General features: G+C 45.3%; 133 protein-coding genes, 3 tRNA genes and 2 pseudogenes. 51 read left to right on the forward strand and 87 right to left on the reverse strand.

Annotated elements, in window-relative coordinates:
- Window positions 1–630, forward strand: a 630-nt coding sequence (locus tag DWZ67_RS20440; protein WP_243635162.1) for an IS4 family transposase, incomplete at its 5' end; no start/stop codon positions are given.
- A 243-nt stretch (window positions 631–873) separates the two neighbouring features.
- Here the strand turns inward: DWZ67_RS20440 and DWZ67_RS12170 are convergent.
- From DWZ67_RS12170 to DWZ67_RS12190, 5 genes are read right to left on the reverse strand one after another with little or no spacing between them, the layout of a single operon-like run.
- A complete protein-coding gene (locus DWZ67_RS12170; protein ID WP_009038227.1) occupies window positions 874–1,194 on the reverse strand; it encodes a hypothetical protein in 321 nt (106 codons plus the stop codon).
- A gap of 12 nt (window positions 1,195–1,206) precedes the next feature.
- Window positions 1,207–2,472, reverse strand: coding sequence for a nucleotide sugar dehydrogenase (locus DWZ67_RS12175; protein WP_120028686.1), 1,266 nt, complete (start codon window positions 2,470–2,472; stop codon window positions 1,207–1,209).
- 33 nt (window positions 2,473–2,505) lie between these two features.
- Complete coding sequence (locus tag DWZ67_RS12180; RefSeq protein WP_009038225.1) at window positions 2,506–3,477, reverse strand: SDR family oxidoreductase; 972 nt, start codon at window positions 3,475–3,477, stop codon at window positions 2,506–2,508.
- 19 nt (window positions 3,478–3,496) lie between these two features.
- Window positions 3,497–3,982: a UpxZ family transcription anti-terminator antagonist gene (locus DWZ67_RS12185; protein ID WP_117652577.1), complete on the reverse strand. Its 486-nt coding sequence runs from the start codon at window positions 3,980–3,982 to the stop codon at window positions 3,497–3,499.
- 45 nt (window positions 3,983–4,027) lie between these two features.
- Entirely contained in the window at window positions 4,028–4,561 is a 534-nt protein-coding gene (locus DWZ67_RS12190) for a UpxY family transcription antiterminator (protein WP_117652578.1), read from the reverse strand.
- 1,394 nt (window positions 4,562–5,955) lie between these two features.
- On the opposite strand from DWZ67_RS12190, the gene DWZ67_RS12200 reads away from it, so the two are divergent.
- The 3 genes from DWZ67_RS12200 to DWZ67_RS12210 all read left to right on the forward strand — a co-directional run bounded on the left by DWZ67_RS12200 (window position 5,956) and on the right by DWZ67_RS12210 (window position 8,161).
- On the forward strand, window positions 5,956–6,420 hold the full coding sequence (locus DWZ67_RS12200) for a DUF4494 domain-containing protein (RefSeq protein WP_005831367.1): 465 nt from the start codon (window positions 5,956–5,958) through the stop codon (window positions 6,418–6,420).
- 79 nt (window positions 6,421–6,499) lie between these two features.
- Window positions 6,500–7,165, forward strand: a complete 666-nt coding sequence (locus DWZ67_RS12205) for a YggS family pyridoxal phosphate-dependent enzyme (RefSeq protein ID WP_087333023.1) — start codon at window positions 6,500–6,502, stop codon at window positions 7,163–7,165.
- Between the two features lie 18 nt (window positions 7,166–7,183).
- Complete coding sequence (locus tag DWZ67_RS12210) at window positions 7,184–8,161, forward strand: dihydroorotate dehydrogenase-like protein (protein ID WP_009038219.1); 978 nt, start codon at window positions 7,184–7,186, stop codon at window positions 8,159–8,161.
- 94 nt (window positions 8,162–8,255) lie between these two features.
- Here the strand turns inward: DWZ67_RS12210 and DWZ67_RS12215 are convergent, their stop codons facing one another.
- Together DWZ67_RS12215 and DWZ67_RS12220 are read right to left on the reverse strand one after the other, a co-directional pair.
- A complete protein-coding gene (locus DWZ67_RS12215) occupies window positions 8,256–10,160 on the reverse strand; it encodes a polysaccharide biosynthesis protein (protein WP_120027306.1) in 1,905 nt (634 codons plus the stop codon).
- Between the two features lie 184 nt (window positions 10,161–10,344).
- The gene (locus DWZ67_RS12220) at window positions 10,345–11,670 is read right to left on the reverse strand and encodes a PhoH family protein (RefSeq protein ID WP_005832353.1); all 1,326 of its coding nucleotides are present in this window, start codon (window positions 11,668–11,670) and stop codon (window positions 10,345–10,347) included.
- 168 nt (window positions 11,671–11,838) lie between these two features.
- Here DWZ67_RS12220 and DWZ67_RS12225 point away from each other — a divergent pair, with 168 nt between their 5' ends.
- Window positions 11,839–13,092 (forward strand): bifunctional folylpolyglutamate synthase/dihydrofolate synthase, encoded by a 1,254-nt coding sequence (locus tag DWZ67_RS12225; RefSeq protein ID WP_009038218.1) that lies wholly within the window; start codon window positions 11,839–11,841, stop codon window positions 13,090–13,092.
- Here the strand turns inward: DWZ67_RS12225 and DWZ67_RS12230 are convergent.
- The 7 genes from DWZ67_RS12230 to dnaN all read right to left on the reverse strand — a co-directional run bounded on the left by DWZ67_RS12230 (window position 13,060) and on the right by dnaN (window position 21,096).
- Complete coding sequence (locus tag DWZ67_RS12230) at window positions 13,060–13,434, reverse strand: RidA family protein (protein WP_009038217.1); 375 nt, start codon at window positions 13,432–13,434, stop codon at window positions 13,060–13,062. The two genes, DWZ67_RS12225 and DWZ67_RS12230, sit on opposite strands and share 33 nt — an antisense overlap.
- Window positions 13,435–13,659: 225 nt before the next feature.
- Window positions 13,660–15,363 (reverse strand): serine protease, encoded by a 1,704-nt coding sequence (locus DWZ67_RS12235; protein ID WP_057256435.1) that lies wholly within the window; start codon window positions 15,361–15,363, stop codon window positions 13,660–13,662.
- A gap of 3 nt (window positions 15,364–15,366) precedes the next feature.
- Window positions 15,367–16,107 carry a 23S rRNA (guanosine(2251)-2'-O)-methyltransferase RlmB gene (gene rlmB, locus DWZ67_RS12240; protein ID WP_005831382.1) on the reverse strand — a complete coding sequence of 247 codons (741 nt, stop codon included), beginning with the start codon at window positions 16,105–16,107 and terminating at the stop codon, window positions 15,367–15,369.
- Between the two features lie 28 nt (window positions 16,108–16,135).
- On the reverse strand, window positions 16,136–17,806 hold the full coding sequence (gene recN / locus DWZ67_RS12245; protein ID WP_087333018.1) for a DNA repair protein RecN: 1,671 nt from the start codon (window positions 17,804–17,806) through the stop codon (window positions 16,136–16,138).
- A gap of 26 nt (window positions 17,807–17,832) precedes the next feature.
- Window positions 17,833–19,062, reverse strand: coding sequence for a bifunctional phosphopantothenoylcysteine decarboxylase/phosphopantothenate--cysteine ligase CoaBC (gene coaBC / locus DWZ67_RS12250; protein ID WP_005832361.1), 1,230 nt, complete (start codon window positions 19,060–19,062; stop codon window positions 17,833–17,835).
- Entirely contained in the window at window positions 19,063–19,833 is a 771-nt protein-coding gene (locus tag DWZ67_RS12255; RefSeq protein WP_005831385.1) for a 3'-5' exonuclease, read from the reverse strand. It lies immediately after the preceding gene.
- 138 nt (window positions 19,834–19,971) lie between these two features.
- Window positions 19,972–21,096, reverse strand: a complete 1,125-nt coding sequence (gene dnaN / locus DWZ67_RS12260) for a DNA polymerase III subunit beta (protein ID WP_005831387.1) — start codon at window positions 21,094–21,096, stop codon at window positions 19,972–19,974.
- A gap of 187 nt (window positions 21,097–21,283) precedes the next feature.
- On the opposite strand from dnaN, the gene DWZ67_RS12265 reads away from it, so the two are divergent.
- Window positions 21,284–21,652 (forward strand): DUF3127 domain-containing protein, encoded by a 369-nt coding sequence (locus DWZ67_RS12265; protein ID WP_005831391.1) that lies wholly within the window; start codon window positions 21,284–21,286, stop codon window positions 21,650–21,652.
- Window positions 21,653–21,819: 167 nt separating this feature from the next.
- On the opposite strand, the gene DWZ67_RS12270 is transcribed toward DWZ67_RS12265, so the two are convergent.
- From DWZ67_RS12270 to DWZ67_RS12290, 5 genes are all read right to left on the reverse strand, one after another.
- A complete protein-coding gene (locus DWZ67_RS12270; protein WP_005831393.1) occupies window positions 21,820–23,454 on the reverse strand; it encodes a DUF3352 domain-containing protein in 1,635 nt (544 codons plus the stop codon).
- 72 nt (window positions 23,455–23,526) lie between these two features.
- Window positions 23,527–24,294, reverse strand: coding sequence for an MBL fold metallo-hydrolase (locus DWZ67_RS12275; RefSeq protein ID WP_117958890.1), 768 nt, complete (start codon window positions 24,292–24,294; stop codon window positions 23,527–23,529).
- Window positions 24,295–24,364: 70 nt separating this feature from the next.
- Window positions 24,365–25,351 carry a UDP-N-acetylmuramate dehydrogenase gene (murB, locus tag DWZ67_RS12280; RefSeq protein WP_120138897.1) on the reverse strand — a complete coding sequence of 329 codons (987 nt, stop codon included), beginning with the start codon at window positions 25,349–25,351 and terminating at the stop codon, window positions 24,365–24,367.
- Window positions 25,352–25,368: 17 nt separating this feature from the next.
- Entirely contained in the window at window positions 25,369–26,217 is an 849-nt protein-coding gene (locus DWZ67_RS12285; protein ID WP_005831399.1) for a DUF4348 domain-containing protein, read from the reverse strand.
- A gap of 20 nt (window positions 26,218–26,237) precedes the next feature.
- Complete coding sequence (locus tag DWZ67_RS12290; protein WP_120138899.1) at window positions 26,238–27,194, reverse strand: NAD-dependent epimerase/dehydratase family protein; 957 nt, start codon at window positions 27,192–27,194, stop codon at window positions 26,238–26,240.
- Window positions 27,195–27,348: 154 nt separating this feature from the next.
- Here DWZ67_RS12290 and kbl point away from each other — a divergent pair, with 154 nt between their 5' ends.
- On the forward strand, window positions 27,349–28,536 hold the full coding sequence (gene kbl / locus DWZ67_RS12295; protein ID WP_117600412.1) for a glycine C-acetyltransferase: 1,188 nt from the start codon (window positions 27,349–27,351) through the stop codon (window positions 28,534–28,536).
- A gap of 141 nt (window positions 28,537–28,677) precedes the next feature.
- Here the strand turns inward: kbl and DWZ67_RS12300 are convergent, their stop codons facing one another.
- The 9 genes from DWZ67_RS12300 to purU all read right to left on the reverse strand — a co-directional run bounded on the left by DWZ67_RS12300 (window position 28,678) and on the right by purU (window position 36,603).
- On the reverse strand, window positions 28,678–29,160 hold the full coding sequence (locus DWZ67_RS12300; protein ID WP_005831414.1) for a ferritin: 483 nt from the start codon (window positions 29,158–29,160) through the stop codon (window positions 28,678–28,680).
- A gap of 142 nt (window positions 29,161–29,302) precedes the next feature.
- Window positions 29,303–30,463 (reverse strand): diaminopimelate decarboxylase, encoded by a 1,161-nt coding sequence (lysA, locus tag DWZ67_RS12305; protein ID WP_005831416.1) that lies wholly within the window; start codon window positions 30,461–30,463, stop codon window positions 29,303–29,305.
- 153 nt (window positions 30,464–30,616) lie between these two features.
- Window positions 30,617–31,936, reverse strand: a complete 1,320-nt coding sequence (locus tag DWZ67_RS12310) for an aspartate kinase (RefSeq protein WP_005831418.1) — start codon at window positions 31,934–31,936, stop codon at window positions 30,617–30,619.
- A gap of 123 nt (window positions 31,937–32,059) precedes the next feature.
- Window positions 32,060–32,767, reverse strand: a complete 708-nt coding sequence (locus DWZ67_RS12315) for a cell division ATP-binding protein FtsE (RefSeq protein WP_005831420.1) — start codon at window positions 32,765–32,767, stop codon at window positions 32,060–32,062.
- Window positions 32,768–32,790: 23 nt separating this feature from the next.
- On the reverse strand, window positions 32,791–33,396 hold the full coding sequence (gene hisIE / locus DWZ67_RS12320; RefSeq protein WP_009038209.1) for a bifunctional phosphoribosyl-AMP cyclohydrolase/phosphoribosyl-ATP diphosphatase HisIE: 606 nt from the start codon (window positions 33,394–33,396) through the stop codon (window positions 32,791–32,793).
- 121 nt (window positions 33,397–33,517) lie between these two features.
- Complete coding sequence (gene hisF / locus DWZ67_RS12325; protein ID WP_005831425.1) at window positions 33,518–34,273, reverse strand: imidazole glycerol phosphate synthase subunit HisF; 756 nt, start codon at window positions 34,271–34,273, stop codon at window positions 33,518–33,520.
- A 56-nt stretch (window positions 34,274–34,329) separates the two neighbouring features.
- Window positions 34,330–35,052: a 1-(5-phosphoribosyl)-5-[(5-phosphoribosylamino)methylideneamino]imidazole-4-carboxamide isomerase gene (gene hisA / locus DWZ67_RS12330; RefSeq protein ID WP_005831427.1), complete on the reverse strand. Its 723-nt coding sequence runs from the start codon at window positions 35,050–35,052 to the stop codon at window positions 34,330–34,332.
- A 20-nt stretch (window positions 35,053–35,072) separates the two neighbouring features.
- Complete coding sequence (gene hisH / locus DWZ67_RS12335; RefSeq protein WP_008664882.1) at window positions 35,073–35,663, reverse strand: imidazole glycerol phosphate synthase subunit HisH; 591 nt, start codon at window positions 35,661–35,663, stop codon at window positions 35,073–35,075.
- A gap of 82 nt (window positions 35,664–35,745) precedes the next feature.
- Window positions 35,746–36,603 carry a formyltetrahydrofolate deformylase gene (gene purU / locus DWZ67_RS12340; RefSeq protein ID WP_120138901.1) on the reverse strand — a complete coding sequence of 286 codons (858 nt, stop codon included), beginning with the start codon at window positions 36,601–36,603 and terminating at the stop codon, window positions 35,746–35,748.
- 359 nt (window positions 36,604–36,962) lie between these two features.
- Here purU and DWZ67_RS12345 point away from each other — a divergent pair.
- Window positions 36,963–37,036: transfer RNA gene (locus DWZ67_RS12345), tRNA-Asp, on the forward strand.
- 667 nt (window positions 37,037–37,703) lie between these two features.
- Here DWZ67_RS12345 and DWZ67_RS12355 read toward each other — a convergent pair.
- From DWZ67_RS12355 to DWZ67_RS12400, 10 genes are all read right to left on the reverse strand, one after another.
- Window positions 37,704–38,126, reverse strand: a complete 423-nt coding sequence (locus DWZ67_RS12355; protein ID WP_005832381.1) for a GNAT family N-acetyltransferase — start codon at window positions 38,124–38,126, stop codon at window positions 37,704–37,706.
- Between the two features lie 64 nt (window positions 38,127–38,190).
- Complete coding sequence (locus DWZ67_RS12360) at window positions 38,191–38,769, reverse strand: Crp/Fnr family transcriptional regulator (protein ID WP_005832383.1); 579 nt, start codon at window positions 38,767–38,769, stop codon at window positions 38,191–38,193.
- Between the two features lie 44 nt (window positions 38,770–38,813).
- The gene (locus tag DWZ67_RS12365) at window positions 38,814–39,596 is read right to left on the reverse strand and encodes a Cof-type HAD-IIB family hydrolase (RefSeq protein ID WP_120138903.1); all 783 of its coding nucleotides are present in this window, start codon (window positions 39,594–39,596) and stop codon (window positions 38,814–38,816) included.
- Between the two features lie 44 nt (window positions 39,597–39,640).
- Window positions 39,641–40,540 (reverse strand): helix-turn-helix domain-containing protein, encoded by a 900-nt coding sequence (locus tag DWZ67_RS12370; RefSeq protein WP_016274303.1) that lies wholly within the window; start codon window positions 40,538–40,540, stop codon window positions 39,641–39,643.
- A 156-nt stretch (window positions 40,541–40,696) separates the two neighbouring features.
- Window positions 40,697–42,007, reverse strand: coding sequence for a DUF58 domain-containing protein (locus DWZ67_RS12375; protein ID WP_005832388.1), 1,311 nt, complete (start codon window positions 42,005–42,007; stop codon window positions 40,697–40,699).
- Complete coding sequence (locus DWZ67_RS12380; RefSeq protein ID WP_120138905.1) at window positions 42,004–42,978, reverse strand: AAA family ATPase; 975 nt, start codon at window positions 42,976–42,978, stop codon at window positions 42,004–42,006. Before DWZ67_RS12380 ends, DWZ67_RS12375 begins: the two co-directional genes overlap by 4 nt.
- An 11-nt stretch (window positions 42,979–42,989) precedes the next feature.
- Window positions 42,990–44,213, reverse strand: a complete 1,224-nt coding sequence (locus DWZ67_RS12385; protein ID WP_120138907.1) for a DUF4350 domain-containing protein — start codon at window positions 44,211–44,213, stop codon at window positions 42,990–42,992.
- Window positions 44,210–44,824, reverse strand: coding sequence for a DUF4129 domain-containing protein (locus DWZ67_RS12390; protein WP_009038199.1), 615 nt, complete (start codon window positions 44,822–44,824; stop codon window positions 44,210–44,212). The genes DWZ67_RS12385 and DWZ67_RS12390 overlap by 4 nt, the downstream gene beginning before the upstream one ends.
- Before the next feature lie 9 nt (window positions 44,825–44,833).
- Window positions 44,834–45,778, reverse strand: coding sequence for a hypothetical protein (locus DWZ67_RS12395; RefSeq protein ID WP_005832395.1), 945 nt, complete (start codon window positions 45,776–45,778; stop codon window positions 44,834–44,836).
- A complete protein-coding gene (locus tag DWZ67_RS12400) occupies window positions 45,759–46,721 on the reverse strand; it encodes a stage II sporulation protein M (RefSeq protein WP_044468228.1) in 963 nt (320 codons plus the stop codon). The genes DWZ67_RS12395 and DWZ67_RS12400 overlap by 20 nt, the downstream gene beginning before the upstream one ends.
- A 100-nt stretch (window positions 46,722–46,821) precedes the next feature.
- Between DWZ67_RS12400 and DWZ67_RS12405 the strand changes: the two genes are divergently transcribed.
- Both DWZ67_RS12405 and DWZ67_RS12410 read left to right on the forward strand, forming a co-directional pair.
- Window positions 46,822–47,547, forward strand: coding sequence for an RDD family protein (locus DWZ67_RS12405; RefSeq protein WP_044468227.1), 726 nt, complete (start codon window positions 46,822–46,824; stop codon window positions 47,545–47,547).
- Window positions 47,548–47,672: 125 nt separating this feature from the next.
- Window positions 47,673–48,248: a DUF4251 domain-containing protein gene (locus tag DWZ67_RS12410; protein WP_008664890.1), complete on the forward strand. Its 576-nt coding sequence runs from the start codon at window positions 47,673–47,675 to the stop codon at window positions 48,246–48,248.
- 179 nt (window positions 48,249–48,427) lie between these two features.
- On the opposite strand, the gene DWZ67_RS12415 is transcribed toward DWZ67_RS12410, so the two are convergent.
- The gene (locus DWZ67_RS12415) at window positions 48,428–49,261 is read right to left on the reverse strand and encodes a DNA-formamidopyrimidine glycosylase family protein (RefSeq protein WP_005832407.1); all 834 of its coding nucleotides are present in this window, start codon (window positions 49,259–49,261) and stop codon (window positions 48,428–48,430) included.
- Between the two features lie 75 nt (window positions 49,262–49,336).
- The gene (locus tag DWZ67_RS12420) at window positions 49,337–50,425 is read right to left on the reverse strand and encodes an MBL fold metallo-hydrolase (RefSeq protein WP_305000171.1); all 1,089 of its coding nucleotides are present in this window, start codon (window positions 50,423–50,425) and stop codon (window positions 49,337–49,339) included.
- 114 nt (window positions 50,426–50,539) lie between these two features.
- Between DWZ67_RS12420 and DWZ67_RS12425 the strand changes: the two genes are divergently transcribed.
- A complete protein-coding gene (locus DWZ67_RS12425; RefSeq protein WP_005832412.1) occupies window positions 50,540–51,415 on the forward strand; it encodes a PfkB family carbohydrate kinase in 876 nt (291 codons plus the stop codon).
- Between the two features lie 35 nt (window positions 51,416–51,450).
- Here the strand turns inward: DWZ67_RS12425 and hcp are convergent, their stop codons facing one another.
- On the reverse strand, window positions 51,451–53,100 hold the full coding sequence (hcp, locus tag DWZ67_RS12430; protein WP_120138909.1) for a hydroxylamine reductase: 1,650 nt from the start codon (window positions 53,098–53,100) through the stop codon (window positions 51,451–51,453).
- A 182-nt stretch (window positions 53,101–53,282) separates the two neighbouring features.
- Here hcp and DWZ67_RS12435 point away from each other — a divergent pair, with 182 nt between their 5' ends.
- On the forward strand, window positions 53,283–53,921 hold the full coding sequence (locus tag DWZ67_RS12435) for a Crp/Fnr family transcriptional regulator (protein WP_005832417.1): 639 nt from the start codon (window positions 53,283–53,285) through the stop codon (window positions 53,919–53,921).
- Window positions 53,922–53,973: 52 nt separating this feature from the next.
- On the forward strand, window positions 53,974–54,663 hold the full coding sequence (locus DWZ67_RS12440; RefSeq protein WP_005832420.1) for a Crp/Fnr family transcriptional regulator: 690 nt from the start codon (window positions 53,974–53,976) through the stop codon (window positions 54,661–54,663).
- Window position 54,664: 1 nt separating this feature from the next.
- Here the strand turns inward: DWZ67_RS12440 and DWZ67_RS12445 are convergent, their stop codons facing one another.
- The 8 genes from DWZ67_RS12445 to DWZ67_RS12480 all read right to left on the reverse strand — a co-directional run bounded on the left by DWZ67_RS12445 (window position 54,665) and on the right by DWZ67_RS12480 (window position 65,375).
- A complete protein-coding gene (locus DWZ67_RS12445) occupies window positions 54,665–55,945 on the reverse strand; it encodes an alginate export family protein (RefSeq protein WP_120138911.1) in 1,281 nt (426 codons plus the stop codon).
- A gap of 7 nt (window positions 55,946–55,952) precedes the next feature.
- A complete protein-coding gene (locus DWZ67_RS12450; RefSeq protein WP_009038192.1) occupies window positions 55,953–56,744 on the reverse strand; it encodes a cytochrome c biogenesis protein in 792 nt (263 codons plus the stop codon).
- Window positions 56,741–57,985 (reverse strand): cytochrome c biogenesis protein ResB, encoded by a 1,245-nt coding sequence (locus DWZ67_RS12455; protein ID WP_005832426.1) that lies wholly within the window; start codon window positions 57,983–57,985, stop codon window positions 56,741–56,743. Before DWZ67_RS12455 ends, DWZ67_RS12450 begins: the two co-directional genes overlap by 4 nt.
- Before the next feature lie 129 nt (window positions 57,986–58,114).
- Entirely contained in the window at window positions 58,115–59,596 is a 1,482-nt protein-coding gene (gene nrfA, locus DWZ67_RS12460) for an ammonia-forming cytochrome c nitrite reductase (protein WP_009038191.1), read from the reverse strand.
- 21 nt (window positions 59,597–59,617) lie between these two features.
- Entirely contained in the window at window positions 59,618–60,208 is a 591-nt protein-coding gene (gene nrfH / locus DWZ67_RS12465) for a cytochrome c nitrite reductase small subunit (protein WP_005832432.1), read from the reverse strand.
- 196 nt (window positions 60,209–60,404) lie between these two features.
- Entirely contained in the window at window positions 60,405–61,586 is a 1,182-nt protein-coding gene (locus DWZ67_RS12470) for a PepSY-associated TM helix domain-containing protein (RefSeq protein WP_005832435.1), read from the reverse strand.
- Between the two features lie 35 nt (window positions 61,587–61,621).
- Window positions 61,622–63,025, reverse strand: a complete 1,404-nt coding sequence (locus tag DWZ67_RS12475; RefSeq protein WP_005831492.1) for a DUF4374 domain-containing protein — start codon at window positions 63,023–63,025, stop codon at window positions 61,622–61,624.
- A gap of 43 nt (window positions 63,026–63,068) precedes the next feature.
- A complete protein-coding gene (locus DWZ67_RS12480; RefSeq protein ID WP_009038190.1) occupies window positions 63,069–65,375 on the reverse strand; it encodes a TonB-dependent receptor in 2,307 nt (768 codons plus the stop codon).
- A gap of 364 nt (window positions 65,376–65,739) precedes the next feature.
- Here DWZ67_RS12480 and eno point away from each other — a divergent pair, with 364 nt between their 5' ends.
- Entirely contained in the window at window positions 65,740–67,020 is a 1,281-nt protein-coding gene (gene eno / locus DWZ67_RS12485; RefSeq protein ID WP_005831501.1) for a phosphopyruvate hydratase, read from the forward strand.
- 355 nt (window positions 67,021–67,375) lie between these two features.
- On the opposite strand, the gene queF is transcribed toward eno, so the two are convergent.
- The 3 genes from queF to DWZ67_RS12500 form a co-directional block, all read right to left on the reverse strand.
- Window positions 67,376–67,831, reverse strand: a complete 456-nt coding sequence (queF, locus tag DWZ67_RS12490; RefSeq protein ID WP_008664917.1) for a preQ(1) synthase — start codon at window positions 67,829–67,831, stop codon at window positions 67,376–67,378.
- A 31-nt stretch (window positions 67,832–67,862) separates the two neighbouring features.
- Complete coding sequence (queC, locus tag DWZ67_RS12495) at window positions 67,863–68,519, reverse strand: 7-cyano-7-deazaguanine synthase QueC (protein WP_035458131.1); 657 nt, start codon at window positions 68,517–68,519, stop codon at window positions 67,863–67,865.
- 113 nt (window positions 68,520–68,632) lie between these two features.
- Window positions 68,633–69,313, reverse strand: coding sequence for a queuosine precursor transporter (locus tag DWZ67_RS12500; RefSeq protein ID WP_005831504.1), 681 nt, complete (start codon window positions 69,311–69,313; stop codon window positions 68,633–68,635).
- Window positions 69,314–69,935: 622 nt separating this feature from the next.
- On the opposite strand from DWZ67_RS12500, the gene DWZ67_RS12505 reads away from it, so the two are divergent.
- The 5 genes from DWZ67_RS12505 (at window position 69,936) to DWZ67_RS12525 (ending at window position 78,535) form a co-directional block, all read left to right on the forward strand.
- On the forward strand, window positions 69,936–73,169 hold the full coding sequence (locus DWZ67_RS12505) for a SusC/RagA family TonB-linked outer membrane protein (protein WP_120138913.1): 3,234 nt from the start codon (window positions 69,936–69,938) through the stop codon (window positions 73,167–73,169).
- 15 nt (window positions 73,170–73,184) lie between these two features.
- Window positions 73,185–74,975 (forward strand): RagB/SusD family nutrient uptake outer membrane protein, encoded by a 1,791-nt coding sequence (locus DWZ67_RS12510; RefSeq protein WP_022402014.1) that lies wholly within the window; start codon window positions 73,185–73,187, stop codon window positions 74,973–74,975.
- A gap of 27 nt (window positions 74,976–75,002) precedes the next feature.
- Entirely contained in the window at window positions 75,003–75,938 is a 936-nt protein-coding gene (locus tag DWZ67_RS12515) for a hypothetical protein (protein WP_057097813.1), read from the forward strand.
- 12 nt (window positions 75,939–75,950) lie between these two features.
- The gene (locus tag DWZ67_RS12520; RefSeq protein ID WP_120138915.1) at window positions 75,951–77,078 is read left to right on the forward strand and encodes a glycosyl hydrolase family 18 protein; all 1,128 of its coding nucleotides are present in this window, start codon (window positions 75,951–75,953) and stop codon (window positions 77,076–77,078) included.
- 176 nt (window positions 77,079–77,254) lie between these two features.
- The gene (locus DWZ67_RS12525) at window positions 77,255–78,535 is read left to right on the forward strand and encodes a hypothetical protein (RefSeq protein WP_120138917.1); all 1,281 of its coding nucleotides are present in this window, start codon (window positions 77,255–77,257) and stop codon (window positions 78,533–78,535) included.
- A gap of 80 nt (window positions 78,536–78,615) precedes the next feature.
- Here the strand turns inward: DWZ67_RS12525 and DWZ67_RS12530 are convergent, their stop codons facing one another.
- Window positions 78,616–79,941 (reverse strand): OmpP1/FadL family transporter, encoded by a 1,326-nt coding sequence (locus tag DWZ67_RS12530; protein WP_005831520.1) that lies wholly within the window; start codon window positions 79,939–79,941, stop codon window positions 78,616–78,618.
- A gap of 235 nt (window positions 79,942–80,176) precedes the next feature.
- On the opposite strand from DWZ67_RS12530, the gene DWZ67_RS12535 reads away from it, so the two are divergent.
- From DWZ67_RS12535 to DWZ67_RS12565, 7 genes are all read left to right on the forward strand, one after another.
- A complete protein-coding gene (locus DWZ67_RS12535) occupies window positions 80,177–81,178 on the forward strand; it encodes a 2-hydroxyacid dehydrogenase (RefSeq protein ID WP_005832453.1) in 1,002 nt (333 codons plus the stop codon).
- Between the two features lie 99 nt (window positions 81,179–81,277).
- Complete coding sequence (locus tag DWZ67_RS12540; protein WP_005832454.1) at window positions 81,278–81,982, forward strand: pirin family protein; 705 nt, start codon at window positions 81,278–81,280, stop codon at window positions 81,980–81,982.
- A gap of 82 nt (window positions 81,983–82,064) precedes the next feature.
- On the forward strand, window positions 82,065–82,799 hold the full coding sequence (locus DWZ67_RS12545) for an MBL fold metallo-hydrolase (protein WP_008664926.1): 735 nt from the start codon (window positions 82,065–82,067) through the stop codon (window positions 82,797–82,799).
- 39 nt (window positions 82,800–82,838) lie between these two features.
- A complete protein-coding gene (locus DWZ67_RS12550) occupies window positions 82,839–83,984 on the forward strand; it encodes a DUF4468 domain-containing protein (RefSeq protein WP_120138918.1) in 1,146 nt (381 codons plus the stop codon).
- A gap of 49 nt (window positions 83,985–84,033) precedes the next feature.
- Window positions 84,034–84,411, forward strand: a complete 378-nt coding sequence (locus DWZ67_RS12555; RefSeq protein ID WP_005832456.1) for a VOC family protein — start codon at window positions 84,034–84,036, stop codon at window positions 84,409–84,411.
- Between the two features lie 29 nt (window positions 84,412–84,440).
- Complete coding sequence (locus DWZ67_RS12560) at window positions 84,441–84,626, forward strand: hypothetical protein (protein ID WP_008664928.1); 186 nt, start codon at window positions 84,441–84,443, stop codon at window positions 84,624–84,626.
- A complete protein-coding gene (locus DWZ67_RS12565) occupies window positions 84,623–85,360 on the forward strand; it encodes a class I SAM-dependent methyltransferase (protein ID WP_120138920.1) in 738 nt (245 codons plus the stop codon). Before DWZ67_RS12560 ends, DWZ67_RS12565 begins: the two co-directional genes overlap by 4 nt.
- A gap of 74 nt (window positions 85,361–85,434) precedes the next feature.
- Here the strand turns inward: DWZ67_RS12565 and DWZ67_RS12570 are convergent, their stop codons facing one another.
- The 4 genes from DWZ67_RS12570 to feoB form a co-directional block, all read right to left on the reverse strand.
- Window positions 85,435–85,971 carry a TlpA family protein disulfide reductase gene (locus tag DWZ67_RS12570; protein WP_016274283.1) on the reverse strand — a complete coding sequence of 179 codons (537 nt, stop codon included), beginning with the start codon at window positions 85,969–85,971 and terminating at the stop codon, window positions 85,435–85,437.
- 129 nt (window positions 85,972–86,100) lie between these two features.
- Window positions 86,101–86,172: transfer RNA gene (locus DWZ67_RS12575), tRNA-Cys, on the reverse strand.
- A gap of 68 nt (window positions 86,173–86,240) precedes the next feature.
- A complete protein-coding gene (locus tag DWZ67_RS20445) occupies window positions 86,241–86,456 on the reverse strand; it encodes a hypothetical protein (RefSeq protein WP_370293441.1) in 216 nt (71 codons plus the stop codon).
- Window positions 86,456–88,927 carry a ferrous iron transport protein B gene (gene feoB / locus DWZ67_RS12585; protein WP_120138968.1) on the reverse strand — a complete coding sequence of 824 codons (2,472 nt, stop codon included), beginning with the start codon at window positions 88,925–88,927 and terminating at the stop codon, window positions 86,456–86,458. The genes DWZ67_RS20445 and feoB overlap by 1 nt, the downstream gene beginning before the upstream one ends.
- Window positions 88,928–89,274: 347 nt before the next feature.
- On the opposite strand from feoB, the gene tilS reads away from it, so the two are divergent.
- Complete coding sequence (tilS, locus tag DWZ67_RS12590) at window positions 89,275–90,543, forward strand: tRNA lysidine(34) synthetase TilS (RefSeq protein WP_120138970.1); 1,269 nt, start codon at window positions 89,275–89,277, stop codon at window positions 90,541–90,543.
- Window positions 90,544–90,546: 3 nt separating this feature from the next.
- On the opposite strand, the gene DWZ67_RS12595 is transcribed toward tilS, so the two are convergent.
- Complete coding sequence (locus tag DWZ67_RS12595; protein ID WP_057253123.1) at window positions 90,547–91,380, reverse strand: 4Fe-4S binding protein; 834 nt, start codon at window positions 91,378–91,380, stop codon at window positions 90,547–90,549.
- A 292-nt stretch (window positions 91,381–91,672) separates the two neighbouring features.
- Between DWZ67_RS12595 and rho the strand changes: the two genes are divergently transcribed.
- From rho to DWZ67_RS12685, 15 genes are all read left to right on the forward strand, one after another.
- Window positions 91,673–93,730 carry a transcription termination factor Rho gene (gene rho / locus DWZ67_RS12600; RefSeq protein WP_035448870.1) on the forward strand — a complete coding sequence of 686 codons (2,058 nt, stop codon included), beginning with the start codon at window positions 91,673–91,675 and terminating at the stop codon, window positions 93,728–93,730.
- A 133-nt stretch (window positions 93,731–93,863) separates the two neighbouring features.
- Complete coding sequence (locus tag DWZ67_RS12605) at window positions 93,864–95,330, forward strand: sulfatase (RefSeq protein WP_005831557.1); 1,467 nt, start codon at window positions 93,864–93,866, stop codon at window positions 95,328–95,330.
- A 193-nt stretch (window positions 95,331–95,523) separates the two neighbouring features.
- A complete protein-coding gene (ffh, locus tag DWZ67_RS12610) occupies window positions 95,524–96,846 on the forward strand; it encodes a signal recognition particle protein (RefSeq protein WP_005831559.1) in 1,323 nt (440 codons plus the stop codon).
- 11 nt (window positions 96,847–96,857) lie between these two features.
- Complete coding sequence (gene folD / locus DWZ67_RS12615) at window positions 96,858–97,739, forward strand: bifunctional methylenetetrahydrofolate dehydrogenase/methenyltetrahydrofolate cyclohydrolase FolD (protein WP_117866760.1); 882 nt, start codon at window positions 96,858–96,860, stop codon at window positions 97,737–97,739.
- A 7-nt stretch (window positions 97,740–97,746) separates the two neighbouring features.
- On the forward strand, window positions 97,747–98,892 hold the full coding sequence (locus DWZ67_RS12620; protein ID WP_120138922.1) for a CapA family protein: 1,146 nt from the start codon (window positions 97,747–97,749) through the stop codon (window positions 98,890–98,892).
- A 90-nt stretch (window positions 98,893–98,982) separates the two neighbouring features.
- Window positions 98,983–99,056: transfer RNA gene (locus DWZ67_RS12625), tRNA-His, on the forward strand.
- 142 nt (window positions 99,057–99,198) lie between these two features.
- Window positions 99,199–100,479, forward strand: a complete 1,281-nt coding sequence (locus DWZ67_RS12630; protein ID WP_118696500.1) for a phage integrase SAM-like domain-containing protein — start codon at window positions 99,199–99,201, stop codon at window positions 100,477–100,479.
- A 92-nt stretch (window positions 100,480–100,571) separates the two neighbouring features.
- Complete coding sequence (locus DWZ67_RS12635; RefSeq protein ID WP_119958780.1) at window positions 100,572–102,740, forward strand: DEAD/DEAH box helicase family protein; 2,169 nt, start codon at window positions 100,572–100,574, stop codon at window positions 102,738–102,740.
- Between the two features lie 219 nt (window positions 102,741–102,959).
- A complete protein-coding gene (locus tag DWZ67_RS12640) occupies window positions 102,960–103,619 on the forward strand; it encodes a hypothetical protein (protein ID WP_133302942.1) in 660 nt (219 codons plus the stop codon).
- Between the two features lie 298 nt (window positions 103,620–103,917).
- Window positions 103,918–104,187 carry a hypothetical protein gene (locus DWZ67_RS12645; RefSeq protein WP_117962683.1) on the forward strand — a complete coding sequence of 90 codons (270 nt, stop codon included), beginning with the start codon at window positions 103,918–103,920 and terminating at the stop codon, window positions 104,185–104,187.
- A gap of 94 nt (window positions 104,188–104,281) precedes the next feature.
- Window positions 104,282–105,172 (forward strand): AAA family ATPase, encoded by an 891-nt coding sequence (locus DWZ67_RS12650; RefSeq protein WP_118696593.1) that lies wholly within the window; start codon window positions 104,282–104,284, stop codon window positions 105,170–105,172.
- The gene (locus DWZ67_RS12655) at window positions 105,135–106,184 is read left to right on the forward strand and encodes a DUF3871 family protein (protein WP_118696592.1); all 1,050 of its coding nucleotides are present in this window, start codon (window positions 105,135–105,137) and stop codon (window positions 106,182–106,184) included. The genes DWZ67_RS12650 and DWZ67_RS12655 overlap by 38 nt, the downstream gene beginning before the upstream one ends.
- Before the next feature lie 909 nt (window positions 106,185–107,093).
- The gene (locus tag DWZ67_RS19985) at window positions 107,094–107,738 is read left to right on the forward strand and encodes a hypothetical protein (protein WP_133302943.1); all 645 of its coding nucleotides are present in this window, start codon (window positions 107,094–107,096) and stop codon (window positions 107,736–107,738) included.
- Window positions 107,739–108,143, forward strand: a complete 405-nt coding sequence (locus tag DWZ67_RS12670; RefSeq protein WP_118696589.1) for an aspartyl protease family protein — start codon at window positions 107,739–107,741, stop codon at window positions 108,141–108,143.
- 1,438 nt (window positions 108,144–109,581) lie between these two features.
- A complete protein-coding gene (locus tag DWZ67_RS12685) occupies window positions 109,582–111,276 on the forward strand; it encodes a B12-binding domain-containing radical SAM protein (protein WP_120138924.1) in 1,695 nt (564 codons plus the stop codon).
- A 61-nt stretch (window positions 111,277–111,337) separates the two neighbouring features.
- Here DWZ67_RS12685 and DWZ67_RS12690 read toward each other — a convergent pair whose 3' ends face one another.
- From DWZ67_RS12690 to DWZ67_RS12825, 29 genes are all read right to left on the reverse strand, one after another.
- Complete coding sequence (locus DWZ67_RS12690; RefSeq protein WP_005832480.1) at window positions 111,338–112,840, reverse strand: glutamine synthetase family protein; 1,503 nt, start codon at window positions 112,838–112,840, stop codon at window positions 111,338–111,340.
- A 141-nt stretch (window positions 112,841–112,981) separates the two neighbouring features.
- Entirely contained in the window at window positions 112,982–113,983 is a 1,002-nt protein-coding gene (locus tag DWZ67_RS12695) for a beta-ketoacyl-ACP synthase III (protein WP_016274272.1), read from the reverse strand.
- A gap of 185 nt (window positions 113,984–114,168) precedes the next feature.
- A complete protein-coding gene (locus DWZ67_RS12700) occupies window positions 114,169–114,522 on the reverse strand; it encodes a hypothetical protein (RefSeq protein ID WP_016274271.1) in 354 nt (117 codons plus the stop codon).
- Window positions 114,523–115,068: 546 nt separating this feature from the next.
- Entirely contained in the window at window positions 115,069–115,326 is a 258-nt protein-coding gene (locus DWZ67_RS12710; RefSeq protein ID WP_016274270.1) for a hypothetical protein, read from the reverse strand.
- Between the two features lie 624 nt (window positions 115,327–115,950).
- The gene (locus tag DWZ67_RS12715) at window positions 115,951–116,241 is read right to left on the reverse strand and encodes a helix-turn-helix domain-containing protein (RefSeq protein WP_120138925.1); all 291 of its coding nucleotides are present in this window, start codon (window positions 116,239–116,241) and stop codon (window positions 115,951–115,953) included.
- Window positions 116,242–116,244: 3 nt separating this feature from the next.
- On the reverse strand, window positions 116,245–116,400 hold the full coding sequence (locus DWZ67_RS12720) for a helix-turn-helix domain-containing protein (RefSeq protein WP_117985631.1): 156 nt from the start codon (window positions 116,398–116,400) through the stop codon (window positions 116,245–116,247).
- A 487-nt stretch (window positions 116,401–116,887) separates the two neighbouring features.
- Window positions 116,888–117,655: a DUF6047 family protein gene (locus DWZ67_RS12725; RefSeq protein ID WP_207888810.1), complete on the reverse strand. Its 768-nt coding sequence runs from the start codon at window positions 117,653–117,655 to the stop codon at window positions 116,888–116,890.
- A 6-nt stretch (window positions 117,656–117,661) separates the two neighbouring features.
- Window positions 117,662–117,982 carry a hypothetical protein gene (locus DWZ67_RS12730; protein ID WP_120138929.1) on the reverse strand — a complete coding sequence of 107 codons (321 nt, stop codon included), beginning with the start codon at window positions 117,980–117,982 and terminating at the stop codon, window positions 117,662–117,664.
- Between the two features lie 11 nt (window positions 117,983–117,993).
- Window positions 117,994–118,710, reverse strand: a complete 717-nt coding sequence (locus tag DWZ67_RS12735) for a DUF6047 family protein (protein WP_120138931.1) — start codon at window positions 118,708–118,710, stop codon at window positions 117,994–117,996.
- Window positions 118,711–118,887, reverse strand: a complete 177-nt coding sequence (locus DWZ67_RS20135; RefSeq protein ID WP_165852473.1) for a hypothetical protein — start codon at window positions 118,885–118,887, stop codon at window positions 118,711–118,713.
- Window positions 118,888–118,892: 5 nt separating this feature from the next.
- Window positions 118,893–119,840 carry a DUF6047 family protein gene (locus DWZ67_RS12740; RefSeq protein ID WP_120138933.1) on the reverse strand — a complete coding sequence of 316 codons (948 nt, stop codon included), beginning with the start codon at window positions 119,838–119,840 and terminating at the stop codon, window positions 118,893–118,895.
- 110 nt (window positions 119,841–119,950) lie between these two features.
- The gene (locus tag DWZ67_RS12745; protein WP_120138935.1) at window positions 119,951–120,586 is read right to left on the reverse strand and encodes an RteC domain-containing protein; all 636 of its coding nucleotides are present in this window, start codon (window positions 120,584–120,586) and stop codon (window positions 119,951–119,953) included.
- 185 nt (window positions 120,587–120,771) lie between these two features.
- The gene (locus DWZ67_RS12750) at window positions 120,772–122,070 is read right to left on the reverse strand and encodes a sigma-54-dependent transcriptional regulator (protein ID WP_120138937.1); all 1,299 of its coding nucleotides are present in this window, start codon (window positions 122,068–122,070) and stop codon (window positions 120,772–120,774) included.
- An 826-nt stretch (window positions 122,071–122,896) separates the two neighbouring features.
- Window positions 122,897–124,897: a glycoside hydrolase family 97 protein gene (locus DWZ67_RS12755; RefSeq protein WP_120138972.1), complete on the reverse strand. Its 2,001-nt coding sequence runs from the start codon at window positions 124,895–124,897 to the stop codon at window positions 122,897–122,899.
- A 10-nt stretch (window positions 124,898–124,907) separates the two neighbouring features.
- Complete coding sequence (locus tag DWZ67_RS12760) at window positions 124,908–126,905, reverse strand: hypothetical protein (RefSeq protein WP_120138939.1); 1,998 nt, start codon at window positions 126,903–126,905, stop codon at window positions 124,908–124,910.
- A gap of 13 nt (window positions 126,906–126,918) precedes the next feature.
- Window positions 126,919–128,943, reverse strand: a complete 2,025-nt coding sequence (locus tag DWZ67_RS12765) for a glycosyl hydrolase family 28-related protein (RefSeq protein WP_165852474.1) — start codon at window positions 128,941–128,943, stop codon at window positions 126,919–126,921.
- 77 nt (window positions 128,944–129,020) lie between these two features.
- Complete coding sequence (locus tag DWZ67_RS12770) at window positions 129,021–131,018, reverse strand: glycoside hydrolase family 97 protein (RefSeq protein WP_120138943.1); 1,998 nt, start codon at window positions 131,016–131,018, stop codon at window positions 129,021–129,023.
- A gap of 26 nt (window positions 131,019–131,044) precedes the next feature.
- Entirely contained in the window at window positions 131,045–133,078 is a 2,034-nt protein-coding gene (locus tag DWZ67_RS12775) for an MGH1-like glycoside hydrolase domain-containing protein (RefSeq protein WP_120138945.1), read from the reverse strand.
- A 6-nt stretch (window positions 133,079–133,084) separates the two neighbouring features.
- The gene (locus tag DWZ67_RS12780; protein WP_165852475.1) at window positions 133,085–135,277 is read right to left on the reverse strand and encodes an alpha-galactosidase; all 2,193 of its coding nucleotides are present in this window, start codon (window positions 135,275–135,277) and stop codon (window positions 133,085–133,087) included.
- 29 nt (window positions 135,278–135,306) lie between these two features.
- Window positions 135,307–136,653 (reverse strand): DUF6055 domain-containing protein, encoded by a 1,347-nt coding sequence (locus DWZ67_RS12785; RefSeq protein ID WP_243635163.1) that lies wholly within the window; start codon window positions 136,651–136,653, stop codon window positions 135,307–135,309.
- An 11-nt stretch (window positions 136,654–136,664) separates the two neighbouring features.
- Window positions 136,665–139,871, reverse strand: coding sequence for a M60 family metallopeptidase (locus DWZ67_RS12790; RefSeq protein ID WP_120138978.1), 3,207 nt, complete (start codon window positions 139,869–139,871; stop codon window positions 136,665–136,667).
- Between the two features lie 256 nt (window positions 139,872–140,127).
- Window positions 140,128–141,633 (reverse strand): sulfatase, encoded by a 1,506-nt coding sequence (locus DWZ67_RS12795; RefSeq protein ID WP_120138947.1) that lies wholly within the window; start codon window positions 141,631–141,633, stop codon window positions 140,128–140,130.
- 51 nt (window positions 141,634–141,684) lie between these two features.
- Window positions 141,685–142,488 carry a RagB/SusD family nutrient uptake outer membrane protein gene (locus DWZ67_RS20450; RefSeq protein WP_243635164.1) on the reverse strand — a complete coding sequence of 268 codons (804 nt, stop codon included), beginning with the start codon at window positions 142,486–142,488 and terminating at the stop codon, window positions 141,685–141,687.
- A 57-nt stretch (window positions 142,489–142,545) separates the two neighbouring features.
- The gene (locus DWZ67_RS20455; protein WP_243635165.1) at window positions 142,546–143,304 is read right to left on the reverse strand and encodes a RagB/SusD family nutrient uptake outer membrane protein; all 759 of its coding nucleotides are present in this window, start codon (window positions 143,302–143,304) and stop codon (window positions 142,546–142,548) included.
- 10 nt (window positions 143,305–143,314) lie between these two features.
- Window positions 143,315–143,749: an RNA polymerase sigma factor gene (locus DWZ67_RS12805; RefSeq protein ID WP_120138949.1), complete on the reverse strand. Its 435-nt coding sequence runs from the start codon at window positions 143,747–143,749 to the stop codon at window positions 143,315–143,317.
- A 101-nt stretch (window positions 143,750–143,850) separates the two neighbouring features.
- Window positions 143,851–145,407, reverse strand: a complete 1,557-nt coding sequence (locus DWZ67_RS12810) for a sulfatase family protein (RefSeq protein ID WP_120138951.1) — start codon at window positions 145,405–145,407, stop codon at window positions 143,851–143,853.
- A gap of 24 nt (window positions 145,408–145,431) precedes the next feature.
- Window positions 145,432–149,469 (reverse strand): glycoside hydrolase family 2 TIM barrel-domain containing protein, encoded by a 4,038-nt coding sequence (locus DWZ67_RS12815; protein ID WP_120138980.1) that lies wholly within the window; start codon window positions 149,467–149,469, stop codon window positions 145,432–145,434.
- A gap of 19 nt (window positions 149,470–149,488) precedes the next feature.
- Window positions 149,489–150,877, reverse strand: a complete 1,389-nt coding sequence (locus DWZ67_RS12820; RefSeq protein WP_243635166.1) for an arylsulfatase — start codon at window positions 150,875–150,877, stop codon at window positions 149,489–149,491.
- Window positions 150,878–150,880: 3 nt separating this feature from the next.
- The gene (locus DWZ67_RS12825; protein ID WP_120138953.1) at window positions 150,881–152,194 is read right to left on the reverse strand and encodes an acetylxylan esterase; all 1,314 of its coding nucleotides are present in this window, start codon (window positions 152,192–152,194) and stop codon (window positions 150,881–150,883) included.
- 323 nt (window positions 152,195–152,517) lie between these two features.
- On the opposite strand from DWZ67_RS12825, the gene DWZ67_RS12830 reads away from it, so the two are divergent.
- The 9 genes and pseudogenes from DWZ67_RS12830 to DWZ67_RS12870 all read left to right on the forward strand — a co-directional run.
- Window positions 152,518–153,117 carry an HU family DNA-binding protein gene (locus DWZ67_RS12830; RefSeq protein ID WP_120138955.1) on the forward strand — a complete coding sequence of 200 codons (600 nt, stop codon included), beginning with the start codon at window positions 152,518–152,520 and terminating at the stop codon, window positions 153,115–153,117.
- Between the two features lie 27 nt (window positions 153,118–153,144).
- On the forward strand, window positions 153,145–157,401 hold the full coding sequence (locus DWZ67_RS12835) for a response regulator (RefSeq protein ID WP_120138957.1): 4,257 nt from the start codon (window positions 153,145–153,147) through the stop codon (window positions 157,399–157,401).
- A gap of 259 nt (window positions 157,402–157,660) precedes the next feature.
- The gene (locus tag DWZ67_RS12840) at window positions 157,661–160,900 is read left to right on the forward strand and encodes a SusC/RagA family TonB-linked outer membrane protein (RefSeq protein WP_120138958.1); all 3,240 of its coding nucleotides are present in this window, start codon (window positions 157,661–157,663) and stop codon (window positions 160,898–160,900) included.
- 23 nt (window positions 160,901–160,923) lie between these two features.
- The gene (locus DWZ67_RS12845) at window positions 160,924–162,780 is read left to right on the forward strand and encodes a RagB/SusD family nutrient uptake outer membrane protein (protein ID WP_120138960.1); all 1,857 of its coding nucleotides are present in this window, start codon (window positions 160,924–160,926) and stop codon (window positions 162,778–162,780) included.
- Between the two features lie 318 nt (window positions 162,781–163,098).
- On the forward strand, window positions 163,099–166,200 hold the full coding sequence (locus tag DWZ67_RS12850) for a glycoside hydrolase family 2 TIM barrel-domain containing protein (protein ID WP_120138962.1): 3,102 nt from the start codon (window positions 163,099–163,101) through the stop codon (window positions 166,198–166,200).
- A 70-nt stretch (window positions 166,201–166,270) separates the two neighbouring features.
- Window positions 166,271–168,799: a hypothetical protein gene (locus tag DWZ67_RS12855; protein WP_120138964.1), complete on the forward strand. Its 2,529-nt coding sequence runs from the start codon at window positions 166,271–166,273 to the stop codon at window positions 168,797–168,799.
- A gap of 1,147 nt (window positions 168,800–169,946) precedes the next feature.
- Window positions 169,947–170,410 (forward strand): annotated as a pseudogene (locus DWZ67_RS20460) (transposase).
- 626 nt (window positions 170,411–171,036) lie between these two features.
- Complete coding sequence (locus DWZ67_RS12865) at window positions 171,037–171,291, forward strand: hypothetical protein (protein WP_120138966.1); 255 nt, start codon at window positions 171,037–171,039, stop codon at window positions 171,289–171,291.
- 32 nt (window positions 171,292–171,323) lie between these two features.
- A pseudogene (locus DWZ67_RS12870) lies at window positions 171,324–171,629 on the forward strand (fusion protein); the annotation flags it as partial.
- Window positions 171,630–171,681 lie beyond the last annotated feature (52 nt).

Consider the following 171,681-nt stretch of genomic DNA (forward strand, 5'->3'; position numbering starts at 1 on the left):
ATTGAAATTCCTTATGAACCAAGCTCTTATTACATCTTTGACCGCGGTTATAACAACTTCAAAATACTGTATAAAATTCATCAAATTGAAGCCTACTTTGTTGTCAGAGCAAAAAAGAATCTCGGGTACAAATCCATCCAATGGAAACGTAGGCTGCCTAAGAATGTGCTTTCAGACGCGAGTGTACTTCTGACAGGATTCTATCCTAAACAATATTACCCAGAGCCACTTAGGCTGGTTAAATATTGGGATGAAGAACAAGAACGAGAATTTATATTCATAACCAATGCGATGCATATATCTGCGCTTCAAGTTGCTGAACTTTATAAAAATCGCTGGCAGGTAGAGCTGTTTTTCAAATGGCTCAAGCAGCACCTTAAAATCAAAAGATTTTGGGGAACTACAGAGAATGCTGTTCGAATACAGATATATGCTGCTATATGCGCTTACTGTTTGGTGGCAATCATTCAACACGATATGCAACTGAACAGAAGTACATATGAAGTGTTACAAATACTGAGCATCTCATTGACTGATAAGACTCATCTGAGAGACCTCTTTGATAAAACTAAATTTCAAAATGACAAAGAACGATTCGGACCAAATGGGCCAAGTTTGTTTAATTTTTAATTCGTCCCAATTTTAATGGGACACTAATGACTGAATATATATATATCAAATATCAAACTTTGATATATTAATTTCACTTGTCAGAAACCAAACACAGTTAAGCAAAAAGAAACTTTATATTAGATTTCATAACAAAGCATTCATCCGCAAATTCTAAAAGATTCTTTTTTTTCCTCAAAAAAAGTTTGAAGTTCCAATGCTATATAACTTTCCAACTTTCATAAAACAGGCTACAATCAATACTCAAAAAAGAACCAGAGGAACATTAACAGCCTCCAACAAATACTTCTGGGCGACCTTATCATCGAAAGTAAAGCCAGTGTTCACATCAGGAAAGACTTTCTTTCCAGCTATTTGCAATGTACACAAAAGCTGTTTAGCAAACAACGTATCTTTATAAATAGCATGATGATGATGCCACATAAAAATGTCACAATCAGTCAACTGGTCAATAATATCATATTTATAGGCATCAACCACCTTATATGGAATATGATTATCCCGACAATATTCAATCCAAGCATCCGAAAAAGAGCCTATTCTATGATGTATTGCAATTTTCATAAACAGTTGTCTTTATAACCTTCCATCAACAGCCGTCTTATCAAACACACCTTTCACATCAAACAAAATAAATGGTTCTTTTAGAAGATGATCCAACTGCAGATGGAGAAATTCTTTATGTGCCACAGCCAAAATTACAGCATCAAACTTCTCTTTCGGCAATTCATTTACAGCCTCAATGCTATACTCATTCTTCACCACTTTAGGATTAGCCCATGGATCATATACTGTGATATTCACATTATATTCTTTCAGTGAATTATAGATATCAATCACTTTCGTATTGCGAACATCCGGACAATTCTCTTTGAATGTAAAGCCAAGTATCAATATGTTAGAATTTAATACCTGGATACCTTTCTTCAGCATCAACTTCACTACTTGATTGGCTACATATTCTCCCATGCCGTCATTCATACGACGACCGGCAAGAATAATTTCCGGATTATATCCAAAGGTTTGTGCACACTGAGCCAAATAATAAGGATCAACACCTATACAATGACCACCTACCAAACCCGGCTTAAACGGCAAGAAATTCCATTTTGTACTTGCAGCTTCAAGCACATCCTGCGTGTCAATACCCATACGGGTAAATATTTTAGAAAGTTCATTAACGAAGGCAATATTAATATCGCGTTGAGAATTCTCAATAACCTTTGCAGCTTCTGCCACTTTCATCGTAGGAGCCAAATGAGTACCTGCCGTAATAACCGAGGCATATATCTCATTCACTTTCTTACCTATCTCAGGAGTAGAGCCGGAAGTTACTTTCTTAATCTTCTCCACTGTATGCAATTTGTCTCCCGGATTAATGCGTTCAGGTGAATAACCTGCAAAAAAATCAATATTAAATCTCAAACCGGACACTTTCTCTACCACCGGAATACATTCATCTTCAGTTACGCCTGGATATACCGTTGATTCGTAAACTACGATGTCCCCTTTTGAAATCACCTTACCCACGGTAGTACTTGCCCCATAAAGAGGAGTCAAGTCAGGATTGTGGTTCTTGTCTACAGGAGTAGGAACGGCCACCACATAAAAATTACAATCACGAATATCTTCAATATCAGCTGTACAAATAAATCCGTTGGCTATGGCTGACTGCAATAATTCATCCGATACTTCCAGCGTAGCATCATGCCCTTTCATTAACGCATCTACCCGTGCCTGATTCATATCAAACCCTACTGTTTTGTATTTTGTAGAGAACAAACGGGCCAAAGGAAGCCCTACATAACCGAGTCCGATTACGGCAATTTTTACTTCATTCATACCTATGAATAATTTTGTTTAGTTAATAGAAGATTAAATATTATTCCAATACCACAGCACAGCCCCTTTCAACCCTTCGCGCATATTGAATTTAGGATTATATCCCAATAATTTTTTAGCCTTATCAATGCAAGCCAATGAATGAGGAATATCTCCTAAACGGTTAGGGCCATGCAGTATTTCAATATTTGCAATTTCTGAATCGAACTCACTCAAAAATTCTTTCAAATAATCTACTAATTGATTCAGAGTTGTACGCTCACCATAAGCAGTATTATAAACTTGGTTGACTGCTTCAGGATTAGTAGTAGTCATGGCAAGCATATTCATTTGGATGACATTATCTATGTAAGTGAAATCACGGCTGTACTCACCATCCCCATTAATAATCGGACTCTCATGAGCCATCAATTTCTTTACAAATAGAGGAATAACAGCAGCATAAGCCCCAAACGGGTCTTGACGACGGCCGAAAACATTGAAATAGCGCAAGCCTATGCACTCCATACCGTATGTGCGAGCAAACACATCCGCATACAGTTCATCCACATATTTAGTAATGGCATAAGGTGACAAAGGCTTACCGATTACATCTTCCACTTTAGGTAGAGATTTGCTATCACCATAAGTAGATGAACTGGCCGCATACATAAAGCGTTTCACTCCGGCATCACGGGCAGCAACCAGCATATTCAGGAAACCACCGATATTGACTTCATTCGTCGTTAACGGATCCTTAATAGAACGTGGAACTGATCCAAGAGCAGCCTCATGTAATACATAATCCACTCCTTCCACTGCCTTTTGACAATCGGATATATTACGTATATCTCCAACTATCAGTCTAAAAGTTTGCGGATACTGATTTAATAAAGGAAGAAGATTTTCTATTTTTCCGGTAGCAAAATTGTCCAGACAGACAACGTGATAATCGTGAGCAAGCAAATGCTCACAAAGGTTGGAACCGATAAAGCCGGCTCCACCTGTTACTAAAACTGTTTGCATATATCTATATTATTCAAAATCAATCTTCAACTTCCTCAAACGGATAAGGATTCTCCTCAATATTCCTCAACTCCTTCACCAACTCCACTTGCTCTGCCGTCATGACTTCCTTACCCCAACCATCTATAATAGCATGAGCTTCCTGAAGCAAAGATTCCTCATAAACCTCGCCATACGTATAAGCCAACAAGCGGACTTTGAGCAAAGAAGCCGGAAGCCGACCCAAAACCTCACAAGCACGATTCAAGGCAGTCTGTTTCTTTTGCTCCTTATCCCCATCATCATAGATGGTAGCATTATACCCCATCAAAAGAGCCAGACATATATTCGCCTCCTCTGCAACATCGGAACTTTGAGCAGAAAAAAGAGAATCGGACTTAACAAGCACTTCCTTATTCAACCGGCAAAAAGTGTCGGAATAGACCGGATTACCGTCCATACCAAGATACATCAGCTCATGAGCTGCATGCTGAAGCTCAAGAGCACGGGAAGTTAAATCATTCATTATTATGATATATGATTAAAATATAAGATTATACTTATTTAGAAGTCACCCGATTATTTTCAGATAGGATTTGGGGACTTTGACACTTGCAGTCAAAAGGTCTTTAATGCGGATAACAACATATGTTTTATTGGCTTCGACGGCAACCTCACCTTCAATACCACTGAGTTCGCCTTTGATAACTTTTACTTTATGCCCAACAGTAAGAATTTCGCTATCAAGACTGACACCGTCAGGATTCAAATCCATTACGAACATAAAGTCCTCCATTTGCTTATCCGGTACCACTAGCATGGAATGTGTAGCAAGGTCTTTCATATAAAAAAGGGGGACATTATAGATGTTGGATATATCGCAGGCTGTCTGCTTGGTGGAATGAACAAATACCAAATTGCGGATTACCGGAACTTCGCTACGCTTACGCCGATACTTCAATTGAGAAATGACAAAGCGCGTGGGGAGATAATAGTCAAGCTCCAAATGCTCTTCCGATTTAAGTCGGTCCAAAGATTTCCGGACTGTGAATTCCTGCTTGTCACGGGTGCGAGCCGCAAACCAATATTTCTGTTGTTCAGTCACTTAGAAATTTTCTTTCGAATGAATTAGCTCAGTTCCGGGTGCGCTTCGCGGTTTGAACGAGACATTTTCCCACCCAAACCGTATTGTACACTTTTGCAATGATAATAAGCTATTAAAGAAGATATTAGACTCATAAAAGTGTCCAATAAACGTTCGTTTAATAAACGTCTATTTTTAAGAAAATAAGTAGAGGCATAAAAGTTAAAAAGGAACAGAACTTTAATATGTTAAATGTTAGACGTACACTGCTGCAATTCAATATATTAATATGAAACAGAAATCACTTTGGGAATATTTTTATTAAACATTTTGTTAGTTCAAAAAATACAGCTTATCTTTGCGTTCATTAAACGAACGTTTAAAAAACACCTCATCATTTCCAATATATCATTCTACATTCCAACATCTTACCCTCATAAATGCATTATTGAAGTTTCGTAAATATACCTACTGATAAATGGGAATTTATCGCACAGAACGCAAGTGAAATAAAAGCCCACTTCCATAACCTATGGAGAGAGTGAAAGCCCATGGATTTCTATCTAAAACAAAAGCATTACTTTACTTTTCGCCCTTTGTTTGTCCACTGTTGCATAGGGAATTAATAACGCCTAACGGCCATGAACAGCTCTGCTAATGGCCATGAAGCAATCGTTTAACGACCATAAGCAGGGTTGTTCATGGCCGTTAGGCGTCACTAACTCCAAGGCTTTTACAGATGAAGTACGTAGCCCGCGCCTATTGCGCACAAGGTGCAAACGTATTGTACAGCAACTTAAAAGACATCAGACTCCACTATTCATAGTCGGGCAAACTCGAAAATGCAGGAAAACTACACTGACCGATTTATGTAACCCACGCGCGGTATTATGTTAAAGGATAATAAGTTACGACAAAACTCAGGCGTTTTTGGCAGGTGGAAGCAAATTTTGCTTCCACCTTTTCAAGTTGCTTCCACCGCAGGGTAAATGCCGATGGATAGGGAGATACAGGAGATGGGTGGAAGTGTGGAAGCAAAGCAGATGCAAATTTATGTTTCAGCAACACGCCTTAAGTTTTAAAAAAGATGTAGTACAAAGGCATAAAATATAATAAGTGTTACAAATACACACTTTATGCCCCGATACTCTTGCAAATGTCGAAAAAGTCCGTACCTTTGCAATGTGTTTTTCATAGTATTAGATTTAAGGTTAACAAAGGTTGGAGTACAGCGGTACTCCTTTTTTTATGCCCATACGTACCGTCCCGGTTCTCCAATAAAATTTTCACATAAAATGCAAGGCAACTTTTTATATCCATTTAGTTTTTGGCTATCTTTGCACTGCTTTTGGCGGGCATAGGCACGCATAAAGCAGCTTAACTAACAATAAATCAATAATTAAAAACAGAAAATTATGGCAATGCATACATGGTTTGAATGTAAGATCCGTTACGAGAAAACAATGGAAAATGGAATGAACAAGAAGGTGACCGAACCGTACCTGGTAGATGCCCTCAGTTTTACGGAAGCGGAAGCACGCATCATCGAAGAGATGACGCCGTTCATTTCGGGAGAGTTCACCGTATCGGACATCAAACGTGCCAACTATAGCGAATTGTTCCCCAGCGAAGAGGAAGCTGCCGACCGCTGGTTTAAATGTAAGCTGGTCTTCATCACACTGGACGAGAAAAGCGGTGCGGAAAAGAAAACCTCTACCCAGGTATTGGTGCAGGCTGCCGACCTGCGTGATGCAGTGAAGAAACTGGATGAGGGCATGAAAGGCACAATGGCTGACTACCAGATAGCATCTGTAGCGGAAACAGCAATCATGGATGTATATCCGTACAGTGCAGAGCCTGACGACAAACCGGAAGTTTAATTTAAGTTATGAGTTATAAGTTATGAGTTATTATTGCGACCCATAACTTATAACTCATAACTCATAACTCAAAAAAAAGATGATTGCAGAGAATTTAAAACAAGTACTGAGCGAACTGCCTGAAAAGGTACGGCTGGTGGCTGTTTCCAAATTTCACCCCAACGAGGCGATAGAAGAAGCGTATCGTGCCGGCCAGCGTGTGTTCGGAGAAAGTAAGGTGCAGGAAATGACCGCCAAATACGAAAGTCTGCCCAAAGACATAGAATGGCATTTCATCGGGCATCTGCAAACAAACAAAATAAAATATATCGTTCCTTACGTAGCGCTGATTCATGGCATAGACTCCTACAAGCTGTTGGCCGAGGTGGACAAGCAGGCTGCCAAAGCCGGAAAAACCGTCAACTGCCTGCTACAGCTGCACATTGCCCGGGAAGAGACCAAGTTTGGATTCAGCTTTGACGAATGCCGGGAAATGCTGGCAGCCGGTGAATGGAGAGAGCTCAAGCATATCCGGATATGCGGATTGATGGGCATGGCCACAAATACGGACAATGACGAACAAATCAAAACAGAGTTTTGTTCTTTAAGTAGCTTCTTCAATGAAGTGAAAGCCAAGTGGTTTGCCGATGCAGAGTCATTCCGGGAACTGTCCATGGGAATGTCTCACGATTACCACGAAGCCATTGCAGCCGGGAGCACCTTGATACGTGTAGGAAGCAAGATTTTTGGAGAAAGAAACTATTAACCATAAAAAATCATTATCATGGCAACATTAGAAACTACTTTTGCAGGGCTGAAACTCAGAAACCCCATTATCGTCAGCAGCTCCGGACTGACAGACAGTGCCGCCAAGAACCAGAAACTATCTGAGGCCGGTGCAGGTGCCATTGTGCTAAAATCACTCTTTGAAGAGCAAATCATGATGGAGGCTGACTGGATGGGAGACCCGAATATGTATCCCGAAGGCAGTGACTATCTTGTAGGATATATCCGTGAACATAAGTTAGGCGAATATCTGAACTTGATTAAGGAAAGCAAAAAGGTTTGCAACATCCCCATCATAGCCAGCATCAACTGCTATCAGAATGCCGACTGGGTGGAATTTGCCGCCAAAATAGAAGAAGCCGGCGCAGACGCACTGGAAATCAATATCCTTGCACTGCAGACGGATGTACAGTATACATATGGAACCTTCGAGCAACGCCACATCGACATTCTGAGCCACATCAAGAAGACGGTCAAGATACCCGTCATCATGAAGCTGGGCGACAACCTGACCAATCCGATAGCTCTGATAGACCAACTGTACGCCAACGGCGCCGCCGCAGTAGTGCTGTTCAACCGCTTCTACCAGCCGGACATCAACATTGAGAAAATGATACAAGTATCCGGCAACGTATTCAGCAACGAAGCCGATTTGTCTAAAGCCCTGCGCTGGATAGGCATCGCTTCGGCAGCCGTAAACAAGCTGGACTATGCCGCTTCCGGTGGTATCCACTCGCCCGAAGGCGTTGTCAAGGCAATATTAGCAGGTGCTTCGGCCGTAGAGATATGCAGTGTGCTTTATCAGAATTCAGCTACCATCATTGAAGAATACATCCGCTTCCTCAACTTGTGGATGGACCGCAAAGGTATGGAAACCATCAGCCAGTTCAAAGGTATTCTGAACGTAAACGACCCGAAGGGAGTCAATACCTTCGAACGTACACAGTTCTTGAAATACTTCTCTTCACATGAATGAGACAAAAGACTGACAAGAAGACAATAAAATTGAAAGGGTGATAACACTACAATGACGTTATCACCCTTTCATTTTATACTATACCGCTATCTTTTTATTTCTTCTTATCCAGCGCCTCAAAGCAGGAATTCTTGCTCACGAACTCCGGAACAATATCCTTCATGGCAGCAACAATTTTCATCTGGTCATAGGTGTAACTTACATCAATCAGTTTCTGAATACGCTCCTTCACCTCGTCATAGTCATACTCACGCACCGTAGCAATCATAATCTTCTCATGATAGGTGGGCTTTGTAAGCTCCTTCACATTCAAGAGTTCTTCGTAGAGCTTCTCGCCATGACGGAGACCGGTAAATTCAATCTTCACATCCGTACGTCCGGAAAGGCTGATCATACGCTTGGCAAGGTCCACAATCTTCACCGGCTTACCCATGTCGAAGATGTAGATTTCACCGCCGTTGCCCATACTGCCGGCCTCAAGAACAAGGCGGCAAGCTTCGGGAATGGTCATGAAGTAACGGATTATCTCAGGATGGGTCACTGTCACCGGGCCGCCACGCTGAATCTGGTCGCGGAAACGGGGAATGACAGAACCGTTGGAACCCAGCACATTGCCGAAACGCGTAGTGATGAACTGAGTGGCATGGCCTCCCTCCTTCTGCAACTTCTTCGCAAGAGACTGCACATAAATCTCGCAAATACGCTTGGAACAGCCCATCACGTTTGTAGGGTTAACAGCCTTGTCCGTAGAAATCATCACAAACTTCTCGGCACCGTATTTCACGGCAAGATCGGCAACGGTGCGCGTGCCGAATACGTTCACCTGGATGGACTCGGAAACGTTGTCCTCCATCATCGGCACATGCTTGTAGGCGGCCGCATGGAAAATATACTGGGGCTTGAACTCCCTGAAGATATCCTCCATGCGCGTGGCATTGGAGATGTCGGCTATGATGGTCTCGGCATCGATGTCGCGCCAACGGTCCTGAAGTTCCAGACGGATGTCGTGCAGAGGGGTCTCGGCCTGGTCCACTAAAATAAGTTTATAGGGATTGAACGAAGCCACCTGGCGCATGATTTCACTGCCGATGGAGCCGGCGGCGCCCGTAATCATCACACGCTTGCCCTCCAGATGAGAGGCAACCTTATGGATATCTATCTCGATAGGATTGCGCTGAAGCAGGTCCTCAATCTGAATTTCCTTCAACTGTGTGCGGCTCAGCGCCTGGCCGTTCCACTCGCTCAAGGGAGGCGCGGTCATCAGTTTGATGTTGTGCACCAGCAGGCGGTCAGCCATGTCGGACTTCTTCAGTTCCTCCATCTTGGCAGGAGAAATGATGATGGTCTGCACATCGCGGTCGTTCAGCACATCAATCAGCGTATCATCGTTGGGGAACACCCTGACACCCATCATCACCTTGTTGATAAGCTCAGGTTCGTCCGCAATGAATCCGCGCAGACGGTAGTGGTTGCGCAGATTGACACGCAATGCCTTGGCAATGTTGACCCCGGCTTCCTTGGCACCGTAAATGAACACATTGGCACTATGGGTGCCGTCGAAGTTCAGCGCCTCGAAGAAAGTCTTGACAATCACACGGGAGCATGCCATCATGGCAAAGCTGATGATATAGGACATGAACAGCACGCTGACCGGAGCCAGGTTAAACTCCAAATAGCTTTCCGTCAGGACGCTCGTTATCATCAGCAGTGCATACGACACCGTCAATGACACAAAAATGCGCATGATATCCACAAAGGAGGAAAAGCGCAGTACATTGGAATACGTACGGAAAACACGGAAGAAAATCAGGTTGACAGCAACCGTCCATAAAATGGTCTTGTCAATGGTAGATGATTCCAGAAAAATGCTTCTGAAATCATATCGGAGAGCATAGGCCAACAGACTGGATATGACGATGATAAATACATCAATTAACAGAATAGTCCATATCGGAAGCACTTTCGCGGAAAGATACCGATGAAAAAAATTTCGCTTCATTTCGCTTGACAGTTTTGTTTTAGGCGAGGCAAAGATACACTATTTTAGTCAAAACAGACAATAAATCGATAAAAAAATGTTATAACAATTATTTATCGTCTATAAAGAAACTATCCCGCCTCCCCCGTTTTAACAGTCAGAAAGCGGGATAGAAATAGTTTTGCCCCAGAAAATGCGGTATCCGCTACATCAGATTACTTGCCAACTCGCTCAACTGGCTGCGCTCCCCTTTCACCAGATTGACATGGGCAAACAAATTCTGGTCTCTCATGCGGTCTATCATATAGACAAGCCCGTTGGACTGACTGTCCAGATAGGGTTGGTCTATCTGCTGAATATCACCGGTAAACACCATTTTTGTACCTTCGCCGGCACGGGTGATGATGGTCTTAATCTCATGTGGGGTCAGGTTCTGGGCTTCATCGATAATACAGTAGGTTTCGCTCAAGCTGCGCCCACGGATAAAAGCTAATGCCTCGATGACCAATTGTTCACTTTTTTGCATATCCTCCAAGCGTTTCACTTCAGAGGAATTGGCAGCGAACTGATGCTTGATTACATTCAAATTATCGAACAAAGGCTGCATGTAAGGAGCCACTTTCTCATTGGCATCACCAGGAAGGAATCCAAGGTCTTTATTGGATAAGGCCACGATGGGACGTGCCAGAAGAATCTGCTTGTAGTCGGTAAGTTTTCCCAATGCGGCGGCCAGTGCCAGCAGGGTCTTACCGGTTCCCGCCTTACCGGTCAGGGCAACCAGCTTGATATTCGGGTCGTTCAGCACCTCAAAAGCAAAGCTCTGCTCGGCATTACGCGGTTCAATGCCATAGTTCTTTGTCTTGTTGACCCGGCAAATCGAATGGGTAAAGGGATTATAACGCGCAAGCACACTGCTGCGGTCACTCTTCAGCACAAAGCATTCGTTGGGACGAATGATGTCCTTAAAATCGAACTCGTTGATGTCCAGTCCTTCTTTGGAAGAATAAATGCGGTCTATCAGCGCAGGGTCAATACCCTCGAACACTTCATTCGACTTTTCGAATATATCCACATTGATTACCTTATCATTGATGTAGTCTTCGCACAGCAGACCGATGGAACGCGCCTTCATGCGCAGATTCACGTCTTTCGTGACAAGGATGGTTTTCATTTTAGGCTTTTTGGTGGAAAGCCAGTCCACTACCGACAGAATCTGATGGTCGGGGATGCGTTCGGGAAAGGAATCACGTACTCGGGGAGAGTCCACCATGCCTGCCACCACAAACAGACGGCCTAAGCCCTCTCCCAATGGCGCCCCTTTGGTGAACAGATTATCATCGGTAATCAAATCAAGCTCACGGACGAACTCACGCGCATTGAAATTAATCTGCTCATTACCTTTCTTGAATTTGTCCAGTTCTTCAAGGACTACGATGGGAAGATAAATGTCATTCTCTTGAAAATTCTTCAAACAGTTATAATCGTGAAGAATCACATTCGTATCAATCACAAAATTTTTCTTAGCTCCCATACACGTTAGATTTAAATTGTTAATACCTTTGCATAAGCTTAAGATAAGCTACACTGCAAGCAATTTCAAGCAAGCTTGATTGCGTTCGGTCTGCATTATCTTTGTCGCTTTTAAAGATAACAAATTAATAGGGAGAAAGGATTGCTTCTCCGTTAAATATTATAAAAGATGGATTATCAGGACACTTTAACTTACTTATATAACAGTGTGCCCATGTTTCAGCAAGTGGGCGGCTCAGCATACAAGGAAGGGTTGGAAAACACTCTGACCCTGGACGCACACTTCGAACATCCCCACCGCAGTTTCCGCAGCATTCATGTGGCTGGTACCAATGGAAAGGGTTCCTGCTCGCATACGCTTGCCGCCATACTGCAAGAGGCAGAATACAGGGTCGGGCTCTATACCTCGCCCCATCTGGTGGATTTCCGGGAGCGCATCCGGATTAACGGACAGCCTATACCCGAGGAATACGTCATCCGTTTTGTAGAGGAGGAACGTGGCTTCTTCGAACCCCTCCATCCCTCTTTCTTTGAGCTGACCACCGCCATGGCCTTCCGCTACTTTGCCGATGAAAAGGTGGATGTAGCCGTAATCGAGGTGGGACTAGGCGGACGCCTGGACTGTACCAATATCATCCGTCCGGATGTATGCATCATCACCAACATCAGTTTTGACCATACCCAATTCCTGGGGGACACCTTGGCAAAAATCGCAGGAGAGAAGGCAGGAATCATTAAAAGCGGCATCCCCGTTGTAATCGGTGAGACCACTCCCGAAACGAAACCGGTATTTCTGGAAAAAGCACAGACAACAGGTGCTCCCATCTACTTTGCCGAGGAGAATGACCGTGAAGACTATCCCGGAATAGAATACGAACTGAAAGGACTCTACCAGCAGAAAAATGCCCGGACCATCCTCACCGCCCTCCCGCTACTGAAAGAAGCCGGCTACCGGCTGGACGGACAAGCAGTGCGCAGTGGCTTTGCCCGTGTGGTGGAACTGACGGGCTTGATGGGACGCTGGCAAAAACTGCAGGACTTGCCCACCCTGATTTGTGACACCGGCCACAATGTGGGAGGCATCACCTACATTACAGAACAACTGAAACAGCAGGCTTACCGCCAGCTACACATCATCATAGGCATGGTGAATGACAAGGATATACGGGGGGTACTGGCCCTGCTGCCCCGGGAAGCGACCTACTACTTCACCAAAGCCAGCGTGAAGCGAGCATTGCCCGAAAGCGAACTACAGGAGCTTGCCGAAGCAGCAGGTCTGGAAGGACATTGCTATCCTGATGTACCTGCCGCCGTGCGGGCCGCACAAGAAAAAAGCCTCCCGGAAGATTTCATCTTCGTGGGAGGCAGCAGTTTCATTGTGGCCGACTTGTTAGCGAACCGCGATGCACTCAATCTCTACTAAGGCATCTTTGGGCAACGCCTTCACTGCCACAGCCGAACGTGCCGGGAAAGCACCGTCAAAATAAGTGGCATATACCTTGTTCATATCAGCGAACAAGGACATGTCTGCCAGGAAAACGGTTGTCTTCACAATATTTGCCATGCTCAGACCTGCCTCTTCCAGGATATGCTTTATATTCTCCAAGGACTGGCGGGCTTGCGCTTCAGCACCTTCAGCTATCACTCCGGTAGCTGCATCAATAGGCAACTGACCTGATACAAATACCATTCCGCCGGCTTCGATAGCCTGGCTATAAGGGCCTATGGCGCCCGGTGCCTTCTGGCTGCAAATCACTTTCTTCATGATTGTCAAAGTTTGTTTTTATTAATAATCGGGTCTATTTTCTTTTTTCTCATAAAAAAATCCGAAGTATATGCAGTATTCCGGAAATCCACGCATTTTATAAATAAAACAACGTAATTTCACTCATAACCTGTTATACCTAGACTTAACTCATTTAACACGGGGGAGTTCCCCAAAACAGAGGCTCTGCTTGCGAAAGCAGAGCCTTTATTCTATCCCATCCCTTTACTTGCAATGCTTCTCAATCAAAGCATCCACATTGGGGTCACCCAATTCCTTTGCCTTGGCAAAGCTGGCACAAGCTTCCTTGTCCTTCTTCATCTGCAGCTGGGCGATACCCATCAGACGGTAGGCCTCGGCATACTTAGGGTCTTTCTCCAGAGCAGCCTTCAGCACATTCAACGCCTCTTCGTAACGTCCCACGCGAAGATTCACCACTGCCAGTTCGGCACGGTAAGTCAAATCCTCCGGATTCAGTTCGATGGCTTTCGCCATATCGTCCAGCGCACGCTGGTACTGCTTGGCCTTCAAAGCAGCCTGCTCACGGTAATAGTAGAACATGTCGTTCACTTTACCGTTCACGGCATTGTAATAGGCGTCATAATCCAGCATGGCATTACGCGCCTGGTCTGCATTCATACGGGCTTGGGCACGCTCCAGCAAGTAAGGGGCGGCTTCCTCCGTATAGGGCTGGGTAAAGCGGGCCACACAACTGTCCATCAGAGCCAGTACCTCCTCGGCAGGCGCCTGCATCAATTCCTTGGTCTTGGCGGCACTGAAGAAGGTGGCCGGAGAGGCCAGAATGGTCTTATTCACTTTATCATAGCTGGTAAATGCCGACGGATAGTCCTGCTTGGCAAACTGGATGTCACCCTCCAACTGGACATAAACCGGAAGCTCGTCAATGGCTATCGCTTTCCGTACCTCGTCCAGAGCCTTGTCGAGCGACCAGTCCTTATAAACTTTCTCGGGCTTGCCCAATGCATAATTATAGATTATCTTGGCCCGGTTGTAATACACATCATCTTTCTTTGCGGCAACCTCCAAAGCCTTATCCATATCTGCGGCGACCTTATCCATGGAAGCATCTTCACGGGACATGAACAGATGCTGGGAAGCACGGCGCAGATAACCGTCGGCACTGGCAGGATATTGTGCAATGAAATCGTTCAGAGTCTCCATATACTTCTCCGGAGACAGTTGGGAAGAAGCCATGTAGAGGAACACCAAAGCCTGCTCTTCGGTATCGGGCAATGCCTTCTTGATACCGATGCCCTTTAATGACATATCTCCATAAGACAATGCGGAGATATTCTGCGACATGGCGAAATTGGCATCAATGGCATAGCAGATGGTAGCCGTGTCTTGTCCGGAGGACTTCTGCGCAAGGCCGAAGACCTGCCCGTCCACAGTCATCAGCGGACAACTCACCATCTTGTCCTTCAAACGCATATCAAGTGTATAATAGGAATAGTTACCGGAAATCTTATCAGCTTCCTTTACTTTCCCGGCAGTGAAGGAACGGTCCTTCTGGGTGGAATAAGGCAGCAGATATACATCCGCACCGACGGCCGGAGCCACAGCAGCCAAAGTGAGTGCCGTGACTTTCTTTCCGGGGATGCCGACACGGAACTTGACAACATCGTACATGTCATCAGCTCCCATAATGGCCTCCACCGGCATCTGTGCCCCGTCCGAGCTCATCACAACGGCGCGCCGGGCACCTTTGAACAAGGTGTAGTCAGAAAGCGCAACGCCATCTTCAGTGACAAAAAAGCCGTTTCCAGTATTCAGTATCTTATCGTCCTGGTCGTAGGTCACCACCGAAAAAACGGCACGTTTGGCTTTGTCTACCCACTTCGGGGCTTGTGCCACACTCCACTGAGCCAATAAACAGAGAGTGAGCATCAACAGCAATTTCTTTTTCATATCTTAGTTGGTTCTTTGTTTTACCGCTTCATAAATCAAAATGCCGGCTGCAACGGAAACATTGAGGGACTCGATGGTTCCCAACATGGGAATCTTCACCCACTCGTCACACAACGCCAGGTTGTCATAGGACACCCCCTTGTCTTCGGCACCCATAATGATGCACATCGGACCGGTATAGTCGGCTTTGGTATAGTCGTAATCGCCTTTCTCCGTGGCTGCCACGATATGGAAACCACTATTCTTGAGGAATTGCAGGGTCTCTTTCAGGCTGTGTTCGCGGCAAACGGGCAAAGTGTGCAAGGCTCCTGCCGAAGTTTTCATGGCATCTGCGTTGACTGATACACTGTTCCGTGCAGGGATAATCACGGCATCTACCGCCGCACACTCGCAAGTACGGGCAATGGCGCCGAAATTGCGGACATCCGTGATGCCGTCGAGCATCACAAACAGAGGATTCTTGCCCTGCTCGAAAAGGAAAGGTACCAAGTCCTCCGTCTTCTGGTAAGTGACTGAAGAGATGAAGGCAATCACTCCCTGGTGATTCTTCCGTGTCACGCGGTTGATGCGTTCCACCGGAACGCGCTGTACCGGTATCAAAGTCCCTTTCAAGACAGCGAACAGCTCTTTTGACAAATCACTCTGAATGTCCTTCTTTACCAATATCTTGTCTATCTCTTTTCCTGCCTGAATGGCTTCTATCACGGCACGGACGCCGAAAATCATTTCACTGTTATCAACCATATATGGGTATTTACTATTTGACGATTTACTATTTACTATTTGATACTTCCAGCAATGCTCTGGCATTGTTCAGTGCGGCTTCGGTCAGCTTAGCGCCACTCAGCATATGGGCTATTTCTTCCACACGTTCATCGTCGGTCAGACGACGGATGTGACTGTTTGTTTCCGTCTCGTTGTCCTGCTTGTACACCTTATAATGGGCGCGTCCGCGGGCAGCAATCTGGGGCAGATGGGTGATACTGATTACCTGGCGGTCCTGCTCGCCCATCTCCTGCATGATATCCGCCATGCGGTCGGCTATCTCGCCGGAGACTCCGGTATCTATTTCGTCGAATACAATGGTAGGAAGCTTGACGGCACCGGCTATCATTGCTTTGATGGAGAGCATGACGCGGGCTATTTCACCACCCGAAGCTACGGAGGAGACGCTTTGCAATGCCCCGTTCTTATTCGCGGAAAACAAGAAGTTCACAGTATCCGCCCCGTGTATGCCCGGCTCTTTGCGGGCACCTATCTCTACCTGGAAACGGACATTGGGCATGCCCAACGGAACCAGCCGCGCAGCCATCTGCTTCTCCACTTCACGGGCAGCGGCAGTACGCGCCTTGGTGAGGACGGCAGCCTGCTTTTTCACCTTATTATATAAAGCGTCGCAACGCGCTTTCAGTTCCTCGATGTGCTCGTCGGACGAAGTGATGGCTGAGAGTTTGGCGGCGTATTCATCCGTCAACGCCAGAAGTTCACCGACAGTGGAAACGCGGTGCTTCTGTTGGAGCGTATAAATCAAGTTCAGACGTTCGTTCACTTCATCCAGACGTTCGGGGTTGAACTCTATTTCATCCTCCTTACCCGACACTTCCTGCGAAATATCCTTCAACTCGATATAAGTGCTTTCCATGCGTTCGGCAAGTTCCCCGGCAACCGGATAAACCCTCTGCAGGCCGAGCATCGTATTCAGGCATTCCTTCAGCCCGGACAACAAGCCTCCTTCGTCCGAGTAGAGCGTCTGCCCTACCCGATAGAGTCCGGCCTTTATCTCTTCCGCATGGCTCAGCGTATCTGCCTCTTGCTCCAGCTCCTCCTGCTCACCGGCAGACAAGTGTGCCTCTTCCAACTGTTCCAGTTGGAAACGGATATAGTCTTCGTCCGACTTATCCTGATTGGCACGGGCAACAAGGGCCTCCAAATCCTGCTGTGCCTGCTTCCATGCTCCGAAGATATGCTGGTAAGCAGACAAGGCCTCTTCGTTATGCGACAAGATGTCCAGTACATTCAACTGAAATCCTTCCTTGTTCAGCAATAGGTTCTGATGCTGGGAATGCACGTCAATCAGCTGTTCTCCCAGCTCCTTCATCTGAGCCAATGAAGCAGGCGTGTCATTGATGAATGCCCGGCTCTTGCCCGAAGCGGACACCTCGCGGCGCAGGAGGCATTCTTCCTCGTACTCCAACTCATTCTCCTCAAAGAAAGGCTGCATACCGTAAGCGGAAATATCAAAACGGGCCTCAATAATGCACTTCGAAGCTCCTACACGAATGGCTTTCACATCGGCACGCTGTCCCAGCAGCAGACCGATGGCACCCAGAATAATGGATTTTCCAGCACCGGTCTCACCCGTTATCACCGAGAAACCGCTGCTGAAGCTGATATCGAGCTTTTCAATAAGCGCATAATTCTGTATGTAAAGCGAACGCAACATAAGGATATTGACGATTTGACGATTTACTATTTACTATTTAAATCTTTCACCAGACGGTCTACGATGTCGGCAGCCACTTCGGCTTTGGACTTCAAGGGGTAGTCCGTCTTTCCCTGGTGGTCTATGATACTGATTTTATTGGTATCGCAACGAAAACCGGCTCCCTTGTCGTTCAGGGAGTTCAGCACGATGAAGTCCAGATTCTTGCGGTTGAGCTTGTCTTCCGCATTCATCTGCTCGTTATGAGTCTCAAGGGCAAAGCCTACGAGGAGGCGCCGTTGGTGCTCTGTATCGTTCTTCAGATTGCCTAAGAAAGCGGCTATGTCGCGAGTAGGTTTCAAGTTCAAACTCATCTCCCCGGTCTTTTCACGCTTGATTTTCTCATCCGCCACTTGTTCGGGGGTGTAGTCTGCCACGGCAGCCGTCAAGATGGCGGCATCGGCATGGACAAAGGCGGCGGATGCAGCCTCGAACATCTCCTGCGCCGACTCTACCGCATGGTACTGGTGCATCGGGAAGTAAGTGCCTTGCTGCACCGGACCGGCAATCAGTATCACCTTGGCCCCTCTGGCGGTACATTCATCTGCCAGGGCAAGTCCCATCTTGCCGGAAGAATAGTTGCCGATGAAGCGCACCGGGTCTATCTTCTCATAAGTAGGTCCTGCGGTTATCATCACTGTCTTGCCCACCAGGTCGCCATCTTTGGCAGCAAAGTACATTTCCAGGTGGCGGATGATATTCTCCGGCTCCTCCATACGGCCTTTCCCCACCAGATGGCTGGCGAGTTCTCCCGTAGCAGGTTCTATGATGTGGTTTCCATAAGAGCGGAGTGTATCCAGATTCTTTTGGGTGGAAGGATGGGCATACATGTCCAGGTCCATGGCAGGCGCCACAAACACCGGAGCTTTGGCGGAAAGATAGGTGGTAATCAGCATATTGTCTGCCACGCCATTCGCCATCTTGCCGATGGTGGAAGCCGTAGCCGGGGCTATCAGCATGGCATCTGCCCACAGACCGAGGTCCACATGGCTGTTCCAGGTGCCATCGCGTTGGGCAAAGAACTCACTGATAACCGGTTTGCTGGTCAGGGCAGAGAGCGTGATAGGGGTAATAAATTCTTTTCCGGCAGGCGTAATGACCACCTGCACCTCTGCACCACGCTTAATCAGTCCGCGAATAATATAGCATGCTTTATAGGCGGCAATGCTGCCCGTAATGCCCAATACTATTTTCTTCCCTTTCAGTATATTTGCCATTTATTTCTGAGTCATTTCACGCAGACGTATCTTGGTCAGCGTGGCTTTGGTATTCAGGGTAAAATCACTGTTCAGAATCCAGCTGTAATAGCCGGGATCGCGCTTCAGGACATCGGATACCGACATGCCCTTGTACTTGCCGAAGTTGAATACTTCCACACCTTTGTCATCGTAGACCATACGACCGGCAAAGTCCACATTCTTGTTGAAGCTGGAATAGTCGGCAAGGAAAGCCACGTCATTCTGCAACTCCGGATAGCGGTCCAACTGCGACATCAGCACTTCGTAGGTGGCACGTGTATCAGCCTCTGCCGTATGGGCGTCTTCCAAATTCTTGCCGCAATAGAATTTATAGGCAGCAGACAGCGTGCGTTGCTCCATCTTGTGGAAAATGACCTGCACGTCCACAAACTTGCGGCGGCTCATGTCAATGTCCACACCGGCACGAAGGAACTCTTCCGCCAGGACGGGGATATCAAAACGGTTGGAGTTGAAGCCCGCCAAGTCGCATCCTTCAATGTCATTGGCAATGTTGCGCGCCACTTCCTTGAATGTGGGGCAGTCGGCTATATCGGCATCGTAGATGCCATGAACGGCAGATGCTTCGGCAGGAATGGGCATTTCGGGGTTGATACGCATGGTTTTGGACTCCTCATTCCCGTTGGGATATACCTTGAGGTAACAGATTTCGACAATTCGGTCTGAGTTGATATTGGTACCCGTAGTCTCCAAATCAAAAAAGACTATCGGATTTTTCAGATTCAATTTCATTGTTTTTTCGTTTTATAAGCTCTGGCTATGAGCTATAAATTATAAGTTTAACTTACAAGCCACGAGCTACAAGTACCGTGCGGCATAATTGCGCAGCCACTTGTAGCTCGTAGCTCATAATCCGATTGCTAATATTCATCAGTCATTCAGCATCATCGGCATCAGCAGCATCAGCAAGTCTTCGTTCTCTTCCTGCTCTACCGGAATAATGACACCTGCACGTGAAGGATCTGCCAGTTCGATAACGATTTCATCGGCAGAAATGTTATTCAGAATGTCAATCAAGAAAGTGGACTTGAAACCGATGCTCATCGGATTGCCCGCATATTGGCAAACCAGTGTTTCTTCGGCCGATGTAGAGAAGTCGATGTCCTGTGCGGAGATGACAATCAGATTCTCCTGCATACGGAGCTTGATAAGGCTGCTTGCCTGCGAGGAGAAGATGGACACGCGGCGCAAAGCACCGAGCAGTTGCAGGCGGTCTACCGTCACTTTATAAGGGTTGTTCTGCGGAATCACAGAGTTGTAGTTGGGATAGCGTCCTTCGATAAGACGGCACACCATGCGGTAGCTTTCCAGTGTGAACACAGCGTTGCGTTCGTCGAACTCGATAGTCACCATGCCTTGTTCTTTCGGCAGCAGATTCTTCATCAGCGAAGCCGGCTTCTTGGGCAGGATAAAGGCGGCACGTTCGTTACCTTTGGCGGCCAGTGTCTTGCAGCGCACCAGCTTATGACCGTCTGATGCCACCATCGTGATGTCCTCCGTTGTGATATCGAAATAGATACCGTTCATCACGGGACGAAGCTCGTCATCAGCCGTAGCAAACACGGCACGGTTGATACCACCCAGCAACACTTGTGCATCCATTTCCACACGTACGGCATTGTCACCCAACATGGCAGACTGCGGGAACTCGTCCGCATTCTGCCCCATCAGGCTGTATTTACCGTTCTGATACTGTACCGTGATTTCAAGGGAATCCGTATTGATTTCAAAAGTCAACGGTTGTTCGGGAATTTCCTTCAAAGCGTCCAAAAGGGTTTTGGCTGTGACGGCAAAACGGCCGTCCATATCACTTTCATTCACTTCGACCGTAGTGACCATCGTCGTTTCACTGTCGGAAACAGTTGCAGACAAGGTTCCGTCTTGCAGTTCAAAGAGGAAACAATCCAAAATAGGCAACGCATTCTTCGAATTAATCACACGGCTGATAGCCTGCAAATGACTGGAGAGCGCAGTACTCGAAACGATAAATTTCATATCTTCTGTATATTTAAGTTTTTTATTTTGCTAACGTCTTAGAAACCGTTTTTATCTTTTTCAAACTGACGGACAAAGTTAAAAAAAGAATTCCCTACGACAAAGAAATAGCAAGAAAAAACAGCCGAATATTCGTCTCATATTCCTAAAAAATTGTAACTTCGCCGCATCATTTAAAAAGAAAACAATGGAATTTACAGGAAAAATCATCGCTATACTCCAGCCCAGAGGCGGAGTTTCCAAGTCAGGTAACGAATGGAAATCACAAGAATATGTGATTGAAGACCATGGCCAATATCCGCGCAAAATGTGTTTTGACGTATTTGGAGCGGACAAAATCGAACAGTTCAATATTCAGATGGGCGAAGAGCTGACAGTATCTTTTGATGTAGACGCACGCCAATGGCAAGACCGTTGGTTCAACAGTATTCGCGCATGGAAGGTAGAACGCGTAAGCACTGCCGCACCCGCTCCGGGCGCTCCCGTTCCACCGCCGGCTCCCACTGCCGCACCGGAATTCCTCGCAGGGGATGCAAAGGATGACCTGCCGTTCTAAGAATATGTTATAATTCACCACAGATTGCACAGATTAACACAGTTCATTCTAGAATTTTGATAATCAAGAATTTTTAGCTGTTTTAATCTGTGCAATCTGTGGTGAGTGTGTATTTTGACTTTCCTCGTGCTTATTTTCCCTCAGCACTCTACAGAATGACCGATTAATCACCCTTTATAAAGCAATACGATATTCGGATAAACCACCCCTTCTGTACAAGTGAATTGTACTGCAAGCATGAAATGACGGAAGAAGTTGGATTGACGGAAGAAGAAGTTCGGTATCAGACGCACATACGTTTCAGGCTGGCTCAGCATCATCTCCATATCCACCATCATCACAAAATTATATATGGGTGAAAGACTGCCTATACCCTCTTCGTACACCGGTGTTCCGTCTAACACATCTCCACTCTCCACCGCCTCAATATAGGCCGAAAGGCTCAGTGCATCGGGAGCCAGCAACAGACTACCCCGATAGAAACAGGCAAAGGTATAAAGGGCAGACTCCGTGATGCCCGTCAGCTGGGTAAGCAGCGTGTTACGGGGCAACACATATTTAGGGAACTTCCTTGCTTTGGGATACAACGAATTATTTGAAACCACCTTCGGCATAAGCGGAGCATCCTCTTCCTTGGGGGTACTGTAAAGCAGAGACTGCAAGCGGCGTTCCGCTGCCAGTTCATCCTTGAGAGGGATACACATCACGGCGCAAGGCAGCTTGTCCAACGTGTCTTTAGACTGGAACAAGCAAGACATCACGCTCTCGCCCGCATGCTCATTCAAGTAAGCAATCCACTCCTCGTCGCGCTGCTTGATATAGTCTGAATAGGTGGCCTTGGCATACTCCTGACTGGCAGTAAAGCCAAACCAGGAATTTCTGTCAGACATTGCCCAGCGATCGTAAAAGAAAGTGGAAGACGGAAGCAGAGCCCCGGAAAATCCGTCCTCTACCGGCTGCTGCACCCGCAAGGCATTGATAAACGTCTGTGTGGAATCCGACCCATGGCTGATGCCGGAGCAATAAATGGCATCTTCATTGAACTTCATGTCAAACTCCGCCCAACTGCCCAGCTGCGTCTGCGAACGGATACCGTCCGTAGGCTTCCCCATATCCACTCCTTTCATACGCACATAGACCGTGGCAGCCACGTTACTCTGCTTGCCCGCGTACATAGTGCGGAAAGAAGGGAGGTTCATCAGGGACTTTTTGCTGCGCCGCGCATCAATCACATGTTCTATCAAACGCTTCTGGAAACTTACAACCAGAAAATCGGGAGTGAAGTAGGCAGCCAGGAAACGACCGTCTGCCATGGGATAGATACGTATCTCCTCTCCCTTGTAATCGAAATACTTGGAAGGAAACGAACTGGAGCAGTACTTCTCCACAAAAGACTCCACCAACTCATAATCACCCGAACCCAAACTGCAATACAATACTTGGTTCATCGGTGTATCCGGCTCGTGAAAGCTAATCAGCATCTTGTTCATCTGTTTACTCAGTCCATGCGGAGTATCCTCCACCAAAGTATACAAATATTTCTTCAAGTAAACAAAAAGCTCCGATACGTATAGAAAATGATTGTCTTTGCTGCAATTCAGTTCATTGATATCTTCCACGAGGTCTGCCATACGGTCGGTTTCGAGTATGGCTGTGGCATCTTGCGGCACCAAAGTATAAAGATTGAAATCCTGCCGGTTCTCCACCGAATTCAACCGCAGGAAAGAATACACACCAAAACCGGTACATAGCAGCACTATGGACACAACGACAGCTATCTGTATGAGGAGTCGGAGTTTCATGGCATTTATTCATCAACTTTTGGCAAAAATAGCATTTTCTACTAATAAAACAAAACAAATGTTTCAAAAAGTTTAGAAATCTATTTCAAGTCCATCGTAGGCAAAGTGTACATGGGGTGGCAGCTGCTTTTCGATATCGGCATGAAGCCCTGCATGATGGCTCATATGGATGAAATAGGTCTCTTTGGCACCAATACGTCCGGCAGCCTCCAACGCCTCCGAAATACTCTGGTGCGTAGGATGCGGCTTTGGCCGTAAAGCATTCATTACCAAAACGTCCAAGCCCTTCAATTGTTCATAAGATTCCTCAGGCATCATGTGCATATCCGTGATATATCCCAGCCGGCCGCCAATGCGGTAGCCCAGGATGGGAAGCCTACCGTGCATCACCCGTAAAGGCAGCACCTCCGTCCGGTTGATGTGGAACGCCTGCCCCGCCTCCACTTCCTGCAGATAGATACGCGGAACTCCCGGATATACTTTATCGACAAAGCAGTAAGGCATCCTTGCCCGCAGATGGGCAGCAGTGTAGGCATCGGAATAGATAGGGATATCGGCAAAACGGCCGAACGGGCGCAAATCATCCAGACCGCCCACATGGTCATAGTGTTCGTGTGTCACCAGTACGCCGTCTATCTTCTCAAAAGAAGAGGCGCGCAGCATCTGTTCCCTGAAGTCAGGGCCACAATCTATCAATATCACCGCATCATCCGTATGCAGCAGGGATGACGCACGCAAGCGGTTGTCCCGCGGGTCAGTGGAAGTGCAGACCGGACAAGTACAGCCTATCTCAGGCACTCCGGTCGAAGTTCCGCTTCCTAGTATTCTGAGTTTTCCCATTGACTAAATCAAATAAATTTCTAAAATCAGGTTATATACAACGATGTTTGGGTGCGTCAAAACTCTCTTACTATTTTATCAAACAAACTTCCGGGTGAATGTCAATGCCGAATTTCTCGCGGACAGAAGCCCGCACGGCATCCGAAAGAGCAACAATATCCGCTCCCGTGGCACCACCCGAGTTCACCAGTACCAACGCCTGCCGGCCGTGCACCGCAGCAGGCCCCAGCGCCTTCCCTTTCCAGCCACACCGGTCTATCATCCAGGCAGCCGGTATCTTTACCCGACCGGCATCCACATCATAGTGGGGCATGTCCGGATATTCCCGTTGCAAAGACTCGAACTGCCGACACGGCACGATGGGGTTCATAAAAAAACTACCCGCATTGCCCAGCACCTTCGGGTCGGGCAACTTGCTTTGACGGATGTCTATAATCACGCGGCGCAAAATTTCCAGATTCAGCACCGGATATTTCTCCAGCTCCTGCCGGATAGTACCGTAATCCAATGTATAATGTTCCCGTTTACCCAGGCAGAAGTTCACGTAAGTCACAAACACGGTCTTCATCTCCGGTTGCTTAAACAAGCTCTTTCTGTAGGAGTAGCCGCATTCGTCCACCCCGTAGATACGCTTCTCCCTTGCCATGTTTATGGTTTCCACGGATGTTATCAGGTCCTTTACTTCCACACCATAGGCACCGATATTCTGTACTGCGCTCGCCCCCACCTCACCCGGTATCAGCGAAAGGTTCTCGGCACCATACCAATGCCGCTCCACACAGTAGGCCACAAAATCGTCCCATACCACACCGGCGCCCACACGCACCGACACGTGCTCCTCATCCTCTGACGTCACCTCCAGGCCACCGATACGTGAATGCAGCACCGTGCCTTCATAATCCTTAATAAAGAGCAGGTTGCTCCCTCCACCGATATGCAGCCAGGGCGCAACGACCTGTCCTGCTGCAATCAGCTCCCGCAGTTCATCCTCCGAACCGTATTCCAGAAATCTTGCAGCAGTAACGTCAATTCCAAATGTATTGGGTATCTTCCTCAAACCTTTCCTCCTTTATTTTAAATGCTCGTGTCTTCATATTTGTACAGCTCCCATCCCTTACTGCGTTTGCGGAAATAGAAGATATTGGAGTATCCGTTGCCTATGCCATTTACCTTCAGTATTTTGGTATCCGACAAGTCCTCATTCTTCTGTCCGTAATTGATATTAGACAATCTGTCGGTAGGCATTACCGGACGAAAGGCATACCACTGGTCCACATCCAAAGTAGTTTCCAGAATAGAAAACTCGTCATCAGGGTCTATGGTGATGAATTGTAGCGGATGCCTGATATGCTTGCTCTGATAGACACTGTCCGTCACAAAACGGGTATAGAATTCCACGAAGTCCTCATTTTCACCTTTCTCCATCTCGCGCAGGTTAATGGCCTCGAGCATCCACATTCCCCGCTTCCGCTCAAAATAATAACGCTTCACCATACGCGTTTTCAAGAAAATCCACTCCACTTGCACCGATGTCAGCGTAGTATCGCCCACCATGTCCATATCCTCTTCCTTATCAAAAAGCAAGGTGTAATAGTTCTGCTTGGTAAACAGATAATCATGCTTCCAAAACTCTTCCTCTATCTTTGACGGCGTGTCACGATTGTAATAGGGCAAAGGAAATACCGTCCTCTGCCTTTGCAGGGCATCATCCGAAGCATAATTGAAGATAAAATCATCAAACAGCTCGTCTGCCTCCATCGGCTTCGGTTCTTCCTTCACTTCTGCTTCCAGCAGCGTATCGGCCTTGTGACCGGCCGAATCCACCATTTCCGTAATGGTAGCAAAGGGATCCATTTTCGCCTTTTTGTTTCCGCACGAAATCAAAAAGGTGAACAACAAAAATCCCAATAAAAGTTTTTTCATTCTTTACGGACCGCTTACGGTCACTTGTTTAATTTAGCTCTTAATTTCTCAAGCATGTCTACGGTCATGGACTCCAGGTCGTACTGCGGCATCCAGTCCCATTCCTCGCGTGCACAAGAGTCATCCAGAGAGTCGGGCCAGCTGTCGGCAATGGCCTGCTTCAGCGGATCAATCTCGTATACCATCTCAAAATCAGGCATATGCTTCTTAATTTCCTGATAAATCTGTTCCGGGTCAAAACTCATGGAGGCGATGTTGAAAGCGTTGCGGTGCTTCAGCCTTGCCGGTGCCGCTTCCATCAGCGAGATGGCCGCGTTCAGTGCGTCGGGCATATACATCATATCCATATACGTGCCGGCCTTCACCGGACATACGAATTTTTCTCCCTTCACGGCAGAGTAGAAAATATCTACCGCATAGTCCGTAGTGCCGCCACCCGGAGGGGTCACGTTCGAAATGATTCCCGGAAAACGTACCGAGCGTGTATCCACACCATATTTTGTATAGTAATAGTCACTCAACAATTCAGTCGTCACTTTAGTCACGCCATACATGGTACGCGGACGCTGGATAGTGTCCTGTGGTGTCTTCACGTGAGGCGTAGCTTCGCCGAACGAACCGATGGAACTCGGGGTAAACACGGCACAATTGTACTCGCGCGCCACTTCAAGTACATTCCACAACCCGTCGATACCGATTTTCCAAGCCATGGCCGGACGGCTTTCGGCAACTACCGAGAGCAAGGCAGCCAGGTTGTAGATTGTATCAATCTTGAACTGACGCGCCACCACCTCGATGGACTGACGGTCTGTCACATCGGCAATAGCCGAAGGACCGGATGCTTTCAATTCTCCCTTGGGCATAGCACTCGGAATGTATCCTGCCACAACATGGTCATCGCCATAACGTTTGCGCAACTCCAGTGTGAGTTCCGATCCAATCTGTCCGGTAGCTCCAATTACCAAAATATTCTTCATACGAGTTATTTATAAGGTTTCGTTATTATATATGGTGCAAATATACACACTTTTTTTTCATATTTCTGCCATATTGTTATTGTTTATTCCAAGAAAAATGATGTTCTTTGTGGGAAATGTAACGACAACGTATTACCTAAAAAATAAAAATGCTATGTACGGTAAAATGAAAGACCATCTCAGCAAGACTATTGCTGAAATAAAAGAAGCCGGACTCTACAAGGAAGAGCGACTGATTGAGAGTGCACAACAAGCTGCCATCACCGTAAAAGGCAAAGAGGTACTGAACTTCTGTGCCAACAACTACCTGGGACTGTCCAACCACCCGCGGCTGATTGCCGCCGCCCAGCAGATTATGGAACACCGCGGATACGGCATGTCGTCCGTACGTTTCATCTGCGGAACGCAGGACATCCACAAGGAGCTTGAAGCAGCCATCTCCGACTACTTCAAGACTGAAGACACCATTCTCTATGCCGCTTGCTTCGACGCCAATGGCGGGGTATTTGAACCCCTCTTCACCGAAGAAGACGCTATCATCTCGGACTCCCTGAACCATGCTTCCATCATTGACGGCGTACGCCTCTGCAAAGCCAAACGCTATCGCTACGCCAATGCCGACATGGCCGACCTGGAAAAATGCCTGCAGGAAGCCCAAGCACAGCGTTTCCGTATCATTGTTACGGACGGGGTATTCTCCATGGACGGCAACGTTGCCCCGATGGACCGAATTTGCGACCTTGCCGAGAAATACGACGCGCTAGTCATGGTGGACGAATCACACTCTGCCGGTGTGGTAGGCCCCACGGGACACGGCGTAAGCGAACAATATGGCACCTACGGACGCGTAGACATCTACACTGGAACTTTGGGCAAAGCCTTTGGCGGCGCTTTGGGAGGATTCACTACCGGACGTAAGGAAATCATTGACCTGCTGCGCCAACGCAGCCGTCCGTACCTCTTTTCCAATTCATTGGCGCCAGGTATCATCGGCGCCAGTCTCGAGGTATTCAAGATGCTTAAAGAGAGTAATACCCTGCATGACAAACTGCTGGAAAACGTGAATTACTTCCGCGACAAAATGACTGCCGCTGGCTTCGACATCAAGCCGACACAGAGCGCCATCTGCGCCGTCATGCTGTATGATGCCAAACTTTCCCAGATTTATGCCGCCCGCATGCAAGAAGAAGGTATCTACGTCACCGGCTTCTACTACCCCGTAGTGCCCAAAGACCAGGCACGCATCCGCGTACAAATCTCTGCCGGACACGAAAAGGAGCATCTGGACAAATGTATCGCTGCATTTATTAAGGTGGGGAAAGAGCTGGGAGTGCTGAAATGAGTGATGAGTTATAAGTTATTTGCTTGTGCTTTCCCTTGCGGATATAAGCCCTTCATCAACAAATAACTCACAACTTATAACTCATAACTAAAAAAAATCCCGCGACTAAAATTAGCCGCGGGATTTTTTTTAGTTTCTCTCTTATCTACGTTCTCCCAGTTTTGAGTCAACGAAGAAGATTCCGGCATCACCGGCTTTCTTTATCATATCTACAATGCCGTCGGCAGTAGCTTCTTCTTCTACCTGCTCGCGCACGAATCCCCAAAGAAAGTCTTGTGTAGCCTTATCTTTTTCGGCAGAGGCAACATCTACCAATTCATCAATCATTTTGGAAACACGGCGTTCGTGCTGGGCTACCTGCTCGAACACTTCCAATGGAGTACCGAAGTCATTGGGAACAACATCAATCTTGTCCAGTTTGGCCTTACCGCCACGCTTGATGATATAAGAAGCCATTTCGCAAGCATGAGCTTTTTCTTCAGAAGCCTGCTTCTTCAACCAGGAAGCCATGCCGTTATAACCTTCTTTCTCCATATAGAAAGACATTGCCAGATAAAGGTTGGAAGACCACATCTCAGCCGTAATCTGCTCATTAATTGCATTCTGTAATTTTTCTGTAATCATAATCGTATTTATTAAAATTGAAATCATTACAAAAGTAACAAGAAACCTTAAAAGTTGTTCACGCAATAACATTTTTTATATAAAAACAGAAGCCTTGGTATAATAAATGCTTCGCCATTCATGCAACGCATCTCCAGCCTCTCTATACCAGCTCGTCCGACGTATATCCTTGAGGCAGCTCACGGCAGTTATAGCCCGAAGCCATAATTTCGCCATAAGCCCCTGCCGAACGGAGGGCGATAAGGTCGCCACGCTTCACCCCATTCAAATCAATAGCCTTACCGAATACATCAGAAGACTCGCAGATGGGCCCTACGACATCATAAGCCTGAACCGGCGCATCCGAAGTGATATTCTCTATCTTATGGAACGCTTGGTAGAGTGCCGGACGAATCAAATCCGTCATGCCGGCATCCAGAATGGCAAACTGCTTGTTGGTGCCCTGCTTCACATAAAGCACCTGCGAAATCAATGAACCGCATTGTCCCACTACCGCACGTCCCAGCTCGAAGTGGAGCGTCTGGTGGGGACGGAGTTTCAGATGGCTGTTGTAAGTCTCGAAGTAGCTTTTGAAGTCGGGTATCGGCTGACGGTTGGGGTGACCGTAGTCAATGCCGAGTCCGCCCCCCACATTGACGTGCTCGATGCGGATATGGCGAGCTTCCAGCTTATCCTGCAATTCGTTGACGCGGTTACACAAAGCCACGAAATCGCCCATATCCAATATTTGGGAACCGATGTGGAAATGCAGTCCGATGAATCTCAGGTTCTTCATATTCTGCGCAATGTCTATCACATGGTCCATATCCTGCATGCTGATACCAAACTTGTTTTCGGCCAGCCCAGTGGTAATATTGGCATGGGTATGGGCACCTACATTGGGATTGATACGGAAAGCCACATTGGCCACCTTACCTTTAGCGGCAGCCAGCTCGTTGATAATCTCCAGCTCGGGGACAGACTCCACATTAAAGCAGAAAATGTCATAATCCAGCCCCAGATTGATTTCCCAATCAGCCTTGCCCACCCCTGCAAAAACAATCTTGCCAGTGGGAAAACCTGCCTTGATGGCTGCACGGATTTCACCGCCACTTACACAGTCGGCACCCAAGCCGTTCTCGCGGATAATGGCAAGCACCTTGGGATTGGCATTGGCCTTCACAGCATAATGCACCGAATAGTTGCCATATCGGGCAGCTTCCGTACGGATGCACGAAAGTGTGTCGCGCAAGACCTTTGTGTCGTAGTAATAGAAGGGAGTACGCAATTCGCGGAATTTATGGATAGGGAATGTTCCTTTCATATAATAATCGTAATCTTTGTTTAGTTTAAAAAAAGGAAGATGAAAGAGGTGTCTACAAATAATTTTTCAGACGCAGATGACGCAGATTACACAAATAGGAAGCAAAAAGAATCTGCGTCATCTGTGTAATCTGCGTCTAAAAAATATCAAGAGTTATTCCTCATTGAACAGCGCATCGCTGAGTGACTGCAACGCTGCCTTCTTGTCGCACTCGCGGATGAGGAAAGAGATATTATAGTTGCTACCACCGAAAGAAATCATACGTACCGGTATGTCGCGCATGGCATCCAATGCCTTGGCTTCGAAACCGACGTTTTCCCATTCGAGGTCGCCCACCACGCAGATGATGCACATGTCCTTGTCCACCGTCACTGTGCCATACTTCTTCAAGTCATCCAGAATTTCATTGAGATGCTTCACATTATCGATAGATACGGACACACCCACTTCTGAAGTACAAATCATATCGATGGAAGTCTGGTAGCTCTCGAATATCTCGAAAACCTTACGCAAGAATCCGTGAGCAAGCAACATGCGGCTGGATTTTATCTTGATGGCCGTAATGTTGTCCTTGGCAGCCACCGCCTTAATCTTACCCTTCTCCGTATCGTTGGAAATCAGCGTACCCGGAGCAGTGGGGTCCATCGTATTGAGCAGACGGACGGGGATATTGGCATACTTGGCAGGCTGGATGCAGGTAGGGTGCAGAATCTTGGCACCGAAGTATGCCAGCTCGGCGGCCTCTTCGAAATGCAGATGACGCACCGGCGCAGTCTTGTCCACAATACGGGGGTCGTTGTTGTGCATGCCGTCGATATCCGTCCAAATCTGGATTTCGGAAGCGTTGATGGCAGCACCAATCAGCGAAGCCGTATAGTCGCTTCCGCCACGCTGCAGATTGTCTATCTCGCCGTAGGCGTTGCGACAGATGTACCCCTGAGTGATATAAATCTCAGCATCCGGATGCAGTTCCAGCTGAACCTGGAGCTTGTCCTTGATATAGACCGGATCGGGCTCGGCATTCTTGTCCGTACGCATGTATTCTAAAGCCGGAAGCAACACAGACTTCACGCCGCATTCCTGCAGATAGTAGTTCATCATGGCGGTGGAAATCAACTCGCCCTGAGCCAACACCACTTTCTCCTCAAACAGAGTGAAGAGGTCTTTGGTATAAGAACGGATATAGTCAAAATGTGATTTGATGAGTTCCAGGCCTTTCTGTTTATACTCCGGAGTAGCAAAGAGTTCATCAATGTGCTGGCGATATTTACTTTCCAGCTTGTTGATAATCTCGTTGGCACCTTCCGGATTCTTCTTGTACAGATAGTCCGAAATCTCAACCAATGTGTTTGTGGTACCCGACATGGCAGAGAGAACCACAATCTTACGTTCACCATCGGTAATCAATTTGGCCACTTCCTTCATTCGCTGAGCCGAACCTACTGAAGTACCTCCAAACTTTAAAACTTTCATTTTCGTTCCTGTATTAATTAGTTTATAGTTACAAGCTACGAGCTACAAGTAGGCAGCTGCGGAGCTTTATCGTTAATTTCTGTTCTTTATAAGAATCAGTAGTTAGAGATAACTACTTAACTACTAATCATTGGTTATTGCAGGGGCGTATTCTGCTGTAACATCAGTCATCAGATGGTCTGCGCACCGGTACACCTTGCCGGGAAACTCTCGCAGCAGCTGCAGGTTGTGCGTGGTCATCACCACCAGTGCGCCGGCTTCACTGATGCCGTGCAGAAGTTCTGCAATGGCATGTCCGGTTTCCGAATCCAGGTTTCCGGTAGGCTCATCCGCAAGGATTATCTCCGGAGAGTTGAGCACTGCACGCGCAATCACAATGCGCTGTTGCTCACCACCCGACAGTTCATTAGGCAGCTTATATCCTTTGTTGCTCATCCCCACCAGGTTCAACACCTCTTCTATTTTGTCCTTAATCTCCCCTTTGCTCTTCCAACCGGTAGCACGGAGAACAAATTCAAGGTTATCGTACACCGTACGGTCTGTCAGCAACTGGAAGTCCTGGAATACGATTCCCAGCTTACGGCGCAACTGCGGGATGTGCTTACGCTTAATATGGAGCATGTCATACCCCAATACTTCAGCCTCGCCCGATGCAATATCCAGTTCGCCATAGAAAGTCTTGAGCAGGCTCGTCTTGCCGGAGCCCACTTTACCTACCAGGTACACGAACTCCCCTTTGTGAAGTTCCAAATTCACATCGTTCAGTACGCACAACTCCTGCTGGTGTATCTCTACGTCCGTATATCTTATCAGCGCCTCGCCCACCCCCATTTTAATTATTAATTTTTAATTACTTAATGTTTCTTCCACGTCGCACTGTGACGTTCCTCCAATTCACGCGCAAGGTCTTCAATGCGGTATCCTTTGGATGTGAGCAGCACGATGAGGTGATACAACAAATCAGCTCCTTCATAAATCAGGCGTTCGTCCGTACCGTTGCAAGCCTCAATGACGGTTTCCACAGCCTCTTCGCCTACCTTCTGTGCCATTTTGTTGATACCGGACTGGAAAAGACTGGTCGTATAGGAACCTTCGGGCATTTCATCATAACGCTTACAGATGAAATCCTGAAGAAGCTTTAGAAACATAACCGGCTGTTCGTTCTTCTCACCCCAGCAAGTATCTGTACCGGTATGGCAAACCGGGCCTACGGGATGTACCTGCACCAGTAACGTATCCCGGTCACAGTCTTCCTTCATGGAAACCACATTCAGGAAGTTGCCACTCTCCTCGCCTTTCGTCCAAAGACGGTTCTTGGTACGGCTGAAGAAAGTCACCTTTCCAGTTTCCACCGTCTTGTCATAAGCCTCCTTGTTCATGAAGCCAAGCATCAGCACCTTAGCGGTATCTGCATCTTGTATAATCGCCGGAACGAGTCCGTTCATCTTGTCAAAATCCATTCTATTTACGATTTAGCTATTTACTATTTACGATTGATATTACTTTAAGTGACTGGAGACTTATGATTTGCTTGAGTAATCCCAATCGTAAATCGTAAATCGTCCAATCGTAAACTCACCTTCATCTTCTCATCGCAATTCCTTGGGCACAAAGATACGATTTTAATTCGGGAATTTTGATTTCTCCGAAATGAAAAACACTGGCTGCCAGGGCAGCATCTGCTTTTCCCTGCAAAAAGACGTCACGAAAATGTTCTTTGGCACCTGCCCCTCCCGATGCAATGATGGGGATGGACAATCCGTCGGCAAGGCTGGAAAGCGCTTCATTGGCATAACCGGTCTTGACACCGTCGTGATTCATGCTGGTGAACAATATCTCGCCCGCACCACGTTCCTGGGCTTCTTTTGTCCACGCAAACAGTTCCTTATCCGTTTCCACACGACCACCGTTCAAGTAGCACCGCCATCCCTTCTCTGTCTGTTTGGCATCAACTGCCAGTACACAAACCTGAGAACCGAAGTTCTTCGCAATCTCGTCTATCAATCCGGGACGGCGAATAGCTGAGGAATTGATGGAGATTTTATCGGCACCTGCATTCAGTAGCCTATCCACGTCACCCAGTTCATGAATGCCTCCACCTACAGTAAAAGGAATGCTGATATTCGCAGCTATGCGTTTCACCAATTCAGTGAAAGTCTTACGGCCTTCAAAACTGGCTGTGATGTCGAGAAAAACCAGTTCGTCGGCACCCTGCTCACTATAAGCACGCGCCAGTTCTACCGGGTCGCCGGCCTGACGGAGGTTCACGAAATTGGTACCTTTCACTGTCTGCCCATCTTTAATGTCGAGGCAAGAAATGATTCTTTTTGCTAACACGGCGGTTTGAGTTATAAGTTATGAGTTATAAGTGATTAATTTTCAATTTTCACCTTTCAACTAACAAAGTTTTCCAGTTCTTTGAAGGTGATGCGGCCTTCGTACAGAGCCTTACCGAAAATAACGGCAGGTATGCCGACAACTTCCAAATGGCGTATATCATCGGCACAGCTTACGCCTCCACTGGCTATCAGATAGAGTTCAGGATGGTGCTCCAGTATCTCCTTATACAACGCTATCGATGGTCCTTGCAGCATTCCGTCACAACTGATATCAGTACAGATAACCTTACGGACCCCCTTCTCTACATAGTCTTTCAAGAACGGAAACAGTTCGCAGCCACTCTCATCCTTCCAACCATTGACGGCTATTTTATGCTCTTTCACATCAGCGCCAAGAATAATTTTCTCGGAACCATACATTTGAAGCCATTTGCAGAACAATTCGGGATTCTTCACAGCAATGCTGCCACCGGTCACCATCTGCGCACCGTTCTCAAAAGCTATCACCAAATCTTCATCACTCTTCACCCCACCTCCAAAATCAATAATAAGAGACGTACGCACAGCTATCTGTTCCAACGTACGGTAGTTTACCACATGATGGGAAGCCGCACCGTCCAAATCGACCACATGAAGTCTGCGGATACCATGAGCCTCCAGCTCCAGGGCCACTTCCACGGGATTTTCGTTGTACACCTTCTTGCTGTCATAATCGCCTTGGGAAAGGCGTACACATTTTCCGTCAATAATGTCAATAGCGGGAATCAGTTCTATCATTTTATTTACAATTTGACGATTTACAGTTCCAGGAAATTCCGCAAAATACGCTCTCCCACACTTCCACTCTTTTCCGGATGGAACTGTGTGGCGTAGTAATTGCCTTTATGCAAAGCGGCACTGAACGGATGAATGTAATCCGTCACGGCTGCCGTACAATCATTGACTGGCACATAGAAACTATGTACGAAATAAACAAACTCTTCTTTAGTAAAGCCTTTAAAAAGTCCGCTATTCGTCCGGGCAATGGTATTCCATCCCATATGAGGTACTTTATCCTCGTGCCTCTGCGAAATGAAACGTTTCACATCAGTATCAAAAATACCCAGGCAATCCACATCCCCCTCTTCAGAGTGGCGGCACATCAACTGCATGCCCAGGCAAATGCCCAATACCGGCTGGCGTAACTCCTTTATCAGCCTATCCATACCACCGGCACGCAAAAAGTCCATAGTGGTTTCCGCCTCTCCCACACCGGGAAAGATAACCTTATCAGCAGCACGTAGCACAGCCTCATCTGCCGTAATCACTGCCTCTACTCCCAGACGCTTCAAAGCATAATCCACCGAACGGATATTGCCTGCATTATATTTGACAACTGCAACTTTCATTTTTTTAATTGAGAATTGACCATTGAAAGGTAATAATTGAAAGGTAATGACAAGTTCCCCACCATCAATTATCAACTATCAACTAATTAAATATTACCGTTTTGTTCTTATATGCCAACACCTTGCGTTCAATATGCTTCTGAACAGCACGAGAAAGCACAATCTTTTCCAAGTCCTTACCCTTGTTCACCAAATCCTGCACAGTGTCCTTGTGTGTAATACGCACCACATCCTGCTCTATGATGGGACCGGCATCCAACTCTGTGGTAACATAGTGGCTGGTAGCTCCAATAATCTTCACTCCACGTTCAAACGCAGCATGATAGGGCTTCGCTCCCACAAATGCCGGAAGGAAAGAGTGATGAATGTTGATTATCCTATTGGGATAAGCGTTTATCATTTGCTCGGAAATGACCTGCATGTAGCGCGCCAGCACTATGAAAGTTATCTTATGCTTTGCCAGTAACTCCATTTCCTTCTTCTCTTGTTTCTCCTTTGTCTCTTTGGTAATGGGGAAAAGATGGAAAGGAATACCGAAACGCTCGGCCACGTGCTGCAAATCGGGATGATTGCTTATAATAAGAGGTATCTCCACATTCCACTCACCAGCGGTGTAACGCGCCAACAAGTCGAACAAGCAATGGGACATCTTTGAAACAAAGATAGCCATACGCGGTTTTGTATCGGAGAAATAGAGACGGAAATTCATCTCATATTTCTGTGCATACAAAGTGGCAAAATAATCCTCAATCTTTTCCTGAGGCACCAGAAAATCTTTCAATTCCCATTCAATACGCATAAAAAAGATATTCTCTACATGGTCTACATACTGATCCAGATAGATAATATTACCTTTATTCACCGTTATAAAGTCTGTTACTTCTGCCAATATGCCTGGTTTGTCAGGGCAGTGTAGCAACAGTTTGGCTGTTTTCATCATCCTAAAATGTTTTTTATCATTTTTCAAATTACAACATTCTCTTTTTGAGTTCGCAAAAATAACGATTTATTGCAAAACAACGAACTTTTCGAGCAAGAAGTTTAAAACAAGCTCCGAAATGTTTCGTTTTCTCCAGGAAAGGTTTTCATATCAAGAATAAAACAGTGCATAAACGTATTTCTAAACAGTTGTTAAATTTACTTTTCTCTTATTTTTCCAATCTTCTCAATATGAGGATATAAAGCAAATACAGCACAAAACGCTTGGAAAAAAGTTCGCCATAGCTATTGCAGATATCAAAGAAATGCCTACCTTTGCAACCGCAATCAAGAGAGATAGCAACGAAAGAATGAAATAATGGTGCGTTAGTTCAGTTGGTTAGAATACATGCCTGTCACGCATGGGGTCACGGGTTCGAGTCCCGTACGCACCGCGAAAGCAAATAGCAAATTAAAGCAAAGCTCTGAAATTCAAGGATTTCAGAGCTTTTTCTTTTTCTCGCTCCGGCAAAAATGGGGACCCGAAATATCCGGTGCATAAGCAATTTTCGAGTTTCAGCTTTCTCAGACTCACATCACAAGAATAAGAAACTGAGCAGCAATGAATGGGCAGACCGTCCTCCGGATAGGGACAAAACTGGAAGAAGGTATAGGCAGAATCCACGTATGTCCCATGCTTTTTATTATGAAGGTTCATGTAAACCCTCGTCCCACGCACGTGGGCTCAACGGTTCACGCAGGCAAACCGGCGAGCACACATGCGTGGGACGAAGTTTTGTAATAAGGTTTCGGGAATTATGCGCCAAGCTTCTCTGCATTACACACAGGACATGAAGGGAAAAAGTGCCCATATACGGGGAGCAAAAGCCATACTTCCGGCACTATAGACAACGGAGTTCGCCCCTTAATCACCATATTTGCACAAAGAAAACGGAAAATAAGCCCGAAATAGACATTAACAAATGTTATTTATTATAAACGAAAAACAGAAAAAAAACACGTGGTTAAATTCTTGCTGTCAGATAGTTAAAGCCGAATATGAGAAGAAAAAGTAGTGCTGGCAAAAATGATGATTTTTAAAATCGGGGTCTGACTTACGAACTACAACTGCATGTGTAAAATAGGATATTCTTTACCTTCTCCGTCCAAATCAGACCTTTTGTATACGTTAAAGCCTATATATTTATAAAAACCGACAGCTTGAATATTCTGCTCGTTCACATCGACTTTCGTTACCTGCAAATGATTTATGGCATAAGTAACCAGTTTTTTCCCAATTCCTGTGCCTCGATAATTATTGTCAATAAACAACATTTCAAGATTTCCTTCTGCAATTCCCATAAATCCGATTAAGATTCCCTCCTGTTCAAATCCGAATAGAGTGACATACTGAAAATATACCGGAAGCTGTTCCTTATAGTATAGACAATCTTCCTCTTTAAGAAAATCATGTGTACTCAATACTGCACTTTCCCAAATTTCTATCAAACGTGGATAATCCGTAACTTTAATTTTTCTAATCATAATTGTAATTGCTATTTAAAGCCGCAAAGTTCGGAACTTATACATTCAATGCACTGAACCCAGGTTAAAAAATACGTTTACGGATTCTGCTTAGTGCTTGCGGCGTGATACCCAAATAAGAAGCTATATCTTTGAGTGGGATATAGTTTAATGTAATGCCATATTCTTCAATCATCTGTAGATAATACTGTTCAGGAGAATATTTAATCAAGTCGATATTTCTTTTCAAGAGCTTATTCAGTAGTATGGCATTCAAATCTTCAAATACGGTTTTCACCTTAGGAATAGCAGTATACAGTTCATCTACTCGCTTCTTGTCTATTCGGTAAATAACGCTATCTACAATTGTCTGCACATTAAATGCAGATTTTGTTTGTAAGGTAAAAGATATGTTCGACATTGAAAACGTACCTTCTTTACAAAACCAAAAAATCTGCTCTTCCCCTTTATGATTCAAAAGCCAACAACGTAACATCCCATCATAAACGAAATAACTATATCTTTCTATTTCTCCTTCCTTAATCAAAAATGTATCTTTACCAATCAATATCCGCTCAAAATATCGGTCAAATAACTTAGATTCCTCCAAATTAAAAGTATTGATGCTAAAATTAAATTCTTTAAGCAGTTTTTCTAAAAGCATAATATTCACTGACTATAGTTTTCATAAGTTTTGACAGCCGATTTTTATTCCAGAATACCGAAACGAACCAGAGCGTTCCGGATACCATGCTCATCCACCGTCTCCGTTATATAATCGGCAACGCTTTTCACAGCCTCGGAAGCTCCTCCCATAGCTATTCCCATCCCGGCTGCACGAATCATGGAAATATCATTCCCGCCATCACCAAAAGCGATGGTTCCTGAAACATCAAATCCATAATAGGAAGCAAACTCATTGATACCCATAGCCTTGTTTACTCCCGTCACATTGACATCCGCAAAGAAAGGGTTCCATCTGGAAACAGAAAGTCCGGGAAGTTGTGCCATAACTTCTTTTTCCATTTCTTCATCACAATATATGCATAACTGACAACATTCGCCTCCCATAAATTCCTTTTCAATGTCTGCCACCGGCGGTGTAGGGTGATTGACCAGCCTAGCCAATTCGATGACGGTCGGATTGAGTTCGTTGACAAAAATACCTTTATTCGTTTCGATAGCCAGAGCAAACCCATAATGTTGAGCCAATACTAGTACCCTCTGAAAATCCTTTTCGGGAATCTGTTTACGAGATATAGGAGTGCCATCTCTCAGTACACAATCGGCCCCATTCAAAGCTATCACTGCATCGTATGGAATCTCTTCAAGTTCGTGAAGATCGGTAAACGCCCTCCCAGTTGCTATTATGATTTTTATACCGGATTCATGAACTTGCTGCAACGCTTCGATAGCCGACTGCGGAACGCGGTGAGTGTCGAAACTCACCAATGTTCCGTCTACATCTAAAAATATAGCTTTGGTCTCCATTATAAAATATTTTGGTCTAATAAATTCATTCTATCTGCATCATCTCAATTTTGTGAATATCTATATTCATTCGGTGCAACTCCCGTTGCTTTCTTAAACACCAGACTGAAATATTGCACACTCGGATAGCCCAGCCGACGCGCTACGGCAGCAGGTGTATTACCACCTTCCGATAACATTTTCTTGGCCGTGTACAAGCATTTGAACTGGAAGTATTCAGCCAATGTCTTACCCGTCTCAAACCTCAGCAAATCATCAAAGTAAGCCGTCGAAAGATTCAGTTTTTCGGCACAGCATCCGGAAGTGGGCAGCTTCCCCTCCTGCAACTTTCCGGAAGTGATATACTCGTCCAATATCCCTTCCATTTTCCCCAGAATCATCTTGTTCTTATTCTCACGGGTGATGAATTGCCGCTCATAGTAACGTGAGCAATAATCCAGCAGCAATTCGATGTGACGGGACAAGATGGTATTGCTATGCATATCAATGGAATGATGAAGTTCATCATCAATATTCTCAAGGCAACACGTCACTTTGGCCGTTTCGCGCTGTGACAGATGCAACGCCTCCTCCTTGCGGTAGAAAAAGAAAGTATAGTTGTCGATATGATTCTTTAACGTAGTACAAAGCAATAAATCGGGATGAAATGCCAGCAGCCAACCTTTGTCCGGAAGCGTATTGTTCTTGTTCATCCGGAATATCTCGCCGGGAGTAAGAAATACCATCGTAGCATTGGAATAATCATAATATTTCCGTCCGCAGCAGTCACAATCCCCTTCACAGTCCTCAATCAGTAGGATGGCATAGAATTCAAACTTCACAGCATCCTGATACACACTAGGATTTTCCAGATTAATAATGCTTACCTGAGGATGCAACGTTTTACATCCCAGGCACCGGTTACATTCACATACGGTCTTTATGTCCAATGTATTGTCTTTCATCACCTATAAAGTCATTCTCATTATTGTAACTTCAGATATATAAAATCTTAAGGATATGTTTTCCACACCTTCACAATATACCAATTACAAAATTAGAGGAAAATCCAGACATCTTCACTACCCTTATTACGGATTATATAACCTTAGTTACTGTTTTTATATCTGGCTACGTGACTTCATCTCCAGATACTTGTTTATCACGTCCACAGAAAGATTTTCCGGTGTAGTCAGTACAGAACTGATGCCGTGCTGCTTCAAGGTGGAGACTATCAGCCGTTTCTCGAATACAAATTTCTCGGCAATGACATGGCGGTAATACCCTTCCGTATCCCTCGCAGGAGTGGCGACGTACTCTTTCAGAGCGGCATCTTCGAAGAAGATGACCAGCAACCGGTGCTGGCGGTTCAACTGCTGCAAATAAGCCAACTGGCGATTCAAGCTGCCGATGCCGGAAAAATTGGTATACAGCACCAAAAGACTGCGTTTGTTGACGCGCTTGTTCAAATGTACGCACAATGAGGAAAAGTCGGTCTCCCCAAAAGTAGTCTGCTGGCTGTAAAGGTTCTCCAATAACGCCTGCATTTGTCCGGGCTGTCGGGAGGCGGGGATAAATGTATCAAAGTGCTCATTAAACGTTACCAGTCCGGCTTTATCCTCCTTCCGCATGACAACGTACGAAAGAACCAGGGAGGCATTAATAGCATAGTCCAGCAAGGTCATCCCGCGAAATGCCTGCTGCATAATCCGCCCCTTGTCTATCACGTTATAGATTTGCTGGGAACGCTCGTCTTGATAGACATTTACCATAAGTTCGTGCCTCCGGGCGCTTGCTTTCCAGTTTATCGTGCGGTAATCGTCGCCTTTCACATACTCCTTTATCTGTTCGAACTCCGTATGATGCCCCACCCTGCGGATACGTTTGATGCCCAATTCCGTCAAGTTGTCGCTGATAGCAAGCAACTCATACCGATGGAGCATCAGATAGGACGGATATACCTTGACATCCAGCGGAGCATCGCAAGTATATCTGCGGGAAAGCAATCCCATTCTGCCTGCCACAAACACCCGAATCCGTCCGAAAGAGTAAATCCCCCGCCGCGTAGGACGCAGATGATACGTAATCGTCCTGCCCTCATTCGCCTGGAGCCTCATCCGGAAATCAATATTCCGCAACTGGAATGCAAAAGGAATCTCATCCACCACTTCCACAGCCACCGGATGCGGATAACTGCTCTCCACACGTATGTTCACGGTGTTTTCATCTCCGTTGGAGAAGCGGGTAGCACACTGGCGGAATGCCCGGATGCCGCGAATGCGATAGAGCATCACCCCATCCACCAGCGCCGACACCGCCAAAACAAAAAGCGCCCACTGCCCGATTGCAAAGAATGGAGCAAAGACGTACCCGATACCCGTCAGCAGGACTATCAGAACAAGAGCAATATAGAATCGGCGGCCCAGTCTCACTTCGGCACTTCCACCTTATCAATCAGACGTTGCGTCACCTTTACCGGCGAATAGCCTTCCATCTCGGCTTCCGCTGTCAATATCAAGCGATGCTGAAGCACATACGGAGCAACGAACTTAATATCCTCCGGTGTCACAAAGTCACGTCCCTGCAACAGTGCATATGCCTTGGAGGCCTGCATCATTGCCACGGACGCACGCGGAGAAGCTCCTAAATATACAGCCTTGCTGGTACGCGTCTGCTGTACAATCAACGCGATGTACTGAAGCAGCGTGCGGTCTACAAACACGTGTTCTATCAGCCTGCGCAACGAAAGCAGTTCTTCTTTTGTGAGCACGGGCGCCAGGCTCTCCAACTTCACCAACGAAGCATTGGCGTGGTGGCGCTCCAGGATGTCCACCTCCTCCTCCAATGAGGGATATCCCATGGTTATTTTCATCAGGAAGCGGTCCAGTTGCGCTTCAGGTAACTTATAAGTCCCCTCCTGCTCCACCGGATTCTGGGTTGCCAGAATCGTATAGAGTTCTCCCATCTGATGCGTGGTACCGTCAATGCTGACCTGCCGTTCTTCCATAACCTCGAACAAGGCTGCCTGCGTCTTGGCGGGAGCGCGGTTTATCTCGTCCACCAGCACGAGGTCGGCAAACACCGGTCCTTGATGAAAGCCAAAGTCATTGGTTTTCATGTTGAAGACCGTAGTACCCAACACATCACTCGGCATCAAGTCCGGAGTAAACTGAATGCGGCTGAAGTCCGCCTTAATCAAGCGTGCCACTAGACGGGCAAGCAGTGTCTTTGCCACCCCCGGCACTCCCTCCAGCAACACATGACCGTTTGCCAGGACAACCGTCAGCACCAGGTCCACCGTCTGCTCCTGCCCCACTATGACCGTAGCAATCCGGTCCTTCAACGCTTGTATCTTCTCGGAAAAGAGAGTCAAGTCCACCCGTTTTTCTGTGTTCTCTTCCATAAATATCTTCTTTATATATGATTGATTATTTCATTCATTTTATCGACAAGCCGTTTCATCTCCTTCTCAGAGATGCTGCGCCCTCCGTACACCACCGGCCTCACCTCGCGGATGAACACGGCTATTTCCCCCGCTTCCATACCCGTCTTCCGGGCAATCCTGCCGAAAGAGCGCTCATCCTCTGCCACTTCCTCCACATCCACTTGTATTTCCCTCCTCAGTTCCTCCGCAAAATAGAGATATTTCTTGCGGACTAAGTCAGCATGGTCCTTCTTCTGATAATAAAGAGTACCTATCAACTCTGCAAACTCCAAAGACTTATTTTCCGGTTCGCGGATAACCGGAATGGCGCGCTGCTTCCTGCGGGCTGTAAATATCATAAAGAGCAGGATGGAAACCATACTCAAGTACAATGCCCAGCGAAGCGGCGGCTGCGAAAGGAAATAGCGAAAAGAAGACATCTGTACCTGGGCTGTTTCTTTCATATAGCCTTCGGTACGGACAATGGGAAATCCACCCATCTGGGACAATATACGAAAAAGATAAGCCGCATTCTTCCCATCCAGCACACCATAGTTCGTAAAAAGCAGGGGAGTGGAAGCCAGTATAACTTCCCCCTTTCCCCAAGAAACCGACATGGCAACCGGATGAGCAGCTTCTCCGGTAACAGTTTTTTCCGCCAACACTTTACTAGAAATGGAATCTGCAAAGAAATAAGACTGACAAAGTTGGGGATAGAAACAGAAAGTCTGCTGCGGATAAACCGCCGAATCCCCCACCCAGCACAAACTGTCTTTCGAAAGCAATGCAGTGGCATATTTTTTCAAAGCCGACGGACTGAAATAGGAATAGCTGCACTCAAATCCCAGCGTATCTTTCAAAATACGGCTGAAAGAGCTCCCCACCAGCATAATCCGGTCTCCCCGTCCCGCCATCTTCAACATCGCCTCCACATCTACATCCGTCAAATGCAGGTTATCGGTAACAACCAGTATTCCGCGGCGGAGCGTCGTATCTTCCTGCTCCAGTTCATAAAAAGTCTTTCTCGACAACGAATATCCCTTCGGCAACGATGAAGACAGCAGGCTATCGAACACGGCACAGCCGAACGGTTGCTTGTCATAATGGCTGAACGTAGGGTTCCAGACAAACTTCTTTGGCAGACGGCACTCTATCGCAAACATCAACACCAGAAAAACAATGATACCGGCTATAAACCAATGGTTCCCCTTCATGCCGCCCCTCCTTTCTCCACTTCTTTCTGCAAATCCCGCATCGCATGGAACAAAGTTTCGGTCGCTTCAAAATTTCCGTAACGTACTCGTAGAAAATGGTTGGTCATTTGGCGGAAAGCTGGCAGACGGACTTCATAGATATATTGTGTTGGCGTTTTATATAACTGCCAGTCTATACGTTTTCCATCGCTGAGCTGTTTCAGCGTCTGCAGATAGAGCAAACGCACCGCCTCCCGATAATCCGTCCGGGCAAGCGCATCGGCAATTCTTTCCGCAAAATCCACTCCATAGATGGTGTCCTCCCCCACTGTATAGGGCAGGGTACTCTTGCGCGAACGCATGAACAGTTCCGGACGCTTCTTGTACACAAACCAAATGACCAACACCAGGATAAGAACGGCAATGCATATCAATACGACCTCCGAATATTCTGCCACCAACGTATTCCCGAATATCTTGTCCAGCAGCTTGCCGAACCATCTGCTGAACCACTCAAGTACATTAATTTCGGGAGCTATCAACTCACGACTGTAAGCAAACGCCGGGTCAGACTGCCAAGCGGCAACCTGTGCAGTATCACAAACCAGTGTATCAGCCGGAGCCATATTCATAGTCCGTTATCAGAGTTTATCAAAATTGTCAATATCACTCTCCACCATCACATAATCTATCTTTTCCGAAGCATGACCGTATTGATAAGCCAGTCCCAGCAATGAGAAAATCATGGACATATAAACGCCGAATGCCTGGACCACCGCCAGCAGATAAAGCACAAAGCTATAGGCTGCCGATACAGTGGCACCGCCACCTGCATCAGTCATTGCAAAGATATATTTCACAATAGTCCCGATATACCATGGAATCATCGTCACTCCCTGCAAGATGGCGGCGATGAATCCCATAACAATGGAAATCAGTACGATACCTCCCCAGGTAGCGAAACCCAGTCGGTAGGCCTTCTTCAAGGCATCTATGATATAGATATCTTCGAACAGATAGACTGGAGCCCAAATAGCAAGTGGCACAGACACCACCACAACGAGCAGAACGAACAAGAACGCAATCGCCATGAACGGAATGACGGTGGCTATAAAACCAACAATAAGCCCTACAAACAGCACCAAAAGCACACCGATAATCATTATCAGAAATACCCTTCTGACATTACGGAACAACAAGGGCTTCAGCATCCCTAACGTCACTCCCTCCAAGCGTTCTTCCCGTTCATTGTAAGTACGGACCAATGCGTAGACCAAAGAGGTCAGCATGACAGTTCCTAGCAGATAGAGAACGGCATACAGACTGTAATAAGTCACCAGTGCCATGATGGACGCTCCGACAACAGAAGAGTCGAACGAGCCTCCGGTCATATCACCCAGAGCCATTGTACCGCTCATCAGCCCGTTCAAGCTCAGTCCCTGAAGCAGACAAAGCGGCAACATCAGATATGTGGTGAATTTCATCAACGGCTTCCAATTCTCTTTGATAAAATCAAAGGTAGCAGTTAGTTTCTCTCCAAAAGAACGTTGTACATACAGTGCGATTTTAGGTTTCTGTGCTTCCATGCTTCTTTCTGTTAGGTAAATAAATATAATAAAAAAAGATAAACGACAAAGAGAGTAGAATAAAGCCGAACCTCAAAGCATCCGGAAGTTCGGTATGGCGGGTAACGAATCCTTCTATAAATCCTGCCATGATGAATACGGGTACCGTACCCACCACTATTTTCAGTCCTTTTTTGGCTCCCCGTTTGAAAGATTCCAGCCTTGAATAGGTTCCGGGAAAGAGCCATCCGTTGCCCAGGGCAAGACCGGCGGCACCGGCTACAATAATCGCCCAGATTTCGAGTGTCCCGTGCAGCCAAATGGCAAGGAAGGACTCCCAAAGCAAGTCGTGCTGATAAAAGAAGGTTTGGAAAGCCCCTATCATGATACCATTGTTAAGGAGCATGTATCCGGTGCCAAAACTGGTCAGCAACCCCATGGCAAAGCAGTTGAAGGAGACCATGATATTGTTCAGCGTGATACTCAGAAACATGGGGAACTCGGAGGAACCATTATATACAGCCATGGGTTCACCATTAGCGATATTGTTCAAAGTCATATCCACATAAGAGTTTCCTAAAATCAAACGCACAAAATCGGGGTCTCCGGCAGCAGATACCACTCCTATCAATGCGCTGACCACAAATATAATGAAGGAAGCCACTAACTCACGGCGTGCATCGTACATGGCCGAAGGCACTTCACGGGTCCAGTAGGTGATAATTCTTGACCATTTCTCGCGCTTGTTTCTATAAATGTGGTTGTGCAATGCCGAGGCAAGATTGTTCAGATAGATAGTGATGCGGGAAGCGGGGAAATGCGTTTGGGCAAAAGCCAGGTCTGCCGTAAGCTCCGTATATGCGTCGGCAAGCTCATCGGGAGACAGACTGTCCGCCTGCTCCACTATTTTTTCTGCTTGTTTCCATTTTTCGATGTTCCGCCGGATAAACGTCACTTCTTTCATACCCCATGAATATTTCAGAGAAGTTTTGTCTGAAATCGGTAACAAAAATAAGAGAATAATGATATATTTGCAATGAAATACTAAAAATGTTTTATCAGGAATGGCAGAATCTACAATTATCACCGGGCAGTTTGTCCGCATCAGTCAAACGCCTGCCAGTATCGGTGAACGGCTCATTGCACTGGTCATAGACTATATTCTGCTCGGATTCTATGTATTTTCTACTTTGGCCTTGTTTTCACGGATTCATCTGCCCTCTGATTTCACGATGCTTTTCTTCCTCACTATCGTCTACCTGCCGGTCTTGTTTTACGCATTTCTCTGCGAAATGTTCAACCAGGGACAAAGTCTCGGCAAGCGGCTGATGAACATCCGTGTCGTAAAAGCAGACGGTTCCACGCCCGGCATAGGCTCGTACCTGCTCCGATGGCTTCTCTTTCCTATCGACGGACCGGTGACCGGTGGCCTGGGACTTCTGGTCGTCCTTTTGACCAAAAACAGCCAGCGAATGGGAGACCTTGCCGCCGGCACCATGGTAATCAAGGAAAAGAATTACCGCAAGATACACGTCAGCCTCGATGAGTTCGACTACCTGACCAAAGACTACCGGCCTACCTATCCACAAGCTTCCGACTTGTCATTGGAGCAAATCAACGTCATTACTCGGACCCTGCAATCGGGTAAGAAAGACCGTACACGCCGCATTGCCTCCCTTGCGAAAAAAGTGCAGGAACTTCTCTCCATCACTCCTCATGACAGTAACCCGGAAAACTTTCTTCAGACCATTCTCCGGGATTACCAGTATTATGCCTTGGAAGAAATTTAATACAAACTTCCAACAAAACCAAAGAAGTGTTAAGTCTTACGCTTATTTAAGATTCAAGCTGCATCTTTTTGGCTTTTCATTTGTTAATCAACCAGAAGGTCTTAACTAAATAACAAAGAACAATTATGAAACGAATCATTACATTAATCACACTGGTGTTGGTAAGTGCATCGACCCTGATGTATGCACAGAGTAGCAGCGAAACACGCCAAGCAGAGCGTAAAGCCCAACGCGAAGCCCAGAAAGCACGCGAAAAAGCAGAAAATGAAAGGAACTATGCCATTGCCGTCCAGGCATTGAAAGAGGGCAAGTTTGTATTGGAAGCAGACCAGCTGGTGTTCAAGAGAGGACGGAGCGCATTTGTTTCATCGACAACAAACTTCGTTCTGATGGACGGTGAACACGCATCCGTACAAATAGCTGCCAACAATGCCCTTGCAGGCCCCAACGGAATAGGCGGCATCACAGTGGACGGCAGCAGAAAGGAAATGAAAATCACGACCGACAAAAAGGGAAACGTGAATTGCAGCTTCAGCGTACAAGGCATCGGAATATCCGCACAAGTGTATATCACACTGACCAACGGCGGCAATAATGCATCGGCAAGAATCAGCCCGAACTTCAATTCGAATACCCTGACGCTGAACGGAGTCCTGGTTCCATTGTCCCAGTCAAACGTTTACAAAGGGCGGGCTTTATAAAACACCCCTTTTGTCCGTACAAAGTATAAAGAAAAGAAGATATTCATATCGTGTTCGCAGGATACGAATATCGTGTAGACACGATATTAACAGAATGCGATACAAGGAATTAATAAACTGTTATACAGAATATTAATTCCTTGCATCGTACATAAAGGGAGCTAACAGAATGTGGACATTTATTCTTTTATCTGTTGACACGTTGGGCAATAATATACCGAACCACCCATATAAGCCTCTTTTATGATGGTACTGCCACAACGGAGACAAGGATTCTTCCATGTTTTGGCAGAAAGAATGGTTTTGTAACCTCCGGCGTTGCCATAAAGATCTGTTTGCGTATCGCGTCCGCCCTCGAACGTCATATCCACCAATGTTTCTTTTAGAGCATTAAAAAGAACGTCTTTCTGATTATCCGACAGAAGTAGCACTTTCTGTTTGGGATTTATCCGTGCATTGAACAGAATATCCTGCGTTACGCCGTTACCTACACCGGGAATACGCTGATTGGTTGCTAATAGAGCTTTAGCAGAGAGGGTCTTCTTTGCTTCGGCAACGAGTTTCTCAAATTCCGCTTCGGTGTATTTATCGCTCAACGGCGAAATGCTTTCCCGACTCAATTTATAGTACTTATTGTCGATATAGCTATCAGGATAAACATTGATAAAACCATACATTACAACCGTGAAGACAAGGAATGAATCATCATTAAACGTCAGCAACAACTGGTAATTGGCAGGAATCTTATCTCCCGCATTGTAATAACGGACACTGACTCCGTCGCCTATATTCATGATCACATTATCCGAAAGATTGAAATTGACAAACATGCCATATCCTTCGGATGAAAGGATGGTTTTGCCTACGAGCAGTTTACCATACTCCGACGGATTGCCGTTATAGAACGTAAACTTATGCGGTTTGGTGGCATTGAATACCTGCGTGATTGTTTTACCGCTCAAGGCGTTGTTCACTTGTTTGCTCAGGGTGATAACTTCGGGTAATTCCAACATATTATCTTACTTTTATTTTCGATAGGGATATATATTTCCGTTAATAACTCGTCAATAGCTAATCAATATCGTTCATTATTTTAACCGGACCACTTCCCCTATAATAGGCATCAACACGTTCAAAGAGTCTTTCTCTTTCAGATTCATGGCATTCTTCAACGGTTCGTCCCAGCGGTGTCTAGCCAAAGCATATTTGGAATGATGGACAGTCAGAATCTTTTCCGCATTCAAGTCCCTGGCCACTTGTCCCAAATATTGGGGCATGGTATGGATATATTTCCAATCTTCGTTATACTGCCCATTCTCCAATATGGCAAGGTCAATGCCAGGATATTGCTTGCCTATTTCGGCAAAATGCGTATCATATCCACTATCACCGCCCATATAAATCTTCTGCGAAGGGGTTTCGATAAGGAAAGAGGCCCATAGTGCCTGATTCGCTTTCAACGAGCGGCCCGAAAAATGCCGGGCGGGCAAGCAATGAAGCAGAAATCCCTTATCCAGTACAGTATCTTCAAACCAATCCAGCTCAACCAGGGATGATTTCTCAAATCCCCAATACTCGAAATGTTCACCTACCCCCAAAGGACAGACCACCTTATCTACCCGATTTTTCAGCTGCATCACCGTTTCATAATCCAGATGATCCCAATGGTCATGTGATATCACCAGATAGTCAATCTCCGGCATATCGGCAGGCTTGTAGGCATCCGCCCCCTTGAACGGCTTGTTTACAAACGAAACCGGAGAAGCCCCACAAAATACGGGGTCTACCAGTATACGCTTTCCGTCTATCTGGATAAAATAGGATGAATGTCCGAACCATACCAATACATTCTCGTCCTTGCTTATCTTGCTGAGGTCCGTCTTTATAACCGGAATCTCTTTTTCAGGACGTAAATCGGTTTCTTGCTTAAACAAGAATCCCCAGAAAGCTCCCAAACGTCCCTTTTGGGAAGTCATCATCATCGTACTGTGCAGATTCCGGAATTCTCCGTCTTTGTAATGAGGCGACTTCTTAATCCTCTCCAACCGTTCTCCTTGAGGAGCCCTCCCGAAACTCGGCTGATTGACAAAAACGAATCCCACTATGACCGCAACAGCCACAATACCCACTATAATGCCAACTATCATACGTACTCTTTTCGTTTTTAATGAATTCATATTCAATGAGGCTACATTTACAGCTGCAAATATAGTCGAATTGTTATTAAATCACTATCTTCGCGCCCAATTTACGGAATCAATACAATAAAGCAATAAAAAGCCAACAAAGAAATGAACACACACAGTCTATGTTGCATCGGTTATATTACCCAAGATAAAGTCGTAACCCCTAAAAATACCATATATATGCCGGGAGGCACCTCCTTCTACTTCGCACATGCCATCAAGCACTTGAATGCTAACGATTTTTTATTGGTAACAGCTTTGGCTGATACTGACATGGGCATTGTGGAAGACATTCGGAAAGAAGGTATTTCCGTCAAAGCCTTGCACAGCACACATTCCGTCTGTTTCGAGAATATTTATGGAGAAAACCAGAACGAACGTACACAACGTGTCACGGCAAAAGCAGACCCTTTCACCGTGGAAGGTTTGAAAGATACCGATGCACGGATTATCCACTTGGGCAGTCTGCTTGCCGACGACTTCTCTTTGGAGGTCATCAAGTTCTTGTCCGGAAAGGGACTCCTCTCGGTAGATGTGCAGGGATTTCTCCGCAAAGTGGATAATGAAAAAGTGCTGGCAGTAGACTGGCCGGAAAAGAAAGAAGCATTGAAGTATATCCATATTCTGAAAGCCAACGAAGCTGAAATGGAAGTACTGACCGGATGCAGTGAACCGCACGAAGCCGCATTGCTGATTGCAGACTGGGGCGTCAAGGAAGTGCTGCTGACCCTGGGAGATAAAGGTTCGCTGATATATGCCCAAGGAGAATTTCACGAAATCCCCGCCTATCCTGCCCTTCAGATTACAGATGCAACAGGATGTGGAGACACCTATATGGTGGGGTATCTGTATATGCGCAACAAAGGTGCATCCCACCGGGAAGCGGGATGCTTTGCTGCCGCCATGTGCACCATAAAACTACAATCACACGGGCCATTCTGCGGAACGGAAGAAGCGATAAATAACGTGATAAAAGGATAAAGTGATAGGGTGATATAACACCCTACCATCTTTATTTATAATCCGAATTTTTTCAAATCATCTTCCACACTACCGATACCTGCGATATGAAACATATCAACCAGTACCTTCACAACATTCGGAGAAAGGAAAGCGGGCAATGTGGGGCCTAAGTGAATATCCTTCACCCCGAGACTCAGTAATGCCAACAATACAATAACCGCCTTCTGTTCGTACCATGCTATGTTGTAGACAATGGGAAGTTCGTTGATGTCATTCAGCCGGAATACTTCTTTCAGCTTCATGGCTATCACGGTCAGTGAATAACTGTCATTGCACTGTCCGGCATCCAATACACGGGGAATGCCGTTGATGTCTCCCAAACCAAGTTTATTATAGCGGTATTTGGCACAACCTGCGGTCAGGATAACGGTATCTTGCGGCAAGGCTTTGGCAAACTCCGTATAGTAATCGCGGCTCTTCATACGTCCGTCACAGCCTGCCATTACGATAAAGCGGCGTATGGCTCCGGTCTTCACGGCATCTACCACCTTGTCTGCCAGTTGCAGTACCTGGTTATGGGCAAAACCACCGATAATCTCTCCATGCTCTATCTCCACCGGCGGCTGGCATTGTTTGGCAATCTCTATGATTTCAGAGAAGTCTTTCCTGCCTTCCGCATCCTTATCAATATACTTGCAACCCGGATAACCGGTAGAGTTGGTGATGAACATACGCTCTTTATACACTGCATTAGCCAAAGGAGGAACGATGCAGTTGGTGGTAAACAGAATCGGTCCGTTGAAGGAAGTGAATTCTTCACGCTGTTTCCACCAGGCATTGCCATAGTTGCCTACAAAATGAGAATATTTCTTGAAAGCAGGATAATAGTGGGCAGGCAGCATTTCACCATGTGTATAGACGTCTATCCCCGTACCTTCTGTCTGTCTCAATAATTCTTCCATATCCTTCAAGTCATGGCCGCTAATCAAAATTCCCGGACGATTCTTCACACCGATATTCACCTTTGTAATTTCGGGATTACCGTAAGTACCGGTATTGGCAGCATCCAGTAGAGCCATTGTCTTTACTCCGAACTCACCAGCTTCGAGAACCAGCTTCACCCATTCCTCTGCCGATAGAGACTCAACCGCAATGGTAGCCAGTGCACGCTGCATGAAAACATGAACTGTATCATCATTGAATCCCAAGCGCATAGCATGCTCCAGATAAGCTGCCATACCTTTCAAACCATAGACAAGCAATTCTTTCAACGAACGGAGGTCTTCATTCTGTTCACGCAGAACACCTACTGTCTTCGCTTTCTCGGCATAGTCGTCACGCGTTCCCTGCCAAGTCAGTTCATCTACTTGGGGTAGGAACACTTTGTTGTGCTTGGCCTCTTGAATCAATCCATTACGCAAAGCAAGTCCCCTATCCACCCGTTTCAAGATGCTTTCATCATCGAAATTCGCATTCGTGATAGTACAAAACAAAGCATCCGTCACAAAAATATTCACTTCTTCAGAGACTGGAGAATCTGCCTTGCGTAATGTATCGGCAACAACAGAGATACCCCTGACTACAAACAGTAACAAGTCCATAGCTTGAGCCGTATGACTTTCTTTTCCACATACACCTTTCAATATACAGCCGGTTCCTTTGGCTGTCTCCTGACATTGATAACAAAACATGTTTGGTTCCATATTCCTATTCATTTAAAAGTTTGCATAATCTTTTGATAAGATAAGCAGCACCTCAGCAATAAAAATAAGCAGGCTTATGTTCTATTGCATTCGATTTGCATTATCTTTGTGCAAAGATGAGAGTTCTACAACGCACAAACTGTCACGAATGTTACATCGAATCACAAAAAAGTAAAAAAAGAATGGAAATCCATACATTATTGGAAATGCCTCCTTTCCAAGACATAACAGAAGAAGAGTTATTATCCCTCATCCTGGCACCCGAACATGCACACAGGCAATACAAACCTGCTGACTTCATTGCCATGCAGGGAGAAGCATATCGTTCTCTATTCATATTGTGCAACGGCAGTGTGCGTACCCAAATGGTCAGTGCGGAGGGGAAGCAACTCACCATCGAAACGCTGAAAGCCCCGCAACTGCTTGCCCCGGCTTTTGTCTTTGCCTCCGAAAACCGCTTCCCGGTAAATATCGAAGCTAAAGAGAAATGTGAGATACTCGTTATAAACAAGAACATTTTCCTGGAATTCCTGCATCAACACCCCGCTGTGATGCGCAACTTTCTGCAACTGGTATCGGACAGAACCCTATTTCTCTCCAAAAAGCTAAATGCCTTTGCCCTACAAAGTCTGAAATCGCGTATACTGAACTATCTACGCATGCATGGCACGATACTCAACCAGCAGGAAGTGGCACAAATACTGGGAGTGGCGCGTCCCTCGCTGGCACGTGCCTTATCGGAACTGGCAAGCGAAGGGTGCATCCGAATGGAAGAGAAGGAAATGCGGATAAATGCAGTCTCCGCCCAAAAGTATTTATAAAAAACGTCCGCACTTATATATTATTCTTACCTTTGTCCAAGAATAAAAAGCTATGGAAAAGATTCTACTGGATGAAAAGTACGAACAGTTGTTGTTCCAAATCCCTCTACTAAGGGATTTGCCACATAATATCAAGCAATCGCTGCTTGAGAAACTGGAATATTCAGTCTATTCTATAGACAAGAAAGATATAGTTGCCCGGCAAGGCACCCCCTGCAAGAAGCTATATATACTATTGGAAGGTAAATTGCGTGTAGATATTATAGACGGTCTGGGCAATAAAGTTATGGTAGAATACATCGTTGCCCCCCGGGCCTTTGCCACTCCCCATCTCTTCGGCAGCAACACCACACTGCCGGCAACTTTTACTGCCATTGAAGACTGTATCCTATTCACTGCCACCAAAGAATCCACCTTCAAGCTTATCAGCCAGGATCCCAAAGTGCTGCACAACTTCCTTTGCATAACGGGAAATTGCAATGCCTGCACGGTTTCGCGATTAAAAACCCTTTCCCGCAAAACAGTCCGCGAAAGGTTTGTCGTCTATCTGTTTGAAAACAGAATTTCCAACTCTACCAGCATCACCATTGCGCATACCCAATCTGAGCTGGCAGAATACCTCAATGTAACCCGCCCGGCACTTTCAAAGGAAATCAATAAGATGACCAAAGAAGGTATTATCCTAATGACGGGTAAGAAAATTGAGGTATTGAATGAAGCAGCTCTGAAAGAGTATATCTAAACTACCATTTTACAAACAAGATTCTCGGATTGATGTTGACAGATACCCAGCCCCAATCCTGCCAGCGTTTATGGTCGCCGCCTTTCACCACGTCCATAGACTTCGTACCCCGCATAATGGAGTAACCGGCAGAAAGCTTCACGTCCTTCATCACATTCCAGTCAAGCTGATAGTCCATCTCCGAACCCAATCCCTTTTTTACATCATCCAGCTTGGCAGCAGTAGCAAAATAGTGATAATTCAGTTGCATACTCACCTGCTTGGATGTCTTGAAGTTGACACCCAACTGGGCATCCTGCAAACCGGGAGCTACTCCCTGCCAAGCAGAAGCATAGAAATAGTCCATCGCTCCATAGAACTTATGATGTGTTCCGTAAAGAGGATCGAATGCTTTGAACTTGTCACCTTTCCCGTCACTGCCACTCAGATAATCATAACCCAAGCTCACACTCCATTGCTTGTCTATGGCATAGGCAGCCTTCACGCTTACCATAAAGGCAGATACACTCTGCGCATTCTTGTTCTTTCCGGTCTGATAATAGAAAGCAGCCTGCACAGGTAGCCAATTTCCCGATTCCGGCTGATAAGTCACGTAAGTACCGAACGTCTGCAAATAGCGGGTATGGGAAGTTTCTGTTTCTGCATCACCGGTTTCCAGGCCCAGATTCATGAATAACAAAGAGACATCAAGGTTGGGGGTTTGCGCCGCATAATGATACCAAAGGGTCTGCATATTCTTATAAGGTTGTGCACCGTCATAATAATAGGTACCGCCTTTTGCCTTTTCCTTGTTCTGGTTGAAGGCAAGAATGAAATGCAGTTGGTGGGCATTCTTGGCATAGCCCAACTTCAATGCATCGTGATAGCGACCGGCCACATTCCAGTCCAGCCCTCCCAAAATACGTTCGTCGTCATAAGACAAGGTCTGGCGCCCCAGTTGTGCAAAGAAACCGGCACCAAAGTTGAGTTTTGCCCATGCTTCGTTCATAATGAAACGCCCGTTAGTGTCTATCTGCGGGTCCTGCCCCCATACGCCTACATGTTGGGCCGAAATCTTCATACTCAAATCCGAACGTTTATACTCCATGGAAAGACGTGCACGGTTGTTGATAAATGAAGCAGCCTTGTCTCCCTCGAAACGTGGTAACTGTGCTCCGTTACGGTATTCTGCACGGGGTCTGATTTGCATCGACATGGTGAATTCGTTCTCTTTCTTCGAACCTTGTGCCCACAACATTCCGGGCAACAGCAATAAGCCTAATGCCAAATAAACTGTTTTCATAAGTATTTTAATTTAAGTTATACGTATGTACACTCACTCCTTGTGCCGAGGGCAAGTAATTGATGCCATACCAACACATTTGCAACAACAGAAAAGATACAAGCAAGCCAAACAGTGCCTTACGATAGGCCGCGGGGCATCCCAATCGGAAATGGATATATGCCAGATAGGAGAACCAGGTAGCCGCCGCCCAAGTCTCCTTGGGATCCCATGCCCAATAGTGTCCCCAAGCAGCTTTCGCCCAGACAGCACCGGACAGCATACCCAGTGTCATGAAGGCAAGTCCTACATAAGTCAGATTATCGCACAAAGCCATCTCATGCCGTTCAATTCCTTTTTTCTTGAACCACAGCAGGTAGACAGCCATCACCGTAGCGGCACCCAGCATGGCATAGGCAAACATATAGACAATGACATGAGGAGTGAACCACGGACTCTGCAAAGCGGGCATCAACGTCTTGTTGTGTATTTCGGGCCTAAAAATATTGATGCAGACAAACACCAAGGACAAGACGGAACTGAAACCGAGAATCCATTTGTACCTCCAACGACTGTAAGTGATGATTCCTGCCAATGGAAGAAAGAATGAATACCACAAACGCGTCTCCCCCATCGTCCGCATCGGAGGACGCTCCAAAGAAATCCACATGCCGACAATGAAGCTGAAAAAGACAGCCAAGCCCAGACAAGTCAAAGTGTATACCACTACCGGACGTTTACCACGCCATGCAGCGAAAGCTCCCAATCCCCAGAAAAGTAAAGCGACAATGGCAAACAGAGCAAAATAATCCCAACTCATACCGTCTCCTCCTTTCTTTCTTCTGTTCCTTTCGGTGCATTGACAAACAAGCAGACTGCCCCCAGCACCATCATTATGATGCCGGCATATACAGCCGGAAGCCAGGGATCGCGTACCAGTTCAAAAACACTGACATCACTCCACCGTCCTTTCGTTTCGTCATAGCTTAATTGATAAATGTTCCATCCGAATATCTTCAAAGGACGGTTCACTTCGATTGTGTCTTCCACTACCTCTCCTGACTGCGTATAAACCGTTACAGCAGAAACAAATCGCTGCGGCTCACGTTCGGGCATCACCAGACTGGTCTGTTCCGACAAGCGCAATGCCTTATAAGGAAACATGAAACTACCGCAACTCACCCATCCCTCCTTCGACTGTCCGGAGGTAGCATTCACCGCCTTCAGATAAACAGCATAGGTAGCTCCCATCGAATGGAATTCGGTAAACTTCAAGGTATCTTCCGCAGCTACAGAGGCAGCCATCGGAATGGATTGAAGGATAGAGATGTCCCAATCCAGCAACCTCCCCCGTTCTACCTTCTCTTCCAACAGCAAATGTTCCGGCACATCCTTCGGCAGTGCCTGCCCGGTCTCATTATTTATCAGCATCAGCTTGGGAGGGTATTCATGTATGGTGAATTCTTTCAGTTCAATGGCAAGCGGAAGCTCCGTCAGCTTGCCATCCTCATTCGTGGCACGCCATTCAGTCTTGCCCAATTGGGTAATCATTCTCAGTCGTTGCATATCTGCATTGCCCAGCGTTGCCGTCAAGAGGGCGACAAACAAGCCGACATGATTCAGCAGAAAAGGAATCTTACGCAATTTTAAAGGAATACATACACGGAGAATGGTCAGTCCCAAGACAGTAACCAGCCAGATATAAAGCAACACGAACGGCCAGAAAGAAAGCATCTTCGAAAAGCCGATGACATCTGCCGAAGGCTGGGTAGAAGGAACCTGCCGCACCAATCCCATAACGACAGTGACAACCGCCACACATACCAGGGAAGAAACTGCAGCCGTATAATGACTGAGCCATCCGAAACAGTACACCCGTCTACGAAATCCATGCATGCATGCCAACAATAGCAGGAACAACACCAGAACGATGACATTGACCGGCCACGCAAACAAGCCCCAACGAATATCTCCAACGCTCCACTGCAACAGCAAGCCCGTGACGAACAGTCCTGCCCCACAGATAAAACCTTCCTTATACCTCCACGGTTTCTTCCACATCTTCTGATTTACGATTTGACGATGTACGATGTACGATTGGAGTTAGATTGTTGATAGAGTCAATCCGGGATGTACATATCGGGGAGTAATCCCAATCGTACATCGTAAATCGTCCAATCGTAAATAAATTTATTTTAGTGCTAACCGGTTGTTGGCTTTGGCTTTTTCCAACCAAGCCGGTACGGTAGTCTTCAAGAATTTGTCCTTTGCAGCTCTTTCGGCATCCATATCGAGGCCGATATATTCCTGCGCCTTGTCTTTGGTAGAGATATCCGGCATGGGAACATTGTCCGTATATCCATGCTTTGCCAGCACTTTGGAGACAGCCAAACGCGCCTGCATAGCTCTATCCAAGCCGTGAGACAAGACACGCTGGATTTCCTGTGGTGCATGGAAAGCACCTCCGTGAGATGCCACACCGAAGTCCCAACGCCATTGCGCCTGGCGAATCAGTGCCAGCACTTCTTTCATCTGCTCTTCCGTAGCTCCCTTGTCCCAGGCAAATTTAGCTTCGATATGAGCTTTGGCAAGTTCCTGTTCAAGGCGGTTGCGGATTTCATTGGCCTTGCGCTGGCGTTCGTAGACATTGTTGCGCAAAGTCTCCTCACTTTCGCGATGGCAGGTTTGGCAGGTACGGTCTATCATAGCCAACGGACTTTGTATATGGTGGTCGCTGAACTTCACGCCACCTTCACTCTTATAGGGCATGTGGCAGTCCGCACACGATACGCCACGCTGACCGTGAATGCCCATCCGGGCTATTTCAAAATCGGGGTGTTGCGCTTTCAGGATGGGGGTACGGCTCAACTTATGTATATAGTCGTAGAAACCGGCCTCATCATAATAGGCTTCCATGTCTTCCACCGTAAAACCTTTGTCCCAGGGGAAAGTCAGGTACTTGCCGTCACCCTTGAAGTAATATTCCACGTGGCACTGTGCACATACCAGCGAGCGCATCTCCTGCGGAGTGGCCTCGGTAATATCCTTGCCCTGACGTTCAAAAGCTTCTATCAGAGCCGGACGGCTGATATGCAGATTCATATTTTCCGGTTCGTGGCAGTCCGCACAACCAATCGGATTTACAATTTCACCACCCAAAGCGCCCCACTTATTATTATAGAAAGCATCCACACCGATGGCTTCCATCATACGGGGGACATCGGGACTCTTGCAAGTCCAGCAAGTGGACGGTTGCGGACCATCTGCATCAGTGGCAGGCGCACCGGTACGCAGGGTTGCCGTAATATCCTCGATGGCATGCATGTGTCCGCGCGGAGTGGAATAGTCTTTGGAGAAGGCATATCCAGCCCAAAGTATCACCATTTCGGGACGCTGTTCCAATACATCCACAGCCACATTTCCATTGAATTCACTCTGGAAGTCGGTCTTGGCGGTTTCAGTCCACGTCTGATACTCACGTGGAAAGTCACTCTTGAAGACTTCGTTGCGTGCCTCAATTCCTTCAATCACAGTTTTGCGGTTATTGAATACACTTGCCAGCTCGGCCCTGCGCTCCATCAAGGCAGAAACGCATAGACCCAAGACAAATACAACGACCATTGAGCCACCGAACAACAGCCATCCTTGCCATGATTTTAATCTCTTTTCCATATATATGAAGATTTATTGTTATTATTCCTTTATCAGTTTCTGCAACCACTCCGGTACGGGAGATTCCGGATAGGGTACCAGTGCAGCGGGCGTGGACGAGAGGCTGTTCATTCCACCATGAGGCACATCACGGTGGCAGTCCCAGCATGCCTTTCCGTCGCCGATGAGGGTCATCATGTAGTCTATCCTGCCGACATCCACAAACTCGTTGGTCAGTTGCGTATGGCAACGGATGCAATTATTCATAATGACCTGCGCACTGGCTTCCTCGGCTTGGATGGCCTGCGGTTCGCTTTTAGTGAGAAAGGCACCTACGTGCTTCATGCCGTCCATTCCCTTAAACATCCATTTCTTTACCATATTCTCATGAGGGACATGGCAATCGTTGCAAGTGGCATCCCGGCTGTGGGAGCTGTGCATCCAGGTTGCATAATAGGGAGCCATGATGTGGCAGTTGACACATGCCGCAGGGTCATCTCCCAGATAAGTGTGCGCCCGGAGAAGATACATAAACAAGCCTCCGCTGCCGACGAGGACACCGCAAACAATGAGTGCCGTTACTTTCCACCTGTAGGATGGAAATAGTTTACTTATGATTGGTAACTTCGCCATAAAATGAATATTTTCAGCAAAAATAGGCAGTTACAATCTAAAAAAGTGTAATCATGATTACATTTTTCCATTTATTTTTCGGTATTTTTAATAAAGCATTCATTCTCACGCATACCTATATGAAGATGTCCACAAAACACGCACGCCTGCGCATCTTGTGGACATCTTCATCCTTTTATAAAACTGCCTGCTTTTTTTAAGCTGCTTTCTTTAATTGAACATTCACTTTTCTGCCACTCTTCCGGACCAATCTTCGAATCCAAAGATAATAGCCCGTCAACGGCAGGCTTGCGCCAATCAAAGCGGCCAGAAAGCTCAAGATGCGGGTGGCCCATCCTCCCCAACTGCCTACATGGACGGAGTATATCCAGCCACGGATTTTCCCGGAAGTGTCGGCATCCTTATATAAGGTAGTCCCGGTGATTTCACCATTACGGGGATTGAACGTATAGCGGTCGGCAGCACGACGGTTGCCCAACCGATTGAAGGAGACTGTAGCAGAGCCACGCGATACGGTTATCTGTTTATAATCAGGACTAAGCTCCTTCAGTTCTTCGTAAACCTTCTGCCAGTTTGCAAAAGGAGAGAAAGGCTTTCTTTCACGATTCTCGCCACCAGACCTGCCTTGAGCCCTATCTCCTCCGTGGGCAGCAGTTTGTGCCTGAGCACCATGTCCTCCACCCCCTTGCATGGTTTCCACTCCAAAAACTTTGTAGAAGCCGGTGCGATACCAGGAGAAAGACCATGTCAGTCCCGTAAGTGCCATCGCCAACAGAAAAATCAGCGTGTACATGCCGCCTGCCACATGCAGGTCGTACCAGAACCGGCGCCAACCTTTACCGGCAACAATCTTCAGACTGTTCTTTAAAGCCTTTTTTGTACGGGGCCACCAGATGACAACGCCTGACAGCAGCACAAAGACAAGCATCAGTGTGGCAGTGCCCACAATCATTTTCCCCCAGAAGATACTTCCATCGGGCTTCATGCTGTCCAACAGCCAGCGGTGCAGGCGGAACATGGTCATGAAAAACGGCGCACGCTCATACCGGCCCTTCACCTCACCCGTGTACTGGTCCACATAGACGGAGGCACGACGAGGTTTGGAAAGATTCACCTGCCAGGCACGTTCCGGATTGGACGATGCAGTGATACCCGTCACAGAGACACTATCCGGCAAAGTAGCGGCTACTTTTTCGGCCAACCGGCTCATGGGAAGCGGTGCCGGTCCGGCTTTTTCTACATAGTAGAGGTCGCGGCGGCAAAGCTCCATCACTTCCGTCTCGAATACCAGCATGGCACCGGAGAAGCAGATAAGGGTAATCAACAGTCCGAAGGGGACTGAAAGCCATAAATGTATCTTACTGAAAATTTTCTTCATAAGTATGTTCTCTTATTCATTTCATATCAGAACCTTTATTCCAGTTTACCTACACCGTTCAGTTGGGTTGCATTGACCACCAGCCCTTTGGTAGCCGTTGCATTGGCAGGGTCTACCTTATAGATGGCAGGATAGCCGGAAGAGGTAGTGACTGCCACATATGCGTTGCCATTTTCCATGTACGGGGTATTACCAAAGCCAGAGACATCGCTTGGAAGGCCGTTCACATAAGTCAAAGCTCCAGTGGAGGCATTGAAGACGGCAAGTTGGTTGGCAACCTTGTCTGATGCCGTAATTGCCTTATCATACATCAGCAGCAGGAAATAATTACCTGAAATATACCAAGTCCGCAAGAAAGAGGCGCCATTGGCTTTCTCTTCAAGATTATAGTAATAAGCGGCATCAAATTCTTCTGCTTTGGTATCGATGCGTACAACTCCAGCAGGCAATGTAGTCTGCTGACGCGAATCACTCATGGTCTTGGCATAGCTCGGAGAAAATACATATACATAGCCGTCGTCGGCAAGCCAGTTCATCTGGTAGTACTGTGAACGGTTACGTCCGGCAGCATAACTGATTTTGTCTGTAGTGATGACCTTATGAGAATTCAGTGTCTGATCACCAAAGATAGCGATATGGCATTCATTAGGATACTGGGTCCATTGCAATTCGTCCTTCTCATAGGCACCGCTACCCTGCCCGCCGGATTCTGTCTTTATTAAATCCTCATTACCGGAAAGCACCCACTTGTAACTACCGTCTTCGTTCTTCTGCATGCAACCATACTGGCTAAGCCCCATGGGAATGGCTGCTGCATAAACCTTACTGCCCACTTGTTCTATACCGGCCAGTGTTACGTATTCACCATTTTCAAGGAAATTTTCGGCAAGAAATGGAGTATCCTTTGTTACCGAGTTCTTTGTATAAGTCTGTTTCTCGACATCCAGATAGGAAATCAAAAAAGATTGGGGAGTATATCCATTTGCATCATTCAGTTCCGTAGGGCCGTCGCCGGTAGAAGTCGTCATTATAAATTGGTCATAATAGCCGTAGGTAGTGAAACGATTGACGTTATACTCCTGGCTACGTTTTTCCAGTTCACCGTTTGTATTCATAATGAACGACTGGGTAGTGCCTGCATTTCCCTGGTGATAGTTCAAGGCATACAGATATTTGTTTCCGTAGAACACCCAGTAAGTAGCCCCATCGTTCACAAGGCCATTGCCGGCAGCAGTAATTTCACCGCTTTCCAGTGACTCGGCTGTCAGCAGGACAGGAACGGAGCTACCTGAAACTGTAGCCGTGGCAGCTATCACATAGTTACCCTTTGAACCGGAACCGGAGCCGGAACCCGGTTCGTCTGTGTCTGTACAAGAAATTAAAGCCATTCCGGTCATTGCCATTGCCAAGAGGCCGGACAAAAGATAATTCTTCTTCATTTGTTCTTCTTATTAATTACACCTATTAAAACCATTATATTTATTAATCACCAAAATGTACACGTACCTTGCCATAGAACGCACGCCCGGCTTTCTGAAGACTGAAATTGTCGTACAAATCCTCGTTCGTGAAGTTGCGGCATTCAAACGAGATATTATAGCGGCCATTCTTCAGACTATAGCTCAATGTCAGGTTATGGGAGAACTGGTCGGGTACCATGAAATCCTTGTTCTTGCTACCGATGGCCTGCGAATAGTAGGAGAAGCTGTGCATGTACTGGTTGTCGTAAGTCACGGACAGCATATTCCCTTTCTTCCAGAGGTCGCGCCAATAGAAGTTTACGTCAAAATCAGCAAACTGATAGGGCACATTGGGAATGCGTGCCTTGTAACCGAGATTTTCCACAGAGTTGCCGGTACTGCCGATTTGCATCTTCTCATTGTCACGCACATTCATCTGCGTGAAGTTGCCGCCCACACTCAGCCAGCGTCCGAAGCCATAGCGTGCCGATACATTGTATCCCTTCGTCAGCACCTTGCCGTAGTTGGTATAAGTGGCCCCTTCTTTTCCTCCGCTCAAGTCCTGGATATTGCGCTGGATATAATCCTTCGTATTGCGGTATACCACACCGCCTTCCACGTAGACAGAATGTTTTCCAAAACTCCGGGAATAACTCAGGTTCAAGTTGATGTTGTCACTTTTCTCGGGACGGATGCCGATGTCTCCACTCTCCAGGTCTTCGTCACCAAACATCTCTTCGATAGTGGGCAGGCGGTAAGCTTTTTCATAAGAGAGCTTCGCCTGCAAACCGGGCAGGATGAAGTAGGTTCCGGCAGCACCATATCCCCAAGAGTCTACCGTACGGCTGGTGCGTACATAATTACTACCGGTATCATCCTCGGCCATAGGTCCTGCCACATACTGGCGGTAGTATTTGCCGAATGCCGAGAAGTTCCACTTTTCGGAAGGCATCAGGCGGTATGACAAACCGGAGATATTCTTGCGGGTCTGCTTGGCAATGGCATCCGTCTGTTCTTCCACCGCCAACAGTGAAGTATTATCACGCTGGAATGCACTCAACACATGATTGAAAGTCAGCATGTGGACTCTGGCAATGCGGTAATTCAAGGTCAATGTACCGTTCCAATTGTCATTATCGGCACGGGAATACTGGCGGGACTGTTCGCCGGGACTGTTCAGCGGATGTTTCTCACCAAGCCAGTTGTATTCATAGCGGGCAGTATCCACATTCGTAGTGGCATTGCGATTGTAGTTGGCTGTCAACACCATATCCAGCCCCTTGATTATCAAGTTGCGTTTGCTGTATTCCATCGAAGGCATTAGTGAATGGCCGAAGCGGTGCTTTTCTCCGAAGACTGTCTTCTGGCGTACACCGGTCTGTATGTCCTTGTACATGTGCGAATAGGTGAAACCGAACATCAGCCGGTCTGCCCAACTTTTGTCCACAATACCCGCTTTGGCCACAATGGCTTCGTTGTGGTAAGTATCATTGAAACGCTTCACGCGCACCTTCTCACTTTCGTTGAAACTGCCCGTCTCAAAATCCTTTACCGGCGCATCTACATGATAATCGTTGTCCGAGTAGTTTTGAAAGGCATTGATTTCATAGCTGAAACCGTTCTTGAAAGTCTGTCCGAAGTTAACGTATGAGCGGTGGGTATTGAACGAGCCGTAAGAATAAGAAGCATCCAGGAACCAGTTCCGGCGTTTCTTGTTGGTAACGATGTTGATGACACCGCCAATGGCATCCGTACCGAAGCCCACGGGAACTACACCCTTATATACCTCTATACGGTCGGCAAAGCTCACCGGAATATTGTTCAGGCTGAAGGAGCTTCCCACACCTTCCTGCGGCACACCGTCAATGAACACCTTGACGTGCTTTCCGCTAAAACCGTCCAGCATCAACTGCATATCCGAACCTACCCCACCCGACTCACGGAGTTTCATGCCCGGAGCCTTGGTCAAGGCATCGCTCAGATTCTTCGTGGTGTTCTGGAGTTCCTTTGTATCGACTGCCACAGCATTGAATGCCGACCTCTTCACCCGGCTTACTCCGGTAGAAACGATAGTCACCTCGTCCAGCTGTTGCGTTTCGGGAGCGATGGTTATGTTCAGCTTCATCCGCTCATCATTGACCAGTTTCACCTTTTTCTCCACCTTTGTATAACCTACGGCAGACACCACCAGCGTATAGTCGCCGGCAGGCGCCTTGATGTGATAGAGGCCTTCCTGATTCGTGGTTCCTCCATAACTCGTCCCTTTCAGATAAACAGTCGCAAAATCCACCGTTTCTTTTTCCGTAGAAATGATTCTACCCGAAATCATCCCTCCTCTCCTCTGCGCATGTACAGACAGAGAAGCCAACAGAAGGAAAAACAGCAGCGAGAATTTAAGTGTATATGCTTTCAATTTTATAATAATTATAATGTTGTTAGTAAACCGGTGCAAAGGTCATTATTAACAGCCAGCTGTGCAATCGCTTATTGTAGGTAATTATATGGAGTGGATTTATCGTATATATCATATTACGCAATCACCATTGATGGGTATTATCAATAATAAATCTAAAAAAAGAGGAGCCGGGAAATGAAAAACCCCTATTTATAGGTATTGCCCAATATGCCTTTTTGTACGACCTTTGCTGCAAATTAAAACAAGACAACGGACAATAAATTATTAAAGTTTAAGTATGAAAATTGAAAAGATTGTAGCCCGTGAAATCCTTGATTCACGCGGCAATCCCACAGTAGAAGTGGACGTTATTCTGGAATGTGGTGTTATGGGACGCGCAGCAGTGCCTTCCGGTGCTTCTACCGGCGAGCACGAAGCGCTGGAACTTCGCGATGGCGACAAGCAACGCTACGGTGGTAAAGGTACACTAAAAGCAGTAGAAAACGTCAACAAGATAATCGCACCGGCACTGATTGGCTGGTCGTCACTGGAACAGCGTACCATCGACCACAAGATGCTTGAGTTGGACGGCACGCCTACCAAATCCAAGCTGGGTGCCAACGCCATTCTGGGTGTCTCACTGGCAGTAGCCAAAGCCGCCGCCAATTATCTCGATATACCTTTATACAGATATATCGGTGGAGTAAATACCTACGTAATGCCGGTCCCGATGATGAATATCATCAATGGAGGTTCACACAGCGACGCTCCTATCGCTTTCCAAGAATTTATGATTCGGCCGGTAGGCGCCTCTTCCTTCCGTGAAGGCCTGCGCATGGGAGCCGAAGTATTCCACGCCTTGAAAAAAGTGTTGCACGACCGCGGCCTCAGCACTGCTGTAGGCGACGAAGGCGGTTTTGCACCGGCACTGGCAGGAACAGAAGATGCGCTGGACTCCATCATGAGCGCCATCAAGGCTGCCGGCTACGAACCGGGCAAGGATGTGAAAATCGGTATGGACTGTGCCTCATCCGAGTTCTTTAAGAACGGTATCTATGACTACTCCATCTTTGAAGGCGAAAATGGTAAAAAACGTACTGCCGACGAACAAATAGCTTACTTGGAAGATTTGATTAATAACTACCCGATTGACTCCATCGAGGATGGCATGAGCGAAAACGACTGGGAAGGCTGGAAGAAGTTGACCGAACGCATCGGCAACCGTTGCCAGCTGGTTGGCGACGACCTGTTCGTGACTAATGTGGAATTCCTTGAAAAAGGCATTGCCATGGGCTGCGCCAATTCCATCCTTATCAAAGTCAATCAAATCGGTTCACTCAGTGAAACGCTGGATGCTATCGAAATGGCACACCGCCACGGTTATACCACAGTGACTTCTCACCGTTCCGGCGAAACCGAGGACGCCACCATTGCAGACATTGCCGTTGCCACCAACAGCGGACAAATCAAGACCGGTTCTCTGAGCCGCTCCGACCGCATGGCGAAGTACAACCAACTATTGCGCATCGAAGAAGAACTGGGTAACCTTGCTGTCTATGGCTACAAAAGAATAAAATAACCCTTTGTAGTGAATAAGTCATAAAGAGGGAATAGCGTCTTTGGGAAAAGGCGCTATTTTTATTAAAGAATCGTCTATATCTTTGCAAAAGTCATCCCCTACTATCCTCTATAGGAAAGATTCTTTCCAAGATGGTAGCAGGTTAATGTTTCATTGACTAAAGACTATTCGTCCGACAGTCGTTACATTATCGTCCGACATATGTTTAATTATCGTCCGATAGCTGTCGGACGATAATTAAACATATGTCGGACGAATAGTTTTTAGTAAGCAAGAATATAAAATATAGCGGCGCAACAATCATTTGCTCCCAAAGCTTCCCTTTATTATTTACGGAGGCCTTCAAAAACAGTCCTCATTCACGGTTCATCAAACGATGCTCCGCCATCTGCTCGAACTTCGTGCCGGGACGTCCGTAATTGGCATACGGATAAATGGAGATGCCTCCGCGCGGGGTGAAGATACCCGTCACCTCAATATACTTAGGGTTCATCAAATGAATGAGGTCTTTCATTATGATGTTCACGCAATCCTCGTGGAAAGCACCATGATTGCGGAAGCTGAACAAGTAGAGTTTCAAACTCTTGCTCTCTACCATCTTGACATCGGGGATATAGCAAATACGGATTTCTGCAAAGTCCGGTTGCCCCGTGATGGGACAGAGGCTGGTGAATTCGGGGCAGTTGAAACGCACCCAGTAGTCATTGCCGGGATGCTTGTTATCAAATGCCTCCAATACTTCGGGGGCATAGTCCTGACGGTATTCTGTCTTTCTCCCCAAAAGGGAAAGTTGGTCTTTCAATTCTGTCATAGCCATATATTTTTAGTGATACAAGTGTGCCTCATTTAGTAGAAGCCAAAAACTTTTCCAATCCTTCTCTGCGCAACGTGCATGCCGGGCAGTGTCCACAACCATCTCCCGGGATACCGTTATAACAAGTCAGCGTTTCGTGACGTATAAGTTCGAGCACTCCAAGCTCGTCTGCCAGCGCCCAGGTCTCCGCTTTGTCAATCCACATCAGTGGTGTGTGCAGTACGAATTGCTCGTCCATAGCCAGGTTCAGCGTCACGTTAAGCGACTTGATGAAAGCATCCCGGCAATCGGGATAACCGCTGAAATCGGTCTGCGACACCCCCGTCACAATATGATTAATCCCCCGCTCGCGGGCGTAGACGGCGGCTATACTCAGGAAAAACAGATTGCGTCCCGGCACAAAAGTATTCGGAAAGCTGTCTGCCGGCTTCTCCTGGTCCATCTCCATGCCGGCATCTGTCAATGAGTTACGTCCCAGCCGGCCGATAAAGGAAACATCCATTACTTCGAACTCCACACCTGCCTTACGGGCAATGGCCCTCGCCAAGTCCACTTCCTTCTGATGTTTCTGTCCATACAGAAAACTCAGCGCATACACTTTCTTAAATTCACGTTTTGCCCAAAAGAGGCAAGTGGTCGAGTCCTGCCCGCCACTGAATACCACCAAAGCAGTGTCCCTATTCATCTTGTTAAAAGCCTCTCCCCTTGCCCTCCCCCGTAGGGAGGGAAACAGAGAGGGCATTGCTAATTATTTGTTTGACATAATAACTGATTTCCCCTCACTACGGGTAAGGGGCTTTAAATATCGCCTATTTTCCATACTTTATAGGAGATGCCTTCATCATAGACATCACTACCGTCTATCCGCTTAATAGCTTTTACCACACGGATAGTCACAGGCAGTATCAATACCTCGTACATGGACTTCAGCAGAATCTGGATACACATCATCACCAGCAACTCCCGCCATGCAATGATTCCTCCGAACGCCACCGGAAAGAAAATCAACGAGTCTGCCGTCTCACCAACCACCGTCGACCAAATGGCACGTGCGGAGAAATTACGCCCGTTGCTTGCCAGTTTCATGCGGCTCATTACGTAGGCATTCAGAAAAGAGCCCACCAAGAATGCCGTCAGACTGGCTATGACAATACGGGGCGCCATTCCAAAAACGAAATTGAAATGCGCGGCACCATCCCAGAAAGGGGCGGCAGGCAACGCCACGGCTATCAGTCCCAGCATTACCACAAAAAAGTTCATGGCAAAACCGCTCCAGATAATCAGGCGGGCTTTACGAAAGCCCCAAACCTCGGCTATGCAATCGTTGATAATATAAGAAATCGGGAAGACCAGCAATCCGGCTGTTACGGTAATACCAAAAACCTGGATAACTTTAGTCTCAAGAAGATTGGCTGCAATCAAGCATACATTGAACAGAATGCCCAGCAACATAAAAGGTACAGATACTTTTTGTTTCATACTCCTGTTTTTTACGTGGTGTTCTAGAATACACGACCGCTATTCACGGCATCATACATTTTAAATCCGGTTGCAAAGGTACAACAAGTTTTGCAAATGAACAAACAACATATATTTTAACTAAAACTCAAGCAAGACAAAACTCCTTTTTTTTATTCGAAGTAATTACAGACAGTGCATATTTAGTTAACGAGACTTAAATAAGATTTTCCAAACCAAGAATATTATTTACAATAATTTTAAAATATATAAGCCAACAGCATATAAATCAATGTATTAACTGATTTTAGCACAAAATCAAAAACATGCAACCAAGTTTGTTCTCAAACAAGATTTCATTCACGCAAATTTCTTAAGCATATAAAATAATAGACAACATATTTTAATACATACGATTCTATATTTTAAATAATGAAAATTAGGATTATATTTGATAACAACAATCCGGAAGCTCTGGAAAGCACATTGATATTAACCAAGAATATACCATATTATATATAGTAACCTTAGAAAAACAATGAATGCCTATGATTTACCCGAAAGCCCCAAGACACTATTAGTGTCATCTTCTATTCAACCTATTTATTTTGAGATCCATTAGCTTAAACAAAAAACATCTATTATGAATGAAAATCGTAAACGAGGAACATCGAACAACAAAATCCTCACAGCAATTGCCATCGCCTCCCTATTTATAGGAAGCAGCAAAATCATGGCAATAGAGACCTATTCGGAAAATTCATTCGGAGTGACAGAACAGATGCAGGCACAAACAGCCCGCGGTATCATTGTCGACCAGAATGGAGAGCCTATCATCGGAGCAAGTATCTTGGAAAAAGGTACTACCAATGGAGTTACCACCGACTTATACGGTAAATTCTCGCTAAACGTAAAAAGAGGTGCCACCCTGGTCATTTCCTACATCGGTTATAAGACGCAGGAAGCCAAAGCAGATGCCAACATGAAAATCACCCTTACAGAAGATTCCGAACTACTGGATGAAGTAGTTGTTGTCGGTTACGGTGTACAGAAAAAGAAACTTGTCACCGGCGCCACTGTACAAGTGAAAGGAGAAGACATAGCCAAGCTGAACACTGTGGATGCCCTGGGCGCTTTGCAGAGCCAGTCACCGGGTGTCAACATCACGCAAAACAACGGCTTCCTGGGTTCGGGCTTTAAGGTGAATATCCGCGGTATCGGTACTACCGGAACCTTCTCCCCGCTTTATGTGGTAGATGGAGTTGCCAACGGTAGCATCGACGGGCTGAACCCGAGTGACATTGAATCTTTGGACGTCTTGAAGGATGCCGCTTCCGCCGCCATCTATGGTGCGCGTGCTGCCAACGGCGTTATCCTGATTACCACCAAACGAGGTAAAACCGGCGTTGCCGAAGTCAGTTACGACGGCTATGTCGGCGTGCAGAACCTCTACAAAATCCCTACTATCCTCAATGCCCAAGAGTACATGATGATGCAGGATGAAGGCCGTGTAATGGACGGATTGAGTCCGTACAACTGGGCGACCTATATTCCGGAAAGGGATTTGCAGGCCATACAGAACGGAACATGGAAAGGGACAAACTGGCTGAAGGAAGTGCTGAATGAAGATGCATTGGTACAGAACCACGCAGTCAACATCACCGGAGGAACAGACCGTTCCAGATATGCCATAGGTATTTCATACACCAACCAAGAAGCCACCATGGGAGTTCCCGGCGAATTTCCTGAAATGAACCGCTACAACTTCCGCGTCAACTCGGACCACGTAGTTATGAAAAAAGGCAATCTTGACTTCCTGAAAGTGGGCGAAACCATCAACTACAAATATTCGCAAACGCAAGGTTCATTCGGAACCGGCGGCATTTATTGGAACGGAGTGCACAATATGCTCATCATGAGCCCGTTGATGCACCCTTACAATTCAGATGGAGACTACTACCTCTACGCAGACCAGGAAAAGGACAACTACAAATGGGATATCTCCAACGGAGCCAATAAAAACCCGATAGCTTATCTGGACTACTATATGAACCAGAACCTAAGCAAATCCCATTACATGCAGAGCAGCTTCTATGCAGAACTGCAACCCATCAAGAACCTGCGTATCAAGAGCCAGTTCGGCTACATCATGGGAGCCTCCAGTTATCGTTCCTATTTGCCGAGATTCGATTATCTGAGTGCGTCACTCAACAACGCAGAAGACAAGGTTACCCAATCCATGTCCATGTATAACCGTTGGTCATGGGACAATACAGTCAACTACATCTTCAATATCGATGACCATAACATCGACGTCCTGGTAGGTCAGAGTATGGAAAAATGGGGTATGGGAGAAGAAATGAGCGGTTCAGCCATAGGCTCAAACTTCTATGATTTCAAGCACGCTTATTTGTCCAATGTTCCATTGACCGCCAACAGTGTGTCCTCCTTGACTGGCAAGCCTAACGGGGAAGGTTCCATCGCCTCCTTCTTCGGACGTGTCAACTACAACTATCAAGAGAAATACATGGCTTCTGTCATCATGCGTGCGGACGGTTCCTCCACTTTTGCCCGCGGACACCGCTGGGGATACTTCCCTTCAGTATCCGCCGGATGGGTTATCAGCAACGAGTCCTTCATGTCAGGAATCAAATGGCTGGACTTCTTAAAGCTACGCGCTTCCTGGGGGCAAAACGGTAACTGTAATGTATCTACTTTCCAATATCTTTCACTGATAACTTCCAACAATGGATATGGCGGTTATACGTTCGGCGACTCCATGGACCTCATCAGTACCGGTTCATACGCCTACCGACTGACCAACCCGGACCTTACCTGGGAAACACAGGAGCAATTGAATTTCGGTATCGATGCACGCTTCTTGAACAACCGCCTGGGCTTTGAATTCGACTGGTATAACAAAAATACCAGAGACTGGCTGGTTACGGCTCCGGTACTCTCTTCCTTCGGTGCCAATGCAGTGTCCGTCAATGGCGGTAATGTAAAAAACACGGGTATTGAAGTAGGACTCCACTGGAACGACAACATCGGAAAGGATTTCCAATATGGAGCCAACCTGACCCTTGCTCACAACAAGAATGAAGTGACCAAGATTGCCAACAAAGACGGAATCATCCACGGTAGCGGCAGCGTTCTGTGGGAAGGAGCCGAAGAGTGCTTCCGTGCTGAAGTAGGCAAACCCATCGGCTACTTCTACGGCTACAAGAGTAACGGCATATTCCAGAACCAGGAACAGATAGACAACTACAAAGGTCCGAAACTGAACGGCGACAAGACACAGCCGGGTGACGTAATCTGGGCAGACACCGACAATAGCGGTACGCTCGATGCCAATGACCGTACTATGATAGGTAACCCGAATCCCGACCTGACAATGGGACTTTCCCTGAATGCCAGCTGGAAGGCCATTGACTTCTCAATCACTACTTACGGCGCATTCGGCCAGCAGATTCTGAAGTGTTATCGTGACTTCTCCTCCTCACCCTTGAATAACTATACAGCAGAGATATTCCAACGCTGGCACGGCGAAGGTACGTCCAACAAGTTCCCGAGACTGTCCAGCGCTTCCAGCTCCAACTGGAACAGAGTATCAGACATTTACATCGAAGATGGAGACTATCTCAAGATAAAGAACATCACTGTGGGATTCGACTTCAAGAAAGCATTCAAGAAGTTACCGGTACAACAGCTGCGCCTGTATCTGACCGCACAGAACCTCTTTACCTTCACCGGCTATTCCGGTATGGACCCGGAAATCGGTTACGGTGGCGACGATTATGGTTGGGCATCAGGCATCGACCTGGGCTACTACCCCAGTGCACGTACCTATATGATAGGCTTAAATGTAAAATTCTAATTAACCGAAGAAATTATGAAAAAGATATTATTCATAGCATCAGCAATACTGATTCTTCTTTCAGGATGCGAAAACTTCCTCGATTCGGAACTTTTGACCGAAAAGACAACCGCCAACTTCCCGGAGACAGAAAAGGATGCCCAAGAGATGGTGACGGCCATATACGCCCATCTGTTGTTTGAAAGTCCTGAAACCTCTTCCCAGTATTACATTGCCCAGTTGGCAGGTGACGACTGTCTGGGAGGCAACCTCTCCTACTCCAACAACTGTGCCACCAACTTCCTTATGTACAGTGGCAATCTGAATACATTTGCCGGTATCTGGGACCGTTGCTACACCCTTATCAACCGTGCCAACAATGCCATCAACACAATGGAGAATGTGAAATCATGGTCCAGCGAGAGCGAACGTAACCGACTTTTCGGTGAGTCCTACTTCCTGCGTGCCATGGCTTATTATGAGCTGGCACAAGTCTTTGGCGGAGTTCCTTTACGCACCACACTGGAAAGTACCAACCTGCCGCGTGCATCCGTAGACGAAATCTACACCCAGATTGCAGCCGACTTGAAAAACGCTATCGAAATGATGCCGGCAAAGATTTATCCGAAAGGCTCAGACATGACCGGACACGCTACAAAATATGCTGCCGAAGCCATGATGGCACGTGTATTCCTTTTCTATACCGGACGCTACGAAAAAAACGAGCTCCCCAACGGAACTACCAAAGAGGAGGTCATCTCTTGGATAGATGACTGTGTAAACAACTCCGGTCATAAACTGGTGTCCGACCAACGCAACATCTGGGCCTACACCAACGATGCTACCGAAGACAATACCGAAGGGTTCCGTTACCAATACGTTATCAACCATAACCTGAAATGGGAAGGAAACAGTTCCGACGAAACGTTATTCGCCAACAAGCATAACCTGAAATCCGACTGGACCTATACCTGGTTCTCCAACACATGCGCGCAATTCTATTCACCGTCTGCCGACAACTATTCCAACAAAGACAGTTATCCCTTCGGCACCGGTTGGGGAGCTGGCCCTGTATCTCCGGCTATGGTCAACGAATGGAAAGACTGGGCCGCCAAGCAGACCTATACGGACGGTTACAAGGAGGATCCCCGTCTGACCGGTTCCATATGGTCGTACAAAGCACTTGATCCGAATGTTGCCGGCAATGTACTGATGGACTGCACCATGGACGAGGGTGAACCGGAATATACCGTATCCTATCGTTACTATGAACAAACCGGCTATTTCCAGAAAAAATACATCAATATCAATTCCTACAATGAAGGCAAAATCGAACCTTTCGGCAAGCAGATGTTCCCCGGAATATCTTCGCAGACATCCCAACAGCTACTCCAAATAGCCGACTTGATTCATATCCGTTTTGCCGACGTTCTGCTCATGCAGTCCGAGCTGAAACAAGACGCTACGGGTCTGAACAAGGTACGTGCCCGCTCCCACTTGGCTCCGGTGGCCTACTCCCTGGAAGCCATCAAGCAGGAACGCCGCTGGGAACTTGCATTCGAGTCCATCCGCTGGTGGGATATCCTTCGCTGGTCGGGTCCTTCGCTTGAGGAAGCCGGTGACATACTCAACAAACAGACCGGGTTCAATATAATAAATGCCGCTACGGTGGTACCGATGGTCAAATTCGACTATAAGAAACGCCTACAAGCAACCCAAGGCTACTGGCCCATTCCGCAAGACGAAATCGACATCTCCAATGGAGTCCTTGAGCAGAATCCAGGCTGGGATGCATCTGCCCAGTTCTCGGATTGGAACAATATGTAAGAGTATTAACCTATAAATAAAGACAATATGAAAGTAACAAAAATATTGATAGCAATGCTTGCTTCAGCCTTCATCGTTACTGCATGCGATCCTATCGAAGACGAAGACTTGCGAGACAAATATGTGACTGATGCCGGTACACCCATAACCAAAGAGGCATTACAAGCCGCCATATCCATTACCCAACCCTTCCCCAACCAAGACGGAGTAGTGGAAGGCGACCAGTATATAGCCCTGAAAAACTCCCGCCCGGACATTGGCGGTTCATGGCACATAGAATGGGGGGGCGAAGGAAGTAAACAAAGTAAGACACTGGTCACGGACAACGCTACGGTCATCATGGAGTCCAATGCGGACTATTCCATCTACTATATGGGCATTTCCGCCAATCAGATTATCAAGACAGATCCGGTTGTAGTGACTGTGACCAATGTATTCGACGATTGGTCCACTTACTTCACCGGTGCAACCGACAAGAGTGACAAATCTGCCAAGAAGACCTGGAAGTTCCGTGAAGTCAGCTGGGGTTCCGTCTGCAATATGGGGGCTCATGGAGGCTGGAAATATACCAGTGCAGGCTATACTCCCGAATCAAATTTTGCCTGGTGGGCCAATGTCACTGCCGCCGAAGCGGGAGACCAGTCCATGGTATTCGAATTCGACGGAAACAAGATGAAAACCTATGATGCCAGCGGAAACCTGAAGGCAGAAGGTACTTTCTCCTTCACACACGAAAAACCGGAAGACGGAGTACTGGGTGAACTGATAACAAGCATCCCCACCATTGGAGGAAATTATGACGACAACGGACAAAGCGTAGGCAGCAACAAATTCTGGCTGCTGACACTGGATGAGAACTATATCACAATCTATCATCCCGGCAAGTATAGCGGTGGTGTGGATTGGGACGACAGCGGCTGGTATGCTTACTTCAAGACTGAAGCAGGAACCGATTCTGAATAAGATGCACTCTCTATGAAAAGGAAACTGCTATTTATAATAACTACTGTCTTTCTAGTAGCTGCATGTCACAATGACGACTACATGCCCGGACTGCCAGCTCCGGGAAATGAAGACAACGAGACCGAAATGGCCGAGCAGGTTGCAGGCCGGGTTGCATTGGGCTACGTCACTTATTATGGCACATCCATACCCGATGCCAAATACCTGACCCACATAAACTACGCTTTTGCAGAATTATATGTTAAAAACGGAATTTATGAAAAGTTTGGCCTGCAAGGTGATAAATCTCGTTTTGACAAGGTAAAGAAAATAAAGAGCCAGTATCCACATGTGAAGATGTTACTCTCTTTTACCAATAGCGTTTCCAATACTGACAATTCCCAGGACGGAGGTTTCTCCGCCCTGGCGAAGAGTCCGGAAATGCGCAAGCAATTCGCACAAGACTGCAAAGCCTTTGTTTCGAGTGAGGGCATAGACGGTATTGACATTGACTGGGAATTTCCCGGTATGACCTTCGGCAGCAATGCCTATGACGAGTTGGTAGATGTGGAAAACTTCACCCTATTGATGAAAGACCTGCGTGCAGCGTTGGGGCAGTCCACCCTATTGACCTATGCAGGTTATTGCATGGACAAGCGTCCCCAAGGCGAAGGCTATAAATATATTGATGTAAAGGCCGTAGACCCGTATGTAGATTTCGTCAATATCATGGCCTATGATCTGGTTGATGCCCCCCAGCATCAATCAGCATTGAACAAGCCAAGTAATTACTGGGACTGCCAGCGTTCCGTAGACGAATACCTGAATGCAGGGGTATCTGCCGACAAATTAGTGTTGGGAATTCCGTTCTACGGAAGAGCCGATTTCAATGCCGGCGGCAGCATCAATTATCGGGATATTCTCAACCTGAGTAAGGATGACGGCTATGTCATCGAAAATTGGGATACAGAAGGCAATGTCCCCTATGTCACCAAAAACGGCAGTTTCTACTGTGGTTACGACAATCCCCGCAGTATTGCCGCAAAAGGTGAATGGATATTAAAAAATGGCATGAAAGGCATGATGTTCTGGGATTATGAAGGTGACGACACCATGGGAACCCTACGCAAAGCGCTATGGAATGCCGTCATGAAAAAATAAGTAACTTAACACACATTCTCAGGAGGTTATTCCGGAAATTAGGGTAAGGGTAATTTTGCATATGATCTTCATTCAAGGCAAGAATACTGACGGAATAACCTCCTTTCCTCCTCCAAGACTACAAAACCTTTTTTCATTTAAGTTGTTGAAAGCACATTCATCAAAACCTAACTTAAATGAAAACAATCTTAAAAACAATGTTTCTGTTGTGCGTAGCCGGACTTCCCTTGTCCACTATCCATGCACAAAAAAAAGAGATCATCGATGACGAAGCCCCCAACGGCATTGTCATAGTTACTATCGACAAAGCGGGCGACGAGATTATCCGCATCATGAATGAGTCACAATTGCCTTACATCCATGACCCGAAAGCTCCCCGCTTCCTATTGATGGACAAACAAGGCAAATTCGCCCTGGGTATCGGAGGGTATGTCCGTGCCACCGGCGAGTATGATTTTGGAGGTATTGTGGATGATATTGACTTTGTTCCTGCCAACATTCCAAGCAGTAGTAAAATCAAAAATCAATTTCAAATGGATGCCAGTACGGCCACTATCTTTCTGAAATTAGTCGGACACACCCGGCTATTGGGTGACTTCACAGTCTATACAGCCGGAAATTTCCGAGGAGGAAACAAAACATTCCAGCTACGGAATGCTTATATGTCATTCCGAAATATAACGGTGGGATATACTTACGGCGGTTTCATGGACTTAGGCGCCCTCCCCTCCACTATTGACTTCCAGGGGCCCAACGGTGCCACGTTCTACCGCGCTACACAATTGTCATATACTTATAAGGGGCTGAAAGACTTTCGTTTCCAAGCTTCCATCGAGGCGCCTGCCGTTGACGGCACAACAAGCAGCCAATTCGAAATTGCCCAGCAACGCATGCCGGACTTCACAGCTTCGGCACAATACAGTTGGAACAGCAGCAGTCATCTGCGTGTAGGAGGTATCATCCGCAGCATGACATATACCAGCACGGAAAGAGACAAGGCTTCCAGCATCACCGGATACGGTGTACAAGCCTCAACGACCTTTAACCTCGGTAAAAAATGGCAGGCATTCGGACAAATCAACTATGGTAAAGGTATCGGGCAATACCTGAATGACATCAGTAATCTGAACGTCGATATTGTCCCCAATCCCGAAAAGGAAGGCAAAATGCAGGCATTGCCCATGCTGGGCTGGTATGCAGGTCTACAATATAACATTTCTCCAAAGGTATTCCTTTCAAGCACTTACAGCATGTCCCGCCTTTACTCTGAAGACGGTTATCCCAACGACCTGCCAAGTACCTACCGCTACGGACAGTATTTCGTAGCCAACGTATTCTGGAACGTAACCCCGAACATGCAGGTAGGCGCTGAATATCTGCGTGGCTGGCGCACCAACTTCGACAATTCCACCAACCATGCCAACCGTATGAACCTGCTTGTACAGTATTCTTTCTAATCCAATATAAAATAAGAAAGAAGCCGCCTCAAATCGATATTTGAGACGGCTTCTTAATATATAAAGGTAGGATTGTGAAATCAGAACTTATAGTCAACACCAAGACCAAACACTTTATTAGTACGGCTATAAACATTCTTGGTGGTTTCACTTATCTTCTTTGTATAATCATCATAGTTTGTCCAAAAATAGGCTATATTCATAGTCAAATGCTTTGTCATTTTGATGGCAGCACCAAACCCCAGTGAATAAGAGTCACATGAAAAACTTATATCACTCTGAAAATCATCAGCCAAGCCATAATCTGTACGCTGATAACCACCACTGATGGTCAGCTGTTTAGCTATATCCCATTCTGCACCAATCAAAATTTCATGTGTGCCATGCTTCAACGCTTTCTGCTTATCATTGGCCATCCCTGCCGCTTTATCAAAAAAATGGTGATATTCCAGCGTTGCACGAAGCGTAGGAAGGAATTCATAACCAACAGCTGCAGTCAATAATGCAGGGATATCACTCGGAGTATTCACACCATCCTTATAGTCAGCCAAAGGATTCCCTTCATCTCCCATAGCAGTTCCCATTGCACGCACTTCAGCTTTTTTGGTTTTATTTTCGAGATTAAGACTTGTCATAAACTCGTACTTCAACCCAATATTCCATTTGCCCAACTTCACATCAGCTCCCAAGATAGGGGTCAATCCCCAGCCGGTCTGGTCGCAGTCTAAATCGATACCAACCAATTCCATGCCACCATAAGTAGGAATATTACTGTGTGCTGTTGCAGTCAGAAATCCTTCATACCCACCGGTAAAATAATTCATACGTCCACCGGCAAACACACCTAACCAATCATTAACTTGATACGACAACCCCAATTGCACACCATAAATAAACTGGCTTCCATCCATTGCACTATTGATAGAATACATATTGGGAGTGATTTGACCACCCGAAATAGTATGGACTTGTCCCATCACCATTGAATCAAACATACCCAAACCATCATCAAACGATGCCTTACCGCCACCACCTACAACAGCAAAGCTACCGGAAATAGTCCAGTCTCCTTTTTTATATGCACCTTGAAAACTAGGAATGAAAGGAGCAGAAGCTTTTCCTTTATAATAACGTGTATTCCCATCTTCAATAAACAAGGGAAATGTCGCTTTTATGTTACGGGTCTGATAAGCACTTTGTCCATTCAAAGACAAATAGAGACCATCTTCCGGCAAAAAGGCCAAACCGGCCGGATTAGAATAGACACCGTCAATATCAATGGAAGCACCACGCGCTAACATTCTAAGAAAAGATACATGCTGATTTGTATTTGTTAGGATACCACCCGCAAAAGTTGGAATTGAAACGATTAACATCGCAATGCCAATCAACGAAAATTTTCTCATCTAAATCTTTTTTAATTGTTTTCGGGCGCAAAGGTACAATAATATTGCACATGAAAAAGAATTTTGTGCATAAAGTTATCCTAATATAGAACTTTAATTGAAATACCAAATAGTTTCTGATGAAACAAATAGAAATAATTATCATTTTATGAATCCTTCCGGCCACTGAACCATATCAACTTTCCACTTGTTATCTCCCTATAATTATGTAACATTTTAAAAAACAACAAATCCCATGGCATACACTATCGCATTTTTTGGCAGCAAACCTTATGATGAAGCGTCTTTCAACGAAAAAAACAAGGAATATGGTTTTGAGCTCCGCTACTATAAAGGGCATCTTAACAAGCACAACGTTATTTTAACCCAAGGAGTAGATGCAGTCTGTATTTTCGTGAACGACACGGCCGATACCGAAGTTATCCGTCTGATGGCAGACAACGGCGTGAAATTATTGGCGTTGCGCTGCGCCGGCTACAACAATGTAGATTTAAAGGCAGCTGCCGACTGTGGCATTACCGTAGTGCGTGTCCCTGCTTACTCCCCTTATGCCGTAGCAGAATATACCGTTGCCCTGATGTTATCCCTCAACCGTAAAATTCCACGTGCCACCTGGCGGACACGAGACGGAAACTTCTCGCTGCACGGACTTCTGGGCTTCGACATGTACGGAAAAACTGCAGGCATCATCGGCACGGGAAAAATAGCCAAGAAACTGATATGTATCCTGCGTGGATTCGGCATGAATATTCTTGCCTACGACCTCTATCCCGACTATAATTTCGCCCGTGAACATCAAGTGGTATATACCAGCCTGGATGAGCTATATCACAATTCGGATATCATCTCCCTGCACTGCCCGCTGACTGAACAGACCAAATATCTCATCAACGACTATTCCATCAGTAAAATGAAGGACGGAGTAATGATTATCAATACCGGACGTGGACAACTCATCCATACCAACGCCCTGATTGAAGGACTAAAAAACAAGAAAATCGGCTCTGCCGGCCTGGATGTGTACGAAGAGGAAAGCGAATACTTCTATGAAGACCAATCGGACAAAATCATTGATGACGATACCCTGGCGCGGCTACTGTCCTTCAATAATGTCATCGTCACTTCGCACCAGGCCTTTTTCACACGCGAGGCACTGGCAAACATTGCTTCGACAACCTTGCAGAACATCAAAGATTTTATGAACCATAAGCCACTGGAGAACGAGGTCAAGGCATAGTCCCCACTCATTTATAAATTCTTAGACATCGGTTTTTAAACTTTATAGCTTTCCAAAGCGTTACTAGTACATAAACCATTTTAAGAAAAGGAATAAATTATGAAAAAAGTTATAGACAAATCAGACAGCAGAGGTCATTCCCTATATGATTGGCTTGACAGCCACCACACCTTCAGTTTCGACGAGTATTACAATCCCCGCCGGATGAATTTCGGCGCCTTGCGTGTACTGAACGACGACCGTGTGGCTCCGGGAAAGGGCTTCGGCACACATCCTCATAAAAATATGGAAATCATCTCCATTCCCCTGAAAGGGAAACTGAAACATGGGGACAATCATCAGAACAGCCGCATCATCATTCCGGGAGATATACAAACCATGAGCGCCGGCACCGGCATCTACCACAGCGAAATGAACGGCAGTGACACTGAAGCGGTAGAATTCCTGCAAATCTGGGTGATGCCCGAAAAGCTGAACACACCACCCGCATACCAGGACTTCGACGTACGTCCACTCCTGCGCAAAAATGAAATGGCACTAATAGTATCCCCTGACGGCGATGCTCCTGCCAGACTGCTACAACAGACCTGGTTCTCTATCGGTGAAATAGAAGCCGGAAAGAAGATTGACTACCACATGCACCAATCGCATTCCGGTGTATACATCTTCGTAATGGAAGGTGAAGTCAAAGTGGACGGCACAATACTCTCACGCCGTGACGGAATGGGAGTATACGAAACCGGCAGTTTTGAGCTGGAAACATTGAAAGACTCTCACATTCTCTTCATAGAAGTACCGATGTAGCGTGCTTTTGCATAAAATAACAGCTTAAACCGGAAGTTTGTGTAGCGTTTTTTGTAATATTGCGCTATAATTCAATCCGTAAATGAAACTTGATTACATCTACCATAGCGGCTTCGCGATTGAAGCGGACGGAGTGACGGTCATTATCGATTACTATAAAGATTCCTCGGAAGAGGTTTTCAATAAAGGTATCGTGCACGACTATCTCTTGGAAAAGCCGGGCTTACTCTACGTACTATGCTCGCATTTCCATCCCGACCACTTCAATCGCGAAGTTCTTTCATGGAAAAAACTGCGGCCCGACATCCGCTACATATTCTCCAAAGACATCCTGAAGCACCGCCGCGCCTCAGCGGAAGATGCCACCTACATCAATAAGGGCGACACCTACGAAGACGAACATATCCGTATCCAGGCCTTCGGTTCTACCGATGTGGGTATCTCCTTCCTGATAGACCTGCAGGGCAGACGGCTGTTCCATGCCGGTGACCTGAACAACTGGCACTGGAGCGAGGAATCTACTCCGCAGGAAATACGCAAGGCCGAAGGTGACTTTCTGGCCGAAGTGAGAGAGCTGCAGCAAACTGCACCTGCCGTAGATGTAGCCATGTTTCCGGTGGACAGCCGTATCGGAAAAGATTATATGCGTGGAGCAGAACAATTCGTGGAACGAATAAAAATCACTATATTTGTACCGATGCACTTCAGCGAAGATTATCAGGGAGGCAACGCCTTCCGGCAGTTTGCCGAGAGCAAGGGATGCCGCTTTCTGAGCATTGCACACCGTGGTGAAAGTTTCGAACTCCCCAACTTGTAGCCCATAATTCGTAAATTAATAATTAAAACACATACTATTATGAAAAATTTGACACAACTTCTTTTTACACTGTTTTGCCTTTGTTTGCCGGCCATGCTGCAGGCGCAGGATAAGGACGACAGTAAATATCTGGCCGGTGCTGTTCCCGAGGTGGACGGTAAAGTGGTATTCACCAAAGAATTCAGCATCCCCGGCATGTCTCAGGATGAAATCTACGAACGTCTGCTCGGCTGGATGGATGCCCGTCTGAAAGAGAATGAAAATACCAGCCGTGTAGTATTCTCAGACAAAGAGAAAGGACAAATTGTAGGTATCGGGGATGAATGGATTGTATTCAGTTCTACGGCTCTGTCATTAGACCGTACCAAAATCCTTTACCAGCTGACTGTGACCTGCCAACCCGAAAAGAGCGTGCTCGAAGTAGAAAAGATACGGTTTAACTACCGCGAAGGAAAAGAAAAATATACCGCCGAGGAGTGGATTGTAGACAAGTATGCCTTGAACAAGGCGAAGACCAAACTGGTACGCGGACTTGCCAAGTGGCGCAGAAAAACCGTAGACTTCGTTGATGACCTTTGCCTGGGAGCAGCAGAAGCATTGAGCGCCACCACTGCCAAAGCTCCGGTAGAAGAAAAGAAGGAAGAAAAGAAAGAGGTGAAAGCTGTCGTCAATTCCGGTCCGACGGTAATCACCCCGAAGAAACAAGTTACCGTGGAACCTGCCCAGGCTGCTGAAAAGGCATCCGAAGGCTTCGTGAAAGATGCCCAAGTCATCGAAGTGCCCCAAGTCAAGAAACCTGCCGCACTGGTTCCTGCCCAAAAGAGCCAGCAGCAAGAATACAAGACCATAGCCCCCGAGCAATTGTCAGCCGATGCCATCCAGACCGGAGCAGGCAAATTGGTTATCGTCATCGGCCAAGAGCCTTTCAACATGACCATGATGACAGCAAACTCCGGAGGTTCTTTGGGCAAAGTCAACGGCAAACCAGTTGTATTCAGCATACTGTCGCCCGACCAACCGTATGAACAAATGGAAAAAGCAGAAAGCTATACCATCCGTTTCTATCCTACGGGACAGACAGAGCCTACGGTCATTCTGGAATGTAAGAAGCTGCCTTCACCGGCAACGATGGAAGGTATGCCACGCACGTATGTAGGCGAAATTCTGAAAGCAATGGTCAAATGACCGCACACGCAGACTGCAAATTGTAAATAATCAAATCAGGAATAAACAAATGGAAATAAAAAGTAAATTCGACCATTTTAATATCAATGTCACCAACCTGGAACGTAGCATCGCATTCTACGAAAAGGCACTGGGGCTGAAAGAACATCATAGGAAAGAGTCGTCCGACGGCTCTTTCACCCTGGTCTATCTGACCGACGGCAGTACCGGCTTTCTGCTGGAACTGACCTGCTTGAAGGAGCACCCACAAGCCTACGAATTAGGAGAGAACGAGAGTCACCTCTGCTTCCGCGTATCCGGCAATTACGACGCCATACGCCAATACCATAAGGAAAACGGATGGGTATGTTTCGAAAACACAGCAATGGGACTGTACTTTATCAATGACCCGGATGACTATTGGATTGAGGTACTGCCGGAGAAATGATATTTTACATCACTAAAACAACGAAATATATGAGTATAGAAGAAGCGATGATGGGTGGTATTGTCTTCAAAGGCAAAAAGGACAAACCTAAAGAAGAAAACAAGATAAAGACCAAAGCCAAGAAGAAAACCTACATTACCGGGCAACACGGTTCCGCCTCAGCCAAAATGAAAGCAGAAATCCGCCGCAAACGCGCTAACAGACATAAGAAATGATAAATACAGCCTTATTGCCTGCCGACAAGGACCCGATGGGCGCAGCCATAGCCGATTACTTTAAACGGTATAAAGCCGACCGCCTACGCGTGTTCTCTTCACAATTCGATGAGGACGAAATTCCCGTCGAAGAGCTATTCCGCACAGAAAAGCAAATGCCCTTGCTGGAGCGTACTGCTCTGCAAATGGCGACCGGAAAGATTCTGGATGTGGGTGCCGGCAGCGGTTGCCATAGCCTTGCCCTGCAAGAAGCCGGAAAAGAAGTCCATGCCATCGACATTTCCCCGCTTTCCGTGGAAGTGATGAAGCAGCGAGGTGTGCGTAGCGTGTCACAAACCAATCTGTTCAATGAACAGTTTGCCGATGAATACGACACTATCCTGATGCTGATGAACGGTTCCGGCATTATCGGAAAGTTGGAGAATCTGCCTGATTTTTTCCGGAAGATGAAGCTACTGCTCCGGCCTGGAGGCTGTGTTTTAATGGATTCCAGCAACCTGAGCTATCTGTTCGAAGAGGAAGATGGCAGTATTGTTATCGACCTTGCCGGTAATTACTACGGAGAGGTAGACTTCCAGATGCAATACAAGAATGTCAAAGGCGACTCCTTTGACTGGCTCTACATCGACTTCCAAACCTTGAGCTTCTATGCCGCAGAAAATGGCTTCAAAGCAGAGCTGGTGAAAGAGGGTACACATTATGACTATCTTGCCAAACTATCCCGACAAGCATAAAAGTGAAGTGCCCCCTAAAAGTTAGACAAAAACTTTTAGGGGGCACTTCCTTTTTTATATCTTGCCTATTCCTACTATTCAGAAAGCATTCCGTCAATCTCCTTCACCAGAGAAGCAAATTCTTCAGGGTTATACAGACGTGTCAGCTTCACAATACGCCCTTCCTTATCAATCAGGACATTGCGTGTGATACCTGCCTTGCGGAGCGCATACTTCGCAAATATATCCGCTCCCGGGTCCAGACCCAAAGGATAGGTCACTCCGGTTGACTTACCAAAAGCAATCACTTTCTCCAACGGCTCGTCACGGTCGATGCCAATCAGCATAAAATCCGGATTCGACTTATGCTTCAGCCATATATCCTTCTCAATGAAAGGCATCTCCTTACGGCACACTCCACACCAGCTTGCGGTAAACTGCAACATGACCACCTTCCCACGAAGTTCCGAAAGGGTAATGCTTTTCCCATCCGTCAGCTTCACTGTAAAATCAGGAGCCATCTCCCCTACCTTAACGATGTAGCCGGTACTGTCCGCCACTACATCCTGCGCCTTGCCTGCCATGCTGCACATAGCAAACAGACAGAAAATCAGAAATCCAACTTTTTTCATTTTATTCAATCTTTAATAAGTAAGCTGTAACTATTCAGCGAATGATATTTTATAGAATGGGCAAACAATTCCCTATAACAAAAAACTCCGAAACACTTTTAAAAAGCAGTTTCGGAGTTTTATTCTTCGAGGTACCTGGCAGATTCGAACTGCCGTACACGGTTTTGCAGACCGCTGACTAAGCCACTCATCCAAGGTACCGGTTCTTACAAGAACTCTTTATTTCTCGTTTGCGGATGCAAAGGTAGCACTTTTTTTGAAACTACCAACTATCCGCAACAACTTTTCTTCTTTTTTTTCGTCACTCCACTGCACTCCGCACGCTTCTTATCATACAAATTCTTTAGTTCACAGCCACTTGCACAACTATCACACGGATTGCCATTTTCTTTGACCCGATGAAAAAAAGAATAAATACTCATGCCAATCCGCACAGCGCAGAGCAACAACAATAAGGCTACTACCCACTCCTGCCAACTATTCATCATAAAAACAGACCTCCTATCTGATAAATTGCAAAAGACATCAGCCAGGCCAGCGCAGTAGTATAAAGCCCCGCAAACACGGCCCACTTCCAACTGCCCGACTCCCCTTTAATGGCTGCCAACGTGGCGATGCACGGAAAATAAATCAGCACAAACACCATGTAACCGAAAGCCACCAGGGGCGTTATCGGAATGCGTTCACCCAAGCTTACGGCATCTGCCTCGGCATCGTCGGCATAAAGCACTCCGAGCGTGCTTACCACCAGCTCCTTGGCGCCCACGCCGGAAAGGATGCCGATGCCCAGCTTCCAGTCGAATCCCAACGGTTCGATGACCGGTTCCATGGCTTTACCAATCCGGCCGATGTAGGAATTCTCCTGCTGTTCCGTCACACTTTCATATTCATCGTGGTTGGGATAATATCCCAATGCCCAGATAACGATGGATGCCACCATAATGATGCCTCCCATCTTGCGGAGATACTGCGCCCCCTTCTCCCACGTATGGCGGAAGATGGCCTTGGACGTCGGCATACGATAAGGCGGCAGCTCCATGACAAACGGCGTATCGTCTCCTTTCACCAGAAAGCGGCAGAAAAGACGTGCCATGACCACTGCCAACAGAATGCCGATGGCATAGATTACTAACAGCACAAAGCTCGCATTGTTCGGAAAGAAGGCGCCTACCAGCAATAAATAGATGGGTAGACGGGCGCTGCACGACATCAGCGGATTGATGAGCATCGTCACCAGACGGCTCTTGCGGTTCTCAATGGTACGCGAAGCCATGATGGCGGGCACATTACACCCAAAGCCCATAATCAGCGGAATGAAGGACTTTCCATGCAAACCCATCTTATGCATAATCTTATCCATGATGAAAGCGGCACGCGCCATATAGCCCGAGTCTTCCATCAAGGAAATGAAGAAATAGAGCAACAGAATATTCGGCAGGAATACAATGACGCCTCCCACACCACCGACAATACCATCCACCAGAAGGTCCTTCAGCGGTCCTTCGGACATTTTGTTGCGTATCAGGTCGCCCAATTCGCCTACCAGCCATTCAATCCCCTGCATAGGATAGTCGCCCAGCACAAAGGTGCCTTCGAACATCAGATAAAGGAAAAGGAAGAAAATGGGATAACCCCATACACGGTGAGTAACGATTGAGTCTATGATTTGAGTAGTGCGCGACGTATCCTGATGATTGTCCACATAGGTCTCGCGCAGGGCACCGGCTATAAAACCATACTTGGCATCGGTGATGGCCTGCTCGCTCTCCTCGTTCACCACCTCGGCAATCCGTGCCTCTTCCCGGTCGCGGACGGCAAGAATCTCCTTTCCATTGGGCAGCTCCTCCACAATCTTTTTCAAGTCTTCGTCGTTCTCCAGCAACTTGATGGCAAGGAAACGCGTGGAATATTTGTGGCGGATGTTCTCATTGACGCTGATGACGCGCTTCACCTCCTCAATGCTACGTTCCAGCTCGGGACCGTGATTGATATGGATATGACGGTAGAAGCCACGCGGCTGTTCTATCTCTTCTTTATGGCTGCCGAAGTCATGGTCGGGAACATACTCCTGATGCCAGCTGCGAAGGTCACTCAATATCTCGCTGCGCATCCTGCCCTTATGGTCGAGGAAGTCGCCGCCTTCGTAAATATTGATAATCACATGGAACAGCTGTTCAATGCCTTTTCCGCTACGGCTGACCGTAGGCAACATCGGGACTCCGAACAACTGGCTGAGCTTTACATAATCCAGCGTGTTTCCACTGGCTTCCAGCTCATCGTACATGTTCAGTGCAATCACCATGCGCACATTCATGTCAATCAGCTGGGTGGTGAGATAGAGATTGCGTTCCAGGTTGGAAGAGTCTACAACATTGATAATGATATCCGGCGTTTCATTGATGATGTGCCGGCGGACATAGATTTCTTCAGGGGAGTAGGCCGAGAGGGAATAGGTTCCGGGAAGGTCGACAATACGGAAATGGTAGCCCTGGAAGTCAAAATATCCCTCCTTGGCATCTACCGTAACGCCACTGTAATTGCCCACATGCTCGTGCGAACCGGAAGCGATGTTGAAAAGAGAAGTTTTACCACAGTTGGGATTTCCCACCAAAGCCACATTTATGGTGCGGCGTTTGCCAAGGGCCAGTTGCTTCAGCTTATCTTCGCCCAGATGCATGTTTTCGCCCAGCCCCTCGTGGTAATCGGGCTGCACAGCCTGCTCCTTAGCTTCCTGCTCACTGATAATCTCTATCATCTCAGCCTCCTGCCGACGAAGAGAAATCTCATATCCCATTACTTTGTATTTGATAGGGTCACGTAACGGAGCATTCAGCAAGACCTCCACTGTTTTACCTTTAATAAATCCCATTTCCACAATCCGTTTGCGGAAACCGCCGTGTCCCAGCACTTTTACGATTACACCTTTTTCACCGGTATTCAATTCGGACAAACGCATAGTCTTTCTGCCTTTCTTTTCTATTTTGGGGGCAAAGATAACACTTATGGCTACAAGGTACAAATAATTTAGAATGTTTTTAAATAAGAGACACTAAACAATAATTCCCAGAAGGCAGAACATTATATCCAGAGATACTAAATCGTAATTTTACCACAGCTTTGTTCTTTTCTTACCACAGCTGTGGTAAGAAAAGAACAAAGCTGTGGTATGCATAAAACACAACTGTAGTAAGATTAGCTTTTAGCAAATACGACCTTAGCCGATAAAGATTCTGAAAATAGATACTTGCAGATATGGCAATAAAAATCGTTTGCACTATCTTTGCACCACTCTATAAGTTGAATATGCAGAAGGTAGTACAATACATCGAGCGCCACAAGCTCTTCTCGCCGGACGACAAGATACTTGTGGCACTGAGCGGCGGGGCGGACTCCGTGGCGTTGCTGCGCCTGCTCCTCAGCCTGGGATACACATGCGAAGCCGCCCATTGCAACTTCCATCTGCGCGGAGCGGAATCCGACCGCGACGAGCACTTTGTACGCCAACTCTGCCTGGAGCACCGGGTGACGCTGCACACCGTCCACTTCAACACGGAGCAGGAAGCAAAAGAACGGCATATCTCCATCGAAATGGCTGCAAGGGAATTGCGCTACGCGTGGTTCGAAAAAACAAGGGAAGCATGCAGTGCAGCCGTCATTGCCGTCGCCCACCATCAGGATGACAGTGTGGAGACATTGCTGCTCAATCTGATTCGCGGTACCGGCATCAACGGGTTGCGGGGCATACGCCCCCGAAACGGACATATAGTCCGCCCCTTGCTCTGCCTGGACAGAAAGGAAATCGTCGGTTATCTGGAAAGTATCGGGCAATCCTACGTGACGGACAGCACCAATCTGCAGGACGAATATACCCGCAACAAAATACGCTTGAACCTGCTTCCCATGATGCAGGAGATAAACCCCTCCGTCAAGGAAAGCATCCTCAAAACGGCAGAGCATCTGGACGATGCGGCCTCTATATATAATATAGGTATAGAAGAAGCCAAACTGCGGGTCAAGACATCGGAAGGCATAAGTATCGGCGCCCTGAAGCAAGAAGCGGCATCGGAAACGGTCTTATTTGAGATCCTGCATCCGCTCGGGTTCAACGCCGCACAAGTAAGGGACATCTGCCGGACATTGGACGGACAGCCCGGCAAAGTCTTTACTACCCCCGGCTGGCGTGTCATCAAAGACCGCGGCTCGTTGTTGATAGAGCCCGTACAAGAAGCCGTAAAGCCCTTATTGGAAATAAAAGAACATCCCTATACACCGGATTTCATGATTCCACGCGACAAAGCTACTGCCTGCTTTGATGCCGACAAACTCCAGCATCCCCTCTCGCTACGCCTTTGCAGGCAGGGAGACAGTTTCGTGCCCTTCGGCATGAAAGGCCGGAAGAAAGTAAGCGACTACCTGACCGACCGCAAGTTCTCCATTCTGCACAAAGAACGGCAATGGGTGCTTTGCTGCGGAGATGACATCATCTGGCTGGTGGGAGAACGGGCAGACAACCGTTTCAGAATAGACGAAAAAACCCGGAAAGTGCTGGTTGTATCAACCATCGGCCAGTAGCCATCACAGAATGATTCTGTCCTCCTTCTGTTTCTTGAAGCAATCGGAAAGCAATACGGCAAACGGCGTGTCATACGTGCGCGCCTTCTGCGGACAGCCTTTCACACAAGCACAACATTTGATGCATTTCTCTGCAACCGTATTACACTCGTCTCCTTTTATAATGGCTCCTGCAGGACAATGCTTCACGCAATATCCGCAATGCGTACAACGTTCCGCATCCACTTGCGGAGTACGGGGCATAGGCACCCCACTCTTACGCAACTTGACGACTCTGCGCAAAAAGCGGAGCAACGGGAAGAAAGGCTGGCGCGGACGCTGGATACGGGTCACATCCACCCCATACAGTTTCTCCATATCTTCGGCCGCCGCAATTTTAGCACGTATCTTTTCACCAAAAAGCTTTGCATACTCCAAGTCGTCCGCATCCGGACGTCCGGCTGCCACCGGATATTTCTCACTGCTATAAGAGTGCTCTCCTACAAACGTAGCACCTGCAATTACCTTGAAGCCCAACTTCGTGACAAAAGCATCCAATTCCACCAAAGCCTTCTCATAGGCCCGGTTGCCGTACACCACCACAACCACGGCAGGTGCACCGTCAGCATGAAGCTCCTTCATCCGCTCCAATGCCAAAGGAGCCACATGGCCGCCATATACGGGCACCGTGATGACCGCCAAAGCATGAGAAGGCACCTCCCTTTTACCCGCCGCCTCCAAGGTGAGGTCCACTTTGGAGACAGACGAAATTCCCGTTCCGTGAACAATTGCCTCTCCCACTTGTTTAGAGGTACAAGTAGGTGAAAAAGTTATCAACTGTACTTCATCTATATTCATAAACCAATCCTTCATGTTGTTGTTAATACAGCAAAGATAAAGTTTTAAATTTAAAAAAAAGATGATTTGTTTATGAAACCAAAAATATTTATTACCTTTGCACCGTTGAAACATTCTGCGACTTCTTGCTGTGGCGAGAATTGTTTATCAGATTTCCGGTTCAATAATAAATATCCCATATAAATCATATATCACAAGGTAAACTTGCCCAAGTTGCTTCCTACAACAACTGCAACTGTGCACTTATGCCTTTCAATAAAAGTAAATTTTAAACCATTCACATATATACTGTATGTATAACATCATTCAACTGAACGACAAAAATTTGTCGGAACTACAAACTATTGCCCAAGAACTGGGTATAAAAAAAACAGACTCACTCAAAAAAGAAGAACTTGTTTACAAGATACTTGACGAACAAGCTATCGCAGGCGCTACCAAGAAAGTTGCCGCCGACAAGCTGAAGGAAGAGCGTAAAGGGGAAAAGCAAAAACGCTCGCGCGTCACTGTCAAGACCGTAAAAAAGGAAGGTGCCGACAAAGTGTTCTCAGCCAATAAAAACGGAGACCTCACCAAAGCCAAAACAGAGGAAGCACCGGCTGCGAAAGAACAACCCAAAACTGTGGAAGCACCCCAAGAACCGACCATAGAAGCTGCAACGCCGGCGCCAGCCAAAGAAGCCGCCGCACCCAAACGCAAACCGGGACGCCCCCGCAAGGTAAAGGAAGAGACTGCCGCACCCCAAGCAACGGAAACCCCGAAGGTTGCCGAACCGGAATTGAACTTCGAGGCTAAAGCTCCGAAAACGGAACCCCAAGCGGAAGCTAAAAAAGTGGAAGCTAAAAAAGCCGTGAAGAATATCGTACCGGACGAAAGCCCTATCCTGGCCGAAGCGGCAGATGACTTCATCCCCATTGAAGACCTCCCTACGGAAAAAATAGAATTGCCATCCGAACTTATCGGCAAATTCGAAGCGACCAAAGCGGAAACTCCCGCCACTCCCACTCCTGCCGCTGCCCCAGCCGAACCGCAACAGCCACAACGCCCGCGCCTCCGCGCCCGCGACAACAACAACCCATACAATAACAACAACAATAACAACCGCAACGGTGGCTATAACCAACAGCGCCCCGTGCAGCAGCGCCCTGCACAACCGTATAACAACGGAGAGAACTATCCCGCCGCTCCGGAACGCAAACCCGTAATAGAACGCGAGAAGACGTACGAATTCGATGACATCCTCACCGGAACCGGTGTACTGGAAATCATGCAGGATGGCTACGGCTTCCTCCGTTCCTCCGATTACAACTATTTGTCCTCACCGGACGATATTTACGTATCACAATCACAAATCAAATTGTTCGGCCTGAAAACCGGTGATGTGGTAGAAGGCGTAATCCGTCCCCCGAAAGAAGGCGAAAAGTACTTCCCGCTGGTAAAAGTATCCAAAATAAACGGACGTGACCCGGCTTTCGTACGCGACCGCGTACCGTTCGAGCACCTCACTCCCCTCTTCCCGGACGAGAAGTTCAAGCTTTGCAAAGGTGGATACTCCGACTCTATGTCGGCCCGTGTCGTAGACTTGTTTGCCCCCATCGGTAAGGGCCAGCGTGCCTTGATTGTAGCACAGCCCAAAACCGGTAAGACCATCTTGATGAAAGACATAGCCAACGCCATTGCCGCCAATCATCCGGAAGTCTACATGATTATGCTGCTCATCGACGAACGCCCGGAGGAAGTTACCGACATGGCGCGTACCGTCAATGCGGAAGTAATCGCCTCTACCTTCGACGAACCGGCAGAACGCCACGTGAAGATTGCCGGCATCGTCCTTGAAAAAGCAAAACGCATGGTGGAATGCGGACACGATGTTGTCATCTTCCTCGACTCCATCACCCGCCTGGCACGTGCCTACAACACCGTATCCCCGGCTTCCGGCAAAGTGCTTTCCGGTGGTGTGGATGCCAACGCATTGCATAAGCCCAAACGCTTCTTCGGTGCAGCACGTAACATCGAGGGCGGCGGTTCACTGACCATCCTTGCCACTGCCTTGATTGACACCGGCTCAAAGATGGACGAGGTTATCTTCGAAGAATTCAAGGGTACGGGTAATATGGAGTTGCAGCTCGACCGCAACTTGTCCAACAAGCGTATCTTCCCGGCTGTCAACATCGTTGCCTCCAGCACCCGCCGCGACGACCTGCTGCAAGACAAGCAGACACTGGACCGCATGTGGATTCTCCGCAAGTACCTTGCCGACATGAATCCGATAGAAGCCATGGACTTCGTAAAAGACCGTCTGGAGAAGACCAAAGACAACGACGAATTCCTGATGAGCATGAACAGTTAACAACAACTGCATACAGATATTGTACAAAAGCTTCCATTTACGTTCATAAACGTAGGTGGAAGCTTTTTTTATATCCGTTTTTTCATACATTTGCCACCATACAATAACCTTGAACAAATAAAATCCAAATCTGATGAAAACGATTCACTCTTTTATGGGAATGGCATTGTGCAGCTTTCCGGTAATGGCACAGCAATCGCCCAATTTTCTTATTATCCAATGCGACCATCTGACCCAGCGGGTAGTAGGCGCATACGGTGCCGACCCCAGCTGCACTCCACCTATAGACCGAATTGCCTCCCAAGGTGTAACATTTGCCAACGCATACGTGGGATGCCCCCTCAGCCAACCGTCACGCGCTGCCTTATGGAGCGGACTGATGCCGCATCAAACCAATGTACGTTCCAACTCGGCCGAACACATCAATCCTCCGCTACCCGACAGCATTCCGACCCTGGGAAGCCTCTTCACCGCCAACGGTTATGAGGCCGTCCACTTTGGCAAAACCCATGACATGGGTTCCCTAAGGGGATTCCGCCACAAGGAACCGGTTGCCAAGCCCTTCACCGACCCCGAATTTCCCGTCAACAATGACAGCTTTCTGGATGTAGGAACCTGCGAGGATGCCGTGGCCTATCTCAGCAATCCACCGCAAGAACCTTTCATCTGCATAGCCGATTTCCAAAACCCGCACAATATCTGCGGATATGTAGGCGAAAATAAAGGGGAGCACATAGATAGCCCCATCAGTACCCCACTCCCGCTACTACCCGAAAACTTTGAAGTGGAAGACTGGGAAAAACTTCCGTTGCCCATTCAGTACATCTGCTGCAGCCACCGGAGGATGATGCAAGCCGCCCACTGGAACGAGGACAATTACCGGCACTACGTCGCCGCCTTCCAGCATTACACGCGGATAGTGGCCAGACAGATAGAGAGTGTACTGGAAGCCCTCTACTCCACTCCCGCCGGCAAAAATACAATTGTCATTGTACTGGCAGACCACGGAGACGGAATGGGGTCACACCGCATGGTAACCAAGCAGGTCAGCTTTTACGAAGAAATGACAAATGTGCCCTTCATCATAGCCGGTCCCGGCATTCATCCCCGTCAAAAACCAGTGGAAGATTTACTGACCCAACCCACTATCGACCTGCTGCCCACTCTCTGTGAACTGGCAGGCATTCCGGTGCCTTCCTCCAAGCCCGGCATCAGCCTTGCCCCTTTCCTGAAAGGCGAGAAGCAAAAGAGACAGCACCCCTATGCAGCCTCCGAATGGCACAGTGAATACGAAGTGACCGTCAGCCCGGGACGGATGATACGCAGTCCCAGATACAAATACACACACTATCTGGAAGGCAACGGGGAAGAACTGTATGATATGTTGAAGGATAAAGGAGAAAGACGAAACCTTGCCCATGACCCCAAATACTCAAAGATTCTGGCCGAGCACCGGGCACTGCTGGACGACTACATCCGCCGCACACAGGACGACTACCGAAGCCTGAAAGTTGAAGCCGACAAGAGATGGCGCAGCCACGCACCGGGATATCCCAACCACGAAGGACCCTGCGCCAGAGACATTATCAATAGAAAGTAAGCAAAAAGAACTAAAAAAAACAGAATAATATAGATGATTATCAGTGCCTTGACCGGCACTTCCATTCTTTTCGCCCATCCCGCTGCAAGTCTTCAATAATATTCTGCTTCAAAAGAAGGCAGTTAAAGGGATTTTTTGTACTTTTGCGCCTCAATAAGAGTAATTTGTAATTTAGTAATTGTAATTAGATACTATGTTCGATAATTTAAGCGAGAGACTTGAAAGGTCGTTTAAAATTTTGAAAGGTGAGGGCAAAATCACCGAAATCAATGTTGCGGAAACCCTGAAAGACGTACGTAAGGCACTTTTGGATGCCGACGTGAACTATAAGGTAGCCAAAAACTTCACCGATACCGTTAAGGAAAAAGCCTTGGGACAAAACGTGCTGACAGCCGTTAAGCCCAGCCAGCTGATGGTAAAAATCGTACACGATGAACTGACCCAGCTCATGGGCGGCGAGACTTCTGAAATAAACCTCGACTCCAAGCCTGCCATTATCCTAATGTCTGGTTTGCAAGGCTCCGGTAAAACAACTTTCTCCGGAAAGCTGGCCCGCATGCTGAAGAGCAAGAAGAACAAAAAGCCGTTATTGGTGGCTTGTGACGTGTACCGTCCTGCCGCTATCGAGCAGTTACGCGTACTGGCTGAACAGATTGACGTACCGATGTACTCGGAACCGGACAGCAAAAATCCGGTAGCCATTGCCCAAAATGCCATCCAAGAAGCCAAAGCCAAAGGTTACGACCTTGTAATTGTCGATACAGCCGGTCGTCTGGCAGTGGATGAGGAGATGATGAACGAGATTGCCGCCATCAAGAAGGCCATCAATCCGGACGAGATTCTGTTCGTAGTGGATTCAATGACCGGTCAGGATGCAGTGAACACCGCTAAGGAATTCAACGAACGGCTCGACTTCAATGGTGTAGTATTGACCAAACTGGATGGTGATACCCGCGGTGGTGCCGCCCTTTCTATCCGTTCGGTGGTAAACAAGCCCATCAAGTTTGTAGGTACCGGTGAAAAGCTGGATGCCATCGACCAGTTCCATCCCTCACGTATGGCCGACCGTATTCTCGGTATGGGTGACATCGTATCTTTGGTGGAACGTGCACAGGAACAATATGACGAGGAAGAAGCCAAACGCCTGCAAAAGAAGATTGCCAAGAACCAGTTCGACTTCAACGACTTCCTGAGCCAGATTGCACAAATCAAGAAAATGGGTAACTTGAAGGAACTTGCCTCCATGATACCGGGCGTAGGCAAAGCCATCAAGGATATAGACATTGACGACAATGCCTTCAAGAGCATTGAAGCCATCATCTACTCCATGACTCCGGAAGAACGCAGCAATCCGGCCATTCTGAACGGTTCACGCCGCCAGCGCATTGCCAAAGGTAGCGGTACGAATATTCAGGAAGTAAACCGCCTGCTGAAACAGTTTGACCAGACCCGCAAGATGATGAAGATGGTCACTGGCAGCAAGATGGGTAAGATGATGCCGAAACTTAAAAGATAAGATAACAGCCTATGACACTGATTGATGGAAAAGCAATTTCAGAGCAAGTAAAGCAAGAGATTGCAGCAGAAGTAGCCGAGATAGTGGCTCGTGGGGGTAAACGCCCGCATCTGGCCGCCATTCTTGTAGGACACGATGGAGGTAGCGAAACCTACGTCGCCGCCAAAGTAAAGGCATGCGAAGTTTGCGGATTCAAGTCCTCACTTATCCGCTACGAGGCAGACGTTACTGAAGAGGAACTGCTCGCCAAGGTACGCGAATTGAACGAGGATGCGGATGTGGACGGTTTCATCGTACAGCTTCCCTTGCCCAAGCATATCTCCGAGCAGAAAGTGATTGAAACCATCGACTACCGCAAGGATGTGGACGGCTTTCATCCCATCAACGTGGGACGGATGTCCATTGGCCTTCCCTGCTATGTATCCGCTACTCCCAACGGTATCCTCGAACTGCTGAAGCGCTATCAGATAGAGACTTCAGGCAAGAAATGCGTGGTATTGGGACGCAGTAACATTGTCGGCAAACCCATGGCTGCCCTGATGATGCAGAAGGCTTATCCCGGCGATGCCACAGTGACCGTATGCCACAGCCGCAGCAAAGACCTGGTAAAGGAATGCCAGGAAGCGGACATCATCATTGCTGCGTTGGGACAACCGAACTTTGTTAAGGCGGAAATGGTCAAGGAAGGCGCTGTCGTTATTGATGTAGGTACTACCCGTGTGCCCGATACCTCCAAGAAATCCGGATTCAAGTTGACCGGTGATGTGAAATTCGACGAAGTAGCTCCCAAATGTTCATTCATTACCCCCGTACCGGGAGGCGTAGGTCCCATGACCATCGTTTCCCTTATGAAGAATACATTGCTCGCCGGCAAGAAAGCAATCTACCAATAACAAGGCGATGAAAACGCTCGCCGTCTTCATTGTTGTCCTACTGTATAGCGTAACCCTTTCCTCGCAGGAAAGGATTACGCTATTATTTGTCGGCGACCTGATGCAGCACCAGGCACAAATAGACGCTGCACATGTATCTGAAGGAAAATATGACTACTCCTCCTGCTTCTCCCTCATAAAAGAGCAAATATCCCAGGCAGACCTCGCCATAGGAAATCTGGAAGTCACATTGGGGGGCAGGCCCTATCGGGGCTATCCTATGTTCAGCGCCCCCGATGAATATCTTCAGGCCATAAAGGACGCCGGATTCGATATTTTACTGACAGCCAACAACCACTGTCTGGACCGTGGAAAAAAGGGAATGGAGCGTACCATACAATTGCTTGACTCCTCCGGTATTCGTTACGCAGGCACCTACAAGAATCTGTCGGAGCGCAGGCAACGCTATCCCCTGTTCATCAACAGAAACGGCTTTCGCATTGCCCTACTCAACTATACTTACGGCACCAATGGTATCAAGGCTACCTCTCCCAATATCGTAAACTATATTGATAAGAATACCATCCTGCAAGATATCCAAAGTGCCAAGGCACGCCAACCGGATGCCATTATTGCCTGCATGCATTGGGGAGAGGAATATCAGTCCCTTCCCAACCGTGAGCAACGCGAACAGGCCAACTGGTTGCTCCAACAAGGCGTAACACATATTATCGGTTCACACCCTCACGTCATTCAACCGATGGAACTACGTACCAACGGTACCGAACAGCACATCATAGTCTACTCCTTGGGAAACTTCATTTCCAATATGAGCAAGGCCAACACTGACGGCGGCCTCATCTTCACTTTGCAGTTGGAGAAACATCCTCTCCCCCAACCCATCCGTCCCTCTTACACCGGTCAGAGTCAGACGCCCCTGCCAGACTCCAATCCTCTGCCTTTTCCATACTGTCGTGTTTCCTATTGTGGATATAATCTGGTCTGGACCGGCCGGCCGGAACTTACTAAAGAAAAAAATTACATTCTTTATCCTGCCAGTTTTCCTACAGAACATTTAACGCCGGAAGCTCGTAAACACCTGGAAATCTTTGTCAAAAGCTCTCGAAAGCTGCTCCAGCAGCACAATATAGGTATCTACGAGAAGAAAAAATAATGCAGAAATCTCAAAAATTTTCGTCTCATTCTTTGCAATATTAAAGATTATCCCTATCTTTGCACCGCATTTAAGAAATGCACTAACATGGTGGCTGTAGTTCAGTTGGTTAGAGCGTCAGATTGTGGTTCTGAATGTCGTGGGTTCGAGTCCCATCTGCCACCCAAAAAAAATCCTTATAAGTCAAGCACTTATGAGGATTTTTTCTTTATATAAATCTATTGTATTACTACTAAATTTTGAGATAAATCCCTCCTAAATCTGTAGTTGTTGGTCTATTGTTGTTCCCAAAATACAGGAGTTAACATGTTGACATTCAAAGCAGAAATATTAAAAAGCAAACAAAAATCTGATGGCACTTACAATGTGAAGATTAGAATGACTTATAATAGAGAAGTCAAGAGGCTATCAACTAATATCTTTGTTAGAGCAAGTGACCTTACCAAGTCACTCAAATTGAAGAATCCCAAACTTATTAAAGAGGTTGACAACCTAGTCAGGCAGTATCAAGAAATATGTGCTACTCTTCCCTTAGAAGCATCCACATATACCATAGATGAGATATTGGAGTACATAAAAATAAGTCAAGAGAAGAATAAAACCATAGACTTCATCCAATTCTGCAAAGAGTGGTTAGAGACCACAGAAAGTAGGGGGAAGAAGAATTATAAATCAGCACTCAATGCCCTCATAGCTTATATAGGCAAGGAACATTTAACTACAAGCCAAATTACTCAAGATTTATTAAAAGGCTTCATGGAGTATCTACACTTGAAGAGAGCCAAGCAAATAGCAGAACTTGAAAGAAAAGGTAAAAGAATCCCTTCTAACAGAATGCTTTCTCTCTATTTAGGTAGTATCAGACATCTGTTTAATGAAGCTAAGAAGCAATACAATGACTATGACAGAGGCATCATTATCATCCCTAACTCTCCCTTTGAAAACTTCAAAGTTCCTAAACAAGAAGCAACAAGGAAAAGAGCACTAACAGCAGAATCAATTAGAAAAATATGGGAGTTACCCTATATTATTAATACTAGTGATGGCAAGGAGAGAATCTGCCCCTACAACCTAGCCAAAGACTGTTTTATTCTCTCCTTCTGTTTAATGGGAATGAATTCTATAGACCTATATAACTGTGACAACCTTCAAGATACTGTTATAACCTACTACAGAAGCAAGACTACTGGAAGAAGGCTTGATAAGGCTAAAATGCAAGTTAAAATTCCCCCTATACTTCTGCCACTTGTAATGAAGTATAAGGATTATACCAGTAAAAGAGTATTCAAATTCTATCAAATGTATAATACAGCCAACAACTTTAACAGAGCTATCAATATTGGTTTAAAAGAAGTAGGAAGAGTAGTAAAAATAGATGATTTGGAATACTATGCAGCAAGGCACTCATGGGCTACTTTAGCAGTCAATAAAGTAGGCATAGACAAATATACAGTCCATGCAGCACTTAATCACATTGATGAAGCTATGAAAGTCACAGATATATACATTGAAAGAGACTTCAAGATTGAGAATGAAGCAAACTTGAAAGTTCTTAAATATGTATTTGGGAGTGAAGGGTTGAAGTAGTGTTAAAAGAATCTCTGTAGTTGATGGACTATGGAGATTCTTTAGTACATTTACTCACTTACTTTGTTATTAATATATTAAATCTAAGTGAGATGGAAAGTACATTGAATGATAAGACTGTTTATAATACCTATGCAGATATAATAGATTGGGATATTCTAACAGAAAGAGAATACCAAATTATAAGAGATTTGAAAGATAATGGTATAGAAATAGCTCCTACTACTATCATCAAAGACCTCTCAGGTCTTCCCATAGGTCAAGAGGAATATGTAGGAGATGGTTCTGCATTTACTGGTAAGAAACATATGTTGTCAGATTACTTAAATAAGATGCCACATGGCATTATAGATAAAAGAATACCAGGCATTGGAGCAACAACTCTTGAAATCAAGTCTAGAAGGAACTCTATCATAGTATTCCCTACTAAAGCTTTGGCTTACTCCAAGCACCTAAAGCACCACAATACTCTATATATTGGGAGTGACATTGAAGAGAGGAAAAGGACATCAAAAGCTGAAATTCAACACTACCTTAATACAGAAAATCACAAGAAATTACTTGTAGTAGCTGACAGCTTAAAGAGAGTATTGGCACTAATCAAGGAAGAGAATTATGACAAGTATTTCCTAATGATAGATGAAGTAGATGTGCTTCAATCTGACAACAACTACAGACCTCAACTAGAAGATGTCATTGATTACTATTTAAAGTTTCCACCCAAAAACAGATGTATGGTGACTGCAACCATGAGAGCCTTCTCCAATCCTCAATTAGAGCATGAATGCAGATTTAATCTACCTTGGATATGTGATGCTCCTAGAGAAGTAAAGCTGTTACATACAGATAATATCACTATGGCAGTGGTAGAAGAAATACTCAAACATCCTAATGAGAAGATATTCATTGCCTATAATTCCATAGTACACATAAGAGAAATCATTTTAGAACTTGAAGAGGAAATTAGAAAGGATTGTACTATTCTATGTAGTGAAGCATCCATTAAAGAAGCAGGCTCTTACTATGCACCTAAGCTAGAAAAAGGCAAAGATGGCAAAGAAAAGTTACCCAGTAGAATAAACTTTGCTACTTGCTGCTATTTCACTGGCATAGACATAGAGGATGAATACCATTTAATCTCAGTCTCAGATATAAGACACTCACATTCTATACTGTCTATTGATAGAATGACACAGATACATGGAAGGTGTAGAATAAGTAAGGGAGTACTCAGTGAAACGTTAGTATATAGTACTTTCAAAGAGAAAGAAGCCAAGACCATCTTTGATGAACTTAAAAAGAGAAGAAAACATGAAAATTATAGCAAATACTTAATACACAAGGCTGTGAAGGTATTGAATTTGATTGATTCAGCAGATAAACTTAGTAACAATGACAGTGATTTGAGAGAACTATTTGATATAGTCAAAGAGGCTATAAAAGACCATGCAAAACAAAAATCCATAGGAGAAGCACCTATTGAGTTGACAAGGAAGAATATAAACAATCAATATGTCCCTGCATATCTAAATATAGACTATTTACAAGAGAAGTACTTTCTATATCAGCATGTATATACCTCAACTGAGAATATCAAGAAGGAAGTGGAACAAGCTAACTGCAAAGTTATTGATAGTATATCATTATCTTACATTAAGACTGATAATCAAATAGAGAATGAGGCTAAGAATAAGGCTGTTTTGAAAGTTTGGGAGGAAGAGGATATACAAGAAGCTATTGCTGAAATTAGGCAATTAAATTCCATTCATCAGTTGAATGAAAGTACTCTTACAACTAAATGTAGAGGATATAAAAAGCATAAAAGAACCTTCTATGAAAGAGTTATGAAACTATATAAATATGTGGATATAGACAGTCTTTTATATTTACTTTGGGAGATTAGGAACATGAATAATAAGGCTTTCAAAACTATTAATAATGCTGTGGTATTTTGGGCATTGGTAGATAATCATCCTTTAAAGCAAAGTCTTAATAATGCTTTCCAAGACAAGTCAAAGCTGTATTCCAGTGATGAACTACATATGGATGTGATTGCCCCCATCATTAAGTACCATACTCACAAGACTATCAGTAAACACAAAGCTGTTAACCTATTAAATGCCTTCTATGAAGTCAAGAGAACAAAGAATAAAGGAGTGAATAAGTATCAGATTATTGGTGAGAATCCTTATCACTTGAAGGTACATGGAGATAGAATATTCTATGATAATAATAACCTATTAGACTTTTTCATACTTTAACTACTGATAATTAAATATTTACCTACTAAAACTTGCAAATATCAGAAAAAATCCTTATCTTTATATCTATATCTGAGGAGACTATTGTCTAGTCTCCCCTTTTCTTTTAATTATTTTATTTTCCAGTCCATATTCTATGCGGTTCTATAACCTTTACTATTAATATATAGTAGGTAATATAGGACAGCATAGAATATGGACTCATTAAACTTTAAGGATATGAAGAATTATACTATTATCCCTAATTATGCAAGTGGGAAGTTCTCTCCTAATGATTTATATACTATAACTGGAATATACTTAACAGCTAATGATAAGTATATCACAGATTCAACCTATGAACAAATAGCTTCCTCCACAGGTCAATCACTAAGTTATATCAAGGATTATTTCATGCCAAGACTAAAAAACACAAAGTTCTGCACTCAAATTCAATCATTCACAATAGGAAATTTAAGAAGAAAAAGATATTACCTACCCAAACCTACTGAAAACTTTAGAATTATAAAGAAAGAAGTATTGACAGATACCAACATAACATCAGAAGAGAAAGGGTTTATTATAGCTTTATATTGTAATTGTGTCAATAACTCATTTAATCTAAGTTTGTCATCATGGAAGTTTTGGGAGTCTAAAATTAAAGTGTCCAAGAGTACTTTCTATAAGCTAAAAAAGTCACTTGTAAGTAGAGGATATTTGAGAAGGTTAGAATATGTACCTGAAAATCCTGATAGTGGAAACCACCCTGAAGACTATATGCTATGTGTTCCTTGGTTAGGTGACATAAGCTATATTGATTGGCTACATCAGTATAAAAATGATGATATAACAATAAGAAACATATTCCTTTCAAATTATAGAGTAGCACCAGTATATTAACATTAGCAATACATAACTATATTTACTCCCTATTTCAAGTATTCTCCAATTTTTATTTTATTTTTTATAGGTCTATATGCTAATTAATTAGCATCAACAGCCCCCTAATCTTGCAATATTGGGCTACTCCCCCTACTTAATTTTCAGGTGATGAAGTGGAAGTAAACTGGATAATGAACTAGAATAGGATGCTCATTACACTAATACAAACAGCACTGCTCATTACTTCCTCCTATGCACTTGAAGGTAATCAATGTTAGAATTACCTCATTAAGTACAACAATTAAATTACAGAATTATGGGAAAGTTAAAGTTTTTAGAGACAATGACTATCAATGAGTTCAAGTCTCAGAAGGAAGTTAAAGCTATTGAAGTGAAGCAGAATCCACACACTGGTAAATGCTTCTTTGTATATGGCTGTGAAACTGGTGCAGTGAGTGACAAGTTTATTAATGGAGAAATCACCAATCCAGTTATTTCACAAGTATGTTCACCTGATACTGGGGATATGTTCTACATGCTCCATCAGAAGGGTGAAAGTGATTGTATGACATTGGCAACTTTATAAAGGTTATGCTTACCACTAGAAGAGTAGTTCAGTTGAAAGACTGGCTACTCTTTTTTCTTTATACACTAACCATCAACAATTAATAGATTACAATATGTTGAATTTAAGAGTATCATCAAAGAAGCAGGCTAAGATAAAGCTTGCTCTACAAGGTTGTGCAGGTTCAGGGAAGACTTATTCAGCCTTATTATTAGCCTATGGTCTGACTAATGACTGGACTAAAATAGCTATCATTGATAGTGAGAATGGAAGTGCTGATTTATATGCCAGTTTAGGCAACTACAATGTATTACCCCTTCAAGACAACTTTACACCTGAAACCTATATTGAGGCTATAAAGGTGTGTGAGGATGCTAATATGGAAGTGATAATCATTGATAGCATTTCCCAATGTTGGGACAACCTTCTGGAGTATCATGCTAACCTACAAGGTAATTCATTCACTAACTGGCAGAAGATTACACCAAGAATTAATGCCTTCATGCAGAAGATTCTACAATCCCAAAGCCATGTGATTTGTACCATGAGGTGTAAACAAGACTATGTACTAAGTGAAAAGAATGGTAAGATGATTCCTGAGAAAGTGGGATTAAAAGCAGTAATGAGGGATGGAATAGATTATGAATTTACCATAGTCCTTGATATTAACATGAAGCATCAAGCCATTGCATCAAAAGATAGAACAAGTCTATTTATAGGTAAACCAGATTTTACTATTACACCCACTACTGGGCAAATAATACTGGATTGGTGCAATAATGGAGTAAACTTGGATATGATAAAGCAGAAGATAAATCAGGCTAAAACCATTGAAGAACTTACCTCCATTTATCACCAATACCCAGAATGGTATCAGCAACTTACATCAGATTTCATGCAGAAGAAGATGCAGTTACAAGAAGAGAGCAATAAACCTATTATCAACTATAATCCTAATTTTATACATTATGGAAGCAATGCAGTTAATGCCAGTACACAGAACTAATATGTTGATGCAAACCTTCAATCAGCCAAAGTTTGAGATTGAAACCCCAGTTGAAACTATAGAGACTGAAATTATCAGCTCCAGAAGGGTAAACAAATTACCATTCATAGAGGCTAATACTAAAGAAGTCACTATTGAGCATCTTAGAAATGATTGTGTAGTACCAGTGTTCAGCAAAGATAATGAGATTACTATCAGTCACCCTTCATTTATTGAAATGGTTTGGGAAGCTGCCAATCAGATATTTCCCAATGAGAGAATTGAAGAACCTGCAATCAGAGTAAGCCATGTCATTAAAGGCAGAACACCCGAAGCTATTCATAAACCAGTGAAGGATTTACTTGAATCAGACAAGACTATTTACTATGAAAGAATGATGTTCTGTTTTGAAATTCCCACTATCCATGAAGATATAATGGGCAATAGATTGAATCTTACTATTGGTGGAGTAAGGGCATATAATCATGAGAATCTATATAGCAAGAAAGGTGCAGAAAAGTTCAAGGTATTCATTGGCTTTAAAAATTTGGTTTGCTGTAATATGTGTGTCTCAACTGATGGTTACAAGTCTGAGTTAAAGGTGATGAGTACTGCTGATTTATCTAGTTCAGTGATGAGGCTATTTCAGGAGTATAACATAGCCAAGCACCTATACTATATGAGTGCTTATAAGGATAGTTATATGACTGAAAGCCAATTTGCACAGTTCTTGGGTAAGAGTAGATTATATCAATATCTTCCAGTTGAACAGAAGAAAAGGCTTCCTCAAATGCTGATGACTGATACACAGATAGGTATTGTTGCTAAATCATACTATAGTGATGAAAACTTTGCTCTTCCTGAGAATCAGAGTGCCATATCTATGTGGAATGTATATAATTTACTCACTGGAGCCAATAAAAGCAGCTATATAGATAACTTCTTGGATAGATCACTGAATGCCACACAGCTTACAGAAGGGCTAAATAAGGCTCTGTATGGCACTAATGAATACAACTGGTTTATCCAGTAACCAGTTATAATTAACACAACTTCCTTAACCTCCACCTTATCTTACTTCTTATATCCATTATGTTAGGAAATTCTTGTTAGCCTCATTTACATCCTTATTTATAATACAGAGGTAAGTGAGAAAACTGGTATTTGTATTCACTTCTCTTATAAAAAGAATATAGAAGTGAATACATTCAATAACCTAACACCTTCAAGTGTCTCAGACTAACCTGAGGAAATTATACACAATAGCCTCTTAGCTTTGGAAATTAACTATAAGAGTGAGATTTGTAGGTAGGTTAATAATCCCCTCATTAAACTAATCCACTTCAAGTGGTTAGTGAAAGGTGATTAGATGAAGGAGTATTCATAGATTTACATTGAGGTCAATGCCTCATTGTATTGTAGTTTATTGTTGTTCAAGCCTCAGCCTATCAAGGTTGGGGCTTTTAAATTGATTGAATCATGACAGAATTTTATTTAATGATAAAGTGGATTGTATTTAGTATTGTAGGTTTAGTAATATACCTATGGTTAGACAGAGATACTAAGAAATAAAGATTAACTTTGTAATACAAGAACATAGCCCATACCAATGGTACTAATATGGATTGAAACCTATTAAAAGTAGCTTTCGGATGATTGTTTATATGTGGAAAGTCTTAACTTTGCAACAGAAACAATCAAATGATTGCTAATGAAATAGAAGTTTAACAAGACATATTAGAAAAAGAAGTGTTTGCTTCTTACTTGTGAAGTCCTAAAATCACCACTTTGAAGACTAACAATCACAGCAGTAAGGGAGTGAATGCTCATACCATCAGGTGTGGGCTTTCCTTGTTTGTGATTGTAGGTGTTGTGGTGATGCCTTGGACTCAGCAGGAAAGTACCACACTTTTTTTTGTGGTATGGCTACAAAAAGAAGAATATGAATTGGACTATTTTTATTATTGCTATCATTATTCTTATATGGTTGCATCACCTCTATCAAAAGAAAATAGATAGAGAAGAAAGAGAAGCTAATCTTTCAAAGCACTCAACAGATTCTCCATGGATTTCTCTACTACAGAAATTTAAGTCATACTTAGATTTTAAAGTTATAAAGGAATCCTCTTCAAGCTTACTAATTGCAAATAATAAAGGTGAAGAATTTTGCTTTCAAGTGGTAGCTACTAACAATATAGTTGTGTATAGGGTGAATGGTATTATAAAAAAAGAATGGAAGTTTCCGTTTTGGGTTCATGAAAATATAATGTATCATGATATAGACCAGTTCTATAAGAAAGAACTTTTAAGAAAGGCTTTACAGCCCAATATTCCATCTGTTAATTGGAAAGTTATAGAAGAAAGACCCTTTGATGCAGAAGAAATAGATGCTGTTAGTCAAGCTATAGTAGTAGCTTCTCAATATGGTAATTCTGTCAGGTTTATTATGAAGGCAGGTGGAGAGACATATATTCCACTTGATAAAAATTCTAATATAGCTGTTGGTGAAGTTATTGATATGAGACAAGCCAAACTTCTAACATTGGAGAAAGAGGGAGAAAGTAATATTGTAAGAGTTAAAATATAGATGAATATACGACATTCCTTATATCATGGACTTAATCAAACTAAACTACCTATTATAGTGGTTGAGATAGAGGATAAACACCTTTGTTTCATCCTAGATACTGGGAGTACATGTTGTTTGATTGATAGTAATGTAGTAGAATATTTCAAGGATATAGTAGAGCCTATTGGTGATTACTGCATCAGTGGAATAGATGGAACTAAGCGTAAGGCAGATGTGGTTATTCTACCTTTCAACTTTGAAGGTTATACCTATAAGCCAAAGTTCTGTGTACAGCCACTATCAGATGCTTTTAAAGGCATTGAAGAAAATAGTGGAATACAAATACATGGATTACTGGGTACAGACTTTTTAATAGAGAATAAATGGATTATTGATTTCAAAGAACTTAATACACACAGTTAAGATGTTATCACTTGCTTTATTACTTGTAATGTTCTATTGCTTACATTTGTTTCTAAAATGGTTATTGAGCAATAAGAGAGGAAAGTGGGTAGCTATTACTCTATTTATACTTCATAGAATCATGTATCTAATGATATATGTATTCAACTGGATTATAATAGTTAATGCAATGCTAAATAGAGCAGAGTTACTCATTGCCTTAGTGTTTACATTACCTATGGCTTGGTATATGGGAAAGATGTGTTTACATGATATAAATATGCCTCAAAGAGTACAATGGTATCCATTCTTTGGTAGGTATTTTATCTTCTTTAAGTGGAAAATAATTCAATGGGAATACAAAGATAAGGATGAGTTTACTATCTATTAAAGGTGTTGAATTATGAAGTATGAACCAAAGCCACATGGGGGTATTGATGAAGGGCAATCATTTATTAACCCATGGTTTAATTTAATGGGTTGGATAGTTATCATTCTATGTGTATGGTATAATCAAAGCTACACAATTAAGAAGATGACTTATAGGCAACCTGAATTTCCATGGGAGAAGCCAATAAAGATAGAAATGTCATGGAGTAGAAGATGTGTGGTTATCCTCAAATGTCTAATTATTGATGTTAAGAATAACCCTCGCTATACCCTTGGTTGCTGTGCCTTTCTATTATATCTGATTATTAGGTGTTTCATTTAATAGAAAGAGAAGATTAATCAATATCACTTAAAGCTTACCTCTTCTAGTGGTATATGATAACTGCATTATAAACTTTAAATAAAGAATTGAATTATGGAAAAGAAACAAGAAACTTAGCACTTCCAAGTGCTAGTATTGGCAATGTATAAGCATTGCCATTGTTGGTCAATAGTTGTTCTATTGACTAAATCAAGAGAGTATTAACTTACTGACAATTACAGACATAAGTATAATAATATAGTAGATTGTGGTTCTGAATGTCGTGGGTTCGAGTCCCATCTGCCACCCGCAAAGAAGAGGAAATTCGAAAGAATATTCCTCTTTTTTTGTTATTGTCCAAACAATCCCCCAAAGGGAGGCAACGTGGAATCAATGTAAAAAATTGTAGGGATACTCCTCACAGAGTATCCCTACATCATAGGAAGGAATCAATTACCTAAACCAGTCCTTGTACAAAAGAGTTTACTTTCTCAAAATGTTCAAAATAGCTGGAAACTTATTCCGATATTTTGCATTCTGTATCAATCACACTTAATAGTACTTCCTTCCTTACTTTATCAAGCCAGTGATAAGACAACCCGTTATCACCTTATAGAAATAAGAATACAAAAAGAATATTTCATCTTTCAAAAAACATTCTATACCAATAACTCTACTATTTTCGATTTCCGACATGCAAATATAACCCTTTTTGTTTATACGAAAAGCAAAATCAGTTATCTTTGCAAAGATGAAATTCAATCAAATATGAAAATTCTCTGGATAGACCTCAATAGCTCGTATGCACACTCTTCGTTGGCACTCCCTGCACTGCACGCACAAATAGCAAAGAACAATTCCGTAAAATGGGAAATCGTATCTGCCACCATCAATGAAAACGTAGGAATGATTGTCGACGAAATATACCGGCACCAACCCGACATCATTGCCGCAACGACATGGTTGTTCAACCACGAACAACTGTTGCACATCACAGCGAGATTAAAAGCATTGCTTCCCAATAGCTACTTCATCTTGGGTGGACCTGAATTCTTAGGAAACAATGAAGACTTTCTGCATAAAAACCCTTTCATCGACTGTGTATTCAGGGGAGAGGGAGAAGAAGCATTCCCCCAATGGCTGTCTTGCTGGAACCAGCCGGAAAAGTGGAACAGTATTCCGGGACTCTGCTATATGAATCCTCAAAAGCAATATATAGACAACGGCATAGCCCGTGTACTTAACTTTTCACGGCTCGTACCACCGGAAAACAGCTGTTTTTTCAACTGGAGCAAACCATTCGTACAACTGGAGACTACCCGAGGCTGTTTCAACACATGCGCATTCTGCGTCAGCGGTGAAGAAAAACCGGTGCGCACACTGTCCATTGAAAGTATCCGTGAACGCCTTCAAATTATCCACAGTCATGGAATAAAAAACGTACGCGTCCTCGACCGGACCTTTAATTATAATCCGCGCCGTGCTAAAGAATTACTGCAACTTTTCCTGGAATTCAACCCGGACATATGCTTTCACTTAGAAATACACCCTGCACTATTATCCGAAGAGCTGAAAAATGAATTGAAAAAGCTACCTAAAGGATTGCTCCATCTCGAGGCCGGTATTCAAAGCCTGCGCGAACCGGTCCTCCAGAAAAGCCGTCGGATGGGAAGCCTGGAGGACTCACTGCAAGGTCTTCGTTTCCTATGTTCCCTACCCAATATGGAAACACACGCCGACCTCATTGCCGGCTTGCCTCTATACCGCCTATCCGAAATATTTGAAGATGTGCGTACACTTGCCGGATACAATGCCGGCGAGATACAGCTTGAATCCCTGAAGTTACTTCCCGGCACAGAAATGAGAAGAAGAGCGGAAGAACTAGGCATCCGATATTCTCCTCTCCCCCCTTATGAAGTGCTTCAAACAAATGAAATCAGTGTCAACGAGCTTCAAACAGCCCGGCAACTGTCACGTCTTCTGGATGGATTCTATAACACAACTGCTTGGCAAGCCATCACCCGCAAGCTGATTCTGGACGACAACGACTTCCTACGTCGCTTTCTGGAATTTTTAATCGATAAAAATCTTATAGACCAGCCCATGAGCCTGGAAAAGCGAGGCCTCGTACTCTATGAATTCTGCAGTATGCATTATCCGGCCTATAAAATCATGGTCACCATTGCCTGGATAGAGGCAGGCATGTCATTAAAGAAAAAACCAGCAGAGAAAGTCAAGACCAAGCGCCAGATGCCACCGGAATATTGGGAAGTCATCTATGGAAACTACAAAGAAAGCCTCCGCTTATGTTTTCTACCCATTGACGACAATACCCAAAATGGTTATTGGTTCGGCTTCGAATCGGAAATACAAAAAGCAGAACCAGTATTCAAAGCCAAAGGAATAATGGAGAGGTGTCAAAATACACAATCACCGCAGATTAACACAAATAAAAGTTCTTGATTATCAGAAATTCTATAGCAATCTGTGTAACCTGCGGCGAGTTATGCCCTCATTTCTTCTCCTATCCGCAGTGGAAATACTTCTCGACCAGTTTCAGCATCTCCTCCGGACTGTCTTGTATCTCTGCACGCAAGGTTCTATCCTCGTAAGAACGCAGTTTGGAAATAACCCCATCAACCATTGCAGGACTGAACACATGATATTGCTCAAAGACAGCACGCTGTCTTTCCAAACAATCGGCAGAAGCGGCACAACTGTCAGGAAGCTGTTCCAGTTGTTTCAACTTATCTTCATTTTCTTTCTTGTGGATATTTACATTGACATATGTTTTTTCTGCAATTCCTAAAGCATCGTCTATCTCAAATCCATAACGGCAAGCTACAGCAAGTCCGGCAATCAATTGATACAAATCGGCCGAACCGTCAGGCGAACGCATTTCCACCGTCTGTTTCTGTGTAGTATCATAATGACTTGGGGTCTCCAACGGATTTGCCAACATGCACATATCCGTTTTTGCCGACCAGCCCAACGGAACGCGTACCAATACCGAACGGTTGCGGTCGCCCCAGCAAATGTTGGTCGGTGCTTCCTGATGAGGAACCAGACGAAAATAGGAAGTAGGATTTGTATTACCGAAAGCCGTAATGGAAGAAGCCAGCTTCATCATGCCCGCAATGGCCTTACGGGCTGTTTCAGAAAGTGCCCCATCTTTCAGCATCTGGTTCTGCCCGTCCTTCATGATACGCATATGTATATGCAATCCGGAACCGGCTTTTCCTGCCGTGATTTTCGGTGCAAAAGTAATGTTATATCCATACTGGCTAGCCAGATTACGAATAACCCATTTTGCTATCACCAGTTGGTCAGCAGCCTCCTCGGCACGCACCGGCAGGAACTCTATTTCATTCTGCTCATAAATCTTATCGTCCAGCGTAAAATTACCGACTTCAGAATGCCCATACTTTATCTGTCCGCCTGCCTGCGCAATATATGACATACATTCCGTACGGAAATCATTGAACTTGGCATAAGGGGCCGATTCGTGATAACCACGCTGGTCGGTAGCCGGGAACAATCCGTCATTTTCAGAAATGACATAATATTCCAATTCTCCCATAGCCTGAAATTCCATCCCCGTAACCGTAGTGAATGCCTGACATGCCTTACGCAGGGTATATTCCGGAGAACTTTCCAGCGGTTCACCATCCTTATTGAAATAAGAACAGAGCATTGACAGTGTGGGCAATTCAGAAAAAGGGTCTATAAAAGCGGTCCGGAAACGCGGCACTACATACAAATCACTGCTACCGGCCTCTATAAACGGAAACAAGCTGGAACCATCTACGCGTTCACCACATGTAAGTATGGCATCAAGGTATGCTTCATTATTGATGACAAAGTTCAGTGTCTTCAGTCTCCCGTCTGCCGCAGGATACATGAAGTTCACCATACGAATGTCGTTCTCCTTTATATAGGAAACAATGTCTGCTTTCGTAAATTCGGAAGCCGGTTTTTGAAGGGCAGCCACCAATAGATTGGGGCTCATGGATAATTCCTGGTTCATAATACGCTGATTGTTTTTAGTTTTCTATATGGTTAACAAAACACATGCAATTTTCTGTCACAATAAAAAACTGCTGTTTCGCAAAGATACTAAAAGTTGTATCAGAAAAAAAACAAACAACCTAAATCTTATCAGAGAGCCTCAACCTTTTCCGTCGTATCCCCACTTCACGTAAATAGCCCCCCAAGCAAATCCTGCTCCGAATGCTGTAAAAATCAGTTTATCCCCCTTTTTCAGCTTATCCTCGAAATCCCATACACACAATGGAAGCGTGCCGGCACTTGTATTTCCATACCGTTCTATATTGACCATTACCTTTTCGGGAGATACTCCCAAGCGTTGCGAAACAGCAGTAATTATACGCATGTTTGCCTGATGGGGAATCACCCAGTCAATGTCCTCCTTCGCCAAGTGATTCCTCTCCATGACCGCCTCACAAGCATCCGCCATATTGGCCACAGCATATTTAAAGACTGTACGTCCTTCCTGATAAATATAATGCATCCGATTGTCCAGTGTATAGTAAGATGGAGCACATACGGAGCCTCCCGCTTTGATATGTAAGAAGGGCAGACCTTTCCCGTCTGTTCTCAATACGGCATCCATTACTCCCATATCCTCCCGGGTGGGTTCCAGCATGAAAGCGGCAGCACCGTCACCAAAAATAGGACAGGTAGCGCGGTCTGTATAATCAATCACCGATGACATCTTATCAGCTCCTACTATGACAACCTTCTTATATTTTCCGGAACGTATAAAATTCGCCCCCGCCTCCATTGCATACAGAAATCCACTGCAAACAGCCTGCATATCAAAAGCAAAAGCATTGTTCAGGCCCAATTTGTCACATAAGATGGATGCGGTAGAAGGAAAGTGATAATCGGGAGTAGTAGTAGCTACGATAACCAAGTCAATGTCATTCGGGCTGGTCTTTGTGCGCTGCATCAGTTGTTTCACAGCCTTACGAGCCATATATGAAGTTCCAAGCCCCTCCTCATGCAAAATGCGTCTTTCCTTTATACCAATGCGCCCCATAATCCATTCATCATTGGTATCCACCATTTTAGATATTTCATCATTAGTCAAGACATAGTCCGGAACATATCCTCCAACTCCCGTAATCACTGCATTCAAATTCTCCATTAATCCTATCCAGTTTAGTGTAAAATCAGGAATAACCCTATTTAAATATGTTATCAGAATATCACACTTTTTTCAGAACAGTCGTGTGACAATCTTTAATTAATGGGCGCAAATATACGAAAAGAGAATAGAAATCAATGAATCTGACAACAAAAAGACATTAACTGTCTACAAATAATAACACTTTAAAACACAACGGGATTCACTACTATCCGAACCCTGCAGGAGTACTTCCGTATAACCTTTCTGCAAACAAAGAACAAAAAATCCGCTACCTGCAACGATGACGCACGATTGGCCGCACAACCGGCCACATTTCCTTTTCCAGCGAATGGAGCATCGCAGGCGGTTGGATGGAAGTTTTGATTACTCACATACTCATAACCGCCATACGTCCAATGCGTGTCTACATTCCCATTATCCGGGTCTGGCATATCCCACAAAGAAACACCAAACCGTGTATACCGGCGGGGAATGGGGAAGAGGAGATAACCTTTCTTCAGTATCTCCGTTGTCATGGGGCTCATTTCTTTTTCCATCTTTGTCTATTCTTAATTCGATAACATGACAAAGGTAAGGGACCAGCCAAGGGGATACAAATAAACAGTTAGAATCGGCTAAAAATTAATGAAATAAATAAGGTGGCGGAAGAGGGACTCACCTCATCCTCCACCACCCTATATATAATATACTAAAATAATCAGAATGTATTAGAAATACATTCTCTATTTTGCATATTTTTATTAATAAAACATGTTGCAAAGTTAGAATGGGAGAGACGTTGGCGGCTGCCATGCCATGAAGGATAGCACCCTCAAAGTCACTTTTCAATTCACTAATGATTTCACCTTCATAGGTAATACAATCCTTTTTAAGACCAAGAACTTTGCCAAACAAGCAATTGTCTTCTTCACCGTATTCCACGCTACCGAAATGTCCTTTGTACTTTAACTGTCCTATACTATTTTGTTATCTTTTGTTCTTTACTTTATTAATATTTCTCAATCAGTCTATTCTCACGAATATAAGTTAGTAATTGTTCATCACATCTCCTTTCATTATATTCGACGGATGCGGCTTATGCATTATATACGAATTTTTCCATCCGAACTAACCAATTTACTTCCTACCCCCAACTCCTCCCCTTCCTCCTTGAAGTAGCCCAGCACCGTGGCTGGCGTGAGACGGCAGCGTTCCACGCCTTTCAGGCGACTCTGAAAGGTGTAGCGGGAGCACAGCACGAGGTAGAACCTATAGTTCAAGCTACGGTGCAAGCGGTGCTGAAGGCAGGCTCTGACATCTTCAGCGGAGAGTTTCATTCCTTTGTTTGGGGTTGCTTTCATTGTAATGGTTATTTTAGAATTGACTGTTGATGTGACGGATTTGCAGAACGCATCATCCATCTGTGCCGGATGCATAATGCACACCGGGCAAACGGATGATGCGTTGGGAGCAAATGCACGTTGCGTTTTCGCTGATAAAGCCTTAATGAGCATTAAGGGTTGTTATATAATATAATATTAACCGCTGCCGGTTTGGAGGTTAGTGGAAAACATGTACATTTGTAATGTGTTTTTCATAGTATTAGATTTAAGGTTAACAAAAGATTGGCTGTCTGGGATAGATGGCCTTTTTTATGTTGTTTTCTGACCTGCTTCGTAGGATTAAGTTTTTAATAGATAAATACTTTAAGGCAGGCACAAGGGGATAAAAAAAGCCCCACAAATCATTGAATTTGTGGGACTTGTATGTTTACTGTCCGGTTTTTCCCGGTTAATTCAGCGGAGAGACAGGGAACGATTAACTTTTAATTTCCCTATTCATTATCAGTATCTTACCAAAAGCCTCTGCTCCTATGACACCGAATAATTCACCGCGTATATGCTGCAACTTTCTTCCTGTTACACTCTTACTTACTTTTACAAAAGTAGCAAAAAAATGGCATAAATACAAATTATCCACTTGATTTAACGAATATAACTTCTATAATTTTCTTCCAATAACAATTGCAATTTAGAAAGAGGATAAAGAAACTTACCCCCTATGACAGTATAAGCTATCCCCCGTTCATCACGTAACTTCTGCAAAGTTCTGCTTGAGATATGCAACATGCCACATATCTGTTCACCGGTCATATAGACCTCACCGGCTATAGGAACAGGCAAATCCTGAAATTCAAGTATCTCTTTTGAGCATTTCTTAAGCATCCTCATCATCATTATGTACTCTTCTGACTGCCTTGTGATTACTCCGTCCATATGTTATCTTTCTTTTTGAATTAATATTTTGGCCAAATCACTCTCTTTATACATATATTTACCACCTATACAAGAACATGGAATAATCCCGTATTCCCTATAGCCTTGCAAACTTCGTTTGGAGATATTCAAGGCCAGACAGACCTCCTGGGCATCCAGTCACTTTTCCATTTCGACCGGACCAATTTTCTTTTTAACGGATTCAATCTGGGCGGATAAACTCTCTATTTGCAGTTTTAACTGTAAATACGCATGTTTCTCTATAACAACTAATTCCATAACAATTTGATTTATAATTTCACTATTTACAAAGCAAATAAAAGCATATTTCCACACTTGACAAAGCATTCAGAATTAAAGTCATCCGTTGGCGTGCATTGTCACTCCAAGTATACAAAATATCCTCATCCGGACAAATAACATATCTAACCTTTTCCGTAACCCAGTCACCGGTTTCTACTCCTTCCATATTTTCATTCCATAATTATACCTATTATGACTGCTTATTTCCGCCAAAATGTCATTTACAAAACTGAAAAAATTCAAACTAAGGTTACTGCTACCACAAAATAAAAAGAAAAGCCCCGTTATCTGCCTCCAAACAGTAACGGGGTTTCCCCTGCCATTTTTTTATCATCCTATATCTTTATACCCTTATTTTTTTCACATGCTCTTTTTCCTTTACATCTGTTTTCCGCCGTATGTCCGAAAAGTGCTCTTTCAACAATTTCCCTGCCAGTTTCTTCGCCTTCTCCTGCATCACATCATACACATCCCATCTGTTGCGGCCCAGCAGCTTGTTTTCTATCTTCTCGAATTTATCGTAAAAACTGAAGTTGTCCGGGTATTCATCTATCAGTCCGTCTCTCGGATAGCCCTTATCCATGATATACAGCAGTGTCATCCGGTCATAATTATACGGACTCCGCGTAAGGCCCAGCCCCTTTCCGGAATCAGTCAGCCTATAATAGTTCTCCCATGTAGGAGCAAGATCATAACACTCACTGTCCGTTATACTTTTCAATACCGATTTGTCCACAAAAGCATCTGCCGGAATCTTCTCCAACGGTAACAAACAGCCGTAATCATCGCAACAGCGGTTTACTTTCCCTTCCATCAATGAAGGCCATCCCCGTAACTCATACACATTCAGATACTTTTCATCAAAGTCCGGTTCAAAGAAACGCTTCTCTATATTCGTTGACATAAAATCCCCGTATTGACGGTTTCCTACGTAATCCCTACCGAACAGCAGCACCCCTTTACCCGTCTCAACACCCGTATAATACGTGTTCCCATGCTTCAAATCATCCTGCATCTCCGCTATCACTTCGGGTGGTGTGGACTTTATCTCCCGCCATATCCCCGGTGTAAGTTGTCGGGTATAGTTCTCGTCCCTTGAAAGCGGGTCCATGTACTTTCACAGGCAATACACCACTTCCGACAGAGTCAGGTATCTATGCAGCTTAATCCCATGTCCGTCCATCGCCTTTTCCAGTCTTCGCAGATAATCATCATTATTCCCTTCCCGCAAACGCGGTACAATCCCCATATCAGGCACATTATAATACATCATGCCCATGGTAGGCATTTCCGTTTCCTTGAGCGCCTTCTCCACATCTTCCAGCATAAACTCCAGAAAACCTTCCTCACCCGTACCTTTTATACTGACATGCACCGGGTTGAGATGTCCGTCCACTGTGACATACACACTGCCACTATTCGTATTCTCTTTTTCCATTCATCAAAAAATTAAATGTTCATTCCTTGTCCTTTTCTCTTTGCCGGAATCCGCACCCTCATTTCCACGTTCGGAAACCGTACATTATCCGGTCGTGCCACCAGTGACGAGACTATCCGTTCCTGTTCTCCGGTCAGCGGCATAGGCTGCCGTTGCAAATTTCTCAGCCTGTTAAAGTTCCTCAGCGTAGGTGCCATGTCGCAACATGCCACACAAATCCCATATCTCACCATATCCGAAGAAACCGTCTGTCCGTCACCTATTTTTGCCCGGTATGCGGCATTCAGCGGAGCCACCTCATAAAACCTCAAGCTCTCAGGTTTCCGCTTGCCGTCAAAAAAACGTTCGGCCAGCCCACTCAGAAACTCATCCAGCATCCTGTCCCCACCGTCTGTCTTGTCAAACAGCAATACCTTCCGCCCGTGTTCCACCGCCATGTAGGTGGGAAAAGCAGCCAGCCCGCTGCGTATCACATCCCCATCCATTCCGAAACGATGTCGCAGCCGCCTGTAATCCTCATTTTCCAGCAAAGCCGTATGTTCCGCTGATAATGACAGATGTACAATCCCCCGTTCCTCACAGAATGCCGCATCCCGGAGTCTCACCACCCCCGACGGATATATATTCTCCCGTTCCAGTACAGGACAGAGCCGTTCCAGATAATCCGCATTGTCCGTACCGAATATGGGAGGAATCAGACTTTTGTCTTTAAAGTCGAAACGGAACATTCAGTGGTCGGGAATAAATTCCCGACCGGTCGTATGAGACCTCACGTTGTTACTGATATAACGGGAAAATCCCTTTTCCCCCTGTCCGCGCATACTCAGATACACGGGTCTGTAAAAGGCGTCCAATGTCATATACAGACTGCCGCTTTCCACCGCTTGCTTTTTCTTTTCTTCCATAGATTCTATAGGATTAATTGTTTCTTCTCCTTCTTCTGTGGGGTAATGGAAGCCGCATGCTTCACCTGCCGGTGGCTGTCAGACATCCGCTGTTCAGGAGCTTCCTCCCTGTAGTGTGTTTCCGGTAACCCGCCGGTCTGTTCCTCTTCCGAATGCGGATACGACACCGGATGTGACATTCCCATCCTTTCTGTCCGGCTTATCCGTGCGCCCAACCTGAACTCCCCATCCGTAATATGGAACTCCGATTGCAACAAATCCGCCGCCATCTCCTTTGCCTCTTTCTGTAAGGCCGCATAGCCGAAGTCGTGTGCCGACAAAGGCGCGCTCATCCGTGCCCTCATGCTGTCTCCCAGCTTCTCCGCCAGTTCCCTGAACTCATACTCATAGCTGAACGGATGCACCTTGTCTGCCGCAACAATCCCGGCGTACCCGTTTTCCGAAATATACAGCAATGCCGCTACATCATAGTTCCGGGGCGAGATACCCAAACCGAATTCTTTTGTCAGCCGGTCGAAGTTATGGAAATCGGGCCGCAGGTCGAACTTTGCCCTGCACACCCCACCGTCCAGTACACTTCTATCCGCAAACTTGTCGAAGGTGAAGTTCACCACCGACCTGCGCAATTGTGCGTCTGTACTTCGCAAATCCGCTTTGGACAGCTTTTCGATGCAGTTGTCCGCCAGCCCGGCCATCCGTTTGGTAGGCAGGTCAATCTCATATATCCGCAAAGTTTCGGGTACTTTGGTCACGTTGAAGAAGCCGTCGGCCAGATGTTGCAGATAGCTGTTCCGTGCCTTCATACCCTTGAGGGTGTCGGAAAACAGCATCACGCCCTCTTCCGTAACCACCGCATATACCCGGTTTTCCGTCCCGGAAGTTTCCGTTGCCGCCGCTTTCCACCTGTCCGGTTTCCGGGCAATGCGGTTCCAAATATCATTCAGGATTGACATAGCTTGTATTTTTAGACATGATAACCGGCGACAAAGAAAAACATTCAGCCACCAATCTGCAATACCTCATACATACGAGTCATCCGTTGGCGGCTGTTGGCGTACAACCTTTACGCCAGCCGTGCGTCCAACATCCGGTTATAACTTTTGCGCAGGGAGTCAATGAACGGAGTGGTGTCCGTACAACGGTCGAACACTTTGCCACGCTTGGTGTACAGCGCATTGATTTTCAGATGGAACACTTCCTCGAAAACGCGGATAACATCCACAATTTTCAAATCCCGGCCTTCGGCCGTACCTATCGCACCGGCTGCCATCAGTGCAGCCACCAGTTCAATCAGGTCGCTGTCCGTACCGTTCCATGTCAGTGTGACGGAAGTTTTCCTTCCGCTTCCACGCACCGCTTCCGCATGGAATCCGGCAGATACGGTACCATGACGAAGCATCTCCTTCAGTATTTCCGCTTCCGCATCCAGCAACGCCAACGTCTTGTCGATAAACACGTCATACAGGATATTGCGGCAATCTTCAGCCATTCCGTTGCAGGTCTGCCGCATAAAGGCCAGCTCTATTTTTGTGTAGTTCAGACGACGTAGCTGTCCCGTCAAGTCCCCTGCCGATGAAAACGTGGCAAGGCAGTTCACGAAATCGTCATAGGCGGCTGGCAACTCACCTGCCGCAGGTTCGGCACCGTTTGTATAAGAGGCGAACAGATTAAAAAGAGAGGTTTCCACCAATGTCTTCATCGTATCATGTTTTTAGGTTCCACAATTCAACTCTCCACTCATCCTGCCGGAATAAAGACAAGTGTCATGCCTGAAACAGCACACAGATAAAACATTGTAAATAAACCATATAGAAAGCAGTAAAAATGATGTGTACATAAAAGCATTGTGGATTGGACATGATGTGTCCGAATTTCGGACATATTCTAATCCAGACGATACTTCCTCAGTTTCAGATAAAGCGTGCTCCGGCTGATGCCCAGCAGCCGTGCGGCAGCCTTCCTGTCATTGCCCGTTGCCTCCAATGCTTTCAGAATGGTTGCCCGTTCCGTCCGCTCGTCATTAAGTGAATACTCTTCCGGTTGCCTGCCTTTATCGGAAAGGTCTATCTCCCCGGTGGTTATCCAGTCATCTTTCGCCAATAAGGTGGCCCGTCTGACAACCATCCTCAGTTCCCGTATGTTTCCCGGCCACGAATAAGCTTTCAACCGTTTCTGTACTTCACGGTCAAAGCCTTTCACACTCCTTCCCAACTCCCGGTTAGCAGCATCCAGCATGAATTCCGCCAACGGGATAATATCCTCAATGCACTCTGCCAGCAATGGTACATGCAACGGAAATTCGTTCAGCCTATGGAATAAGTCTTCTCTGAACCGACCTTCAGCTATCGCTTTCTCCAGGTCCTCATTGGTAGCGGCCACCAGTCGGATATTCGTTTGCAACTCTTCCTTACCACCTATGGGGCGGTAGCATTTTTCCTGCAATGCACGTAATAACGACCTTTGCACCTCGGTACTCAGATTACCCACCTCATCCAAAAACAATGTACCATGATTGGCAGCAGCAAACATTCCCGCTTTGTTTTCCATCGCTCCGGTAAAAGCACCCTTTGCATAACCGAACAGTTCTGAAACCGCTAATTCCTTTGGAAGAACTCCACAATCTACCGCAATAAAAGGGGCATCTGCCCGCCTACTCAACTCGTGTACCTGCCGGGCCACATATTCTTTTCCCGTACCTGATGCGCCACGTATCAACACAGCCAAAGTATCCACCGGAGCCACTAATCGAATATATTCTTGTAGCTTCACGGCAAGCGGACTTATCCCCCGATAATAAAACCAATCATTCCGCGTTAATCTCTCTTGTTCTCGCAACAGACCAGAAATTAACTCTCGTATTTTCTCCGTCTGTACTGGTTTAGGCAGATAGTCTATGGCCCCCTTCTTTACAACTTCTACTGCACCTTGTATGTTTCCATAACCCGTCATAACAAGAAAAGGTATCCGATAGCCTTCCGCATTCATCCATTCTAGTAATTCCATACTGTTACCGTCCTGCAAACAATAGTCTGATAGTACCAATCCAACTTCTGTTCTCGAAATAAACTCTTTTGCCGACGTTACCGACAACACATAACGAGCACCCATACCGTTTTTCACTAGCCAATTGACCACTACTCGAGCATATCCTCGATCGTCTTCCACTACCAATATTATTTTCATTACATATCTTCCTTTGATTTCTCAGTCTTCTCCATCATTATTATCATTGCTACCGCTAGTTTCCCCACCTCTGCTGTTGCTTCTTCGCCTCATACTTCCAACAATGATGTCAATTGCTATAGTTCTAGGACCGGCACATCTATCTGTTTATAATGGCATACCTTTATGCATTAGAACGATTATCTTCCAATAATTTTTTAGCCTTAATAACTCTCTACAAATTAACCGCTCTATTTTTCACATTCTGTAAAACAAAGCCAGTATATCTCAATCACCTCCCCACTCACCAATACAGTAAAGCCTAGTACTTACCATTGTGATATCTTACTACCCATATATTCAGCTAACACTAATCAGTTCTCCCATAAGAAAAAGGAGAATAGTCCAATTGATACTACCAAACAAAGAGACTCACATTCTTTTATAGTCTTATAAATTTTATCTATGGACCAACAACATTTTTCTTTACCCCATCTGCTGTCAAACCAGAATTCCATTAACGGCACATACTTCTGTGTAATATCCATCAGTTCATTCAACTACTGCTATAATTTCCACTTGATTTGTTCCAGTTACGCAAAATATGGTCGGGGTAAGATTTAGATAACAAAGAGTCTGCAGATTCTTTGGTCTGAACATTGAGACCTTTAACCCACATTTTTTAGCTCTGCCTACAGCATCCCGCAAGCCAACCAACAACAAAGAATTGCTGATACCTTTCTTCTCATCTCTATCAAGAACTTAATATGAATGTAAAAAATCAGAGTGAATTTACTTGTTCAGCCAACTCCACTCTGATTAGTTTTCATAACGATACACTTATGTACTATTTCAGGATTCTCATGACAAAGCCTCCTCCAGGAGCCATGTGTATCTTCATCTTTTTACCAGCAGACAGTTTGACTGTTCTATACCTATAATCCTTGCCTACTCTGTCGGCATTGATTCCGTCTTCAAAAATTTCAGCCTGATACTCACCCTCACCCAAGAAAGACAAGTCCAGCTCCATGTCGCGTGCATTCCAATTGGTCAAAGCACCTACATACCAAACCTCATCCTTCTGACGCGCCATCACCACATATTCACCCACTTTTCCGGACAATGCCTTAGTCTCATCCCACACAGTAGGGATGGAAGCAATAAACTGAGTGCATTGCGGTTCTTTCAGATAATTGGTAGGTGCATCGCACAACATGTTCAAGGGGGAATCAAAAATCACATACTCGGCCAACTGACGGCAACGAGTGCCCTGACTCATCGGCTCTGAATAGATGGCCTTAAAGTTTTCTTTATTCATATTGTTCATAGCCCCTTGAGTATAATCTACCGGCCCGGCCACCATACGAATAAACGGCATCGTCACATCATACGTCACCTGGTCTGTATCCGGTTTTGCCCATTTCAACTCTTCCAATCCGTGAACTCCTTCAAAGTTGATGGCATTGGGATAAGTGCGTTGCAATCCGGTAGGTTTGGAAGTACCGTGCAAATCAATAAGTAGTTTGTACTTGGCACCCATTTCCGCACAACGACGATTGAAATCAATCATGTATTGGTCATCACGATCCATAAAATCAATCTTAAATCCTTTGATACCCATAGCAGCATAATGCTTGCAGACGCGCTCCATATCCAAATCGAACGCACGATAGCCTGCCCATAAGATAAGCCCCACCTTTTTGGTATCGGCATAACGTATCAGCTCTTTCAAATCTATTTCAGGCACAATCTGAAACAAATCTGCCGGTCCGGCAACCGCCCATCCTTCATCCAAGATGACATATTCCACACCTTGCTTGGCTGCAAAGTCTATGTAATATTTATAAGTCTCCGTATTGATGCCTGCACGGAAATCAACGCCATACAGATTCCAGTCGTTCCACCAGTCCCAAGCCACCTTCCCGGGTTTTATCCAAGAATAGTCGCCTTCAGCAGCCGGAGTAGCCAGTTTGTACACCATATCGCTGCACAGCAATTCCGTGTCTTTTTCTGAAATCACCATCACGCGCCAGGGGAAAAACATCTTCCCCGCTACTTTAGCGATATAAGGCTCACGTGTCTTGACCACCCCCTTCAAGCCTCTCACTTCTACAGAAACGTCTTTCGGATAGGCAGCAAAATGGCCATAAAAGCCTTTATCATCAGGAGATACTTTCAGGAACATACCGGGATAGTTCAGCAAATCTGCCTCTGTAATGCACACCTTCTTCTCCCCTCTCCTTTCGGCAAGAACAGGCATAAAAGCCAAACGGTTCTTATCCCATTCCGACAAATTCACATGTTGATAAGTATTCTGGAAAGAACTATGGTATTGATTTTCCTCACCGTCTATCGTACGTCCTTTGGGAGTAGCAGCAAATATCTTCGGATTATCCGGCAGATTGAACACCGCCTGCTCATTTTTTATGAAAAGCGAATCCTTGCTGTTGGTAAGGAAGCGATACGCCACACCGTCTTCATAGGCTCTGAATACAAGGCTGTAATTCCCCTTGAAATGCAATACCAGCTCGTTATAATGGTCTTTTATCGTCTTTCTCTTATACAAAGGAGGAGTTATGACAGAGTTCTCAGAACTTCTCGACTGCTTCTTCAGTCGGGGCGACTTTCCCAATACCGCACCGTCCATAAGCTCCATGGATATGGGAGACGGGGCAATCATCACATCGCCTTCGTGAGACACGCTATACTTTATCACATCGTCCAACGTGATACATACTTCCACTTTCCCCGTAGGGTCTTCCAGCGTCAATCTCTTTTGAGCATCTACCGCTCCAAACGGGATAACCGCCGCCAAAGTGATTATCCATTTTTTATTCAACCAATTCATATACTCCAACTTATGATAACTTACAATTCAACGTAGCACCGTTCTTGATTTTCTTGTTCAAGAGCGTTTTGCCATTCTTCGTGATCATTACACGCAGGGTTTTATCGTTCACTCTCAACACCTGGATGTCGAAATCGCTCCCAAATGCCCTTATCCTACGAAGAGACATCTCGTTCCACTCTTCCGGCAGTCGGGGAGTGAGCGTAAACGAATCGAATCCCGTAGGACGTATGCCGAAAATACCTTCGGTAACAATTCGCCCATACAATCCACTTTCGGCAGAAAGATGCCTCTGTCCGCCTTCCGGCCAGGCCTCAACAGCATAAGGCACATGGCTTCCCAGCAAGCGCGTATTGGAGTAACGCTTCATATATTCCAAAGCCTTCTCCGTTTCTCCAGCCATGAACACCCCTCTCAACGCATACAACGTAGAACGATCCCAGAAGGTTTTTGTTCCAGCCTGTGTAAGCAATCCGTTTTCCGTCCACAACCGTGGAGAGAACAACGCCTCTATAGTTCCTTCTGCACGCTTGTGAATACCCACCGTCAAAGGAATACATATCCATGCACGCAACACATCGTTTCCTTCATAATAAGCATACGTATCAAAGCCCTCCACATTGGATGCAAAATAAGCGTCCATGTTCTTTTCCAATTCAGCGGCTTGCCTGCGATAAGACTTAGCCAAACTCTTTTCACCCAACTGTTCGGCTATGTATGCAGACGAAAGAAGTGCGTCATAATAGAGAGAAGAGGTGCACAAGTTGGCTTTCCCTGCCGGGAAACGTCCTTCAAGTTCGTCCCTGTCGGAAGCCACAACTCCCTTTTCATTAATTTTCCTCTTGCTGAACTCTAGGCACCATTTTATCAACGGCCACAACTCTTTGGCTTCTTCCTTATTCCCGCTGGCCAAGGCATAACGTGCGGCACCGTATGCTATCATAGCCGCATCCCCACGGTCTCCTGCCCCGTTCCAATAGCCATCGCCTTCTGCAATAATCGAACTCGGAATAGGCTTCCACTCATCGTTCATGTATCTCGCAAAATGCTTGAACGAATTCATGGCCGAAGCATTCCCATACTTATAGCCCACAAACGGGAAATAAGGGTTGATGTATTCGGCCTGGTCGTTTGCCCAAATGGCTGCATAATAAGATTCACCCCCCGGCCCGTGCATGGGACCGCCCTTGGTCTCGTATATACTTTCGCAAGCCCTGATTTTAGAAAATGCAAACATTTCATTAATCACCGGATCGGGTGTTTCCAACACAAGATTGCCCATCCATTCATCTACTACCGAACGACGCATCTCCAATTCTTTGTCGCCATCAAAACTTTGCGGCTGTTCTCCTGTCTTATATCCTGAAATGGAAGCCGTAAATTCCAAACTTTCACCGGGAGCCAAATCCAGTGATTGGGAGGGAGCAGATGTCAGATGGATTTTATAACTGCCGGCAACCCCTTTATCCGGATGCGTAGTCACCACATTGTGCATCTCGGCAGTCTCGATAGTTACTTTCTTCTTGCCTGTATTGACAAACTTGTAAATTTCTATCAAGGCGGGTTTATCTACAGACGGGAAGTATGTACGTTTCAACAACAAAGAGTTGTCCCGACCCAATTTGATGACACTCGAAACTTCCAAAGTGCCATTCAGTGTCATGGACTGTACCTCTTCCTGCATGGAACGCCCGTTGATGGTCATCCCGTCCAATGGATTCCAGTCAAATCTCCTCATCAAAGACGAATGCGTATTGTTGGGCACGGTACGAAGCATGGGCCAAACCATACTCTTATTGAGCACGAATTCACCATTCTCTCCCACTCCGTATCTCAACACCACGGCAACCCTCTTGCCAGCCATCTCGATATGGTCTTGATGTTCTACACCCTTTTTCACTTGCCAAGTGATGCTATTTCCGGCATCGTCAACATTCCAATACTGCTGCGCCATTCCCCGCCCGTTAAGGCATAATAGCAAAGCAACCGACAATAACAGTTTTCTCATTGTACCTATTTTATTATTTGTTTGTAGTCTTAAAAGTAGAACGATAAAGAGGTGCTACTACCGAACCAACTCCATCGCCTTTACGTTTAGGAGCATCTTTATGTTTCAATATATAAGTATCTTTACCATTGATTTCACGAATAAATGTAGGATCTGGGAAATCATCCGACCCATCTTGAAAAACACCTAAAGAGACATCGGCATTATCTACTTCAATCGTTATCCCGGTCATGCTCGATCCATGTACCTCCAGATTAGGCCAATGATAGGGTACCGTCATGTTTATATTGCACATGATACCATATATCTCAGCCTTTCCGCCATCACTCACCCGAAGATGAGTGCCATACAATTCACCTAGTTTTCCACCAAGACCGAATACTACCGCCCCTTTTCCTACATGAATATCGGGAACCCATTCTTCCGGATTCAGGTTTCTGAACCATACATTTTGGTGTTCAAAAAGCCATCCGGCCTTTTTATGTTCCGGAAGTTCAGGATAATCACCTCCACCGGTCACCACGTTTTCCAGAAACAAATCCCCAGTACCATAGTTACGATACGAAGAATCGCCATATCCCATAAACATATCCCGTATTACCGTGGTCTTATTACGCCAGTTCACAAAAGTAGTAAAGGTGTTACGATATTGCCCCGTCGAAAATGCCTCCATAATCATCACCTCATTGCGACCGTCCTCAAAGATAAACAACGGAGAACCTATTTCGCTTTCATTTTCAACGTCCATATTGCACCATCCGCCATGAAGCCATTTCAAGTTATTTCTCAAGTGAACGGTTCCTCTTAGTTTAAGACGTTCTTTCACAGCCTTTACAAAAATATATTCCGCTCCGCTATCAATAAGTTTTTGCAAAGCTTCCGTATCATCGTCTTGTGCAGAGACATCAAATATCGACCAATCTTTAGGGGAGGGAAATTCATACAGAGGTGCATTTTTAATAGGCAAAGAAAGTGTTTTAGATGGCGCAGCATCCGAAAGACGCACCACAGTAGAAACATATTCATCCAGACGACCGTCAACCAACTCCAGAGCTATCCCCTCAAGCATCTTTCCATACCCTTTCATACCGATATTACGCAAAAGCAAATGTCCCTCATTGCGAATAGCAGAGGCATTGACATCCCCACCTTCAAGTTCTGCATCTATCAACGTAGTAATCGCATCTTTACCTTCCAGTACCAATGCCGGACAAGCATTTTTACTATAAAGTCCACGGATTGCAATGTTTTTAGATACGTGATGTATTCCCGCAGTATGTTGTCCTTCCAATTTGATGTTTTCAAACGTAAATCCGGGATAATCCCCTTTTACTGCTATTCCTGTGCGAAAGCCATAAATACCTACCTCATGTATGTACGAAAGCCCTCCTCCACGTATCGGCAAGTTCAGTCCGATGGCAGCCGGCGTATCATTGTCACGGCAAATAATATCCACATCACACAATTCTCCGTTGTTACTGGAAACATAATCCACCGCTACTGCTCCAGGATTGCCTTTCCCTATCTCAATACTGACATGCCGTATTCCGTTATAATATCCTGTATTACAGAATTTAGCATCCAAAAAACGAATGAGGGGAACTTCGCCTTCCTGAAAAGCTTCCGAATGCTCATCCAACACTATTTTGGTATTTTCTTTTCCTTCCCCCCAAATCATTGTATGGGCAGAGATATACATCATTTGCATTTCTTCAGCTCTTTTCTTATGCAACTCTTGTATCTCTTTCGAGGCAAAGATCAAAGGCTTTGACACTTTATATTCCCCTGCCGGAAAATAAATGATCTGCACAGCCCTCTCGTCTTTCGTGAATATACCTTTAGTACGGCTGGCGGCATACGTAAAAGCCTTCTGCAATGCATCCGAACAATCTTTAAGACCCGTATTATCGGCATAAAAAGGTGCTGCCGTCACATCTATAACACCTGCCGCTTCCGGAAGCACATAACTCGAATTTGCTAACACCTCAAATCTTACTGCAAGCAAGAAAGACAGCAACATAATGCCAACCCTCTTCATTCTGAAACACTTTATATACATTGCTTTTTTATTTGCGAAAATTATTCTACAATTTTATCCGATGCCACCATAAGACTCTAAGCCCTCTTTATCAGCATGGCAAACCCTCCGCCTTGAGCCATACGAATCTCTTTCTTAGAATCGGGAGTCACGGTAAATGTCTCTTTTACGTAATCGGAAGCCTGCTTGTCGGCATTCACACCATCCTTGAACAACACCACCTCATAGTTTCCATCCTGCAGGAAAGAGAAATCCAATGTCACTTCTCTCGAATTCCAGTCAGTCATGCCGCCTACACACCATGAAGCACCTGTTCTTCTGGCTGTGATGATGTATTCCCCAAGTTCACCCTGCAATACACGTGTTTCCTCTATCTGCTTATTGGGCAAACTCACTATGAAATCCGTACATTCCTGCTCTTTCTGGTAGATAGTAGGATTGTCGGCAAGCATGGTCAACGGAGAGTCGTGAACCACGTAAGTGGCAAGCTGATGGCAGCGCGTACCTTGGCTCATCGGATTGTAATAAATATCCTTGAAATCTTTCTTCGATGCGTTTCTCATCGCCCCCGGCGTGTAATCCACCGGTCCTGCCATCATGCGGATGTATGGCATCATCACATCATATTCCATCATGTCCCACTCCACCGAACGCCATTTCATCTCTTCCATGCCGAACACTGCCTCAAAATTGATAATGTTCGGATAAGTGCGGTTTATTCCGGTAGGCTTGTAGAAACCGTGCAAGTCCAAAGTCAGCTTATACTTCGCTGTCATTTCAGCAATGCGGTATGCCATTTCCACCGCTGTCTGGTCGTCCCTGTCGAGAAAATCCACCTTGAAACCACTGATACCCATGGCCGAATATTTCTTGCAAGCCTCTTCAAGCTGCTCATCCAGCACATTAAACACTGTCCATAGTATCAAATCCACTCCCTTGCTTTTTCCATAACGCACCAATTCCTCCAAATCCAGTTCGGGAATCGCAGTCAACATATCCCCCTTCTTCGGATTATACCAGCCTTCGTCCAACACCACAAATTCAATCTGATTCTCGGCAGCAAAATCAATGTAATATTTATAAGTATCCATGTTGATGCCTGCCTTGAAATCAACGCCCGAAATGCCCCAATCATTCCACCACTCCCAGGCCACCTTGCCGGTCTCTATCCAGGAAGTATCACCGATGCGGTTGGGTGAGGCCAAAGCATACACCAGGTTATTGACAGGCATTTCAGTATCTTTCTCCGTCACTGCCCATATACGCCAGGGATAACTACGCGTACCATTCACCTTGGCCATGTAGTCGGCACGCCCTACCACCCGCTTCATGGCACGCGGCGGAAAGCTTTTAAGCTCAACAGGATAACGGGCAAAAGTTCCTTTCAGCGAACACGTCTTGCCATCCCCCTCAACAAACATACCGGGATAATTCTCCAAATCCGATTCCAGCAAAGTCATCTTTACGCCCTCTCCACAATCCATGGTTATGGGCAAGAAAGCTATATTATCCGTATGGACATTCTTTACGGTCGCTTTCGTATAGATGTTTTGAAAGGCCATCGCATACTGATCTTTTCCCGGTTTCACTGTCGAATAGGCCATATAAGTCTCATAATCTTCCGGAAAGTTCATCTCCACAATCTCATCTTCAATGACCAACGGCTGCTTCATGGATGTATAGAAACGATAGGCCACCCCTTCATCGTAAGCCCTGAACACGATGCCATAATTCCCTTTCAGTTTCAGATTCAATTCATTGTAAGTGACATTAAAAGCCGAAAAGCGATAGTTGGGAGAAAGGATATTTTCTGTCACCAAATCGCGGCGTTTTGCCCCACTCACACGCACATCCGTACCTAATGTTTTATCTTCCAACACCAAGCCTATGGGACTTTCAGCCAACAGCAACTTGTTTTTGTGTTTCAAGGAATAAGACAAGCGGTCACCCGCCTTGATTTCCACTTCCAGATTTCCATCCGGCGATTTCAATGCAAAAGTACGCTCTGCCGCCTGCAAAGGCAGACAAGTCATACAAGCCAACAAACTGAGATAAAGTAATTTTATATGATTCATAACATGTATGTATTAGTTCTGTCCAATCAAAATTCGGGTACATAAGAAAAAGTATCAGCATCTTCTGCCAACAATAAAATCGAAAAAGCACTTGACCAACCGAAATGTTTGGCCGTCATACCTTCACCGGTAGCTGAATTCCAATTCTCACGGATCGGACATCCCGGGTCGGCAAGCCCCTTCAATCTATCCGGAAGCAAACGGGTATATTTATCCGCATCCTCGACAAATCCATAGTTCTTCCAGCCACGGATGCCGAAATAAGTATAGTTCATCCAAGTCTGCCCCCGGAAATAGCCTTTATCAGGACGATACAAAGGATGCTTGTGATTCAAACTGGAGAATGGGAAATAAGTACCGAACAATTCCGGATCCAACATATTCTTCTTGACAGCCGCCGCCTGTTCGGGTGTCGCCACTTTGGTAAACAAAGGAATCCATCCGGAAATATCTATCACTTTCACCAGTTCCCCTGTACCTAATTTACGGTCATAAAAATAGCCGGTTTCCTCATCGAAGAAATTGTTCTGAATCAGTTTCTTCAACTTCTTCCCCTCTTCTATAAAGCGGGCAGCTTGCTCATTCTCACCAATTTCTTTCAACATATAAGCCAAATAGAACTTCTCGGCGCAAAGGTAGCTGTTCAGCTCAACAGATTCCTGGTCAAAAGAATAGGCACCTTCCGCATTCTTCAGCATTTTCACACCATGAAACTTCACTGCTACATCCATTCCGCTTTCCCATTGCCCCATGTAGACTTTAGGACCAATACCCCCATATTCACACAAACCGTTTCCATCATGATCCCTGTATTTATACCTCCATTCATGATATTTCAACAACTTGGGCAGCATCTCCTTTATGAAAGCCTTATCTTTAGTCCGCTGATACACCATGTAAGTGGCCCATCCGGCAATAGGTGGTTTTGAGCATTTATTATTATTATTTTCTTTATAAATAGAAATGAGGTCCACAATCATTCCCTCAGGCGTCTGATAGTCAAACATGGTCTTCATCTGTTCCTTTGCCAATTCCGGATTAAAGATAGACAAAGCCGCAGCATGTTCCCAACTATCCCATGCCCAAAAAGCATCAAAGTGACCGGTAGCCGGCTGTACCCCACCATGTTTCAAGTCACCTGCCGCACTGCGCCAGTTGGTGTGTAATGTCATCAAGGCCTTTACCGCCCAGTTTCGATTCCGTTCACTTTGCAAATAAGGAGTGTCACGACCAAGAATACTATTGATATACCCTTCCCAGCGTTCTTTGTTTTGCACCCAATAGTCCTCGGCACCATCCATTGCAATTTGTTGATGAGTTGCCACGGCAGTCTCTTTATCAGAAGCCGGACAATAAGTAGTGAAAGTCTGGAATACACCCGATTTTCCCGGCTTGATTTTCGTGCTTTCCAGATTCATGACATATTCCTTACCGGTCACAGATTCCATGACAGCTCCCGCAGGGAAAGACACCACAAAATGATGCTTATTATCGGCCACACTTACATGCAGACTATTCTTATCTACCACCGAACAAACGGCATCTTGATAGGCCAGCTTCCCTCTTAAAGAAAAGATGACCTCACGTTCCCTATCTCCGCAATTAGTTATTCTATATTCTATCATCGTACTCCTATCCGATATGGCTATTTCCTTTAGCTCTACAGATAGAGTACCGGCAGTAAGGCGTTGCCTCAACATACCCGGAAGATATTCATTGACAGGAGATGCTGTATAAGAAACAGCAGTACGCCTCCCATCAACGACTTCTGCCAATGTCAATTTTTCAAAGCAATCAGACAACCATTGAAGTTTCAGCTTTCGCTCTCCGGTAAATGCCGGTCCCCTAAATCCACCGACCAAAGAATCAGCCGACGGTTTATTAAATCCATACCCGTGCCAATCGCCCAAGTCGGAAAAGAAATACCCTTCTGGAGTCACCTCATAACCAACCTCAATATTCAGCAAATTCACAAATTCTTCCTGCTTGTATGTGCCTTTTTCGCAACTCTGCAAAGCAGAGATTAACGATACAACTATAATGAAAACAATTTTTCTCATACCCTCTTATTTCACCTCTTGCAGTTCCAATGCCAGACTGGAATATTCACTCTTCAACAAATTCTTCAACACCAGTCCCTCTTCCATCAACAGTTTTCCGCTAATGACCTTACCGTGCAAAGCGCAAGGCTTGTTTTCCTTTACCGCAGTCAAGTCCACCAAGCGATACATTTTCTGGGAATCCAGTCCGTTCATCCGCACATTCGGTATCACCATATCTACAAAGTGAGACATTTTATATACATAAAAAACTGCCCTGGCTTTTTCCGGTGTCACATACATCAACGAAGATACAGATTTATTGTCATACGGCGAAACCAAACGATACAAATCTCCAAACTGCACCACCGGACGTATCTTCTTATAGGCCGCAATGGCACGCTTGGCAAAGGCCTTATCCTCCTCACTCATGTCTTTGGGCTGAATTTCCATACCGAGACGTCCAGACATGGCCACGTCAAAGCGGAACTTCAAAGGGATGCGACGACCCGTCTGATGATTTCTGTCGGCACTCACATGAGAAGCCATCGCCACTGCCGGATAAAAATTCGATATGCTCCATTGCAGATAGATGCGTTGCAAGGCATCGGTGTTATCGCTGGTCCAGAATTCATTAAAATACGGCAGCATCCCATAGTTCACACGTCCGCCGCCACCGGCACACGCCTGCATCACCAGATCCGGATACTTGGCACGAATACGTTCCAACACCTGGTTCAATCCCCTTTGATATTCGATATAAAGATGCGACTGTCTATCTTCAGGCAAATAAGAAGAGCCGTAGTCCAGCAGGCTGCAATTATCATCCCATTTCATATAAGCTATCTGGGGGTACTTGGTCATCAAATTATCCACTACTCCAAATACAAAATCCTGCACTTCCGGATTAGTCAAGTCCAACACCACTTGTGTCTTGCCACGTCCGGTTGAAAGGGGACGATTGGCGATACGCAGAATCCAATCGGGATGCTTTTCAAATAACTCGCTCTTGGTATTTGCCATTTCCGGCTCAATCCAAAGCCCGAACTTGATGTTATACTTCTTTGCAGAATCCAGCAATCCTTCAATCCCTCCGGGCAATTTCTCCTTGCAAACCTCCCAATCACCTAAACTACTGCTTCCGTTGTTACGCGGATATTTATTGCCGAACCAACCGTCGTCCATCACAAAGAGTTCGCCTCCCATGGCCGAGAAAGCTTCCATCATCTGATCCATACCCTGCTGGTTCACCTTGAAATAAACACCTTCCCAACTGTTCAGCAAAATGTCGTGCGGCACATTTCCACCGTGCAGCTTATATTGGCGTGCCCAACGGTGAAAAGCACGGCTGACGCCTCCCTTACCGGAAGTACTGTAGGTCATGGCAAACTCCGGAGTGACAAAACTCTTCTTGGCATCGAGCACATAATAAGAGTGCTCTTCATTGATCCCGGCAGAAATGTTGAACTGTCTGTTTTTCACATCCAGCTTGATGAGATAATTTCCGGTCCAGGCCAATGTTCCGCCCAATACCCTGCCATGTTCTTCCTGCGGTTTGCCGTCCATGCTGAGCAAGAAAGAAGGGTTGTCCGATTCAGTATTCACCAGTCCGTCTTTATTGGAAATCACCTTCTGCCCATTGGTCAGTTTCTCTTCATCCATCGTAGATTCCGCCCCCCAGAATCCATGGAAATGCGTCATCCAGTTATCCCCTCTGTGCACAGGGAAAAAAGCAGAAGCAAAGCGATACAATGTAAGCGGTTTCTTGCCGTTGTTCTCCACCTCTACCCAAGTCGAAATAATGTCCGTCCCTTTATAGGCTTTAAAAATCTGTTTCAACGCAAAAGGATAAACCAGATCCTTCATACGGATTTCCATCATTTCGCCCTCATCGGTGGTATATTGCTTCACCTCCTCCACTACCAGATCCAGCGACATATTGCCATCGGCATGTGTCACTGCCATGGCACGCTCACCCGCCGTATTCACTCCGAATACCGGATAACTTTCTACTCCAAAAGCCAAACTGCTGTCATAAATGCCTTGAATATCCTTTTCTGATATACGGCTTCCATAGTATTGGTATTTTGATTTTTCACCGGGATTTGCTGTTATCAACAAAGAAGTATTGGGAGTCGAGAGCAAATAGTCTTTCGCACTCAAGTTGCCCGACAAGACTCCCAATGCTACTATTAAGAGAGATTTTGTTTTCATGGACATGTTTCTTAGAATTTTATTAGTTCAACCTGTTATTTTTTGGCTTTCAGCACCGAATTATGCAGTCCAGTACCTTGTATGCTAATCTGATAAGGCCACTGAGCCTCTTTTCCCTTCTCTGCGTTCAGCTGTTTCCATTTTTTCATAAAGTCCCAATGCGCTGTAGGAGTACCGGCCACCACCAACCATAAGAATTGCGTCTCTTCCGGTACCTTGAACTCCACCGTCTCGTTCATCCCGTTTCTGCCGACATGCATCTTTCCATAAGTACATTTTCCATCTTTACCCACAGCGACAAAACCATATCTCCACCCGGCCTTATCCACATGTAGCGTCCGAAATTCCTGACTGCCGGCCAACCCTTTGAAGTCTAAAGAAACCAATGTTCCGGCTTCCGGCACATTCAGACGGATAGCATTATATCCGTAATTCTGCGGGCAGCGTGTCTGCGCTATCCGGAACCAACCATCGGACAGAGCATCCAATTTGCACGTATGCTCATTGGCATAACTGCTGCATACCTTCTTGATTCTGGGAATATCCCACGTCACAAAACGAGTGGCAGCCTCATAAATTTCATCATTAAACGCTTCCTGATCAAGGCCGGTCAAACGTTGATAAGCCTGAATCGCATCCTCTGTCCCTTCCGCCTCTTTCCATATCCGGGCAATAATCTCCAATCCATGCTTATTCGACCAATACTCCATGAATTGCGGTGCATGATACATATTCTCCTGATTCAGCAAAGAGAGATGCGTCTGTTCCATATACGCATCCAAATGAAACTTCTCTATGGTAGTCCAGTCAGAATAGACCTGCCACAACATCCATTGTGAAGTATATTCCACCAACGGACAACCCTGAAAACTCCGTGCCCCATCTGCACCTACCATATATTGAAAAGAATGTCCCATTTCATGCGCCAACGCACAATAGGGATAAGACTGAATGCGGCAAGGTCGGAACCACATCATCCCCACTCCGTCATGCCCCCAACCATAAGCAGTCGTTTCATCGTCATTATATATCCAAATAATCATTTTATAACGACTGGAGTGCGATTTTTTTCTATCCGCAAATTTCAGTTCATCCACAAAGTAATTGTAAAACCGCTCTCCCTCTCTCAATATCTCATCCGGATAAAAACGCTTCGACTTATCGGCATATTGCGCAGGATCTTTGCCGAATGATTTCTCCCAAAGCAGCACCAGATTCTCCGATTCGGCCATGTAGTCATAGCCGAATTTACCATCGGGCTGATTGAACCCGTTCTCTTTCAGAGTCTTTTCCGGAATCTTGATCTCCTTTTTCACTGGTTTTGCCTGCAGCACATGCCCCGATAAGAAAGAGAGAATCAATAAGAAAACTATTTTTTTCATTGCCATCATTATCAACGGTTATACATATTCTTGAATTTTGAGTCACGCTTTTTCATCTTCTCCAATTGCTGCAAATCTTCCGTCCATTGAAAGTCCACTTTCTCCCGACTGCCGTCAGCAGCTATGGCATAGACCTTGACCTTTGCATCCACTACGGCATTCTCTACCGTGAAATGCTGCAACGGTGCCACAAACACCAGCTTCCCGTTCTGGAATATCTCATACGCCACCACATTCTTCCAGTTCTCCATGGTGAAAGTATTTCCCTTGCACACTGCCGTGCCCTTTTCTATCGCCCGGGGATTCTTGAACAACTCCACCGTATGGTCTGTAATGTACCAGAAAGGCACTTCCAGTTTCGGATATTTCTTTGCCTTAATAGCTTTACGGGTCTGTTTTATGCCCTCTTCGGTCACTTCAAACATCTTTTTCCCATAATCGTTCACTTCCAACTTCATTGGCTTCAAGAAACCATACTTCTCAAAAAACGGAGTCAAATCCAAGTTGGCCGCTTCGCAAGCCTTTTTCACGAACTCCAGTTGGCATTCACCATCGGTGGCGGGATCAACAGAGGTGCGGATATCCTCAAACAAATCCTTATAAAAATCCTTGTTACCCAATACTTTGGTCAAATACAGGTGCAACTGCCAAAAAGGTATCAGACGACAATGATTTATCCGGTTCTCATTATGCGCCAATTCTTTTGAGAAATATTCCGTCATGGAACGTTCGTACCAGCAATCGTCAAACATTCCTGTCGGCCGCTCCATCTCTTTCTGCACACGGGTGGTCAGTCCGAAAGCATCTTGCACATAAAGGCAATAGAGATTATTGGTAACTTCCGTCATACCGTGCCATTTTGCACCCGGACGTATCTGGTTACAGTGACCAATCTCATGCGAAGGCCCCCAAAGAGCTATCCCGGTAAGTTGCTCAATATCGCACACTTTCTTCATCGTAGTAGTACTATAAGCAGTACGATAATTAGGCGCATACATGTAGCCTCTGTTTACCACATGGCAATAGTGCCGGTTGGCAAACTTCTTGTCGGCATACTTATCCAATCCCATAAACTCATGTTCAAGTGCCACAATCCGATCATACACCTCAATCAATGCCTTGCCATCCGGTGTATATTGCCGGAAGCTCTCCACCGGAAAAGTAAGGTGAGTCAGATTGCCCAACACGTCAAAATACTTGTACGTGGCATTCTTCAACATCATCTGCCACTGCGAAGCCTTGTGCTTCTTTATATCGAAATACCCATTGACTTCACCGGTCAGGAAGTGTATCTTCACCTTCTTTCCGGTCGCTTTACCCCGTGTATGATACAACACATACACCAATCCGTCATTCTCCGGAATTATTCTGTTCAATCCCGCATGAAGCGTGTAATAAGAGGATCCTTTTTCGTATCCATCATCGCCCGGAATGCCCAGATCCTGAATCTTGATGCGCAGCGTATCAGTCCCAATCTTACCGACCCTTATCATTAACTCTTTACCCTTACGTGCAACTATTCCCGTTGCATTATCCAACAAACTATACCCATTGGTCTTGTTCACCTTGGCCATGACGTCCGGATGCTGATACTGTTCAAACTCCTGCACGCGGAATTCAGCCTCATGAGTGCCCTCCCAATCCACTTTAAGTCCGCTGGCTTCCGGCTCAAAATCCGTATCGTTAATCCAACCGGAAGGAACCTTCTCGCCCGCCCTTGTCCGATTCCAAAATTGATAGGCGACACTCATATCCGGATAGCGGTCGAACACCTCGCCACGTCCAAACATGCGCGGGTCATCCTGTTCCACCAGTCTGGCAGTCATCTCCTTCTCCATCTTCCGCATCAAAGCCTCATATTCCGGTTTTTGCGACAAATCCACCATGCAGTTCGGGTCGTTCTTTATGTTGTAAAGCTCTTCCCCCCCACGTTTGCCGAAAGAGAGCTGCCAATAATGCGCCGTCTTCTCATTGCGTCTTGCTTTCAGAATCTCGGTCTTCGTAGGGCTTGCATCCACATTCATGTATCCGGTTTCCGGATTCCCGGCCGGCCAGCGATTCGTTTCAAAGTTCTTCAGATAGAGATAATCGCCCCGAATCAATCCACGTATGGGGTATCCCTGATCGTCCGGACGACCCACATCATGCCGCTCCTTCCCTATCATCACGAAATCGCGGTCCACATCCGTCTTCCTGTTCTTCAGAATATCCACAAAGCTCCTCCCCGTCATGGGCTGCATGCCCGACTCCTTGTGACTCACTCCGGCCACCTCCAGCAAGGTAGGCGCCACATCAATCACGCTGATATATTCATCCACCTGACGTCCGGGCTTCACAATGCCGTTTTTCCACATCACGGCCATCGGTATATGGTTGGAATTCCGATATTCCTGTCCCTTGCAGCGCGGAAACGGCATACCGTGGTCAGAGGTCACCACCACAATGGTGTTGTCCAGCTCGCCCGATTCCTCCAAGGTTTTCAGGATGCGCCCCAAATGCGTATCGAAATGCTCTATCTCCAGTGCATAATCCAGCATATCCGTGCGCACCACGTCATTATCCGGCCAATAACTGGGCACCGAATCTATCTGGCTGACCTTTTTCCCTGCCCGGACAGAAGAGGCGTATTCATAATCCCGATGAGGTTCCAACGAGCCATACCAGAAGCAGAACGGACGGTCTTTGGGACGAGCCTTCATGAACTCCTCAAAGTTGGACGCATAGTCCACTTTTGAAATCTTATTGGTAGGAGGCGTCAGCTTCTTCTCATTCCACGGCTTTCCCGTTATATCCCGTTTCTTGCCCTGCGCATCGTTGGCCACGCCCGGTCCCCATCCCTTGCCGGTGCATCCCACATAATATCCGTTTTCGGCCAAAGCCTCCGGATAAGATTTGAACTTCGAGGGGAAAGTGGGCCAGTGGTTACAGGCCTCTTCCAGTTGCCAGGAATTACGTCCGGTGATAAAAGCCGCCCGCGAAGGTGCCGACTTCGCATTACAGGTGTACGCATTCTCGAAAAGTATGCCTTCGCGTGCCACCCGGTCAAATGCCGGAGTATTCACCCACGGCGTCCCGTAAGCACTCATGTGTCCTGCATCATCTGCTATGCAAAACAAGATGTTGACAGGCTTTTGCTGCTCCTGTTCCACAGGGGCAGCTTGTGCAACCACTCCACTCCACAAAGAGCAAGAAAGTAAGGATAAAAGGTTTGCATTCATATTGTTCATGTTTTGATTCTATTTTCTGAGCACAAAACTACTGGTTTATTGAGATTCAGGCTGTGCTATCTGTTTACAATGCTGTTCTATCCGTTCCGGCAAATGTTCTTTCCGTACATTTAACACTTCATTACAAATCGTATTAAATAGCTGTATATAAAAAAGTTAGCTATCGTTTCAAAATATTCTTCACAAATAAAAATGAAACGATAGCCACTACTTTGAACACTATTTCTTGCTTCCTTATACAAGGCTCTTATATTACAGGCTTCAATGCATTTCCATCAGCATCTATCGGATAAAGTGCCCCCTCAGCCTCCAGTTGTCCGGCCATTGCCTTCACCATTTCCTTCAGTTGTTCAGTCTCAAGAGTAGCCACATTGTAAATCTCGTTTGGGTCTTTCTTCAGATTGTACAACTCATAGGCAGGTCGATTGGGAAGCTTGGGATTATAATAATAAATCAGTTTCCAGTCACCGTCCCGATACACCGTGAAATAACTGCCTCTATGCGCATGAGGGAAGTGCATCAAGAATCTTTCCGGACGTGCCTCATTCTTCTGTCCCAACAGCTGAGGTATCAGGTTGCACCCGTCAATTACGTGATTCTTAGGAAGCTTCGTTCCGGTCACAGCCAATACCGTAGGATAGATATCCATCACAGTACCCAATTGCTGTTGAATCACCCCGGCCTGAATCGGCAACTTCTTCTGCTGCGGTGTCCGGCTGTCGGGCTTAGCCCAGGAAGCGATAAACGGAACACGCATACCTCCTTCGTACTCATTGCCTTTTTTGCCTCTCAATGGTGCAGACGAGCAATGACCAGTAGCATCTCCCAAGGGAGAATCAGAACCGTTATCACCTAAAAACAGTATCAACGTATTTTCAGCAATCCCCAATTCTTCCAAGTGATCCATAATATCACCCAGCGATTTGTCCATCCCTTCAATCAGAGTAGCAAACGCCTTTGCCTTGAAAGGTTTGTCAGAATTAGCATAATTCGCCAAGAACCTTCTATCCACTTCAAACGGAGCGTGTACAGCATAATGAGCCATGTATAAGAAGAAAGGTTTCTTATCTGCTACAGCTTTGTCTATCTGTTCGTTCGCTTCCAGAGTAAGAGCCTCTGTCAGAAAAGTATTCGTACCGTGATACTTTTCTAATCCCGGCACTGCATTCGGCTTCTGTCCCTTAATATGTCCATAACCATGCTCGCCATAATAACTTCCCGGATGCCCGATAGCCCCACCGGCAATGCTCACATCAAAACCAAGATTTTCCGGATTCTCTCCTTCGCTACCGATATGTCCGAAATGAGCCTTACCTATTTGGATAGTCCTATAGCCGGCCTGTTGCAGCACACGGGGCAAGGTCAGTGTATTTGAGGAAATTCCATCCCAATTCCAATCCTTGGGTCCAAAAGGAGTACGATTATTGCTTGCAGGATAAATATAATTAGTAGTATGATGACGCGTGGCATTCTGCCCAGTCATGATAGATGCTCTTGATGGCGAACTTACACTTTGTGCATAAAAGGTAGAAAAACGTATACCTTGCCGAGCCATACGTTCCATATTAGGGGTACGATACCATTCGTTCAGCGGATAGCGCACCGGATTTCCGTCATTATCCGTCAAGAAAGGCAAGGAGGTATCCATCAGCCCCATATCATCCACCAAAAACACGATTACATTCGGTTGTTCTTCTGCCATCAAAGGCTGTCCGGCCAACAACAAGAAAGAAATACAAGACAACTTATTCATTTTAAATTATATATTTTATTTGCTGATACAATACATCTATCCATAGCCCAATTAGTCCCATCCGGGATTCTGTTTCAAATTAGGGTTCAACGAAATCTCGCGCAAAGGTAATGGATATAAATAATCTTTTTGCGCATCAAACACTCTTGATGCCCTAGGCTGCACCAAAATAAAACCATCCTCATTCAGTATAATATCATCACCCGGCTTCATATCCGGATAGGCATTATTATCAAATTTGGCACCCAATACATCGCGAGGCAATTCTATTTCGGCTATCTTCCAACGAATAATATCATCATAACGCATTGCTTCTCCTGTCAGTTCCGATCTGCATTCCCTACGTATTTCATCCCGCATACTAAGTCCGTGCTGAATTACGAACCCATTGGTCAAAGGTGGCAGTTCATTAATATCTCCAGCAAAACGTGCCCGCAAAAGATTGATGGAACAATTCAAATCTTCATCACTAATCTTGTCTTCCAGCTCGAACGTAGCTTCCGCATAAGTCAATAACACCTCAGCATAACGGATCAACATATCATTGACATACATTACCGCCGGGTCGTATGTAAAAGCCGATTCGATGCCATACTTTTTATAAATATAGCCGGTCTTGGTTTGGCTATACAAATTGGGTACAAAAGGCTTTCCATCATAGTCATCTCCTGGTTTCCATAATGTCAATGCCATACGCGGATCGCGGTTCTCAAACTCTTTTCCCAAAGGCAAATACTCCACCTTATAAGCAGACTTCTCAATAGGCAAACCGTCTTTGCACAAGAAATTATCAGCTACATATTTAGTGGGCTCACAATTAAAGTCATAAATCATACTACATGCCCTCGTATTCATACTCCCATCTTCTTCCGAATAACGATAAGACAAAACATCCTCTTTCGAATCCACTCCCTAAGCCAAAAACAGATTTCTATAATCCGAATACAGTTCATACTCTTTCGAATCCATCACCGCTTTTGCAGCCGTTTTTGCCATCTGCAAATATTCTGCGCCTCCGTTATTTGCATGAAATTTGTAGTGCGTTCCTGCATACAGAGCAGCACGCCCCCAAAAAGCATAGGCAGCCCCTTGAGTTATACGCCCTAAATCATTGCCAATCTTACTTCTCACAGGAAGATGGGTTGCAGCAAATTGCAAATCATCAAAAACCAATTTCCAAATTTTCGACTTCTCTTCTCGTGCATATCCCAATTCTGGAGAATCCAGATCCAACGTACTTGTTATCAGCGGCACATCGCCAAAACGAGTCACCAATTGATAATAATAGTAAGCCCGGAAGAAACGAGCCTCACCGGCATATCTGTTTTTCACAGCTTCTGTCACCTCAGCATTTTGATAGTTTTCCAAAAAATCGTTTGCAATACGAATCCATTGATAGCAGTTGGTCCATGTAGCATCTGCATTGGGAGGCGTATAAGTCCCCGAACTGATAGCGTTGGCGGAAGCACCAAAAGCATCAATGCTTCGGGTATCTACTGTATAGGAAATATTCATCTTGTCGTACAAGATATTTAGAGCCAAGCGCAAATCCTCTTCAGTTTTCCAAAAATTTGAAGGCGAAAGTGTTGTCAATGGATTCCTATCCAAGAAACCACTACAACTTGAACAAACTAACAACAAACCTACATACAAATACTTTATCACTTTCATAACATTTCATTTAAAAGACAAGATTAACTCCCAACGAAAAATTTCTCATCAATGGATACATCGTATCATTCTGAGTATCAAGTTCTGGATCATAATATTTCAAGAGCTTGCTATATTCACATAAATTCTCTCCGCTAAAATAAAAGCGCAGTTTTTCTACTTCAATACTTCGGTAAATTTTTACCGAAGTATTGATTTTAAACAGATAAGAAGAAAAATCTTGCACTTGTACCAGATGTTCCCGTTTTTCCCACAGTGACAAGAATATATCCTGTACCATATCGCGACTGGCATCCACATCGTGAAGCATCCCTTTCAGGAAATATACCAATTTGGGGTGATATGCAAAGAAGATTCGCTCAAAAGCAGCCATATCTCCTCTGGAGACAGCCAACAGCTCATCAACCTCTTTCATGACGGGTAAAAATGTTTCTTGGTTCTTCATACGGATTGTTCGAATAGTTTACAGCCCGACATTGGCAGGAGACATACCTGCCCGATGCCGGGCTGTAAAGATTAAACCGGAGAATACACAACTACCTAAATCTATCTTTCAGGAAAACCTTTTGCCTTTTCCTGCTCCAGCAATTCCTTCATCGCTTCTACGATTTTGGGATACTTGGCGGCTAAATTGTTCTTTTCACCCAAATCTTCACGCAGGTTGTACAGTTGTTCCTCTTTCGAATTGCCCGTCTCGGTGCGGGTAATGGCGTAATAGGGAGTACGCTTGCAAGGAGCGATATACTTCCATTCGCCGTCGGACACAGAGAATGCCTGTGCCACTTCCACGATGTAATCGCGTCCTTCCTTGTCCTCGCCCAACAAAGCGGGCAGCTGATTGCGGCTGTCCACAGCCACACCCTCGTCCGGCTTTTCACCGACTAATCCCGCCATGGAAGCAAACAAATCAATATGTGAAACCAAAGCGTCCGAAACGCCCGGAGTAACCTTTGCCGGCCAACTTACAATAAAGGGCACACGCGTCCCTGCCTCGAAAATGCTGTACTTACCACCACGCAGTTCTCCCCAAGGACGGTGATTGCCCAAGAGTTCCACGGCTTGATCCAGATAGCCGTCGTTCACCACCGGCCCATTGTCGCTGGTCAGCACTATCATAGTGTTGTCGGCAATGCCCTGCTGCCTCAAGGCTTTCATGATTTCACCTACAGTCCAGTCGAATTGCAGAATGGCATCGCCCCGATAGCCCATACCGCTCTTTCCGACAAAACGGGGATGCGGATAACGCGGCACGTGGATGTCGTTCGTTCCTACATAAAGGAAGAATGCGCTGTCTTTATGCTGCTCTATAAATTGCACTGCCTTGGCTGCAATGGTATCTGCTATATGCTCGTCTTGCCAAAGAGCCTTGCCCCCTCCCTTCATGTATCCTATGCGGGATATACCGTTCACAATGGCCTGATTATGTCCGTGCTTGGGAGTTGGTTTCAGCTTGGTGAGCAGTTCCGGATGGTCTTTTCCAAGAGGTTCTCCCGGGAAAGGTTCTTTGTAACTGACATAAATCGGTGCATTCTCATCATAATTGGCCACCTGTTGATTTTCAATCCAGACACAAGGCACACGGTCGCCGGTGGCAGCCATCAAATAGGAATAGTCGAACCCGATGTCCTGAGGACCCGGAGTGATGGTGCCGTTCCAGTCTTGTGTACCTGCTTTGTCGCCCATGCCGAGGTGCCACTTGCCGATGGCTCCGGTGGCATATCCTGCCGCCTTGAATACATCAGCCACCGTGCGCTGTTCCGGACGGATAATCATGCCCGCATCGCCCGTGGCAATTCCTGTATCGTTTCGCCGCCAGCTATAATGCCCGGTAAAAAGAGAATAGCGCGAGGGGGTGCTGGTAGCAGCCACCGAGTGGGCATCCGTAAAGCGCAAACCGTTGGCTGCCAAACTATCCACATGGGGGGTCGATATTGCTTTAGCACCATAACAACTCATGTCCCCGTAACCGAGGTCATCGGCTACAATAAAAATCACATTCGGCTTCTGTAGCATTTCCGCATCAGCCGTTTTGGGGGTACCGGCACATCCTGCCGCCAACAATGAGCCGCCCAAACTACATCCAAGTAATACTTTTGTTTTCATTGAAGTTATTTTTTCATTGACAATTCACTCTACAATCACCGAGAATTCCGCTCCTCCGGCATAATCCGCTCCATTTTGGGAACTCAAGGCCGTGAAACGGATGTAACGCCCCTTCACAGTCTTGTGCAAGAGTATTCTTTTAGATTTTTTTCCTCCCTCAAAAGTTCCTGCCGCTACAGCATCTCCCCATTCTTTACCATCGCTGCTCACCTGCAACTTATACTCTTTGATATCACCGTTCGACGTTCCATTTTGACGGGGCAGATAGACAAATCCCTTCACGCTCCTCACTTCGCCCATGTCAAAATCTACCCAATGAGGGTATTTTGCTACCGTTACAGAGTATGCACTGTGCCAGAAAGTTCCAGGATCTCTATCAACGAGACAAGAAGCATCCTTTCCCCCCACTTCTTCACTGGAAGCATAGATTACCTCCAACGGAGCATTTTCCATTTTCACAAAAGAGAAAACGGAAGATATGGCTTTGTTGTCTTTAAAATAAGCTTTCACTGTCCCCCCTTGGGGCAAATAGAAGGGAGCGGTATAGTCTATAGGTGTTTTACTCTCATTCAATGTATAAATGATCGGAACTGCCGTTTTCTGCGACTGAATAATCACCTTCCCCCTATTGTCGCGAACAATAGACAAAGGCATTTCTCCCGCATGCGCCACACAAGCCGTTTCGGTAAAAGCAGCCTTGCGCACAGGACGTATCATAAAATCCATCGAATGCCGTTCGGCTTTGACACGGTCGTGACTTAAAGGGCCGCCTTGCCCGCAACTGTTACCTCCCAACCCCGTTACAGCCAAATCAAGATGCAAATGGGTGGCAGTAGATTCAGGCAACTGATAAGGATGGGGAGCAAGCGTCATTTCCATTCCCGACCACGGCAATGCAGACGCGGACATCCATCTATTGGCTACAAACTGCACACCATTGCCTTCATTATCCGTCAATGCACACCAACGCACTTCTTCCCGATTGCCCATGCTTTGCGGTTTCGGGAAGTTCACGAATTGCTCCTTCACCGTACTTTGATACATTTCGATAAACGCCCCTGTGCAACGGTCATTATAATTATTCCAAGGACCACGGCCGTAATAAGTATAACGCTGCAAAGAACTTGGCACTTGCATCCCGTAGCCCAATCGGGGCAACACCACCATGGCATCATTAGAGACTATTTCCGAACGTAACTCTATGGATCCATCCGGATAAACAGTCCAAATCTGATTGGTAACAAATTTGAAATCTTTCTCATGAAAAGGTGAGTCATGCAATTCTGTCACCTTATTCTTTCCAGAAACCCATCCTTGCAAGACGGCTTCATTCGGTGCTTGCGACTCTACGGTGTACATCAGTTGTATGGTATTGTCCTTCTTTTTATCAGCATTAATCCATGAATAATGCGTCACACGGTGCTCCAAATTATGCAAACCTTTCTCAAACCAACGTTGATAAGCCCAATTATCATTATCTACCGGAGCACGATAAGCATCAATTCGTGGCCCCATCCCATCAAGCATCACTTTACGTCCATCGTATTCCAAAGAGTAAATCGTCCCGGTTTGGTTATCAAATTTCACAGAGAATGATTTTCCTTCAATATGGACATACTTTTTATCGACCCTTACTTCTGGTTTCTCCATGTCAGCAGTAACAAGTACCATTGAGGGTTTGTGTTCGACATCCTTTACTTTCAGTTGCTCTTCCATCTGTACAAAACCGGCCTTTGCCCATGGCATGTCCTTTATCAACTTGAATTGTACTTTTACAAAGTATTCGCTTCCGGCCTTCAAGCGGCTGTAATCATAAGGAATCGTGTAAAGGGCTTTGGTGCGCGGCAGAACAGACTGAGTGGTAAGGACACCTTCTTTTACCACTCTACCGTCCTCATAAAGCGCCCATGTCAGATGATAATTGTCCAAAGAAGTGAAATAATTCTTATTGAAAACTTCTATCAGAGCTTTTTTCATGTCCATGGCACGTACACCTACATTCTGGTAAACCTTCTTCACCTCATAATAAGCCGGTTTAGGCAAGTGCCCCGGAAACAATATGCCGTTCATACAGAACATGCCACTATTCGGTTTGTCACCGAAATCTCCACCATAAGCCAAATAACGCTCACCGGTCTGTCGGTCGTAGTGATACAGACTTTGATCCACCCAATCCCAAATGGCTGCGCCACAGAAGAAATTGGTCGATTCTATCGCTTCCCAATAATCAACCAGATTACCCACCGCATTCCCCATAGAATGCGCGTATTCGGAAATATGAAACGGATATTTGATATTGTACGTTCCCTTTACTGCTTCACGTGTCCACGCAATGGCTGGATATTGGTTAGACCCCATATCCACAATCTTATTGTTGCGTTCGTACTGAACCGGACGTGAGGAGTCAAAAGCATGTAAGGCTTCATACGCTGTCACAAAGTTCTTCCCCGGCCCGGCCTCGTTACCTAATGACCAGATAACCACCGAAGGATGATTTACATGTGCATGAGCCAGTTCCATGACACGTGCCACGTGGGCAGCTTCCAGCTCGGGTACATGTGACAAGGAGGCATCCCCATAATAATAATGATGGCTCTCAATGTTGGCCTCGTCTTCCAGATAAATGCCATACTTATCGCACATATAATACCAGTAAGGATGGCAAGAATAATGCGAATTACGCACATGGTTGATATTTCCTTGTTTCATCAACATGATTTCCTTTTCCATTTGAACGAGCGTGATGACATTACCGGTTTCCGGATTGATTTCCTGCCGGTTTACCCCTTTCAGCTTTACTGTTTTTCCATTGATGTAATAATAACGGCCTGCCAGTCCAAACTCATCTTTGTCGGCAGACGTTTCCTTAATCTCGACTTTACAAAAGCCAAATCCCGTTGAAAAAGCGTCAACAACTCTTCCCCGTTTGTCTTTCAGTTCTCCAACCAACGTATAACGATAAGGCTCCTCTGCCGACCACTTTTCAGGCTGTTCTACCTTAAGTAAGGTGGTAACGGAAGCCGTCTCTCCATTTTCCAGAGCGGCAAGCGCAGAAACCCCTTTCACTCCATCCACCGGTGTATTCTCGTCCGAATAAAGTTTATTGGCATATAAAGAGAAAGAGAGCGTATAGCCTTTGGCCGTTTTCCGGTCCAAGTTGCGCAAGTCTGTCTCTATACGTACTGTACCGTGGTTATAATCAGCATCCAAATCCGGAAAGACCCGCAAATCACGTACCTGCACCTTGAATGTGGATGTCAATGAAACAGAACGGAAAATACCCGGCAACCGGAACATATCCTGCGTCTCTAAATGCGAACCGTCAGAATTGCGATACACTTCCACTGCCACTACATTTTCCCCTCCTCCCTTATTCAGATAAGAAGTGATATTAAAAGAAGCAGTATTACGTGAATTCTTGGAAAAGCCCACATAACGTCCGTTAATCCACAGATAAAAGAAGGAAGAGACTCCGTCGAAGTTTATATAGACCTCACGTCCGTCCCAACCGGCAGGTATCGTAAAGGTACGCCGGTAAGAGCCTACCTCATTACGGTGCTTATAGGTAGTCCAGTCCTGTGGAGGCGTGCGCATCACTCCCCCTTTCCAGTCGCCTACAGCCACTTTATGCTGGAATATCGCCTTCTGGTTGACATAAATGGGGACTCCGTATTTCAGACTTCCGTCTTTCCGGATGCCTGCCACATTCCATTGCATAGGCACACTTACATCGTCCCAGCCCGAGACGTCAAAAGTCGGCAGGTAAAAATCTGCCGGACGCTCATCGGGATTTCCCACCCAATGAAATTTCCAAGTACCATCCAAGGAGCGGTAATAGCTGCTATGTTCGGGCAACAGTCGCCGTGCGCTTTCGGCATCGGAGAAGTGGAAGAACCAGGTGTGGGGCTGTTCCTTGTTCAGTGCCAGCTCTTGGGGCGACTCCCATTCCTTTCCGGTAGGCGCCATCGCCTCACCATAGCTAAACCCTTTCAACACCGTTTCTTGTGCTTGTGCCACCAAAGCAGCAGCCAAAAGCCCTAACAAATAGATTTTCTTTCTCATAAAAAGATGATCAATATAATTACCATTTGAATAATTCACTCTCTGTATGCGCTTTCTTCATCAGAAGCCTCAAAATATCTGCTTTCGCCTGGTCAGAGGCAATCAAGTTATGTTCTTCCCCTACATCATCAGGCAGATAGTACAGTTCTTCCACCAATTCTGCAGGTTTTGAGACATTCAGACGTACCAGTTTCCAACCATCTTTCAGAATGGATTGCTTCCCCCCCATCTCATAAAATTCATAATAAATATATTCGTGTTGCAGCTGTCGGTCTTCTTCTCCTAATAAAGTGGGCAGATAAGAGATACCATCCACACCTTCAGGCAACTTCAAGTTCACAATGTCGCACACCGTAGGGAGAAAATCCCAAAAAGCGGAGATATGCGAGGTTTCACGATGTTCTTGTATCCGTTCGGGCCAGGAAACAATAAAGGGAGTACGCACGCCTCCTTCATATAAATCACGTTTATATCCACGAAACGGACCGTTGCTGTCAAAAAAATCAGGATCATGCCCTCCCACACTATGTACACCATTGTCCGATGAAAAAATAAAAATGGTATTTTCCCATTCTCCACGTCTCTTTATCAGTGCGATGATTTCGCCTACACTCCGGTCTATTTCAGTTACCATGGATGCATAAGCCGCTTTCGGCATCATCTGAGTTTTGAATCCTCCCCTCCCTTTCTTGTTTATATAAGGCGTTTCGGAAAACTTATCCGCATATTCACTCAGGTTCGGATAATCCAAATCGGCGTGAGGAGGAGTAATGGCAAAATAGGCAAAGTAGGGCTGTCCTTCCTTCCGGGTACGTATAAAGTCCAATCCTTTATCCATAATCATCCAATGACTGTAAACCCGACCGTCAAGCTGAACTTTTGTCTCATTCTCGTACAAATATGGAGGATAATACCGATGCGCATCTCCCTGCGAAAGATAACCGAAGAAATAGTCAAAGCCTTTGTTCACAGGACTTCCGCTTGTTCCGGGACCACCCAACCCCCATTTGCCTACACACATCGTAGAGTATCCCTTCTGTTTCAACAACTCCGCCACTGTCACTTCGTCTTCCGGAAGATGCTGGTCGAAGTTTCCTTTTTCATTTCTTACTCCCTTATTACCACGTATATAGGAATGACCGGTGTGCTTTCCGGTCAGTAGGCTGCAACGTGAAGGCGCACTCACGGTAGAGCCACTATAATGTTGCATGAATTGCAAGCTTTTCGAGGCCAGTTCATCCAAATGGGGGGTCTTGATTTTAGACTGGTTATAGTAGCAGCCTATATCACCGATACCCATATCATCTACCAACACAAAAACAATGTTCGGAAGTTCATCGGCAATTGCAGGCAGAACCGCAGTCTGCGATAACATACCGGTCAGAATCAAATTACGTATTTCCATCATCTTTTATTTATTCAACTGCCCCTTTATCCACATCCAAAGTTCATACTCCGTATCATTCGATGTCCAATGTTCACTGACGGGAGTTATCAATGCCTGCTTGGGACATTGCAATACATTATATACCGCATAGCTTGTGGTGGGTGGGCAAGTGTCATCATTATAGCCCCAAGTCATACAGACAGGCACCTTTATCAACCGCGCAAAGTTCACCACATCATAATAAGCCATCGTTTCCAGTTTGTCGGGCGTATCCATACCCGCCGTATCAAAGAAATGGGGATAGCCTCCCGCCCGTCCTGCCCGATAGCCCGCCATATCACTGAGTGCAGGATAATTGGCCACACAAGCCGTGACGCGGGAATCGAGTCCGGCAGTGACCAATGCCAAGGCACCTCCCTGACTGCCACCTTGCACCACCACATTCTTTCCATCCCATTCGGGAAGCGAAGTCAGCAGGTCTATGCTACGGATACATGCCAGGTAGGCACGCTTCATATAATAATGCTCGCGGCTGTCGAGCCCGTTGCTCAAATAGCCGTTCTCCTTGCTGCCAAAAGCGGTATTCACTTCCCTGAACTGTGCGGCATCCATTTCCGGATGCAACCCGTGGATTTCAATTTCCAGGCGAATGCAGCCTTGTTCCGCATAGTATTTGTGCCTCAAAGGGTTCACAATGGTTTTGATTCCTGCTCCGGGAGGGCAAAGCACCACTGGGCAAGCACCCTTCCGGGCATTCTTGGGATAGAACAGATACCCATAGACGGCTTGTCCGCGGGCATTCAGCTGCAGTTTCACCAGGTAACAGTCCATCTTGTCCGTACAATATTTCTCTACGCGCTCCTTGGTATATTTCAAGGGGAACCGGGACGCTTCAGTGATGTTGCTACTCCAAAACTCTTCAAAATCGGCAGGCATCCGGGTATAAGGACGGATTTTTTCGGGTGAAAAGCCCACCTTTATATGATGGTAATAGGTCTTGCCGCCGACAGTTGCCCTCATACGGCAATCGCGGAATCCGGGTTGCTTCATGGTTCCCATGGAAATGGCGGCCCTGCCTTTTTTCAGCACTACGGTTCCTTTGTCGTCGGCAGGCATTTTGTCGGCTCCCAATTCATAATGAACCGTCACCCCGTCTTGCGGAATACCGTATTTATAAAACTGAACCTCGACAACGGCTTCCTCGCCGGTCCGGTAAAGCCAGTCGGCATGATCGGGCACTGTGACCCAAAGCACATCACTTCTATAGGGATAGTTTTCTGCGACAGCCATCAGTGAAATCAGCAGCGCAAACGATGCAAACAGCAAACTCTTTTTCATGTACAGATTTCTTTTTTTGCAAATCTACCCCCAAAAGCACAATATCGCTTTGCTTTCCATGCATAATCCTGTGTTTTCCGTCCCACACGGCTGTTCTATCCGTACATTTAACGTTTTATCTTGAAAAATGCCCGGAAACTATTCTTTAAACCGAATAAAACAAGTAACTTTACAGCAACAAATAAGTCGGCTGTCTGATAACGGCTGATGCGCCGTTTACAAACAGCCAATGAGCCGCCAGCAGACAGCTGATTGGCTGGTTACAAACAGCCGGATTAAGATTTGTTTCCGACGTACTTAAAATCAATACCAATATCAGCACCATGGCATACTATGATTTAAAGAAGAAACCTGCCCTCACCACCAAAGAAGGTGAAAAAGAGGTGCTGTATGTACAAGCCGTCACTGCCGGCACTATTTCAGCAGAAGAACTGTTGGAATTGGCATCCAAATGCTCCGGCTTTCGCAAAGGAGATATGGAAGGGGTGCTGATGAGCCTGTTCGACACCGTGACCGACTGGATAAACAAAGGATTCCGTGTAGAGCTGGGCGAGTTCGGCTATTTCACCGGAAAAGTGAAAGGAGACCACCTTGTAGAGAAGAAAACAGACATCCGCGCCCAGTCCATCAAGTTCAACAACGTCAGTTTCCGCCCTTCGGCCACCTTCAAGAAAGCATTGGACGGTGAACTGACACGCATCCCCACCATCGGTTTCCGGCATTCGAGCAACTTAAGCATGGAAGAACTGGAACGGATACTGGTGGAATATCTGGATAAAAACGGATTCATCAATATCGTGACTTACACCGGACTCACGGGAAGGCTGAAATGGAAAGCCGCCCAAGACTTGAAATTCTTTGTCGCCAAAGGCTTGATAACCTCCCGCGGCCGCGGTAATCAAAAGCACTATGTAAAAGTGTAATCACCCTAAGAAAAAACACGTAGCCTTATGAAAAACATACTATTTATCCTACTTGTCCTGATATTCCTTCCGTTGAAGGCTTCTGCTGCCAACAAACTTTTCAAGCAGCTCACCATCAATGAAGGGCTTGCCCACACAGATGCCAACTGCATCACCCAAGACAGCACCGGGCTGATATGGATCGGCACGAACGCCGGGCTGCAAAGCTATGACGGCTATTCCTTGCAGACGTTCGACTATTATTCGTCCGGGCAAAAAATATTCCGGTCGCACAACCGCATCAACGACATGGCTTGCAGCAAAGACAAACTCTGGATGGGTACGGAAAGCGGGCTGACCTGCTTCGACCTGAACACCCACCGGTATATACCTTATTATATAGAAGGCAACGACAAAGAACAACCGTTCGACGCACCCGTCTATAACCTGGAACTCGACCCGACGGGACAATACCTATGGCTTACAACGGCCCAAGGCATCGCAGTGATGAAAACAAACAACGAAAAGCTGCAACCTCTGGATTGGGACAGCGAAACGGAACGGGTTCTTTGCAAGAACATCAACAGTCTGTTATTCCAAGGAGAAACGATATGGGCTTCGAATAAGAAAAGCATCATGCAACTGAGCATACGTGACGACAAAGTGTCCCTGCAAAAAAAATATCCGTCCGAAGAACTCTTCCAAAAGAATCGTGAAATCAGTGAAATCTACCTGTTCGACAACTTTTTATACATACGTGTATCCGGCGGATGCTACAGAATTTCCACCACCGGCAACAAGCTGAATCGCCCGACACTGGCCTATATCGATTTTCATCGGCTCGATCCGGAAATCCCTGCTTACACCAAAGGAAAATTCATCGTCACGCGCGAAGGAAGCTTGTGGTGTGCCTATACCGAAGGTGTTTTTGAAGTGAAAAACCCTTTTTCCGAAAGGCCGACTGCCTACAAATACCTGCAGAACAGCCGGAACAGCAGTCTGTCTGCCATGAGAATCAAGGACATGCTGATAGACCGGTACGACAATCTATGGATAGCCACGAGCAGCTGGGGAGTCTTCTACCGGGCTTTATCAAACTCTTTTTTCAAAAACATCTCCAGAACCGACTTCCAGGGAATGGGATTCCTGCAGAACGAAATCGTATCGGTCACCGGACAGCCGGACGGTACCCTCTGGATGATTGTGGAGTATGCCAGCCTGTTCCGTTACGACCCGCAAACCGAACAACTCTCGCTCATTCCGTTACCCAAGGAGGATTCCAGAGGCATCTATTACCAGAAAATACTGACCAGCCGGAATCAAAGGTACTTATACCTCGGCACCAATTTCGGCATATTCATCTATGATACCCAAACGGACAAACTGACAAAGCTGCAACCCGATAAAGTTGCCGATGCCCAACAAATAAATACCAGCATAGCCGATTTGGCCGAAGATGCATTCGGCAGGTTATGGGTGGCCACCTGGGGGAATGGAGTGACCTGCATAGACCATCCGCTGACCGCCCCCACCGCCGTGATGCACCTGAACATACAGACCGATCCCGGCCTTTTGTCCCGGCACATCTCAAGCATACTCACCAAAGGCAAATACATCTACCTCTGCACCACCAACGGATTGAACCGCATCCTGCTTGCCGATGACGGAAGCCTGAAAACACTGTCCTCCTATCAGGTCAATGAATCCTCTGCCGCCTCCATGTCAACGAATTATCTCGCCAGCGCAGACTGCGCCAACGACACCGTATGCTGGATTGGAACCATCGGAGGCGGTTTGAACAAATTGGTGCTTCACTCCGAAAAAGCTAATGACTACACGGCCACCTGCTATACCACCCAAGACGGACTGCCGAGCAACGACTGCGAAATAGTGTTGCTAGACCAATTCGGCAACGTCTGGATAGGCGGCAACGGGATAGTGCAGCTCGATACCCGAAAAAACAAAATCGACTCTTACGGATTTGCCAACGGGCTGCAAAACCATGCTTTCAAAGTGAATGTTTCTCACAAAGGCTATGACGGGACACTTTATATGGGAGGATTATACGGATTGAGCTTCTTCTCGCCGGGACAGCCAGTCACCAATGCCGGCTATCATGGACTGATGTTTTCGGACCTTTCCGTCAACAACCGGCAAATAGTGCCGCAGGCCGACTACAACGGACGTGTCGTATTAAACCAAATCCTGGACAAGACATCCCAACTGACACTGAATCATCAACAGAACAACTTTACCGTCTCTTTTGCCGCGTCAGGCTATAACTTATCCGGACAAATCATGTACCGATACCGCCTGAAGGGTTTCCTGAACGAATGGCAAACCCTGCACTACACAAACAATGAGATTTATTTCTCAAACCTCCCATACGATTCCTACGAGCTGGAAGTGCAGCTTTCCACCGACAAAGGCTATACCTGGCATGAACCTGGCAGAAAGCTGGCCATCACGGTGCTCCCTCCCTGGTGGCTGTCCGGATGGGCAAAATTGGCCTACGGAGCATTGATCATATCCATCATTGTAATGGCATTCAGGCAGTATAACAAAGAACAGAATCTGAAAAGAGAGAACGAAATACAGAAAATACTCATTGCGAAGGACGAAGAGAAGTATCAGGCGAAAATGCAATTCTTCATGAATGCCTCCCATGAGCTGAAAACCCCGCTCACGCTGATTCTGCTGGCCGCCGAGAAACTGATGGGCAACAGTCACCCGAGCAAAGAACACCAGACCATCCTGCACAATGCCCGGAAGACACTGACACTCATCGCCGAGCTGGTGGACATCCGCAAGCAGGACTTGGGCATCGCTTCGTTGAACCTCTCGCACATCGACATGACCCGGATAACCCGCCAACTGTTCGACGAAACAAGTTCATGGGCTGAAAACAAGCAGATTACCATCAGCTATGCTGCCGACAAGGATGCCATCGAAATGGATGCGGACAAGAACAAAATCGGGAAAATGATTGTCAACCTCTTCTCCAACGCCATCAAGTACACCAATAAAGGAGGCCGGATAGACATCACCCTGAAACGGGGAACCCTCAATGACATCAAGCCCCATTATGCCGCCACACATGTGGAAGGTTCCATTCCGGCAGGGCAGCCCATCTGCATCCTCACCGTAAAGGACACGGGAGTCGGCATTTCATCCGATTCCATCCGCCTGATTTACGAACGTTTCTTCCAGGTAAAAGGAGAGACACAGACACACCTAGGTACGGGCATAGGACTTGCCATCGTGAAAAGCACCGTACTGCAACATAAAGGAATGATTGTCGTGAGCAGCGAGCGCAACTCGGGCAGCGAATTTATCGTGGCGTTGCCCATCCGACATGAACTATCCGAACCCGAGCCGGCCAACATCGGGATTCAGGATGCCGGAAGCTTCATCAAGGAACAGTATAACGAATTCCAATTAGACGAAACACAGGAAAAGGTGAGCACAGAGCCGGTTGCAGAGAATCCCGACCTCCCCACCCTGCTGATAGTGGAAGACAACAAAGAGTTGCAAACGGCACTGAAAGAACATCTGTCCTCTTCTTACAATGTGCTGACAGCCGACAACGGGCGCATCGGACTGGAAACATGCATGTCCACCTTCCCCGACATCATCGTCAGTGATGTGATGATGCCCGAAATGAACGGGATAGAGATGTGCCGGCAAATCAAGAACAACCTTTCCGTAGCCTATATCCCCTTGGTGATGCTTACGGCCAAAGACAATCTGGAGAGCCAGATAGAGGGTTATGAGTCGGGAGCAGACTTATACATTCCCAAACCATTCTCCATGAAGCTGCTGGAAGTAAACCTGCAGAGGCTGCTGAAACAAAGGGAGCAATGGTTCAAGGGAAATCCTGCAACCGAGGATGCGGAACCGACCGCTGTTGCCGCTACTGCTGCTGAAGAAGAAGGAACGGCAAAGACAACCGCCATCTCCGAAGAGCAGCAAAAGATGACGGATAAACTCAAGTCAATCATTGCAGAGCACATCAGTGATCCGGATCTCTCGCCCGACCAGTTGTCCAGAGCACTGGGCATCAGCCGGAGCAAGCTATACAAAGATTTGAATGGTGTCGACGGACAATCCCTTTCGGACTATGTACGCAACTTCCGTTTAGAGAAGGCGGCGCAACTGCTCCTCATCTCTGGCATGAACGTGCAAGAAGTGATGAATGAAGTAGGATTCGTCAATAGTTCACACTTTACCAAAGTGTTCAAACTGAAATTCGATATGACACCTACCGAATACAAAAGGAAACAACTTGGTAGTAACAAAACCTAAATCCTATAAAGAAATAGTCCGGATGGAAATTCATGGACTCCAGAGAGAAATATTCCATCGTTTTTTTGTTTTCCGTGTTTTTTTACTCTTTCCGTCTTTACTCCACGGAAAGAGTAATTTTATACACACAAAACAAAATACAATATTTCACATTTACCGATATTTGTTATCAAAATAAGGAATAAGAGTTATCAGATAGTATGCTGTAACTCCACACTTAATTTGTTAATTGGTAAATTCTAATTTAAAAGTAAAAGGTATGAAATTGAATCTAACGCTATTGAAAAGTAAAGATCGGGTGCCTAAGACCTTATTATTATGTGTTCTTTTAACGTATGGAAGTGCCATCTACGCAGAAGGAAGCCCCAATGCATCCGCAAAAAGTTCCGACTTTCCGCGAACCGAAGATGTGACACAAAATCCCCAACAACACAAAGTAAGAGGAGAAGTATTGGACAATACCGGTGAGCCCATCATCGGTGCCAATATCATCGTAAAGGGGCAGACAACCGGTACCATCACCGACCTTGATGGAAAATTCAGCATCAATGCCAAAAAAGGAGACATTTTGTTAGTGACCTACATCGGGTATACCAACCAGGAAATCCTTGTCAAGGGGAACGAACCTCTGAAAATCAAGATGAGTGAAGACACTCAAATGCTGAGCGAAGTGGTTGTAGTAGGTTACGGTACACAGAAAAAGGCAAACCTAACCGGTTCGGTGGCCTCTGTAAAAATGGACGATGCCTTGGGAGACCGTCCTATTGCCAGCACAGCCCAAGCACTGCAAGGTACTGCACCGGGATTGCAGATTATCACCAATACCGGACGTCCGGGACAAAGTTCCGATTTGAATATCCGTGGTTATACCTCTATCAACGGCGGTGGCCCGCTGGTACTGGTGGATAATGCCGAAGTAGCCTCCATCGATGATATCAATCCAAGAGATATTGAAACAATTTCTGTTCTGAAAGATGCTTCTGCTTCTGCCATCTATGGTGCAAGAGGTGCATTCGGTGTTATCCTTATCACCACCAAACAAGGGAAAAAGAACGACAAGGTAAAGGTGTCGTATAATGCCAATTTTGCATTTACCCAAGCCTCCGATTTGCCCCAAAAGCTAAATACGTACGAAACAGCCAAGACTTTCCAGAAATGGGAAGTCCCAAGCAACGGTGGAATCATTGACATTGACCAATGGGTAGATTTACTGGACGAATACCAGCAGAATCCCAGCAAATTTCCCGAAAACGGAATTTATGTTGATGAAAACGGCAATCAGTTCCCATTAAGAGATTCGTACGATTACTGGGATATGGCCTTTGAGAACGGTTTTGAACAGATACATAACGTTTCCGTCAGCGGAGGTACCGAAAAAGCCGCTTATCGTGTGTCATTGGGATATACCAATCAGGACGGTATTATGATTACAAACAAAGATTCATACAAGAGATACAACTTGAATACAAACCTGAATATAGACATTACCTCCAATCTGACTGCCAGCTTGAATCTATTCTACAAGAATGACCGCAGAAAGACACCGGGAGGTATGTGGAGTATTTTTTCTAAAGGGGTACTCAACCCTCCTTATGGAATGGAAGGCTTTAAAGAAGATCCAAGTACCGGAGACGATATTCCATATTGGACACCGAAAACATTTTTAAATACCGAAGAACCTCAAATTAATGATGGAGACGACCTTAGAGTTTTTGGGAAATTAACATGGAAACCGATAAAAGGATTGACTCTTGGAGCGGAATACACGTTTAATAAATCCAATAAATACGACAACACAACGGCCATTATAAACAGATATTGGGATGCCACCGGAGACCAAATTTCAGAATACAACACTGTGTCCAGCTATAAAAGACAAAACACCAATCGGATGTATCAGTCTTTCAGTGCCACGGCAAAATATGACTATGCTATAAAAGGACATAATTTGTCTGCATTGGCAGGTGTCAACTACGAAGATGCCGACTACACCCAATTTTCCGGAAAAAGACAAGACCTGATCAGCGGCGAGGTTCCTTCTTTCGGAACTGCTACCGGAGATATGACTGTAGATGACAGCTATTATGAATGGGCTGTTGCAGGTCTGTTCGGACGTGTAAATTACAACTACAAAGAAAAATATCTGCTGGAGCTCTCGGCTCGTTACGACGGCTCTTCCCGTTTTGCTCCCGGCGACCGTTTCATCTTTGTTCCCTCAGGCTCTATAGGCTGGCACCTCAGCAAAGAGAAATTCATGGAAAGCCTGGCTCCTACGCTGAACAGTTTGAAGCTATTTGCATCGTACGGAGAAATCGGAAACCAGAATACCGGTTCTGATTATTATCCCTATCTGTCTATTATGGGAACCTATAATGCGGAATGGATAAATCCGGACACCAATTTATCCTATCTGACAATTGGCACATCGAACATTATCAGCAACGGATTTACCTGGGAGAAAGTCAGGACACTCAACGTAGGAGTTGACTTCGGATTGTTCAGCAATCGTCTGACCGGTACGTTTGAATGGTATAGAAGACAGACTTTAGGCATGCTGGACGCTGCCCTTGAATTACCGACCGTCCTCGGCAGCAAGGCCCCCAAACAGAATGTGACCGACCTGGAAACCAAAGGTTGGGAAATCAATTTGAACTGGAAAGACCAGATTGGTAAAGTGAAATACTCCATTGGCGGAAACTTGTTTGACAGCCGTGCCTATATTACTGATGTAAAAATTGAATCCGGAAACATTGGAAATCTCTACAAAGGAAAAGAACTGGGCGAAATATGGGGTTATAAGGTGATAGGATTCTATGACATAGATGACTTTGAAGAAGGAGTGGCCGGTAATTACAATGACACCTTTACACTGAAAAAAGGAATCGCTCCTTACAAGAATAAGAACCATGTGCCGGGCGACATCCGCTTTGCAGACTTGGATGAAAACGGTGAAGTAAACTGGGGTAACAACACACTGGAAGATCACGGTGACAAGACCCGCATCGGTAATAGCCGTCCACGCTTTCAATATGGTATCAACGGTTCTGTAGCCTATGAAGGATTTGACCTTTCTTTCTTCCTGCAAGGTGTTGGTAAGAAAGACCGCGTAATCAACAGTTACTTGAGTCGTCCTTATTATTCATCATTCACATACGGTATTTTCGAAGACCAGACAGACGTATGGGCAGAGGATAATCAAGATGCCTACTATCCCCGTGTAATGAGCCGCAACTATGGTTTATTCAGCGAAGCCAATACACGCAACATGTATAATGGAGCCTATCTGAACATCAAGAACATCACCTTGGGCTATAACTTACCAACATCCGTCACCAATAAGTGGGGTATCTCTAAGATGAGATTCTATGTATCGGGAGAAAACTTATACATATTTGACCATCTGCCAAAGGGTATCCAATCCGACTTGTACGATGAAAGTTCCGGTGCAGGTTATCCTGCCTTAAGAAAGTTCAGTTTCGGTATTGATGTCACTTTTTAACAAAAACATAAAAACATAAAAACATGAAACCTAAATATACAAACCTATGTATCGGTGCAACCATATTGTTGTCACTGTGCGGATGCGACGATTTGCTGGATCGCACTCCTAAAGATAAACTTACCGATAATACTGTATTCAACAGTTATGAAAGTATAAGGACATACGCATGGCAATTGTATGAAGCCTTTCCGGCATACGACCAAATAAATAGCGGTCAAGGAAACAGTAACCATGATAAATTGGATGGTTCCAGAAGCACAGTACAGCTTAGAAGAGGCATGAGAGACATGAGCATGCAGGCTGACTTTGACGGTGATTTAATGGATCAGGGGAGCGAAAACGGAGAATCCAACTGGATATGGCAACGGTATGACATTCCTACCAGTTCATATGACTATAGTGCACCCTACAAAAACATACGTGCTATCAATTCCATGCTGGCCGGGCTTGAAACGTCACGCCTCAGCGAAGGCGAGAAAGAACACTGGAAAAGTGTAGGCTTTTTCTTCAGAGCCTATAACCATGCTTCATTGATGAACCGTTATGGAGATATTATATACGTAAACAGCTTGTTGAGTGATGATAGTCCGGAACTATATGGTAAACGCATGCCCAGGGACCAAGTGGCACGCAACATATTGGATGAACTGATTTACGCCCGCGACCATATAGGCAACTACAATGACGGCGACCGTACGCTTACTCCGGATGTTATCAATGCTTTCATCTCACGTTATGGATTAATGGAAGGCACTTGGCGCAAGTATCATGGACTTAGCGATGCCGAACTCTATTTAGAGGCATCTGTAGCCGCTTCGGAAACCTTGTTGCCCAAATACCGCCTACACCCGCACTACGATGAAGTGTTCAATAGCGAATCTCTGGATGGAATAGATGGAATCATTTTGTACAAAAAATACGAAGCGGACATTTTCATGCATAGGACCACCCAATTCACACGCAATGACGGTGCAGGAACTGACCTGACAAGAAAAGCCGTTGACATGTATCTGATGACAGATGGTAAGACCCGCTGGGAAAGTCCACTGTTCGAAGGAGACCATGACATTTATGCGGAGTTCAGGAACCGTGACAAACGTCTCTATTACACGGTTACTCCTCCCTATAAGGTGAAGAAAGACCCCAATAGCGCAAGCAGCTATCTGCCTACCGATAATCCGGCAGATGCAGAATATTTCCCGCTGATGGAGCAATTATCAGACCAAAGCCATAAGACACTTCCGTCTGACCAATGGACCGGAAACGCCACCTATCAGCAACCCAACTTGTTCTTAAACAAGACGCAGAACTGGAATCATAGCGGAACCGGCTATCGCTGCTGGAAGTTTTATAACAGGCTTGTAGTAGGCAAAAACAATCGCGATATCAGCGATGCCCCCATCTTCCGCATCGGAGAAGTCATGTTGAACTATGCAGAAGCCATGTATGAATTAGGCCGCTTTGACCAGAACATCTGTGACCAAACCATCAACAAACTGCGTGAACGCGGTGGCGTAGCCGCACTCAGCATCGGTCAGGAACCGGTTGACCCCACTCGTGATCCCGAGGTAGATCCTACCCTTTGGGAGATTCGCAGAGAAAGAGCCATTGAATTAATGGCCGAAGGATTCCGCTTCGATGACTTGAGACGTTGGAAAAAATGCGATGACTATCTGAAAGAGCAGAAATTAGGAATGTGGATTAAAAAAGCCGACTATCCCAAAATGCCGATACAAAACGGAGCGGATGAAGGATATATTGCTTTAGACGGAACACCTCCGGGATTCCCCGATTATTACTATCTGCAACCTTTGCCAACGAATGAACTTATTTTAAACAAGAACTTGAAGCAAAATCCCGGTTGGGAAACCGAATAAAGCGCCAACCAGTTATCAACTGGTAAACAAGTACAAACAAGAATCACAAAATAACTTCATTTAGAACAGAAATGTGCCGGAAATGCTATTATTGTAAAGTCTGAACAATACATTTCCGGCATTCTGTTTTTTCCTCTTTGTTATCATTTTTTTTATTCACTACATACTTCACACTACGAAAAGAACAATTTTAAGTACGCAAAACAAAACACAGAATCTCAACTTTCCTGATCTTTGCCAAAGATTAAGAATCATTAGACAGCAAACTGTATGATTACTCTTTATTTGTTAATTGTAAAATCCTAATTTTAAAACTAAATGAAGCAACATTTCATCACCGGACTATTTGCGGCTCTTGCCATAACCGCAAATGCACAATCTTTCAAGGAATGGCAAGACCCTGAAATAAATGCCGTGAACCGTGCTCCGATGCACACGAATTATTTCGCCTATGAATCGACAGAAGCCGCCATGCAAGGAAATAAAGAACAGTCTTCTAACTTCATGACATTAAACGGTATTTGGAAGTTTAATTGGGTGGAAAATGCAGATGCACGCCCCACGGATTTCTGGACCATCGGTTTCAACGATAAAAGCTGGAAACACATACAAGTCCCCGGTATGTGGGAACTGAACGGATATGGCGATCCCATCTATGTGAACGTAGGGTATGCCTGGCGTGAACAGTACAAGAATAATCCACCTCAAGTACCTATAATAAATAATCATGTCGGTTCTTACCGCCGTGAAATTACCGTACCTGCAAATTGGAAAGGCAAAGAAATCATCGCCCATTTTGGCTCAGTAACCTCTAACATGTATTTATGGGTAAACGGGAAATATGTGGGCTATAGCGAAGACAGTAAACTAGAGGCTGAGTTCAACCTGACTCCTTATCTAAAAACCGGACAAAAGAATCTTATCGCCTTTCAAGTGTTCCGCTGGTGCGATGGTACTTATCTGGAAGACCAGGACTTTTTCCGCTACAGCGGTGTAGGACGCGATTGCTATCTGTATGCACGAAACAAGAAGCAAATTGCCGACATTCGTGTGACCCCCGACTTGGATGCACAATATCAGAATGGTTCTCTTTCCATCAACCTCTCAATGAAAGGTAGTGGAAATGTAGAACTGGAATTGCTGGACGCAAACAACCGACTGGTAGCAAATCAAAATCTGAAAGCTTCCAGTCAGATAAAAACTACCATCAACCTAGACTCACCTCAGAAATGGACAGCAGAGACTCCCTACCTCTACACTCTACGTGCCACTTTGAAAGAGGAAAATAAAATACTTGAAGTGATTCCCGTTAAAGTTGGTTTCCGTAAAATAGAACTGAAGAACTCGCAAATTTTAGTCAACGGACAACCGGTATTATTTAAAGGAGTCAATCGTCATGAGATGGATCCTGACTACGGTTATGTAGTTTCAGCTAAACGCATGATACAGGATATTCAAATAATGAAAAAGCTTAATATCAATGCAGTACGCACCTGCCACTATCCTAATAATAGCCTTTGGTATGACCTTTGTGATAAATACGGCATTTATGTGGTAGCTGAAGCCAACATAGAATCACACGGAATGGGTTATAGAGACAAGACACTTGCCAAACGTGAAAATTATAAGAAGGCACATATAGAACGCAATCAGCGCAATGTGGAACGTTGTTTTAATCACCCCAGCATCATTTTCTGGTCCTTGGGAAATGAGGCCGGCTATGGCCCTAATTTTGAAGCAGCCTACGAATGGATAAAAGCAGCGGATCCCAGCCGCGCCGTCCAATACGAAAGAGCCGGTAGAAAAGGTATGACAGACATATTCTGTCCAATGTATATGGGCTATGAAGGATGCATAAAATACTGCGAAGATGCCACTATGACCAAACCGTTGATTCAATGTGAATATGCCCATGCCATGGGAAATTCGCAAGGCGGTTTCAAAGAATACTGGGATTTGGTACGCAAATATCCCAAGTTTCAGGGAGGATTTATCTGGGATTTTGTAGACCAGTCTATCCGTAGTACCGGTAGAAACGGCAAAATGATCTATGCCTACGGAGGTGATTTCAACAAATTTGATGCCAGTGACATCAATTTCTGCAACAACGGACTTATCAGTCCTGACCGAGTACCCAATCCTCATGCGTATGAGGTTCGTCACTTCTACCAAGATATTTGGACTACTCCCGCTGACCTTGCCAATGGAGAAATAAACATCCGGAATGAATATTTCTTCCGTGACCTCTCTGCATACTGCCTGGAATGGGAGGTGCTGAAAAACGGCAAGCTCGTGCGTCGCGGCCGTATAGACAACCTGAACGTCCAACCACAGCAAACAGCCAAAATCAAGCTGGATTTAGGCGAAACCAACCAGCCCGGGGAGTGGTTGCTCAATGTGGCCTATCTGTTGAAAGCAAACGAGGGGCTTCTTCCTGCAGGACATGTCATCGCCAAAGAACAGTTGACTTTGCAGCCGTACACCGCACCTTCCATGGAGTTGAAAAACCACGAAACAAATAACGTGGAAACCATAGCACCCGATGTACAAGATAATGACAGAAGCTACCTGATTGTCAGCAATAATAATTTCCGGATCGAATTCAATAAGAAAAACGGTTACCTGACAAAATACGAAGTAAACGGATTGGATTTAATGGAAGAAGGCAGCATTCTGAAGCCGAACTTCTGGCGTGCTCCCACCGACAATGACTTCGGTGCCAAACTAAACCACAAATATATAGCATGGAAGAACCCGGAAATCAGATTGACTTCCTTCAAACATCAACTTGAAAACAAACAAGTGATTGTGAAAGCTTCTTATACAATGCCAGGAGTATCGGCAAAATTAAATCTGACCTATATCATCAATAATATAGGTGCTATCAGTGTTACCCAAAAGATGACAACCGACAAAAATGCCAAAGTGTCTAACATGTTCCGCTTCGGTATGCAAATGCAAATGCCATGTAGTTTTGAAACAATTGAATTCTATGGCCGCGGTCCGATAGAAAACTATATAGATCGTAACCATTGCACCGATTTAGGTATTTACCGTCAGCAGGTGGCAGAACAATTCTACTCTTATATCCGTCCTCAGGAAAACGGGACGAAGTCGGACATCCGTTGGTGGAAGATGATGAACCGGGCAGGCGATGGCATAGAGATACAGGCCGGCACCCCCTTCTCCGCATCTGCCCTAAACTACACCATTGAATCTTTGGATGAAGGCTTATATAAGAAACAAATGCACTCTCCCGAAATAGAGAAAGCAGATTTAGTCAATCTCTACATCGACAAAATACAAGCCGGATTAGGCTGCGTGAACAGTTGGGGAGCCATTGCCCGACCGGAATATCAAGTGCCTTACAAGGATTATGAATTCACATTCATGTTAACACCCATACAGCATCATTATTGAGATTGGCATCCGTGATATCAATTCAATAAAATAACATTATAAAAACATTAACTGATAAAAAACCAATAGAATGAACCGTATTTTAACAGCCTGTTGTTGCCTGGCAGGAAGTACATTACTGACTTTCTGCACAAGCAACCAAGGAAACCCGTCATCTTTTACGACCGACAAAGACAGTGTAAACATTGCATCCACTTCAGGAGAACGCTGTATAAGCGGAGTATATCCTCACCTGACAACTTATGCACATGCCCGCATAAACGGGCAATACGCTTATGGAGATGAATGTGGTATCGGAGCCATTGTACCTTGGCAAGGGAAACTATATATGGTGAATTATGCCGCACACAGGCCCAAAGGGAGTGAACATAAACTATACATTGTGGACGAGCACAAGAATATGGAAATTTTCCCGGGTAGCGTAGGAGGAACGCCTGCTGCTCGTTTAGTGCACGCGGAATCCAACCAATTATTGATAGGACACTACCTGATAGATGCCAAAGGGAACATACGCACCATCCCTATCAAACAAATGCCCGGACGCATCACAGCCATTGCCCGCCACTTGAGCGACCCGGCCAATATGGTATACTATTACGATATGGAAGGAATGCTTTACGAAGCCAATGTAAATACATTGGAAGTGAAAAAGCTTTATCACAACCCCTTGCCCGGCTGGCATGGCAAGGGAGGCTATACGGCACAAGGCAAGCTGATACTGGCCAATAATGGCGAAGCCGGTGAAAATCCCAAAGATTGGCAGGTACCTGTTGAAGGACAAAAAGGGCCGGAAAAGTTTGGTGTATTGGCTGAGTTTGACGGACAAAAATTCACGGTTGTCGAACGCAAACAGTTCACCGATGTCACCACCCGTCACGGAGTTCACGCCGTTCCCAACGACAACTCTCCTTTGTGGACAATGGGATGGGACAAAAACGCCGTCCGACTGAAAGTGATGGAAAGCGGAAAGTGGAGCACCTATTTACTACCCAAAGCTACCTATAACAATGACCCGTCGCATGGCTGGTTCACAGAGTGGCCCCGCATTCGTGAAATAGGCAATAACAAAATGATGATGGACATGCACGGAATGTTCTTTGATTTTCCGGCAACATTCTCTTCACAAAACACGGCAGGTATCCGTCCGATAGCTTCACACTTAAGATATATTCCCGATTTCTGCTCATGGAACGGCCAAATCGTATTGGCTACAGACGAGTCCAGCATCCAAGGGAATCTATTGACAGGACAGCCGCAATCCAATCTATGGTTCGGACAAAAGTCTGATTTCAAGGATTGGGGACCTGCTACGGGCTACGGTGCCATCTGGCTCAATGATACAATAGTAACTGCTCAAGAAAGTGAGCAGTATCTGTTTGCCGGTTTTGACCATCGCATGGCATATATTATCAATCATACCGATGCTCCCCTGGCTTTTACTCTTCAAATAGATAAAAAGGGAAACAATAACTGGACAGATGTGGAATCTTTCCAATTAGAAGGTGCCGGCAGTCAATCATATATTTTCTCTAAAGAACTAGAAGGCGAATGGATACGCCTGAAACCCATGACTGATGGCAAAGCCTCGTTCATACTGCACTACACTACCGCTCGTTTTATCGACAGAAACAAACATGCAAAGTTGTTCAAAGGACTTGCACAAATAGATACCAAAGATGAGGTACTGACCTCCAAACTATTCAGTAACCGTTACAATTATAATTTGTCTTGTCACACTTCTATAGTGAAAGAGGGTAAAATTCTTGAAAAAGGAGCCTACGAATTCCAAAAGTTCACATTTGAATTTACACCAGGCATTACCGACTCACTAGCCAACAGAGCCTTGGAAACCAAAGTACACTATTCAAAAAAAGCACAGTTCAATGCCAAAGCAGCCAATAGAAACCAACTGAGAGAACTATGGAGTGTTGACGAAGCTTCCGTTATCCTACATACCTCCAAAGGAAACTTACGTCTGCCTAAAGGAAACGCAGCTTTTGATGGAATGAAAAATGCGCGTAGCATCCGCGAAGTGGAATCCGAACGGGAAATAGCCAATATTCACGGTACTTTTTATGAATTGCCACTGATACATGTAGGACGGGAACCTCTTTTCTCGATGATGCGTCCGGTATCTTCGCACAACTATTACATCGACGATTTCAATAGTTGGAATGGACTATTAGTGATGTCAGGTGTCAGAAAAGATGCCCAGCCTTCTAATTCCATTTATAAAAACCAAGACGGAAAAGCAGGATTGTGGTTCGGAAGCATTGACGATTTATGGAAATTAGGAAAACCTATAGGCAAGGGCGGCCCTTGGAAAAACACTTCTGTGAAGAGCAATGCCTTAAGTGATCCTTATCTGATGACCGGATATGACAAAAAGACATTGACTTTATGCACTGATAAAGACGCCAAAGTTACTCTTTGGATATCAGTATCCCACTATTTAGAGCAAAAGCTGGTTTATAAAGAATTTGATTTGAAAGCCGGAAAAGAACTAACTTATACATTCCCCGAAGGTTTCAGTGCACATTGGGCATATTTATCATCCAATAAAGACTGTAAAGCTACGGCACAATTCCTATACGAGTAGTTAATCAAGACCAATAGCTGATTTTTAAATTTAATTGCTCAAATGATAATATAAAATCAAAACATTATAAACCATAAAGTACTTTAAAATAGAAATTAAAAATTAAGAATCTTACAAATTAAAATTCTCCTCAAAAATCTCTCTATTACTACCTCACTATTAATCATGAGGTAATAATAGAGGGATTTTCATATTTTAAAATCTTATTTCTCTACACAGCTGATACACCTAAAATATAGCAACCGTTTAAGGGAATCATTACTCCCCTTAAAGACATTTATGCAAAGCTTTGCATAATGATTTTGATAACGTTCCAATTTTAATAGAACCTAATGACTCCATAGCAAAATTATTCCTTTCTCGAGTAACATAACTTAAAACTTATGCGTATGCTCACAATAGGGAAATAAAATACTACATTAACAAAGGAAATCATGAACTGTAATCCTATAGTAGAGAATATAAGCTATTCCAAGATTTAGGCAAAAAGCTCACAAACAAATACAAACGGTATACTAACAAATAATATCGGTTCGAACACTTCTTTGCCCTAAAATAGCATTATAGAACTCAATGTGAAGATAGTAAGTATATACCACTAACGTGAGTTCGATATAATTTGATAAATATCCTATTGAATAGTAGGAACATAGCGATAAAATCTTAAAATTATAATGCAGAATAATAACATTTAAACGATTACCACTATGTTCTCAGAGGTTAAGTTACAGAGCTTTATTGTATAGCAAATGATTTCTGCAAGGAATTTGCATTACAACAAGAAAAATATATAGTTGAAGACAAGAAGCACAAACAGCGAAACAAGCAGAACCATGAACGATGCTGAAATCATGGTTATCCTTATTCTGTTCCATTCCTGAGGTTTCAGATGTTTCAAGTATTATTATAAAAAAATATGTCTGCAAACTATTTGAAGGGTATGTTTCCCCAATGTGTATCTTATAACCATTTTTGTTGAATTGGAAAAGGAGGTACTGCTTCCACTGACTATTTTCATCAAAAAGGTTCTGTCGGGAACCTGTACTGGCATTAGCTTTGTCAATTCGCCCCCTTGTGTGTCTGCTGTAACTAAAGGATTCTGATTCACAAGACCTTTAAAGGACTTGCCGAGCGTGGGAAATGCTCTATGGACTGGTTCTTCGGGTTCAAGCTGTATCTGATTATCAATGACAAGGGTGAAATCCTCAATTTCATGTTCACATCCGGAAATGTGGATGACCGGGAATTCCTAAAGCAAGACAAGTTCCTGGAGAACATAAAGGGGAAATTATAGCCGACAAGAGATATAGCGGGCAAGTTCTGTTTGAAAATCTGTTTCTCAATGACATACAGTTTGTTACAAAGGTTAAGAACAATATGAAGAACAGTCTGATGGGCATAGCTGATAATATTCTGCCCAAGAAATGGACTTTGATTGGAACGGGCAACGACAAGTTAAAAAACATCACACGGATTGAACACTCCAGACACTACTCCTTCAACAATTTTGTGACAAACACCTTGTCTGCTATTACCGCTTATTGCTTCTTTGAAAAAAAGCCTGCCATTGATGTAAATTTTGTCAATGACGGACAACTGGAGATTTTCTAATCTTATTTCGGACTTACGTTACCACTAGATATTTCTTGCCCTCTCCCAACTTTAGAATAACCATCAGCATAGTAAGAAACTAGTTTCCTATTTTTTAACCTCAGTCATAATTATCTTGTAGTTCAATATTCATTATCATACTCAATTTAAACATGAGCATAGATAGAACATTTACAAATGCAAACGATAAAACCCAAAAGACTGATAAATATTGAATTCAAACTTCCATTCATAATAACAATAAAAAATATGATTAATAATAGTTTATAGAGTGCCATTTTATGACATTAAGGCTGCATAGTTAAAAAAATGCCAATAAGCAATGCCTATGAAATCCTGTCGCATTCCAATTCTCTTTTTCCCATATAACGATTTTCCCATTTTTATTTATCCCGTCAGTAGCTCCACCTTGCGTGGTTCAGGGTGCGAAGCTACGGACAGGGCCCCTAAAAATCTGCAAGGCCGCTGCGCGCCCTGCGGGTTTTGGCGAAAATTTTTCAATCCGTCCAGCCGGGCGGTTGAAAATTTTTCACCAAAAGCCTTGCATATTTTCTCCCCGTCCGTATCTGCCCCCTGAAACGAGCAAGGTGAAGCCACCGACAAGGCATAAAAAAAAAGTCAATGTTATGAAAAAGAGAATTGAAATACAGCAGGATTTGAAACGAGACTTCGGCTCCGCTCCAACCGGCATTAAAAATTTGGTGAAGTGGTTGCTGGTCGGTTTCGTGGTCTATGTGGCGGTGCGTTTCGTGTGTGCCTTTTTGGGTGGTATTCTGCCCATGTCGGCAGTTTTGGCGGTGGTGGTTTTCCTCATCCGTGCCGTGTGGCGTATCCTTTGCGTGCTCGCTCTTTTCATCCTTATTCTTTGCGTGATACTCTGACAGAATATGAATCATTTTAAAATCAAATCATTATGACTAAAGTACATTTATTAGGAGCTAATAGAAGTTACGACAGAAGCGTTCAGACCGTTTCAGTCAACCAAGTGGTAGTATTGGAAGGCTACAGCTATGACAGCTATGTTGTGTATGAAGTAAGCCGCAACGGGTGGGGAATAACCTATCATCTTATCAATTTGCGGACATACGAGTTTCATACATCCGACCTTATCCGCCCGTTATCGGAAAAATTCGGAATAGGAATCTATTACGATGATGCGAACCCCAGGTTTTTAGATCCGTTGGAAACAGCCGCTTTACTCACCAAGGCAAAAGAGAAGTGTAGCTAACACTTGAAAAGGGACCCGGAACAACATTTAAAAAGTGCCCCAC

The sequence above is a fragment of the Bacteroides sp. AF34-31BH genome (assembly GCF_003602795.1).
Lineage (GTDB): Bacteria > Bacteroidota > Bacteroidia > Bacteroidales > Bacteroidaceae > Bacteroides > Bacteroides uniformis.

Bases quoted from the DNA above. Each gene is read 5' to 3' on its own strand.
- DWZ67_RS12265 (WP_005831391.1), top strand. From the start codon at position 21,284: ATGGAATTTACAGGAAAAATCATCGCTATACTCCAGCCCAGAGGCGGA.
- hisIE (WP_009038209.1), bottom strand. From the start codon at position 33,396: ATGGATTTTGACAAGATGAACGGACTCGTTCCGGCGATTATACAAGAT.
- DWZ67_RS12845 (WP_120138960.1), top strand. From the start codon at position 160,924: ATGAAACCTAAATATACAAACCTATGTATCGGTGCAACCATATTGTTG.
- DWZ67_RS12555 (WP_005832456.1), top strand. From the start codon at position 84,034: ATGGAAATAAAAAGTAAATTCGACCATTTTAATATCAATGTCACCAAC.
- DWZ67_RS12455 (WP_005832426.1), bottom strand. From the start codon at position 57,985: ATGTGGAAGAAACCGTGGAGGTATAAGGAAGGTTTTATCTGTGGGGCA.
- rho (WP_035448870.1), top strand. From the start codon at position 91,673: ATGTATAACATCATTCAACTGAACGACAAAAATTTGTCGGAACTACAA.
- DWZ67_RS12755 (WP_120138972.1), bottom strand. From the start codon at position 124,897: ATGAATTGGTTGAATAAAAAATGGATAATCACTTTGGCGGCGGTTATC.
- DWZ67_RS12855 (WP_120138964.1), top strand. From the start codon at position 166,271: ATGAACCGTATTTTAACAGCCTGTTGTTGCCTGGCAGGAAGTACATTA.
- rlmB (WP_005831382.1), bottom strand. From the start codon at position 16,107: ATGGTTGATAACAGTGAAATGATTTTCGGCGTCCGTGCCGTGATAGAA.
- DWZ67_RS12470 (WP_005832435.1), bottom strand. From the start codon at position 61,586: ATGAAGAAAATTTTCAGTAAGATACATTTATGGCTTTCAGTCCCCTTC.
- DWZ67_RS20455 (WP_243635165.1), bottom strand. From the start codon at position 143,304: ATGAAAGTGATAAAGTATTTGTATGTAGGTTTGTTGTTAGTTTGTTCA.
- DWZ67_RS12825 (WP_120138953.1), bottom strand. From the start codon at position 152,194: ATGAAAAAGAGTTTGCTGTTTGCATCGTTTGCGCTGCTGATTTCACTG.
- tilS (WP_120138970.1), top strand. From the start codon at position 89,275: ATGCAGAAGGTAGTACAATACATCGAGCGCCACAAGCTCTTCTCGCCG.
- DWZ67_RS12700 (WP_016274271.1), bottom strand. From the start codon at position 114,522: ATGGAAAAAGAAATGAGCCCCATGACAACGGAGATACTGAAGAAAGGT.
- DWZ67_RS12735 (WP_120138931.1), bottom strand. From the start codon at position 118,710: ATGTTCCGTTTCGACTTTAAAGACAAAAGTCTGATTCCTCCCATATTC.
- DWZ67_RS12650 (WP_118696593.1), top strand. From the start codon at position 104,282: ATGTTGAATTTAAGAGTATCATCAAAGAAGCAGGCTAAGATAAAGCTT.
- lysA (WP_005831416.1), bottom strand. From the start codon at position 30,463: ATGAAAGGAACATTCCCTATCCATAAATTCCGCGAATTGCGTACTCCC.
- queF (WP_008664917.1), bottom strand. From the start codon at position 67,831: ATGACAGAATTGAAAGACCAACTTTCCCTTTTGGGGAGAAAGACAGAA.
- DWZ67_RS12415 (WP_005832407.1), bottom strand. From the start codon at position 49,261: ATGTTGGAATTACCCGAAGTTATCACCCTGAGCAAACAAGTGAACAAC.
- DWZ67_RS12830 (WP_120138955.1), top strand. From the start codon at position 152,518: ATGGCATACTATGATTTAAAGAAGAAACCTGCCCTCACCACCAAAGAA.
- DWZ67_RS12175 (WP_120028686.1), bottom strand. From the start codon at position 2,472: ATGAATGAAGTAAAAATTGCCGTAATCGGACTCGGTTATGTAGGGCTT.
- DWZ67_RS12695 (WP_016274272.1), bottom strand. From the start codon at position 113,983: ATGGAGAATTTGAATGCAGTGATTACGGGAGTTGGAGGATATGTTCCG.
- queC (WP_035458131.1), bottom strand. From the start codon at position 68,519: ATGAATAGGGACACTGCTTTGGTGGTATTCAGTGGCGGGCAGGACTCG.
- DWZ67_RS12725 (WP_207888810.1), bottom strand. From the start codon at position 117,655: ATGGACCCGCTTTCAAGGGACGAGAACTATACCCGACAACTTACACCG.
- hisA (WP_005831427.1), bottom strand. From the start codon at position 35,052: ATGATAGAACTGATTCCCGCTATTGACATTATTGACGGAAAATGTGTA.
- DWZ67_RS12440 (WP_005832420.1), top strand. From the start codon at position 53,974: ATGGAAAAGATTCTACTGGATGAAAAGTACGAACAGTTGTTGTTCCAA.
- eno (WP_005831501.1), top strand. From the start codon at position 65,740: ATGAAAATTGAAAAGATTGTAGCCCGTGAAATCCTTGATTCACGCGGC.
- DWZ67_RS12395 (WP_005832395.1), bottom strand. From the start codon at position 45,778: ATGGAAGCACAGAAACCTAAAATCGCACTGTATGTACAACGTTCTTTT.
- DWZ67_RS12655 (WP_118696592.1), top strand. From the start codon at position 105,135: ATGGAAGCAATGCAGTTAATGCCAGTACACAGAACTAATATGTTGATG.
- DWZ67_RS12210 (WP_009038219.1), top strand. From the start codon at position 7,184: ATGGCAACATTAGAAACTACTTTTGCAGGGCTGAAACTCAGAAACCCC.
- DWZ67_RS12540 (WP_005832454.1), top strand. From the start codon at position 81,278: ATGAAAAAAGTTATAGACAAATCAGACAGCAGAGGTCATTCCCTATAT.
- DWZ67_RS12640 (WP_133302942.1), top strand. From the start codon at position 102,960: ATGAAGAATTATACTATTATCCCTAATTATGCAAGTGGGAAGTTCTCT.
- DWZ67_RS12535 (WP_005832453.1), top strand. From the start codon at position 80,177: ATGGCATACACTATCGCATTTTTTGGCAGCAAACCTTATGATGAAGCG.
- DWZ67_RS12220 (WP_005832353.1), bottom strand. From the start codon at position 11,670: ATGGGAGCTAAGAAAAATTTTGTGATTGATACGAATGTGATTCTTCAC.
- DWZ67_RS12510 (WP_022402014.1), top strand. From the start codon at position 73,185: ATGAAAAAGATATTATTCATAGCATCAGCAATACTGATTCTTCTTTCA.
- DWZ67_RS12565 (WP_120138920.1), top strand. From the start codon at position 84,623: ATGATAAATACAGCCTTATTGCCTGCCGACAAGGACCCGATGGGCGCA.
- DWZ67_RS12310 (WP_005831418.1), bottom strand. From the start codon at position 31,936: ATGAAAGTTTTAAAGTTTGGAGGTACTTCAGTAGGTTCGGCTCAGCGA.
- nrfA (WP_009038191.1), bottom strand. From the start codon at position 59,596: ATGGAAAAGAGATTAAAATCATGGCAAGGATGGCTGTTGTTCGGTGGC.
- DWZ67_RS12670 (WP_118696589.1), top strand. From the start codon at position 107,739: ATGAATATACGACATTCCTTATATCATGGACTTAATCAAACTAAACTA.
- DWZ67_RS12185 (WP_117652577.1), bottom strand. From the start codon at position 3,982: ATGAATGATTTAACTTCCCGTGCTCTTGAGCTTCAGCATGCAGCTCAT.
- DWZ67_RS12480 (WP_009038190.1), bottom strand. From the start codon at position 65,375: ATGATTTCGGGTAGAATCATTTCTACGGAAAAAGAAACGGTGGATTTT.
- hcp (WP_120138909.1), bottom strand. From the start codon at position 53,100: ATGGAACCAAACATGTTTTGTTATCAATGTCAGGAGACAGCCAAAGGA.
- DWZ67_RS20445 (WP_370293441.1), bottom strand. From the start codon at position 86,456: ATGAATAGTTGGCAGGAGTGGGTAGTAGCCTTATTGTTGTTGCTCTGC.
- DWZ67_RS12420 (WP_305000171.1), bottom strand. From the start codon at position 50,425: ATGAATTCATTAAAAACGAAAAGAGTACGTATGATAGTTGGCATTATA.
- DWZ67_RS12405 (WP_044468227.1), top strand. From the start codon at position 46,822: ATGGCAGAATCTACAATTATCACCGGGCAGTTTGTCCGCATCAGTCAA.
- DWZ67_RS12760 (WP_120138939.1), bottom strand. From the start codon at position 126,905: ATGAGAAAACTGTTATTGTCGGTTGCTTTGCTATTATGCCTTAACGGG.
- DWZ67_RS12770 (WP_120138943.1), bottom strand. From the start codon at position 131,018: ATGAATCATATAAAATTACTTTATCTCAGTTTGTTGGCTTGTATGACT.
- DWZ67_RS12370 (WP_016274303.1), bottom strand. From the start codon at position 40,540: ATGAAAGACAATACATTGGACATAAAGACCGTATGTGAATGTAACCGG.
- DWZ67_RS12545 (WP_008664926.1), top strand. From the start codon at position 82,065: ATGAAACTTGATTACATCTACCATAGCGGCTTCGCGATTGAAGCGGAC.
- dnaN (WP_005831387.1), bottom strand. From the start codon at position 21,096: ATGAAATTTATCGTTTCGAGTACTGCGCTCTCCAGTCATTTGCAGGCT.
- DWZ67_RS12795 (WP_120138947.1), bottom strand. From the start codon at position 141,633: ATGAATAAGTTGTCTTGTATTTCTTTCTTGTTGTTGGCCGGACAGCCT.
- DWZ67_RS12255 (WP_005831385.1), bottom strand. From the start codon at position 19,833: ATGAAATTGAATCTGAAAAATCCGATAGTCTTTTTTGATTTGGAGACT.
- DWZ67_RS12225 (WP_009038218.1), top strand. From the start codon at position 11,839: ATGGATTATCAGGACACTTTAACTTACTTATATAACAGTGTGCCCATG.
- feoB (WP_120138968.1), bottom strand. From the start codon at position 88,927: ATGCGTTTGTCCGAATTGAATACCGGTGAAAAAGGTGTAATCGTAAAA.
- DWZ67_RS12785 (WP_243635163.1), bottom strand. From the start codon at position 136,653: ATGAAAAAAATAGTTTTCTTATTGATTCTCTCTTTCTTATCGGGGCAT.
- DWZ67_RS12750 (WP_120138937.1), bottom strand. From the start codon at position 122,070: ATGAAAATAATATTGGTAGTGGAAGACGATCGAGGATATGCTCGAGTA.
- DWZ67_RS12505 (WP_120138913.1), top strand. From the start codon at position 69,936: ATGAATGAAAATCGTAAACGAGGAACATCGAACAACAAAATCCTCACA.
- folD (WP_117866760.1), top strand. From the start codon at position 96,858: ATGACACTGATTGATGGAAAAGCAATTTCAGAGCAAGTAAAGCAAGAG.
- DWZ67_RS12200 (WP_005831367.1), top strand. From the start codon at position 5,956: ATGGCAATGCATACATGGTTTGAATGTAAGATCCGTTACGAGAAAACA.
- recN (WP_087333018.1), bottom strand. From the start codon at position 17,806: ATGTTGCGTTCGCTTTACATACAGAATTATGCGCTTATTGAAAAGCTC.
- DWZ67_RS12630 (WP_118696500.1), top strand. From the start codon at position 99,199: ATGTTGACATTCAAAGCAGAAATATTAAAAAGCAAACAAAAATCTGAT.
- DWZ67_RS12515 (WP_057097813.1), top strand. From the start codon at position 75,003: ATGAAAGTAACAAAAATATTGATAGCAATGCTTGCTTCAGCCTTCATC.
- DWZ67_RS12805 (WP_120138949.1), bottom strand. From the start codon at position 143,749: ATGAAGAACCAAGAAACATTTTTACCCGTCATGAAAGAGGTTGATGAG.
- DWZ67_RS12300 (WP_005831414.1), bottom strand. From the start codon at position 29,160: ATGATTACAGAAAAATTACAGAATGCAATTAATGAGCAGATTACGGCT.
- DWZ67_RS12475 (WP_005831492.1), bottom strand. From the start codon at position 63,025: ATGAAGAAGAATTATCTTTTGTCCGGCCTCTTGGCAATGGCAATGACC.
- DWZ67_RS12560 (WP_008664928.1), top strand. From the start codon at position 84,441: ATGAGTATAGAAGAAGCGATGATGGGTGGTATTGTCTTCAAAGGCAAA.
- DWZ67_RS12550 (WP_120138918.1), top strand. From the start codon at position 82,839: ATGAAAAATTTGACACAACTTCTTTTTACACTGTTTTGCCTTTGTTTG.
- DWZ67_RS12500 (WP_005831504.1), bottom strand. From the start codon at position 69,313: ATGAAACAAAAAGTATCTGTACCTTTTATGTTGCTGGGCATTCTGTTC.
- nrfH (WP_005832432.1), bottom strand. From the start codon at position 60,208: ATGGCGAAGTTACCAATCATAAGTAAACTATTTCCATCCTACAGGTGG.
- DWZ67_RS12450 (WP_009038192.1), bottom strand. From the start codon at position 56,744: ATGAGTTGGGATTATTTTGCTCTGTTTGCCATTGTCGCTTTACTTTTC.
- DWZ67_RS12400 (WP_044468228.1), bottom strand. From the start codon at position 46,721: ATGAAAGAAGTGACGTTTATCCGGCGGAACATCGAAAAATGGAAACAA.
- DWZ67_RS12840 (WP_120138958.1), top strand. From the start codon at position 157,661: ATGAAATTGAATCTAACGCTATTGAAAAGTAAAGATCGGGTGCCTAAG.
- DWZ67_RS12285 (WP_005831399.1), bottom strand. From the start codon at position 26,217: ATGAAAAAACTTTTATTGGGATTTTTGTTGTTCACCTTTTTGATTTCG.
- DWZ67_RS12570 (WP_016274283.1), bottom strand. From the start codon at position 85,971: ATGAAAAAAGTTGGATTTCTGATTTTCTGTCTGTTTGCTATGTGCAGC.
- DWZ67_RS12710 (WP_016274270.1), bottom strand. From the start codon at position 115,326: ATGAAAGCAACCCCAAACAAAGGAATGAAACTCTCCGCTGAAGATGTC.
- DWZ67_RS12815 (WP_120138980.1), bottom strand. From the start codon at position 149,469: ATGAGAAAGAAAATCTATTTGTTAGGGCTTTTGGCTGCTGCTTTGGTG.
- DWZ67_RS12315 (WP_005831420.1), bottom strand. From the start codon at position 32,767: ATGGGGGTGGGCGAGGCGCTGATAAGATATACGGACGTAGAGATACAC.
- DWZ67_RS12235 (WP_057256435.1), bottom strand. From the start codon at position 15,363: ATGAAAAAGAAATTGCTGTTGATGCTCACTCTCTGTTTATTGGCTCAG.
- DWZ67_RS12410 (WP_008664890.1), top strand. From the start codon at position 47,673: ATGAAACGAATCATTACATTAATCACACTGGTGTTGGTAAGTGCATCG.
- DWZ67_RS12180 (WP_009038225.1), bottom strand. From the start codon at position 3,477: ATGCAAACAGTTTTAGTAACAGGTGGAGCCGGCTTTATCGGTTCCAAC.
- DWZ67_RS12690 (WP_005832480.1), bottom strand. From the start codon at position 112,840: ATGAACCAGGAATTATCCATGAGCCCCAATCTATTGGTGGCTGCCCTT.
- DWZ67_RS20135 (WP_165852473.1), bottom strand. From the start codon at position 118,887: ATGGAAGAAAAGAAAAAGCAAGCGGTGGAAAGCGGCAGTCTGTATATG.
- DWZ67_RS12790 (WP_120138978.1), bottom strand. From the start codon at position 139,871: ATGAATGCAAACCTTTTATCCTTACTTTCTTGCTCTTTGTGGAGTGGA.
- DWZ67_RS12170 (WP_009038227.1), bottom strand. From the start codon at position 1,194: ATGAAAATTGCAATACATCATAGAATAGGCTCTTTTTCGGATGCTTGG.
- DWZ67_RS12445 (WP_120138911.1), bottom strand. From the start codon at position 55,945: ATGAAAACAGTTTATTTGGCATTAGGCTTATTGCTGTTGCCCGGAATG.
- DWZ67_RS12745 (WP_120138935.1), bottom strand. From the start codon at position 120,586: ATGAAGACATTGGTGGAAACCTCTCTTTTTAATCTGTTCGCCTCTTAT.
- DWZ67_RS12435 (WP_005832417.1), top strand. From the start codon at position 53,283: ATGGAAATCCATACATTATTGGAAATGCCTCCTTTCCAAGACATAACA.
- DWZ67_RS12820 (WP_243635166.1), bottom strand. From the start codon at position 150,877: ATGATGGAAATACGTAATTTGATTCTGACCGGTATGTTATCGCAGACT.
- coaBC (WP_005832361.1), bottom strand. From the start codon at position 19,062: ATGGCAAATATACTGAAAGGGAAGAAAATAGTATTGGGCATTACGGGC.
- DWZ67_RS20450 (WP_243635164.1), bottom strand. From the start codon at position 142,488: ATGAATACGAGGGCATGTAGTATGATTTATGACTTTAATTGTGAGCCC.
- kbl (WP_117600412.1), top strand. From the start codon at position 27,349: ATGTACGGTAAAATGAAAGACCATCTCAGCAAGACTATTGCTGAAATA.
- DWZ67_RS12620 (WP_120138922.1), top strand. From the start codon at position 97,747: ATGAAAACGCTCGCCGTCTTCATTGTTGTCCTACTGTATAGCGTAACC.
- hisH (WP_008664882.1), bottom strand. From the start codon at position 35,663: ATGAAAGTTGCAGTTGTCAAATATAATGCAGGCAATATCCGTTCGGTG.
- DWZ67_RS12355 (WP_005832381.1), bottom strand. From the start codon at position 38,126: ATGATTAGAAAAATTAAAGTTACGGATTATCCACGTTTGATAGAAATT.
- DWZ67_RS12520 (WP_120138915.1), top strand. From the start codon at position 75,951: ATGAAAAGGAAACTGCTATTTATAATAACTACTGTCTTTCTAGTAGCT.
- DWZ67_RS12595 (WP_057253123.1), bottom strand. From the start codon at position 91,380: ATGAATATAGATGAAGTACAGTTGATAACTTTTTCACCTACTTGTACC.
- DWZ67_RS12380 (WP_120138905.1), bottom strand. From the start codon at position 42,978: ATGGAAGAGAACACAGAAAAACGGGTGGACTTGACTCTCTTTTCCGAG.
- purU (WP_120138901.1), bottom strand. From the start codon at position 36,603: ATGATGAAAACAGCCAAACTGTTGCTACACTGCCCTGACAAACCAGGC.
- DWZ67_RS12390 (WP_009038199.1), bottom strand. From the start codon at position 44,824: ATGAATATGGCTCCGGCTGATACACTGGTTTGTGATACTGCACAGGTT.
- DWZ67_RS12270 (WP_005831393.1), bottom strand. From the start codon at position 23,454: ATGAAACTCCGACTCCTCATACAGATAGCTGTCGTTGTGTCCATAGTG.
- DWZ67_RS12230 (WP_009038217.1), bottom strand. From the start codon at position 13,434: ATGAAGAAAGTGATTTGCAGCCAGAAGGCACCGGGCGCCATAGGCCCT.
- DWZ67_RS12850 (WP_120138962.1), top strand. From the start codon at position 163,099: ATGAAGCAACATTTCATCACCGGACTATTTGCGGCTCTTGCCATAACC.
- DWZ67_RS12810 (WP_120138951.1), bottom strand. From the start codon at position 145,407: ATGAAAACAAAAGTATTACTTGGATGTAGTTTGGGCGGCTCATTGTTG.
- DWZ67_RS12730 (WP_120138929.1), bottom strand. From the start codon at position 117,982: ATGGAAAAAGAGAATACGAATAGTGGCAGTGTGTATGTCACAGTGGAC.
- DWZ67_RS12780 (WP_165852475.1), bottom strand. From the start codon at position 135,277: ATGTCCATGAAAACAAAATCTCTCTTAATAGTAGCATTGGGAGTCTTG.
- DWZ67_RS19985 (WP_133302943.1), top strand. From the start codon at position 107,094: ATGAATTGGACTATTTTTATTATTGCTATCATTATTCTTATATGGTTG.
- DWZ67_RS12645 (WP_117962683.1), top strand. From the start codon at position 103,918: ATGGGAAAGTTAAAGTTTTTAGAGACAATGACTATCAATGAGTTCAAG.
- DWZ67_RS12635 (WP_119958780.1), top strand. From the start codon at position 100,572: ATGGAAAGTACATTGAATGATAAGACTGTTTATAATACCTATGCAGAT.
- DWZ67_RS12365 (WP_120138903.1), bottom strand. From the start codon at position 39,596: ATGGAGACCAAAGCTATATTTTTAGATGTAGACGGAACATTGGTGAGT.
- DWZ67_RS12275 (WP_117958890.1), bottom strand. From the start codon at position 24,294: ATGGGAAAACTCAGAATACTAGGAAGCGGAACTTCGACCGGAGTGCCT.
- DWZ67_RS12765 (WP_165852474.1), bottom strand. From the start codon at position 128,943: ATGAAGAGGGTTGGCATTATGTTGCTGTCTTTCTTGCTTGCAGTAAGA.
- DWZ67_RS12740 (WP_120138933.1), bottom strand. From the start codon at position 119,840: ATGTCAATCCTGAATGATATTTGGAACCGCATTGCCCGGAAACCGGAC.
- DWZ67_RS12385 (WP_120138907.1), bottom strand. From the start codon at position 44,213: ATGAAGGGGAACCATTGGTTTATAGCCGGTATCATTGTTTTTCTGGTG.
- DWZ67_RS12835 (WP_120138957.1), top strand. From the start codon at position 153,145: ATGAAAAACATACTATTTATCCTACTTGTCCTGATATTCCTTCCGTTG.
- DWZ67_RS12360 (WP_005832383.1), bottom strand. From the start codon at position 38,769: ATGCTTTTAGAAAAACTGCTTAAAGAATTTAATTTTAGCATCAATACT.
- DWZ67_RS12215 (WP_120027306.1), bottom strand. From the start codon at position 10,160: ATGAAGCGAAATTTTTTTCATCGGTATCTTTCCGCGAAAGTGCTTCCG.
- DWZ67_RS12530 (WP_005831520.1), bottom strand. From the start codon at position 79,941: ATGAGAAAATTTTCGTTGATTGGCATTGCGATGTTAATCGTTTCAATT.
- DWZ67_RS12525 (WP_120138917.1), top strand. From the start codon at position 77,255: ATGAAAACAATCTTAAAAACAATGTTTCTGTTGTGCGTAGCCGGACTT.
- DWZ67_RS12685 (WP_120138924.1), top strand. From the start codon at position 109,582: ATGAAAATTCTCTGGATAGACCTCAATAGCTCGTATGCACACTCTTCG.
- DWZ67_RS12715 (WP_120138925.1), bottom strand. From the start codon at position 116,241: ATGGACGGAGTAATCACAAGGCAGTCAGAAGAGTACATAATGATGATG.
- DWZ67_RS12425 (WP_005832412.1), top strand. From the start codon at position 50,540: ATGAACACACACAGTCTATGTTGCATCGGTTATATTACCCAAGATAAA.
- DWZ67_RS12605 (WP_005831557.1), top strand. From the start codon at position 93,864: ATGAAAACGATTCACTCTTTTATGGGAATGGCATTGTGCAGCTTTCCG.
- ffh (WP_005831559.1), top strand. From the start codon at position 95,524: ATGTTCGATAATTTAAGCGAGAGACTTGAAAGGTCGTTTAAAATTTTG.
- DWZ67_RS12290 (WP_120138899.1), bottom strand. From the start codon at position 27,194: ATGAAGAATATTTTGGTAATTGGAGCTACCGGACAGATTGGATCGGAA.
- DWZ67_RS12205 (WP_087333023.1), top strand. From the start codon at position 6,500: ATGATTGCAGAGAATTTAAAACAAGTACTGAGCGAACTGCCTGAAAAG.
- DWZ67_RS12865 (WP_120138966.1), top strand. From the start codon at position 171,037: ATGAAAAAGAGAATTGAAATACAGCAGGATTTGAAACGAGACTTCGGC.
- DWZ67_RS12775 (WP_120138945.1), bottom strand. From the start codon at position 133,078: ATGAGAAAAATTGTTTTCATTATAGTTGTATCGTTAATCTCTGCTTTG.